Annotated in this window: 137 protein-coding genes, 2 tRNA genes and 4 pseudogenes (2 of these 143 only partly in view); 82 read left to right on the top strand and 61 right to left on the bottom strand. The window is 62.0% G+C overall.

What is annotated here, in order from left to right; translation table 11 throughout:
* The 7 genes from POF45_RS03050 to POF45_RS03020 all read left to right on the top strand — a co-directional run.
* On the top strand, positions 1–8112 hold the 3' end of the coding sequence (locus POF45_RS03050; protein ID WP_282315019.1) for an amino acid adenylation domain-containing protein. It extends 11859 nt beyond the left edge of the window; only the last 8112 of its 19971 coding nucleotides appear in the window; its start codon lies beyond the left edge, outside the window; its stop codon occupies positions 8110–8112.
* Between the two features lie 58 nt (positions 8113–8170).
* Positions 8171–22171: an SDR family NAD(P)-dependent oxidoreductase gene (locus POF45_RS03045; protein ID WP_282315018.1), complete on the top strand. Its 14001-nt coding sequence runs from the start codon at positions 8171–8173 to the stop codon at positions 22169–22171.
* A 22-nt stretch (positions 22172–22193) separates the two neighbouring features.
* Positions 22194–23051 carry a phosphopantetheine-binding protein gene (locus POF45_RS03040; RefSeq protein WP_282315017.1) on the top strand — a complete coding sequence of 286 codons (858 nt, stop codon included), beginning with the start codon at positions 22194–22196 and terminating at the stop codon, positions 23049–23051.
* Entirely contained in the window at positions 23048–35110 is a 12063-nt protein-coding gene (locus POF45_RS03035) for an SDR family NAD(P)-dependent oxidoreductase (protein WP_282315016.1), read from the top strand. Before POF45_RS03040 ends, POF45_RS03035 begins: the two co-directional genes overlap by 4 nt.
* Positions 35107–36516 carry a cytochrome P450 gene (locus tag POF45_RS03030; protein ID WP_259502779.1) on the top strand — a complete coding sequence of 470 codons (1410 nt, stop codon included), beginning with the start codon at positions 35107–35109 and terminating at the stop codon, positions 36514–36516. Before POF45_RS03035 ends, POF45_RS03030 begins: the two co-directional genes overlap by 4 nt.
* Before the next feature lie 65 nt (positions 36517–36581).
* Positions 36582–48914 carry an SDR family NAD(P)-dependent oxidoreductase gene (locus POF45_RS03025; protein ID WP_282315015.1) on the top strand — a complete coding sequence of 4111 codons (12333 nt, stop codon included), beginning with the start codon at positions 36582–36584 and terminating at the stop codon, positions 48912–48914.
* Between the two features lie 80 nt (positions 48915–48994).
* Positions 48995–56569: an SDR family NAD(P)-dependent oxidoreductase gene (locus POF45_RS03020; protein WP_282315014.1), complete on the top strand. Its 7575-nt coding sequence runs from the start codon at positions 48995–48997 to the stop codon at positions 56567–56569.
* A 37-nt stretch (positions 56570–56606) separates the two neighbouring features.
* On the opposite strand, the gene POF45_RS03015 is transcribed toward POF45_RS03020, so the two are convergent.
* Positions 56607–57473: a class I SAM-dependent methyltransferase gene (locus POF45_RS03015; RefSeq protein ID WP_282315013.1), complete on the bottom strand. Its 867-nt coding sequence runs from the start codon at positions 57471–57473 to the stop codon at positions 56607–56609.
* Positions 57474–57675: 202 nt separating this feature from the next.
* On the opposite strand from POF45_RS03015, the gene fabD reads away from it, so the two are divergent.
* Positions 57676–59661 (top strand): ACP S-malonyltransferase, encoded by a 1986-nt coding sequence (gene fabD, locus POF45_RS03010; protein WP_282315012.1) that lies wholly within the window; start codon positions 57676–57678, stop codon positions 59659–59661.
* Between the two features lie 26 nt (positions 59662–59687).
* Positions 59688–66638 carry a beta-ketoacyl synthase N-terminal-like domain-containing protein gene (locus POF45_RS03005; RefSeq protein ID WP_282315011.1) on the top strand — a complete coding sequence of 2317 codons (6951 nt, stop codon included), beginning with the start codon at positions 59688–59690 and terminating at the stop codon, positions 66636–66638.
* Positions 66639–66860: 222 nt separating this feature from the next.
* On the opposite strand, the gene POF45_RS03000 is transcribed toward POF45_RS03005, so the two are convergent.
* The 8 genes from POF45_RS03000 to POF45_RS02965 all read right to left on the bottom strand — a co-directional run bounded on the left by POF45_RS03000 (position 66861) and on the right by POF45_RS02965 (position 76477).
* Positions 66861–67535, bottom strand: coding sequence for a DUF3313 domain-containing protein (locus POF45_RS03000; protein ID WP_259502785.1), 675 nt, complete (start codon positions 67533–67535; stop codon positions 66861–66863).
* A gap of 50 nt (positions 67536–67585) precedes the next feature.
* Entirely contained in the window at positions 67586–68854 is a 1269-nt protein-coding gene (locus POF45_RS02995; RefSeq protein WP_282315010.1) for an OmpP1/FadL family transporter, read from the bottom strand.
* Between the two features lie 79 nt (positions 68855–68933).
* A complete protein-coding gene (locus POF45_RS02990; protein WP_282315009.1) occupies positions 68934–70550 on the bottom strand; it encodes an arylsulfatase in 1617 nt (538 codons plus the stop codon).
* A gap of 234 nt (positions 70551–70784) precedes the next feature.
* On the bottom strand, positions 70785–72371 hold the full coding sequence (locus POF45_RS02985; RefSeq protein WP_282315008.1) for a class I adenylate-forming enzyme family protein: 1587 nt from the start codon (positions 72369–72371) through the stop codon (positions 70785–70787).
* A gap of 24 nt (positions 72372–72395) precedes the next feature.
* A complete protein-coding gene (locus POF45_RS02980) occupies positions 72396–73172 on the bottom strand; it encodes an SDR family NAD(P)-dependent oxidoreductase (RefSeq protein ID WP_282315007.1) in 777 nt (258 codons plus the stop codon).
* 73 nt (positions 73173–73245) lie between these two features.
* Positions 73246–74403 carry an acyl-CoA dehydrogenase family protein gene (locus POF45_RS02975; protein ID WP_282315006.1) on the bottom strand — a complete coding sequence of 386 codons (1158 nt, stop codon included), beginning with the start codon at positions 74401–74403 and terminating at the stop codon, positions 73246–73248.
* Positions 74404–74414: 11 nt separating this feature from the next.
* Entirely contained in the window at positions 74415–75662 is a 1248-nt protein-coding gene (locus POF45_RS02970; protein WP_259502791.1) for a thiolase family protein, read from the bottom strand.
* 29 nt (positions 75663–75691) lie between these two features.
* Entirely contained in the window at positions 75692–76477 is a 786-nt protein-coding gene (locus POF45_RS02965) for an enoyl-CoA hydratase/isomerase family protein (RefSeq protein ID WP_259502792.1), read from the bottom strand.
* Positions 76478–77988: 1511 nt separating this feature from the next.
* On the opposite strand from POF45_RS02965, the gene POF45_RS02960 reads away from it, so the two are divergent.
* Genes POF45_RS02960 through POF45_RS02950 form a run of 3 tightly spaced genes read left to right on the top strand, consistent with a single transcriptional unit; the run spans position 77989 to position 83327 of the window.
* Positions 77989–80040 carry an alkyl/aryl-sulfatase gene (locus tag POF45_RS02960; protein ID WP_282315005.1) on the top strand — a complete coding sequence of 684 codons (2052 nt, stop codon included), beginning with the start codon at positions 77989–77991 and terminating at the stop codon, positions 80038–80040.
* A gap of 10 nt (positions 80041–80050) precedes the next feature.
* Positions 80051–81505 carry a coniferyl aldehyde dehydrogenase gene (locus POF45_RS02955; protein WP_282315004.1) on the top strand — a complete coding sequence of 485 codons (1455 nt, stop codon included), beginning with the start codon at positions 80051–80053 and terminating at the stop codon, positions 81503–81505.
* A 49-nt stretch (positions 81506–81554) separates the two neighbouring features.
* The gene (locus tag POF45_RS02950) at positions 81555–83327 is read left to right on the top strand and encodes an arylsulfatase (protein WP_282315003.1); all 1773 of its coding nucleotides are present in this window, start codon (positions 81555–81557) and stop codon (positions 83325–83327) included.
* Between the two features lie 1887 nt (positions 83328–85214).
* On the opposite strand, the gene POF45_RS02945 is transcribed toward POF45_RS02950, so the two are convergent.
* From POF45_RS02945 to POF45_RS02935, 3 genes are all read right to left on the bottom strand, one after another.
* Positions 85215–86348, bottom strand: coding sequence for a CaiB/BaiF CoA transferase family protein (locus tag POF45_RS02945; RefSeq protein WP_282315002.1), 1134 nt, complete (start codon positions 86346–86348; stop codon positions 85215–85217).
* A gap of 231 nt (positions 86349–86579) precedes the next feature.
* Complete coding sequence (locus POF45_RS02940) at positions 86580–86930, bottom strand: hypothetical protein (RefSeq protein WP_259502797.1); 351 nt, start codon at positions 86928–86930, stop codon at positions 86580–86582.
* Positions 86908–88551, bottom strand: coding sequence for a GMC family oxidoreductase (locus POF45_RS02935; protein WP_282315001.1), 1644 nt, complete (start codon positions 88549–88551; stop codon positions 86908–86910). The genes POF45_RS02940 and POF45_RS02935 overlap by 23 nt, the downstream gene beginning before the upstream one ends.
* A gap of 210 nt (positions 88552–88761) precedes the next feature.
* Here POF45_RS02935 and POF45_RS02930 point away from each other — a divergent pair, with 210 nt between their 5' ends.
* The 11 genes from POF45_RS02930 to POF45_RS02880 all read left to right on the top strand — a co-directional run bounded on the left by POF45_RS02930 (position 88762) and on the right by POF45_RS02880 (position 121790).
* Positions 88762–89811: an AraC family transcriptional regulator gene (locus tag POF45_RS02930; RefSeq protein WP_259502799.1), complete on the top strand. Its 1050-nt coding sequence runs from the start codon at positions 88762–88764 to the stop codon at positions 89809–89811.
* A gap of 209 nt (positions 89812–90020) precedes the next feature.
* On the top strand, positions 90021–91820 hold the full coding sequence (locus tag POF45_RS02925; RefSeq protein ID WP_282315000.1) for a DUF1302 domain-containing protein: 1800 nt from the start codon (positions 90021–90023) through the stop codon (positions 91818–91820).
* A 32-nt stretch (positions 91821–91852) separates the two neighbouring features.
* Entirely contained in the window at positions 91853–93217 is a 1365-nt protein-coding gene (locus POF45_RS02920; RefSeq protein WP_282314999.1) for a DUF1329 domain-containing protein, read from the top strand.
* A 174-nt stretch (positions 93218–93391) separates the two neighbouring features.
* The gene (locus POF45_RS02915) at positions 93392–94465 is read left to right on the top strand and encodes a WD40/YVTN/BNR-like repeat-containing protein (RefSeq protein ID WP_282314998.1); all 1074 of its coding nucleotides are present in this window, start codon (positions 93392–93394) and stop codon (positions 94463–94465) included.
* A gap of 27 nt (positions 94466–94492) precedes the next feature.
* Positions 94493–96922 (top strand): efflux RND transporter permease subunit, encoded by a 2430-nt coding sequence (locus POF45_RS02910; RefSeq protein WP_282315992.1) that lies wholly within the window; start codon positions 94493–94495, stop codon positions 96920–96922.
* A gap of 568 nt (positions 96923–97490) precedes the next feature.
* Positions 97491–106520, top strand: a complete 9030-nt coding sequence (locus POF45_RS02905; RefSeq protein WP_282314997.1) for a non-ribosomal peptide synthetase — start codon at positions 97491–97493, stop codon at positions 106518–106520.
* The gene (locus POF45_RS02900; RefSeq protein WP_282314996.1) at positions 106517–110725 is read left to right on the top strand and encodes a non-ribosomal peptide synthetase; all 4209 of its coding nucleotides are present in this window, start codon (positions 106517–106519) and stop codon (positions 110723–110725) included. The genes POF45_RS02905 and POF45_RS02900 overlap by 4 nt, the downstream gene beginning before the upstream one ends.
* A complete protein-coding gene (locus POF45_RS02895; protein ID WP_282314995.1) occupies positions 110722–119865 on the top strand; it encodes a non-ribosomal peptide synthetase in 9144 nt (3047 codons plus the stop codon). Before POF45_RS02900 ends, POF45_RS02895 begins: the two co-directional genes overlap by 4 nt.
* The gene (locus tag POF45_RS02890; RefSeq protein WP_282314994.1) at positions 119855–120556 is read left to right on the top strand and encodes a hypothetical protein; all 702 of its coding nucleotides are present in this window, start codon (positions 119855–119857) and stop codon (positions 120554–120556) included. Before POF45_RS02895 ends, POF45_RS02890 begins: the two co-directional genes overlap by 11 nt.
* Entirely contained in the window at positions 120549–120746 is a 198-nt protein-coding gene (locus tag POF45_RS02885; protein WP_259502810.1) for an MbtH family protein, read from the top strand. Before POF45_RS02890 ends, POF45_RS02885 begins: the two co-directional genes overlap by 8 nt.
* 174 nt (positions 120747–120920) lie before the next feature.
* Positions 120921–121790 carry a TauD/TfdA dioxygenase family protein gene (locus POF45_RS02880; RefSeq protein ID WP_282314993.1) on the top strand — a complete coding sequence of 290 codons (870 nt, stop codon included), beginning with the start codon at positions 120921–120923 and terminating at the stop codon, positions 121788–121790.
* Positions 121791–123869: 2079 nt separating this feature from the next.
* On the opposite strand, the gene POF45_RS02875 is transcribed toward POF45_RS02880, so the two are convergent.
* The 10 genes from POF45_RS02875 to POF45_RS02830 all read right to left on the bottom strand — a co-directional run bounded on the left by POF45_RS02875 (position 123870) and on the right by POF45_RS02830 (position 136523).
* Entirely contained in the window at positions 123870–124559 is a 690-nt protein-coding gene (locus POF45_RS02875) for a hypothetical protein (protein WP_259502812.1), read from the bottom strand.
* On the bottom strand, positions 124528–125568 hold the full coding sequence (locus tag POF45_RS02870) for a GSCFA domain-containing protein (RefSeq protein ID WP_282314992.1): 1041 nt from the start codon (positions 125566–125568) through the stop codon (positions 124528–124530). The genes POF45_RS02875 and POF45_RS02870 overlap by 32 nt, the downstream gene beginning before the upstream one ends.
* Before the next feature lie 94 nt (positions 125569–125662).
* A complete protein-coding gene (locus tag POF45_RS02865) occupies positions 125663–126178 on the bottom strand; it encodes a GNAT family N-acetyltransferase (protein ID WP_259502814.1) in 516 nt (171 codons plus the stop codon).
* Between the two features lie 133 nt (positions 126179–126311).
* A complete protein-coding gene (locus POF45_RS02860) occupies positions 126312–126599 on the bottom strand; it encodes a DUF7832 domain-containing protein (RefSeq protein ID WP_282314991.1) in 288 nt (95 codons plus the stop codon).
* Between the two features lie 293 nt (positions 126600–126892).
* Positions 126893–127219, bottom strand: a complete 327-nt coding sequence (locus POF45_RS02855) for a DUF7716 domain-containing protein (RefSeq protein WP_282314990.1) — start codon at positions 127217–127219, stop codon at positions 126893–126895.
* Between the two features lie 12 nt (positions 127220–127231).
* Positions 127232–132034 carry an RHS repeat-associated core domain-containing protein gene (locus POF45_RS02850; protein WP_282314989.1) on the bottom strand — a complete coding sequence of 1601 codons (4803 nt, stop codon included), beginning with the start codon at positions 132032–132034 and terminating at the stop codon, positions 127232–127234.
* Positions 132031–132816, bottom strand: a complete 786-nt coding sequence (locus POF45_RS02845; protein WP_431978585.1) for a DUF4123 domain-containing protein — start codon at positions 132814–132816, stop codon at positions 132031–132033. Before POF45_RS02845 ends, POF45_RS02850 begins: the two co-directional genes overlap by 4 nt.
* Entirely contained in the window at positions 132761–134803 is a 2043-nt protein-coding gene (locus POF45_RS02840; protein ID WP_282315991.1) for a type VI secretion system Vgr family protein, read from the bottom strand. Before POF45_RS02840 ends, POF45_RS02845 begins: the two co-directional genes overlap by 56 nt.
* Before the next feature lie 128 nt (positions 134804–134931).
* Positions 134932–135447, bottom strand: a complete 516-nt coding sequence (locus tag POF45_RS02835) for an Hcp family type VI secretion system effector (protein ID WP_123434591.1) — start codon at positions 135445–135447, stop codon at positions 134932–134934.
* A 326-nt stretch (positions 135448–135773) separates the two neighbouring features.
* On the bottom strand, positions 135774–136523 hold the full coding sequence (locus POF45_RS02830; protein WP_259502819.1) for an SDR family oxidoreductase: 750 nt from the start codon (positions 136521–136523) through the stop codon (positions 135774–135776).
* Between the two features lie 101 nt (positions 136524–136624).
* Here POF45_RS02830 and POF45_RS02825 point away from each other — a divergent pair, with 101 nt between their 5' ends.
* The 5 genes from POF45_RS02825 (at position 136625) to POF45_RS02805 (ending at position 144127) form a co-directional block, all read left to right on the top strand.
* Positions 136625–136999: a winged helix-turn-helix transcriptional regulator gene (locus POF45_RS02825; RefSeq protein ID WP_259502820.1), complete on the top strand. Its 375-nt coding sequence runs from the start codon at positions 136625–136627 to the stop codon at positions 136997–136999.
* 140 nt (positions 137000–137139) lie between these two features.
* The gene (locus tag POF45_RS02820) at positions 137140–138699 is read left to right on the top strand and encodes a sugar ABC transporter ATP-binding protein (protein WP_282314987.1); all 1560 of its coding nucleotides are present in this window, start codon (positions 137140–137142) and stop codon (positions 138697–138699) included.
* Positions 138692–139717 (top strand): ABC transporter permease, encoded by a 1026-nt coding sequence (locus tag POF45_RS02815; RefSeq protein WP_282314986.1) that lies wholly within the window; start codon positions 138692–138694, stop codon positions 139715–139717. The genes POF45_RS02820 and POF45_RS02815 overlap by 8 nt, the downstream gene beginning before the upstream one ends.
* Positions 139718–139746: 29 nt before the next feature.
* On the top strand, positions 139747–140802 hold the full coding sequence (locus POF45_RS02810) for a substrate-binding domain-containing protein (protein ID WP_259502823.1): 1056 nt from the start codon (positions 139747–139749) through the stop codon (positions 140800–140802).
* 946 nt (positions 140803–141748) lie between these two features.
* Positions 141749–144127, top strand: coding sequence for a TonB-dependent receptor plug domain-containing protein (locus POF45_RS02805; RefSeq protein ID WP_282314985.1), 2379 nt, complete (start codon positions 141749–141751; stop codon positions 144125–144127).
* A gap of 46 nt (positions 144128–144173) precedes the next feature.
* Here the strand turns inward: POF45_RS02805 and POF45_RS02800 are convergent, their stop codons facing one another.
* Positions 144174–144635, bottom strand: a complete 462-nt coding sequence (locus tag POF45_RS02800; protein WP_282314984.1) for a DUF3574 domain-containing protein — start codon at positions 144633–144635, stop codon at positions 144174–144176.
* Between the two features lie 394 nt (positions 144636–145029).
* Here POF45_RS02800 and POF45_RS02795 point away from each other — a divergent pair, with 394 nt between their 5' ends.
* A complete protein-coding gene (locus POF45_RS02795) occupies positions 145030–145539 on the top strand; it encodes a hypothetical protein (RefSeq protein WP_259502826.1) in 510 nt (169 codons plus the stop codon).
* Positions 145540–145654: 115 nt separating this feature from the next.
* Here POF45_RS02795 and POF45_RS02790 read toward each other — a convergent pair whose 3' ends face one another.
* The 3 genes from POF45_RS02790 to POF45_RS02780 form a co-directional block, all read right to left on the bottom strand.
* Complete coding sequence (locus tag POF45_RS02790) at positions 145655–146341, bottom strand: helix-turn-helix domain-containing protein (protein WP_431978584.1); 687 nt, start codon at positions 146339–146341, stop codon at positions 145655–145657.
* Complete coding sequence (locus POF45_RS02785; RefSeq protein ID WP_259502828.1) at positions 146299–146460, bottom strand: hypothetical protein; 162 nt, start codon at positions 146458–146460, stop codon at positions 146299–146301. The genes POF45_RS02790 and POF45_RS02785 overlap by 43 nt, the downstream gene beginning before the upstream one ends.
* A gap of 84 nt (positions 146461–146544) precedes the next feature.
* A complete protein-coding gene (locus POF45_RS02780; RefSeq protein ID WP_259502829.1) occupies positions 146545–147555 on the bottom strand; it encodes an NAD-dependent epimerase/dehydratase family protein in 1011 nt (336 codons plus the stop codon).
* A gap of 95 nt (positions 147556–147650) precedes the next feature.
* Between POF45_RS02780 and POF45_RS02775 the strand changes: the two genes are divergently transcribed.
* Positions 147651–148538 carry a LysR family transcriptional regulator gene (locus POF45_RS02775; protein ID WP_259502830.1) on the top strand — a complete coding sequence of 296 codons (888 nt, stop codon included), beginning with the start codon at positions 147651–147653 and terminating at the stop codon, positions 148536–148538.
* An 18-nt stretch (positions 148539–148556) separates the two neighbouring features.
* Here POF45_RS02775 and POF45_RS02770 read toward each other — a convergent pair whose 3' ends face one another.
* The gene (locus POF45_RS02770) at positions 148557–149468 is read right to left on the bottom strand and encodes an AraC family transcriptional regulator (RefSeq protein WP_259502831.1); all 912 of its coding nucleotides are present in this window, start codon (positions 149466–149468) and stop codon (positions 148557–148559) included.
* Between the two features lie 104 nt (positions 149469–149572).
* On the opposite strand from POF45_RS02770, the gene POF45_RS02765 reads away from it, so the two are divergent.
* From POF45_RS02765 to POF45_RS02735, 7 genes are all read left to right on the top strand, one after another.
* The gene (locus POF45_RS02765; protein WP_259502833.1) at positions 149573–150130 is read left to right on the top strand and encodes a carboxymuconolactone decarboxylase family protein; all 558 of its coding nucleotides are present in this window, start codon (positions 149573–149575) and stop codon (positions 150128–150130) included.
* A 49-nt stretch (positions 150131–150179) separates the two neighbouring features.
* Positions 150180–151250: an acyl-CoA dehydrogenase family protein gene (locus POF45_RS02760; protein ID WP_259502834.1), complete on the top strand. Its 1071-nt coding sequence runs from the start codon at positions 150180–150182 to the stop codon at positions 151248–151250.
* Entirely contained in the window at positions 151247–152089 is an 843-nt protein-coding gene (locus POF45_RS02755; protein WP_259502835.1) for an ABC transporter ATP-binding protein, read from the top strand. The genes POF45_RS02760 and POF45_RS02755 overlap by 4 nt, the downstream gene beginning before the upstream one ends.
* Positions 152055–153254, top strand: a complete 1200-nt coding sequence (locus POF45_RS02750; RefSeq protein WP_282314982.1) for an ABC transporter substrate-binding protein — start codon at positions 152055–152057, stop codon at positions 153252–153254. Before POF45_RS02755 ends, POF45_RS02750 begins: the two co-directional genes overlap by 35 nt.
* Before the next feature lie 20 nt (positions 153255–153274).
* Complete coding sequence (locus POF45_RS02745) at positions 153275–154018, top strand: ABC transporter permease (protein ID WP_259503170.1); 744 nt, start codon at positions 153275–153277, stop codon at positions 154016–154018.
* 140 nt (positions 154019–154158) lie between these two features.
* Positions 154159–156204, top strand: coding sequence for a TonB-dependent receptor (locus POF45_RS02740; RefSeq protein WP_282314981.1), 2046 nt, complete (start codon positions 154159–154161; stop codon positions 156202–156204).
* Positions 156205–156390: 186 nt separating this feature from the next.
* On the top strand, positions 156391–156606 hold the full coding sequence (locus tag POF45_RS02735; RefSeq protein ID WP_034150404.1) for a TOBE domain-containing protein: 216 nt from the start codon (positions 156391–156393) through the stop codon (positions 156604–156606).
* Positions 156607–156890: 284 nt separating this feature from the next.
* Here POF45_RS02735 and POF45_RS02730 read toward each other — a convergent pair whose 3' ends face one another.
* The gene (locus POF45_RS02730) at positions 156891–157742 is read right to left on the bottom strand and encodes a LysR substrate-binding domain-containing protein (RefSeq protein WP_282314978.1); all 852 of its coding nucleotides are present in this window, start codon (positions 157740–157742) and stop codon (positions 156891–156893) included.
* A gap of 250 nt (positions 157743–157992) precedes the next feature.
* Here POF45_RS02730 and POF45_RS02725 point away from each other — a divergent pair, with 250 nt between their 5' ends.
* The 10 genes and pseudogenes from POF45_RS02725 (at position 157993) to POF45_RS02685 (ending at position 165607) form a co-directional block, all read left to right on the top strand.
* The gene (locus POF45_RS02725) at positions 157993–158835 is read left to right on the top strand and encodes a transporter substrate-binding domain-containing protein (RefSeq protein WP_282314977.1); all 843 of its coding nucleotides are present in this window, start codon (positions 157993–157995) and stop codon (positions 158833–158835) included.
* Positions 158832–159086 (top strand): annotated as a pseudogene (locus tag POF45_RS02720) (transporter substrate-binding domain-containing protein); the annotation flags it as partial. The gene POF45_RS02725 and the pseudogene POF45_RS02720, both read left to right, overlap by 4 nt.
* A 31-nt stretch (positions 159087–159117) precedes the next feature.
* Positions 159118–159852 (top strand): amino acid ABC transporter permease, encoded by a 735-nt coding sequence (locus tag POF45_RS02715; RefSeq protein WP_259502841.1) that lies wholly within the window; start codon positions 159118–159120, stop codon positions 159850–159852.
* Positions 159842–160630, top strand: a complete 789-nt coding sequence (locus tag POF45_RS02710) for an amino acid ABC transporter permease (protein ID WP_282314976.1) — start codon at positions 159842–159844, stop codon at positions 160628–160630. The genes POF45_RS02715 and POF45_RS02710 overlap by 11 nt, the downstream gene beginning before the upstream one ends.
* Complete coding sequence (locus POF45_RS02705) at positions 160617–161453, top strand: amino acid ABC transporter ATP-binding protein (protein ID WP_282314975.1); 837 nt, start codon at positions 160617–160619, stop codon at positions 161451–161453. The genes POF45_RS02710 and POF45_RS02705 overlap by 14 nt, the downstream gene beginning before the upstream one ends.
* Positions 161454–161470: 17 nt before the next feature.
* The gene (locus tag POF45_RS02700) at positions 161471–162067 is read left to right on the top strand and encodes a cysteine dioxygenase family protein (protein ID WP_282314974.1); all 597 of its coding nucleotides are present in this window, start codon (positions 161471–161473) and stop codon (positions 162065–162067) included.
* Positions 162064–162141 (top strand): annotated as a pseudogene (locus POF45_RS29745) (thiol:disulfide oxidoreductase); the annotation flags it as partial. The gene POF45_RS02700 and the pseudogene POF45_RS29745, both read left to right, overlap by 4 nt.
* Before the next feature lie 45 nt (positions 162142–162186).
* Positions 162187–164934 carry a cystathionine beta-lyase gene (gene metC / locus POF45_RS02695; RefSeq protein ID WP_282314973.1) on the top strand — a complete coding sequence of 916 codons (2748 nt, stop codon included), beginning with the start codon at positions 162187–162189 and terminating at the stop codon, positions 164932–164934.
* Positions 164935–165261: 327 nt separating this feature from the next.
* Positions 165262–165335: transfer RNA gene (locus POF45_RS02690), tRNA-Cys, on the top strand.
* A 185-nt stretch (positions 165336–165520) separates the two neighbouring features.
* A tRNA-Leu gene (locus POF45_RS02685) sits at positions 165521–165607 on the top strand.
* Between the two features lie 81 nt (positions 165608–165688).
* Here POF45_RS02685 and POF45_RS02680 read toward each other — a convergent pair.
* Positions 165689–166192, bottom strand: a pseudogene (locus tag POF45_RS02680) (tyrosine-type recombinase/integrase); the annotation flags it as partial.
* Between POF45_RS02680 and POF45_RS02675 the strand changes: the two are divergent.
* From POF45_RS02675 to POF45_RS02665, 3 genes and pseudogenes are all read left to right on the top strand, one after another.
* A pseudogene (locus tag POF45_RS02675) lies at positions 166192–166284 on the top strand (phage tail protein); the annotation flags it as partial. The pseudogenes POF45_RS02680 and POF45_RS02675 overlap by 1 nt on opposite strands.
* A 32-nt stretch (positions 166285–166316) precedes the next feature.
* Positions 166317–166700, top strand: a complete 384-nt coding sequence (locus POF45_RS02670; protein ID WP_282314972.1) for a hypothetical protein — start codon at positions 166317–166319, stop codon at positions 166698–166700.
* An 18-nt stretch (positions 166701–166718) separates the two neighbouring features.
* The gene (locus POF45_RS02665; RefSeq protein WP_282314971.1) at positions 166719–167141 is read left to right on the top strand and encodes a hypothetical protein; all 423 of its coding nucleotides are present in this window, start codon (positions 166719–166721) and stop codon (positions 167139–167141) included.
* Between the two features lie 121 nt (positions 167142–167262).
* Here the strand turns inward: POF45_RS02665 and POF45_RS02660 are convergent, their stop codons facing one another.
* A complete protein-coding gene (locus tag POF45_RS02660) occupies positions 167263–167439 on the bottom strand; it encodes a DUF3761 domain-containing protein (protein WP_489739882.1) in 177 nt (58 codons plus the stop codon).
* Between the two features lie 349 nt (positions 167440–167788).
* On the opposite strand from POF45_RS02660, the gene POF45_RS02655 reads away from it, so the two are divergent.
* Positions 167789–168229, top strand: coding sequence for a hypothetical protein (locus POF45_RS02655; protein ID WP_259502905.1), 441 nt, complete (start codon positions 167789–167791; stop codon positions 168227–168229).
* Positions 168230–168281: 52 nt separating this feature from the next.
* Here the strand turns inward: POF45_RS02655 and POF45_RS02650 are convergent, their stop codons facing one another.
* Positions 168282–169718 carry an amidase gene (locus tag POF45_RS02650; protein ID WP_259502906.1) on the bottom strand — a complete coding sequence of 479 codons (1437 nt, stop codon included), beginning with the start codon at positions 169716–169718 and terminating at the stop codon, positions 168282–168284.
* 118 nt (positions 169719–169836) lie between these two features.
* On the opposite strand from POF45_RS02650, the gene POF45_RS02645 reads away from it, so the two are divergent.
* The 8 genes from POF45_RS02645 to POF45_RS02610 all read left to right on the top strand — a co-directional run bounded on the left by POF45_RS02645 (position 169837) and on the right by POF45_RS02610 (position 180993).
* Positions 169837–170421, top strand: a complete 585-nt coding sequence (locus POF45_RS02645) for a TetR/AcrR family transcriptional regulator (protein ID WP_259502907.1) — start codon at positions 169837–169839, stop codon at positions 170419–170421.
* 644 nt (positions 170422–171065) lie between these two features.
* The gene (locus POF45_RS02640; RefSeq protein WP_282314970.1) at positions 171066–172688 is read left to right on the top strand and encodes a hypothetical protein; all 1623 of its coding nucleotides are present in this window, start codon (positions 171066–171068) and stop codon (positions 172686–172688) included.
* Between the two features lie 45 nt (positions 172689–172733).
* The gene (locus POF45_RS02635) at positions 172734–174551 is read left to right on the top strand and encodes a hypothetical protein (RefSeq protein WP_282314968.1); all 1818 of its coding nucleotides are present in this window, start codon (positions 172734–172736) and stop codon (positions 174549–174551) included.
* Positions 174552–174563: 12 nt separating this feature from the next.
* On the top strand, positions 174564–176978 hold the full coding sequence (locus POF45_RS02630; RefSeq protein ID WP_259502910.1) for an SAM-dependent methyltransferase: 2415 nt from the start codon (positions 174564–174566) through the stop codon (positions 176976–176978).
* Positions 176978–177724, top strand: coding sequence for a phytanoyl-CoA dioxygenase family protein (locus POF45_RS02625; protein WP_259502911.1), 747 nt, complete (start codon positions 176978–176980; stop codon positions 177722–177724). Before POF45_RS02630 ends, POF45_RS02625 begins: the two co-directional genes overlap by 1 nt.
* Positions 177721–178887, top strand: a complete 1167-nt coding sequence (locus tag POF45_RS02620; protein WP_259502912.1) for a hypothetical protein — start codon at positions 177721–177723, stop codon at positions 178885–178887. The genes POF45_RS02625 and POF45_RS02620 overlap by 4 nt, the downstream gene beginning before the upstream one ends.
* 40 nt (positions 178888–178927) lie before the next feature.
* A complete protein-coding gene (locus tag POF45_RS02615) occupies positions 178928–180598 on the top strand; it encodes a hypothetical protein (protein ID WP_259502913.1) in 1671 nt (556 codons plus the stop codon).
* A gap of 176 nt (positions 180599–180774) precedes the next feature.
* Complete coding sequence (locus POF45_RS02610) at positions 180775–180993, top strand: hypothetical protein (RefSeq protein WP_282314967.1); 219 nt, start codon at positions 180775–180777, stop codon at positions 180991–180993.
* Positions 180994–181033: 40 nt separating this feature from the next.
* Here POF45_RS02610 and POF45_RS02605 read toward each other — a convergent pair whose 3' ends face one another.
* From POF45_RS02605 to POF45_RS02550, 12 genes are all read right to left on the bottom strand, one after another.
* Positions 181034–181336 (bottom strand): hypothetical protein, encoded by a 303-nt coding sequence (locus POF45_RS02605; protein ID WP_259502914.1) that lies wholly within the window; start codon positions 181334–181336, stop codon positions 181034–181036.
* A 107-nt stretch (positions 181337–181443) separates the two neighbouring features.
* Positions 181444–181728 (bottom strand): hypothetical protein, encoded by a 285-nt coding sequence (locus POF45_RS02600; protein WP_259503174.1) that lies wholly within the window; start codon positions 181726–181728, stop codon positions 181444–181446.
* A gap of 309 nt (positions 181729–182037) precedes the next feature.
* Positions 182038–182268, bottom strand: a complete 231-nt coding sequence (locus POF45_RS02595) for a hypothetical protein (RefSeq protein ID WP_259502915.1) — start codon at positions 182266–182268, stop codon at positions 182038–182040.
* 139 nt (positions 182269–182407) lie between these two features.
* Positions 182408–182623, bottom strand: coding sequence for a hypothetical protein (locus tag POF45_RS02590; RefSeq protein ID WP_259502916.1), 216 nt, complete (start codon positions 182621–182623; stop codon positions 182408–182410).
* Between the two features lie 72 nt (positions 182624–182695).
* Positions 182696–184351, bottom strand: coding sequence for an ABC-F family ATP-binding cassette domain-containing protein (locus POF45_RS02585; RefSeq protein WP_282314966.1), 1656 nt, complete (start codon positions 184349–184351; stop codon positions 182696–182698).
* A 144-nt stretch (positions 184352–184495) separates the two neighbouring features.
* Positions 184496–185542, bottom strand: a complete 1047-nt coding sequence (locus POF45_RS02580) for a DNA topoisomerase IB (RefSeq protein WP_259502918.1) — start codon at positions 185540–185542, stop codon at positions 184496–184498.
* 78 nt (positions 185543–185620) lie between these two features.
* Positions 185621–186700, bottom strand: coding sequence for a molybdenum ABC transporter ATP-binding protein (gene modC / locus POF45_RS02575; protein ID WP_282314965.1), 1080 nt, complete (start codon positions 186698–186700; stop codon positions 185621–185623).
* A gap of 3 nt (positions 186701–186703) precedes the next feature.
* Complete coding sequence (gene modB, locus POF45_RS02570; protein WP_259502920.1) at positions 186704–187381, bottom strand: molybdate ABC transporter permease subunit; 678 nt, start codon at positions 187379–187381, stop codon at positions 186704–186706.
* Positions 187382–188149 (bottom strand): molybdate ABC transporter substrate-binding protein, encoded by a 768-nt coding sequence (gene modA, locus POF45_RS02565; RefSeq protein ID WP_259502921.1) that lies wholly within the window; start codon positions 188147–188149, stop codon positions 187382–187384.
* 149 nt (positions 188150–188298) lie between these two features.
* Complete coding sequence (locus POF45_RS02560) at positions 188299–189363, bottom strand: NAD(P)H-dependent flavin oxidoreductase (RefSeq protein WP_282314964.1); 1065 nt, start codon at positions 189361–189363, stop codon at positions 188299–188301.
* 54 nt (positions 189364–189417) lie between these two features.
* Positions 189418–190053 carry a DUF502 domain-containing protein gene (locus tag POF45_RS02555; RefSeq protein ID WP_259502923.1) on the bottom strand — a complete coding sequence of 212 codons (636 nt, stop codon included), beginning with the start codon at positions 190051–190053 and terminating at the stop codon, positions 189418–189420.
* Between the two features lie 33 nt (positions 190054–190086).
* Positions 190087–192546 (bottom strand): autotransporter, encoded by a 2460-nt coding sequence (locus POF45_RS02550; protein WP_282314963.1) that lies wholly within the window; start codon positions 192544–192546, stop codon positions 190087–190089.
* Between the two features lie 152 nt (positions 192547–192698).
* On the opposite strand from POF45_RS02550, the gene POF45_RS02545 reads away from it, so the two are divergent.
* The gene (locus tag POF45_RS02545) at positions 192699–193157 is read left to right on the top strand and encodes a GyrI-like domain-containing protein (protein ID WP_259502925.1); all 459 of its coding nucleotides are present in this window, start codon (positions 192699–192701) and stop codon (positions 193155–193157) included.
* On the opposite strand, the gene ada is transcribed toward POF45_RS02545, so the two are convergent.
* The 4 genes from ada to POF45_RS02525 form a co-directional block, all read right to left on the bottom strand.
* Positions 193154–194221: a bifunctional DNA-binding transcriptional regulator/O6-methylguanine-DNA methyltransferase Ada gene (ada, locus tag POF45_RS02540; RefSeq protein WP_259502926.1), complete on the bottom strand. Its 1068-nt coding sequence runs from the start codon at positions 194219–194221 to the stop codon at positions 193154–193156. The two genes, POF45_RS02545 and ada, sit on opposite strands and share 4 nt — an antisense overlap.
* A gap of 87 nt (positions 194222–194308) precedes the next feature.
* Positions 194309–194974 (bottom strand): DNA oxidative demethylase AlkB, encoded by a 666-nt coding sequence (gene alkB, locus POF45_RS02535; RefSeq protein ID WP_259502927.1) that lies wholly within the window; start codon positions 194972–194974, stop codon positions 194309–194311.
* A gap of 66 nt (positions 194975–195040) precedes the next feature.
* A complete protein-coding gene (locus POF45_RS02530) occupies positions 195041–195217 on the bottom strand; it encodes a hypothetical protein (RefSeq protein ID WP_259502928.1) in 177 nt (58 codons plus the stop codon).
* A gap of 28 nt (positions 195218–195245) precedes the next feature.
* A complete protein-coding gene (locus tag POF45_RS02525) occupies positions 195246–195548 on the bottom strand; it encodes a DUF1883 domain-containing protein (RefSeq protein ID WP_007946189.1) in 303 nt (100 codons plus the stop codon).
* A gap of 212 nt (positions 195549–195760) precedes the next feature.
* On the opposite strand from POF45_RS02525, the gene POF45_RS02520 reads away from it, so the two are divergent.
* Both POF45_RS02520 and POF45_RS02515 read left to right on the top strand, forming a co-directional pair.
* Complete coding sequence (locus POF45_RS02520) at positions 195761–196120, top strand: hypothetical protein (protein ID WP_259503175.1); 360 nt, start codon at positions 195761–195763, stop codon at positions 196118–196120.
* Positions 196121–196203: 83 nt separating this feature from the next.
* A complete protein-coding gene (locus POF45_RS02515) occupies positions 196204–196434 on the top strand; it encodes a hypothetical protein (RefSeq protein WP_259502929.1) in 231 nt (76 codons plus the stop codon).
* A 10-nt stretch (positions 196435–196444) separates the two neighbouring features.
* On the opposite strand, the gene POF45_RS02510 is transcribed toward POF45_RS02515, so the two are convergent.
* On the bottom strand, positions 196445–196726 hold the full coding sequence (locus tag POF45_RS02510) for a hypothetical protein (RefSeq protein ID WP_259502930.1): 282 nt from the start codon (positions 196724–196726) through the stop codon (positions 196445–196447).
* Positions 196727–196868: 142 nt separating this feature from the next.
* The gene (locus POF45_RS02505; protein ID WP_259502931.1) at positions 196869–197057 is read right to left on the bottom strand and encodes a hypothetical protein; all 189 of its coding nucleotides are present in this window, start codon (positions 197055–197057) and stop codon (positions 196869–196871) included.
* Between the two features lie 293 nt (positions 197058–197350).
* On the opposite strand from POF45_RS02505, the gene galU reads away from it, so the two are divergent.
* Positions 197351–198190, top strand: coding sequence for a UTP--glucose-1-phosphate uridylyltransferase GalU (gene galU, locus POF45_RS02500; RefSeq protein WP_008036893.1), 840 nt, complete (start codon positions 197351–197353; stop codon positions 198188–198190).
* 130 nt (positions 198191–198320) lie between these two features.
* Positions 198321–199679: a glutathione-disulfide reductase gene (gene gorA, locus POF45_RS02495; RefSeq protein WP_259502932.1), complete on the top strand. Its 1359-nt coding sequence runs from the start codon at positions 198321–198323 to the stop codon at positions 199677–199679.
* On the opposite strand, the gene POF45_RS02490 is transcribed toward gorA, so the two are convergent.
* Positions 199676–200686 carry a DNA-binding protein gene (locus POF45_RS02490; RefSeq protein ID WP_282314962.1) on the bottom strand — a complete coding sequence of 337 codons (1011 nt, stop codon included), beginning with the start codon at positions 200684–200686 and terminating at the stop codon, positions 199676–199678. The two genes, gorA and POF45_RS02490, sit on opposite strands and share 4 nt — an antisense overlap.
* A 178-nt stretch (positions 200687–200864) precedes the next feature.
* On the opposite strand from POF45_RS02490, the gene POF45_RS02485 reads away from it, so the two are divergent.
* The 3 genes from POF45_RS02485 to ahpF all read left to right on the top strand — a co-directional run bounded on the left by POF45_RS02485 (position 200865) and on the right by ahpF (position 204193).
* Positions 200865–201809: a site-specific integrase gene (locus POF45_RS02485; protein ID WP_282314961.1), complete on the top strand. Its 945-nt coding sequence runs from the start codon at positions 200865–200867 to the stop codon at positions 201807–201809.
* A gap of 132 nt (positions 201810–201941) precedes the next feature.
* Positions 201942–202505 (top strand): alkyl hydroperoxide reductase subunit C, encoded by a 564-nt coding sequence (ahpC, locus tag POF45_RS02480; protein ID WP_259502935.1) that lies wholly within the window; start codon positions 201942–201944, stop codon positions 202503–202505.
* A gap of 122 nt (positions 202506–202627) precedes the next feature.
* Positions 202628–204193, top strand: a complete 1566-nt coding sequence (gene ahpF / locus POF45_RS02475; RefSeq protein WP_282314960.1) for an alkyl hydroperoxide reductase subunit F — start codon at positions 202628–202630, stop codon at positions 204191–204193.
* A 111-nt stretch (positions 204194–204304) separates the two neighbouring features.
* Here the strand turns inward: ahpF and gloA are convergent, their stop codons facing one another.
* A complete protein-coding gene (gene gloA / locus POF45_RS02470; RefSeq protein WP_259502937.1) occupies positions 204305–204826 on the bottom strand; it encodes a lactoylglutathione lyase in 522 nt (173 codons plus the stop codon).
* Between the two features lie 143 nt (positions 204827–204969).
* Between gloA and POF45_RS02465 the strand changes: the two genes are divergently transcribed.
* Complete coding sequence (locus tag POF45_RS02465) at positions 204970–205494, top strand: DUF4946 domain-containing protein (RefSeq protein WP_282314959.1); 525 nt, start codon at positions 204970–204972, stop codon at positions 205492–205494.
* A 252-nt stretch (positions 205495–205746) separates the two neighbouring features.
* Here POF45_RS02465 and POF45_RS02460 read toward each other — a convergent pair whose 3' ends face one another.
* Both POF45_RS02460 and POF45_RS02455 read right to left on the bottom strand, forming a co-directional pair.
* Positions 205747–206112, bottom strand: a complete 366-nt coding sequence (locus POF45_RS02460; RefSeq protein ID WP_259502938.1) for a histone-like nucleoid-structuring protein, MvaT/MvaU family — start codon at positions 206110–206112, stop codon at positions 205747–205749.
* 231 nt (positions 206113–206343) lie between these two features.
* A complete protein-coding gene (locus POF45_RS02455) occupies positions 206344–207879 on the bottom strand; it encodes an EAL domain-containing protein (RefSeq protein ID WP_259502939.1) in 1536 nt (511 codons plus the stop codon).
* Positions 207880–208287: 408 nt separating this feature from the next.
* Between POF45_RS02455 and hppD the strand changes: the two genes are divergently transcribed.
* Positions 208288–209364, top strand: a complete 1077-nt coding sequence (gene hppD / locus POF45_RS02450; RefSeq protein ID WP_282314958.1) for a 4-hydroxyphenylpyruvate dioxygenase — start codon at positions 208288–208290, stop codon at positions 209362–209364.
* A 72-nt stretch (positions 209365–209436) separates the two neighbouring features.
* Here the strand turns inward: hppD and POF45_RS02445 are convergent, their stop codons facing one another.
* Both POF45_RS02445 and POF45_RS02440 read right to left on the bottom strand, forming a co-directional pair.
* Complete coding sequence (locus POF45_RS02445; RefSeq protein ID WP_259502941.1) at positions 209437–209916, bottom strand: nuclear transport factor 2 family protein; 480 nt, start codon at positions 209914–209916, stop codon at positions 209437–209439.
* 55 nt (positions 209917–209971) lie between these two features.
* Positions 209972–210535, bottom strand: a complete 564-nt coding sequence (locus tag POF45_RS02440; RefSeq protein WP_282314957.1) for a TetR/AcrR family transcriptional regulator — start codon at positions 210533–210535, stop codon at positions 209972–209974.
* A gap of 216 nt (positions 210536–210751) precedes the next feature.
* Between POF45_RS02440 and pssA the strand changes: the two genes are divergently transcribed.
* On the top strand, positions 210752–212095 hold the full coding sequence (gene pssA / locus POF45_RS02435) for a CDP-diacylglycerol--serine O-phosphatidyltransferase (protein ID WP_259502943.1): 1344 nt from the start codon (positions 210752–210754) through the stop codon (positions 212093–212095).
* Between the two features lie 162 nt (positions 212096–212257).
* Here the strand turns inward: pssA and efeO (POF45_RS02430) are convergent, their stop codons facing one another.
* The 4 genes from efeO (POF45_RS02430) to efeU are packed head-to-tail and all read right to left on the bottom strand — an operon-like array spanning position 212258 to position 216486.
* Positions 212258–213082, bottom strand: a complete 825-nt coding sequence (gene efeO, locus POF45_RS02430) for an iron uptake system protein EfeO (protein WP_282314956.1) — start codon at positions 213080–213082, stop codon at positions 212258–212260.
* Between the two features lie 36 nt (positions 213083–213118).
* Complete coding sequence (gene efeB / locus POF45_RS02425) at positions 213119–214420, bottom strand: iron uptake transporter deferrochelatase/peroxidase subunit (protein ID WP_282314955.1); 1302 nt, start codon at positions 214418–214420, stop codon at positions 213119–213121.
* An 18-nt stretch (positions 214421–214438) separates the two neighbouring features.
* Positions 214439–215638, bottom strand: coding sequence for an iron uptake system protein EfeO (gene efeO, locus POF45_RS02420; RefSeq protein WP_282314954.1), 1200 nt, complete (start codon positions 215636–215638; stop codon positions 214439–214441).
* A gap of 8 nt (positions 215639–215646) precedes the next feature.
* Entirely contained in the window at positions 215647–216486 is an 840-nt protein-coding gene (gene efeU / locus POF45_RS02415; protein WP_259502947.1) for an iron uptake transporter permease EfeU, read from the bottom strand.
* Positions 216487–216755: 269 nt separating this feature from the next.
* Between efeU and POF45_RS02410 the strand changes: the two genes are divergently transcribed.
* The 6 genes from POF45_RS02410 to POF45_RS02385 all read left to right on the top strand — a co-directional run bounded on the left by POF45_RS02410 (position 216756) and on the right by POF45_RS02385 (position 223663).
* Positions 216756–217772, top strand: a complete 1017-nt coding sequence (locus POF45_RS02410) for an AraC family transcriptional regulator (RefSeq protein ID WP_282314953.1) — start codon at positions 216756–216758, stop codon at positions 217770–217772.
* Positions 217773–217965: 193 nt separating this feature from the next.
* Positions 217966–219630, top strand: a complete 1665-nt coding sequence (locus POF45_RS02405) for an AMP-binding protein (RefSeq protein WP_282314952.1) — start codon at positions 217966–217968, stop codon at positions 219628–219630.
* A gap of 16 nt (positions 219631–219646) precedes the next feature.
* Positions 219647–220408, top strand: coding sequence for an SDR family NAD(P)-dependent oxidoreductase (locus POF45_RS02400; protein ID WP_259502950.1), 762 nt, complete (start codon positions 219647–219649; stop codon positions 220406–220408).
* Between the two features lie 11 nt (positions 220409–220419).
* Positions 220420–221613, top strand: a complete 1194-nt coding sequence (locus POF45_RS02395; RefSeq protein WP_259502951.1) for an acetyl-CoA C-acyltransferase — start codon at positions 220420–220422, stop codon at positions 221611–221613.
* Positions 221614–221747: 134 nt separating this feature from the next.
* Complete coding sequence (locus POF45_RS02390; protein ID WP_282314951.1) at positions 221748–222875, top strand: acyl-CoA dehydrogenase; 1128 nt, start codon at positions 221748–221750, stop codon at positions 222873–222875.
* A gap of 14 nt (positions 222876–222889) precedes the next feature.
* Positions 222890–223663, top strand: coding sequence for an enoyl-CoA hydratase (locus POF45_RS02385; RefSeq protein WP_259502953.1), 774 nt, complete (start codon positions 222890–222892; stop codon positions 223661–223663).
* A gap of 346 nt (positions 223664–224009) precedes the next feature.
* Here POF45_RS02385 and POF45_RS02380 read toward each other — a convergent pair whose 3' ends face one another.
* Both POF45_RS02380 and POF45_RS02375 read right to left on the bottom strand, forming a co-directional pair.
* The gene (locus tag POF45_RS02380) at positions 224010–225161 is read right to left on the bottom strand and encodes an acyl-CoA dehydrogenase family protein (RefSeq protein ID WP_259502954.1); all 1152 of its coding nucleotides are present in this window, start codon (positions 225159–225161) and stop codon (positions 224010–224012) included.
* Positions 225162–225164: 3 nt separating this feature from the next.
* Positions 225165–226271, bottom strand: a complete 1107-nt coding sequence (locus POF45_RS02375; RefSeq protein WP_282314950.1) for an enoyl-CoA hydratase/isomerase family protein — start codon at positions 226269–226271, stop codon at positions 225165–225167.
* Positions 226272–226655: 384 nt separating this feature from the next.
* Between POF45_RS02375 and POF45_RS02370 the strand changes: the two genes are divergently transcribed.
* From POF45_RS02370 to ctlX, 6 genes are all read left to right on the top strand, one after another.
* The gene (locus POF45_RS02370) at positions 226656–227435 is read left to right on the top strand and encodes a transporter substrate-binding domain-containing protein (RefSeq protein WP_259502956.1); all 780 of its coding nucleotides are present in this window, start codon (positions 226656–226658) and stop codon (positions 227433–227435) included.
* A gap of 76 nt (positions 227436–227511) precedes the next feature.
* Entirely contained in the window at positions 227512–228237 is a 726-nt protein-coding gene (locus POF45_RS02365; protein WP_259502957.1) for an ABC transporter permease, read from the top strand.
* Positions 228234–228944, top strand: a complete 711-nt coding sequence (locus tag POF45_RS02360) for an ABC transporter permease (protein WP_259502958.1) — start codon at positions 228234–228236, stop codon at positions 228942–228944. Before POF45_RS02365 ends, POF45_RS02360 begins: the two co-directional genes overlap by 4 nt.
* A gap of 48 nt (positions 228945–228992) precedes the next feature.
* Entirely contained in the window at positions 228993–229754 is a 762-nt protein-coding gene (locus POF45_RS02355) for an ABC transporter ATP-binding protein (RefSeq protein WP_259502959.1), read from the top strand.
* 12 nt (positions 229755–229766) lie between these two features.
* Entirely contained in the window at positions 229767–230246 is a 480-nt protein-coding gene (locus tag POF45_RS02350) for an Lrp/AsnC family transcriptional regulator (protein ID WP_259502960.1), read from the top strand.
* Between the two features lie 255 nt (positions 230247–230501).
* Positions 230502–230686 carry the 5' end (the start) of a citrulline utilization hydrolase CtlX gene (gene ctlX / locus POF45_RS02345; protein ID WP_282314949.1) on the top strand. The gene runs 754 nt beyond the window's last position, so the window shows 185 of its 939 coding nt (coding positions 1–185); its start codon is at positions 230502–230504; its stop codon lies off the right edge, out of view.

The raw sequence follows: 230686 nt of genomic DNA, 5'->3' as shown, positions 1-230686 counted from the left end.
TGCGTGCTGGTCGGCGGGGTCAATCTGGTGGTCGACCCGGTGCACTACATGGGCCTGAGCGAGATGAAGATGTTGTCCCCGGGCCGCCAGTGCAAGGCGTTCGGCGCCGATGCCGACGGTTTTGTCGGGGGCGAGGGCGTGGGCGCGCTGCTGCTCAAGCCGCTGGCGCAGGCCGAGGCCGATGGCGACCGGATCTACGGCGTGATCAAGGGCAGCATGATCAATGCCGGGGGCAAGACCAACGGCTACACCGTGCCCAATCCGCTGGCCCAGAGCCGGTTGGTGGTTGATTCTCTGGCGCGGGCCGGGGTCGATGCCAGGGCAGTGAGCTACGTCGAGGCCCATGGCACCGGCACCGCGCTGGGCGACCCGATCGAGATCGCCGGCCTGGCCCGGGCCTTCAATAGCGGCGTGCCAACGCCCGTCGGGCAGTACTGCGCCATCGGCTCGGTCAAATCCAATATCGGCCATTGCGAAAGCGCCGCCGGCATCGCCGGCATCACCAAGGTGCTGCTGCAACTGCAACACCGCCAATTGGTGCCGTCACTGCACGCCGAGGCACTCAACCCGGAAATCGATTTCGCCAACAGCCCCTTCGCGGTGCAGCAGTCGCTGGCCGACTGGTCGCGGCCGCAGGTGCTGATCGACGGTGCATTGCAGACGTTCAAGCGAATTGCCACGGTATCGTCCTTCGGCGCGGGCGGCGCTAACGCCCATGTGGTGATCGAAGAATACGAAGACCACCGGGAGCGGCCAGCGATTGCGGTCAACGAGCAGCAACCGGCGATCATCCTGTTGTCGGCCAAGGCCCGCGAGCAGTTGTTGCAGCAAGCCAGCCTGTTGCTGGACGCGCTTGCGCAGGATGCACTGGGCGACACCGATCTGCCGGCGCTGGCCTTTACCCTGCAAGTCGCTCGCGAAGCGATGGAGCATCGCCACGGCTGGTTGATCAGCTCAATGGCCCAGCTGAAAACCCGGCTGCGGGAATTCATCGACAACGGCGGCGCTCAGGCGCGTGGTCGACTCAAGCCTGACGCTCAGGCGCCAAGCACCGACATCGGCGGCTGGATCGAGCGCGGCGAACAGCAACCGCTGCTCGACGCCTGGCACGACGGCGCCATTGTGGATTGGCGCCTGATGTACCCGCAGGGCACGCCCGCGCCGCTCAGCCTGCCGGGTTACCCCTTTGCCCGCGAGCGCTACTGGCGCGAGCCGCAGCAAGCGGTCGAGTCGGCCATCGCGAACGAGCAACGGCTGCACCCACTGCTGCATCGCAACGTGTCGGACCTGCGCGGCTTGCGTTACCTGACCCGGTTCAGCGGTGACGAAAGCGTGCTGGCCGAGCATCAGGTCAACGGGCAGGGCGTGTTGCCGGGTGCGGCGATGATCGCCATGATCCATGCGGCCTTGACCGATGCCCTGGGCGGGACGATGCCTGCGGGAAGGGCGTTGCTGATTCGCAATCTGGCGTGGCTCCAGCCGTTCAGCGTTGACGCCGCCAACAACGGCGAGCTGTTCCTTGAACTGTCGGTGCAGACCGAGGGCGACTACCGGATCGGGATTTGCTCCTACGACCGCGCCGGCCAGTTGCAACTGCATTGCCGGGCGTTGGCCCTCACCGCCGTGGTCCCGGCTGCCCGGCTCGACTTCAACCCTGTCGGCGCGCAAACAGTGGACGTCGAGGCTTGCTATCAGCGTTTCGCCGCGATGGGCATTGATTACGGCGTCGGTCATCGCCGGCTGCTGTCGCTGCTGCGCCGGGACGATCAGGCGCTGGCTCGGGTCAGCCTGCAAGCCCCGGCGCTGAATGCTGGTTTCGCCCTGCATCCGGCCCTGCTGGATGCCGCCATGCAAGGCGTCATGGCCTTGCTGTTTGATGAGCTGGGCGAGCGCCCGGCGCTGTTGCTGCCCGAGGGCCTGGGTGAGTGCGTGCTGTTTGCCGACTGCCCGGCGACTTTGCAGGTGCAGATCCGCAGCGCCGGAACCACGCCGGGCGGTTATCGCTTTGACCTGGCATTGTTCGACGACAATGGCCAGTGCTGTGCGCTGCTCAATCGGCTGTCGTTCAAGACCGTGTCCGCCCAAGGCCTTGGCGCCAGCAGCGCACTGCTGTGTCACCAGCAATGGCTCGACGGGCAATCGGTTGGCGCGACAGCCGCACCGGGGTCGGTTCAGGTGCTGTTGACGCACGGGCTTTGCGACCTGGTGGAGCCTCTTCAGGCGCGGGGCATCAGCAGTTTCATGCTGCCAGAGGGTGACTATCAGCACGCCGCGCTGGCACTTGCCGAACAGCTCAAACCGTTGCTGCGCAGCGGCCAGTCCTGCTTGATTCAACTGCTGATCCCGGCTGACGACCCACACGGTTATCGCGGCCTCGGCGGCCTGTTGTGCAGCGTCAGCCGCGAACAACCGGCACTGATCAGCCAACTGATTGAAGTGGCGCCGGGGCTCGACACCCAGCAATTGTTGACGCAGTTATCAGCCGAAGCCGCAGACCCGGGCGAACGCCAACTGCGTTATCTGCTCGACGCCGGCACGCTGCGCCGTCAACAACTGAGCTGGCGCCATCAGCCGCTGGATCACGCTCCGGCGCCTTGGCGGGCAGAGGGTGTCTATCTGATTACCGGTGGTCTGGGCGGTGTCGGCACGGTCATGGCGCGCGCGATCATCGCCGTCGCGCCTCAGGCCCGTGTCGTGCTCTGCGGCCGCACGCCGGCCGATGCGCCGTCAGTGATCGACAAGCTGGCGCACCTGGGCGCCGGTGTTGATTACCGCGCCGTGGAGCTGGCCGATGCCGATCAGGTTCAACGCCTGATCGCAGACGTCGTCAGCCGCCACGGCGCCTTGCACGGGATCATCCATTGCGCGGGCATCACCCGCGACGCCTTGCTGGCCGACAAGACCGGGGACGATTTCGCCGCCGTGTTCGCCGCCAAGGTCGAGGGCGTGCACCATCTCGACCGCTTCAGTGCCGGTTTGGCGCTGGATTTCCTGGTGCTGTATTCCTCGATTGCCAGCGTCCTGGGCAACGCCGGGCAAAGCGATTACGCCGCCGCCAACGGCTATCTGGACGCCTTCGCCAGCCTGCGCAATCAACAGGTCGCCGCCGGCACCAGGCAGGGCCGCACGCTGTCGATCAACTGGCCGCTGTGGCTCGAAGGTGGCCTGCACATGAGCGACACGGCGCGGCGCCTGCTGGCGCAACGCACCGGCATCGAAGCGATGGCCAGCGCCACCGGCATTCAGGCGTTTTATCAGGCGTTGCACAGTGATGAAGACCAGGTGATGGTGCTGGCCGGCGACACCGAAAAACTGGCCGCGCTGCTCAGCGATGAACCGGCTCCTGTTGTGGAGGCGGCACCTGTAGACGGTGAACACCTGCTGGCCTGGCTGCGTCAGTTGCTGGCCAGGACGGTGAAGATCGCCCCGTCACGACTGGATAACGACGTGCCGTTCGAGCAGTACGGCATCGATTCGCTGATGATCATGGAGATGACCGCCGCCCTGGAAAAACGCTTCGGCGCGTTGTCTAAAACCCTGTTTTTCCAATACCCGAGCCTGCAAGGGCTGGCCGATCACCTGGCCACGCGACAGCCGCGAAAATCCACGCAGGAGCCATTGATAGCGCAACTGCGAGCCCTGCTGGCCACTGCCTTGAGCACACCGGCGGAGCAACTCGATGATCAGCAGTGTTTCGAAGACTACGGCATTGACTCGTTGCAGATCCTCGACCTCACGCGCCGCCTCGAACAACATTTCGGCGCGCTATCACCGGCGCTGCTGTTCGAGCATTCCAGCCTCCGGGCCCTGGCGAATCATCTGGCATCCAGAGACGCCACAGCGGCGGCCGAACCGGTCGCCGCCACCCGCGATCAACGGCGCCGGCTGTTCGACCACGCTGCGCCCGTTCGCCAGCCGACCGCGCCACAGCGCGACGATGTCGCGATCATCGGCATTGCCGGGCGCTACCCGGACGCCGACAACCTCGACGCCTTCTGGCACAACCTCAGCCAGGGTAAAAACAGCATCGGCGAAATCCCGCCCGAGCGCTGGGACTGGCGTGACTACTACAGCCCCCACCGCAGCGATAGCGGGGTGCACAACAGCAAGTGGGGCGGCTTTATTGACGGCATCGATCAGTTCGATCCGCTGTTCTTCAATATTTCGCCGCTGGAAGCCGAGCTGATCGACCCGCAGGAACGGCTGTTCCTGCAAACCGCCTGGGCGGCCATGGAAGACGCCGGCTACAGCCGCCAGCTGGGTGCCGATCAGTCAGAAAAGGCCCGGCAGGTCGGTGTCTATGCCGGGGTGATGTACAGCGAATACCAACTGCTGGGCGCCGAAGCCAGCCTGCGCGGCGAGCGCATGGGCTTTGCCGGCTCCAGCGCGAGCATCGCCAACCGGGTGTCGTTCTGCCTCAACCTGCAAGGCCCGAGCCTGTCGCTCGATTCGATGTGCTCCAGTTCACTGACCGCCCTCCATCTGGCCTGCCAGGACCTGCACAGTGGCCGTACCGCGATGGCCATTGCCGGTGGCGTCAACCTGACGTTGCACCCCAACAAATACCTGATGCTCAGCAGCGGCCAGTTCATTTCCAACCAGGGCCAGTGCGCCAGCTTTGGTGAAGGCGGTGACGGCTATGTGCCGGGCGAGGGCGTGGGCGTGGTGATCCTCAAGCGCCTGGCGGATGCCGAGCGCGATGGCGATCAGATTTACGGCCTGATCAAGGGCAGCTACCTCAACCACGGCGGCAAGAACACCGGCTACAGCGTGCCCGATCCACGGGCGCAGCAGGCCGCGATCAGCGGCGCGCTCAAGGATGCGCAGGTGGATCCGGCGGCCATCAGCTACATCGAGGCCCACGGCACCGGCACCCGTCTGGGCGACCCGATCGAAATCGCTGGCCTGGCCAATGCCCTGGGTGAGCGCACGCCGGCGCAGACCTGCTGGATCGGTTCGGTGAAATCCAACATCGGTCACTGCGAAGCGGCAGCCGGCATCGCCGGCCTGACCAAGGTGCTGTTGCAGCTCAAACACGGGCAGATCGTGCCGTCGCTGCATTCGCGCACGCTCAACCCCTTTATCGATTTTGCCGCGACCCCGTTCGAGGTCAACCAGCACTTGCGCGACTGGCCGCAGCCGTTGCAGGGCGGTAAGCCGATGCCGCGCATCGCCGGGATTTCCTCGTTCGGCGCGGGCGGCTCCAACGCTCACCTGATCGTTGCGCAGTACGCGCAGGCCAAGCCTTTACCCGGTCATGACGGCAAACCCGAAATGATTCTGCTGTCTGCCCGCGAGCCCGAGCAATTGCGCCAGATCGCCAGCCGTTTGCTCGCCAGACTGGAGCAGGCGCCGGCAACTGACGGCCTGGCCGCCATTGCCCACACCTTGCAGGTAGGTCGCGAGGCGATGGAGCAGCGTGCGGCATTCATCGCGTCTTCGATGGCAAGCCTGCTGGACGCCTTGCGCGCTCTGGCCGGTGGCGATAGCCGTGGCTGGATTTGCGGGGACACCACCGCCAGCAACGACCGCGTCGAACAGTTCAAAAGCCGCTTCCCGAGCCAATGGCGCGAGCAGTTGGCCAAGCTGTTTGCCAACGGCGAGCAACAACAACTGCTGGAACTGTGGAGCGCGGGATTACGCATCGACTGGACGGCGCTGTGGGCCGCCAGCGGCGAACAACGCCAGCGCATCAGCCTGCCGACTTACCCGTTTGCCACCCGCCGTTATTGGGCGCCTGTTGCCGTCAATCGCCAGCCTTCGGCAGCGACGGTCTTGCACCCGTTGCTGCACCGCAACAGCTCGACCTTCGACCGCCAGCAATTCACCAGTGACTTCAGTGGTGACGAGCCGTGGCTGCGCGACCATCTGGTGAACGGGCGCAAAACCCTGCCCGGTGCGGCCTGCCTGGAAATGATCAGGGCCGCGGTAACGCATTCGCGGGCAGACGGCGAGGCGCAGCCCATGGTCATCGAGCGGCTCAACTGGCTGGCGCCGTTGACGGTGGAAGCCGCGCCGCGTCGCCTGCGGGTCAACCTTGAACGGGTGGACGGTCAGCTAGCGGTGACGCTGCTCGGCGATGATGCCGATCAAGTGCATGGTCAGGCCCGGGTGATCACCGATGTGCAACCGGTGGCCGAACGACTGGATCTGGCGCACTGGCGCGAGCGCCCTTGGCAACGGCGCCTGGACGGCGGCGAAGTCTATCGCCTGTTCGAGCAGATGGGCCTGGCCTACGGCGCCAGCCATCGCGCCATTCGCCAGTTGCTGATAGCGGAGCAGGGCGGCCAGCGCGAAGTGCTGGCGCAATTGAACCTGGAGGGCATCCCTGCCGACGGCGACTGGTGGCTGGAACCTGGCATGACCGACAGCACATTGCAGGCCGCCATCGGTATGTTGCTGCCGCTGCACGAGAGCGCCGCCGCGCCGTTGTCACTGGTGATGCCGTTTGCCCTGCAACGGCTGGAAATCATCGCGCCGTGTCAGCGGCGGATGTGGGCCTTGTTGCGCAGCGAGCTTGCCGACAATCCCGCTGGCCGGATCAATATCGAGCTGTGTGACGATCAGGGACAGCTCTGTGCGCGGTTCACAGGATTGAGCTCAAGACCGCTCACGCCGGGGCCAAAAAAACTGAAGCAGACACAGCAGCTGTTGGCGCCGATCTGGTCAGTGGTCGACGGTGTGATCAATGAACGGGAGGACGCCGGGGGCGCGATGCTGATCTTCGGCGCGACCCCGACCCGTGAGCCGACGCTGGCTGAACTCTATCCTCAGGCCGCACGGGTGGACGGCTCGCAGCCCGACTACGAAGCCGAACTGCACGCCCGGCCCGGATTGACCGAGGTGATGTGGCTGGCGCCGTCCGACGACGGCAGCGCGCACCCGGTCGCGGCGCAACAGCATGGCGTCTTGTCGTTGTTCCGGTTGATCAAGGCGCTGCTGAGTCAGGGCTACGGTCGTCGACCTCTGCGCCTGACCCTGATCACCGATCAGGCGATCAGCATCCGCCCCGGTGAGTCCTGCCAGGCGCATCACGCCGCAGTGCATGGCCTGGCAGGTTCGCTGGCCAAGGAATACCCGCACTGGAGCGTGCAACTCGCGGACCTGCCAGACCGGCAATTGTCGCTGTTGCCCGCAGCACCGTTCGCGGGTGTTGCGTGCGGTGAACTGCTGGCGCTGCGTCAGGGCCAATGGTGGTTCCGCCAACTGGCGCGGGTGACGGCTGATGCAGCACCAGCGCGTCTGCCGGTCTATCGCGATGGCGGTGTCTATCTGGTCATCGGTGGCGCTGGCGGGATTGGCGCGGTCTGGAGCCGCCACGTGATCAGCCAGCATCGCGCCCGAGTGATCTGGATCGGTCGCCGTGCGCTGGATGCACAACTGGAAGCCAAACTGGACGACCTCACCGCCATCAGCCTGATGCATGACGCCCCGGCGCCGGTCTACCTGCAAGTCGACGCCGCAGACGAACAGCAACTGGCCAAGGCGAAACAGCAGATTACCGAGCGGTTTGGCCCGATCAATGGCGTGGTGCATTCGGCCATCGTGCTCAAGGACCAAAGCCTGGCCAACATGGACGAGCAGACCTTCACCCGCGTGCTGAGCGCCAAGGTCGCCACCAGCGTGGCCTTGGCCCGCACGTTCGCACCCAGCGCCGACGCGCTGGATTTCGTGCTGTTTTTCTCCTCGATGATGGCCTTCAGCACGGCTGCCGGACAAAGCAACTACGCGGCCGGCTGCACCTTTGCCGACGCCTTTGCCGATCAACTCAGGGCCCAATGGTCGTGCCCGGTCAAGGTCATCAACTGGGGCTATTGGGGCAGCGTCGGCACGGTGAGTGACGCCCGTTACCGGGAACGCATGAGCGCGCTCGGCCTGGGTTCCATCGAACCCGAGGAAGGCCTGCGCGCACTCGACCAATTGCTGGCGGGCGAACTGCACCAACTGGCGCTGCTCAAGCTTTTGCACAGTGACGAAATCGACGAGCTCGACAGCCTGGCCGGACTGCTCGGCGACGAACACATCGCGCTTTCAGCGCACACCTGCGGCGCCATGGCGGCGATGCAGGACAGGTTAGGGGAAAGGCTGGCGGCGTTGGCTGCAATCACGTAACGCCACACAGAAGTAATCCATTTCACCCACAGCAGACGCGTCACAGGGAAGTTGAAGCATGCAAACAGACGCACATCAGACCACTGCCGCCGCCTGCGGCGAACTCGATGCCCTGGCACGCCGCCTGCTGGCGAGCCAGTTGCAGACGCTTGGGCTGTCTGGCGCCGAGGACCTGCACCGCCTCGCGGCAGAACACGGTCATGTCACGCCGGATTATCTGCACCTGTGGCTGGCGCAAAGCCTGAAATACGTCGCCGGTGTCGAAACCGGCGCTGCCGATGCGCTGTGGCAGCAGTGGAATGAGCGCTTGGCGCTCTGGCGCCAGGACCCGGATCTGGCGGCCAGGGCGCAGTTGCTCGACGCCTGCCTCAAGGGATTGCCAGCGCTGCTGCGCGGTGAGCAGACCGCGACTCGCGTGCTCTTTCCTGACGGCTCGATGACGCTGGTCGAAGGCGTATACAAAAACAATCGGATATCCGACTACTTCAATCAGGTGCTGATCGAAGCAGCGCTGGCCTATATCGAAAGCCGTCCAGCGGGCGCCGAACCATTGCGCATTCTCGAAATTGGCGCCGGCACGGGCGGCACCACCGCAGGCCTGCTGGCCGCGCTGGCGCCTTGGCGGTCGCAGATTGGCGAATACTGCTACACCGATCTGTCGCGAGCGTTCCTGCAACACGGCGTCGACCAATTTGGTGGGGACAACCCGTTCCTGCAAACCCGACTGTTCGATGTGTCGCGCCCGTGCGCCGAGCAGGGCATCGAGACCGATCACTATCATCTGGTGGTGGCGACCAATGTGCTGCACGCCACCCCGCAAATCCGCCAGACATTGCGCAACGCCAAGGCCGTGCTGCGCAAAGGTGGATTGCTGATGCTCAATGAAATCAGCGAAGCGTCGCTGTTCACCCACCTGAGTTTCGGCCTGCTCGAAGGCTGGTGGCTGCACCGCGATGGCGCCCTGCGCATTCCCGGTTGCCCCGGACTTTCGCCGGCAGGCTGGCAGGCGGTGCTGGAGCAAGAGGGCTTCAGCCCGGTGTTGTTCCCGGCCCGGCAGGCCCATGACCGGGGCCAACAGATCATTCTGGCCGAGAGCGACGGCATCGTCCGTCAGCCAGTCATCAATACCGCGCGGCCAGCGGCATCGCCCGCCGATAGCCGCGTGCCTCAAGACAGCTTCACGCCGAAACAGGACGAGACTGCCCCGGACGGCTGGCGGCGTCGCGTCGCCGACTACCTGCGCCATCTGGTCAGCACCACGTTGAAGATCCCGGCCGAGAAGATGAGCCTGTCGCGGCCGCTGGAAGACTATGGCCTGGATTCGATCCTGGTGGTCCGGCTGACCCATGCGTTCAGCGAACATTTTGCCGCCATCGACAGCGCGTTGTTTTTTGAAGTGCCGACCCTGGCGGCGCTGACCGAGCATTTTATCCAGCATCGCAGCGAAGAACTGCAAGCGCTGCTGGGGCAAGCCGAGGCTGAAGTGCGCGAGACAACGGCAGCCACCATCCGCCAGGAACAAACCGCCGTACCGGTCGAGAAGGCCGAGGCCAACCACATCGCCATTATCGGCCTCGACGGCCGTTATCCCGGCGCGCAGTCGATGAGCCAGCTGTGGCGCAACCTCGCCGACGGCCATTGCGCCATCGACGAAATCCCCGCCGAGCGCTGGGACTGGCGGCGTTATTTTGCGGCGGAGAAGGGCAAGTCCGGGCATCTGTACACGCGCTGGGGCGGCTTTATCGAGGGCATCGACCAGTTCGATCCAGCGTTTTTCCGCATCTCGCGCACCGAAGCCGAACGGATGGACCCGCAGGAACGGCTGTTCCTGCAAGTGGCGTATCACAGCATCGAAGACGCGGGCTACAACCCGGTGACCTTGCATCACCAGGGCGAAGTCGGGGTGTTTGTCGGGGTCATGAACGGCAGCTACAACCCCATCAGCAACTACTGGTCGATTGCCAACCGGGTGTCTTATCAGCTGGACCTGCAAGGTCCGAGCTTCGTGGTCGACAGCGCCTGTTCGTCATCGCTGACAGCGATCCATCTGGCGGTCGAGAGCCTGAACAGTGGCAGCTGCGACGTGGCGATTGCCGGCGGCATCAACCTGATCATCAATCCACAGCACTACCTCAGCCTGTGCGAAATGATGATGCTGTCGCCCGGCGAACACTGCCGCGCCTTTGGCGATGACGCCGACGGCTTTGTCGATGCCGAGGGCGTCGGCGCAGTCGTGCTCAAGCCGCTGGACAAGGCGCTGGCCGACGGCGACCGGATCTACGCGGTGATTCGCGGCGGCGCGATCAACGCCGGCGGCAAAACCAATGGCTACACCGTACCGAGCGCCAGCGCCCAACAGCGTGTGCTGGAAAAAGCCCTGGCGCGGTCGGCCGTCGATGCCAGCCGCATCAGCTACATCGAAGCCCACGGCACCGGTACCGCGTTGGGCGACCCGATCGAGATCAGCGGCCTGAGCCGGGTCTTTGCCCATGGCGACGACGCCCGCTGCGCCATCGGCTCGATCAAAAGCAATATCGGCCACTGTGAAAGTGCTGCCGGCATCGCCGGGTTGAGCAAGGTCCTGCTGCAACTGCAACACCGCCAACTGGTGCCGTCGCTGCACGCCAAGCAGCCCAACCCGAGCATTGATTTCGAACAGACCCCGTTTCGCCTGCAACAGCAATTGGCGCCCTGGACCGCCAACGGCGCGACGCGCATGGCCGCGATTTCCTCGTTTGGCGCAGGCGGTGCCAATGCCTCGCTGATCGTCGAAGAACACCTCGGCGTGACCGACTCACGCCCGGCGATGCCCGGCCCCTGGCTGATCCTGTTGTCGGCCCGTGATCCGCAACGCCTGACGGAATCGGCGTCGCGCTTGCTGGCTGTGCTAAACAAAGCGCTGGACACTGAACAGCCGGCCATGGCCGACCTGGCGTGGACCCTGCAAACCGGGCGTGAAGCGATGGCCGAGCGGTTGGCGCTGCGGGTTGAATCCTTCGCCGATGTGCAGCGCTGTCTGGCGCTGTGGCTGGCAGGCGAAGCGCAAGACAACGTGTTCTGTGGCCATAGCGATCCTTATGATCCGGCGCTGGACCAACCCACCTCGCAGCCAATCGAGCACTGGCTGCAACATCAACAGTTGAGCGAACTGGCGACGGCGTGGGTGCAGGGCGAAACCATCGACTGGCAGCCGCTCTATCTCGACAGTTCGTATCGACGCCCCCAGCGCATCAGCCTGCCGGGTTATCCGTTCGCCAGGAACAGCTACTGGATGCCGGGACTGGCACACCCGCCAGCCGATGCGCCCTTCGTCGAAACGACAACCGAGCAGGACCTGACCGACTGCTGCTACCTGCCGCGTTGGCAGACCCAAGCCACAGACGAGCAGGCCACAGCGCCAGGCACCGGAGCGGTGGTGCTGGTGACTCTGGGCGAATCCGCCTCCGCGACCGGGCTGCTGTGGGCGGCACTGGTCGAGCATTATCAAGGCAGCCGGAATGTGCTGCGGATCGACGGCGGTATTGGCGCCACAGTCGAATTGGCGGCAGGCCATTGGCGTTGCGGCGACGATGATCCCGCAGGCTTTGCGCACATTCTGTCGGCCCTCGGCCCGGTGGCGCAGGTCCTGGTGATCGGCGCGCAAACGGCCAGCCACACGACGCCTTCGGCGCTGGCCGACAGCCTGCACCACCACGAGTTGCCGCTGCTGCGGCTGTTCAAGGCGTTGCAACAGGCGGCGAACGACGCCAGCGCGACCGACTGCTTTCTGTTGTCCTTCGGCCGCTATGCCTTTGCCGGCGCGCCGGAGCGGGGCAATCCGCTGGGGGCCGGCATGGCCGGGCTGGGTTACGCCATGGCCCAGAGCGAACACCGGGTGCACCTGCGCAATCTGGACCTCAATCTCGACGAGCTTGAAATGCCGCACAGCCGGCAACCGCTGCTGGCGCAGATACTCGCCGAGCCGGCTTCGCAGCGCGGCGAGCTGATCAAACTCAGCCGTGGCGAGCGATTTATCCAGCAGTTGATCCCGTTGGCGCTGCCGCCAAGCCACACCAGCACGTCGGCGCTGAAGCAGAACGGGGTGTACCTGATCCTCGGCGGCAGCGGCGTGATCGGTCAGGTGATCAGCCGCCAATTGATCGAGCGCTATCAGGCCCGGGTGATCTGGCTCGGGCGCAAACCCGCCGACAGCGAGCAGATACAGCACAGCCTGAAGGCCGAGCAGTTTCGGGGCCGGGTCGATTATCTGCAGGTCGATGCGACAGACCTGGGGCAATTGCAGCAGGCGGTGGCGCTGGTCAATCAGCGTTACGGGCGAATCAATGGCGCGGTGTTCTCTGCGATGGTCTTCGACTTCGAGAACAGCATCCAGCACACCACCGAGGCGCAGTTCCAGCAGATTCTCGACATCAAGAGCCGTGGCAGCCTGCATTTTTATCAGGCGCTGGCCGGGCAGCCGCTGGATTTCCTCTGCTATTTCTCCTCGGGGCAGGGCTTTGCCTTTTCCGGCGCGGCCAAGCTGTCGGCCTATGCCTGCGGCATCACCTTCGCCGACGCGTTTGCCGAGGCCATCGGGCCGACGGCGGGTTTTCCGGTCGGCGTGATCAACTGGGGCTTCTGGCGCGCTTCGCTGCAAGCGCAGACCGTCAGCCAGCACCTGGACGCACTTGATGACGACGAGGGCTTTGCCTGTTTCAGCCGCTTTGTCGCGCAGCTGTCCAGCGGTTCACTGCGCCGCCTGCTGTGCCTCAAGGCTTCGCCGGCGGTGCGTCAGTTGATGGCCGTGCCCGAGGGCCAGCAGTGGCGGCTCGATCCCACGGTGCTAGCACCCGAAGCGGCACCGGGCGTCGAGTTGGAGCCCGCCGAGCGCGAACGGTTGCAGCAGATCTTTGATCCGCAGACGCTCGATCAATCGATTGCCGTGCTGTTGTTGATCCAGTTGCAGACCCTGGGCATCTTCACCGCGCCCGGTGCCCACAGCGCCGAAAGCTGGCGCCAGCAGGCCGGGATCAGCGAGCGCTATCGGCGCTGGTGGCACGAATGCCTGGCGATTCTGCTGGAGCACGGCTACTTGCAGCAGCAAGGTCAGACCTTTGCCGTGGCAACCCCTGTTGCCCTGACGCGACACGCCGCGATCCTGGCCGCCTGGCAAACCCAGCGCGATGGCTATTTCCAGGACCGCGAGCGCCGGGTGCAAGTGACCCTGATCGACGATTGCCTGCTGCAACTGCCGCAGATTCTCACGGGCCGGATTCAGGCGACGGACCTGCTGTTTCCGGACGGCTCGATGGACAAGGTCGAGGGCATCTACCAGCACAACACCCTGTCGGACTTCTTCAATGAGCAACTGGCATTGCGGGTGACGGCGCACGTGCGGTGGCTGCTCGACACCGCCCCGGCACGTCCGGTGCGCATCCTGGAAATCGGCGCCGGCACTGGCGGCACCACCGCCGCCTTGCTGGCGGCGCTGGAACCGCTGGCCGGGCACATCGGCGAATACTGTTACAGCGATCTCTCACGGGCTTTCTTGCAGCACGGGGAAAGCCGCTTCGCCGCAGGCCGGCCCTGGTTCACCACGCACATTCTCGACATCAGCCAGCCCGCTGACAGCCTTGAGCCGTATGACATTGTCGTCGCCACCAATGTGCTGCACGCCACCGCCAACATGCGCAGGACCCTGGCCCATGTCCGGTCACTGTTGCGCAGCGGCGGCCTGCTGGCGCTGAACGAACTGAACCGCAAGACCACGGCCGCGACCGTCACCTTCGGCCTGCTCGATGGCTGGTGGCTGTACGAGGACCCGGCGCTGCGCATCCCCGGCTCGCCGTTGATCGCCGAACAGACCTGGCTTGAGCTGTTGTGGAGCAGCGGCTTTGAACAGGTCGATCTGCACATCCCGGCGCAAATCGCCCTGGGTCAACAGATCATCACCGCCCATGGCGATGCACTGACTCTGCAAGTCCTTGAGCCGCAACTGACCGCCACGCCTGCACAAAACAAGGAGTTTACGTTGAACCAGCATCCTGCCAGCGGAACCGTGGACGTTGCAGACCGACTGCAACAACTGATCGTCGAGGCCCTGGCCAAAACCCTCAAGGCCGATGGCCAGAGCATCGCGCTGCGCACGCCGTTTTCCGATTACGGCGTGGACTCGATTCTCGGGGTGGGTTTCGTCAAGCAGCTGGGCAACCAGTTGGGGATCAAGCTCAACAGCGCGATCCTGTTCGAGCAGGCCACGGTGAGCAAACTGCACAGTTACCTGCAAAAGTCTTATGGCCCGCAGATCGAGCAGGCGTTGGCCGAGCCATTGGCGGCAACCGCCGCGCACGGGCCGCAGACAGCGGCGGCACCGGGCAACCCGGTCATGGCGGCTGCGCTGGCGGGCGCAGAAGCCCCGAATACCCGAGCGCAAACCCGCAACACCGGGCGAATTGCCGTGATCGGCATGGCCGGGCAGTTCCCCGGTGCTGATAACGTTGATGAGCTGTGGGACAACCTGCTGGCCGGTCGCAACGGTGTGCAGGCACTGGGGCCGAACTATCTCCAACCCCATGCCTACAGCGCCGACAGGCAGCCGGGCAAAAGCTATTGCAATCGCGCCGGCATCCTCAAGGACCGCGACTGCTTCGATCCGCTGTTTTTCAACCTCACGCCCCACGAAGCGGAGTCGATGACCCCGCATCAGCGGCTGGTGCTGCAAGAAAGCTGGAAGGCGCTGGAAGACGCCGGGTGCAACCCGATGACCCTGGCCGGTCAGGCGGTCAGCATTTATGTCGGCGCCGAGCCGGGCGGTTATCACCACGACTCGTTTACCGGCAGCTCCGAGGCCATTGTCGCCTCACGCCTGTCGTACTTCCTCGACCTTAAAGGCCCGGCGATGGTAGTCAACACCGGATGTTCGTCGTCCGCGGTGGCGATCCACCAGGCCTGCGAAAGCCTGCGCCACGGTGAAAGCCGCCTGGCTCTGGCGGGCGGCGTGTATGCGCTGCTGGATCAACGCGGGCTGATCAGCCTGTCGGCCATCGACATGCTCAGCCCCAGCGGCCAGTGCCATGCGTTCGAGGCGGCAGCGGACGGCACGGTGATTTCCGAAGGCGTGGGCATGGTCGTGCTCAAACGCCTGGAAGACGCCGAGGCCGATGGCGACCCGATCTACGCCGTGATCGAGGCCTCGGGGGTCAATCAGGACGGCGCGAGCAACGGCATTACCGCGCCCAATGGTGATGCGCAGGAGCAATTGCTGCGCGACACCTGGCTGAAATTCGCCATCGATCCTGCGCAGATCAGCTACGTCGAAGCCCATGGCACCGGCACCCGGTTGGGTGATCCGGTCGAGGCCAACGCGCTGATCCGGGCGTTCCGCGCGTTCACCGACGCCCAGGGTTATTGCGTGCTCGGCAGCGCCAAGGCCAACCTCGGTCACGCGGCGGCGGGGGCTGGCGTCATTGGCCTGATCAAGGTCCTGCTGTCGATCCGCCAACGCATGTTGCCGGTCATGCCGGGCTTTGTGCAGATCAACCCGCTGATCGAACTTGAACACTCGCCGTTCTACATCAATCGTCAGGCGCAGGCCTGGCAAGCCAGTGGCGGCGAACGCCTGGTCGCGGCACTCAACTCCTTTGGCCATAGCGGCACCAACGCGCATCTGGTGATCGGCGAATACCCAGCGGCCCAAAGCACAAGCCAGGACGCAACGCCGCCCGCCGCGAGCCGGGTTATTCCACTGTCAGCCAAAACCGCCGCCAGCCTGCGCGACAACGCCCGGGCACTGGCACACTGGCTGGACAAGACCGAAGCGCCGCTGAGCCACATTGCCTTTACCTTGCAGACCGCCCGGGAGCCGATGCGGGTGAGGGCGGCGCTGGTGGTCAATGACCTCGCGCAACTGCGCATTCAACTGGCGCTGCTGGCCAATGGCGAGGCACTGCCGGTGGCGGCGGACGACAACGGCAGGCTGGCCAGCGAGTGGGTCGCCGGCAGCGACATCGACTGGGCGGCACGCTGGCCAAGCGGCTCGGCCAGACGTATTCACCTGCCGCCTTACCAGTTTGCCAAAGAGCGCTACTGGGCCGATCAGACACCGCAGACCGTCGTCGAACAGGACACGCCCGAAGACGCGATGGATGAACCCGCCAACGGCCTGTTTCTGGCACGTCCCGTGTGGCAGGAGCCGCTGGGTGCAAGCGCTGATGCAGACGATGACATCGGCCAGCGCCTGCTGTTGTGGGTCGGTTTCAGCAGCGCGCAAGTGACGCAGTTGCAAGCCCTGACCCACGCCGCCGGCGCCGGCGTCAGCGGGGAAATCCTGCCCTGCGCCAGGACCGCCCCGGCAGCGCGTTATCAGGAACTGGCGATTGCGTTGTTGCTGCGATTGCAGACGCTCAAGGGCCGGGTCCACGTTGAACTGATGATCGCCGAACAGGCACCGGAGCACCTGCTGTACGCCGGTCTCGACGGCCTGCTGAAAACCGCCTGCCTGGAGCAGCCGGCACTGAGTGCCCGCTGCCTGATGATCAAGGTCGAGCCCGGCCAGCCATTGTCGGCGGCGCAGCTCAAACAGCTGTCGAGCACGCTCGGCGAAAACCGCCCGCGCGCCAGCTCGGTGTTGCAACGCAGCGGCCCACAGGGCGAGCGCCAGGAACTGCAATGGCAGGAACTGGCGGACGATGTCGCCGCCCGCCGTGAGCACGACCGCATCATCTGGAAAGACCAAGGCGTCTACCTGATTACCGGTGGCGCCGGTGGCCTGGGGCTGATCTTTGCCGGGGCGATTGCCGAGCAATGCAGCGACGTCACCTTGATCCTGATTGGCCGCTCGGCCCTTGATGCACGTCAGCAGGCACGGTTGCAGGCCATTCGTGACGCTGGCGCGGTGGTCATTTACCAGCAGGTCGACCTGACCGACGCCGAAGCGCTGGAACAGTTGATTGAAGAAATCTGCACCCGACACGGCGGCCTCAACGGTGTGCTGCATGGCGCCGGGATCAACCGCGATCGGCTGCTCGCACATAAAACCGCGCAGGACATGGTCGAGGTGTTTGCCGCCAAAGTGGTCGGCACCGAGCTGCTGGACCGTGCTTGCCGTCGGCTGTACCTGGATTTCTTCGTGCTGTTTTCATCCTGTTCGGCGGTGCTGGGCAGCATCGGCCAGTCGGATTACGCCGCCGCCAACGGCTTTGTCGATCACTTTGCCGGGTTGCGCAACAAACGCGTCGAACAGGGCCTGCGATTCGGCCACACGCTGTCGATCAACTACCCGCTGTGGCGTGACGGCGGCATGCAGGTCAGCGCCGCCGACCGTGCGCACATCCGCCACAAGACCGGCATGGCGCCGATGCAGTCGGTTCACGGCATCCAGGCATTGCAACTGGGGCTGAACGCCGGCCTGGAACGGCTGTTGGTGATCGAGGGCGACCTGGCGCAGATTCGTGCGCACTTTGGTGCGGCTGAAGAAACCGCAGCCGAGCCAGTGCTGACGTCGGCCCCGGTCGCGGTGGAGCGCACGCGGCTCACGGCGGTGATTCTCGAACGACTGAAAACGGTCTTTTGTGCCGTGACCAAGCTGCCGCCCGACCGGGTCGAAAGCGCTGCGCCGCTGGAGCAGTACGGCATCGACTCGATCATGATCACCCGGCTGAACAAGGCGCTGGAGGACGTGTTCTCGGCGATGACACAACTGCGCCCGGCAGAACGCCTGTTGTCGAAAACGCTGTTTTTCGAATACCACAGCCTGGACGCGCTGACTGGCTATCTGGTGGCCGAACATCACCGCGCCTGCCTGCTGTGGAGCGGTCTGGCCGAGGTGCCAACGCCGGTGCCGACTGCACCGGTTGCCAGCCAGCCAGCCCCGGTGCCTGCGCCGATGGCGATGTCAGCCGCCGAGCCCATCGCGATCATCGGCATCAGCGGCCGTTATCCGCAGGCCGCGAATCTCGACGAATACTGGCGCAACCTCAAGGAAGGGCGCGACAGCATCACCGAGATTCCGTCGCAGCGCTGGTCGCTTGAGGGCTTCTATGTCGATTCGGTGTCCGAGGCGCTGAAGCAGGCCCGCAGCTATAGCAAGTGGGGCGGTTTCATCGACGGCTTTGCCGATTTCGATCCGCTGTTTTTCAATATTTCGCCGCGTGAGGCGGTCAACATGGACCCGCAGGAGCGGCTGTTCCTGCAATCGTGCTGGCAGTCGCTGGAAGACGCCGGCATCACCAAGGCCGATCTGGCCGAACAGTATCAGGGCAACGTCGGGGTCTTTGCCGGCATCACCAAGACCGGCTACAGCCTCTACGGGCCGGCGTTGCGGGAGCAGGGGCACCTGGTGTTTCCGCGCACCTCGTTCGGCTCGACCGCCAACCGCGTGTCCTATGTGCTGGACCTCAACGGGCCGAGCGAACCGGTGGACACCATGTGTTCCTCGTCGCTGACCGCGCTGCACCGGGCCTGCGAAAGCCTGCGGCGCGGTGAGTGCCGGATGGCCTTTGCCGGCGGGGTCAATCTGTACCTGCATCCCTCCAACTACGTGGAATTGAGCGCCGGGCAGATGCTCTCCAAAGACGGCCGCTGCCGCAGTTTCGGCGAAGGCGGCAACGGCTTCGTACCGGGCGAGGGTGTCGGTTCGGTGCTGCTCAAACCGTTGTCCCAGGCACTGGCGGACCGCGACAACATCCACGCGCTGATCCGCGCCGTGGCGGTCAATCATGGCGGCAAGACCAACGGCTACACCGTGCCCAATCCCCAGGCCCAGGCCAGGGTGATTCGCCTGGCCATCGATCAGGCCGGGCTCGACGCCCGCCAGATCAGTTACGTCGAGGCCCACGGCACCGGCACCGAACTGGGCGACCCGATCGAGGTGAGCGGCCTGAGCCAGGCCTTTGCGCTTGACGACGTCGATCTCGGCCACTGCGCGCTGGGTTCGGTGAAAGCCAATATCGGACACCTGGAAGGCGCCGCCGGTATCGCCGGGGTGAGCAAGGTCATTCTCCAGCTCAAACACAAACAACTGGCGCCGAGCCTGCATGCCAGCACCCTCAATCCCAACCTGACGCTGGACGCCACGCCGTTCTATCTGCAACAGACCCTGGGCGAGTGGCGCCCGGCAGGCGATGGGCCGCGTATCGCCGGGGTTTCGTCCTTTGGCGCCGGGGGTGCCAACGCCCATGTGCTGTTGCAGGAACACGACGAATATCGCGAATTGCCAACCGCCAGCGGCGCCGAAGTGATTCTGCTGTCGGCCAGGGACGGCGAACGCCTGCGCGATTATGCGCAGGCACTGCTGGATTATGTAGGGGCGCGGCCAGCGCTGTCGGGCGCCGACCTGGCAAACCTGGCGTACACCCTGCAAACCGGTCGGGAAATGATGGCGGCGCGTCTGGGCCTGGTGGTCGATTCGCCCGCCGCGCTGGCGACGCAATTGCGCAGCTTTATCGAGCGTGGCGCCGAGCCGGACGCAGGCCTTTACGCCGGCGACATCCAGCGTAAACAGCTCGCCGCCCAGGCTGATGCCGAGCTGGCGCCGGTGATTCGCCGTTGGGCCGAAAGCGGCAAGCTGCACAAGCTGCTGGAGTTGTGGGTCAACGGCGAGGTCATCGACTGGACGCTGCTGCATGCCCTGCGGGCCGGGCCGCTGCCGTACCGGATCAGCGTGCCGGTCTATCCCTTTGCCCGCGAGACGTTCTGGTTGCCGGGTATTGAGCCTGTGGCGGCACCTGCTCTTGAGGCCGCCGACGCCGACGCCGACGCGGCGGCGGCCACGAGCAGCGATCACCTGAGCTATCTGGCGCGCTGGCAGGCCGACGGGCAGGGCAGCGAACCCATGACCGCCGAGCACCGTTGCGTGCTGATTGTCGGCGATGCGTCGACCCGGCCAGTGGCAGAAGCGATCACCGCGCACTACCTGCTCAGCGCCGGTTTTGCCAACGGTGCCGGTCGGGTGATCCGTCTGGAGCCCGGCACACAAACCGTCTGTCTGGCGCCGGATCACTGGGCGCTGGACGTCGCTGATCCGCAAGCGCTGGAACACTGCCTGAGCGCGGCCCCGGCCATCGATTGCCTGTATTTCTTCGGCGGCAACGCCCAGGCCACGGACTGGCAAGCGCAGCTCGACAGCCCGAAAGCCAATGAAGTACTGCTGCTGCGGTTGATCAAATGGCTCAAGCAACACAGTCCTTGCCAGGCCATCGACAGCTACATCATCAGCCAGGACAACTTCGACATCAGCGGCGAGCCAGTGAGTGCCGTGGGTGGCGGCCTGACGGGCATGGCCTACGCGATTGCCCAGGGCGAGCACCGCTTCCGGGTGCGCAACCTGGATGTCGACAGCCGTGAACTGGCCGACCACCGCCGTCGACCACGCTTGCTGCGTCAGCTGCAGGGCGAGGGCGGACTGGCGCGGGGCGAGGTGCTGTGCCTGCGCGACGGCGTGCGTTATCGCCAGCGCATTTTCAAGCTGAACTGGCAACCCCAGGCGCCGTTGTCTGACGGCCGTTTTGTCACCCCGGCGCTCAAGCGCGGCGGCGTCTATGTGATTCTCGGCGGCAGCGGCACGGTGGGCTCGATTATCAGTCGCTACCTGCTGGCCGACTATCAGGCGCGGGTCATCTGGCTGGGGCGCAGCGGCGCCGACGATCCCAAGGTGCAGCAACGGCTCGCCAACTGCCTGCAACAGGTTGGCGGCACGGTCGATCCGGCGCAGTTGCACTACGTGCAAGCCGACGCCAACGATCCGGCCTCGCTGCAACGGGCCGTGGCGCAGATCAAACAGCGTCATGGCGCGATCAACGGGGCGATTTTCTCCGCCGTGGTGTTCAACCATGAAGACCCGATCACGCGCATCCCCGAGCCGCAGTTCGACGCAATCGTGCAAGTGAAAAGCCGTGGCGGCATCGAGTTCTACCGGGCGCTGGCCGACCAGCCGCTGGATTTCATGTGCTACTTCTCGTCGGGGCAAAGCTTTGCCTTCTCCGGCGCGGCCCGGCTGGGCGCCTATGCTGCCGGCATCACTTTCGGCGACACGCTGGTGCGCAGCTTGCGCCAGCAGGCGGCGTTCCCGGTGGGCGCGATCAACTGGGGGTTCTGGCTGTCCTCGCTGACCGAGCAACAGGCGGCGGACCCGACCGCACAACCGATGAGCCGTCACGCCGGGGCCCTGCAGGACCGCGAAGGCTTTGAGTGTTTTGCCCGCTTTGTCGACGCCCTGAGTCACGGCCAGCTCGATCAGGTGCTGTGCATGGCCGCTTCGGCGCCGGTCCAGCAGTTGATGCAACTGCAACCGCAGCCGATCGTCCTAGGCCAGATCGGCATTCAGTCGTCTGATGATGGCTTCGAGCGCTACCGCATCGCTGCCGCACCATTGCTCGCGGTCCACGATCCATTGCCGTTTGACCAGGCCATGGCCGGCATGACCCTGGTGCAATTGCGTCGCATGGGCCTGTTCAGCCAACCGGGGCAGTTTCAGGACAGCGAAGTCCTGCGCCATCAGGCCGGCATCGGTGAACACTATGGCCGCTGGTGGACGACCAGCCTCGAACTGCTGCAACAGCAGGGTCTGGTGCAGCGCCGGGGCACCCAGGTCGCGGTCACCGAGCCCGTGGATGCTCAGGCACTGGAGCAACGCTGGTGCCGGCTCAGGGACGAGCTGATCGCCGTGCCGCAACGCAAGGCCCAGGTGCAGCTGGTTGACGCCTGCCTGCAACAGTTGCCGGCGATATTGGGCGGACGCACCCAGGCCACCGATGTCATGTTTCCCAACGGCTCGATGGACAAGGTCGAGGGCGTCTATCGCCACAACGCCTTGTCCGACTACTTCAATCAGGTGGTCGCAGGCGTCGTGCAGCAGCACATCGAAACGCTGTTGAGCACCGAGCCGCAGCGGCAAATCCGCATTCTGGAAATCGGTGCGGGCACTGGCGGCACCAGCTCCATCGTGCTGCCGGCGTTGCAAGACTGGCGCGGGCAGATTGCCGAATATTGCTACACCGACATCTCCAAGGCGTTTCTGATGTACGCCAAAAAAAACCTATGGCGCGGCCAATCCGTTCCTCACTTATCAGGTATGGAACGTTGAGCAACCGCCGCAAGCCCAGGGGTTGGAGCTGGGCAGTTATGACATTGTCATCGCCGCCAACGTGCTGCACGCCACCGGCAGCATTCGCCGCACGTTGACCCATGCCGGTGCGTTGCTGCGCCGCAATGGAAGGGTGGTGATGAATGAAATCAGCGACCGCTCGCTGTTCGCCCACCTGACCTTCGGCCTGCTCAAGGGCTGGTGGCTCTATGAAGACCCGGAGCTGCGCATCCCCGGCACACCGGCCTTGTATCCGCAAAGTTGGGCCCGCGTGCTGGGCGACACCGGCTTCCACAGCGTCGCCTTCCCGGCGCAATGCGCCCATGGCCTTGGCCAGCAGATTATCGTCGCGCACAGCGATGGTATCGAGCGCGTGGTGGTGCCGGATCAAGTCGAAAAACCGCTCGGCCACCCCGCACCCACCCTGCAAACGGCACCTGCGGTAGCCGGTAGCGGTCGCGAGGTGCTGACCGCGTTGGTGCTGGACGGCCTGGCCAGGACGTTGCAACTGGAGCCCGGTCGCATTCAGGCGGATCAGCCGTTTGCCGACTACGGCATCGACTCGATCCTTGGCGTGAGTTTTGTCAGCCACATCGGCGAGGCCCTGGGCACGGAGCTCAACACCGCGTTGCTGTTCGACTATTCGTCGCTGCAAAGCCTGGTGGACTACCTGCTCGGCCAATACCCGGCGCAGTGCGCCGCGTTGGCGGGCGCCACGGCACAGCCCGCAATACCTGAGCCAGCCGCACCCCCGCAGCACCTTGAAGCTGCGTTTCTGTGCGGTGAACTGGCAATCGATGAATTGCTGAACATCATCAACGACAGCGCCACGGCAAACCACGGCATCGCGCAAGCCAAGGCCGGGAAAGGACAACCATGAGCAGCCAAGCATTTCAATCGATCATCGCCCGGCTTCAACAGCGCCAGATCACCGCTGACGAGGCCCGGCAGCTGCTGCAACAACTCAAGGCCGGCGCGCAGGCGACAACAGAACCGCCGCCAGCCACTCGCCCGCCGGTGCACGACGAGATTGCCGTGATCGGCATGTCGGGGCAGTTTCCCGGCGCCGACAACGTCGAGCGCTTCTGGCACAACCTCAGCACCGGTGCCGACGGCGTGGTTGAACTGGGCGAGCGTTATCTGGACCCGCAACGCAACTATTCGGCCGAGCGCCAGCCCGGCAAGACCTACTGCAAATGGGGCGGTGTTCTTGAACAGCGTGATGATTTCGATCCGCTGTTTTTCAATATTTCGCCCCGCGATGCCGAGTCGATGAACCCGCATCAGCGGCTGATCCTCCAGGAAAGCTGGAAGGCCCTGGAAGACGCCGGCTACAACCCGAAAAGTTTTCGCGACCAGTCGGTGGGCATCTTTGTCGGTGCCGAACCGACCGGCTATTTCCACGAAACCTTTATCGGCGCCTCCGACGCGATCATTGCTTCGCGCCTGTCCTACTTCCTCGATTTCAAAGGCCCGGCACTGGTGGTGAACACCGGTTGTTCGTCCTCGGCCACGGCCATTCACCTGGCGTGCGAAAGCCTGCGCAATGGCGAGGCCGACCTGGCGCTGGCTGGCGGTGTGTTCGCCACCCTGGGCGAACCCGGCCTGATCAGCCTGGCGCAAATGGACATGCTGTCGCCGACCGGGCATTGCCATACCTTCGATCAGCGCAGCGACGGCATCGTGCTGTCCGAAGCGGTCGGCATGCTGACCCTCAAGCGTCTGTCCCAGGCACTGGCCGACGGCGACCCGATCTACGGGGTGATCTGCGCCTCGGGCATGAACCAGGACGGCGCCAGCAACGGCATTACCGCTCCCAGCGGCCAGGCCCAGGAACGGCTGATCAGCGAGCTGTATTGGCGGTTCGGCATCGATGCGCGGCAGATCAGCTACGTCGAAGCCCACGGCACCGGCACGCCACTGGGCGATCCGGTCGAGGTCAACGCGCTGGTCCGGGCTTTCCGCCAGTTCACCGACGACACCGGCTATTGCGCGCTGGGCAGCGCCAAGGCGCACATCGGCCACACCTCGGCGGCGGCCGGCGTGGTCAGCCTGATCAAGATCCTGCTGTCGATGAAGCATCGCCAGTTGCCGGGGCTGTTGAATTTCGAACAGCTCAACCCACGGATCGAACTGGCGGGCTCGGCGTTTCATATCCACGCCGAACCCCGGGAATGGCTCGGCAGCGGCCCGAAAATGGCGGCGCTCAACTCCTTTGGCCACAGCGGCACCAATGTGCACATGGTCATCCGTGAAGCGCCCGAAGTCGCCGCCGTGCCGGTCCCCGACGAGGCGCGGCCCTGCTTGCTGCCACTGTCGGCACGCACCGCCGACAGCCTCAAACGCTATGCCCGCCGCGTGCGTCAGGCACTGCTGGATCCGGCCCTGCGCCTGCCGGACCTCGCGTACACCCTGCAAACGGGGCGGCTGGCCCAGGCGCATCGGTTGATCTTCCTGTGCTCCGACAAGGACCAGTTGCGCCAACAATTGAATGACTGGCTGGACGGGCGTTCGCCCCGACATGGCTGGGCCGGGCAGATCGACACGGCTGAATGTGCGGACATCGAGGTACCTGCCACTGCCGACGCCGCGAGCCTGCAACCGCTGGCCGAGGCCTGGGTCACGGGCGGCACGCTCGACTGGGCGCAATTCAACCGCCAGCGCCGTGGCGACGCCCGCCGTGTGCATGCGCCGGTCTATCCGTTTGCCCGGCAGAATTTCTGGATCGCGCCCGCGCAACGTGGCGCGGCGGGCGGCGAGACTCAGGCCGGCGCTGGTATTACAGAACGCAATCTGCATCCATTCCTGGCGCGAAACACCTCCGATCTACAGCGTCAGCGCTTCAGCAGCGTGTTTGATGGCGAGGAATTTTTCCTCAAGCAGCACGTGGTCGGCGGGCAACGGATTTTCCCCGGCGTCGCCTATCTGGAAATGGCCCGCGCGGCGGTGGCGATGGCCACGGCGGGGCGCCAGCCATCGTTCAGCCAAGTGGTGTGGCTGCGGCCATTGATCATCGGCGCCCAGCCACGGCAGGTCGATATCGAGCTGACACTGGAAGACGACGAACAGATTCGCTTCGAGATTTCCAGCCGCGAGCTGGATTTGCTCATCGGGCACGCCACGGGTGAACCGCTGCTGCACAGCCAGGGACTGGCCGGATTTTCTGAGCCATCGGCGCCGCAACAGGTGGATCTGGCGGCCTTCAAGGCGCGCATGACTGGCGGTCAGCTGAGTGCCCAACAGTGTTACGACGCCTATCAGGCGATGACGTTTGAACACGGCCCGGCCTATCAGGGCTTGCAAACGGTGGACCTCGGGCGGGGCGAAGTGCTGGCGCAACTGCGGCTGCCCGCCTGCCAGCGCGACAGCCTCGAAGACTATGTGTTGCACCCGTCGCTGATGGATTCGGCGCTACAGGCGGCCATCGCCCTGAGCCTCGGTGCCGAGGTGGTACTGGCCGAAGATGAGCGCCAGCACCTGCCGCCGTTGACGCGCCCGACGCTGCCGTTTGCCCTTGAAGGCTTGCAGATTCTGCATCGTTGCAGCGAATCGATGTGGGCCCGGGTGAGCTACGCCGAACGCCGCGACGATCAGCAGGCCGACAGCGGTTTGCAGCGCTTGAACATTGAACTGTTCGATCAGCAGGGCACGCTGTGCGTATTGATGCAGGGCTTCACCTCTCGGGTGCTGGGCACCCCGAGTGAACCGGCAACCAGCGACCAGCCGCTGCTGGAAACCCTGCTGTTCCAGCCACAGTGGATCGACGAGGCGCCACCGTTGGCTCAGGTGCCGGACTTCAGCCAGCGCCTGATCCTGCTGAGCGGCTTTGATCCCCGGATCGTCGCCGAGGTGCAGCAACAACTGGCGGGCCGCTGCACGGTGCTGGGCGTTCCCGAGCAAGACTGCGCCGTGGATTATCAGCAGACGGCACTCGCGCTGTTGCAGCACATCCGGTTGCTGCTTGGTGCGGGCGGCGGACGGCGGTTGCTGCAGCTCGCCGTGTATAACCCCAATGGCGAACGCATGATCGGCGGCCTGGCGGCGATGCTGCGCAGTTTGCAGCTGGAAGTGCCGGACGTGACCGGCCAACTGATCGAGCTCGACGAGCCGCAATCACTGGCGCAACGATTGGCGGAAAACGCCGCTGCCGGCGACGTCGGGATTCGTTACCAGTCGGGTCGTCGCCAGGTACAACACTGGCGTCCTTGCCCGGCAGTGGACCTGGCGATTGACGCGCCGTGGAAGGACCGTGGCGTGTACCTGATTACCGGTGGCCTCGGCGGTCTTGGGCGGCTGTTCGCCCAGGCCATCGCCACCCGTGTCAGCGACGCCACCTTGATTCTCACTGGCCGTTCAGCACTGGCCCCGAACGGGCTGGCCGGGATTGACGCGGGCCGCAACCACATCGAATACCACCGGCTGGATGTCAGCGACGCCGAGGCAGTGCAGCGTCTGATCGATGAGATTGTCGCCAAGCATCACGGCCTCGACGGCGTGCTGCACAGCGCCGGGGTGATCCGCGACAGCCTGCTGATCAACAAACAGGATGACGAACTGCAACAGGTGATGGCGGCCAAAGTCGCCGGCACCCGCAACCTGGACCTGGCCACCGCCGGATTGGCGCTGGATTTCTGGATCTGCTTTTCCTCCGGCACCGGCGTCGTCGGCAATGCCGGTCAGGCCGACTACGCGGCGGCCAACGCTTTTGTCGACCGCTACGCCGCCTACCGCAACCAACTGACCGCCCAAGGGCTGCGCCGTGGCCAGAGCCTGGCGATCAACTGGCCGCTGTGGAAAGAGGGCGGCATGCAGGTCGATGCCGCGACCGCGCAGCAGATGGCGCACAGCACCGGCATGGTCGCCATGCCGAGCAACGCCGGGATTCATGCCCTGCGCCAATGTGTGGCGCTGGCACTGCCACAGGTGCTGGTGATGCACGGCCGGCGCGAGCCGATTACCGCGCTGGTCAGCGGCGCCACCCAGGCCTCAGCGCCGCAGGCCGCCCCGCAGGTTGCCGCCAACAGTGACGCACCATTGGCCGAAGCACTGCACCGGGCCTTGATCGACCTGGTGTCCACGCAGATGAAAATTCCCGCTGGCGAGATCCGGCTCGATGTCGAGTTCAGTCAGTACGGCTTCGACTCGATCAGCCTGACCACGCTGGCCAACACCCTGAAACAGCAATGGCGACTCAATCTGGCGCCGACGATCTTTTTCGAACACGCCACGGTCGGCCGTTTCGCCGCGTACCTGGAACGTGAGCACCGCAGCGCACTGGCCGCCAGCCTCGCGCCGCAAACAGCGCCGCCGGCAGTTCAGCCCCGGCAACCACAGCCGCAGGCAGAGGTCCCGCGACCGCTGCCAACCGCCCGCATTGCCCCGGCCAAAGCGCCTGCCACCGAGGCCGACGATGACATCGCGATCATCGGCGTCAGTGGCCGCTTCCCGATGGCCGACGACGTCGAGCAGTTTTTCCAGAACCTCAACGACGGGCGCGACTGCATCAGCGAGATTCCCGCCGACCGCTGGGATTGGCGCCAGTACTACGGCGATCCGCACCGCGAGGTCGACAAGACCAACGTCAAGTGGGGCGGCTTCATCCACGGTGTCGATCACTTCGACCCGCTGTTCTTCGCCATCTCGCCACGCGAAGCACAGTTGATGGACCCGCAGCAGCGCCTGTTGATGACCTACGTGTGGCTGGCCATCGAAGACGCCGGCTACGCCACCGCAGCTCTGGCGGGCAGCGACACCGGGATTTTCGTCGGTACCGGAGTGACCGGCTACAGCAGCCTGATCGCCAAGGCCGGCGTACCGGTCGAAGGCTATAGCGCCACGGCGATGGTGCCCTCGGTCGGGCCCAATCGCATGAGCTTCCTGCTGGATTTCCACGGCCCCAGCGAACCAGTGGAAACCGCCTGCTCGTCGTCGCTGGTGGCGATCCATCGTGCGGTCCAGGCGATGCGCAGCGGTGATTGCCGGATGGCGGTGGTCGGCGGCGTCAACACCTTGATCGCACCCGAGGCGCAGATCAGCTTCAGCAAGGCCGGGATGCTCGCGCTGGACGGGCGCAGCAAGACCTTCTCGGCCCAGGCCAACGGCTATGCCCGTGGCGAAGGCGTCGGGATGATCGTGCTGAAAAAACGCGCCCAGGCCGAGGCCGATGGCGACCACATCTATGCGCTGATCCGCAGCACCGCGGAAAACCACGGCGGCAAGGCCAACTCGCTGACGGCGCCCAACCCACGGGCCCAGGCCGAGTTGCTGAAGTCCGCCTGGCGCAAGGCCGGGGTCGATCCGCGCAGCGTCGGCTACATCGAGGCCCATGGCACCGGCACCGAGCTGGGCGACCCGATTGAAATCAACGGTCTGAAAATGGCCTTCCGCGAACTGGCCGAAGAGCTGAGCAGCGAGGCACCGGGGCAGGGCTATTGCGGCGTCGGTTCGGTGAAGTCGAACATCGGCCACCTGGAGCTGGCGGCCGGGATTGCCGGGGTGATCAAGGTCCTGCTGCAACTCAAGCACCAGACCCTGTTCAAGAGCCTGCACTGCGAACAGCTCAACCCTTATATCGAACTCGATAACAGCCCGTTTTATGTGGTCCAGCAAAGCCGCCCCTGGGCTGCCCTCAAGGACCGTCACGGCGATGAGTTGCCGCGTCGGGCCGGTGTCAGTTCGTTCGGTTTTGGCGGCGCGAATGCGCATGTCCTGCTGGAGGAATATCGCGCGCCACAGCCAGCTCGCAACGAAGCGACTTCAGGCGCAAGAGCGTTTCTGCTGTCGGCGAAAACCCCGGAACGGCTGCGTGAGTCCGCCCGTCGCCTGGCTGAGTTCATTGCCGCCGCACCTGCGCAAGACCCGCGCTACCTCGACGATCTGGCCTATACGCTGCAAGTGGGCCGCGATGTGATGCAGGAGCGGGTGGCGCTGTTGAGCGATTCCCTGGGCGATCTGCAACGCCAGCTCGGCGACTTCGCGGCGACCGGCAAGGCGCTCTATCGCGGCACCAGTGAGGGCGACAACCCGGCACTGGCGCTGTTTCGCCAGGACGAGGACATGGCCGCCGCGCTGGCGGCCTGGATCGACAAACGCAAGTACCACAAGTTGCTGGAACTGTGGGCCCAGGGCCTGACGATTGACTGGCGTGATTTCTATCGAGACGCCCGGTCGATGCGCCGCCTCAGCCTGCCGGGTTATCCCTTTGCCGAGGAGCGTTACTGGGTCACGGACCTTGCCACCGGCCTGGTGGCCAACCCCGTTCAAACGGGCGCGTGGCTGCACCCGATGCTTGAACGCAATACCTCGGATTTTTACCAGCAGCGCTTCAGCAGCCGTTGGCAGGGTGACGAGAGTTGGTTTGTCGACCATCAGGTCGACAGCCGTAAGACCCTGCCCGGCGTTGGTTATCTGGAAATGGCCCGTGCGGCGATTGCCCGGTCGCTGGAGGCGCAGGCACTGCAGGCCGGTACTTTGCAATTCAAAAACATCGTCTGGCTGACGCCTTATTCGCCGACGCCGCAGCACAACGAACTGCATATCGAATTGACGCTGGAACAGCAGAAAGTCGACTTCAGGATTTACTCGCAAACCGACGGTGTCGCGCTGGAACATTGCAAGGGCAGTGCGCAGGTCATCCCGACCGCCAATGTGCAACCGCTGGATCTGGACAGCCTTTGCGCGGCGCCCTGGCAGCGCAGCCTTGAAGCGGCCGAGCTGTATCCGCTGTTCGACGCGATGGGCATTCACTATGGTCCCGGCCATCGCGGTGTTTCGCGGTTGTGGCTGGGGGAGGGCCGGGTGCTGGCCCGGCTTGAACTGGCGCCAGGGTTGTTTGACGGTGATTGGGTGCTGCATCCGGGCATGCTCGATTCCGCCGTTCAGGCGTCGATTGGCCTGCTGCAAAACCGCGACGGGATTGGCGAGACGCTGTTGCCCTTTGCCCTTGAGCTGCTGAACGTATACGGGCGTTGCCAGCCGCAGATGTGGGCACTGATCAGCATCGATGGGCGCAATGCGGGCAGCGCGGTGCAACGAATCGACATCGATGTATGCGATGAGCATGGGCAGATTGCCGTGGCGTTACGCGGGTTCAGCTCGCGGCCGGTTCGGGCCGGCCGTGAACGTCCAGCCGATCAGTCGCTGCCGGCGGGCCTGAGCCTGCTGGCGCCTCAATGGGTGATCGCCGATAGCCCGTCGATGCCGCCGCAGGCATTGCCGACGTTGGCCATTGGCGCATCGAATGAGCGCCGCGACTGGCTGGCCGGGTTACACCCACAGATCGAGTTCCTGCCGTCGCAGGCATCCACCCTCGATGGGATCGCCGCTCAGCTGTCGGCCTGCGCACCGTTCCAGCGCCTGATCTGGCTGGCGCCGGCAGAGCACAGCACGCTGATGCTGTTCCGCCTGATCAAGGCGCTGTTGCAGCTCGGTGTTGCCCAGCAAGCGTTGCACCTGCAATTGATCTTCACCACCAGCATCGCCCTGCGCCCCGATGAACCGTTGGTGCCGGAGCAGGCGGCCTGCCACGGCCTGGCCGGGTCGCTGGCCAAGGAACAGGAGCAATGGCGGGTTGAACTGATCGACCTGCCAGCGGACGGCCAACCGCTGCCGCAAACAATGCCCGAGCCCACCTTGCCCGCTGAATGCCTGGCCTGGCGTCAGGGTGAATGGTTTCGCCAGCGCTTGTTGCCGCTGGCCTCGCAAGCGCACACGGCGATTGGCGGTGTCAGTTACCGCGAAGGCGGCGTGTACGTGGTGATTGGCGGCGCTGGCGGCATTGGCGAAGTCTGGACACGGCATCTGATCAGCCAGTGGCGTGCGCAAGTGGTCTGGTTGGGCCGTCGCGTGGCTGACGATCAGATCAATCAAAAACTCGCGGCGCTGGGGCAGTTTGCCCGACAACACAACGCGCCACCGCCGCTGTACATCCAGGCCGACGCTACCGATGTCGGGCAACTGGCACGGGCCCGGCAGCAAGTGGTCGAGGCCTGTGGGCCGATCAATGGCTGGGTGCATTCGGCACTGGTGCTGACTGATGCGCGGCTTGCGCAGATGGACGAGGCCCAGTTCAGCGCCGTGTTCGATGCCAAGCGCCTGACCAGCCTCGCCATGGCCCATGTCTGTACCGCGGCGGACAACCCGGCGCTGGACTTCGTGCTGTTTTTCTCATCCATGATTGCCTTCAGCCGAGCTGCCGGCCAGGGCAACTACGCTGCGGGCTGCGCCTTCGCCGATGCCTTTGCCGCGCAGCTCGGTCAGCACGGCCCGTACCCGGTCAAGGTCATCAACTGGGGCTATTGGGGTTCGGTGGGCGTGGTCGCCGATCCGGGTTATCGGGCGCGGATGGCCGCGCAGGGCCTGGGCTCGATTGAACCGCAAGAAGGCATGGCGGCGCTGGACCGGTTGCTGGCCAGCCCCTGGTCGCAGTTGGGGCTGATCAAGTTGCTGGAGCCGATGGCCATCGCCGGCATCGACAGCGGCTGGCAGCTCGATTGCTACCCGGCGCCCCCATCACTGGCGTCCGCTGACTGGGCGCAGGTCGCGCAACGCTGCGCTGCGGCGCCGCAACATCACCCGGCGGCCCACGAGATGAACCGGCTGTTGCTGGCGCAGACCTTCGCCTGCCTCGGCGAACTGGCCGCTGGCGGGCCGCTGACCGAACAGCGGATCGCCGCCGAGCCGGCCGTGGCGGCCAACCTGCAAGCCCATCCGTTCTACCGACGCTGGCTGCGCGAAAGCCTGTGCCTGTTGACGGACAACGGCGATATCGATGCCCACGGCCAGTTATTGTCGGCGCTGCCTGAGCCGGCGACGCTGTGGTCGCAATGGCAGCAGGCCAGCGAACAGTGGCGCCGCGACGCCGATCTGCACGCTCAATTGCAGCTGGTGCAAACCTGCGTCCGCGCGCTGCCGGCGATCCTGCGCGGCGAGCAGGCGGCCACCGGGGTGATATTCCCCGACGGTTCGATGGCGCTGGTGGAGGGCATCTACAAGAACAACCGCGTCTGCGACTACTTCAACGCCGTGCTCGGCGAGGTGGTGGCCGATGTCGCTCGTCGTCAGGCGCAGAGCGGCAGGCCGCTGCGGATTCTGGAAATCGGCGCTGGCACAGGTGGCACCACCGCCGGGCTGATCGAGACGTTGCGCCCATGGCAACAAGGGATTGAAGAGTACTGCTACACCGACCTGTCCCAGGCGTTCCTGCGCCATGCCGAAACGCATTTCGCGCCCCAGGCGCCTTACTTGCGCACGGCGATTTTCGATGTCGGCCAACCCTGCGCCGAGCAAGGCATTAGCCTGCAACACTATGACCTGGTGATCGCCACCAACGTGCTGCACGCAACGCCCGACCTGCGGCGCACGCTGCAAAACGCCAAGACCGCGCTGCGCCAGGGCGGCCTGCTGTTGCTCAATGAAATCAGCGACCGTTCGATGTTCACCCACCTGACCTTCGGCCTGCTCGAAGGCTGGTGGCTGCACCACGACACGGCGCTGCGCATCCCCGGTTGCCCCGGCCTGTACCCCGAGCGCTGGCAACAACTGTTGCAGGCGCAGGGCTTCGACGGCATTGCCTTCCCAGCCTCGGCCAGTCATTCGTTGGGCCAGCAGATCATCGTCGCCGCCAGTGATGGCGTGGTGTGCCTGCCGGCGCAGGCCACTGCTGCGGTGGCGGTCGTCGAACCGCAGGCGCCACGCCCAGTTGTGAACGCAGCGATCAATGAAGAAGGGCTGGCGGGGCAATGCCGGCAACTGATCACCGAGGTACTGTCGAAGCTGGTGAACATGGCACCCGAGCGTTTGCAGCGCGACACCGCGTTCGATCGCTACGGCATCGATTCCATCTTGCAGATCAGCCTGATTCAGGCGCTGGAGAAAAGCACCGGCGAGCTGTCGCGCACCATTCTGTTCGAACACAACACCATCAATCAGCTGACGAATTACCTGCTGGCCGAACATCGGCCTGCGCTGACCCGCTATTTTGCACCCGTGCAACAGGTTGAACGGTCGGTGGCAGTGCAGCAGCCGATCGCGCCGCTCGCGGTCAGTCGTCACGCGTCGCTCAGGCCCGCGCCGCAACCGTCAGCCAGCGTCGAGGCGCAAGCAGCGAACCGCGACATCGCGATTATCGGGGTCAATGGCCGCTACCCGATGGCAGCTGATCTGGATGCGTTCTGGGACAACCTGCGCAACGGCCGCAACTGCGTCAGCGAGGCCGATGGTCAACGCTGGTCAACGGCCTCGAACGGCGATGAGCGCTACTACGGTGGCTTCCTCGAACAGGTCGAGGCCTTTGATCATGGCCTGTTCGGCATCGGCGACGCCGAGGTGCAGCACGTTTCGCCAGAGCTGCGGCAGATGCTCGAAGTGGCCTGGCTGACCTTCGAGAGCGCCGGTTACAACCGTGATGCGCTGGCCCGTTTTCAGCAAGGCGATACGGCGGCGGTCGGGGTGTTTATCGGTTCGATGTACAACCCGTCGCCGTTGCGCGAGAGCGATCCTGCGCACGCGGCGATCACCGCCAATGTCACCGACTGGCAGATCCCCAACCGGATTTCCCACTGCTTCGATCTCAAGGGCCCGAGCCTGGCGGTCAACACGGCGTGCGCCAGTTCGATGTCGGCGATCCACCTGGCCTGCCAGAGCATTTTGGCGGGCGACTGCGCGATGGCGCTGGCGGGTGGCGTCAACCTGATCCTCGATCCGTCCCGATACCAGACCCTCAAGCTGGCCAGTTTCCTCGGCAGTTCGGACCTGAGTCGCGGCTTCGGCCAGAGCGACGGCATGCTGCCGGGCGAGGGCGCCGGCGCCGTGCTGCTCAAGCCACTGGCGGCAGCCGTGGCCGATGGCGACCGGATCTGCGGGGTGATCAAGAGCACCCGCGTCAATCATGGCGGCGGCAAGCTGATGTACTCGGCGCCCAACACCCGCCAGCAAACCCGACTGATCGCCGAGACCCTCAAACGCGCCGGCCTTGCCCCTGGGCAAATCAACTACGTTGAAGCGGCGGCCAACGGCTCGGAACTCGGCGACCCGATTGAAGTGGCGGCATTGAAAAAAGTCTTCGGCGAACTGCCGCCCGGCAGCTGTGCGCTGGGCACGGTGAAGTCCAATATCGGTCACCTTGAGGCGGCGTCGGGGATTTCCCAACTGACCAAAGTGTTGCTGCAACTGCAACATCAGCAGCTGGCGCCTTCAATCAATGCCGAGCCGCTGAACCCGCATATTCGCCTGGAGGGCAGCGCCTTTTACCTGCAACAAAAAGCTGCGCCCTGGACGGCTGATGGCAACGGCCAGCCGCGCCGTTGCCTGATCAATTCCTTTGGGGCGGGCGGAACTTACGCCAGTCTGGTGGTCGAGGAGTATCAGGAGGCTCGGGCAACGTTCAGAAACACAGGCGGTGAGCAATTGTTGATTGTCGCCGCGGCCAGCCGGGGCAGCCTGTTGGCCTATCTGAAAAAACTCCAGATATTAATCGACGCGAATTCGACTTTCGATCTGTCAGATCTGGCCTACAGTTTAGCCCTGCGTGAACACCGTCTGGCCCACCGCGCTGCGCTGATAGTCAGCGACAAACAGCAACTGCGGGCACGCTTGCAAGGGTTGTTGGCGGGCACACCGGATAGCGGCTGTTGGCTATCACCGGTCGATGGCATTGAAGAGGGCGAGCCTGGGACTGCGTCGGGGTCACTGATGCAAAGGGGCGAAGCCTGGAGTCGCGGTGCCGGGCTGGATATCCCGGCGCTGTACCCGAACGGCGGCAACCGGATGGTGCTGCCCGGTTATGAGTTTGAGCATCCACTGGCGTCGCCGACATCCGGCACAACGCCACCCGCGTTGTTCTCCAGCGAACTGTATCGGCGCATCAGCAGCGGCGAGCTGGACGCCGCGCAATTTGAACGACTGCTCACCACCTCAACCACTGAACAGGGAACGTTATGAGCCAGATACAAGACAGCACCGCATCCACGCAAAGTGACGCAGTCGCCGGTCAACAGGCATACAAGGCCGCCCATCCGGTGGCCGCCAACGTCAAGATCAAAGACGGCTTTCCGATCATGCCCGGCAAAATTCCCTTGCTCGGTCATGTGCACAAGATCGGCAAGGACGCGCTCGGTGAATTGCGTCAGGCCGAGGCCGCGTGCGGGCCGATCTTCTGGACTTATTTCGGCACCCAGTTGCCGGTGCTGCAAATTCTGGATGAGGCCGGCCTGGCGATCCTGCAGAACAAGTACACCGACAATTCGTTCCTGCGCGAACAGATGCCGGTGATTACCGGCGAGGCCATGAACGCCTTCGACGGCCCGCGCCATCGCAATGCACGGCGCGCCAGTACCGATGCGTTCACCCCCAAGGGGCTGACCCGCGCCCAGGTCGGCCAGTTCATCGTGGAAACCATCGATCAACGGCTCAAGCACTGGAGCCGCGAGAACAAGCTGGCGATTTTTCCGCAGACCAAGGACATCGCCCTCGAAGTGGTGTTTCGCATCCTGGGCATTGAAACCCACGAGCTGGAACTGTGGCGTCACCAGTACGAAGAGTTTTTCCTGGGCATGATTCCGCTGAAGGTCAACCTGCCCGGTTTCCCGGCCTGGCGCTGCCGCAAGGCGCGGGGCTGGCTGGAGCAGCGAGTGGCGCAGATTGTCGCCACCACGCGGGCCAACAATGACCACGACAGCCTGGTCGGGGCGATGATTTTTGGTCGAGATGACCACGGCAACGGCATGTCCGAAGTCGAACTGGTGCACAACATCCTGGGCCTGGGCTTTGCCGGTTCGGAAACCACCGCCGCCGTGATGGCCTGGTCGGCGCTGATGCTGTCGCAGCATCCGCAGGTCTGGCAGCAGTTGTGCGAGCAGGTCGCGGGCCTGGACAGCATGCCCGTTACCCACGAGGAACTGGTCAAGCAGGTGCCGCTGGCCGAAGGGATATTCCGCGAAACCATGCGCCTCTATCCACCGGCCCCCTTTGAAATGCGCAAGGTGCACACCGCGTTCGAATTGATGGGCCGCACCATCCCGGCCGGGGTGATGGCCGGGGTCAGCCTGCTGCATGTTTCACGCAACCCCGAACGCTACCCGGACCCCGATAGCTGGAGGCCGGAACGCTGGCTGGGCCTGGACCGTGCGCTGAACCAGGTGGAAACCTGCCAGTTCGGCGGCGGGCCGCACGCCTGCCTCGGGCGGCATGTCGCGGCGCTGGAAATCACCCTGTTTATCGCGATGCTGGCTCGGGAGCTGGGGCCCAAGGGCATCGTGCCACGGCTGGTGGGCAAGATGCCGCCGCCGGCCTACCTGCCATTTTTACGCCCCTCGAACAAAGCTTTCCTCGACTTCAGCGGCGCCTGATCGGGCAGGGCGCACAGCGTATTTCGGTATTGCAGCATTATCAGAACCATGGATTGGAGAGAGCAGTGGACAGTAAAATCAGGGTTCTGCACGGCAAGATCCAACGGCAGGAAATCAGCATCGAACAAGCGGCGCTGGAATTCGAGAAACTCAGGGCCGGCGCTCGCCAGGACGCCGCACCGCGTCTGATCGAGGCGCCCCCGGCCAGCGCCGACCTGATCGCTGCCGCTGTCTATCGCCATGACGAGCCGTGCCTGCGCGATCACCAGTTCAATCGCCAGCAGATCCTGTTGGGGCTGACCTACGCCAGCCTGGCGCTGGAACACGGCCTGGGCCAACTGGCCGAGGGCGAAGCGCTGCAACTGAAAAAACTGACGTTTGCCGCACCGATGGCGCTGGCCGCAGGCGAGCAGCTTGAAGTGGCGATCCGTGCCGCCCGGCCCGGCTTTGAGGCGGTATGCCGGCGCACACCGCTGGCGCCGTGGCAAGTTGTGGCCAGTGGCGAATTGTCGGCGGTCGCCGTCGAGCGCCAGCACGTAGCACCTGCTGAACTCATGGCCGGGATGACGGCGGTGGACCTGGCGTCGATCTACCAGATCAGCGAGCAGGTCCACATCGGCGAGAGCTATCGCACCCTGCAAGCGCTCTACCAGCAAGCGGACCGCCGTCAGGCGCTGTCGCGGGTGGCGCTGAGCGATGCGCGTCCGTACGGCTTGCATCCCTTGCTGATCAACAGTGCTTTCCTGACCATCATTCCGCTGCTGGCCGCAGAACAACTTGCCAGTCATTACATTCCCCTGGGCATCAAATCCCTGACGTTTCACCGGCGCCAGGCACCGGCAACCGGCTGGATCCACGCCCGTCTGGTGAAGAACTCCGGTGAACTGGTGCTGTTTGATGCCGAGCTGTACGGCGACGACGGCGCATTGATTGCCCAATTCAATGGCTGCTCGCTGAAGCGGCTGCGCGGCGAACATCTGCTTGATCAGGCCGAGCCGCGCACCGTTGAAAGTGCCGGCAGCAGCGCAGCGCTCGAAGACTATTTGCTGGCCCAGTTGCACGCCATCGGCGCCCGTCAGGTCGGTAAAAAGCAACGCCAGCGCAACCTGATGGACCTGGGGCTTGAGTCCATGCAACTGGTCAATCTGGCGCAGCGCATTGCCAGCGCGGCACTGATCGAACTGGAACCCACGGTGTTTTTTGAATACCCGAGCCTCGCCGAACTGGCAACGTTTCTCTGGCAGGAGCACCGCGCGGCGTTCAGACCGTTGCTGGGCCAGCAGGGTGTCGCGACCGAGATTGCCCCGGTGGCCGAACCCGTCCTCACAACCCAATCCAGGGCTGCCCAGCCGCAGACCGATATCGCCATCATCGGCATGCACGGGCAGTTCGGCGAGGCCGGCGATCTGGATCAGTTCTGGCGCAACATCTGGCAGGACCTCGAACTGATCAAACAAGTGCCGGCGGATCACTGGGACATCGCGCCCTGGTTCGATGCCGATCCCGAGGCCAAGGACAAAACCTATTCACGCTGGGGCAGTTTCATCGACGATGTCGACACGTTCGATGCCGGGTTTTTCAACATGTCGCGCCGCGAAGCCCAGTGGATGGACCCGCAAGTGCGCCTGCTGCTGCAAAGCGCCTACAGCAGCGCCGAGAATGCCGGGGTGATCCAGCGCTTGCGCGGCAGCAATACCGGGGTGTTTATCGGCTCCTGCTTCAACGAGTACATCGACAAGATCAGCGAACTCGGCCTGCCGATGGACCCGTACATCGCCACTGGCAGCGGCACCATCGCCGCCAACCGGATCTCGTTCTGGTTCGACTTCAAAGGCCCGAGCCTGATGTTCAACAGCGCCTGCTCGTCGTCGCTGGTGGCGTTGCACGCCGCCTGCGTGGCGTTGCGCAACGGTGAGTGCGGCATGGCATTTGTCGGTGGCAGCAACTTGCTGCTGTCGTCCTGGCACTACCGCTATTTTTCGGCGATCCGGGCGTTGTCGCCGACGGGACGCTGCCACACCTTCGATGCCCGCGCCGACGGCTATGTGCCGGGTGAATGCGTGGCCACGCTGTTGCTCAAACCGCTGGCACAGGCCCTGGCCGATGGCGACCCGATCCATGGCGTGATCAAGGGCTCGGCGGCGCTGCATGGCGGTTACACGCCGTCGCTGACGGCACCGAGCGTGGCGGGCGAGGAAAACGTGATCGTGCAGGCCTGGCAGAACGCCGGGATCGACCCGCGCACCCTCAGCTACATCGAGGCCCACGGCACCGGCACCCGGCTCGGCGACCCGATCGAGATCAATGCACTCAAACGCGCCTTTGCGCGTTATACCGAGGACCGGGGCTTCTGCCACATCGGCTCGGTCAAGGCCAATATCGGCCACACCGAGGGCGCAGCCGGCATCGCCGGGGTGCTCAAGGTGTTGCAGCAGATGAAACACAGGAAGCTGCCGGCGCTGGGGCATTTCAAACAGCAGAACGCCCACATCAAGCTTGAAGATTCACCGCTGCTGATCGACACCGAGGGCCGTGACTGGCCGGAACAGGACACACCACGGCGCGCCGGGATCAGCTCCTTCGGTTTTTCCGGCACCAATGCCCATGCGGTGCTGGAGGAATATCGCGAGCAACGCCCGTTCGCCACGCATCAGGGCCAGCGGGTGCTGGTGCCGTTGTCGGCGCGCAATGAACAACGCCTGCACGAGCAGGTGCTGCGGTTGCTGGATCACCTGAAGCACCACACGCCGGACCTCGCCGCACTGGCGTACACCCTGCAAACCGGGCGGGAGGCGATGTCGGCGCGGGCGATTTTCAGCGTCGACAGCCTTGAACAGTTGCAACACCAACTGCAAGCCTGGATCGCGGGCGAGCGCGATGGCGACGTTGCTGCGCCGGTCATGACCGGCGAGCAGGCCCTGGCTGCCGCGGACCTGCGGCAACTGGCAGCGCTGTGGCTCGTGGGTGCTGACGATGAAGTGAACATCGACTGGTCGCGTTTGTATGGTGCTGGCCGCCATCCTGCACGCATCAGCCTGCCGGGTTATGCCTTCGCCAAGGAACGCCACTGGCTGCAAGCGCCGACGCCAACCGCCGTGGCAGACAGCACGTTGCTCACATACACCGAGCAATGGATTTCGGTGGAAGCGCCGGTTGGCGGGAGCGGGATCAAACGGCTGATCTGCCTGTTGACTGAACCGGGTCTACGCCAACAACTGGCCCGTGAAATCCACGCCCTGAGCCCGCACACCGAACTGGTCTTTATTGCTGCCGCTGACGCCAATGGCCGCGACGAGGACGGTCATTACCGCGTTGCGGCGCACAACCCGCAGCAATTGCAGCAAGGATTGCAACAGGCGCTGTGCGCTCACGGCGCAACCCGGATTCTGTATCTGTGGGGCATGGATGATCGACGCTGGATCAGCGACAGCAGCCCAATCGTCGCCTTGCTCAAGGCCATGGCCGCCACCACGACGCCGATAGACCGTTTGCTGCTGGCCGGCCGGGCGGGCGATGCGCTTGAACGTTGTCACCTTGAGTCCTGGATCGGCATCGAACGCTCGCTGGGTGCGGTGATGGATTGCCCTGTCGACGTGGCCATCGACTGGCCGCAGCGTGACGCCGACGACAGCGGCTGGCTGCGCCGTGTGTGGCTGCAACTGAGCGGCCAACCGGTCGGCAGCCGGGTGTATCAGGACACGCTGAGCCTGCGGCCCGTCTTGACGCCGACCCTCGCCGAGCCCGCTGTCGAGCCGCTGGTGCTGGAGCAACTCAATACACTGCTGATCACCGGCGGCCTCGGCGAGCTGGGCTTGTTGCTGGCCGGCGAATTGTCGAACCAGGCCAGGCACCGCAGCACTGGTCAGCTGCATCTGCTGCTCAATGGTCGCTCGCCATTGTCGGCGGCCGCACAGGCGCGAATCGATGCGCTGAGCCATGAGCGTTGCACGGTTTTCCATGTGCAGGCCGATTGCGCCGACCCTATCGCGATGACGGCTGCATTGGCCGAGACACTGCCGCAAAGCGGGCCCATCGACGGCCTGTTCCATGCCGCCGGGCTCAAGGCCAGTGGCAGCGTATTTACCAGTTCGGCGGTGGATTTCAACGCGGTGCTCAGCGCCAAGATCAAGGCCACGCAGGTGCTGGACGAAGTGCTGGCGGCGCAACCGCTGGCGTTGATCTGCCATTTCTCCTCAAGCTCGGCGTTGCTGGGGGATATGGGTGCATGCAGCTACGCAATGGCCAACCGTTTCCAGCAGGCCTATGCGCGTTGGGTCCAGACCGGGCGCACGCGGCGGGTCGTTGCGATCAACTGGCCGCTGTGGCGTGACGGCGGCATGGCAGTGGGCGAGCGCGAGTCAACCGAGTTCTACCTCAAGTCCAGCGGCCAGCGGATGCTGGAAAGCGTCGAAGGCCTGGCGTTGCTGCGTCGAATTGTCAGCAGCGATGTCGAGCAGGTGTTGGTGCTGGCCGGGCAACCGACGCGGTTGCAGCAGATGGTCGCCGGAATCAATGAACCGATGGAAAAAATCAGGGCTGAAACACCGTCAGCAGCCCCCGCACGCAACCCCGCGCACAGCCGTCCCGAACTCAAGGGGTTGAGCCTTGAGCAGTCGCTGCTGTGGGACCTGCGGGAGCTGGCGAGCCGACCGCTGAATGCAGAACGGCAGACGCTGGGCGAAGACACCAACCTGGCCGATTTCGGTTTCGACTCCATCAGCCTGGCGGAGTACGCCGGGCTGGTGAGCCGGCACTTGGGCCTGAAGTTGACTCCGGAAGTGTTTTTCAGCCATTCGACCCTGGCAAAACTCGCCGCGCATTTGCTGGAGCAGCATCGGCAAGTCGTTGAGGCTTGTTACCTGCGCACCGTAACCAGCGCGCCTGAACCGGCGCCGGTGGCAACTGCCGCCATCACCGCAAGCCCGGGCACCGACGCCATCGCCATCATCGGCATCAGCGGCCGCTTCCCCGGCGCCCGCACGCCTGATGAGTTATGGCAGTTGCTGGCCGAGGGTCGCGACATGGTCGGCGAGATTCCGGCTGAGCGTTACGACTGGCGCGAGCATTATGGCGACCCGCGTGAAAACCCGGCCAAGACCCGCTGCATCTGGATGGGCAGCGTGCCGGGAATCGACGAATTTGATCCGCTGTTTTTCGAGATTTCACCACGCGAAGCCAAAAACCTCGACCCTCGCCAGCGCCTGCTGTTGCAGGAGTCCTGGAACGCTCTGGAAGACGCCGGTATCGGCCCGCGCCAGCTGGCTGCGCAGCGCGTCGGCATGTTCGTCGGCGTCGAGGAGGGCGATTTCCAGCGACTCGCTGGCGAGGAGAGCCTGACCTCCAGCCATAACGGCATTCTGGCGTCGCGGCTGGCGTATTTCCTGAACCTCACCGGACCGACCATGGCGATCAACACCGCCTGCTCGTCGGCGCTGGTGGCGCTGCATCAGGCGGCTTCCAGCCTGCGTAACCACGAATGCGAGATGGCCATTGCTGCCGGCGTCAATCTGATCTTCTCCCCGGACGCCTTTATCGGCATGACCCAGGCCGGGATGCTCTCGCCGGATGGCAAGTGCTTCACCTTCGATCACCGGGCCAACGGCATGGTGCCGGGCGAGGCGGTGTGCTGCGTGCTGCTCAAGCCGCTGGCCCGTGCCGAGGCCGATGGCGACCGGATCTACGGTGTGCTGCGCGCCAGCGGCATCAACTACGACGGCAAGACCAACGGCATCACCGCGCCCAGCGGCGTTTCCCAGCAACGCCTGCTGGAAGACGTTTATCGCCGTGCCGGGATCGACACCCAGGCGGTGGACTACATCGTCACCCACGGCACCGGCACCCAACTGGGCGACCCGGTGGAAATCAATGCCCTCAACGATGCGTTCCGGGGCAATACGGCGGGCCATTGCGCGCTGACCTCGACCAAGACCAATCTGGGCCACACCTTTGCCGCCTCGGGGCTGGTCAGCGTCATCAGCCTGTTGCAGGCGTTGCGCCACGAAACCATTCCGGCCAGCCTGCATTGCGAGCAGGAAAACGACTATATCCAGTGGCAGCAGAGCCCGTTCTACGTCAACAAGGCGAACAAGGCCTGGCCGCAGGCAGGACGCGACCGCGAGCGAATCGGCGCGGTCAGCGCCTTCGGCATGAGCGGCACCAACGCCCATGTGGTGTTGCAAAGCTACAGCCCACAGCACGCCGGCGCGGCGCTGCGCCGGCCTTGTTACCTGCTGGTGCTATCAGCCAAGACCCGCGATGCCCTGCAGGAAAAAGCCGCACAACTGAACGTCGCGCTGGAGCAGGGCGGCTACCGTGATGAGCAGTTGCCGTCGATCAGCCATACGTTGCTCGAAGGCCGGCATCACTTCCGTTATCGCCTGGCCCTGGTGACGGCGGACCTGGAGGAAGCACGCTACGGCTTGCAGCGTTATCTGGCCGGTGAGAAGCGGCCCAACCTGTTTGGCGGTGAAGTCGAGCGTGAATTTGCCCCGCGTAAAACCGTCAGCCGTTATATCGAGCAGTTGCTGGACGACAGCCTCAAGGCTGGTGAAGACGAGCTACGCGAGTTGTTGTCGGGGCTGGCGGACTGTTATCGCCAAGGCTATGACATTGATGGTGGGCGCCTGTTTGTGGTGACGCCGCCGCGTGTCTCGCTGCCGGGTTATCCGTTTGCCCGCGAGCGTTATTGGCCCGATGTCCGTCAGCGTTCACAACCGGATGCTGGGCATGGTGTGGAGCGTTTGCATCCGCTGCTGCATCGCAATGTCTCGACCCTGGCGCGCCAGTGTTTCGTCAGCCGCTTCAGCGGTCGCGAGACGTTTCTGGCCGATCACCGGATTGGCGATCAGCTGATTTTTCCCGGCGCCGCGTATCTGGAAATGGCCCGTGAGGCAATTGTCCGGGCCAGTGAGTTGCCAGCGCAGCACATCACATTGCGCAACATGGTCTGGCTGCGGCCGCTGACGTTTGCCGTTAACGGCGACACTCGCGAGGTCGAGCTGTTCTGCGAGTTGACGCCCAACGCTGGCGGCAGCCTGTCCTTCAGGATTTACAGCCTTGAGGGTGCAATACAGCAATTGCACGCCCAGGGCGACGCGCTGCTGGCAAGCGTTGCCGCTCCCGCGCCGCCAGCGCTGGAACTGGCGCAACTGGCAGCTGACTGCAACCTCGGCGAGCGCAGCCATGAGGCGCTGTATCGCGATTTCGAGTCCATGGGCGTGCATTACGGCAGCAGCTTCCGGGCTGCCGGGCAGATACGGATTGGCCGCGACCAGGTACTGGGCCAGTTGTCCGGTGCAGCGCTGGATCCGCAAATGGACGGCGTGCTGCTGCCGCCAGGCATACTCGACAGCGCGCTGCATATCGCCGCTTCGCTGGGCGCCGGGCAACAGGCGGCGGCCGAACCGGCGCTGCCGTTTGCCCTGGAACGCCTGTGCCTGCATGGCTCGGTCGAACAATCGCTGCGCCTCGGGCCGCTGACGGTGATCGCGACTCGACGCGCAATGCCAGACGGCGTGGCGGTCGAGAAAGTCGATCTGCAGATTTGCAACCACGCGGGCGAATGCCTGCTGCAACTGGAGGGCTTCAGTTCACGCCGGACCGGCGCTGAACAGCCACCGGCACAGCTCACGCCGCAGGTCGGCGAAGCCCTTGGCCGCCTGATCCGCACCCCGTTCTGGCATCCGCTCGACGGTCCCGGTGAAGCGCTGCCAGCTGATGTCCGGCCGCACCTGTTGCTGTTGGGACTGCCGGATGCGGTGGTGGCCGAGCTGCGTCGACAGTTCGGCGCTCAGCTCAGCGTCTTGCCCGGTGCGCCGGGCGAAACCAGTGCCGCGATGTACCAGGCGGCGGCGCTGGCGCTGCTCCAGCACTTGCAGCAACGGGACGCCAAGGCGGGCGACTACCTGCAACTGTACGTCGGCCAAGGCCAGGATGACCTGCGCCTGAGCGCGCTGGATGCGCTGCTGAGCACCGCGATGATCGAAAATTGCGAGTTGAAGGCCCGACTGGTGGCGGTAGACCCTGACATGGGCGACGCGGCGATGAGTCGCGTGATCGCCGAGCAGAGCCGCTTCCATTGCCGGCAACGGGTGCGGATCTTCGCCAATGGCAGCCTGTATGGCAGTCAATGGCGCGAACTGGCCGCAGAATCGGCGTCCCACAACGAACCGGGTCCGTTTCACGATGGCGGTGTCTATGCAATCACGGGCGGTGCCGGCGGCCTCGGTCTGGTCTTCGCTGAACAGATCGCCAGCAACTGCCGCAACCCGGTGCTGTACCTGGCCGGACGCTCGGCGCCGGGTGCGCCTGCGCAGCAGAAATTCGCGCAACTGGAGGCGCTCGGCGCCCGCGTGCTGTACCAGCCACTGGACGTCAGTGACGCCGCGGCGGTCAGGCAGTGGATTGACAGCATGTACGCCGAGCAGGGCGCCCTGCACGGGGTGATCCACGGCGCCGGGGTGATCCGCGACAGCCTGATCATGCACAAATCCACTAGTGACTTCGAACAGGTGCTGGCGGCGAAAGTGGCCGGCATCGAGGCGCTGGACCGGGCCATCGGCGAGCGACCGCTGGACTTCCTGCTGTGCTGTTCATCCCAGGCGGCGCTGGGCAACCTGGGGCAGGCCGACTATGCCTGCGCCAATGCCTGGATGGACGCCTTCATGCACTACCGGCAGAACCTCGCCGCCGATGGCAAACGCAAGGGGCGCTCGTTGAGCATCAATTGGCCGCTGTGGCGCGACGGCGGCATGCGACTGGCGCCGGTGATCGAGCAGCAGATGCGCGAACAGTTCGGCATCGTGCCCATGCCGCTGGAAGAAGGCCTTGCCAGCTTGCGGCACCTGTTGACGCACTCGGTCAGCGCGCAGGCGTGGGTGGTGTATGGCGAGTCATCGCGGCTGGCGAGCATCGGCCAAACGACGCCTGCTCAACCTGCGGCAAAAGCAGCGTCGCCACAGGCACGCGCAACGACGAGCCTCAGCGACAGAGAACTGCGAAAACACATCGAAATCTTTGTCACCCGGATCATCGCCAAGGTGACTCAGATCGACGCAGCGAAAATCCATCCCGCAGAGAAATTCGAGGTCTATGGTTTCGATTCGATCATGGCCGTGGGGGTGACCAATGAGCTGGAAAAACACCTTGGCTCGCTGCCCAAGACCCTACTGTTCGAACACGTCAACATTGCCGGCATGGTCGATCATTTTGCGGTCAAATACCGCGAGCGGTTTGCCGCGATGTTTGGCGACGATCAGCCGCAGCCGACGCCTGCAGCGGTCGTCCAGGCGCCTGCAAGTGAGCCAGTCGTCAATCGTTTCGCAGCTGCCACGCCGGCCTCCACTGAGCAGGTCGAAGACAGCGACCTGGCGCAATACGTCGCCGTGATCGGCCTGGGCGGCTATTACCCCGGCGCGGACAACATGGACCAGTTGTGGCAAAACCTCGCCAACGGCGTCGATTGCATGAGCGAGTTCCCCGCCGAGCGCTGGGACCACAGCAAGCTCTATTACAAGAACCGTGACGTGCTGGGCAAAACCACCTGCATCAACGGCTCGTTCATCAAGGACGTGGACAAGTTCGACTACAGCTATTTCAAGATGCCCAAGGTCTATGCCGATCACATGTCGCCCGAAGTCAGGCTGTTCCTGCAGGCGGCGGTGCACACCTTCGAAGACGCCGGTTACTCGCGTGAAACCCTGCAAAGCCGTTATGGCGGCAACGTCGGCGTGTTGCTGGGCGCCATGACCAACGACTACCACTACTACGGCTTCGAGCACAATTTGTCCGCGGGTTCGATTGCGTCTGGTTCGGGCATGGCGACCATCCCGATGACCGTGTCCTATTTCTACGGCCTGACCGGGCCGAGCCTGTTTATCGACACCATGTGCTCGTCGTCCTCGACCTGCATCCATACTGCGTTCCAGATGCTGCGCCATGACGAGACCAAGATGGTGCTGGCGGGCGGCCTGAACCTGATGTACCACCCCTATACGGCGGTCAATACGTCACAGGGCAACTTCACCTCGATCACTTCCGAGTCGGTCAACAGCTATGGGGTGGGCGCCGACGGTACGGTGATCGGCGAGGGCGTCGGGGCGGTGCTGCTCAAACGCCTGGACCGGGCGATAGCCGATCGCGATCAGATCTACGGTGTGATCAAGGGCTCGGCCATCACCAATGCCGGTGAACGCAACGGTTTCAACGTGCCCAACCCGGACCTGCAAACCCTGGCCATCCGTCAGGCGATGGAGCAGGCCAAGGTGCACCCGTCGTCGATTTCCTATGTCGAAGGTCATGGTTCGGGCACGCGGCTCGGGGACCCGATCGAAGTGCTGGGCCTCAATAACGCGTTCAGTCGCGACACCGACGACAAGCAGTTCTGCTACCTCGGCTCGATCAAGTCGAACATCGGCCACCTGTTGGCCGCATCGGGCGTGGCCGGGCTGACCAAGACCCTGTTGCAACTCAAGCACGGGCAGATTGCGCCGTCGATCCACTCCGGTCTGCTCAATCAGGACATCGATTTCGCCGATACGCCGTTCATGGTGCCGCAACAGTTGACGCAATGGCGGCGCCCGGAGCGGGTGATCAACGGCGAAAAACAACAGTTTCCACGGCGTGCCGGGCTGACTTCGATTGCCGCTGGCGGCATGAACGCGCACATGATCGTCGAGGAATACCCGCAGCCAGTGGACAGCGCCGGGCAGATTGCCGACGAGCGCCTGGCGTTTGTGTTCTCGGTGCACAAGCTCTCGGTGCTGGTGCAAAACCTGACCCGTTTCAGGGACTGGCTGGCGAGCAGCGAGGCGTCGTTGGCACAGATCGCCTACACGCTGCAGGTCGGCAAGAACAACCTGCGCAACCGCTTGGTGATTCGCTGTGACAGCCGACAGGCGCTGCTGGACGCGCTAACCGCCTGTATCGACGGGCGATACGGCAACACAACGTTCTACCGCTTCCAGGAAACTGATGCCGCGCAACTACCAGACGCGGCCGGTCCATTAACGCCGCTGCTGAGCCAGTGGCTCGGCGGCGACAATCATGTCGAGTGGGCCAGCCTGTATGGCCAGCAACCGCAGCGCATCAGCCTGCCGGTCTACGCCTTCGAAAAGAACCGCTGCTGGTATACCGAGCCAGGCTACGAGTCGGCAATCATCAATCCACTGACATTCACCCAAAAGCTGCACCCACTGGTGGGCGCAAACTGCTCGACAACCCAACCGGGTGCGCTGTTTCGTACTGACTTCGTTCCGGCGCAATTGCTCGATTACATTTACCAGGCGCCAGGCGGGCAACGCATCAGTGCCTTCAATTTTGCCGATGTCGCGCTGGCGATGCCGGCGCTGGTGTCGCGGTTTGACGGCTGCACGCTGTCGGTGTCCTGCGCGTTCGAACACTTTATCGCCGACTGGGCGACGGTCACTGGCCTGGCGTACCGCCTGCTGGACATTGATGAAGGGCAGATGGAACTGGAGTTCGATGTGCGGCGCCAGGGCGAGCAGTCGGTCAACCTGGGGTTTGCCTTGATCAACCCGTTGAGCGGCAACGAACCGGCACTGGCGCAGTCGTTGCTGGACGCGGCCAGTGAGCTGTTGAATGGCCGGTCGGGGCACAGTGGCGCCGCCGATGTCAGCCAGCGACTGACGCAGGCCGGTTACGATTTTTCGCCCTATCTCGACAACGAAGGCGAGCGGGTCATCAGCCGCAGCGGCTTGTTACTGGAAGGCCGGCCACCGGTCAATCGGCACAATCACCACGCCGACAACCTCCAGCTGTCGCCGTACCTGGCGACCACCCTCGACAAGGCGTTTTACCTGTTGCTCGAAGAGTTGGGGCTGCCGCAAGGGCGGGTCATCGTGCGCAATATCGAGCAACTGTGTTGCTACGAGCAGCCCGCTGGCCAGTTCTCGGTGATCCTGACCCGGATCGGGCTCAACGGTGAGGCGCTGGCGTTCAGCGTGCTGGTGCTGGATGAGCAGGCGCGGATTTGCCTCAAGGCTGATCGGGTCAGCCTGCACCTTGGCGAGCAGGAACTGGCCGCTATCCGCCGCGATCACCAGTGGCTGGCAGGGACCGTTGCAGCGGCCGTTCGGCCAATGACTGAGCCGGTGACACAGCCTGTCAGCGCCCGTCTGCAAGGGCAGGGCAGCGATGGCGAAGCGGCCTTGGGCGGGCGGATTCTCGCGTTTATCCAGCAGGAGTTGCAGCACAAGCTGGGGTTTGCGCCGCAGGAGATTGGCGAGTCGGCGCAGGTCCATGACCTTGGGCTGGACTCGATCATGGTGGTGCAACTGACGGACAGCGTGAACAAGCGCTTCGGCACCAAACTGATGCCAGACCTGTTTTATGAAAAGCAGCAACTGGGCGAGCTGGCGGCAAAGCTGCAAGCCGTCTAGAAACCATTCAATTGATCTGAAGAGTTGACCCGGCAGGCCGTGCCGCCGGGTAAACCAGGACGGTAAGGGCATTCAGAACAATGAACAACACGTCGAACGATGCACATGACATCCGCCTGCCTAATCAGCGGCCCACTCAGCAACAGCCGACCACGCCGGCGCCACGCACCCGGCGGCAGATCGGTGAAGCACCACAAGGCAACACGCCATTGCCAGCGCCGACTGCCAGGGTGGCGATTGTCGGCTTTTCCGGACGTTTTCCGGGCGCCGACAATGCCGAGCAGTTCTGGGAACTGCTGATAGAGGAGCGCTCGCAGATCAGCGAGCTGCCCTATTGGCATCTGCCGGGTATTGCCGAGCGTGCTCACCTGCGCGAGACGTTCAGCTGCCCAGGCGGTTTCATCAACGACCCGACCGCTTTCGACGCTGACTTTTTCAAGATTTCCGCCCGCGAAGCCGAGGCCATGGACCCACAGCACCGGTTGGTGCTGGAGCAGACCTGGGCCGCTTTCGAAGACGCCGCCATCTGCCCGCACACCCTGCGCGGTAGCAATACCTCGGTGTTTATCGGTGTCTCTTCCGCCGACTACAACGGCCTGCTGGCCCGTTCTGAAGCCGGGGCGCACGACGCCACGGGCAATGCGCACTCGATCATCGCCAACCGCATCTCCTATCTGTTCGATTTCCACGGCCCCAGCGCGCCCATCGATACCGCCTGCTCCAGTTCGCTGGTGGCCATCCACAAGGCCGCGCAGTCGATCCTCAATGGCGACTGCACGCTGGCTGTCGCCGGCGGGGTCAATCTGTGTTTTGAACCGATGGTGTTCGTCGGTGCGCTCAAGGCTGGCATGCTCAGCCCCACTGGGCGCTGCAAGGCCTTTGCCGCCGATGCCGATGGCTATGTGCGCGGTGAAGGCGTGGGGGTGTTGATCCTCAAGGACTATCAGCAGGCACTGGCCGATGGCGACAACATTGTCGCGACGATTATCGGCTCGGCGGAAAACCATGGCGGCCACGCCAACTCGTTGACAGCACCCAATCCCCGGGCCCAGGCCGACCTGATCAAACAGGCGTGCCGGGGCATCGACATCAACAGCCTCGGTTACATCGAAGTCCACGGCACCGGTACACGCCTGGGCGATCCGATCGAGATCAGCGGACTGAAGCAGGCCTTTGCCGAGCTGGGCGCGAACGCCGGGCAGCGCTGTTACCTTGGTTCGGTGAAAACCAATATTGGCCACCTCGAATCCGCCGCCGGCATTGCCGGGGTGATCAAGACGTTGCTGGCGCTCAAGCAGGGTTATCTGCCCAAGAGCCTGCACAGCGAACAGCTCAATCCGTATATCGACCTGGCCGGCAGTCCGTTCGAGGTGTTGCAGGCTGGCCGGCAGTGGCCGCAGTCGTTCGACCGTCAGGGCAACAAGGTGCCGCGCCGGGCAGGGGTCAGCTCGTTCGGGTTTGGCGGGGCCAACGCCCATGTGGTGCTGGAGGCGGTTGAATCTGTTCCTGCTGTGACGGAACAAGGGGGCGGCGCAACGATATTTCCGCTGTCGGCCAAAACCCCCGAAGCGCTTCGGTCGCGGGTTGAGCAGTTGATCGATTTTCTGCAACGCCAGCCTCAGGTGGCGCTGGCGGATCTGGCCGCCAGCCTGCAAATGGGCCGTGAGGCCATGGAATACCGGCTAGTGATCGCGGCGAACAGCCGCGACAGTCTATTGAGCCAACTGCATGCCAGTGGCCCCGGTGAAGACGGCAAATCTGCCAGCAAGATTGCGCCGGATGAGGTGCTTCGGGCCCTGCAACAACAGGATATCGAGAGCGTGCTGACGCTGTGGTGCCGGGGCGCAACCGTGGACTGGCGTCAGCTGTATCAACACGGCCAGCCGCGCCGAATCCCGTTGCCGACTTACCCCTTCAGCCGCGAGCGGTACTGGATCAGCGAAACGCCTGCGGTCCAGCACAGGGGCGGGGCGTGGCTGCATCCACTGGTGCAGCGCAATACCTCGGACCTGGCAGGACAGCGCTTCAGCAGCCGGTTCGACGGCAACGAATGGTTTTTCGCTGAACATCGGGTCAACGGTCTGAAGATCCTGCCCGGTGTGGCTTATCTGGAAATGGCCAGGGCGGCGCTTGAACGGTCGCTGGCCAATGAGCGCGCAGTGGTGCGCCTGAAGAACATTGCCTGGCGCCAGCCGATGCGCCATGACGGCGGTGAGCTGGCCATCGACATCGAGCTGGCGGAGCAGGACAACGGCGAGATTCGTTTCGAGATTCGTGACACAACGGCCGACGGCCCGAGTTACTGCGCCGGTGTGGCCGTGGTTGGGGCCGCCGAGCGTCTGGCGCCGCTGGACCTGCAAGCCATCGCTGCCGCCACGAACGAGCAACGACTGGCGCCAGCGCAGTGCTACGAGATTTTCGGCGAGATGGGGCTGGAATACGGCGAACACTTTCGCCGGATCAGCGCGTTGCAGGCGGGCAATGGCCAGGTGTTGGCCAAGCTGGTATTCGCGGACGAAGGCATTGAGCTCGGCCTGTCGCCCGGCCTGCTCGACTCGGCGTTGCAGGCGGCATTGGGCTTGGCGCTACTGGAGCCGACCCGGTCGCAACAGCAGCGCCAACCATTGGTGCCGTTTGCGCTGGACTCGGTGATTGTTGGCGAGCTGAACCTGCTCAACCAACCCTGCCATGCGTGGGTGCGCTACAGCGCCAGCCACCAGCCGGGGCGTATCAATAAGCTGGACGTGGACATTTGCGATGAGCAGGGTCGCATCGCACTGCGCCTGCAAGGTTTTTCGTCGAGAAAACTTGAGCCGGCCGCCACGCCCATGCTGGCCATGACACCGGTCTGGCGTGACAAAGAACTCGTCAACACGGCTCAGCGAAACTACGCCCGGCAGGTGATGGTGTTGGCCGGTGCTCCATCCGTTGACATGGACCCACTGGCGGGAGCAAGCGAGCAGATCCATATCGAGCGCTTGCCCGTGGTTGCGGATGACCCCGCTATCGCGCTGCCCTTGCTGGCCGGGTTCCTGATCGACCTTTTGAAAGGCTGCCCTGCGGACACGCTGGTGCAACTGGTTGTTGCCGACCTTGACGAAACCACCCCGGTCCTCGCCTCGTTGCTGGCGTTGCTCAAGACCGCAAAAAACGAAGGACTGATCGCTGCCGCCCAATCCATCGAAGTGCGCGGCAGCCTCTCGGGGCAGTGGCTGATCGACAATGGCCAGCAGGACGATGAGCGTGTTCGTTATCGGGACGGTCAGCGTCAGGTGGCGTCCTGGCAGGAAACGTCGCTGCCGGAGGCTGAAGCCACGCCATGGCGCGATGGCGGGGTCTACCTGCTGACCGGTGGCACAGGCGGCCTCGGCTTGTTGCTGGCCGAAAGCATTGCCCGGCAGGCGCCGGGCGTGAAGCTGATCCTGGCCAGCCGTTGCGCCAGTCAACTTCCAGCCGAGGTCAGCGGGCGAATCGAGGCGATCAAGGCACTGGGTGCCGAGGTGCGGGTTGAAGCGCTGGACGTCGTCGACCCAGGAGCAGTCGAGGCGCTGATCGCACGATGCGAGCAAACGTTCGGCACGATCAACGGGATCTTCCACTGCGCCGGCATCACCCGCGACAGTCGGCTCAAGAACAAAAACGAGGCCGACCTGGCAGCGGTGCTGGCGCCCAAGGTGGCGGGCGTGCTGAACCTGGATCGGGCCAGCGCGCATCTGCCGCTGGATTGCTTTGTGCTGTTCTCGTCGGTCAGCGCCGTGATCGGCAATCCGGGGCAGGGCGACTATGCGCTGGCCAACGCGTTCATGGACGAGTGGACGGGCTGGCGTAACCGCCAGACCCAGGCCGGCCACCGTCAGGGCCGTACCCTGGCGATCAACTGGCCGCTGTGGCGCAACGGCGGGATGCAGATCGATGCTCAACGCGAGCAACAGATGATCGAGCTAACCGGGATTCAACCCTTGAGTGACAGCGGCGGTCTGGATTTTTTGCGTCGGGCCTTGGCCGATGCTCAGGGTGCCGAACGCTGGATGGTGCTGGAAGGGGACATCGCCCGGATCAAGACGTTTATCGCCGGCCAGTGGCCTGAGCCGCCAGTGGCGCCAATGACCCCAGCGCCGGTCGAGGCGGCACCCTTGGCGCAAACCGTGGAGGGCGACCTGAACGCATTGGCGATCCGGCATTTCAAGCAACTGCTGTCGAAAACCCTCAAGCGTCCACTGGACAAGATCGACGCTGATGGCTCGTTCGAGCGCTACGGGGTCGATTCGATCATGCTCACCGAGCTGACCAGCCAACTGGAACGTACCTTTGGCTCGCTGCCCAACACCCTGTTGTACGAACACCAGACGGTGCGCGAGCTGAGTACGTACTTCATCCAGCAGCACCCTGCAATGATGCGGCAGTTACTGGTGCCCGAACCGGCAAGACGCAGCACGTCCAGCGAAGCCGCGCCGCCGATAGCCAAGGCACAAGAGCCTCGGCGCCAGCACAGCCGCCGTCAACCGCAACTCACCGAGCCCGCGGCCAGCAACAGCCGCGACCTGGCGATCATCGGTATCAGCGGCCGCTACCCCGGTGCCGAAAACCTGGAAACGTTCTGGCAGAAAATCGCTGGCGGTGAAGACCTGATCAGCGAAGTGCCGACCGCGCGCTGGGATCATCAGGCGTACTTTGACGAAGCACGCGATCGCTTCGACAAGACGTACTGCAAGTGGGGCGGCTTTCTCGACGGGGTCGAGGATTTCGATCCGCTGTTTTTCAACCTCTCGCCCCGAGAGGCGCAGATCATCAACCCCAATGACCGGTTGTTCCTGGAAACCTGCTGGAATTTGCTGGAAAGCGCAGGCATCACCCGGCAGCAGGTCAAGCAACGCTATCAACAGCAGGTGGGGGTGTTTGTCGGCGTGATGTACCAGCAATACCAGGCCTTCGAGTCGGATCTGGTCCGCGAATCGCTGGTGTCGGTGACGTCCTACAGCGCGATTGCCAACCGGGTGTCGTATTTCTTCGATTTCCAGGGGCCGAGCCTGGCGATCGACACCATGTGCTCTTCGTCGATCTCGGCGATCCATGCCGCTGGCGAAGCGCTGCGCAATGGCGATTGTCGGCTGGCGATTGCCGGTGGCGTCAACCTGACCCTGCACCCGAAAAAGTACATCGGCCTGAGCGTCGGCCAGGTGCTGGGCAGTCATGCCGGCAGCCGCAGCTTTGCCAACGGTGACGGTTATCTGCCGGCCGAAGGCGTCGGCGCGGTGCTGCTCAAGACCCTGGCTGACGCCGAGCGCGATGGCGACCCCATCCTGGCGGTGATCAAGTCGACCACCACCAACCACGGCGGCCACACCCATGGCTTCTCGGTGCCGAGCGCCAAGGTGCAGGCGGCGCTGATCGAGCGCAACTTCAAGCGCGCGGGAATTGACCCGCGCACCGTCAGTTACGTCGAGTCGGCGGCCAATGGCTCGGCGATGGGCGACGCCATCGAGCTGAGTGCACTGAGCCGCATTTTCAGTGAAGCGGGGGTTGCCCGTCAGTCCTGCGCCATTGGCTCGGTCAAATCCAACATCGGCCATGCCGAAGCGGCTTCGGGCATGTCTGCGCTCAGCAAGCTGGTGCTGCAACTGCAACACCGGCAGCTGGCGCCGTCTTTATTGCTCGGTCCGCTGAACCCGAAGCTGGACTTTGAACACTCACCGTTCGTGCTGCAACGCACGCTGGCCGACTGGCCTCAGCCGGAGGTCGAGATCGACGGCGTGCGGCAATCCGTTCCCCGTCGGGCATCGCTCAGCGCATTTGGCGCCGGGGGTTCCAATGCCCATCTGATCATCGAGGAATATCCTGAAGCGCCTGCTACCCATGCGGCGCAGGAAGAGGGTGATGAAGTGCATATCGTGCCGCTGTCAGCCAACAGCAGCGGCTCGTTGCAGCAGGCCGTAGCAAGGCTGGCGCGCCATCTGGATGCCCATCCGCAGGTTCGGCTCAAGGATCTGGCCCATACCCTGCAAACCGGTCGGGAAGCGATGCCGCTGCGGCTGGCCTTGCGGATGAGCGACACGGGCGAGTTACGCAGGGTATTGGCCGAAATCCTGCGAGTGCTGGAGCAGGGCGAACCGATGACCGCACTGGAAACACTGGATTTGCCGCTGGCCTTTGGCAACGTCGACGAGGTGCCGGCAGCGCTGGCCAGTCTGCTGTCCGGCCCGGGTGCAGCGGCGCTGAGCAACGGTCTGATTGCCGCCAATGACCGGCAACAACTGGCGCTGCTCTGGACCCAGGGCGGCGAGATTGCCTGGGACCAGCTTGCGCGAAATAACGGCGCACGCCTGATCACCTTGCCCACCTATGGTTTCGACAAGCAGCGCTACTGGCTGGAACAGTCAGACCAGGCGTTGCATGAGGAGATCACGCAGCCGAGCCAAGCCAGACCGGCAACGGGCAAACACCACGACACCGCCGCCGAACAGGGCCTGCGCCTGCTGGCCGACTTGCTGGGCATGCAGCCCAAAGATCTGTCGCCCGCCAAGCCACTCAACGCCTACGGCGCCGACTCCATCGTCATGCTGCAGTGGGCCATGCAGGTGCAAGCGCAGATTGCTCCCGGTCTTACCCTGGCCGACATCCAGCAGTGCCTGACCCTCGGTGACGTCCTGCAATTACTGACCGGAAACGCCAAACCTGCCAGCGTCAAAGCGCCCGTGCTGCCCCCAGAAATCATCGGCCTGTTAAGCGGTTCGACGATCCGCTTCCCGGAGTTGCAACGACTCAATCAGGTGCAACATGGCCGGCCGGTGTTCTGGTTCCATGGCGCCCTGGGTGGCAGTGAGATCTATCAGGGCCTGGCCCAGCACATTCAGCGCCCGTTCTTCGGGCTTCAGGCCCGAGGCTGGATGACCGAACGCGCGCCGTTGCAGGGGATTCAGGCGATGGCGGCCTATTACGTCCAGGTCATCCAGTCGGTTCAGCAGCAGGGCCCGTACGATCTGGGCGGCTATTCGCTGGGCGGCATGCTGGCGTATGAAGTGACCCGGCAGTTACAGGAACTGGGGGAAACCGTCGCCAGTCTGGTGATGCTCGACTCACCGGACGTGACCGGCGAACGCACCGCACGCCTGTGCGACAGGACCCGCCTGTTGCAGACCGTCAACATGTCCTTGCAGATGACCCTCGGCCAGACCCCGGAGCGCTTCGCCGAGGTGTTGATCCACCGCGACGAGATCGATCTGTCGCTGCCGCCGGCAGACTATCTGCATCAGTTGACGGCACTGGCCCGGCAGCGGGGCCTGAAGACCAGTGACGAGCGTTTGCAGCAGCTCATGGCACAAGTCACGCAGATCCAGCAGGCGTATCAGGTCGAGCATTATCGAATCCAGCCATTGCCCAAGGCCTCGGACGTCGCCTGCTATTACTTTCGCAATGCCAGCGGTTTGTGGATGGGTGAACTGGAGCCGTTTTTCTCCACCGACAGCCAGGAGTTCGCCGCTTTCAACCACGCCGATTACTGGCAGGAGTGGCAGCGGCAATTGCCCAACTTCGAGATGATCGAGGTGGCGTCGGCCAACCACATGACGTTGCTGACCCAGCCGGAAGTGTTCAGGGTGATCGCGCAATTCTGCGCGTCGCTGTATGGCGAAAAGCGGGTGGAGAATGCTGTTGGATAACGTCCCAAGCTGCCTCTCCACCTGCCGCCCGAAAGGGCTAGGCGGCTTGTTTCAGGCGCCAGAACTTGTACACCAGATGGCCGTTTTTATAGGCCTTGATGCCGCTGTCGTCGAAGAAATGGAACATGGTGTCGAACGCGTGCCAGACCTCGGGTGGCAGCGAATCGCTTTCTTGCTTCTTCTCCTCGACCAGGCTCTTGAGCAGGTGCTTGAGATGACCTTGCTCGCTTTCAAACGCCCTTATCACGCCTTCGGAAATGTCGGCATGTTCCTCAACCTTGAAGCCGGCGTGGCGAATCATTGCCTGGTGCTGCTCCAGCACGTTGGTGAAGAAATCGACACCGATGCTGTCGGGCTCGGACAAGGCGCTGGTGTTGTTGCCTTTCATGGTGTCGGCATAAAAGAACCGGCCGTCCTTCTTCAAGACCCGCTGCACCTCTTCACCAAACCTGTTGAGGTCGGGGTAGCAGTGGGACGACTCGATATTGACCACGACGTCGAATTCGTTATCGGCAAAGGGCAGTGCCATCGCGTCGCCGTCAACGAAGGTCAGCCCTTCAATACGGTGTACCCGGTTGCACAACTCGATATGCGCCGGACAGAAATCCAGCCCGGTCACGGAAGCGGCGCCGGTATAGCGAGCAAGGTAGGAACAATTACCGCCGCGTCCCGAGCCGATTTCGAGGATCTTCTTGCCACGCAGATCGGTATCACCCAACAGGGTGCGGATCAGGTTCGCCGAGCATTTCTGCTCCAGATCTTCGTCACTGATCCAGTCAAAGCTGCTGTCTTTGGCCAGGTAGCCGTAGTTGAGGAAGGTCAGGCGTTTGTCGGGGAACATCCGGGTCATCATGTCGTACCACTGACTGATCGGCGATACGGTTTCGGGTCCTTGGGTCGTCATGTCTACCTCCGTGTCAAAAAACTGCAGGGTGTGCGTCGCGCCGCCAACGGCGGCGATTGCATGGCGCTGAGGCGGCCGCCTGAGGAGCATAGCGGTCATGGGCGAAGGCCCCGAAGAATTTTTCATTGATGTCGCAGACCGTTCCAGATCGGCTCCTATACTGCGAGCCGTAACGTCAGCTATCCATTTCAGGACGAAATTTATGCCGTATCTTTTTCAGGGACAGACGTCTTGCGTGGTGTTCATGTTTCCCGGTCAGGGCTGCCAGTTCTATCAGATGGGCCGCGAGCTCTATCAGAACAACTCGGTGTTCCACCGCTGGATGAACGAGCTCGATACACTGATTCACGCCGAACTGGGGCAGTCGGTGATCGCCGGGATTTATCACGACAACAACCCGCGCTCGAAGGCCTTCGATGATATTCGCCTGAGTCATCCGGCGATCTTCATGATCGAGTACGCGCTGGGCAAGACGTTGATCGAGCACCGCATCACCCCTGATTATCTGCTGGGCACCAGCCTCGGCGAACTTGCCGCCGCTGCGCTGGCAGAGGTCATTTCGCTGCCTGACGCGATCCGCCTCGTGGTGCGTCAGGGGCAACTGTTTCACCAGCGCCAGTCACCGGCAGGCGAGGGCGCGATGCTGGCGATCCTGGCCGAGGAGTCGCTGTATCAGCAGACGCCGTTGCTGCGCGAGCACTGTGATATCGCCGCCTACAACGCGCCGTCGCTGATCGTCGTCGCCGGCCCGGACAACGCGGTTGCCGATGCCGAACGCCACCTCAGCGCTCGGGACATCGTGTTCCAGCGTCTGCCGGTCCATCAGGCTTTTCATTCACGCCACATCGATTTTCTCAGGCCCGAGGTCGAGGCACTGCTGCGCCAGACAACCTTGCACAAGGCGCAGATCCCGGTGATCTCCTGCCACAGCACCGAGACCTTGCAGCAACTTGACGCCGACCACTTCTGGCAGACCATCCGCCAGCCGATCCGTTTTTCCCAGACCCTGGCGCGGATCGAGCGTGAGGCCGCCGCGCGCGGTGAATCGATGATTTACCTCGACCTCGGCCCGAGCGGCACGCTGGCCAACCTGATCAAACAAAATATTCGTGACCGTGCCTTGCCGCCGATTTTTCCGGTGCTCAGCCCGTTCGGCCGCGATCTGGAGAAATTCGACGAAGTGCTGACCCTCGGTCGTGCCTTGCAGCCATTGCCTGCGAGCGCAGCCCCTGCAGCGCCACCGGTTGAGGTGGCTGCGCAGCCCACGGCCTTCCAGGTCCAGCAGCCGACCCGCCTGGTACAGCGTCCATCGGCGCCAGTGTCGTCAGGGCCTAAACGCGTCTATGTGTTTCCGGGGCAGGGTTCGCAGCGCCTGGGGATGGGCGCGGCGCTGTTCGAGCAGTTTCCCGAGCAGGTGGCCCAGGCCGACAAAATTCTCGGTTATTCGCTGAAAACACTGTGCCTGGAAGATCCCGATCAACAGCTGTCCAACACCCGCTTTACCCAGCCGGCGCTGTACACCGTCAGCGCCTTGGCGTTCCTCGCCAAACAGCAGGCGGACCCGCGTAAAGCCGACTTCCTGGCCGGTCACAGCCTGGGCGAGTACTGCGCGCTGTTTGCCGCGGGTGCGTTCTCCTTCGAGACCGGGCTGAAGCTGGTGAAAAAACGCGGCGAGCTGATGGCCCTGGCTACCGGCGGCAGCATGGCCGCTGTCATCGGTCGCAGCCCTGACGAAGTCAACGAGCTGCTGATCCGTCACGGCCTCGGCGCGCTGGACGTGGCCAACTACAACTCACCGTCCCAGGTGGTGCTTGCCGGTCCGGTGGAGGCACTCAGCGAAGCGAAGGAAATTTTCCAGGCGATGGACATTACCTTTGTAGCGCTGCCGGTCAGCGCGCCATTCCATTCCCGCTACATGGAAGGCGCGATGGGAGCCTTCGGCGAGTACCTGGCCACCTTCGAGTATTCGCCGCTGCATACCCCGGTGATCGCCAATATCGACGCCGCGCCTTACCGCGACGATCAGTTGGTCGATAACCTGACCCGGCAGATCTGCGGTTCGGTGCGTTGGCTCGATACCGTGCAGTACCTGATGCGTCAGGGGGCATTCGAATTCGAAGAACTGGGCCCTGGCGAGGTACTGACCAAACTGGTCAAGAACGTGCGAAACGCCGCTGCCTTTTCGTGACTGCACACTCCAATGGATGCCTTGTCATGGAAAAGACGATGAACGCCACATTCACCGATCAGTTGTTTTTCATTGCCAGTGTGTTGAGCCTGGAAAGTCGTCAGTTGATCTCCGGTCGCGGGATCAACCAGCCGTTCGGGTTTGCACCGTTTGCAGCGGCTGCTTCGATCAACGCCGGGCCGTTACGGGTGGCCTTCGACGGGTTCAGGGCGTTTGGCTGGTTGAGCCCGTCGAGCGACGATGAGTATTTCTTCTCTGGCCGGGCATCGGCAATCGACACGCTGCCCACCGCAGTGACCGAGCTGTTTTCGTGGCTGGTGCCGCAGCGATTGCCGGGCGCGCAGGACATGGCGCACCTGTGGCGCTGGCTGGAGCTGTCGGCGCTGGACTGGAATCTGCACTGTCCGGCGTTCATCCGTGGCCTGAACGAGTTGTTGTCGCTGGTGTTGTTGCGCCGGTTGCAACTGAACGGGGCGATTGATATTGACACGGGTCTTGTGGATGCACGGCGCATCGACAACGGGCAGACCGACCCTGAACGCACCCGGCTGTTGAGTGACTTTCTACGCACCCAGCAGTGGATTCGTCGCGAAGAACGGCAACTGGTGCTCAATCCCGAGCGGCGGACGCTGCTGGCTGAGCGGCTGAGCGAGCCTTTCCTCGCCTACTACGCCAGTTTGCCCGCCACCCTCGATGGCCTGTTGTTCGCCAAGGGCGAGCAGTGGGCAGACGCGTTGCATTGGCTCAAGGGCGCCGGTGAACAGCACGTCTGGCCGGGTGACCGGCCCGCGCTTGAACAGTTGCTGGGCAAGGTTTTCGACGCGCAGCCGTTGTCCACGCAACCGGACTGGATCGTCGAGTTGGGCAGCCACCCTGGCGTTTCGTTGAACGAGCTGGGGCAATGGGTGCGCCACCACACGGCCCGGGGACAGGCACTGGACAGCAATCCCCTGCAATGGCTGGTGCTTGATAACGCGGTAATGAGCGATCCGGCGACGCTTGGCCAGCGGCTTCGGGACGCGGGTGTCGGTGCCAGTCAGCGAGTGTTGTGGCTGGGTATCGGCCAGCAAAATCTGCAACAGCCAGGGACTGCGCCGCAGCTACCACCGCAACAGGCGCCGCAGCGTTATTACCTGCGTTGCGACGGCCTGACGGCAGAGGGCGCCAGCGTGCTGGGCAGTCTGCAGGCCTCGGCAAAAGCACTGGCCGCGCTGATCGGCGATCAACCGATAGTGCTCAGCGAAAGTCACTGGACCCCCGACGGGCCGCTGGCGGATCACTTTGCCTGTCATTACCCGGTTGAAGCGGCGCACTACCTGATGGCGCTGGCCGGTGCCGGGCTGTTTGCCGATCCGGGGATGCTGCACAGGCTGCCGCTGGCCGGCTTCGACTGCGAAGCCAGCAGCGGTTGTTACCGGGCGCGTGAATACCGTGTTCGCTTTGTGACGCTGGCGGACATGCCGGCGCTGCTGACACTGGAGCAAGCCTGCTGGCCCGAAGGCGGCCGGGTCGATGAACACATCCTGCGGCGGCGCTTGAACCAGGACCCTGCCGGTCAACTGGCGTTGGAGTTCAAGGGCGAAGTGGTCGGTGTGATCTATTCCCAGCGGATCGTCCGGATCGAGGGGCTGTTCGCGGTCAATTTCGCCACGGTCGATCAGCTGTTCCATGGTAACGGCAGCACCGTGCAAATCCAGAGTCTGAATATCCTGCCGGCGCATCAGTACAGCGGTTACGGCGATCAGTTGCTGGAATTCATGCTGCAATATTGCACGCTGCTCAACGGCGTCGACACGGTGGTCGGCGTGACCCGTTGCAAGGACTATCCCAAGTACCGCCACATTACTTTGGTGGACTACATTCATAGCCGTGACGAACGAGGCGTGCTGCTGGACCCGGTGCTGCGCTTCCACGAATTGCACGGTGCGCGAATCGAGCGTCTGGTGGCCGGTTATCGTCCCGCCGATGCCGACAATGCGGGGCACGGCGTTCTGGTGCGTTATGACCTGGCCCACCGTCAGCGCCAGGAAATCCAGCTGGCCACGGCAATGGTGGAGCAGCCGGCGATCTCCATCGACGACGCCGTGCGTCAGGGCATCAATCGCTGCCTGGGACAGGCGCAAGACAGCCGAGTGTCGACGCGCCACAGCCTGCTGGAGCTGGGCCTGGACTCGGCAGACCTGCTCGCGCTCAGTGAACAGCTGGGCATGACGTTCGGTCTGGTGCTGGAACCGAGCTTTTTCTTTCGCTACAACAGCGTCGAGAAAATCGTCGCCGCGCTGCAAGAGCGCCTTGGCGCGCAGGTGTCGCCAGAGCCTCAGCAGGCTTTACCGCCAGTGGCGCCTGTCAGAACCGACGATGATTTCGCGGTGATCGGCATCAGCGGGGCTTTTCCCGGTGGCGAACTGGAGGGCTTTTGGGCCGCTGTTCGCCATGGCATCAGCCAGATACGCGAGGTGCCACCCGAACGTGCAACGGCCGGACCTGCGGGCGGCTACATCGACGGGATCGAGTGCTTCGATCATCAGTTTTTTGGCATTTCGGCGGCCGAAGCGGCGCTGATGGACCCGCAGCAGCGGCTGCTGTTACAGCATGCCTGGTGGGCGCTCGACGATGCGGCAATTCCCGCCGCAGCGTTTTCCCGCCGCCAAACCGGTGTGTTTGTCGCCGCCGCGCCAAGTGAGTACCGCGACATCGTCGAGGTCCCCCGCGACAGCCCGTTTTTGCTGACGTCTTCTTCGCCCTGCATGTCTGCCAACCGGATTTCCTGGTTCCTCGACCTGCGCGGGCCCAGCGAATATTGCAACACCGCCTGCTCATCGGTGCTGGTTGCGCTGCACCGGGCCATGCAGGCGATCAGGGCCGGTGAGTGCCAACAGGCGCTGATCGGCGCGGTCAATCTGTTGCTGTCGCCTGCTGAAACGGCCGGCTACCGGCAGATGGGGTTTCTCAGCGAGCAGGCAGACACCCGTTCATTCCAGGCCGGGGCTGATGGCTATGTACGTTCCGAAGGGGTGGGCGTGCTGCTGCTCAAGCCATTGGCCGATGCATTGCGCGACGGGGACCGGATCCATTTGAAGATCAAGGGCAGCGGCGTGGGGCACGGCGGACGAGGGATTTCGCTGACCGCACCCGATCACGACAGCATGCAGGCGGCGATGGTGGCTGCGTACCGCAGTGCCGGGGTTGCGCCGTACACCGTCAGCTATGTGGAAGCCCATGGCACCGGTTCGGCGATGGGCGATGCCATTGAAATCGACGCGATCCAGGCGGCGCGCACGCAGTTGAGCGGCGCTGATAAAACCGGCGCTGCGTGGAACCTCAGCACCTTGAAACCGCTGATCGGGCATTGCGAATTGGCATCCGGCATGGCGGCGTTGTTCAAGGTGATTGATGCGGTGAAACAGCGGCAACTGCCGGGCATACCCGGGTATCAACAACTCAGCCCGGCGATCACCCTCGATCCGCAGCAACTGTTGCTCGCGTCCGGGAATCGGCCATGGCCGGCGTTGCAGGACGTCGAGGGTCGTGAGCTGCCACGTCGGGCGAGCATCAACAGTTATGGTTTTGGCGGCGTCAATGCCCATCTGGTGGTGGAGGAGTTTGTCGCCCGCCAGCCTGTGACGGCGGTTGATATCGGTGCTGAACTGATCCTGTTGTCGGCGCATGATGCCGCCCGGCTGAAAGAGCAGGGGGCGCGACTGAGCCGCGCGATGGGCCAACGCCCGGATCTGCGTCTGGCTGATATTGCCTATACGCTGCAAATCGGGCGCACGGCGATGGCTTGCCGCTGGGCTTGTGTGGTGGACAGCATGGCGTCGCTGCAACAGCAACTGGACGAGCTTGCCCAAGGCTTGCGCGATGACATCGTGCTGGCCGACGAGCAAGTGGCTGGAACTGGCGACGCGATTGCCCGGGCATTGGCGGCACGAGATCTGCCGGCGCTGGCCGATTATTGGCGCCAGGGCATGGAACCGGACTGGCTGAAAATGCCGCGTGTCGGTGAACCACAGCGCATTGGATTGCCGGGCTACGCCTTTGCACAATCGCGGCACTGGCTGTCACCGCGCCGGGCCGAACCGCTTCGCGATGCAAGCGAATGCGAGACACAGTCACAGAAAAACGTGCGCCAGATTCTCGCCGAACTGTTGGGATGTGATCCGCAGACACTGGCAGGTTGCGAGTCGCGCAGCCTGGCCAGTCTGGGCCTCAGCTCCCTCGGCGCCGTGGGCCTCAAGGCCAGGCTGGAACAGCAACTGCACCTGTCGGTATCGCTGGCACAGCTGAGTCCGTACTTGAGCCTCGGTGAAGTCGAAGCCCGTCTGGCGGCGCTGGAACGCCACGCTGATGATCAGCTTGTGCCGCTGTTGCAGATAGCGCCCGACGCCCGCCATCAACCTTTTGCACTCAACGATATCCAGCAGTCGTTTTTGTCAGGCCGCACGCTGCTGGCCGAAGCGGAACGGGTCGGCTGCCATATCTACCTGGAATTCGACTGGCCGCAGCTGGACGTCTACAGGCTCAATCAGGCGTGGAATCGGTTGATGATTCACCACGATGCGCTACGGCTCAGGTTTCTGGCCGACGGTCGCCAACAGGTCAGCGAACCGACGCCTTATCGCTTCAAGACCCGCGACCTGCGCCGCAACGAGCCTGCCGACCGCGAGCATTCGCTGGCAGCCCTTCGTGCGTCGATGTCGCACAAGGTCTATCGGATTGGTCAGGAAACGTTTTTCGACATTGCTGTCTCGTTGCTGGATCAGCAAAGCAGCCGGGTGCACCTGAGCATCGACGAAATGATTGTCGACGCCACGTCACTGGAGCTGCTGTTGCAGCAATGGCTGATGATTTATCAGGAACCTGCCAGCGAGTTGCCGGATCAGGGCGTGTCGTTGCGTGACTATCAGCGGTCGCTGGAGGCCTTCAAGCAATCGCCGCGCTACCAGCGGGACTTGCAGTATTGGGTCGACAAGCTGGCGCAGGCACCGGCTGGCCTTGCCTTGCCCAAGGCACCGCGACCTGCTGGCCGCGAGCGTCGCCGCCTGACCTCGGTTCTGGAGCAGGGCCGCTGGCAGCGATTGAAAGCGCAGGGCGATGTTTTGCAGGTTTCAGGCACGGCATTGTTGCTGAGCCTGTTCGGGTTGATCCTGCAACAGGCCAATGCTGGCAGGGCGTTTTCGTTGATCACAACCAGTTACGGTCGACTCCCGGTGCACCCGGACATCGGTCGGCTGGTCGGGCCGCTGATCTCCACGCAGTTCTTTGCCTTTGACGGCGCGCCGGAGCAAACCCTGGCCGAACGGGCGCAACAGGTGCAGCGCCAGTTGCTGGCTGACCTTGATCACGCCAGCGTCAGTGGCATCTCTGCCCTGCGCGAAGTTCGTCAGCGTGGCGACAACTCGCAGCCATTCAACGGTGGCGAGGTGGTCTTCACCTCGATGCTCAACAACCCGGTGATCGACGGCGCGCCGAGCTTTGGCGATGCGCAACACGATTGCGTCACCCAGACGCCGCAGGTCAACCTCGATCACCAACTGCGCGAGCACGGCGGGGCCCTGAGTTTCAGCTGGGACGTCGCCATTGAGTGTTATCCCGACGGCATGATCGACCGGCTGTTTGGCGACTATTGCCAATTGCTGGTCACCTTGGCGGACGGCGACAGTGACGGATGGGCGTTCAAGGCATCAGCGCTGGTTCATTCGGCACCTTTTCAACTGGCACCCGGAGCGCCGCCAGCGCTGCCCTTCGCATTGACCGATCAACAACAGGCCTACGCCTTCAGCCGGTCGCTGCACCGGGGGCAGGGCAGTTCACACCTCTACATGGCCGTGGCCATCGAGGCGCTGGATATTGCTCGTCTGGAACGGGCCTGGCAGCAGTTGGTCGCGCATCATCCGATGCTTCGGACACGGATTCTGCCCAATGGCACCCAGCAGATCATGGACGCACCGCCCTTGCTGCACCTCGAAACGGCCTCGCAGGACATTGCCGGTTCGTCAATCGCCGAACAGATGCTCGGCCGGGTGACGGCGCTGGGAGAGTGGCCCTATGTCGAACTACGGGTCAGCACGCTGGACGAACGACGCCGCCTGGTGCATCTGGCTGTAGACCTGCTGCTGGTCGACCTTCCCAGCCGAGATCTGTTGCTCCAGCAATTACTCAATCTCTATCACGGCCGGACGCTGACGCCGCTGACCATCAGTTTCGCCGGTTATATCGAGGCACTCGGGCAGCACAACCGCTCCCCGGCGGCACAAACCGCCGCGCGCTACTGGCAGGAAAAATTCCGGCAAGTGCCATCGGGACCGCCAGTGAACAACGACGGGGCCGCGACGGGGCTGTATCTGGAATACGAGCACCGCCTGGATTGCTGGCCGGCACTGCGTGAACGCATTGCACAGGCAGGCCTCTCGGCGGACGCGCTGCTGATCGCAGCCTATGCCTGGAGCGTTGCCAGACACAGCGCCGAACCAGCGTTCACACTGGTGGCCCCAGGCTGGAAGCGGCCCGCGGTACACCCGCAGATTGACGCGCTGGTCGGCGATTTCACCACGCTGAGCTGGATCGACTTCAATGACGAACCCATGACGCTCATCGAACAGGCTTGGCGTTGTCAGCGGATCTTCAATGAAGATCAGCAACACAGCACCGTCAGCGGCCTGCAAGCGTTGCGCAAAGTGGCGACGAACAGACAGCGACCGCGAAAGCTCGATTTCCCGGTGGTGTTTACCCGGCTCAACCCCCAAGGCGCGCTGGGCCTGCCCGCAGGCATCACGCTGGTCAAAAGCACAAGCCGCACGCACGGGGTGGCGCTGGACAACCTGAGTATCGAGACGCAAGACAGTTTGCTGATCCACTGGGACCTGGCGGCTGACCGTCTGGCCCCGGCAGTGGTTGAGGCGATGTTTGCCGATTACTGGCGCTTGCTGGAGGCGTTGGCGGTCGACTTTTCTGCTGACCTGCGAGGCAATGGATGAGCGCGCGCTGACACACCCTGTGGCAAGGGAGCAAGCTCCCTTGCCACGGGAAAGTGATCATTCTTCTAGCGCTGACTGACCCAATATTGCTGCACGGCGCCATTCGTGCCTTGCACCGGGTCTTCATCGGGAAACGGCAACTGCTCGATGCTCGGAGACGCAAGTGTCGGATCAGATGTTCAACCGGCGCCACCTCAAAGTGGCGCCAGTCAAGCCCGCTCCTTATCGGATGAAGGCCTGCAAATCGCTGGTCAATTTGTCGATGGCCACTTTGAAGTCCTTGGTGGTGATGGTCTGGCTGGCGTTGTCCAGCTGTTGACCGAACACCTTGCGTACCACTTTGGCCACGGTCTGGTTGTTGCTGGTATCGATGAATTCACCCTCGATGTACAGCGCCGTGTCCTGGTCGCGGTGACCGCTGGCTGCTTGTGCCGCGCCCACTACAGCGGCGACCGGCACGATTTCGTACCACTTCATTCCAGCATTCGAGGCGCTCACGCCGGTGATTGCCACGCGCAGGATCAAGGCTTTGGAACCGGCTGGCACGGATGCCCTGTTCGGCACCACGTTGTATTTCTGGCCGAGCACGCCACGGGCCTTGTTGGTCATGTAGTTCTGCAACTCGTCCAGCGTCTGGCGATTGACCCGCTCATTGGGCTGTGGCGCCGGGTACAGCTCCAGCCGGTTGAACACCACGGTGTCGTAGGCATTGGGATTCCATGACGGGATCACCCAACGCATGGCTTTCTCGCCGCTGGTGGTGGTCACTTCCTGCAAGTTGTTGTAGTTGGGCAGGAAGCCGGAGTATTGCTGCTGCTCGGTGACTTTCGAGGTACAACCACCGAGTAACAGGGTGGTCAGTGCGGTGCCGATGAGTAACTTTCTGGACAAGTTCATTGTGCTTTGCGCTCCATGGGATAAATCGTATTTTTCTGGTTATCAGGGCGTCAATAACGCCAGGTCATGTTCCCGGTCACGGCTTGAATCCAGGCGTTGTCGAACTGACCGGAAGTGCGTACGCCTGATACGGTTTTGGTTTGGTCCACCGGCATGTCGCCGAGCCAGACCAGTGCCCAGCTGAGGTTGACGTCGGTGTCCTTGTTCAGCGCGTAAGTGGCCCCGGTGCCGAGTCGCCAGGACTCACCCATTGGGGCATTGAACGTGCGGTTGGCGTCCGAGACGGCGCTGCTGTCATACGCGACGCCGACGTTCCACAACAGTTGACGGGTGGCTTGATATTGCGCGCCGAGCGCCAGTTGCCAGGTGTCCTTGAAATGGGCATTGACCGTGGTCGATTGGGCGCCGACAGCGGTGGTATCGACCTGCACCGCGACGTCGCCGAATTGTGACCAGTCTTGCCAGTTGACCGTGGCGAGCAGGGCCCATTGCGGGTCGAGTTGCTGGAACAGGCTCAGGGTCGCGGTCTGCGGCACCTGCATGTCGAGCTTGGTGTTGAGGCCGTTCAGACGATCCAGCCCGGGACCGGTGCCATGGACATTGAGCTTGTCCTCAAAGTCGAGATCGACCTTGCTGGTGTAGGCCAAACCGATGCGCGTGCCGGGTTGTGGGGCGTAGATCACGCCAACGTTGGCACCGTAACCCCAGGTGCTGTCTTCGTATTTGAAGTAGCCGTCGCTGCGGTCGGTCAGGCCGAACGGCGAGCGGTCGATGGCCGTCTGGTCCTGCAACATGCCGTACATGGCTTTCACGCCGACACCGATCGACCATTGATCGTTGAAGCGGTACGCCACGCTGGGCACCAGCGACAACCCGGCCAGGCTGACGTTCTGCGCAAAATAGCGCCCGGACCAGTCGTTGTTGTAATTGGCCGCCAGGCCGAAATCGCCATAAGAGCCGAAGCCGACGCTCCAGTTGTCATCCAGTTGATGGCTGATGAAAAAGCTGCCACCGGGAATCGGATCCAGTGCGTTGCCGCTGCCACGGCCTGTGCCGTTGGTGTTGTCGTCGCGGTCGAACGTCAGGTTGCCGTAGAGGATTTGCGCACCGGCGGTTATCTGCGTGCCTTGCAGGTAGCTCAGGCCCGCCGGGTTGCTGGCGATGGTGGAGGGCCCTTGGGCGCGGGCAGCGGCACCGGCATTGGCCAGGCCGACGTTATCGGTGCCGATCTCGTAGAGCATGATGCCACCGGCATACGCCTGTTCGCTGCACAGGGTGAGCAAGGTGAAGGCGGGGAGCAGCAATGATTTCGTCTGCATGAAAGGCTCCTTGATACGCTCGCAAACGTTCGTCATGAACGGGTGACCGCCACCGGCCACCCGTATTGCCTTTTATGCACTACCTGGCCATGGCGGCACGCGCCGCCGCGATTTTCTCCTTGACGGTGTCCAGGTTGAAGCTCGCGCCTTTTTGCATCGGTGGGTATTCAATGGCTGTTTGCGCCAGTTTCAGCACCTGATCCTGCACAAACACGAAGCGCCAGAACTGGAACTTGAACCACTGGAAATATTCCAGCGAACCACTGGCCGCCTGATCCGCTGGCCAGCCCATGCGCTCGAACGGATCAAGACGCAGGTTGGTCAGGATCGGCATGTCCAGCGTGACCTTGGCGCCCAGCCAGCCCCCAGGTTGATCGATGAAGCGGTATTTGAAATCGTCGATGCGAATGGCACCCAGCGTGCCCTCGCCGAAGTAGAAGATTTCATGACGGTTCGACGGGCCTTTGCCGGTGATCATCGGCGTCTGGTCATAGCCGTCGAGATGGACCTTGTAGGTCCTGTCGCCCAGTTGTTTGCCCTTGAGCAGTTCAGTGGTGATGTTCGGGTTGCCTGCCGCCGTGAGGAAGGTCGGGAACCAGTCCATGCCGGACATGATGCCGTTGGCAATGGTGTTGGGCGGTACCTGGCCTGGCCAGCGAATGATCGCCGGCACTCGGAAACCACCCTCCATGACCGTGCCTTTGCCCATGGCAAACGGGGTGGTGCCACCGTCCGGCCAGGTGAAGTTTTCCGCGCCGTTGTCGGTGGTGAACATCACGATGGTGTTGTCATCCATGCCGTCTTTTTTCAGCTTGGCCATGACGTCGCCGACGATATCGTCGAGCTGCGCCATGCCGGCTTCTTGCTCCGACCAGCCATTTTCCGAATTGCGCATGGCTTCATACTTGTCGGACAGGTGCGTGACGATGTGCATGCGGGTCGGGTTGAGCCACAGGAAGAACGGTTTGTTGTCCTGTTTGGCTTTGTCGATGAAGGCGAAGGCCTTGGCCTGGATTTCGTCATCGACGGTTTTCATCCGGTCTGGATAGAGGGTGCCGGCGTCTTCGATTTTCTGTTTGCCGATCTTGCCCCAGCGCGGCATGACGGTTGGATCGTCAGTGGTGGTTGCCCAGCTGTGCACCATGTTGCGCGGGCCGACGGTGTCGAGCAGCGCCTTCGGATAGTTGGGGTGCGACGGGTCTTCCATGGCATCCAGGTGATAGAGATAACCAAAGAACTCATCGAAACCGTGCACTGTCGGCAGGAACTGGTTCAAGTCGCCCAGGTGGTTCTTGCCGAACTGGCCGGTGGCGTAGCCCATGGACTTGAGGGCGGTGGCAATGGTCACCGCTTCGTCAGGAATGCCGATGGGCGAGCCGGCCTGGCCGACCGTGGTCATGCCGGTGCGGATCGGCAGTTCACCAGTAATGAAATTGGCGCGCCCGGCGGTGCAACTGGCCTCGGTGTAATAGTCGGTAAAGCGCATGCCATCGGCAGCCAGTTGGTCGAGATTGGGTGTGCGACCGGCCATCATCCCCTGATTATAGACACCGATATTCGACCAGCCGATATCGTCGCCCATGATCACCACGATGTTGGGCGGGGGTTTGTCAGCCGCTTGGGTGATAACGGGTAGAACCATTGCAGACAACAGCATTGAAACAGCGAATAGCCGGGAGAAGTTTGTCTGGTTCATGTCGAACTCCATATGCACTGGCGTTAGCACTTAAGGACTTCCCCCTTTGGTCCTTAGAAACTGTGATCCCCGGGAAGAGCGTAGGTTTGAATTGTGAATTATCCAGTAATATTTTTTTGAGATGATACAAAGTCACTCTTCAACCGCTCATTCCCCTAATGGGTGAAACGACTGAAGCCGGGCCTTCGACAGGCTGAAGTCCCGGCTACGGCAGGGCCGTTCCTGGCGGTGCCTTCAACTGATATTGCGCGACGAACCGAGCCAGTATTTTTCCCGTACTTGTCGGCGTAATACTTTGCCCACCACCGAAGTCGGCAACTCATCGACGAACACCAGCGACTTCGGCGCCTTGTAGCCGCCCAGGCGCGTTCGGGTCTGGGCAATCAACGCTTGCGCCGTCACGGTTTCACCCTGACGCAGAATCACTTCGGCATGCACGGCCTCACCCCATTCCGGGTGTGGAATGCCCACCACCGCGGCCATCAGCACCGCAGGGTGGGCGGCGAGGGCGGCTTCTACTTCCACGGCATAAACGTTGAAGCCGCCGCTGATGATCATGTCCTTGAGACGGTCGACGATGTACAGGTAACCATCGCCATCGATGTAGCCCAGGTCGCCGGACTTCCACGCCCCTTCGCAAAACTCGGCGGCAGTGGCTTCGGGGTTTTGGTAGTAGCCCTTGATCACCGCTTTGCAGCGGATGCGAATTTCACCGGTTTCGCCCACGGGTAGCGGCGCGCCTCCGGCATCGGCGATGAACACTTCCACTCCCGGTGTCGGCCGGCCTGCTGAAGACAGCCGGCGCAAGGACGCGGTGTCGCCGGGTTGATGCGCCGCTTTGCCGAGGGCCGAAATCACCATCGGCGCCTCGGTGGCAGCATAGCCCTGGACAAAAATCTGTCCGAAGCACTCCACCAGTTCGCCCAGTTTGTCCGGGCTCATGGGCGCCGCACCGTAGATCAGCGTGGTCAGCGATGAGAAATCCAGCGGCGCGGTGCGTTGCATCTCCAGCAGGCGGTAGAGCACGGTCGGCACCAGGAACGAGTGCGTCACGCGCTCCCGTTCGACTTGCTGGCGCCAGGACTGCATGTCCAGCTGGTTCATGGTGAGGTTGGTGCCGCCGCCGTAAACCGTCGGAAAAAACAGCATCAACGTGCCGTGGGACAACGGCGATACGTGCAGCAGGCGGGTCGCGCTGCTCAGCGCCAGATCGGTGTTGATGAACGCCGCGTCGCGGCAGGCCATCCAGTTGTCGATCGAGTACATCGCACACTTGCCCTTGCCGGTGGTGCCACCGGTAAAGCGCAGCATGCACAGGTGCTCGTCGGTATCGAGGGTGACATCGTTATCGGCGTCCGAGGCCGCATCCACCAGCGACCAGAAGTTGTGCACGCCGCTCAGCGTCGCCTGTTCGGCCGTCGGCGGGTCCATCACCACGATCTCGCAGTCACGGGCGCGCAACATGCCGTAGTAACTGTCCAGCAAGCGGGTTTCGATGAACACCACCTTGGGCCGGACCAGCTCGACCTGCCGCGCGTGCTCCTCCAGCGGGTCGCGCAGGTTGGTCATTACCACCGTGCCTTCCTGCTTGAAGGTGCTGGGAAACATCATCAGGCTGAGGCTGTCGTTCTCCAGGATCAGCATGAAGCGTTCACCCACGCGTACCTGCAACCTGTTGCGCAGGACGTCGGCGATGCGGTTGGTCAGCAGGTGGTACTGCTCATAGCTATAGCGGCGGTTGCGCTCGATATTGACGATCGCCTCCTGCTCGCCATAACGCAGGGCGAGCAGGCGCATGATCCGGCTAAAATTCATTTTCATGGGGAGTCGCTCTCAGAAGCCGAATTACCGGGCACGCATGCGCGAGGCGGCGTCGAGGCGCACAGTCTCGCCGTTGACGTAGGCGTTCTCGATCAGAAACGCGCAGCAATGAGCGAACTCACGCATGTCGCCCAGGCGCTTGGGCGCTTCCATCTGTTCCTTGAGCGAGTTGAGGACTTTCTCGTCAAGGCCCGCCACCATGGTAGTGAGGAACAGCCCCGGCGCGATGGCGTTGACCCGCACACCAATGGCGCCCAGCTCGCGCGCGGCGGGCATGTTCATGCCGATGACGCCAGCCTTGGTGGCCGCGTAGGCGCACTGGCCGACCTGACCTTCATAGGCCGCGCCAGACGACACATTGATCACCACGCCGCGTTCTTCGCCGGCTTCGGCTTCGTTGTTGGCCATGTGCTCGGCACACTTGGACATGACGTTGAACACGCCATTGAGGTTGACGGCGGTGGCCTGGGCGAAGCGTGCCAGCGGCGCGGCCTTGCCTTCCTTGCCCAGCACCTTGAAGCCGGTCGGCACGGCGGCGCCGTTGATGCAGACATGAATCGCGCCGAACTTCTCGATCACCGCATTGACCGCATTCTGCACCGACGCTTCGTCGCTGACGTCGGTCTGCACGAACATCGCGCGCTCGGCGCCCAGTTCGGCCACGGCTTTTTGCCCGGCTTGGACATTGAGGTCGAAAATCGCCACGCGCGCGGCTTTCTCTTCAATCAGGTAGTGCGCCGTCGCCAGGCCCAGGCCCGAAGCGCCGCCCGTGATGACGATGACTTTGTCTTGAATTCGCATGTGAGTGTCCCTGTTCGCTGCCCGGCATCGTCGATGCCGGGTTGTTATTGTTGTGGCTGAACAAATGGCTGGATCAGAACGCGTTGACCCCGGTCAGGGCGCGGCCAATGATCAACTGCTGGATCTGCGTGGTGCCTTCCGGGATCGGCACGATGATCGCTTCGCGGGCCAGTTTCTCGACCAGGAAGTCGGTGGTCACGCCCGCGCCGCCATGAATCTGCACGGCTTGACGGGCAATGGTGACTGCTGCCTCGCAGGCGAAATACTTGGCCATCGCCGCCTCCATTTCTGCCGGGATGCCGGCGCCGATCATCTCGGCGGCGCGGTAGGTCAGCAAGCGTGCGGCATCGACGTTGGTGGCCATCTCGGCGAGCATCCCGGAGATCAACTGGTGACCGGCGATCAGCTTGCCGTGCTGTTTGCGTTCCTTGGCGTAACGCACCGCTTCTTCGAGGGCGCGGCGACCGATACCCAGGCCTTGCGCAGCGACAAATACCCGCGAACGCTCGAAGAACGACAGGGTGTTTTTCAGCGCTTCACCTTCGTTGCCGATGATGTTGCTGGCCGGAACGCGCACATCGTTGAGGAAAATCTGCGCCGTGGACTGGCTGTTCCAGGCCATTTTGTGGATGTTCTGCACTTCGTATGGGTGTTCTTTGCGGTCCAGCAGGAAGTGGGTCAGGCCCTTGCGCGGGTCATCGCCGGTGCGGCAGGTACAGATCAGGAAGTCGGAATAGGCGCCGTTGCTGATCCAGGTTTTTTCACCGGTGATGATGAAGTCGTCGCCGTCGCGGCGGGCGCGGGTCTTGATTTCCAGCACGTTGGAGCCGACATCCGGTTCCGAGATGCCGACGCTGACAAACGAATCACCACTGATCAGGCCCGGCAGGTAACGCTCGCGCAGGTGGTCGGGGGCGAGCTTTTCCAGCATCTGCGCGCCGAAGGAGTTGATCACCACGGGTGTCGACAGGTCCACCGAGCAGGCGGCGACTTCCTCGAAGAGCATGATCATGGTCGGCCAGTCCAGGCCCAGCCCGCCATGGGCTTCGCTGACGGCGCCGCTGATCATGCCGAACTCGGTGAGCTGGCGCATGACCTCGGCCATCTTCTCTTTCGGGATGAATTTATCCCGGTATTCCTTGTTGAAGATCGGGTCGATCTTTTCGGCCAGGAAGCGCCGGAAACTCTCGACCGCTTCCAGTTGTTCCGGGTTGCGCATGACGTGTCCCATGGGGGCTCTCCTTAACTGTTCTTGTTGGCGAGAATGTTGACGGCGACCACGGCTTCTTCGATGCCGAACAGCCCGCCACCGTTTTCCTGAATGGCAATGCGCGCGCCTTCGACCTGGCGCTTGCCGGCTTCGCCGCGCAGTTGTGTGACCAGCTCATGGATTTGCCCAAGACCGGTGGCACCAATCGGGTGGCCCTTGGATTCGAGGCCGCCGGACGGGTTGATCGGCATGCGTCCACCAACGGTGAAATCTCCGCGTTCGGCCGCCGGACCGCCTTCGCCGAACGGCACGAGCATCAGCGATTCGGCGTTGAGGATTTCACCGATGGCCGAGGCGTCATGGACTTCTGCGACATCGACATCGGCCGGGTCGATACCGGCCTGGGCATAGGCTTTTTTGGCCGCCAGGTGGGCGACGATTTTTTCCGGTTCATCCAGGCCGCGATTGCTGCCGGTTTGCACCACGCTGGCCAGCACCCGTACAGCGCGCTCACCGGCGTTTTTCAAACGCTTCAAACCCTCGGCGTTGCACAGCACCACGGCCGCCGCGCCGTCGCTGATCGGCGAACACATGAGCGTGGTCAAGGGGTAGCAGATCGGCGGCGAGGCCAGCACTTCGTCGATGCTGAAAGCCTGCTGGAACTGCGAGAGCGGGTTGTGTACCGAGTGTTGGTGGTTCTTCGCGGCCACGGCTGCAATCTGCCGCTGAGTGGTGCCGTAGCGCAGCATGTGATTGCGGCAGATTGCTGCGTACACGTCCATGAACACGCTGTACGGGCGCTCGGAAACGGTGCCCGGCGGCGGCACGATGCCTTCGCCCATGGCCAGCAGGGTGTGTTTGTTCTGCTCGACCGTGGACACATCCCAACCGCCATCGAACACGGCGAACATTTTCGACTTGTCCGGCACGTTCATCTTTTCCGCGCCGACCGCCAGGGCGATATCGCACTGGCCTGCACGCAGCGCCAGGGTGGCGAGGTTGAACGCTGACGAGCCGGAGGCGCAGGCGTTTTCCACGGAAAACACCGGCACGCCTTCGATGCCGATACGGCGCATGGCAATCGGGCCGGGAATGCCGGTCTGGCCCTGCAACAGGCCGTTGGTCATGGTGCTGTAATACACCGAGCCCACATCGGCGGTGGTGGCGCCAGCATCCTTGAGCGCCAGGCCGACGGCTTCGTCGACCATGTCGTAGACGCTGCGCTCCAGCAACCGGCCAAATGGCGTCATGCCGACGCCCACTACGTAGATATCGTTCATTGTCTGTTCCTGGATCGGGACGTGACGGCCTAGCGGCCCTTGAAGTTCGGTGCGCGTTTTTCGCTGAAAGCCAGCAGGCCTTCCTGGAAATCGGCGGTGCGCAGGTGCTGACGCAACATCACTTGTTCGTGCTGCAAGGCGTCGTCGCGGGATTTGTCGCTGGAGGCGCGGGCCACTTCTTTCATGCGGCGCAGGGCAATCGGGCTCTTCCTGGCGATTTGGTTGGCCAGCGCGAGGGCGGCATCGGCCAGTGCTTCATCGGCGTGAACTTCACACACCAGGCCATAGCTTTTCATCTCGCCGGCCGTGAGCGACTTGCCGGTCAACAGCAGGTACATCGCCATGTTCAGCGGTATCAGGCGTGGCAGCACGGCGGCGCCACCGGCACCTGGGTAAACGCCGAAATTGGCGTGGGCATCGGCGAGGGTGGCGGTTTGCGCGGCGACGATGATGTCTGCGCACATCGCCAGTTCCAGGCCACCGGCCATGGTCACGCCGTTGAGGGCGGCGATCACGGGTTTGGGCAAGTTGCGCAATTGACCGAACACCTGATTGGCACGGTCGAGGAAGTCGGCTTCGCCAGCGGGCAGGCTGCTGCCGGCCAGCACTTCCTTGAGGTCGGCACCGGCGCAGAAGGCCGGGCCGTTGCCGGTCAGGATCACGGCGCGCAGCTCGTCGTTGCGGGCAATGTCGTCCAGGCAACGTTCCAGTTCAGCGAGCGTCGCCAGGTTCAGCGCGTTCATGGCCCGCGGACGATTGAGCGTCAGGCGCGCCACCGGACCGATGATTTCGTACAGCAAGACGTCTTCACTCATGACCACTCCCCTTTATTGTTCTTCGCACTGTTGGCGTTGTTGATGGGCCGATAGTAGGAAGGCCGGCGACGGCGGCGCAGGTCATTGCAACGAAAGCGGTTGTCCGCAGGGGGAGGGTGGCGGGTGGGCCTAGGGCCGAACTGAAGAAACGCAATTTACTGTGGGGAGCGAGCTTGCTCGCGATGGGGCCGTGTCAGTCACCATCCTTGCCAATGACACACCGCCATCGCGGGCAAGCCCGGCTCCCACAGTTGATCTTCAGTGAACACAAAAATTGGCGCTCGACAGCGATCCAATGTGGGAGCGAGCTTGCTCGCGATGGGGCCGTGTCAGTCACCATCATTGCCCAATGACCCACCGCTATCGCGGGCAAGCCCGGCTCCCACAGGTGATCTTCAGTGAACACAAAATGGGTGTTCGACAGCGATCCACTGTGGGAGCGGGCTTGCCCGCGATGGGGCCGTGTCAGTCACCATCATTGCTGATGACCCACCGCTATCGCGGGCAAGCCCGGCTCCCACAGGGATCTTCAGTGAACATAAAATTGGTGTTCGACAGCGATCCAATGTGGGAGCGAGCTTGCTCGCGATGGGGCCGTGTCAGTCACCATCCCTGCTGAATGACCCACCGCTATCGCGGGCAAGCCCGGCTCCCACAGTTGATCTTCAGTGAACACAAAATCGGTGTTCTACCGCGATCCAATGTGTGGGCTTGCCCGCGATGGGGCCGTGTCAGCCACCATCACTGCCCAATGACCCATCGATATCGCGGGCAAGCCCGGCTCCCACAGTTGATCTGCAGTGAACACAACACTGGCGCTCGACAGCGATCCAGTGTGGGAGCGGGCTTGCCCGCGATGGGGCCGTGTCAGTCACCATCCTTGCTAATGACCCACCGCTATCGCGGGCAAGCCCGGCTCCCACAGTTGATCTTCTGTGAACACAAAATTGGCGCTCGACAGCGATCCAGTGTGGGAGCGGGCTTGCCCGCGATGGGGCCGTGTCAGTCACCATCCTTGCTGATGACCCACCGCTATCGCGAGCAAGCCCGGCTCCCACAGTTGATCTTCAGCGAGCACAAAATCGGTGTTCTACCGCGATCCACTGTGGGAGCGGGCTTGCCCGCGATGGGGCCGTGTCAGTCACCATCATTGCCAAATGACCCACCGCCATCGCGGGCAAGCCCGGCTCCCACAGTTGATCTTCAGTGAACACAAAATCGGTGTTCTACCGCGATCCACTGTGGGAGCGAGCTTGCTCGCGATGGGGCCGTGTCAGTCACCATCATTGCTGATGACCCACCGCTATCGCGGGCAAGCCCGGCTCCCACAGGGGATTTTCAGTGAACACAACATTGGCGCTCGGCAGCGATCCAGTGTGGGAGCGGTGTATTCGGAGATGGGCATCGGGTCTGTGAAGACTGACGAATTGATCCGCAAGACCAGCACGTCACGCTCAGTTACTTGCACCATCGCGGCGGTTATCCAATAACAATTAGAGAGAGACCCTGCGATGAAAACATTCCGAGTCGTACTGACTGTGTCGGTGCTGGCCGCCAGCATTGCCGGCGCTGTGCACTGGTCACGAGGTCTGGCGAGCGTTCATTGGCAGCCGGTCGAGAACAGCGCCGGGCAGGGTGGTCAGAAAGCGGCGACGGCTGCCACCATCGCAGTCAATGCGGCCACGGCACACAACCTGCCGCCGGTGGATCGTGAGGTCGAGGCCGATATCCAGCGCGGTTTTATCGCCAGCATCCCCGATGCTGAAACCACCGCCGCTGACGGCCATGTGGTGTACACCCTCAAGGGCTATGAATTTCTCACCAGCCCCGAGGCCCCGGCCACGGTCAATCCGGGGCTGTGGCAGCAGGCGCAAAAGAGCATGTCCAACGGCCTGTTCAAGGTCACCGATGGCTTCTACCAGGTGCGCGGTCTTGATCTGACCAACATGACCATCATCGAAGGCAACACCGGCCTGATCATCGTCGACTGCAACCTGGCCACTGAAGTCGCGCACGCAGCACTCGAACTGTATTACCAGTACCGGCCGAGAAAACCGGTGGTGGCGGTGTTCTACAACCACAGTCATGTCGATCACTTCGCCGGCATCCGTGGCATCGTCGACGAAGCCGACGTGAAGTCGGGCAAGGTGCAGATCATTGCCCCGGCCGGGTTCATGGCCACTGCGGTCGCCGAAAACGTGATGGCCGGCAACGCCATGAGCCGCCGTGCCGAGTACCAGTTCGGCACCACATTGCCGCGCAGCGCCCAGGGCCAGATTGATCTGGGCGGTGCCAAGGCATTGTCCAACGGCACCATCACCCTGATCCCGCCGACCATCGAACTGAGCCAGCCGGTGCAGTCGCTGACCATCGATGGCGTGGAGATCATCAACATGCTGGCCCCCGGCACCGAGGCGCCGGCTGAATTCATCCACTATTTCCCACAGTTCAAAGTGCTGGATACCGGCGAGCTGGCGTTGCCGACCCAGCATCAATTGCTGACCCTGCGCGGGGCGACGATCCGCGACGGTCTGGCCTGGTCGAAATACCTCAACGCCGCGCTGCATCAGTTTTCCTCCGGCGCCGACATCCTGATCAGCCAGCACGGTTGGCCGGTGTTCGGCCATGAGCGCGTGGTCAATTACCTGTCCAAGCAGCGCGACATGTACAAGTGGCTGCACGATCAGTCCCTGCGCCTGATCAACAAGGGCTACAAGCCGGTCGAGATTGCCGAGTACATGCGCGACCACGTCCCGGCCAGCCTGGCCAGCGAGACATTTACCCATGGTTTCTACGGCTCGGTGCAGCGCAATTCCAAAGCGGTGTATCAGCAGTACATGGGCTGGTACGACTCCAATCCGGCCAATCTGGATGCCCTGTCCGACACCGATTACGGCAAGAAATTTGTCGAGTACGGCGGCGGCGCCGAGGCCGTGCTGGCGCGTGCCCGCACCGATTTTGCCAATGGTCAGTACCGTTGGGTGGCGCAAGCCATGAGCCATCTGGTTTACGCCGAGCCCGAGAACAAGGCCGCCCGAGAGCTGGCAGCCGATGCGCTGGAGCAATTGGGTTACCAGGCCGAGTCGGCGGTGGAGCGCAACAGTTATCTGGCGGCGGCCATGGAGCATCGCAGTGGCGGGAAAAAAATCGCCTCGCCGCTGCGCACCGCCAGCCCCGACATGCTGCGGGCGCTGACCATCGACAATATTTTCGATTACCTGGGCGTGCGCCTGAAGGCGTCGGCGGTCGAGGGCAAACACGTTGTGCTCAACTGGAACTTCACCGATGTCGGCCCGTCGGGCAAGCGCTATACCCTCAATCTTGAGAACTCGGCGCTGACCTATATCGCCGATTACAACGCCGACAAGGCCGATGCGACGATCACCCTGACCCGCGAAACCCTGAACGCGATTCTGGCGGAGAAAGTGTCGCCCATCGAGGCGGTGTTCAAGGGGGACCTGAAGATCGACGGCAGCAAACTGGCGGTCTATGACGTGCTGGGTTCGCTGGATAAATTCTCGCCGGACTTCGAACTGGTCGGGCCTAACGACGCTGCACAATAGGAGCCTGATCATGGATGCTGTGCAATGTGAATTCGAAACCACGTTCAACGCCGTCACGCCCGAGCGAATCCGCAGTGTTCTCGACCTGCAGCAAGCCGCCTCGCTGACTGAGGGGCCACCGTCGGCCGGGTTGCGCATCGAGCGCATCAACCGGGTGATCCACCTGCTGCTGAGCAATCAGCAGTCATTGTGTGAAGCGCTGGCCCGGGACTTTACCTGGCGCAGTCACGATCAGTCGTTGATGGCCGATGTGCTGTTGCCGGTCCAGGGGCTCAAGTACGCCCGCGATCATGTCCGCCGCTGGATGCGCCCGCAGCGTCGCAAAGCGGAGTTGGGCAGCGGCTGGCTGGGCGCCAGGGCCGAGATTCACTTCCAGCCGCTGGGCACCATCGGCATCATTTCGCCGTGGAATTTCCCGATTGCCATCGCACTGGGGCCGCTGGCCGAAGCGCTGGCGGCCGGCAACCGTGCGATCCTGCTGTTCTCCGAGCAGTCACCGGCCACCGCCGGCCTGCTGATCAAGTTGCTGGCCGAACAGTTCGACCCCAGCGAGGTAGCCGGCTTTATCGGTGGTGCCGAACTGGGCGCGGCATTTTCCGCGATGCCGCTGGATCATCTGGTGTTCACCGGCAGCCCACGGGTGGGGCGTCTGGTGATGCGCGCGGCGGCGCAAAACCTGACGCCGTTGACCCTGGAATTGGGCGGTAAATCACCGACCATCATTGGTCGCGGCGCGGACCTGGAAAACGCCGCCCGACGCATCTGGGGCGGCAAGGGCATCAGTGCAGGGCAGGCCTGTATCGCGCCGGACTACGTGTTGGTGCACGAGGATGATCGCGAGCGTTTGTTGAGCTGCATGCAGGTCGAACTGCGGCGCCTGTTCCCGACGCTGCGAAACAATCCGGACTACACCGCCATGGCCACGTCGGGGCAGTACCGGCGAATGCAGGCCTGTGTGCAAGATGCCCGTGAGCACGGCGTGAGGGTGATCGAGGTCAATCCGGGCAATGAAGACCTGAGCATTTCACGCAAGATCGCACCGACCCTGCTGGTCGATCCGCCGGACACGACACTGGCGATGCAGGACGAAGTGTTCGGGCCGCTGTTGCCGATTCGCGGCTATCGCCACATCGACGAGGCACTGGCTTACATCAACGCCAGGCCGCGCCCGCTGGCGCTGTACTACTTCGGGGATAACCGCGAAGAGGCCCGGCATGTGCTGGAACGCACCCATTCGGGGGGCGCCTGTATCAACGAGGTCATGCAGCACCTGTTCCAGACTGATTTGCCGTTTGGTGGCTGTGGCGGATCGGGTTTTGGCCGCTATCGCGGCGGGTACGGGTTCAGGGCGTTCAGCCTGGAGCGCGCGGTGTTCATGCCGCCGCGCTGGGATGTCATGGGGCTGTTACGGCCGCCTTATGGCCGGCTGTTTCGGCGAATGATGGCGGCACTGTTGAAACCCTGAACTGAAGTACACCAGATCAACTGTGCACACAAAAAGCAGGTAATCCTGAATGACCCCGATCAAACCCCTTGTTCTGGCCATGGGCTGCCTGGCGTTTACTGCCCACTGCTTTGCCACGCCCCAACGCCCAAACATCGTGGTGCTGGTAGCCGACGACTGGGGCTACAGCGATGTCGGCGCCTTCGGCAGCGAAATCGCCACGCCCAACATCGACACCCTGGCTCGCGAAGGCGTGCGCTTCTCCGATTTCCACGTCACTGCATCCTGCTCACCCACACGCTCGATGCTGATGACCGGCGTCGACAACCACCGCAACGGCGTCGGCAACATGCCGGAAACCATGCCCGACGAGCACCTGGGCAAACCCGGCTACAGCGGCGCACTCAACGACAACGCGGTGACTATCGCCACCCAGCTCAAAGACAGTGGTTATCACACCTACATTTCCGGCAAATGGCACCTCGGTAAAACCCCGGACACCTTGCCGCCCAACCGTGGTTTCGAGCGCTCCTTCATCCAGGCCGACAGCGGCTCCGACAACTGGGAAGAGCGGCCGTATGCGCCGCTGTACGACAAGGCCGCCTGGTTCGAGAACGGCGTGCCGGCGCACCTGCCGAAAAATTATTACTCATCGACCTTCATCGTCGACAAGGCCATGGAGTACATCGACCAGGACCGCCAGGACGGCCAACCGTTTTTCGCCTACCTGGGTTTCCAGGCCAATCACGTGCCGGTCCAGGCCCCCAGGGACATGATCGACAAATACCATGGCCGCTATGATCAGGGCTGGACGGCCTTGCGCAAGGCGCGTCGGGATCGTGCGGTCGAACTGGGCTTGATCCCCGCCGGCAGCGGCATGGTGACGATGGGTAGCACGGCCGATTGGGATGCACAGGACGCCGATCAGAAACGCTATGAAGCCCGGCGCATGGAAGTCTATGCCGGCATGGGCGAGACGATGGACCGGGAAATCGGTCGCCTGATCGCCCATCTCAAAGCCACCGGCGAGTACGACCGCACGGTGTTTGTGTTTCTTTCCGACAACGGCAGCGAGCCGACCGACCCGTATGACATTCCAGCAGTACGGATGTGGCTGGAAATGAACTACACCCGCCAGCTCGATCGCCTGGGCAGCAAAGGCGCCTTCACCAGCATCGGTCCGAGCTGGGCCAGCGCGGCGGCGTCGCCATTGAGTGGCTACAAGTTTTTTGCCGGTGAGGGCGGGTTGCGTACCCCGTTGATTATCTCGGGTGTACCCGCGATGCAAACCGACCGGATCGTCAAGGCTTTCACCCATGTCACGGACATTGTGCCGACCCTGCTGGACGTGGCCGGCGTGCCTGCGCATAACGGTATGTATCAGGGGCGCGCCGTGGAACCGATGATCGGCAGCAGCCTGGTTCCGGTATTGAAAGGCGTCACCGACCGCGTACATCCGCAAGATCAGGCCATCGGTTATGAACTGTCTGGCAGCGCGGCGCTGTTCAAGGGCGATTACAAGCTGGTGAAAAGCCTGAAGCCGGTGGGCAACGAACAATGGCACCTCTACAACATCGCCACCGACCCCGGCGAAGTCAACGACCTGCAACAGCAAATGCCTGAACGTTTTGTGGCGATGCAGGCCGACTACGCCGAGTACGTGCGCGTCAACGGCGTGCTGCCGATGCCAGCTGGTTATGACTACATGCACCAGGGGCAGTTGTATGCCTTGAAACACGTGGTCATTCCCAAGCTCAAGGCGGCGGCGCCGGCGATGGTTGCAGTGATTGTGATGCTGCTCGGGGGCATGGTGTGGTGGCGGCGTCGTAAGCGGGGTGTGTGAATCTTCTGGGACCCTGACCAATAAACCGTGGCGAGGAAACGTGGGACCCTGGCCAATAAACCGTGGCGAGGGAGCTTGCTCCCGCTGGGCTGCGAAGCGGCCCCAATCCATACACTGCGGTGGTTCAGGAAAATCACTGCGCCGGGTTTTAGGGCTGCTTCGCAGCCCAGCGGGAGCAAGCTCCCTCGCCACAGGGTTGTTGTACGTACGCGTCAACGGCGTGCTGCCGATGCCGGCCGGTTATGACTACATGCACCATTGTGGAACCCTGGCCAATAAACCGTGGCGAGGAAGCTTGCTCCCGCTGGGCTGCGAAGCGGCCCCAATCCAAACACTGCGGTGGCTCAGGAAATCACTGCGCCGGGTTTCAGGGCTGCTTCGCAGCCCAGCGGGAGCAAGCTCCCTCGCCACAGGGTTGTTGTACGTGCGCGTCAACGGCGTGCTGCCGATGCCGGCCGGTTATGACTACATGCACCATTGTGGAACCCTGGCCAATAAACCGTGGCGAGGGAGCTTGCTCCCGCTGGGCTGCGAAGCGGCCCCAGTCCAAACACTGCGGTGGCTCAGGAAAATCACTGCGCCGGGTTTCAGGGCTGCTTCGCCGCCCAGCGGGAGCGAGCTCCCTCGCCACAGGGTTATTGTACGTGCGCGTCAACGGCGTGCTGCCGATGTTGGCCGGTTATGACTACATGCACCATTGTGGGACCCTGGCAAATAAACCGTGGCGAGGGAGCTTGCTCCCGCTGGGCTGCGAAGCGGCCCCAGTCCAAACACTGCGGTGGTTCAGGAAAATCACTGCGCCGGGTTTCAGGGCTGCTTCGCAGCCCAGCGGGAGCAAGCTCCCTCGCCACAGGGTTATTGTATGTGCGCGTCAACGGCGTGCTGCCGATGCCGGCTGGTTATGACTACATGCACCATTGTGGGACCCTGGCCAATAAACCGTGGCGAGGGAGCTTGCTCCCGCTGGGCTGCGAAGCGGCCCCAATCCAAACACTGCGGTGGCTCAGGAAATCACTGCGCCGGGTTTCAGGGCTGCTTCGCCGCCCAGCGGGAGCAAGCTCCCTCGCCACAGGGTTATTGTATGTGCGCGTCAATGGCGTGCTGTCGATGCCGGCCGGTTATGACTACATGCACCATTGTGGGACCCTGGCCAATAAACCGTGGCGAGGAAACGTGGAACCCTGGCAAATAAACCGTGGCGAGGGAGCTTGCTCCCGCTGGGCTGCGAAGCGGCCCCAATCCATACACTGCGGTGGTTCAGGAAAATCACTGCGCCGGGTTTCAGGGCTGCTTCGCCGCCCAGCGGGAGCGAGCTCCCTCGCCACAGGGTTATTGTACGTGCGCGTCAACGGCGTGCTGCCGATGTTGGCCGGTTATGACTACATGCACCATTGTGGAACCCTGGCCAATAAACCGTGGCGAGGAAGCTTGCTCCCGCTGGGCTGCGAAGCGGCCCCAATCCATACACTGCGATGGCTCAGGAAAATCACTGCGCCGGGTTTCAGGGCTGCTTCGCCGCCCAGCGGGAGCAAGCTCCCTCGCCACAGGGTTATTGTATGTGCGCGTCAACGGCGTGCTGTCGATGCCGGCCGGTTATGACTACATGCACCATTGTGCAACCCTGACCAATAAACCGTGGCGAGGAAACGTGGGACCCTGGCCAATAAACCGTGGCGAGGGAGCTTGCTCCCGCTGGGCTGCGAAGCGGCCCCAATCCATACACTGCGGTGGCTCAGGAAATCACTGCGCCGGGTTTCAGGGCTGCTTCGCAGCCCAGCGGGAGCAAGCTCCCTCGCCACAGGGTTGTTGTGCGTGCGCGTCAACGGCGTGCTGCCGATGCCGGCCGGTTATGACTACATGCACCATTGTGGGACCCTCGCCACAGGGTTATTGGCTGGCGTTCAGCAGCCGTTCGATCCGCAGTTCACTCAAGCCAGCCTTGCGCAGGATTTCTGCGGTGTGTTCACCACGCTTGGGTATCGCGCCGACCGCCGACGGCGAGGCGGAAAACCGGGGTGCCGGCGCCGCTTGCAAGACACCGTCAGTGCGCGAATACACGCCACGCTCGGCCATGTGCGGATGCAGCAGCGCTTCGGCCGGTGTCAGCACCGGGGCGAAGCACGCGTCGCTGCCTTCCAGCAGGTCCACCCAGTGCTGGCGCGGCTGGCTGGCGAATACGGCGGCCAGGCGCTGCTGCAACTGACCCCATAAACGCGAATCGTAGGGCCGCTTGAAGTCCGGGTCGTCGCCGAGCCCGAGCGTGTGGAACAGCAGGGCATTGAAGTGTGGTTCCAGCGCCTGCACGCTGACAAACAACCCGTCGGCACAGGCATAGGTGCGGGCCCAGTGGGCGCCATCAAGCAGGCCGCAACCGCGCTCCAGCGGCTGTTGGCCGGCGGCGTGCACCGACAACAGCAGGTTCATCAGGTTGGCACTGCCATCGACAATCGCGGCGTCCACCACTTGCCCGACACCGCTGGTGCCGGCATGGAGAATCCCCGCCACAATCCCCAGCGCCAGGTACAGCGCACCGCCCCCCAGATCGCCCACCAGCGTTGGTGGCGCCATCGGTGGCTGACCGGCTTCACCGCTGAACCACAAGGCCCCGGAGAGCGCGATGTAATTGAGGTCGTGACCCGCCGCCTGCGCCAGTGGACCTTGCTGCCCCCAGCCGGTCATGCGCCCGTAGACCAGCCCCGGATTGCGCGCCATACACACCTCGGGGCCCAGCCCCAGGCGTTCCATGACGCCGGGGCGCATGCCTTCGATCAACGCGTCGGAGCCCTCGATCAGGCGCAACACGGCTTCAATCGCTTCGGGGTCTTTAAGGTCCAGGGCAATCGATTTCTTGCCGCGATTGATGATCGCGTGCGGCCCCAGGTCGAGCATGTCGGCGCCCTTGTGGCCGACACGTTCCACCAGAATCACCTCGGCGCCCATGTCCGCCAGCAACATGCCGCAAAACGGCCCCGGTCCGATGCCGGCAATTTCCACGATCCGAACGCCGTCCAATACACCCATGCGAGTACTCCCTTGGCTGAAAAACAATGAAGGGGTTCATTGTCCATGGGCGGTGAGGGCGGGCAGGTCATTGCGGGTTGAACACTGATCCGCAGGGTGTTGCTTGCGAAGACGGAGTGTCAGTTAACACCGGTGGTGAATGTTGAACCGCTTTCGCGAGCAGGCTCGCGCCCACATTGGATCTATGGTGTTCACATAATGTGTGTCCGCTGAAGATCGGGAGGCACAGCCTCAGCGGCGCAGCAGCAGGACAGTCATCACGCCATGAAACACCACCGCTGGCCACAGCAATAACCCGCTGCTGACGAACACCCCGATGTAGGCCAGGTACAATGCAATCGCGCCGTTATAGACCTGCATCGAGCGCAGCGCTGCGACGGTCGCCGGGCTCGGCCAGCAGGCAACGCCCAGGGCAATCAGGGCAATCCCGAAAAACCGTGCAAACAGGTTGGTGACCTCGGTCCCGGCAATGCCCAGCAAGACACTGCTGACAACGCCGGGGGCAAGCAGCAAGCCGAACCCGGTCGCCAGTTCGACGACCGCGGCAACCATCAGCAGCTTAGGCGGGGTGATGAGTTTCATGGCGGTCCCTGGCAAGTGTGGTTTCACGATCCTGACGGATAAAACCGGCGGCTTGTTCGCCGATCATCACGGTCGCGGCGGTTGTACTGCATCCAATGATAGTCGGCATGATCGAGGCGTCGACCACGCGCAGGCCTTCGAGGCCGTGCACCTTCAGTCGCGCGTCGACGACCGCCATGGCGTCGTTGCCCATTTTGCAGGTGCCTACCGGGTGGTAGAGCGTGTCGGAGCGGTTGCGCAGCACCTGCTCGATCTCGGCGTCGGTGTTCATCGGCGCATCGATCACGCTTTGCGGGTTGAACGCCTTGAACGCCGGGGTCGCCATCAGCTTCTCGATGACTCGGTAGCCTTTGATCAGCGTGCTGATGTCGTCGCGATGGGTCAGGAACGCCGGGTCGATCAGCGGTGGCACCCGCGGATCGGCGCTCGCCAGCGTCAGTTGGCCGATGCTCTTGGGGTGCAGCAGACAGGCATGCACGCTCAAGCCATGGCCGCGATACAGCGTGCGGCCATGGTCGGCGAACATGGCGATGGTCAGTGCCAGTTCGATGTCGGCCTGAGCCAGCTCCGGTGCGGTTTTGACGAAGGCGCAGGCCTCGGCGAAATTGGTGGTCAACGGACCGCTGCGCTTGCGCCAGTAGCGGATCGCCGCCTTGGTCATGTCCCAGACGCCGGCCAGTGACAGGCCGATCAACTGGCGGGATTTGACCCGGTAGGAATGCACGTAGTCGATATGATCCACCAGGTTCTGGCCGACACCGGGGAGTTCGTGCACCACCGGGATGTCGAACGCGAGCAATTGATCCTTGGGGCCGACGCCGGACAGCATCAGCAGGTGCGGGGAGTTGAAGGCGCCGGAGCTCAGGATCAGTTCATGCCGGGCGTACAAGGTGCGCGTGACGCCGTTCTGCATGAACTCGACACCGACCGCACGCTTGCCATCGAACAGAATACGCGTGGCGTGGGCGTGGGTCTCGACGGTCAGGTTCGGTCGGTGGCGGTTGGGCGTGAGATAGGCTTTGGCGGCGCTGCAACGCTGTCCGTCCTTCTGCATGACCTGCACCCGGCCAAAGCCTTCCATGGTCGCGCCGTTCTGATCGGGGCACGCCGGGTAGCCGGCCTCAATACCGGCCTCGACAAACGTTTCGCCGAACGGGTTGGGCGAGGAGTGGAAGCGCACGTTGAGCGGGCCGTCCTGACCGTGCAGCGGGTCCTTGAAGTATTCGTTGTGCTCGGCGCGCTTGAACAGCGGCAGCACCTCATCATAGCGCCAGCCCGGATTGCCCAGCTCGGCCCAGCGGTCGAAATCCAGCGGATGGCCGCGATGGTAGGCCATGGCGTTGATCGAGGAGCTGCCGCCCAGGGTCTTGCCCCGTGGCTGATAACCGATCCGGCCGTTCAACCCTGACTGTGGCACGGTCTGAAACTGCCAGTTGTTGATCGACGTCGGCACCATGGCCGCGACGCCGGCCGGCATGTGCACCAGCGGGTGGGTGTCCGGGCCGCCGGCTTCCAGCAGGCAGACAGACACGTCGCTGTCCTCGGACAAGCGGCTGGCGACGACACAGCCGGCCGCGCCGGCGCCAATCACGAGGTAATCGAACTCTGCGTTCTGGTTCATGCGTTTGTTCTCTTTATTCGATGCATAACGTCAACGCATTGTGCGGACACGGCGGGGGCGGCACTGGTCAATTGAATGAATTCACCGGTCAGCAGCGCAGGTGACTAACACGCCAAGCATCGGGAGATCCCGCACAGCGGCTCGAGGAGTCATTGACCAACCCTCATCCGGGAGCGAGTATCGATTTTCGCAATTCCAGCAGGCAGGTCCATGTCAGGTTCGAAAATCGATACGCCGGGCACCGACCTGTCGTTGCGTGAAGAAGCATTGCAGCCCACCACCATTGGCAGCTACACCGTGGCCATTGGGCGGGCGCTGGATGCCAGTGGGGTCGACAGCAAGCGGATTTTTACCGCTATCGGTATTCCGCTGGACGTCGCGACCGACCCGATGACCCGCCAGCCGGCGTCAACCATGACGCGCCTGTATCGCGCCTGTGTCGAGGTGACCAACAACCCGTATTTCGGCCTGACCGTGGCCAAACACATTCACCTGACGCACTTGCATGCGCTGGGTTATTCACTGGCCGCCAGCGGCACCCTGATGGATTTTTGCCGCCGTCTGGAGCGCTACTTTCGCCTGGTCTCCCAAGTCGCCAAGGTCAATCTGACCCAGGTGGACGGGCAAGTGATGATGCGTTTCGATCACCTGGTCGAACTCAGCAGCGAGACAGAAGATGCGTTTTTCGGCTTTCTGATCCGCACCATGCGCCTGCTCTACAAGCAGGAATTCAAGCCGCTGCGCGTGGAATTCTGTCGCTCGATGCCGCACGAAGGCGCCGGGCCGTATGAGACGCTGTTCAGGGTGCCGGTGTTATTCAATCAGACGAGCAGCCTGCTGGTGTTCGACCAGGCCGATATGGTGCAGGCACTCAGCGGGTCCTGTCCCGAACTGGCGCAGGTCAATGACAACATCGTCATCAGCTACCTGGCTCGACTGGACAAAAGTGACGTGATAACCGGCGTCACGCAGAAGATCATCGAGTTTCTCCCGGACGGCGATTGCACCCGCGACAAGGTCGCCAGTGCCTTGCACATGAGCCCGACCAAGCTGCAACTCAAGCTGTCCCAGCGCGGCACCCACTTCCAGCAACTGCTCGATGACACGCGCAAGGAACTGGCGTGCAGCTACCTGCGCCAGGCGTCGCGGCCCGTCACCGAAATCACTTTTCTGCTGGGTTTCAGCGACACCAGCAACTTCACCCGCGCGTTCAAACGCTGGACCGGCCTGTCGCCGACGGATTTCCGCCAGCAGCCCTGAATAGCCTGTGACCAGGGCGCAACTCCCCCCTGCACCGAGCGTGTATTCACCTCTCCTATCGCACTGACCAACGATTTGGCCCAATTGACCGGCACCCCTGTGCCTGCTCGCGATACAACAATCTCGACCGATCCGGCCCGCGCTCACTGTCGCTGAGCAACGTGCCGGCCAGTCGCATTTTCTTGAATCAGAGAAGGCGAGCTCCCTAGATGAATAACAACAATAAGATCTGCCATCCCCATCTGCGACGTGGCCTCCTGGCGTCGGCTGTTCTCGCCGGCCTGGGCATGAGCCCCGTCTACGCGTTTGAATTCAATACTGGTAACGATGACTTGTCGGTGCGTTTCGACAACACCCTCAAGCTCAACTACGCCGAACGGGTCGAGGGTGCGAACAGCAAGCTGGCCAATACCTGGAACAGTAACGACGGCGACCGTAATTTTTCCGCCGGCAGCCCGGTCTCCGAGCGCATCGATGTGCTGTCGGAACTGGACGTGGTGTTCAAGCAGAACATGGGTTTTCGGGTCAGCGCCAACAGCTGGTACGACCATGCCTATGACGATGTCGGCAGCAACAACCCGTCCACCAACCAACTGAACAACGGCAAGCCGGACGCCAACCGCCAGAGCGGCTATGTCGACCGCTACTACAACGGGCCGTCCGCGCAGTTTCTCGACGCCTTTGTGTTCGGCAGCACCGAGATCGGCGACGAAGCATTGCTCAGCGGCAAGCTCGGCCAACATAACGTGTATTGGGGCGAGAGCATTCTGGCCGTTGCCCACGGCATCAGTTACGGGCAGTCGGCGCTTGACCTGACCAAGGCCTACACCGTGCCCGGCACTGAAGCCAAGGAACTGTTCATCCCGCGTAAACAGCTGTCCACCAGCCTGACGATCAACCCGGAACTGACCCTGGCCGCGCAGTACTTTTTCGGTTGGGACGCATCGCGAATTCCGGAATCGGGCACCTTTCTGGGCTTCAACGACGGGATTCAGAACGGCGGGCATGATCTGTCGCTGATCGGCGGCGCCAACCCGTTGTATGGCACGCCGGGGCCGCTGGGGGCGAATCAGTTTTTGCGCCTGGACAACGGCCATACGTTCACGCCCAACCAAAGCGGCGACTTCGGCTTGATGGCCAAGTGGAGCCCGGCATGGCTGGATGGCACGTTGGGCCTGTACTACCGCAAGACCTCCGACACGCTGCCCAACATTGTGCTGCAACCCGTGCCCGTGGGCGTTCCACAGCTGATCTCGGGCAACGCCGGCAGTTACAACCAGTTCTACGTCGATGACATCGATATCTATGGCTTGAGCCTGGCGAAAAACATTGCCGGCATCAGCTTCGGCCTGGACCTGAACTATCGCCACAACATGCCGTTGTCCAGCGTGCCGGCCACGGTCAATCCGTCGCCCGCAGCGGCGGGGCAGCCGGGTGTCATCAGCAGTTTCAACGGTGAAAACGGCGTGGCTCGCGGCAATACCGTACACGCGGTGCTCAACGGCTTGACCACCTTCGGCCCGACACCTGTCTGGGACACCGCGCCGCTGTTGGTCGAGGTGGCGTACAGCCGCTGGCTGGACGTGACTGAAAACCAGCAGTTGTTCAAGGGCAACGACTGGTACACCGGCATCGATAAAGTCACCAAAGACAACTACATCATGGGGATGAACTTCACCCCGACCTGGTATCAGGTGTTCCCCGGCATCGATATGTACCTGCCGCTGAGCTACAACGTCGGCCTTGCCGGTCAGTCTTCCGTGCAATTGGGCGGCAACAAAGGCACCGGCAGCTACTCGGTGGGTGTCGGCATGGACGTGCGGACCCAGTACCGCTTCGATCTCAAGTACGTCGACAATTTCGGCGAATTCGACACCTGCGATGCGCCGAATCAAGGCGCCATCGCCGGCAGCAAGTGCGTTGTCGGTCAGGCCACCTCGTTTGCCGGTATCCCGGCGCAGTTGAAGGATCGCGGCATGGTCGCGCTCACTTTCAAAACCACCCTTTGATCCCGGCGCCGTGCGTTGACAGGAGACACCCGATGAAATTCGTCAAGACAATACTGGCGGCCAGCCTGGCGCTGATCATCGCCAGCGGGGCCCATGCCGCGGTATCTGCGGATCAGGCAGCGAAACTCGGCACCAGCCTCACGGCCGTAGGCGCGGAAAAAGCCGCCAACGCCGATGGCAGCATCCCGGCCTACACCGGTGGCCTGACCACCATTCCCGCCGATTTCAAGACCGGCGACTCGTTCCGCCCCGACCCCTATGGCAGCGAAAAGCCGCGGCTGGTGATTACCCCGCAAAACGTCGCGCAGCAGAAAGACAAACTGACCGCTACCACGCAAGCGCTGTTGGCGCGCTACCCGACCTACCGCCTGGATGTGTATCCGACCCACCGCAGCGTTGCATTGCCCAAAGGCGTGCTGGACAACACCGCGAAAAATGCCGTGAACGCCAAGACCACTGACGGCGGCCTGGCCCTGGAAAACGTGCTGCCGGGGGTGCCGTTCCCGATTCCGGCCGACGGCAATGAAGCGATGTGGAACCACTTGTTGCGCTATCAGGGCGTGGCCATGACCAACAAGTACGACTCCTGGAACGTCGACTCGTCCGGCGCTGCGTCGTTGAGTTCAACCGGCGTGTTTTTCATTGAGTACCCGTTGTATGCCGCTGCACGTCCCGTGGGACCGGTCACGCCCGACGAAACCTATTACAAGATCAAGCTGACCTACACCGGCCCGGCCCGTCGTGCCGGTGAAGCGTTGTTGCTGATGGACTCGGTCAATCCGCTGAAACAGCCACGGCGTGCCTGGCAATACTTGCCGGGGCAACGTCGGGTGAAACTGGCGCCGGACCTGGCCTACGACACGCCTAATCCGGGCACCGTCGGCGCCGCCACCTACGACGACGCGTTCCTGTTCAACGGGGCGATGGACCGCTACGACTTCAAACTGGTGGGCAAGAAAGAACTGTATGTGCCGTACAACACCTACAAGCTGAGTTACCACAAGGACGCGGCGGATGTGATGAAAGCCAATCACATCAACCCCGACCTGCTGCGCTGGGAGTTGCACCGTGTGTGGGTGGTCGAGGCCACGCTGAAACCGGGCAAACGCCACATCTACAGCAAGCGCACCTTCTACCTCGACGAGGACAGCTGGATCGCCCTGGCGTCCGACGAATACGACGGTCGCGGCCAGCTCTACCGTGGCGGTTTCTCGCACCTGACCTACAGCTACGACGTGCAGGCGCCGGACACCATCAACCACATGCTCTACGACCTGGTGTCGGGGGCCTACAACGTCAACGGTTTCTATGGTCCCTACGGTGGCCTGAAATACATCGACCCCCTGTCCAAGGCCCAGTGGTCCGCTGAATCGCTGGCGGGCGCCGGCATCCGTTAAACCCACGATCCTCCCCTCTGTGGGAGCAGGCTTGCTCCGGGCGGCGTTCCGACGAAGGCGGTGTGTCAGGCAGCATCAATGGCGACTGACACACCGCTTTCGCGGGCAAGCCCGCTCCCACAGTTGATCGGTGGTGATTTGTCGATCGTGTACGTCGCACCCGAGATAATAAGAATGACAATGACCAAGTGGTTTCTACTGGCCGCATTGGCGGCAGCGATGGCGGTGCCTTTTAGCCGTCCGGTGATTGCCGCAGAGTTTGCCGATGTCCTCGACACCCCGGCGCTGCGCAGTGACCTGGCCGCACAATCCACGCTCACCGGGATGACCCGTGCCGGCGAACGTCTGGTTGCGGTCGGTCAACGCGGGCACATCGTCTACTCCGATGATGCGGGGCAGCATTGGCAACAGGCGCAAGTTCCGGTCAGCTCGGACCTGGTTGCCGTGAATTTTCCGAGCCCGCAACAGGGCTGGGCAGTGGGGCACGACGGCGTGGTGCTGCACAGCACCGACGCGGGTCAGAGCTGGACCCGGCAACTCGACGGCCGTCAGGTCGGGCCGCTTCTGCTTGCTTACTATCAACGTCAACTGGCCCAAACACCGGACGACACCGAGCTGCAAGCCCGGGTCGATGAAGCCCGGCGCATGGTCGAAGACGGCGCTGACAAGCCGTTTCTCGATGTCTGGTTCGACAACGAGCAGGTCGGCTACATCGTCGGCGCCTTCAACCTCATCCTGCGCACCGACGATGGTGGCCAGAGCTGGACGCCGTTGCTGGATCGCACCGATAACCCCGGCGCGCTGAATCTCTACGCGATACGCGCAGTGGGCAGCGAGCTGTTCATCGTCGGCGAGCAAGGCCTGGTCCTCAAACGCGATCGCGCCAGCGGCCGCTTCAACGCAATTCCCACGCCCTATAACGGCAGTTTTTTCGGCATCACCGGCAAGCCCGGCGCGGTCCTGGTGTTCGGCTTGCGCGGCAACGTCTTTCGCAGCACCGACAGTGGTGCGAGCTGGACGAAAGTCGAGCTCGGTCTGGCGCTGAGCATGACCGCCGCCAGCGTTACCAATGACGGCCGGATCGTGCTGGTCAGTCAGGCCGGCCATGTGCTGGTCAGCAGCGACGACGGCGCGAGTTTCCACCCGTTGCCGAACACATTGGCGCCCACCGCCGCCGCGCAAGTGACCACCGGCGGCGCACTGGTCCTGGCGGGCACCCGTGGCCTGCGCCAAGCCCCTCTCGAATAAGCACGGCATTACACAGAGAACACCATGATGGGTCACTACGAAACTGAAACAATGCCGGTCATTCACGAACTCAAGGGGTTTGATGCACGCTCCGGTAACGTCCTCGAACGGCTGATATTCAACCACCGACTGTGGGTGGTGCTGGCCTGCCTGTTGGTCACGCTGACGTTGAGTTACTTCGCGGCCACGCGGCTGACACTCAATGCCAGCTTCGAAAAAATGCTCCCGCAGAGCCAGCCATTCATCAAGAACTACCTGGAAAACCGTCAGGCCCTGCGCGGTCTGGGCAACGCGGTGCGGGTGGTGGTGGAGAGCAGCAACGGCGATATTTTCGACCCGCACTATCTGGACGCGCTGAAGGAGATCAACGACGAACTGTTCGTGACCCCCGGCGTCGACCGTGCCTGGATGAAATCCCTGTGGACCCCGGCGGTGCGCTGGACCGAAGTCACCGAGGAGGGCTTCCAGGGCGGCCCGGTGATGCCGGATTCCTATGACGGCTCGGCCCAGAGCGTGGAGCAATTGCGGCAAAACATTGCGCGTTCCGGGATCGTCGGCAGCCTGATCGGCAACAACTTCAAGTCGAGCATGATTTTCGTGCCATTGCTGGAGAAGGACCCGATCACTGGCCAGGGCATCGACTATCACCAGTTCTCGAAAAACCTCGAAGAAAAACTGCGCGACACATACGAGTTCGAAGGTCATGCCCGTGTCGCTGGCGAAGAGGGCAAAGGCCCGATCAAGGTGCGCGTCATCGGCTTTGCCAAACTGGTCGGCGATCTGCTCGACGGGCTGCTGCAGGTGATGCTGTATTTCGGCGCCGCCGCACTGATTGCCACGGCGATCATCTTCTATTTCACCCGCTGCGTGCGCAGTACCGCGCTGGTGATCCTCTGTTCGGTGATCGCCGTTGTCTGGCAACTGGGCCTGGTGGCGATGTTCGGTTTCGCCCTCGACCCGTTCTCGATTCTGGTGCCGTTCCTGGTGTTTGCCATCGGCGTGTCCCATGGCGCGCAGAAAATGAACGGGATCATGCAGGACGTCGGACGCGGCACCCATCAGCTGATCGCCGCGCGCTATACCTTTCGCCGACTGTTTCTCGCCGGGCTCACCGCCTTGCTGGCGGACGCCGTGGGTTTTGCGGTGCTGATGCTGATCGACATCCCGGTGATCCAGGACCTGGCAATCACCGCCAGCATCGGCGTTGCGGTGCTGATCTTCACCAATCTGGTGTTGCTGCCGGTGTTGCTGTCCTACAGCGGCGTGAGTCGCAAGGCCGCCGAGCGCAGCCTGCGGGCCGAGAACAAGGAACTGCGCGGCAAAGGCCTGGGCGCCTTCTGGCGTTTTCTCGACAAGTTCACCGAACGGCGCTGGGCCACCATCGCCCTGAGCGTGGCCGGCCTGCTGGCGGTGGGCGGGCTGGTCGTCAGCCATCACCTGAAGATCGGCGACCTCGATCCCGGCGCCCCTGAACTGCGCGCCGATTCGCGTTACAACCGAGACAACGCCTACATCACCGCCAATTATTCGCTGTCCAGCGACCAGTTCGCGATCATGCTCAAGACCCCGAGCGAAGGCTGCCTCAAATACGAGACGCTGATTGAAGCCGACCGTCTGGGCTGGCTGTTGCAGCAACAGCCCGGCGTGCAAACCACCGTGTCGCTGGTCAACGCCGTGCGCCAGATCACCGCCGGCTCCTATGAAGGCAACCCGAAGTGGCTGACCATCGCCCGCAACCAGAACGTGCTGAACTACGGCGCCCAACAGGCCTCGGTCAGCAGCCCGGACCTGTTCAACAACGACTGCTCGATGATGCCGATCGTCGCCTACCTCTCGGATCACAAGGCCGAAACCCTCGACCGGGTGGTGCAGGTGGCCGAGACGTTCGCCCGCGAACACAGCAACGGCGAGCGCCAGTTCATGCTGGCGGCGGGCAGCGCCGGGATCGAAGCGGCGACCAACATCGTCGTGCGCGAGGCCAATCGCACGATGCTGTTGTACGTCTATGGCGCGGTGATCGTGTTGTGTTTCATCACCTTCCGCAGCTGGCGTGCGGTGGTGGTGGCAGTGGTGCCGCTGATGCTGACCTCGATCCTGTGCGAGGCGCTGATGGTCTGGCTCGGCATGGGGGTCAAAGTCGCCACGCTGCCAGTGATCGCACTCGGTGTCGGCATCGGCGTCGACTACGCGTTGTACCTGCTGAGCGTGCAACTGGCCCAGCAACGCGCGGGATTGTCGCTGACCGAGGCCTACCGCAATGCAGTGGGTTTCACCGGCAAAGTGGTGGCGTTGGTGGGCATTACCCTGGCCGCGGGGGTGATCACCTGGGCCTGGTCGCCGATCAAGTTCCAGGCCGACATGGGCATCCTGCTGACGTTCATGTTCATCTGGAACATGGTCGGGGCCCTGGTGCTGATTCCGGCGCTGTCACATTTCATGTTGAACAAGGTGAAATGAGCCCCGGCTCGGAAATTTTTGCAGAATTTTCTTGCGACGATAAAGGAAGCGTCTGATAGCAATTTCGCAAATTTCCTACATTTTGTTTGCCTCCCCGCCAAAAATCATGGTTATTATCCGGCGGCGTTTCGGGCCAAAAGTCCGGCGCCAACGGATTGCCGTGTGTCCACAGACCCGGTAATCGCAGCCGATCGGGACCACCCTGGCGCTGTCACCCCTGCGCAGGTTGCTCCCCGTCGTTGACCCTCAAACGGAAGTCGAGGTTTCAATTGGTCACGCGGTCAGCAATCGTCGGTGTAATGGGCAGGGCGGCCAAGGTCGTCAATGATCCAGTGAATTCTCCAGCTGTTTGCGATGCCCGGCTTGCGGCGCTCTTCGCCAGCCAGTCTCCTGCCATTCTCCTGTGTGCCTGCACGTCCGACAGTGACGTGACTGCGCGAGCACGCGCCGCGCCATCCCCCTGAATTCGAATGACCGACCCGGCACTCAGCGCCGGGGCCTGACTGGCGGGGCTATGACTGCCCCAGCCTGATCACAAAAATAATGCAGTCATGGACGGTAGCCTCCGATGTTCGACAACTCTTCCTTGCGCGGGGCGACCTCCGCGCAGCCCGGCGTTTTATCCGCAAAAACACCGGCACAGCCCTTTGACGAACAGCTGTGCGTGCACGGCTTGTTCGAAGCCCAGGTGCTGCGCAACCCCGACGCCATTGCCGCACGGTTTGAGCGTGATGCGCTGAGCTATGGCGAGCTGAACATCCGCGCCAACCGCCTGGCCCATCACTTGCGTAGCCTTGGTGTCGGGCCGGACGTGCGGGTCGGCTTGTGCCTGGAGCGCTCGCTGCAGATGCTGGTCGGCGTGCTCGCGGTGCTCAAGGCCGGTGGCGCTTATGTGCCGCTGGACCCGGCGTACCCGCAGGCGCGGCTGGCGCATATGCTGGCCGACAGCGCGCCGTTGGTGGTGCTGACCCACGGTCCGGCGCGTGCCGCCTTGCTGGCGACGCTTGAACCGTCGGCCACCGCGCCGACGGTGCTCGACCTGGACGACGCCAGCCCCTGGGCGCAGCAGTCGCCGGACAATCCCCAGGCCGATGCGGTTGGGCTGACGCCTCGGCATCTGGCCTACGTGATCTACACCTCGGGCTCCACCGGCACCCCCAAAGGCGTGATGGTCGAGCATCGCGGGCTGATCGCCGTCAGCGCCGCCTGGGAAAAACTCTACGCCTTGGGCGGGCCGCTCAATCACCTGCAAATGGCCGGTTTTTCCTTCGACGTGTTCAGCGCCGACCTGATCCGCGCGCTGGGTTTTGGCGGCACGCTGGTGCTGTGCCCGCGTGAATCGCTGATGGACCCGGCGGCGTTGTATCGCTTGTTGAGCGACGCGCAGATCGGCTTTGCCGACTTCGTGCCGGCGGTGCTCAATGCGCTGCTGGCCTGGGTGGAGGCGGCTGGTCACGACCTGAGGTTCATGCGCACCGTGGTCTGCGGTTCGGACATCTGGACTGCGCACAGCGCCCGGCAATTGCGCACGCTGTGTGGCGAGCAGGTGCAGATCGTCCAGGCCTATGGCGTCACCGAAGCGAGCATCGACAGCACCTGTTTCGAATTCACCGCCCAGCGCCAGGCCGACGGCGTGCTGCCCATCGGCCGGGCGCTGGCCAATACCCGTATCTACCTGCTCGACGATTCGGGCGAACCGGTTCCCGTGGGCGTCGCGGGCGAGCTGCACATCGGTGGTGTCGGTGTCGCACGGGGTTATCTGAACCTGCCGCAACTGACCGCCGAACGCTTTATCGACAGCCCGTTCGTGGCCGGCGAACGTCTGTACCGCAGCGGCGATCTGGCGCGTTATCGGGCTGACGGCAATCTTGAATTCCTCGGGCGTAACGACTTCCAGGCCAAACTGCGCGGCCTGCGCCTGGAACTGGGGGAAATCGAGGCAGCGCTGCTGCAGGTTGACGGCGTGCGTGAATGCCTGGTGCTGTTGCGTCAGGACACGCCCGGTGAGCCGCGACTGGTTGCCTATTACCTGCAAAAAGCCGACGCGGCGCTCAGCCCGCGTTCACTGCGCGAGCAACTGCAACTCAGCCTGCCGGATTACATGCTGCCCAGCGCATTCGTGCGTCTGGACGCGCTGCCGCTGACCGCCAACGGCAAGGTCGATCGCAGCGCATTGCCGGCACCGCAGGCCGACGCCTTCGATCAGCGCGACTATCAGGCACCGCAAGGCCCGCTGGAAACCGCACTCGCCGCCATCTGGGCCGAGGTGCTGGGGGGCGAGCGAGTTGGGCGCGACGATCAGTTCTTCGCCCTCGGCGGCCACTCGTTGCTGGTGATGCGCGTACTGGCTCAGGTTCGCCACACGCTGGGGCTGGAAGTGCCACCTTCGGCGCTGTTCGCCGCCCCGGTGCTCGCGCAGTTCGCCGAGCGCCTGGCACTCAGCCGGGACACGGTTCGCGTGGCGATCACGGCGGTTGAACGCACGGGCGCGCAAACGTTGTCGTCTGCCCAGCAACGCCTGTGGTTTCTGGCGCAAATGGAGGGTGGCAACGCGGCCTATCACATGCCCTTGAACCTGCGTTTGCGCGGCCCCTTGCACGTGGCGGCCCTCGAACGCAGCTTCAATCAACTGGTGGCGCGCCATGAAGCGCTGCGCACCACGTTCATTGCCGTCGAAGGCGAAGGGCGGCAGCAAGTGGCGCCGCCTGCGCACAGCATCAAGCTGGCGGTAACTGATCTACAGGGGCTTGGCGATGCCGAGGCGCGCCTCATCGGTTTGATCGACGAGGAGGGCGCCAGGCCGTTCGACCTGAGCCGTGGCCCGCTGATGCGCGTCAGTCTGGTACGGCTGGCGGACGATGAGCATGTGCTGCTGCTGACCCAACACCACATCGTTTCCGATGGCTGGTCGATGGGCGTACTGACCCGCGAACTGGGCCAGTTGTACGAAGCCGCGTTGCAGGATCAGGACGATCCGCTGCCGCCGCTGCCCGTGCAGTATGTCGATTACGCCGTGTGGCAACGCCAGTGGCTGAGCGGTGAAGTGCTGGCGCAGCAAAGCCGCTATTGGCGCGATACGCTCAGCGGTGCGCCGGTGCTGCTGGAACTGCCGGCTGATCACAAGCGCCCTGCGGTGCAGGATTATCTGGGCGGTTTCGTGCCGCTGGTGTTCGATCGCGCCTTGACCGCTCGCCTGAAAACGCTGGGCTTGCAGCAGGGCACCACGCTGTTCATGAATCTGCTGGCCGGCTGGTCGCTGTTGTTGTCGCGCTTGTCGGGGCAAGCCGACGTGGTGATCGGCGTGCCGTCGGCCAACCGCAGCCAGCAGGAACTGGAAGGGTTGATCGGTTTTTTCGTCAACACCCTGGCCCTGCGCATGACGCAGAGCGGCACGCCGTCGGTGGCGCAATGGCTGCAACAGGCGCGCCGCGTCGCGCTGGACGCCCAGGAACATCAGGACCTGCCGTTCGAGCAGGTGGTGGAACTGCTCAACCCGCCGCGCAGCCTGGCCCACAGTCCGCTGTTCCAGGTGCTGTTTGCCTGGGAGCAGGATCAGGCCTCGGACCTGGCGTTGTCCGGGCTGGACATCAGCCCGGTCGAGAGCAGCCATCATGTCGCCAAGTTCGATTTGCAACTGGCGCTCAGCGAGCGCGACGGGCAAATCGTCGGCGGCCTGGAATACGCCTCGGGGCTGTTCGAGCGCGACACCGTGGCGCAGTTCGGCGAGTACCTGCGCCGGGTGCTGACGCAGATGGTCGAGGACAGCGAACAGCCGTTATCGACGATCAAGCTGCTGAGCGCCGAACAACAGCAACAGATCGTCCACCAGTGGAACCGCACCGAGCGCGACACCACGGCCATGCCCGGTTGCGTGGCGCGTTTTGAAGCGGTGGCCCGGCACACGCCCGAGGCGGTGGCGCTGCTCGCCGTCGGCCAACAACTGAGTTACGGCGAGCTGAATCAGGCCGCCAACCGCCTCGCGCATTACCTGATCGAGCAAGGCGTACGCCCCGAGCATCGGGTGGGGCTGTGCCTGGAGCGCTCGCCGCAGATGGTTATTGGCCTGCTGGCGATTCTCAAGGCCGGCGCGGCCTACGTGCCGTTCGACCCGGCGTATCCGGGAGAGCGTCTGGCGTTCATGTTCAGCGATGCCGCACCGACCTTGCTGCTGACTCAGGCCGCACTGCGTGACGGTCTGCCGTTGAGTGAAAGCGGGCTGAAGACCTGTTGCCTGGACACCGATGCCGAGCAATGGGCAAACGGTCCGGACACCGATCCGCAAGTGGCGGTGAGCCCCGATAATCTGGCCTACGTGCTTTACACCTCCGGTTCCACTGGCCGTCCCAAGGGCGTGGCCCACAGTCACCGGGCGCTGGATAACCTGATCGCCTGGCAACTCGACCAAACCACGGCGCCGCGCCGGGTGCTGCAATTTGCCTCGCTGAACTTCGACGTGTCGTTCCAGGAAATCAGCAGCACCCTGTGCCAGGGCGCCAGCTTGCTGCTGATGACCGAAGACAGCCGTAAAGACCTTGCCGCCCTGCGTCCGACCCTGGTGGCCGAAGGCGTGCAGCGGGCGTTCCTGCCTTTTGCCGTGTTGCAGCAACTGGCCGGCCTGACCGAAGCCGATGCGCCGATACCGGCCGGTGGCTGCGAGATCGTCACGGCGGGTGAAGCGCTGCAAATCAACGATGAACTGCGCGGCTTTGTCCGTGGCCTCGGCGCTGCGCAACTGCACAACCAGTACGGCCCGACCGAAACCCATGTGGTCAGCCAGTTCAGCCTGTCGTGCAGCGATGCCGAGCACTGGCCGGACGCGCCGCCGATTGGACGCCCCATCGCCAATGCCCGGCTGTACGTGCTGGACGACCACCTGAACCCGGTGCCGGTCGGCGTGGCGGGTGAGTTGTACATGGCCGGCGCGTGTCTGGCGCGGGGTTATCTGAACCGCCCGGACCTGACCGCCGAACGTTTTGTGCCGGACCCGTTCAGCAACGAACCCGGCGCACGAATGTACCGCAGCGGCGACCTGGCGAAGTTCCAGGCCGACGGCAACGTGCAGTACCTGGGACGCATCGACCAGCAGGTCAAACTGCGCGGTTTCCGTATCGAACTCGGCGAGATCGACAGCCTGCTGCAACAGCAAGCCGGCGTGCACCAGGCCGCCGTGCTGCTGCGCGAAGACGTGGCGGGGGACAAACGGCTGGTGGCTTACGTGGTCGGCCCGGCGTCCAGCGAAGCCCTGCGCGCCGAGCTGCAACGGCATCTGCCGGAACACATGATCCCGAGTGCCTGGGTGTCGCTGGCGAGCTTGCCGCTGACCCGCAACGGCAAGCTCGACCGCCAGGCGCTGCCCGCGCCGGAGCGCAGCGCCGGGGCCACGTATGTGGCACCGCGCGACGACGTCGAGCGGCACATGGCCGAGATCTGGGCCGAAGTGCTCAAGTGCGAGCGGGTCGGCTTGCACGACAACTTCTTCGACCTGGGCGGGCATTCGCTTTTGGCGACGCGGATGATCTACGCGATCAACCAGCGCATGGGCGCGCAACTGTCCCTGAGCAGCCTGTTCCAGACCCCGGTGCTGATGGACCTGGCGGCGCAGGTGCGGGCCGCTCTTGAGCACGAGATCCGCATCGAACCGGCCTTCAGCGAGATCGAAGCGGACCGCGCCGCCCGGCATGCGCCATTTCCCCTGACCGATATCCAGCAGGCGTACTGGTTTGGCCGTGAAGCCACGGTCAGCCTCGGCGGCGTCAGCGCTCACGGCTACGAAGAACTGCGCATCCCCGATTTCGACGCTGGGCGCTTCGAGCAGGCGCTGAATCGCATGATCCAGCGCCACGACATGCTGCGCGTGGTGTTCCTGAGCGACGGCACGCAGCAGGTGCTGGAACAGGTGCCGAGCTACTGCATGCCGCGTAGCGATCTGCGCGGCTTGCCCGCCGACATCGCGCAGCGCACCCTCGAAGCGACCCGCGAACGCCAGTCGCATCAGGTGCTGGACGCCAGTCGTTGGCCGCTGTTCGAGTTCAGCCTGTCGCTGCTCGATGACGGCATCACCCATTTGCACATCAGCCTCGATGCGTTGATCGTCGATGCGGCGAGTACGCAGATTCTGGCCCGCGAGCTGATGGCGTTCTACGTCGATCCGGCGCTGGTCCTGCCCGAGCCGGGCCTGACGTTCCGCGACTATGTGCTGGCCGAACACCAGTTGCGCAGCGGCAGCCGCTACGAACAGGCACTGGGCTACTGGCGCGAGCGGGTCACCACCCTGGCGCCGGCGCCGGATTTGCCGCTGGTGCGTCAGCCGGACAGCATTGCCAATCCGCACTTCACCCGCCGCGACCGCGACATGTCGGCAGCGCAATGGACGCAACTCAAGGCCGTGGCCAAACAGTTTGCGGTGACGCCGTCGGTGATGCTGCTGACCGCGTTCAGCGAAGTGCTGGCGCTGTGGAGCCGCACGCCACGTTTCACCCTGAGCCTGCCGCTGTTCAACCGCTTGCCGTTGCACCCGGACGTCGATGAAATCATCGGCGACTTCACCTCCCTGGTGCTGCTGGAAGTCAGCATTGCCGGCGCCAAGAGCTTCACCGACAAGGCCCGCGCGGTGCAGGCGCAGTTGTGGCAAGACATCGACCATTCGGTGGTCAGCGGCGTGCGCGTGCTGCGCGAATTGTCCCAGGCCCGGGGCGTGCAGCAGACAGCGATGCCGATCGTGTTCAACAGCACGCTGTCGGAGGCGGCGCCGGAACTGGCCGAATTCAACCTCGCGGATGCGCTGAACGCCAGGCACATGCACAGCATCACCCAGACCCCGCAGGTGTGGCTCGACCACACGTTGCTGGAGCTGGAAGGGCGCTTGCTGTTCAACTGGGACAGCATCGACGAGCTGTTTCCCGACGGCATGATCGGGCAGATGTTCGACGCCTATAACGCGTTGCTCGATCGTCTGGCGGACCCGGCAGCCTGGGGCGCCAGCACCCCGCAACTGTTGCCGTTGGCGCGCTTGCCGGCACCGGTCGACAGCCACGCCAGCTTGCCGTTGATGCATCAATTGTTCGAACGTCAGGCCCTGGCCACACCGGATGCGCTGGCGGTGATCGGTGCGCGACACCTGACTTACGCGCAACTGCGCGAAGAGGCACGGCAGCTCGGCGCCCGGCTTCAGGCCCAGGGTGTGGTGCCGAATCGGCTGGTTGCAGTGGTGATGGAGCGCGGCTGGGAACAGGTGGTGGCGACCCTGGCGATTCTGTATGCCGGTGGTGCCTACCTGCCGATCGACCCGACGCTGCCAGCGGAACGCATGCGCCATATTCTGCTGCGAGCCGAAGTGAGCCTGGCCCTGACCCAGCCGACGCTGCTCGGCAAGCTCGAATGGCCGGCGCAGGTCAACGCCATTGCCGTGATCGACGCGCCGACAGTCGATCACCTGCCGCTGCAACCGGTGCAGGTAACGCCTACCGACCTCGCGTATGTGATCTACACCTCCGGTTCCACCGGCCTGCCCAAGGGCGTGGTGATCGACCATCGTGGTGCGGTCAACACCTTGCTCGACATCAACCGGCGCTTTGCCGTCGGCCCGACGGACCGGGTGCTGGCGATTTCGTCGCTGAGTTTCGACCTGTCGGTCTATGACTTCTTTGGCACGTTGGCGGTGGGGGCGGCGGTGGTGATGCTCGAACCGCAACTGGCCCTCGATCCGGCGCACTGGATGGCGTTGATCGAACGTCATCAGGTGAGCCTGTGGAACTCGGTGCCGGCGTTGCTTGGCATGCTGCTCGAATACGTGGAGGGCGAGGGCGGCCAGCTACCGGCCTGTCTGCGCGTAGCCATGCTCTCCGGCGACTGGATTCCCCTGACCCTGCCGGAACGGGTCTGGACCTTGCAGCCGCATTTGCAACTGATCAGCCTCGGCGGCGCCACCGAAGCCTCGATCTGGTCGATCTGCTACCCGGTGCAAACAGTCGATCCGGCGTGGCGCAGCATCCCCTATGGCAAGGCCCTCGATCACCAGCGCTTCTACGTGCTGGACGAAGCGCTGCAAGTGCGCCCGACCTGGGTCGCGGGGCAGTTGTACATCGGCGGCATCGGCCTGGCCCAAGGCTACTGGCGTGATGAAACCCTGAGCGCCGGCAGTTTCTTCGCCCACCCGCTGACCGGCGAACGCCTGTACCGCACCGGCGATCTGGGGCGGTTGCTGCCCGATGGCAACATCGAGTTCCTGGGCCGCGAAGACAATCAGGTCAAGGTCCAGGGCTATCGCATCGAGCTGGGCGAAATCGAAGCCGCGCTCAATCGCCATCCGGGGGTGCAAAGCGCCGTGGTGCGCATCCTTGGCAGCACCCTGGGGGAAAAACGCCTGGCCGGTTATGTGCTCAAGGCCGACCCGGCGTTGCAGGCCAGCGATTTCACCGAGTACCTGGCGGACAAACTGCCGGCGTACATGCTGCCGTCCTCGTTCACCTTCGTCGAAGCCTGGCCGTTGTCGTCCAATGGCAAGGTCGACAAGAAGCGCTTGCCGGAGCCGTCGCAGGTGCAGGCATCCGGCCCGGCACTGGTGGTCGAAGGCGCGCAGGAACAGCAACTGGTGGAGATTGTGCAGGGCGTGCTCAAGCGCGATTCAATTGCCGGCAACGCCAACCTGCTGAACCTCGGCGCCACTTCAATCGACATCGTCAGGATCAGTAACGCGTTGTCCGGCGCCCTGCAGTTCCGTCCGCACGTGGCGCAACTGCTGGCGCAGCCGACCTTGCTGCACTTGCTGGGCATGTACCGCCAGAGCCTGGCGCATCAGGATCTGGTCAGCAGCGCGCAGCAGCGGGCGAGCAGCCCTGAAGAAGTGATCGAGGATCCGCAACAGCGGGCGCAGTTCAAGGCCGAGCAGCGTGGGCGTCGTACGTTTGCACCCACGGTGCCGGTGCTCGAATTGACCGTGCCCCAAGCCCCGGCATTCGCCCGGCGTTTCAGCGACTACCGCTCGGTGCGCCAGTACGGCGCGCAGCCGATTGCAACCCAGGCCTTCACCGAGCTGCTCGCCGCGCTGGCGCAAGGGCATCTGGACGGGGAAGTGAAATACCAGTTCCCGTCGGCGGGCGGGCTGTACCCGATTCAGGCGTACGTGTACGTCAAGCCGGGCCGGGTGGCGGGCGTGCCCGGTGGCGCCTGGTACTACGACCCGCGCCAGCACCGTTTGCTGGCCACGGGCAGTGGTCTGCTCGACCCGGACAGCTATGACTACTTCGTCAATCGCCCGGTGTACGAAAACGCCGCGTTCTCGCTGTTTTTCATCGCTGACATGGCGGCGATCCGCCCGCTGTACGGCGAACGCAGTCGCGACTTCTGCCACATCGAAGCCGGCGCCATGGCGCAGCTGCTGACCATGACCGCCGTCGAGCAAGGCCTTGGCCTGTGCGGCGTGGGGTCGATCGAGGAGCAGCAGTTGCCGGCGCTGTTCGACCTGGGGCCCAGCCATCAGTTGATCTACTCGATGGTCGGTGGCCTGCGCACCGCCGATGAGCAACACCGCACCCGGATCGAAGCTTTTACCCCGGACGAGTCTGCCGACGACAGCGACATGGAGGAGATTGAAGTATGAACGCCTATCAATTGCTGGAGCTGTTCAACCGCCATGCCGTGGTCCTTGAAGTCGACGGCGACAAGCTGCGTTGCAAGGCACCTCGCGGGTTTCTCACCGACGAGATGTTGCAGGCGCTCAAGCTGCACAAACAGGAACTGATTGCCTTGCTCGGTGGCCAGGACCGCCTGGCGATTCCTCGCCGCGCGGGCGATCAGGCAGCCTGGCCGTTGTCGTTTTCGCAACGCCAGCTGTGGTTTCTCGATCAACTGGAGCCGGGCAATGCGTTCTACAACGTGCCTTCGGCGGTGACGCTCAAGGGCCGGCTGGATGTGCCGTTGCTGGAGCGGGCCTTGAACGAACTGGTGGCTCGCCACGAAATCCTGCGCACCACGTTTTGCAATGTCGGCGGGGAGCCGCGTCAGGTGGTGCACCCGCTCCAAACGCCACGGTGGCAAGAGAGCTTGCTCCCGCTGGAGTGCGCAGCAGTCCCATCTTCGGGGGCACTATGCACCTCAGCGGGAGCAAGCTCCCTCGCCACCGTGTTGAGCGTGACCGACTTGCGTGATTTTTCAGCATCCGAACGTGAGCAGCAGGTCAGGGCCGCCGTCGATCAGGACGCTCGCGCGCCGTTCGATCTGGCCACCGGGCCCTTGCTGCGGGCCTCGCTGCTGCGTCTGGCCGACGATGAATACCTGTGGTTGTACAGCGTGCATCACATCATCGCCGATGGCTGGTCGATGGGCGTGATCCTGAATGAGGTTGCCACGCTGTACGGCGATTTCCTGCGCGGCGAACCGTCGAGCCTGGCGCCGTTACCGGTGCAGTACGCCGACTATGCCTGCTGGCAACAGCAGCGTCTCGGGGGCAAAGCGTTGGAGGCTCAGCTCGATTACTGGCGGCGTACGCTCAGCGATGCGCCGGCCCTGTCGAGTCTGCCCACCGACCGGCCCCGGCCTTTGGTGCAGCGCTACGCCGGTGCCACCTTCAGTTCATCCATCGACAGCGGCACGTTGCGTGAACTCAATGCCCTGGCCCGGCAGACCCAGGGCACGCTGTTCAACGTGTTACTCGGAGCGCTGGCGGTGCTGATGTGGCGCCACAGCGGTCAGCAGGACCTGTGCATCGGTACGCCGTTCGCCAACCGCAACAGCCCGGAAATCGAGCCGTTGATCGGCCATTTCGTCAACACCCTGGTGCTGCGCCAGCGTCTGGACTCACAGCAGACCTTTGCCGAACTGCTGCGTGAAGTGCGCGGGCAGATGCTCGATGTGCATGCCCATCAGGACGTGCCATTCGACCGAGTGGTGGAGGCCGTCAATCCGCCGCGCGATACCGCTCATTCGCCGCTGTTCCAGGTGATGCTGGTGTTGCAGAACACCCCCGGCAACGCCGTCGACATGCCGGGCCTGAGTCTGGCGCCCTACAGCACCAGCAGCGCCACGGCCAAGTTCGATCTGGCCTTTGAATGGGTCGAGCGCGAAGGGCGCCTGAACCTGTTGGTGGAGTACAACACCGACCTGTTCGACGTCGCGAGCATTGAACGCCTGAGCGGTCATTACCGGCATCTGCTGGAACAGATCGCCATGGACGCCAAGCAGTCGATTGGCGCGCTGTCGCTGTTGGCCGAGGCCGAGCGCGAACAGATTCTGCTGGACTTCAACCGCAGCGCGCCGCTGATGCAATCCACGGCGTGCGTGCATCAACTGATCGAAGCGCAGGTCTTGCGCAACCCGCAGGCCTGCGCGGTAGTGTTCGAGGCCGAATCCCTGAGCTACGCCGAGTTGAATGCCCAGGCCAACCGTTTGGCGCGGTATCTGCGCACGCTCGGTGTCGGCCCGGACGTGCGGGTGGCAGTGTGCGTCGAACGTTCGCTGGAATTGCCGATTGCACTGTTGGCGGTGTTCAAGGCCGGTGGTGCCTACGTGCCGCTGGACCCGGATTACCCGGTCGGGCGCCTGAGCCACATGCTCGGTGACAGCACGCCGGTGGTGCTGCTGACCTTGGGGTCGGCGCACGCGGTATTGCGTCAGGCACTGCAAAATTCTCCCTGGGAAGCGCCGGTACTCGACCTCAAGGCCGATGCCGCGAGTTGGGCGCCGCTGTCGCCGGACAACCTCGACCCGCGCAGTGTCGGCGTAACCGCCGACCACCTCGCCTATGTGATCTACACCTCGGGCACCACCGGTTTGCCCAAGGGCGCGATGGTTGCCCATCGTGGCCTGAGCAACCTGCTGCTGTGGTGTTTGCAGGTCTGTGGCGAAGCCGGGGCCATGCTGCAGAAGATCCCTTTCGGTTTCGACGCTTCGGCCTGGGAGACGTTCTGGCCGTTGACCACGGGCGGGCGGTTGGTGGTAGCGCGTCCGGGTGGGCATTTCGAGCCGGCTTATCTGGCGCACGTGGTGCGCGAGCAGCGGGTCACGGCGCTGGTGTTCGTGCCAGCGATGCTGCAACTGTTTCTTGAAGTCGAAGACGTCAGCCGCTGCACCGGGTTGACCGACGTGTTCAGCGGCGGCGGTGAATTGTCGCCAGCCCTGGCCCGACGTTTTCAGGAGCGCTTGCCCCATGCCCGTCTGCACAACGTCTATGGCCCGACCGAAACCACGGTGATCAACAGTTTCTGGACCCTGGAGCCCGGCGCCGAAGTGCCGGCCCTGCAAGTGCCGATTGGCCGGCCCATCGCCAATAACCGTTTTTACGTGCTGGATGAGCGCGACAGGCCGGTGCCGGTCGGTGTCAGCGGGCAACTGCACATCGGCGGCGTGGGTGTGGCGCGCGGCTATCTGGGGTTGGCGCACCTCACTGCCGAACGCTTTATCGACAGCCCCTTCGTGCCCGGTGACCGCCTGTACCGCAGCGGCGATCTGGCGCGATATCGCGCGGACGGCCAGCTGGAATTTCTCGGCCGTAACGACTTTCAGGTCAAGTTGCGCGGCGTGCGTCTGGAGCTGGGCGAGATTGAAGCGCGGCTGGAAGCGTTCCCCGACATCCGCAGCGCGGTAGTGCTGATGGTCGGCGACACGGCGCAGAACCAGCGGCTGGTGGCCTGCTGCGTGGTGGCCGGGCAACCGGATGAAGCGGCAGTGCACGCACATCTGGCGGCAACCCTGCCGAGCGCGGTCGTGCCCGGCAGCTACCTGTGGCTCGACACGCTGCCGCTGACCGCCAATGGCAAAATCGACCGCCCGGCGCTGACGGCATTGGCCGATCAGGCGCTGGCCAATCGGCAGGTCAACCTGAGCAGCCCGCGCGACCACCTCGAACTGGCGCTGTACCAGATCTGGAAAAGCCTGCTGCTGGCGCCGCAGATCGGCATCCGCGACAACTTCTTCAATGTCGGCGGGACGTCCATCGCCGCGATCAAGATGGCGCATCAGATCGGTCAGACCTTTGCCGTCGAAGTGCCGGTGCGCGTGGTGCTCGGCTACCCGACCATCGAAGCGCTGGGCGGCTGGTTGCGTGCCGGGGCCAGCCCGGCGGCCGCGCAAAGCAACCTGATCGAATTTCGCCGTGGCGCGGGCCAGCACAACGTGGTGTGTATTCACCCGGCGGGCGGTACGGCGTTCTGTTATCTGTCGTTGGCCAAGGTGCTGCCGGATAATGTCGGTGTGTATGGCGTGCAGTCGCCGGGGTTGAACCCGGGGGAGGCCACCGAACCCACCGTTGAAGCGATGGCCGAGGCGTATCTGCGCCTGATCGAACCGCTGTCGCCGCAACCGCTGATCCTCACCGGACTGTCGTTCGGCGGGCTGGTGGCGTATGAAATGGCCCGGCGTCTGACAGCGGCGGGGCATCGACAGGTGACGGTGGTGCTGCTCGACACGCAAGGCTCGGACGATCCGGGTTTCCGGCAGCAGATCGGCACCGTCGACATGGCCGAGTTCCGCGACAAACTGGTGCGCTTCAACGGCATGTACCCCGGTATCGAAGACGCGCAAGTGGAGCGCTATTTCCACATCTACAACCACAACCGCCTGGCCATGGCCGCCTACGAATGCGCGCCACGGGCCGGTCGTGTGGTGCTGATTCAGGCCCGCGAGGGCTTCAGCCGCAGCCAGTTGCATGAGCTGCGCGGCTTCTGGCGTCGGCGCACCGGTAACGGCTATCTGGCGAAACTGGTCAATGGCGGTCACTGGGACATGCTGGAAACCGCGGAAGTGCATCGGGTCTCGCAGACCATCAGGCAGGAGCTGCAACGCTTCGACGCGCAGGAGGCGACATCATGAACCCGCAGGATGCGATTGCAGAACAGCCAATGACCTTGCTCGCGCAATTTGCCGAACAGGTGCAGCGTGATCCTCAAGCCCTGGCGGTGATCGATCAGCAGGTGCGGCTGACGTACGCCGAACTTTCCAGCGCCAGCGAGCGCATCGCCCGGGGCTTGCAGGCTCGCGGCGTACGATCCGGTCAGTCGGTGGCGCTGTGCATGCCGCGCGGCTGGCAATGGCTGGCGGCAATCCTGGGCGCATTGAAAATCGGCGCCGTGGTGGTGCCGCTGGACCGCGCCAGCCCGGTCAAACGTCAGCAGCAGATGCTGGCCGATGCGGTTTGCGTTGGCCTGGTCACGCTGGACGAAGACAGTGAATTGGCGCTGACACCGCCGCTCTGGCACGCCAGCGTCGAGGCGCTGCTGGATCACCCGGATCACCCGCCGCAACCCATGGCCCAAGACTTTGCCGAGGTCAGTTTTCTGTTCTACACCTCGGGCACCACCGGCACTCCGAAAGCGGTGGAAGTCGGCGAACGCGGCCTGCTGCGCCTGACACAGACTGAGGGCTATATCGAGATTCGTCAGGCGGATCGCTTTGCCTGCCTGTCCAATCCGGCCTTCGACGCGTGCAGTTTCGAACTGTGGGCGCCGCTGCTCAACGGCGGTTGCTGCGTGATGATTGCCGATGAGGACGTGCTGGACGCACAGCGACTGGCCAGGGTGCTGGAGGCGCAACAGGTCGATAACCTGTTCATGACCGTGGCGCTGTTCAACACGGTGAGCGCCGATTGCCCGTCATGCTTCGCCAGCCTGCGTCAGGTGTTGATCGGCGGCGAGCACATCAGCGCCACCGCCGTGCGCGCCTGGTATCGCGCCAATCCCGACAGCCCGTGCCGGATTTTCAACGTCTATGGCCCCACCGAGTGCACCACCTTTGCCGTGTGCTGGCCCATTCCCCGCGACTTTAGTGGCGATAGGGTGCCGATTGGCCGGCCATTGCCGGACACCGGCGTACGGGTGCTGGACGCGCAACAACGGCCAGTGGCGCCGGGTGAAGTCGGCGAGTTGTACCTGAGCGGCAGCGGCGTCGCCCGTGGTTACCGCAACCGGCCCGAGGAGACGGCGCGCAGTTTTGTGCGCCTGCCTGAACTCGACGGCGGCGTACAGGTGCATTATCGCACCGGCGATCTGGTGCGCGAGAACGCCGAGGGGCTGATCGAATGCCTGGGCCGGGTTGATCGTCAGGTGAAGATCCGTGGTTTTCGCATCGAACCGGGGGAAGTGGAGCAGCGAATTCTGGAGCATCCGCAGGTGGCGCAGGCGTATGTCTGCACCCGGCGCCAAGCGGCCGAGGATCATCAGTTGCTGGCGTTCATCGTGCCTCGCGAACCCATGGACTACCACGAATTTGACGCCCATCTGCGGGCGCAACTGGCGCCCTATATGCGCCCGCATCAATTGTTTTTGCTGGACCGTCTGCCGCTGACCGCCAATGGCAAGATCGACCGCGACACCTTGCTGGCGCAGCCCTTGAATCCCTGGCGTGCAGCCGAGGCGACTGACAATCAAGACGCATCCCCCGCACTGAACTGGCTGCTGGAGCAGGCCCGCTTACTGCTGGGACAACCCAGCCTGGGCGCGCAGGACGACTGGCTGGGCAGCGGCGGTGATTCACTCAAGGCCATGCGCCTGCGTTCGGCGATACGCAGCCGCTGGCAGCGTGAGATCGCCATCAGCACATTGCTCGGCCAGCCATTCGCGGCACTGGCCGAGCAGCTGACCGGCGAGCAGGGCGGCAGTCATGCCTATCCACCCGCACCGCCTGTCAGCACCGCCCGACGTTTGCCGGCCACTGCCGAGCAACGCCGCTTGTGGCTGATGCAGCAGCGCACGCCGACCTCGACCGCCTACAACGTGCCGCTGATTCTGCATCTGGCGGCGGGTGTCGATGTCACGGCGCTGGCTGAGGCGGTGCAGCGTCTGGTGGCACGCCATCCGGGGTTGCGCACCGCGTTTGTGGCCGGTGCCGATGGCCTCGATCAGGTGATAGTGGAGCAGGGTGCGGCTTGCCGCACCTTCGCGCCGGGGCATTTCACCGAAGACAACTGGCATGCCTTCGCCAAGCTGGTGTTCGGCACGCCGTTTGACCTGGCCATGCCGACGCTGTTTCAGGCCTGGCTGCTGCCGTTCGCCGATGGCAGTTGCCGACTGTTGCTGAATTTGCACCACACCATCGTCGATGGCTGGTCGATGAACCTGTTGTTTGCCGACCTGACGAGTCTGTATGCCGATGCCGTGCAAGGCCGCACCAGCCCGGAACCGACGCCACGCCTGACGGCGCTGGAGTTCGGCCTGTGGCAGCGGCAGTGGAGCGTGGACCCGCATTACCGCGACCAGCGCCGGGCCCTGGCCGAGCTGCACCGCCAGCAGCAAGCAGCGTCGCCGGCGTTGACGCCGAGGCGCGCCGCCAGCCCCGATGCACGGCTGCATCGCGAGTCTCTGGGCGCCGAGCGCAGCGTCGCCCTTGAACGTTATTGCGCGCAGCACCGGCTGACCCGTTTCGAGGTGCTGCTGAGTGTATTCGCCTGGAGCCTGTACGCCCTGACCGGTTGTGAACGGCCACGGATTGCCAGCCCGGTGTCGAACCGTCCACTGGCGGAATTCGAAGACACGCTGGGCATGTTCGCCAACACCGTGCTGATCCCGACCGCCATCGACAATGCGCTGTCGCTGGGCGAGCAGTTGCGCAAACAGACCGCCACTGTGCGCGAGGTGCTGGCGTTGCAGGATGTCGCCCTGGCCGATCTGGTCGAGGACTTGCGGCTGTCGTCGAGCGCGGCGTTGTTCGATTTCATGTTCGTGCTGGAAAACACCGATTACGCGTCGCTGGCCGGCTCGGGCCTGCATGCCACGCTGGAGTTCAGCGAGCAATTGCAGGCCAAGTGCCCGCTGACCTTGCTGGTGGTCGGCGCCGGCTCACAGCTGGAATGCTGGTGGGAATATCAGTGCAGTTACTTCGATGCCGCGCAGATGAGTGCGGTGAACGAGCTGTTTGGCCGGGGCCTCGACCTGCTGCTGCAAAGCTCGGCGGCGACCCTTGACGATCTGCTCAGCCCTTATCGCCTCAGCCTGCTGCCCGCCAGCGAAGGCGGCAGCGGCGAACCGCCGTTCAATACGCTGGCCGACTGGTTCGAGCATCAGGTGCATTGCACGCCGGACGCCACGGCGCTGGTTGCCGGTCAGCGCCGTATCACTTACGCCGAGCTAAATGCGCTGGCCGATACGCTGGCCGCCAGCTTGATCGAGCGGCATCCACTGCCGGCTCAGGACGAGGCGCCGTTGCACGTCGTGCTGTTGCTTGATCCGTCGGTGGAGCACATCGTCGCCTTGCTGGCGCTGGCGAAACTCAATCTGACGGCGGTGCCGCTGGACCCCGGTTACCCGCTGGTGGTGCAACGTCAGGTACTGCAGCAGGCGCAACCGCATTGTCTGTTGTTCAGCACCGCGACCGAGGTGGCGCTGGAAAATCTCAATGCAGACCGATTTGCCCGGTATCGGGTCGAGTTGAATGCTCAATCCCGATCCTTCGAACGCCCGCGTCATGGGGGCGAACGTGCGCTGTACACACTGTTCACTTCCGGCTCCACGGGCACGCCAAAGGGCGTCCAGGTCCCGGACCGCACCCTGTGCAACCTGCTGCAATGGCAGCGCACCGAGGGTGAATTGCCGGCGAAATCGGTGACGTTGCAGTTTTCCATGTTGTCGTTCGATGTGTCGTTCCAGGAGATATTCAGCACCTTGTGCGGCGGTGGCTGTTATCACCTGATCACGCCGGCATGGCGCCAGGATGCCGAGGCGTTGCTGGCTTATCTGGTGGAGGCACGGATCGAGCGGCTGTTCCTGCCCTGTGTGGCTTTGCAGCATCTGGCGCAAACCGCCGTCGCCCAAGGCATTTACCCGCAAACGTTGCGCGAGGTGGTGACGGCGGGCGAGCAATTGCTCTGCACCGACGCGCTACGCACATGGTTCAGCGGCCTGTCGCAGGCGACATTGTTCAATCACTATGGGCCAACGGAAACCCACGTGGTCAGCGCCTTGCGGCTGCCGGCAGTGGCGCGTGACTGGCCGTTGCGCGCACCCATTGGCGATGCGGTGAGCAATGCCCTGTTACTGCTGGTGGACAAGTACGATCGACCCGTACCGAACGGCAGCCGTGGCTACCTGTTGGTGGCGGGGCCGATGATTTCTCGCTGTTATCTCGCCGATCCGGGGTTGAACGCGGCGCGTTTTGTCGAACGGCCCCAGGCCGATGGCGGTAGCCGGCTGTTCTATCGCACTGGCGATCTGGCGTGGGCCGACCCCCAAGGTTGCCTGCACTACCTGGGGCGTGACGACCAGCAGATCAAACTCAGCGGCCATCGGCTGGAACTGGGACAGATTGAAGCGGCGCTGATGCAGGTGCCAGAGGTCATCAACGCGGTAGTGGCGATTGAGGCCGAACCGCCGAGCCTGACGGCTTACCTGCAACTCGACGGCACGTGTGTGATGCCTGAGGCGCTGGACCGCGAGGTGGCGCGGTACCTGCCAGCCCATGTGCGGATCGATCAGTACCGGCGTATCGACCAGTGGCCACGCACGCCCAGCGGAAAAGTCGACCGCAAGGCGTTGAAGGGTCTGGGCGAGGCGCTGGAGCGGCGTCGTACGGTGCAACCGGTGGCGCCATTGAACGCGCTGGAGCAGCAACTGAGCGAACTGTTCGGCGCGGTGATCGGGCATGATATCGAACCGGATCAGACCTTCTTCGAAGCCGGCGCCACCAGCCTCGGCCTGATGCGCCTGCACGCCCGTTACAACCAGGAACTGGCGCACAAGGTAGCGATGGCCGATCTGTTCGAACAGGTGACGGTGCGCCGCCTGGCGGCGCATTTGTCGACGGCGCCTGCGACTCCCGTCGAGCGCGTGCATCATGACGATGCGGGTCAGCAGCCGATGGCAATCATCGGCATGTCGGTCAATGTCGCCGGGGCGCAGAACCTGGGCGAATTCTGGAACATGGTTCAAGGCAACGCGTTGGGTATCGAGCGGTTTGCCGCGACCGAAGGCCGTGTCGGTGCGCGCAGCCAATTGGCGGGCATGCTGGATTTCGACCCCGAATATTTCGGCATCAGCCGCCAGGAAGCGCGCCTGATGGACCCGCAACAGCGGCATCTGTTGATGGCTTGCGTGCAGGCGCTGCAACACGCGGCCATCACGCCGAGCGCCGAAGGCCAGCGTATCGGTCTGATCGCCAGTTGCGGCGAAACCACCTACTTTCAGCAGATGCTGCGCGAGACGGCGGACGGTGATTTGCCGGACGGCTTCCAGATGGCGCTGCACCACGACAAGGATTTCCTGGCGACCAAGGCCGCCTATCACCTCGACCTCACCGGCCCGGCCCTGAGCGTGCAGGCGGCGTGCGGCAGTTCGCTGATCGCCGTGCACCTGGCCAGCGCGATGCTGCGCCACGGTGACAGCGACGTGATGCTCGCCGCCGGGGTGCTGATCGACCCGACCCTGACGGATGGTTATCGCCACCGCTCGCAGCACATTTTTTCCAGCGACGGGCTGTGCCGCCCGTTCAGCGACGATGCCAGTGGCACTATCGGCGCCAGCGGTTATGGCGTGGTGGTACTCAAGTCTCTGGCTCGGGCCCAGGCTGACGGCGACCGGATTTACGCGTTGGTCGAAGCCTCGGCGCTGAATAACGATGGCCACAACAAGATGAGCTACACCGCGCCATCGGTGGCCGGGCAGAGCGCGGTGATCAGCGAAGCCTTGCACAAGGCCGGATTGAGTGGTGCCGACATCGGCTACATCGAGGCCCACGGCACCGGCACCTTGCTTGGTGATCCGATTGAAGTTGCGGCGTTGAGCAAGGCGTTCGGCGATGCGCCGGTCGGCCATTGCGCATTGGCGTCGGTGAAAAGCCAGATCGGCCACCTGGGCGCGGCGGCGGGCGTGGTCGGGCTGATTCGCGCGACGCTCGCGGTATTCCATGGCGTAGTGCCGCCGAACCTCGGCTTTGGCCGGATCAACCCGCAAATCGACCTCGAACACTCACCGTTTTACGTGCCAACCACGTCCCGGCCGTGGCCCGCAGGGCAACGGCGTGTGGCGGGGGTCAGCAGCTTTGGCATCGGTGGCACCAATGCGCATGTGATTGTGGGCGCCGCCCAGTTGGAGGCCGTGGTGGCCGAGGAGACGCTAGCGCTGTTGATGATTTCCGCCCACAGCCATTCGGCGTTGCTGCGCGATGTCGCGGCAATTGGCGCCTGGCTGAAGGCATTCCCCGAGCGTCATGCCGCCTTGCTGCGTTACTTGCAATCCGGGCGCCGGCAATTGCGCTGGCGTTTCGCGATGGTGTACCGCCCGGGTGACGAGGTATTGGCGCAGCCTGCGTCGATCAAGAAAATCACTGATTCTGGCGTCTATCTGAATGGCAATGATCATTCACCGCTGGTACTGCTGGAGGCCTGGACCGAAGGGGTGACCATCAACTGGCCACAGCGCGCTGCGCCACCGCCCTGGGATCTGCCGCCGTCGGCTTTCGATCTTGAGACTTTTCGCTTCCAGACGGCTGCCGTAGCTGAACCGGTGGAAGCGCTGTCGGCGAGCATCGAACGACAACCGTTGGCGCACTGGTTCCACCAGCGCCAGTGGATGCGTACCCGGCGCTTGAGCACAGTCGCAACAGGCGCTGCACGCGAAACGCTGGTGATTTGCAGCAACGACACCCCCGACGCAACCTTGCTGGAAAGCCTGAACGGCGTCTATCCACGAGTGATTCACGTGCGCGCCGGCAACGGCTTCAAGCGGCTCGGCACGGATCGCTTCGAGCTTGACCCGCTGGACGTGGGCGCCTTGACCCGGTTACTCGACGAAGTGGGCGGGCCAACGCTGGTCGAGCTGGACTGGCTGCACGCCTTGCCAATGTCGGTAACGGGCGCAGTCAACGAGCAAAGCCTGGCGGCGGCGCAGTGGGCCTGTCTGGACACCGTCAGCGCCTTGATGCAGGCCTGGGGGCAGGTGTCGCGGACGACGACTCTGCGGCTGTGGTTGATGTCGTGGCAGGCCTGCCCGGTGCACGGCGAAGTGGCGCGCCCCGAACTGGCGGCGCTGGCCGGTATCACCGAAGTGGTGCCCCAGGAATACCCGGTACGTTGTCACTGGCTGGACTGGCCTTCGCCGCAACTGGAGGCGCGCGAGCTGGCAGCGTTGCTCAGCGAGCCGGCGCAACTGCCACGGCGCATGGCGTTGCGTGACGGTTATGTGTGGCAGCCCCGGTTGATCGCCAGTCCGTTGCCGGCACCGCCAGCGGCTTCCAACCTGTTAGCCGTGGATGGCACCTTTGTGGTGCTGGGCGGCACGGGCGGTATCGGTCGTACCTTGTGTGAACACCTGTTGCAGGCTCCGCAGCGGCGTGTGGTACTGCTCTCGCGCCGGGGTGAATTGCCGGTGTCGCTGAAGGCTTATGCTTCGCGGATCGACTGCGTTCAGGCCGACATCGCTGACCTGAGCCGCTGGCCGACGGTGCTCGAACAACTGGCACGGCGCTACGGTCGATTGGCCGGGGTGATTCACGCCGCCGGTGTCGGGGCCGGCAGTCTGATCCGCCACCGCGACGCCCGGCAAATGGATGAAGCCATGGCCGCCAAGACCCGTGGCATGCTCGCCGTCGAAGCCCTGATCGAGCAGATGGCGCCGGGGTTTGTCCTGTACTGCTCGTCGATGTCGGCGCTGTTCGGCGGCGCCGGGCATCTGGACTATGCGGCGGCCAGCGGCGTGCTCGACGGTTTTGCTCATTACCGTGCGAACACGGCCAGCGGCTGCGTGCGCCTGGGCCTCAACTGGGACATCTGGCGCGACATCGGCATGGCCACGACCACCCGTGGCGGCGATGCCGCGCATCAGCAGCACCTGACCGTCGGCTTGTCGGCAGAAGAGGGCTGTCGGGTGTTCGATCTGGCCATGACGGCGCAGTTGCCGCAACTGCTGATCTCGACCACTGGCATCGACACCGCGCGGCGGTTTTATCCGGTTCGTCACGGCGCGGCCACGGCGCAAGTTGACGCGACCGTGAGCGTGAATCTGTCGCTGCGCCTGCGTGAGTGTCTGTGTAAATGGCTTGGTGTCACTGAACTCGATGACGACGAATCGCTGTACGAACTGGGGGCGGATTCGCTGACGCTGCTGGACCTGATTGACGAACTGCAAGCGGCCACCGGAGTGGTGTTCCAGCTGTCGCAGTTCAGCCACAAGGTCAGCCTGCGCGAGGTACTCGCGTTGGTGGAGGCTGCCGGTGTCGGCGCGGCGACGGCAAGTCAGGGCAACTGGGCCGATGCGGTGCAGATTGATCAATGGCATGCCGGCGCCGGTCAGGAGTGGCTGTACCTGATTCACCCGGTGGGCGGCGATGTTCAAGCTTATCGGGAACTGGCCTCGGCACTGCACCCGGACCTGGGCGTGTGCGTGATCGCCGACCCGGCGTTGCGCCTGCCGGACTTGCCGAGCATCAGCGTTGCCGAGCGTGCGGCGCTCTATCTCAAGGCTGTACAGACCCGAAATCCCAACGCCTGGCGCTTGGCCGGCTGGTCGTTCGGCGCCTGGGTGGCGCAGGCGATGTGCAGTCAGGCTCAGGCGTCGGGCATCAGGCAGCCGCTGCTGTACCTGATCGACCCGCCTGCGCCAGACGCCGGAGCGGAACTGGCGAGCATCGATGAGCAGGCCATCGAGCAGGTGTTCCAGCGCGAGTTTGCCCAGCGCTGGCCTGATGCGGTTGGCCGAGAGTTGTCGCAAGAGCGGCAGGCTTATCTGCAACGCCTGACCCGTTGCTGCCACCAGAACATCGACAGCATGGGGGCTTTCCAGCCGCCGTTGTTGGCGACCACGTCTGTGCGGATGTTCATTGCCCGGCAAGCCAACCCGTATGGCGTCGGCGGTCGCTGGGCCATGGACGAGCTGGAGCGAAGCTGGCAGAAGCTGTTGCCGAAGTTACTGAGTTGGCAGGTATTGGAGACTGATCACTACGGTATCGTTGCGGGCCAGTGGGCGCGGCTGATTGCCGAGATGATCAGCGCAGACTCACCGTCAGCGGAGGGCGATCGGCATGAGCCTTGAGCCCCGCTGGCTGGCACCGCTGATGCAGGTGCTGTGCGAAACCCAGCCTGAAGCGCAGGCCGAGTGTCTGCGTCAGCGGTTGAGCGCGCAGTTGCAGCGACTCGATGGCCAGGTTCCGTTTCGCCTGGTGCATCAGTGGCAGGCTGATGTGGTGCTGCCGTTGCTGTGTGACGCCTTGCCGGAACATCAGCCGGCCTTGCTCGGTTTGCGAAGCCTGCATCAACGGGCGGCGCTCGGACTGCGCGGGCGCAAGGGCGAATGGCGGGCGGCGCTCAGGCCGGTGTTGCAACCGCTGTACCGTCGGGCCTATGCCTATGACGCGGCCTACGCCCAGGCCCATGAAAGTGCGCTGAGCTTTGGCCTTGCCCCGGCCAACACGGCAATGATTGCTGAACACTTCGGCGATGCGAAAGCGTTCGCGTTGTACTACGCGCAGCTGAGTACCGAGGCCAACGCCAGCGCGTTTGCCCAGGCCAATGCCGGTGCCAACGCCGAGATCGCCGCGCGGGCTTATGCCAGTGACGATGCCGAGGCCTTTGCCGGTATCTGCGGGTCATCGGCACGGGTGTATGCCTGGGCCTGCGGGGACACGGATGAACAGCGGCGGACGGTGTTCGGCCGCCTGACCGAAGGGCTGGGCGAATGCCTGGCGCAGCTGCAACCCCATTCAACTGGAGAACGACATGACTGACTCACAGCTGCAATTTGACGTGGTGATCAACGCGCAAGGCCAGTACTCGCTGTGGCCGGCGGGCAAGCCGATGGCCAGCGGCTGGAGCGAGGCGGGGCAGCGTGGTGAGCGGCAAGTGTGCCTGGATTACATCAATGAACACTGGACCGATATGCGGCCACGCTCGTTGCGCGAGGGCGTACCGCAATAGATCGAACACCATTAATTCCTGTGGGAGCGAGCCTGCTCGCGAAGGCGCCGACACATTCAACACTGATGTCGACTGATACACCGCTTTCGCGAGCAGGCTCGCTCCCACAGGTTCTGCGTACCGACTGAAGCACGTGTGTGGTGCACGACACCTAAAAAAACAGGATGAGGGAACATGGATCAATTGGCACTCAAGGCAATCGAGCGTATCGCCGCTGAACGACGCGCGCCCTATCACAGCATCGCCGTTGACCGCATCACGCCGATCATCGGCGCCGAGGTCAGCGGCGTTGACCTGTCGCAGCCGCTGAACGAAGAACAGCTTGCAGAAATCCGCCGCGCTTTTCTGGAGAACCACGTACTGGTGTTCCGCGACCAGCACCTGACGGTAGAACAGCACAAAGCCTTTGGCCGCCTGTTCGGCGAGCTGCGGGCCTTGCCGGTGGAGGATATTGACGGCGACGACCCGGAACTGGTGGTGATCCGCGCCAACGCGCAGTCGCGCTACGTCGCCGGCGAAACCTGGCACACCGACGGCACGGCTGATGTGGCGCCGTCCTTGGGATCGATGCTGTACGTCAAGGAAACCCCGGCCATCGGCACCGGTGGCGATACGCTGTTCGCCAACATGCACCTGGCGATTGAAATGCTGTCGCCTGCGATGCAGCAGTTTCTCGGTGAGTTGACCGCTATCCATGACGGCGAGATTCCATGGAAGGGCTATCAGCCACCCGCCAACCTGCCCAAGACCGAACACCCGGTGGTGGTCCGGCACCCGGAAACCGGGCGCAAGTCGCTGTTCGTCAACTCCGGATTTACCTCGCACATCGTGCAACTGTCCGGGGGCGAGAGCCAGATGCTGCTGAACATGCTGTTCGACCTGGTGGCCCGCGAACCAGTCCTCAGTTGCCGAGTACGCTGGGCGCCCAACACCCTGGTGTTCTGGGACAACCGCTGCACCCAGCACCACGCCGTCTGGGATTATTTCCCGCATTCGCGGTACGGCGAACGCGTGACGATCCTGGGAACACGGCCACAGCCTTGAAGCCACCGCACCCACACGGGGTCTCTGTCGAGCGCCAATTTTGTGTTCACTGAAGATCAACTGTGGGAGCCGGGCTTGCCCGCGATAGCGGTGGGTCATCAGCAAGGATGGTGACTGACACGGCCCCATCGCGAGCAAGCCCGCTCCCACAGTGGATCGCTATCGAACGCCAATTTCGTGTTCACAGAAGATCAACTGTGGGAGCCGGGCTTGCCCGCGATAGCGGTGGGTCATTTGGCAATGATGGTGACTGACACTGCCCCATCGCGGGCAAGCCCGACTCCCACACGGGATCTCTGTCGAACGCCAATGTTGTGTTCACTGAGGATCAACTGTGGGAGCCGGGCTTGCCCGCGATAGCGGTGGGTCATTTGGCAACGATGGTGACTGACACGGCCCCATCGCGGGCAAGCCCGCTCCCACACTGGATCGCTGTCGAGCGCCAATTTTGTGTTCACAGAAGATCAACTGTGGGAGCCGGGCTTGCCCGCGATAGCGGTGGGTCATTGGGCAATGATGGTGGCTGACACGGCCCCATCGCGGGCAAGCTCGCTCCCACACTGGATCAGTGTCGAACATCAATTTTGTGTTCACTGAAGATCACCTGTGGGAGCCGGGCTTGCCCGCGATAGCGGTGGGTCATCAGCAAGGATGGTGACTGATACTGCCCCATCGCGGGCAAGCCCGGCTCCCACACTGGCTCGCTGTCGAGCGCCAATTTTGTGTTCACAGAAGATCAACTGTGGGAGCCGGGCTTGCCCGCGATAGCGGTGGGTCATTCAGCAGGGATGGTGACTGATACTGCCCCATCGCGAGCAAGCCCGCTCCCACACTGGATCGCTGTCGAGCGCCAATTTTGTGTTCACAGAAGATCAACTGTGGGAGCCGGGCTTGCCCGCGATAGCGGTGGGTCATTGGGCAACGATGGTGACTGACACGGCCCCATCGCGGGCAAGCCCGCTCCCACACTGGATCGCTGCCGAACGCCAATTTTGTGTTCACTGAAAATCCCCTGTGGGAGCCGGGCTTGCCCGCGATAGCGGTGGGTCATTCAGCAAGGATGGTGACTGACACTGCCCCATCGCGAGCAAGCCCGCTCCCACACTGGATCGCTGTCGAGCGCCAATGTTGTGTTCACTGAAGATCAACTGTGGGAGCCGGGCTTGCCCGCGATAGCGGTGGGTCATTCAGCAGGGATGGTGACTGATACTGCCCCATCGCGGGCAAGCCCGCTCCCACAGTGGATCGTGGTTGAACGCCGATTTTGTGTTCACTGAAGATCAACTGTGGGAGCCGGGCTTGCCCGCGATGGCGGTGGGTCATTGGGCAATGATGGTGACTGACACTTCCCCATCGCGAGCAAGCTCGCTCCCACAGTGGATCGCTGTCGAGCGCCAATGTTGTGTTCACTGAAGATCAACTGTGGGAGCCGGGCTTGCCCGCGATAGCGGTGGGTCATCAGTAAGGATGGTGACTGACACGGCCCCATCGCGAGCAAGCCCGCTCCCACACTGGATCGTTGCCGAACGCCAGTGTTGTGTTCACTGAAGATCACCTGTGGGAGCCGGGCTTGCCCGCGATAGCGGTGTGTCATTCAGCAGGGATGGTGACTGACACGGCCCCATCGCGAGCAAGCCCGCTCCCACACTGGATCGCTGTCGAGCGCCAATTTTGTGTTCACAGAAGATCAACTGTGGGAGCCGGGCTTGCCCGCGATAGCGGTGGGTCATTCAGCAGGGATGGTGACTGACACGGCCCCATCGCGGGCAAGCCCGCTCCCACAGTGGACCGCTATCGAGCGCCAATTTTGTGTTCACAGAAGATCAACTGTGGGAGCCGGGCTTGCCCGCGATAGCGGTGGGTCATCAGCAATGATGGTGACTGACACGGCCCCATCGCGGGCAAGCCCGCTCCCACACTGGATCGCTGTCGAGCGCCAATTTTGTGTTCACAGAAGATCAACTGTGGGAGCCGGGCTTGCCCGCGATAGCGGTGGGTCATTGGGCAATGGTGGCGACTGACACGGCGCCTTCGCGAGCAGGCGCGCTTCCACAGGTTTTGCATCCTGACGTACAGTCTCTACAAGCCGCGACTCAGCAGCTCTTCAACAATCAACCCACCAAACGCAACATTGCCATGCAACGGATCATCCACTTCGCAATACGCCGCCCGCTGAAAGCCACGGTCATCATTCGCCGCTTCACGTACATCAATCAGCTCGATACCCAGCCCCTGCAACCGCTCAATCAGCAGTCTCTGCGCGGCCATGAACACCCGCGCATTGGACATATCGGGCACCCGCTGCGGCGGCAGCGCGGCGAACACCTTGAGCTTCATCGCAAGCGCCTGCTCATAGAAGGCCAATGCAGGCCGGGACAGGGTGTCGATGATGGATTCAAACAGCGGCCCCTCAAGAAATCCGTTGTCGAATTCACCGTCCGGCGTCTGATAGCAGCTCCAGTTCGGCGCGGTAGCGAGATAGTGCAGGCTCAAGCCGATGGTACTCACCAGCGGCACCGAGACTTGCCCCAATCGCGGCACCTCAAGTTGCTCCAGCGCTTGGCGATACAGCCGCTCCATCTCCCCATCCCGAAAAATCACGTCATCCGGCGCCAGACTAAAGAAGTCGACCCCAAAATCCCGGCCGGCCCCCAACGGACCGCCGCCGAACGGCACCTCACGGGCCTTCGCCGCCTTGCCGATCACGCCGGCATGGGAGTCGCCCAGCAGCAGAAATCTAGGCGTAGTAGTCGAGTACGGCGTCTTCACAAACAAGGTCCTCTCTGGACAGGGGCAGGGTGGGGGCGGTGCACGGCGTCTCGACCACGTGAGTGGGTTCAAGCCCGGCGAAAAACTGCTGCATGACGAACGCCACACCCTCAGGCGTGACTTCCCGTTGATTGGGCTGGTAGAAGTCGCCCTTGAACGGCGTGCCGGTGATGATTTCGTAGGACGGAAAATAATCGACGTCGGGCAGGTCTTCACACAACTGCCCGGCGACGGCGCGCAGTACCGATTTCGAGTAGGTCGTAGCACTCAGCGCATGCTGACCGGTGGCGGTTGCGGTCAGTGGCACTGGCGAAACGGTGAGCAACAGTCGCAGTTGCGGGTTCACCGAACGCATCAGCTCCAGCGCCTTGACCATCTCCCGATAAGTGTCGAGAAAACCGAAATTGCGAAAACCATGAACCTGCGGATCGAAGCTGCCGCGCACGGTGCCAGGGCACACCGGATACAGCAGCGAGGTGCGGCGATGCTCCCAGGCTTCGGTCAAACCCAGGGTAAACACAAACACCTTGGCGCGGCTGATGGCCGTGCGTATGGCCGCCAGCGTGGCATCGCGCGAGGCGAACAGCGCCTGCTCACTGGCAAAGCCCTCAGGCTCGACCGCTGGCCGAAACGGATCAAAAAATCGCCCGTCATGGCGCCAGGTTTCGGTCGGTGGCGGACACACATCCAGCGCCCATTCGAGCCACTGACGGAGCATCGCCGGCGTATACAAATTGCCGGTGCGGAAAGAAAACACCCCGTAGTTACGGGCCTTATATTCCGCTTGCGGCAGATCAGCAGGAGCCGGCTCAGCATCCAGCCAGTTCATGCCCCGCGCCACTAGCGCCCGGCCAATGTGCTGGGCAAAACAGGAGCCGGCAGTGACGATGACATCCTTGCTGCCGATCTCGAATTCGGGTGTCCACAGATCACTGATCTGCGACGCGGCCTTGTCGGCGACGGCAGTGCGCCAGAAGGCGCGGGGTGGCAGGCATTGATAGGGATTCACGGTATCGGGGCTCCAGGGTCCAGGTCACAGGGAGTAAAGACCAGCTTGTTCGGTCGAGCACAGGGACAGCGTTGACGGCGGCAAAGCGGCCACATCAGGTGATTTGATAGCGGTAGATCAGATCATCAAACCACCGATCACCAATTTGATAGGCCTGCGGCACACGCCGCTCAAACACAAAACCGCATTTCTCCAACACCTTGCAGGACGCGATATTGCCGTCAGTCACAGTCGACTCCAGCGAGTCCAGCCCGATGGCCGCGGCATAATCAATGATCGCCCGCCGCGACTCTGTACCAAACCCCTTGCCCTGATACTCCGGCAACAACAGACACCCCACCTCCGCATGCCCCGGCGACAAAATCCGAAAACCACTGACCCCCAGATCCTGCTCATTCGCCTTGTCGACCACCACCAGACACAACCAATGATCCGACTGCGGCCCCCACGCCGGGAGGCGGTGATCAAACCCCTTGCGCACCTGTTCCTCGGCAATCTCGCCGAATACGAATTGCATGGTTTGCGGTTCGGAATGCAGCCGCAGGAACAGCGGCCAGTCGGATTCGACCAGGGTGCGCAGGTGGAGGCGTTCGGTGTTGAGGGTGAGCATCCGGTGCTCCTTGCACGGCGCAAAGGGGAGAGGGTTTTTTACTGGGTGTGGGGGGAAAGATCAATGAGTTGTAGGGGGGAATGGGTGAGGCCGGATAGCCAGGACTCGCAATGCTTGAGCACTTCGTGGTTGGTCATTGGGTGGGACATTGTTTTGTCGATTTCCAGGAATTTACCGACTCCGTTCTCTTTGTAGAAACAGAGCCAGTTGTCTCTGCCATCGTGTAAAATTCGGTGGCAGAGAGCTTACCGCTAATTACATTCGAGACATCTTGAGGCTCTTCCTGAATGTGAAGATCTCCAGCCCAGCCTTTGACAAAACACCATTTTAGGAAGAGCGCGATGTGCGTGCCGCCTTGCTCTTGTGGTTGGTCCGCTGGAAAGTCTCCAGCATAGTGCCAACGAGCATCGTCGTATTTCATGTTTCTCCTTGCGATGCCTTGCACTCAGATATGTAAACTCGATTTAACACGTTTTCATCAGCAGAGGGAGCTTGAATCTCACGATCCAGCCAGTAATGAACGGTCGTGGCAGGCTGCATCTGGCCGATATCCGCCGTCCGTGAAAGGCGGCAATGGGGCGGTTCCGGTCATTCGCGACCGGCGGCTTCCCACCCAAAGCGGACATCATGCTTTGTTGTACCTTCGCAACCAATAGCAACTCGGATTTACTTTCTAGACGCCAAAAGTAAATTCACTCCGTTTATATATGAACTTTATGGATTCAATTTAATAAAGCCGTCATTTTCAAAGTAATGAATAAAGGCTTTGTATGCCATGTCTAAATCGAAAGAGCTATCCTGCTCTCGTAGATTTTTTATAATGGATGATAGGTCATCGCAAAGTAATACATACCTGTAGTTGATTTTCGACATTTCTACAGGATTATCGTCAGCATCGTAATCTTCGAAGTTGTCTGGATTCTCGATAATTGCTTCGCAATTCAAATCCCATTTTTCTTTGTCTTTTGGCAAATAGAGTGCGTCTTCCCAGCCTAGGTTTTCAGCGTCAGAAAGGACATCAGCAAATTTTCTATTTCTCATTTGGCTCCCCATTTATTTTCGACCGCCACCCCAAATTTCCATCCCGCCTTTTTGACCTGGATGGAGAACATCTGCAACCACTCCCCCGGACCTGTGCTGAGCCGTTGGAATGAGTTGCAAAACACCCTCACGATAGGCGTCATGGTGCCAAGTTAAAAGAGGGTGTGGTTTTGACCTCGCATGGGCCCCCTTGGGACCTGGGCTAACTTTCTCGTAAATTCCAGGGTATGCGCTTTCCATGTGGTCTTTGTAAATTGGATCACTGTTCATCGAGTTATAAAGCTGTTTGTTGCCCTCTTGGAAGTGAGACAGGTCGCTTCTTCCAGGATAGTGGACATCTTTTTCCAATGTAGCCTCATAAGCGACGCTGTAGTGAGGGCTAGATTTCGGTCGGCCACTCGCATCCACCTCGGGAGGGTCACACTCATTAGAAGCTAACCCCAACGGATCCACCCACCCCGTAGGGTTAGGTACGTACTGGTAGTTATTCAACCCACCCGCAAGCTTGATCGGATCCGGCGTCAAAAACCGTCCAGTGCCTGGATTGTAGTAGCGATGCCGGTTGTAATGTAAGCCCGTCTCGGCATCGTAATACTGACCCTGGAAGCGCAGCGGGTTGTCGATTTCGGCGACGTCCAGCGTAGCGAGGTTGCCGTAGGCCCGGTATTTCGCCGACCATATGATCTCGCCGCTGTAGTCGGTGAGTTCCTGCGGGGTGCCGAGGTGGTCGAGTTGGTAGTAGAACGGCTCGGCCTTGAGCGGGCCTTCGCCATCGAGCATCGCCAGCGGGCGGAAGGTGCCCGGTTCATAGATGTACGTGCGATAGCGGTTGTTGCCGCTTTCGGCGATCAGGCGTTCGCCTTGCCACAGAAATTCGGTGGTGTGGCCGTCGACGGCTTTGGCGATGCGGCGGCCGAAGGCGTCGTACTTGTAGGACGCGGTACTGCCGCCCGGCAGGCTGACGCCGATCAATCGGTGCTGGCAGTCGTAGCGGTATTCGGTGACGAGTTTCTGCCCGGTGCCACGCCGCTCACGAACCAGATTGCCATAGGCGTCATAGTCGTAATGCCGGTCGCCCTGCATCAGCAAGCGGTTGCCTTTGACATTGGCCAGGTTGGCGGCGGGTTGGTCGCCTGGGCCCAACAAGTTGCCTGCCGGGTCGTGGGCAAAACTTTCCGGGATCGCGCCACGTACGTTGATCAGCCGGTCGAGCGGGTCGTAGTGGTAACTGCGGTTGCCTTTGCGGCTGTCGTCGATGCCGGCGAGGTTGCCATTGGCATCGTAAGCGTAGCGACGCTGGAACAGGTTGCGATCCTGCTGGCCAACGCTGTGAGCTTGCAGGCGGCCTTGTTCATCGTATTGGTATTGGCTGAGCAACAGACCTTGTTGGCGCTGCTGTTCACGACCGGCGCTGAACTGGTGGGTGGTCAGGCGCGAGCCGTTGAGGTCGATGCTGCTCAGGCGGCCACCGGACTGATGGCGATAATCGAGTTTGCTGCCGTCGGGGAGGCGGCAGTGACTCAGTTGGCCGAGTTTGTCGTACTCGTAACGGGTGGTGCCCCAGCCTTGGTGTTCAGTGATCAGGCGGTCTTGCAGGTCGTATTCGTAGGCCAGCGGCCAGTGTCCGTCGTCGACGTTCACCAGGCGCCCAAGCGCGTCGTAGCTGTAGTGAATTTCCTCGCCATCAGGCAGGGTTTTCACCAACAGACGGCCAGCGGCATCGCGCTGGTATTCGGTGACCAGTTCGCTGTCGTCGTCGCCGAATTCGGTTTTCTTCAGCAGTTGACCGTTGAGGTCGTATTCGTAAGCGGTGCGACGACCATCAAAACCGGTTTCCTGACGGATCAGGCCATTGGCGTAGTAGTCGAGGTGATACTGCTCGCCACGTTCGTTTTCAATCCCGGTCAGCAGCAGTCGCGCGTTGTCATAGCGGTAACGCAACTGGCCGCCATCAGGGTTGATGCGGCGGCTGACCAGGTGCAGGCCATCGGCATATTCATAACGGGTGACTCGGCCCAGTTCATCCCGCTCGGCAGTAACACGGCCGTAGGGGTTGTAGGTGAAGGCGCGGGTGGCGCCGCCGGGCAGGGTGATTTGCGCGAGGCGGTTGGCGGCGTCCCATTGGTACTGGGTGATGGCGCCGCTTTCTGCCTGCCGGGTAATCTGCCGGCCCAAGGCGTCGTAGCGATATTTGCGTTGGCCGCCATCCGGCAGGCGTTCTTCCAGTAACTGGCCGAGGCCGTTCCAGCCCAGTTGATGGCGGCTGCCGTCCGGGTGACGAACTTCCAGCAGGCGTCCTTGTGCGTCGTAGCTGTAGTGGGTCGAGTTGCCATCAGGATCGACTTGCTCGGTGATGTCGCCCTGATCGTTGCGCCAGTAGATCCACTTCGCCGAGCCGCGATTCACGACACGCACGAAGCCGTTGTAATACTCGTAGGTGGTCGGTGCGTCTTCCGGTGGAAGCACCGCGACCAGACGTCCTGCCTCGTTGTACTGATATTCGGTGACTGCGCCGAGCGGGTCTTTCTCGGCGATCAACCGGCCTTTTTCGTCATAGGCCTTGAGGTGTTCGGCGCCGTCCGGATCGACCTTGGCCACCAGCCGCGCCTGATCGTCGTGGGTGTAAATCTCTTCGCTGCCGTCGGCATTGGTGACGGTCACGCTGCCCTTGTCATCCCAGACGTAGCGCGCGTCCATCTGCGAGAAGCTGGCCCAGTGATGGATGCAGCGGGCTGACTTGCCTTCCTTTTCCCACTCCCAGTAGAAACTGGCACCACCGGCCAGTTGCCGTTCCAGAATCACGTTCTGATCGTTGTAGGCGTAACGCTCGGCTTCACCGGCGGCGTTTTTCGCTTCGATCAGCCGCTGTTGGGCGTCATAGGTATAGGTGACCAGCGTCTGGACGGTGCTCCAGGCATCTTCCAGAGTGTCAGCAGGGATGAATTGCTGGTAGTCGATGGCGACAATGTGTTTGCGGTCATAACGCACGAGGAGGGCGCGACCGGCGCCGTTGTCGACTCGTTTGATGCGCCCGTGAATGTCGCGGGTGATGTGCAAACGGTTTTCGTACGGGTCGCTGATGGCGATCAGCGTGGCGCCTTTGCTGTCGTAGCGGAAATGGTAGAACTGCGCCTTTTCACCGGCCTGGGTGAGGACCAGTTCAGACGGATCGGCGCCGAGGAAAATGGCCGCTTCCGAAAGACTGTTGGTGATGGCCGGACGTTGCACACTCGGCAGCGGGAAGGTGGTGACGCGGTTTTCGTGGTCGGTCCAGATGACCTCGGTGCCGTTGATGTCAACCCGTTGCGCCAGTGCGTGGCTCCAGCCGTAACCGAGGCCGCAATCGATTTCCGCGGCGCTGGTGCGATAGAGGCGCGTCCAGCTGAAAGGCAATAACCCGTCAAGTTGTCCGTCTGTCAGCGTCAACAACTCTTCGCCTGTCACCATCGAAACCGGGCAGTTATTGGTGCAGGTCTTGTCGGCGCTGGTGGCGCTTTTATCGTCCGGCGTTTTCGACTGAGTAGAAACGTCGTCAACCTTTTCCTTGGGCTGAAGGTTGGTTTGCTGCTCGGTCTTGTTACGCGGAAACGAAGACGCATCCTTCACTTCCTGCTTCGGCGTATCCGATGTCTTCGGCACATGATTCTTCGAACCATTAGCTGCCGCTTCATCGATCTTGATCGACGCCGTTTTCGTTGCCTTCATCGGCACGTTCTTGGCGCTGGCGATCACCGGTTTTGAAATCTCGGCGTGGGCCGGCAAGCTGTGTTCGCCACTCAACTTCATCAGGGTCGCGGCCAGGTCTTCCAGGTATTTGAGGGCCTCACCGGACTTGACCGTGGACAGGGCCTTGGTCCCCACGCGCACGGCGATACCGGCACCGCCGGTCAGGCAGATACCCACCACCACGTTGATCAGGAACTCGGACGCCATGGCGCTCACCACGTCGACAACCACTTGCGGTGGCAGCATGCCGACCCACGCCACGATTGCCGCGACGTAGATGAACATCAGCGGTTCGTCGCTGAGGATCAACAAGCCCGAAGCAATCGATTCCCTGGACGCGGCATACAGTTTGTCGATCTCGATGTCCGACAGGTATTTGCGCAGCTTTTCGACGTTTTCCTTCGGGTGGGCGAGCAGTTCGAACAGGCTTTTGATGTCATCCCACAGGCGGAGCAGGGCTTTCTCCAGGCCTTCCATTGCGCGCTTGAGCAGAATCACCGAGCGGCCCATGCGGTCAGCCGCCGAGTAGCTGGCCCACTGCGGCTGGAACTTGCCCGACCATTCGCTTTGCAACCAGCCGTTGAGTTTGCCGATCACGCCCTGGTAGGAATCGTAGAGAGCCTTGACGTCGCTCTGGGACACGTTAGGAAAGAAGGTGATGCGGTACATCTGGCCTTTCTTGCAACCGTCGATGACCTTGATGCCGCTGGGACCGATGGTGGTTTCAATGGCCGGGCCGGTGACGTCGTCGTAAACCACGCCCTTGGTGACGGGCTCCAGGCGCACGGGCGTGTTGCCGATCGGCACGAAGCGCGCCGAGTCGAACATGTGAATCACGGTGAAATCGCCGGCCAGCGGACAGGTGGCATAGGTTTCAACCGCGCCGGTCCTGGTCTTGCGCTTGGTGATGCTGACTTCGTTGCCGACCTTGAAGGTCTGGTCCACGTCCAGTGCCCAGCCGGTCCAGAAACCGTCGGCCCACTCTTTGTAGTCACTCAGGCAGTTGTTGAAATCCTTGAGAATCAGGCTCACGTCAGGGGTTTTGGCGTCCAGCACGCGCAGGACCAAAGTACCAATCGGGGTATTCATGACGTGACTTCCTTTGTCAGCTCAGCAGCAAGACGCTCTGCCATATCTTCTGTATTGGGTTGTTGGCGCACGAAGCGCTCGACCTTGTGGCGCAGGTTGTTTTCGGGGAAGGCGAAGAACAGTTCGGGGCAGTCCTCACCCAGCCACTGCATCAGGTTGTCGACGACGGTCGAATGATCTTTCTCCGCCAACCCATCCAACAACCCCTGCGGCACCTCCCACCACGGCCAGTCCTTCGCCTTCGGCACCGCCCTCGGTCCCACCTCCAGCCCTTGGCCGTTAATCAGATACCGCTCAAACACCGGCAAAATCTCCCCAGCCTCCGCTCCCAGTCCTTCCAGAATCGGGTAGATGTGCCGCCCATCCCAGAACCGGAAAAACACCTCGGTGCCGTCCGGCATCTTCACCTGGGTCAGGCTGCGCAGGTGCTCCAGCACCACCTCGGGTTCGCTGCGCGACACGGCCAGCCAGCCCCAATCCAGTTCATCGGTCTCGGCAATCCACGGCAGAAAAGCCGAGTTGGTTTTCAGCTCGGCGAGGTAGGGCATCACCGGTTGCCAGCTGGCGTACGGCGTGCCGCCCCAGATCGGTGTGACCTGGGCGGTCGGGTCGGTCTGGTACAGGGTCTTGAGTGCATCGGCGTCGCTGGCGGCGCTGATGATCAGGTACAGGCGTTCGCCGCTGTGCAATGGCTGGTTTGCCAGCCAGGCTTTTGGGGTCAAAAGATCAGATCGCACAGGCACCTGCCTTGCATTTCTCACACTCTTCACAGAACGGCGCATTACGTTTCAACGTATTGATCTGCGCCGGGGTCAGTACGGCGCCGGCCTTGTCGGCGTCGGCCTGTTTCAACGGGCCGGGCATCAACGGTGCGGCGTCGGTGCCGCTGCCGGGGCTGCCGCCGGAGTTCATGTTGATCACCGGGCCGCTCAGGGTGACGCCGACGCCGTCGATCTTGATGAAGCTGCCGCCGCCTTTGAGTGTCAGTTCGCTGCCGGCTTCGAGCACCACCTTCATGCCGCTGCTCAGGTGGATTTCCTGGCCGGCGTCGATGAACTGGCCGGTGCCGATCTTGATGTGTTGATTCACGCCGACGGTCAGGTGGTCGTTCGCCTGGGCTTCGACTTTGCGGTCGGCGTAGACGGTGTGGTGTTCTTCGGCCTTGAATTCGCTGTAGCTGTTTTGCTCGACGGTGTCGTGGCGTTCGTTGCCGACGCGGATTTTCTGGTCGTGCTCGACGTTCTCGTCCCAGTCGCGCTGGGCGTGCAGGAAGATCTGTTCCTGGCCCTTTTTGTCTTCGATGCGCAGTTCGTTGAAACCGCCGCCACCGGGGGAGCTGAGGCTCTTGAAGGTGCTGCGGGTCTTGTTCGCCGGCAGGTCGTAGGGGACGACGTTTTCCTTGTGGTACAGGCAGCCGCTGATCAGCGGCTGGTCGGGGTCGCCTTCAAGGAACGACACCAGCACTTCCATGCCGATGCGCGGGATGGCGATGCCGCCGTAGTGGGCGCCGGCCCAGGCCGAGGAGACGCGCAGCCAGCAGCTGGTCTTGTCGTCGGCCAGGCCTTCGCGGTCCCAGTGGAACTGCACTTTGACGCGTCCGTACGGGTCGCAGTGAATCTCCTCACCCTTGGGGCCAGTGACCACGGCGCTCTGGCTGCCGAGGATGCGCGGCTTGGGGTGGTTCAGCGGCGGGCGGTTCGGCACGTCCCACGGGGTGGCCTGAAAGCGGTTGCGATAGCCCTGGTGGAAATCGCTCTTGAGCGCGGTGGTGTCGCTGGTCACCGACTCTTCCAGCACTTGCGGCTGCTTGCCTTCGTGAAGGACTTCGGTGAGCAGCCACAGGTCGTTCCACTTGGCCTTCGGGTGCTCGGTCAGGGCCAGGAAGTGGCCGCTGACCAATATCGGCTGATCGCTCTTGCCTTCGGCGAGCTGGAAGTCGCTGCGGTGACGTTCGAGGGCACGTTTAGCCAGGTGCTTGCCGCGTTCGCGGTCGATGAAGCGCCCCGGATAATCGTAGTCTTCGAGGTCGGGCAGGGCGTCGCCACGGTTTTCCGCTTCGAGGGTGATGCGCGGTTTTTCGAAGTCGTAGTCGCGGCGGGTGGTGCGGCTGGTGCGGGTTTCCAGGCGCAGGTCGAAGCGCTTGATCACCGGGTGGGTGGCGACCATGCCGGAGTCTTGCTGGTAGGACACAGGCGCGAGTTTCGGGAACACCGTCTGGTCATCGCCGAACACCAGCTTGTGCGCGGTGGCGCTGTGTTCGAAGTGGTAGTGAATGCCTTCTTCTTCACACAGGCGCTGGATGAAATGCAGGTCCGATTCATCGTATTGAACGCAATAGATGCGCTCGGGATAGATCGACCCGAGCTTGAATGCGTAGGCGTTGCTTTGGATGCCATGCTCTTCGAGGACCATGCCGATGATTTTCGGCACCGTGAGGTTCTGGAAGATGCGCTGGTTGATGCGGTGCGCGAGGTAGGACAGTTGCGGACGCAGGGTCACCGAATAACGGGTCAGGCGCTTGCCTGAATCACCCTGGGCGGCGCGGTAGATCTGGCCATGAATGCCGCTGCCATCGGCCGACAGTTGCAGGAAGGCCGGTTTGTGCAGCAGGGTTTCGAGGTCCAGGGACGGCTGTTCACTGACCAGCTCCACCTCAAACAGGAACGGTTGGCTGATGGCCTCCCGACCTTGCAAGGACAGCACCTGCAAATCGCTGGAAAGGCCTTCGATAGTCAGGGCGAAGTGAGTCTGATTGGCCGGCGCGAACATCCCTTGTTCCTCGTGCATGCTTGCTACGTTCGCCAACACCTTGAGGCATCAGCAGACGCAAAATTCTGGAAAGGCGTAAACAACATCGACCAGCAGAGCTGGCCGATGCGTGAAGCGGTCAGCCGCGATTAAGCGACTGGTTGACGCCAGTCATCGGAACCCGAAGTACCGGATACTTCGTGGGTCCAGGTGATTTTGCGGTAGGTGAACTGCACTTCTTCCAGGTGAGTGAAGTGGGAGTTCGACGGGTCCTGGCAGTTGTGCATCTTGTTGTTGATGGCGACGATGATCGCGTCTTCCAGTTTGGTGGTGTAGTAGTGCTCTTGGGTACCTTGAGCCGAAGTGCGGTACCACTGGATAACGATTTCGCTCATGCGCTCGCCGGAAGTCAGGGCGGCTTGCAGCAGTGGCGAGGATTTGTCGTAGACCTTGGTGATCACAACTGGCTTGTGAACGCGCTGACCGGTTGGTTGGCCGGACTGTGGGTCACGCGGGATGATCACGTCGTGGCTGAAAGCCTGAACCATGACCTGGTCTTCGTGACCTTCTTGATAAGTGTTGCCAACCGAATCGGCGGTGAATGCGCCGGCGGTGATCAGACCTTGTTTTTCGCCAGTGACGGACATGTACGCTGGTGTAGCCATGGGTGTGCTCCTTGCTTAAAAATTAAGGGTGCCCGGGAGGCGATATCGCCCGGTGGGTGCCTAACTGTTATCAAGGTCCGTGCCATGTAGGATAAAATCCTTATAAAACAAGGATTTGTTACCTGATTACGTAGGGGTTATTACGTTCTCGCGTAGGAATACTTACCTATCTGTGCAAGAAGTTGCGCAGTGGTGCGCAACTTCTTGCGCACTTGGCTGTAGGCCTTTGTGGGAAAGGCCTGTAGGTCTTTTGCATTGAATCCCGCACTGTCAGTTGCGCAACTTCTTGCGCATGATGGCAATAAGGCATCCTTTGCGCCGAACGTCTACAGATTGCCAACACCCCCATCGACCAACAATTCGGTGCCCACCACAAACGTCGATTCGTCCGAAGCCAGGTAGACGGCAGCCTTGGCCAGTTCCCAGGAGGTTCCCAGGCGCCCGATCGGGACCAATTGCTTGATCCTTTCGCGTAGCGCTTCCTGCTCTGCGGCGGGCAATCCGAGTTTGCTCAGGGCCGCTGTTTCGGTCGGGCCGGGGCTCAATCCATTGACGCGGATGCCACGGTCAATCAACTCGCCTGACAGTGTGCGTGCCAGTGACAGCAAGCCGGCCTTGCTCGCGGCATAGGTGCTGCTTTGGGCAAGACCGATCCGGGCGGCGACGGACCCGCACAGAATCACCGAGGAGGGATTTGCCAGTAAGGGCAGCAAGGCCTTGATCAGGAAAAAGGGGCCTTTGAGGTTGGTGCGCATGAGTTGATCCCACGCCGCTTCGTCCCAATCCTCGATGGAGCGATGGGTGACGTCGCCCGCATTGACGAACAGCACATCCAGACGCGGCCACACCTCGGCGAGTTGTTGTGCCAGTGCCTGCTGCCCAGCGGTGTTCCCCGCGTCGCTTTGAATGGCCAGGACGCCATCGCCCAGTTCCTGCCTGGCGGCGGCCAATGCGCTTTCGCTGCGACCGGTGATTGCCACCGTTGCGCCTTCGGCCAAAAACTGGCGAGCGGTTTCAAGACCAATACCGGATGTGCCACCGGTAATCAGTGCGTATTTGTTCTTCAGCCTCGACATGTCCCTGGTCCCTGCAATGAGTTGGAGAACCCATTCTCAGAGCGTTAGTATCCTTTGACCAGTAGGCACCTTTTGGATACCAAGGGACGGATTTGATCCTCATGAACACTGAACAACTGATGTGTCACTCGACAGACTCCTCGCAGGACCCGGCACCGGGCTGCCCAATGGTGGATTTCGTCAGTCTGATTTCCGGCAAATGGGCGATTCCCATTCTTTATCGGTTGATCGTGCTGGACTGTCCGGTGCGATTCAGCGAATTGCAGCGCGCGGTATCGCCCATCACCCAAAAAGAACTCACCCGACAATTGCGCCTGTTCGAGCAACGCGGGCTGGTGACGCGCACGGTGTATGCCCAGGTACCGCCTCGGGTGGAATACCGGATCACGCCCCTTGGAAAAAGCCTGCAGCACACCTTCGATTCCCTGGCCGACTGGATGCGGGTTCACGCCATGCAACTCAGGGCCGGTAACTGAGTGTCACGTTTCTTATAACCAGAAAATATTTTCTATGCGATAGAACTATTGGAATGTTTATAAGGGATTGCTTTTAATCCGGGCTTCAATCCTTTGTATGTGCTGGGTTTTTCACCGGCCATCGTGTTCCGGAATCCCTTATGAGTGCGCCTGTCGCCGTGGCACCCGAGCCGCTGATTCGTGTGCGTGAGCTGAGCAAGACCTTTGGCGCCAGCCGGGCGCTGGACCGGGTCAGCCTGGACATTTACCCGGCCGAAGTGGTGGCGCTGCTGGGCGCCAACGGGGCGGGCAAATCGACGCTGGTGAAGATTCTCGCCGGCAGTCAGGCGCCCGATGGCGGTGAGCTGTGGATCGATGGCCAGCCCCGGCATTTCAGCTCGCCACTGTCGGCGCGGCGGGTCGGTATCGTCGCGGTCCACCAGCAGGTCAACGAGGGCATTGCGCCGGGCTTGAGCGTGGCGGAGAACCTGCTGCTCGATGAACTGTGCCAACCCGGCGCGGACTTCTGGCTCAACCGCAAGCGCCTGTTCGAGCGGGCGGCAAGCATTGCCGCCGGTCTAGGCCTGGAGTTGCCGTTGGAGCAACCGATCGAACGCCTGGGCCAGGCCGAACGCCAGTTGGTGGTGCTGGCGCGGGCATTCGCCCTGCAACCACGCTTGCTGATCCTCGACGAGCCGACGGCCGCCTTGTCGGATACCGAGGCGCAGCGCCTGTTCGGCTTGATTGACACCTTGCGCAGTCGTGGGGTGGCGATTGTTTACATCTCCCATCGTTTGTCCGACCTGCAACGGGTGGCCGACCGCGCGATTGTGCTGCGCGATGGCCAGTTGGCCGGCGAGTTCAGCGCGGCTCAGTTGCCGCAAGCCGTGGAGGCCATGCTGGGCCAGACGCTGGACGCGCATGTGTACCAACCGCGCCGCGCCGGGCGCGAAGTGTTGGCCTTGCGTGAGGCGAAAGTCGCACCACACACGCCGGCCTTTGACCTGACGCTGCACGAAGGCGAAGTGGTGGTCCTGACCGGGCTGCTGGGGGCGGGTAAAACCGAGATCGCCGAGGTGCTGTTCGGTCTGCGCGAACCGCTGGCGGGCAGCCTGCAACTGGATGGCGTCGACTGGCAGCCGGACTCGCCGCGTCAGGCGATCCGCAGTGGCGTGTTCTATGCCGCCGAAGATCGCGCCAGCCAGTCACTGATTCCTGATTTTTCCCTGCGTCGCACGCTGACCTTGCCGTTCCTCGAACGCTTCAGCCGAGGCGGTTTCATCCGTAACCGCGCCGAAGCGGCGGCGGTCGAGGCGCAGGTTGCGGCGCTGGGCATCAAGACCGCCGGCATCGACGTACCGATGAGCGCGCTGTCCGGTGGCAATCAGCAGAAGGTGGTACTCGGTCGCTGGTTGCTGGGGGACGGGCGGGTGTTGATTCTCGATGAGCCGTTTCAGGGCGTTGACGTCCGTGCCCGCCGGGAAATCGGCCAATTGCTGCGCGACAGCGCCGGCGGCCGCGCGACGTTGGTGATCTGCGCCGACGTCGATGAAGCGCTGGAAATTGCCGACCGGATTGTCCTGGTGCGCGATCACGCTATCGTCGCCCAATTCCCGCGTGCCGGCCTGAGCCGCGCAACGCTGGTGGCCGCGCTGGCCGGTACAGACGTGCCCCATGGTTCAGTTATTCATGCCACGCCAAGGAGTAGAGCGAGTGCCTGATTCAAGTTCGTTGCTATCAACCGTTCCCGCGTCCGCCGAGCGTCTGCTGCAAGCGCTGATCCGTTATGGACTGCTCTGGTTGCTGGCGGCGATTGTGCTGTTTTTCAGTTTCGCCGAACCGGCATTTTTACGGGTTGGCAACCTGTTCAGCATCTTGCAGTCGGTGTCGATTGTGGCGCTGCTGGCACTGGGCGTAACCCTGACCATGGCGGTCGGCGGCCTCGATCTGTCCATCGGCGCGGTGGCGGCGATGAGTCTGATGATTGCCAGTTACGTGATGGTCGTCCTTGGCTGGGGCGCCGTGCCAGCGGTGTTGATCAGCCTGGCGGGCGGGGCGCTGGTGGGCCTGCTCAACGGCTGGCTGATCGTCAAGATGCGCGTGCCGGACATCCTCGCAACGCTGGGCAGCATGTTTCTGGTGATCGGCGTGCAACTGATCCCCACAGGCGGGCGTTCGATTGCGGTGGGCATGACCCTGCCCAATGGCGATGAAGCCGAAGGCACCTTCAGCGCGCTGTTTCTGGCTCTCGGTCGCGGACGCTTGTGGGACACGGTGCCGATTCCGGTGCTGATCACTGCCGTTGTGGCCGTGGTGGTGTGGCTGTTTCTGGAGCGCACGCGCATCGGTCGTCTGTTCTATGCCATCGGCGGCAACGAGCAGGCCGCGCGCCTGGCCGGGGCGCCGGTGCAGCGTTTCAAACTGCTGGCCTACGTGCTCTCGGCACTGTTGGCGTCGCTGGGCGGATTGCTGCTGGCGGCGCGCCTGGGGCGTGGTGATGTCAGCTCCGGCAATGGCCTGGTACTGGATGCGCTGGGTGCGGCGTTGATCGGCTTTGCGGTGCTCGGGGCGAAGAAGCCCAACGCCTTCGGCACACTGGTTGGGGCGTTGCTGGTGGCCACGTTGCTCAATGGCCTGACCATGCTCAACGCGCCTTATTACGCTCAGGATTTCGTCAAGGGACTGGTGCTGGTACTGGCCCTGATGTTCACGTTCGGCCTCGCGCATCGGGCGCGTTGAGCCGCTTCAACGTTCTCCAAGGAAGACTTATGCACGGTTCAATCAAGCGCTTTGCTCGACACTGCCTCGCCGGCGCCTTGCTCTCGGCACTGACCCTGAACGCCCAGGCCAAGGCGTTGCCCGGCGCGCCCGCACCCTTCGACAAGGGGCAGGTGCAAATTGCGCTGGTGGGGTATCTGTTCTCCGGCGATTTCACCGAGGCTTATCTGCGTGGCGTGGAAAAACAGACCGAAGCGCTGGGCGCGACCTTGCGCGTATTCGATGCCCGGCAACAGGCCGCCAGCCAGGCCGAGATGATCGATCAGGCGATTGACCTCGGCGTGGACGGCATCATCGTCCAACTGGGGCTGGCCGAGACGCTCAAGGCGCCGATTGACCGGGCCATCGCCAAGGGCATCAAAGTGGTCGCGTTCGATGTCGACTTCAACAGCCCGCAGGTGACGCAGGTCGAGCAGGATCACCATGCCCTGGCACGCCTGGCGCTGGATCAGGCAGTCAAGGACAACGGCACGCGGTTCGACGCCGGTTATGTGTATATCAGTGGCTTCACGCCGATGGAGCGCCGCGACGAGATCTGGAGTCAGGTCAAGGCCGCGAATCCCGGCATCATCGAGAAAGCCCGCTTCGGCACGCTCAACCCGCCGATTGCCAATTCGGTGGCCGACCAGGCCAGCGCCGTGTTGCGCGCCAATCCGGGCATCAGCGTGATTTTCGCGCCGTTCGACGAGTTCGCCAAAGGCGCGAAGATCGCCGTGGATGAGGCGGGCATGGGGCAAAAGGTGAAAATCTACAGCGCCGACATTTCCACAGCCGATATCCAGATCATGAAAGAGCCGGGCAGTGCCTGGGCGGCGACGGCGGCGGTCAATCCGCAAGTGGCCGGGGCCATCAGCGTGCGCAGCCTGGCGATGTTGATTGCCGGCGAGAACCCTGGGCATCAGGTGCTGGTACCGCCGACCTTGATCACCCGCCAGCAATTGCTGGACCTGGATGTGAAAAACGTTCGTGACCTTGGGCAGAAATTGCCGGCCTTTGGCGACACCGCCAATGTGGCGCGGGCGGACTGGATTCCTGTGGCGGACTAACCTGGGCATGGCGCAAATCCCCTGTGGGAGCGAGCTTGCTCGCGATAGCGGACTGTCAGGCAACTTAATTGTTGAATGTACAACCGCAATCGCGAGCAGGCTCGCTCCCACAGGTAATGTGCTTGGCTTGATATTCAAGGTTTTGGCGATACCGCCAATGTGGCGCGGGCGGACTGGATTCCTGTGGCGGACTAACCTGGGCATGGCGCAAATCCCTTGTGGTAGCGAGCTTGCTCGCGAAAGCGGACTGTCAGGCAACTTAATTGTTGAATGTACAACCGCAATCGCGAGCAAGCTCGCTCCCACAGGGATTGTGCTTGGCTTGATATTCAAGGTTTTGGCGACACCGCCAATGTGGCGCGGGCGGACTGGATTCCTGTGGCGGACTAACCTGGGCATGGCGTAAATCCCTTGTGGGAGCGAGCTTGCTCGCGAAAGCGGACTGTCAGGCAACTTAATTGTTGAATGTACAACCGCAATCGCGAGCAAGCTCGCTCCCACAGGGATTGTGCATGCTTTGATATTTAAGGTGGGCGTGGCTTTCAAGTAAGTCGCGACATTTGGTTGGTTGAAACAATGAGTTAAAATATCGCCTGTCTTCGTTGGTAGTGCATTGTCGTGCCCGTAATAAAGTCCATTGTTAGTTGGCGCTAGTTGTTGCCGTGCAAACACTACTGTTGCCCACGCAACACCTCAATTCCCCGATATAACCTAAGTATTATTGGTTCTTTTACCGCTTCAGACACCTCGCTTAGCATCGGCGCTCTGGGGTTTGTATCAACTTCTTAGTGCTTGGGTGTCGGTGCTGCTACAGCACTTGCATCAGCAGTCCCGGCTGCCTTCCTGATTGATTAAAACTACAGCAGACGTCGCCGTAAACGAATTGCCGACTTTCAAGAGTCGGCAGGAGCTGGCGATGAACTGCGATAAAAAAAGGAGCTGTTTGATGGTTTACCGTTCACGTTCACTACTTGCCGTTGCTGTGGTGACAGCGATCACGCAACTTCCTGCGCGAGCTGAAGAAATATCGGCGGATGACACACGGCTGGGCACCGTGCTGGTCACCGGCACCCGGGGCACTGCCCGTACGGTGCTGGATTCGCCCGTGCCGGTGGATGTACTGACCGCCGAAGACCTCAAGTCTGCCGGCGCCAGCGGCGGCGAGCTGGGCCAGGCCTTGCAGACGCTGTTGCCGTCGTTCAGTTTTCCACGCCAGTCCAACTCCGGTGGCGCCGACCATGTGCGAGCCGCACAGTTGCGGGGCATGAGCCCGGATCAGGTGCTGGTGCTGATCAACGGCAAGCGCCAGCACACCTCGGCGCTGGTCAACGACTCGTCGAAGATCGGCCGGGGCACGGCGCCGGTGGACTTCAACTCGATTCCCATCAGCGCGATCAAACGCATTGAAGTGCTGCGTGACGGCGCGGGTGCGCAATACGGCTCGGACGCCATCGCGGGGGTGATCAACATCATTCTCGACGACGCCCCGGAGGGTGGCGAAGTGTCGACGACTTACGGCGCCTACCACACGCATGAAGACGCCATCGGCAAGACGCTCACCGATGGCCAGAACAGCATGACCAGCGCCAAGATCGGCACCCGCCTTGGCGAGGAGGGCGGTTTCATTCGGGGCGGCACCGAATACAACGATCGCAACCCGACCAACCGCGCCGGTTTCGATGGCTTCGCCGATACGCCGGGTCAGCGCAATTATGTGATGGGCGACGGGGTGGCGCGGGACGTCAACGCCTGGTTCAACTCCGAATTGCCGCTGGCCGGTGGCAAGGCCTATTCCTTTGGCCTGTTCAACCAACGGCACACCACCGGCGCCGAGTTTTATCGTTATCCCTATGAGCAGCCGCAGTTCTATCCCAACGGCTACTTGCCGCAATCGCTGGGTGACAACCTGGACGTGTCGGCAACGGCCGGTTTCAAGGGCCTGATCGGCGACCACTGGGACTTCGACAGCAGCCTCACGCACGGGCGTAACCGCTTCGATTCGGCGACCCGGCGCACCCTCAATGTCAGCCTGGGTGACGATTCACCGACTCGCTTCGACACTGGCGACTACGAGCTGCGCCAGACCACCGCCAACCTCGATTTCACCCGCGACTTGCGCCTGGCCGAGCGCTCGTTCGTGCTGGCCCTGGGCGGTGAATATCGCTATGAAAACTACCTGACCTACGCCGGCGACCAGGCCTCGTACATCGGCTCCGGGGCCGACGGCGCCAACGGTCTGCGCCCCAGCGAGGAGGTGAATCTGGACCGCAATGTGTTCGGCACTTACGCCGAGTTGTCCGGCGACCTGACAGATCGTTTGTTTGTCGACGGCGCCACGCGCTGGGAGCACTACGACGACGCCGGCAGCAAACTCACCGGCAAGCTCAGCGGTCGCTATCGCCTGACCGATCAGTGGGCGCTGCGCGGCGCGGTGTCCAACAACTTTCGTGCGCCATCCCTGGCACAGACTGGCTTCCAGAACACCACCAGCAACTTCGGCGACGGCGGCGCGCTCACCGATATTCGCGTGCTCTCGGTCAACGACCCGATTGCCCGTGCCCTTGGCGCGCAGAAACTCGACCCGGAAACCTCGAAGAACTTCAGCCTCGGCCTGACCGCGCAATTGACCGAACGCTTCGATGCCTCGCTGGACGTGTTCCGCATCGACGTCAAGGACCGCATCACCTTGTCGCAACGTATCGGCAGCGATGCGCTGGAGCAGTACATCAACGACAACTTCGGCGTCGCTGGCGTACACGACGTGAACTTCTTCACCAACGCCGCCGACACCAGCACCCACGGCGCCGAGCTGGTGCTCAACTATCACCAGCCGTTCCTCGAAGGGCAGTTGGGGTTGACCACGGCCTACACCTATAACCACACCAAAGTCACCAAAACCAAAGGCACGCCGTCGCAACTGAGCGCACTGGGGATTGGCAACGATGCATTGGTAGGTGTGGAAGAGCGCAATACCCTGACCGACGCCGCGCCCAAGGATCGCTTCGTGTTTTCCGCGAAATGGGACAGTCAGCATTGGGGCTTGCTCGGGCGGCTGACGCGTCAAGGCGAAACCACGCGGGTGTTTGATTTCGGCGATTCCCAGCCGGAGCAGACCTACGGGGCGGTGTGGCAACTGGATGCCGAGGTGCAATACAAATTCACGCCCAGATTCGACATTGCCCTGGGCGGCAACAACCTGACCGACAACTACCCTGAGCGCTCCAACTCGCAGATCAACTACGGCGGTAATCTGCCGTATGACGTGCTATCGCCCATCGGCACCAACGGTGCTTACTACTACGCCCGCGCCACCTACGGCTTCTGAGTCAAGCTGCCACCCGCAACGGGTGGCGGTTAACCGCATCGATAGCCTAGAAAGAAACCTCGGCCGGTTGTGACAGGCGCAATACCGACAGATCGCCGGTAATGCGCTTCCAGGCCAGGCGAATCGCTTCAATGTCCTTGCCACGCTGGGGCGTGTTTTCGTGAAGAATCACGATGACTTTGGTGCCCAGCCGCTCCGGCTCTTTGGCGCCGTGATCACGCCATTGACCGTAGGCGTCGAGGACGCTGAAGCCATCCGGAAAACGCGGCGTGACTTCCTGATCGAGAAACGTTCGCCAGCGCGTCGGGCTGATCACGCCTTCCTTGCCTTCCAGTGGCCCTACCGAGAAATACAGTTCGGTGCGCAACCATTGCGCCTGCGCCGGACGCGTGGCGTCGCCTTGCAGGGTTGAACTGGCAGGGTCTTTTGTATGAATGGAAGCAGGAGGAGGGCTGGCACAACCGGCGACCGCTAGGAACAGTGTGGCCAGTAACAGGCGTCTAGGCATGGAATGTCCTTATTTGGCGAATTGAACAACTCACGCATTATAAGGTGGCCGCTTAATAGCGATAAAAGATTAAAAAGTCATGCAAGTGCAAAGTTGTGGAATAAGCATGTTTTTTAAATAAAGCGATAACGGTTAGAACGATTATTTCTTTCGGTTATTTATATAGAGATCGTTCGCATATCCATGACCGGCAAATCCATGTCATGGCTCTCGATATGAATGCCATGGCGCGATATTCGGCGTTATAGCAGCAGGCGTGATCCTCGGGGCTGCACTAAGGTGGTTGCAACAGCGATTCTTGCTGCTCGACCGGCCTCTTGTCGCCTGTACGCCAGTCCTTAGAATTCGCTCCATCAGTTTTCTCCAACTCGTCAATCCTTCAGGGAACAACACCATGATGAACGCCATGCAGATGCAAATGCCGATGAACGCCAACATGCCAATGATGCCGATGATGGGCATGCCGATGATGATGGCGACCATGACTTGCGAAATGATGGACGACGGCATGATGTGCAAGATGATGCCGGCCGCTGGCATGGACATGGCCATGTTCAAGAACAGCGCTGAAATGATGCAGATGATGATGAACTGCGGCATGCCGATGATGATGCACTGCGCCAACATGAGCATGATGTGCATGTCCCAGGCGAGCATGGCCATGCCGATGATGAACATGATGATGCCAATGCCGATGATGGGCATGCCGATGCCTTCGATGAAGTGCGTGATGGAGTGCACCATGATGGCTGACGGCATGATGTGCAAAATCATGCCGATGGCCGGCATGAACATGGACATGATGAAAAACTGCTGCGCCCTGATGATGAAAATGATGAACGATTGCAGCATGCCGATGATGATGAGCTGCAACGGCATGCCGCTGATGTGCTGCACCTGCTGATCCCTTCACGACAGCCATAAAAAGCCCCCGCAGGCCACTGGCCTCGGGGGCTTTTTGCATTCCCGGCAAACACAAAAAATCCCTCTGAAAAGGAAATCCCCTGTGGGAGCGGTGTTCAGTCCAGGCGTTCGGGGTAGGTGACTACCAGATAAGCCACGGCCTCGCTGTCAGCCGGATTGCGATAGCGGTGCGGCTGGTCGGCGTAGAACAGGATCGAGTCGCCGGTAGAAAGCAGGTAGCGTTCGTCATTGACGCTGATCTCCAGCACGCCCTGCGACACCACCAGATTCTCCTGCACACCGGGGCCATGCCCTTCAGAATGGTCTTCGCCCAAAGGGCTCAGACGCAATTCATAAAATTCCGATTGGCGCGCCACGTCGAACGGAAACAGCGCGCGACTGACAAAGGCGCCGCTGGCACTGACCAGGCGTTTGCTCTGGCTGGCCGACAGCACCGCGACACCTTCAAACGCGCGATGCTCAAGAAACGCGGCCACCGACACCTTCAAACCCTTGGCAATCTTGCACAGCACCTTGATTGACGGCACGCTGCGCCCGGACTCGATCTGCGCCAGCATCGCCCGGCTGACACCGCACTGGCGGGCCAGCGCGTCGAGCGACAGGTGACGTTTGCTGCGCAAGCGTTGCAGGTTCTGTGCGACCCGCTCGCAGATAGGGTCTTGTTCCAGGTGTTCGAGGTTGTTCAAATCCAGCACAGGTTCGTCGGCGCTCGACAGAAAGCGCGTGGGCTGCTGCGTACTCACGCGTGCCGGGTCTCGGCCGCTTTGGCCGCCTGCACCCATTGATAAGCCTGCAAGCCGGCGTTGAGGGCATACATTTCCCACAGGGCCCGCGCCCGTTGCTGAGCCTGTTTGCGTTTGCGGTAGCTGGCGAAGTCGATGAGGTTGTCAGTCGGATTCATGGGGCACTTCACTGTGATCATTGGCGGGAATGACCTGAGACTACGCCGATATTTTTATAACGATAAATACCTGTTTTCTATTTGTTAATTCTTTTTGGTTCTTATTGGTTGCAGGGTCATCGAACGCCGCGACAGGCACCCCAGTCCTTCGAGCGTGGCCTTGACCGCTTGCTCCAGCGGCGTATGCGGTTCGGTGCCCAATACCGCCAGCAGCCCGCTGTTATCCATGCGCAGCGGTTGCTGCCACAAGTAGCGCATCTCCAGCATTTCACGCAGGGTCGGTACAAAGGGTGAAGCCAGTCGTACCAGCCACCAGGCGAAAGGCCGTTGTTTCGCCTGGCCGCCGTCTTGCTCGACGCAGCGCGCGATGGCCGCGGCCATTTGTGTGCCATCGGCGTCCCAATGCCCAGCCATGTGAAAGCTGGAAAAGGGCGGCAAAGACGCACGACGGTCGAGCAGTTGCACGATGGTCTGGGCGGCATCCGGCAGATAGGACCACTGATGGCCTACGCCTGGAACGCCTGGCAGGTTGATGGTTTTTATGGCTTGGCCGGGCTTGATCAGTCCCTGCGCAAACCAGGTGTTACTGGTCTGCTGGCCGAAAAAGTCGCCGGCCCGCAAGACAATGGCCTGTGCGCCCCGTGTGCTCGCGTCGCGCAGTCGTTGTTCGAGTTCGACACGGATCCGGCCTTTGCGTGTCTGCGGATGTTGCGCAGCGTCCTCACGCAACAGGGGAAAGGCATCCGGACCGTAGTTGTAGACCGTCCCCGGCAACACGATGGTGGCGTTTTCAGCCAGTGCGGCCGCAATGGTGTTGTCGATCATGGGCAGTACCCACTCACTCCAGCGGCGATAGCCCGGCGGATTCACCGCATGGACGATGACGCTGCAGCCCTTTGCGGCTTGCATCACGTCATCGCGATTCAGTGCGTCACCGCGAAAATAGACAATGCCTTCACGCACTTCCATGGCGTTCTTGAGCCCGCGCTGCAGGGCCTGGACTTGCCAGCCGTGGTCACGCAACTGGCGCGCGGTTTCGCCACCGAAGCCGCCCGTTGCGCCCAGTACCAGTACCTTGTTGTCTGTTGTGGCCATGTCTGTTCTCCCGATGATTGATCGCACGGCCATTGTGTTGTCGCTCGGGAAGGAAAGAAATTGCCGAATAGGCCGCATTAGCTATACATTTATGTATGACTAAATCTATTGGTTGGGAACTGTATCGAAGCTTTCTGGCGGTGCTGAATCATGGCTCGCTGTCGGCTGCCGCCCGTGCACTGGGCATCACGCAACCGACGGTGGGCCGTCACGTGGCGGAGCTTGAAACGTCCTTCAAACAAACATTGTTCACTCGTTCGCGGACCGGCTTGTTGCCCACCGAGGCCGCGCTGTCACTGCGCGGTTATGCCGAGGCCATGCACAGCAACGCCGCCGCCCTGGAACGGGCGGTCGGGGGCGAAGGCCTGGGGATACACGGCACGGTGCGGGTGTCCGCCAGCGAAGTCATCGCCGTCGAGGTGCTGCCGCCGGCCTTGGCCAGACTGCGACAGCAGCACCCGCAGCTGACGATTGAAGTGGTGGCCACCAACCGGATGCTGGATCTGCTGCAACGGGAGGCCGACATTGCGGTGCGCATGACCGCGCCCAAACAGGAGCAACTGATCGCTCGCAGCGTCGGGCAAGTGGAGCTGGGGCTTTATGCCCATGTCGATTACCTGAGTCAGCACGGCACGCCGCAAACCCAAGCGGATCTGGCGCAGCACACGCTGATCGGTTTTGATACGGAAACGCCTTTTTTGCGTGAGGCGAGCAAACGGGTACCGGGTTGGGGCCGCGCCGGTTTTGCCTTGCGCTCCGACAGCGACCTGGCGCAGTTCGCGATGATCCGCGCGGGCGCCGGTCTCGGTTTTTTCCAGTGTGCACTGGCAAGCCGGGTGCCCGGATTGGTGCGGGTCTTGCCCGAGCAGCTCTCCTATCAGCTCGACACCTGGATCACGATGCATGAAGACCTGCGTGGCACCGAGCGTTGCAAAGTCACCTTCGACGCACTGGTGCAGTGCCTGCTCGCGCATACCAACTGAACGCTCTGCGCGCCGTGTTCAGCGTCCTTCATGCTGCTTGCGATAAGCCCCCGGCTGCACGCCCACGGCCTTGGCAAAGGCGCGGGTGAACGCGGCGATCGATTGATAACCCACTGCCGCACAGACTTGCTCCACGGTGTGGTTGCTCTTGAGCAGTTGGCAGGCATGGCGGATGCGCAAGGCCAGCAGCACCTGGCCCGGCGATTGTCCCGCCAGCTCGTTGAAGCGTTTGAAAAACGCCGAGCGCGACAGGCCGGTGCAGGCCGCCATGCTTTCCAGTGACCACGGCTGTTGCGGTTGTTCGATCAACTGATCCAGCAGCGGGGCGAACTGCGGGTGTCGCGCCAGGGCCACCAGGCCGCCGAGGTTCTGGTTGTCGGCCACTTGCTGGCGCAGCACGTAGAGAAACAGCAAATGGCTGAGCCGTTCGAGCAGGGCTGAAGAGGGCTGCGGCAGGCGTTCGCATTCGTCGAGGATCAGCTCGAACAGTGCCCGAGCGGCGCTGAGGGACGGGTCGCCCGCGCGCAGGATGATCCAGTCCGGCAAACCCTCGATGATCAGTGACGACAACCCGGACTTGAAGTGGAAAAACCCGCAAACCAGGCCGACGCCATCCTGTGCCTGACGGTCCAGCGCGGTCATGGCCATGCGCGGCAAACGTTGAGCGGCGTCAGCTTGTTGCGCGCTGGACAGCCGATAATCCAGGTCGCGCAGCAGGAACACGGCATCGCCGGCATTCAGCCGTTGCGCCTGCTTTTCGCCGTCGATGTGCAGCCAGCAATGGCCTTGCACCACCAAATGAAAACTGGCCCGCGCCAGTCCATGGGTGCTGGCGTGCCAGCCGCCGCAGTAGCGCCCGACATGAAACAGGCTGGCCTGCAGTTCCAGGCTTTCTAATAACCAATCAACCAAGGGGCTGGACGAAATCATCTAAGGGAAACACTCAGGAGCAAGTAATCGCTACTTTAGAATATGGATCGGAATTCTTATAACCAACAGACTGGCCGGACACCTTAACTGCTGGAGTCCACTCCATGTCCCGCGTCACTTTACACACCCTGCAAAGCGCACCTGAAGCCGCCAGACCGTTCCTGGAAAACGCGCAGAAAAACTCCGGCTTTATCCCGAATTTGCTGGCAGTGCTGGCCAACGCCCCGGCGGCGCTGGAAACATACGTTACGGTATCGGCGCTCAATGGCAAAGCCGAACTGAGCCTGGCCGAACGCGAAGTGGTGCAGCTGATTGCCGCCACCACCCATGGCTGTGACTTCTGCGTGGCCGGCCACACAGCGGTGGCGCTGAACAAGGCGAAATTGCCGGATGAAGTGGTCAGTGCCCTGCGTGAGCAAGGCACCTTGCCCGAGGAAAAACTCGAAACCCTGGCTGCCTTCACCCGCGAAGTGATCGCCACGCGCGGCAAGGTCAGCGAACAGACGTTCAACGCCTTCAAGGCGGCGGGCTACAGCGAAGGCAATGCGCTGGAAGTGATTCTCGGCGTGAGCCTGGCGACCTTGTGCAACTTTGCCAACGTCTTCGCCCAAACGCCGCTCAATCCTGAATTGGCTCGGTATCGCTGGCAGTCAGGTTTATGATTCACGCGCGTCGGCGGTTGGCCGATGCGTCATTCAAGGAGAAAATGACATGCTCGATCCGGCATTGAGTCAATGGCTGGAAGCCCGTGCCCAGGCGCTGGACCTGGGAGATTGCGACCCGCAGCTGGTGTTGTCGCAGCTGGCGAAAGCCAATGTACTGCGCGTCGGCATCAGCCCTGAACTCGGCGGCAGCGGCGGTAATCTGGCCGACGCCGTGGAAGTGCTGGCCGAGGTCGCCAGCCATTCATTGGCTGCCGCTTTTGTGTTCTGGGGCCAGCGTGCCTTTATCGAGTACCTGCTGCACAGCCCGAACACGGTGCTGCGCGACGGTCTGCTGCCGGCATTGCTGAGCGGCGAACTGGCCGGCGCGACCGGCCTGTCCAACGCAATGAAATTTCTCTCGGGGATCGAAGCGCTGCAAGTGCGTGGCCGGACCTCGGACACGGGCTGGTCATTGACCGGGCGTCTGCACTGGGTGACCAACCTGCGCAAAAGCGGCTTTGTAGTGGCGGCGGCCATTGACGATGAAGCCGGCGGCCCACCCTTTGTGCTGGCCATTCCGGGTGCGCTGGCCGGGCTGCAACGCTCGGCGGATCTACAGCTGATGGGCTTGCAGTCGAGTAACACGGCGGCCCTTGCGCTGGAACAGGTCGAGGTTGATCGGGACTGGTTGCTGCACGAAGACGCCCGGGCTTTTCTGCCTGCCGTGCGCCCGGCGTTTCTGGGGCTGCAATGCGGCATGGCCATTGGTCTGGCACGCCGTGCGTTGCAGGAAGTTGAGGCGCATTTGCAGGATGATCGCTCGATCCTGCTGGAGCCCTTGCAGGACTGTCGTCAGCAGTTGGCGCAGACCGTCAGCGAGCTCAAGGCCGGCTTGCTCGACGGGCGTTTTCTGACGCGCCCTGCGGCGTTGTTTCGCCTGCGTATCGCCTTGGCTGAATCGGCTGCCAGCGCGGTGCAGCTGGAGCTGCAGGCCAGCGGCGGCAAAGCCTATCTGAGTGAACATGGCAGCGGGTTTGCCCGGCGCTGGCGTGAATCGGCGTTCGTGCCGATCATCACGCCAAGCCTGGTGCAATTGCGCGCCGAACTGCAACGTCAGGCACGGGAAGCGACGGCATGAGCGAACCGCTGTTGCACGCCAGCGGCATCAGCCTTGGTTATGCGCGAGAGCAGGGCTGGCAAACGGTGCTGGAGCATTTCGACCTGCAACTGCGGCCAGGGGAGGTGGTGTCGATCCTCGGCCCCAGCGGCGTCGGCAAGTCCAGCCTGTTGCGGGTGCTGGCCGGTTTGCAGACGGCGCATCGCGGCAGCGTCAGCCTGCTCGGCGAGCCGTTGACCGGCCCGCACCCACGGGTGGCAGTGGCGTTTCAGGACCCCAGCCTGCTGCCGTGGCTGAGCCTGGAAAAAAACGTCGCCTTCGGCCTCGACTTTGCCCGCCAACCTGACCTGAGCCCGGCACAACGCAAGGCGCGTATTGACCACGCCATCACCGCTGTCGGCCTGCAACACGCCCGGCAATACAGCCCGGCGCAGTTGTCCGGCGGCATGGCCCAGCGCACGGCGATTGCCCGTTGCCTGGCGCGCCAGCCGCAAGTGTTGCTGCTGGACGAACCCTTTGGCGCGCTGGACGAAGTGACCCGCGCCGACATGCAGCAACTGCTGCTGCGGGTCATCGCCGAGCACAACACCGCCGCGGTGTTGATCACCCACGACATCGACGAAGCCCTGCTGCTTTCCGAGCGGATTCTGCTACTGGGCAACAGCCCGGCGCGCACGCTCGGTGAGTGGCGCATCGACCTGCCTCAGCCGCGCGCCGAGCTGGTCGATGAGCTGGGTGCGCTGCGCATCGAGATTCTCAAAACCCTTCGGCGGGCGAGCCGCAATCCCCTTAACCCACTGTTGCCCGTATCGTCGGAGATAGACCATGTGCCTGGACGACTTCACTCACACACGTCGTGATTTTCTCAAACTCAGCGCCTTGCTGACCGCTGCCGGCGCCTTGCCGTTGCTCAACAGTTTGCAGGCGCGCGCCGCGTCAGAACCCGACGCACCGGTGCGCATTGGCTACCTGCCGATCACCGACGCCACGCCGTTGCTGGTGGCGCACAACAATGGCCTGTTCGAGGCCGAAGGCATTCAGGCCGAACGCCCGGTGCTGTTGCGCAGTTGGGCGCAGGTGATCGAGGCGTTCATTTCCGGCCAGGTCAACGTGATTCACCTGCTGTCGCCGATGACGGTCTGGGCGCGCTATGGCAGCAAGGTCCCGGCCAAGGTCGTGGCCTGGAATCATGTCGGCGGCTCGGGCCTGACCGTGGCGCCGGGCATTACCGAGATCAAGCAACTGGGCGGGCAATCGGTGGCGATTCCGTTCTGGTATTCGATTCATAACGTGGTGGTGCAGCAGCTGTTCCGCGACAACGGACTGGTGCCGGTGAGCAAGTCGGCCAGCAGCGCGTTGGCGCCGAACGAGGTCAATCTGCTGGTGTTGCCACCCTCGGACATGCCGCCGGCGCTGGCGACCAAACGTATCGCCGGCTACATCGTCGCCGAGCCCTTCAATGCCCTGGCCGAAGAGCTCAAGGTTGGCCGGGTGCAGCGCTTTACCGGGGACATCTGGCGCAATCACGCCTGCTGCGTGGTGTTCATGCATGAACAGGACCTGAACAACCGTCCCGAGTGGTCGCAGAAAGTGGTCAACGCCATCGTCAAGGCCCAGCTGTGGACCCGCGACAACCGCGCCGAAGCCGCCAAGCTACTGTCCAAGGACGGCAATAACCGCTACACGCCACACGCCCAGCCAGTGCTGGACCGGGTGCTGGCGCCGGCCGCCACCGACCGCGAGCAATACCTGGCCAGCGGCGCGATCCAGCACAGTCACTGGGACGAGCATCGCATCGACTTCCAGCCGTACCCATTTCCCAGCTACACCGAAGAACTGGTCCGGCGTCTCAAGGACACGCTGATCGAGGGCGACAAGGGCTTTCTCGCCAGCCTCGATCCGCAGCACACCGCACGCGATCTGGTGGACGACCGCTTTGTGCGTAACGCGATCGCGGCTGTGGGTGGCATGAAAGCTTTCGGCCTGCCGGACAGCTTCGAACGCAGCGAGGAGTTCAGCCTTTGACGAGCAAGCAAACCTCATCGCTGCCGTCATGGGGCCTGGGCGTGGCGGGGCTGTTGTGCCTGCTGTTGCTGTGGTGGCTGGGGGTGCATCTGTTTGGCGCAACGGACGGGTTGGCGGCGCGCTTTTCTCCGGAGGCGACGCTGGTCAGCCTGGTGGAGTTGCTGGGGCGCGCCGAGCTGTATGAGCACGTTTTCGTCAGCCTCAAACGGATTCTGGTCAGCCTGTTTCTGGCGTTGTTGATCGGCGTGCCGCTAGGGCTGCTGATCGGCAGCTACCGTCATCTGGAGGCGGCCACCACACCGGCGTTTCAGTTCCTGCGCATGATCTCGCCGCTGTCGTGGATGCCGGTGGTGGTGATGCTGATGGGCGTGGGGGATCAGCCGATCTACTTTCTGCTGACCTTCGCCGCCGTCTGGCCGATCCTGCTCAATACGGCGGCTGGCGTGCGGCAACTCGATCCACGCTGGCTGCAATTGAGCCGCAGCCTCAGTGCCACTCGCTGGGAGACACTGTGCAAAGTGATTTTGCCCGGCGTACTCGGTCACGTGCTGACGGGTGTGCGGCTGTCTATCGGCATTCTCTGGATCGTCCTGGTGCCGTGCGAAATGCTCGGCGTCAGCGCGGGCTTGGGCTACTTCATCCTCGACACCCGGGATCGCCTGGCGTACTCGGAATTGATGGCCATGGTGCTGTTGATCGGTGTGCTTGGATTTGCGCTGGACGCTCTGGCTCGCGGGTTGCACCGGCGCTGGGCGGCGGCCTGAGCGGACAGGAAAAATAGCCGGCAAGAACCCACAGGCAATGAATCGTGATGGTGAAATGAAATGTTATTGTATAACATGAATTTTCTTTCATCTTGTCGACGACCCATCGACCGTCACTTTTCTACCTGTGGATTCTTGAAATGCCTTCCCGATCTTCCCACCCCCAAACCCTGCAACGCCGCCTGACACCATTGGCCACTGCGCTACTGATGGCTGCGCCGGTTTTCGCCGCCGAGCCGCTGGAATTGCAACCGCAAATCATCACTGCCAACCCCTTGGGCAGCCAGACCCTGGCCGCGCCCACCACTGTGTTGAGCGGCGATGACCTGACCCTGCAACAGAAGGGCAGCCTGGGGGAAACCCTGAACAAGCAGCCGGGCGTGTCGTCGTCCTACTTCGGACCGGGCGCCAGCCGCCCGATCATTCGCGGGCTCGATGGCGACCGCATCCGTATTCTGCGCAACGGCGTCGGCGCACTCGATGCGTCGTCGCTGTCCTACGATCACGCGGTGCCGCTGGACCCGGTCAATGTCGAACGGATTGAAATCGTGCGCGGCCCGGCTGCCCTGTTGTACGGCGGCAACGCCATCGGCGGGGTGGTCAACACCTTCGACAGCCGCATTCCGACCGAGGCCATCGACGGCATTCAGGGCGCGGGCGAATTGCGTTACGGCGGTGCCGACACCACCCGCAGCAGCGCCGGTAAACTCGAAGCCGGTAACGGCGCATTTGCCTTGCACATCGATGCCAGCGCCCGTGAATTCAATGATCTGAAAATCCCCGGTTATGCCAAGACCCGCCGCGAACGGGCAGCAGACGACGGCGATTCCAGCAAGCACCGTCTGGCCAACAGCGATGGTCGTCAGGACGGCGGGGCGGTCGGCGGTTCCTACACCTGGGATGACGGCTATGCCGGGTTGTCGTACAGCAATTACGACTCCAACTACGGCTCGCCCGCCGAAGATGACGTGCGCATTCGCATGCAGCAGGAGCACTATGCGTTCGCTTCCGAAATGCGCAACCTCGACGGGCCGTTCAGCTCGGTCAAAGTCGATGCTGGCTACACCGATTACCAGCACCGCGAAATCGAGGGCGGCGAGGTCGGCACGACCTTCAAGAACAAGGGCTATGAGGCACGAGTCGAGGCGCGTCATCAGCCGTTGGGGCCGTTCAACGGGGCGATCGGCGCGCAGGTCAGTCGCAGCGAATTCTCGGCATTGGGCGAAGAGGCATTCGTGCCGACGACCGATACCACTGCCGGCGCGCTGTTCATTCTCGAAGAGCTGCAAGCCACCGATCGACTGTTGTTGAGCCTCGGCGGACGCCTGGAGCACACCACGGTCGACCCGGACGCCAAAGGCAACGAGCGCTTTGCCAATGCCGACCGCTCCAGCAGCTTCACTGCTGGCAGCTTGTCGTCCGGCGCCGTCTACACCCTGACGCCGATCTGGTCGGTGGCCGCGACCCTGGGCTACACCGAACGCGCGCCGACCTTCTATGAGTTGTATGCCAACGGTGCGCACGTCGCTACTGGCACTTATGAGTTGGGCGATGCCAACCTCTCGAAAGAAAAAGCGGTGTCCAGCGACCTGGCGTTGCGTTTCGACAATGGCACGCACAAGGGCAGCGTCGGTGTGTTCTACAGTCATTTTTCCAACTACATCGGCTTGCTCGGCACCGGTCGAACGCTTGACGACGAAGGCGAGGCAGACGCCAACGGCAATCCCGAATACCGCTACTCGGGTGTGCGTGCGCGCTTCAGCGGCATCGAGGCGCAGGACCACTGGAAACTCGGCGAAAGCGCCTACGGCAAGTTTGCCCTGGAGCTGTCGGGCGACTACACCCGTGCGAAAAACCGCGATACCGGCGAAGCCTTGCCACGCATCGCGCCGTTGCGACTCAACAGCGGTCTGCTGTGGGAACTGGACCGCTGGCAGGCGCGGATCGATGTCGAGCATGCCACCTCGCAGCATCGCGTTCCGGCCAACGAGAGCAGCACGCGTGGCTACACCACGCTGGGGGCGAATATCGGTTACCACTTCGATGTCGGTCACAGTAAATGGCTGGCGTTCGTCGATGCCGACAACCTGACCAACCAGACCGTGCGCTACGCCAGTTCGATCCTGCGCGATATCGCACCGGCGCAGGGGCGCAGTATTCAGGTGGGGTTGCGCACTACGTTCTAATGGTTTGATTGCCTCAGGCGCTCACCAGCGTCGAGCTCTTTGGCGTGACGTTGGCTGTGCTTTTATATTCATTTAAGGAATAACTAAATCGTTATTTATTCCTTTTGTTGTTTCCTCGGAAGGTGCATTTTGAAGCCCTGCACAGCAGTGCGCATTTGCCCCACCCACAGACAGGAAGCCACACCCATGACCATCAAAGCGATCAACGTCCGCAACCAGTTCAAAGGCGTCATCAAGGAAATCCTGGAGGGCGAAGTGGTGTCCGAAATCGATGTGCAGACCGCTTCCGGCATTGTCACTTCGGTGATCACCACCCGTTCCGTGCGCGACCTCGAATTGAAGATTGGCAGCGAAGTGATTGCCTTCGTCAAATCCACCGAGGTGTCGATCGCCAAGCTTTGACTGGGCAGTTTGAATCAGCAGATCGGCGGCTTCGGCCCAATGCCGGTCAGTCAAGGATGGACATTACCTGTGGCGAGGGAGCTTGCTCCCGCTGGACTGCGTAGCAGGCCCCCGCATTTGGGTGAGGAGGGGGCCGCTTCGCGCCCTATCGGGAGCAAGCTCCCCCGCCACAGGTTTATTGTTCGTTCTTACTGATCGAGATTGGGCTGCGGCCGCTTTTTTTTGCGCGTGACACCGATGTGAGGTGCAAGACGGCATCTATGGGGGGGCGATTGAGTACGGATTCAATGCCCCTGATTATTCCTGATCAATTCATAAGCCCGACGCACCAGCGGATTGACGGTATTGGGCCGGATCCATAGGTAATACGTCACGTTCGGCAAGCGCGGCAAGCCGTCGTTCTCACCCAACACGCGCATGTCCGGGCCGAGCATTTCCATACTGCGCGCCGTTACGCCCAGACCTGCGCGTGTCGCGGCTTTTATGCCGATCAGGTTTGACGCCAGGTACGCCTGGCGCCAGGCAATATTGGCGCGCTCCAGGGCTTCCAGCGCATAGCGACGATAGATGCTCGGTTCGTCCACCAGAATCAGCGGCAAGGGCTCGCCGGGGTTGTGCTGGTACTGCGCCGAACAGATCCACCAGACCGGCGAGGTGCGCAGGGCGAAGCCTTCGAGATTCGGGTCCTGGCGGGTGGAAATCACCATGTCGACCTTGCCCCGGTGCAGATCCTCCATCAGGAACGGACTGCGCCCGACATCGATTTCCAGGCGCAGGCGTGGTGCCGAACGGGCGATGTGGCTGAGGATCGGCGGCAGGATGGTGTCGGCGATGTCATGGGGTGAGCCGATGCGCAGCACGCCACTCAAATGACTTTCACGCAGAGAACTCAGCGCATCGTCATTGAGCGACAGCATCTGCCGCGCATGGCGTAGCAGTTGCTGACCGGCTTCGGTGAGTTGTTTTTGCCGGCCACGCTTTTCAAACAGGCTCACCCCGACCTGCTGTTCCAGGCGCTGCATGTGCTGGGTGACCGACGATTGGGTGCGGGCCAGTTGCGCGCCGGCCTCGGCAAAACTGTGGTGATCGACCACGGCAATGAAGGTGCGCAGCAATTCGAGATCAAGGGTCGACATGGCCATTTCCGGGGCGGTTTTTACATCAAGGGTTCGAACATAAACATTACAGAGTTTTATGTGTTTGTTTGTGGTTTTTTCGGTGGATGGCAGCGATGCCAAGCAATCAAAGGGTAGAAAGCGTTTTGACCTGAAAGCAGATACGCAGAGTTATAACGATATTAGATATTTGTATTTCCGTAACCCGTCCCCTGTACCCAGGATGCCCACACGTCAGGTCGGGGACCCGATCGTCCATGAGGGGAAATCCATGTTGCATGAGCGCTCGACCGTTAAACCATTATTACCTGTGATACTGGGTGCCCTGATTTCGCTTTCCGGCATCAGCGGCGCTCGGGCCGATGCGACCCTGGACAAGATCCAGCAGCGCCATCTGGTCACGGTCGGCGTGCTGCTGTCCGGCGGCCCGTTTGGCGGGATTGACCCGGCCACCCAGAAGCCGCGTGGCCTGAACGTCGACCTGGCGCAAGAGCTGGGCCGGCAACTGGGGGCCGAGGTGCAACTGGTGCCGGTATTGCCCGCCAACCGCGTGCAGTTCCTGCAACAGGGCAAAGTCGACCTGCTGATTGCCAACATGGAATGGACCACCGAGCGCGGGGAAATTCTCGGCTTTGTACCGACGCCGTTCTACCGCGTCGGCGGCACGGCAGCGGTGCTCAAGGACAGCAAGATCACTCGCTGGGAAGACCTGAAGAATCAGCCGGTCTGCACCTCCCAGGGCAGCAGCTACGTCAAGCCGCTCACCGAACTGGGTGTCGAGCTCAAAGCCTTCAAGAGTTCGTCCGAATCGTTGCTGGCGCTGCGCGGCAACAACTGCGTGGCGGCGGTGCATGACGCCACGCTGATCAATCCGCTGATCGCCGACAGCGCCGAATGGAAGGACTACCGCACCCTCAGCCCGGAACTCAACCCGGCGCCGTCGGTGATCTGGACCCGGCGCGGCGAAAGCGACACGCAGGCACGGCTCGACCCGATCATCAAGGAACTGCACCGCAGCGGCTGGCTGATCGCGGCGCAGACCCGCAACCACATCACACCCGCGTCCCCGGCGCTGGTGGAACTGCAAAAACAATTCCAGGGCAACGGCGCATGAGGCGATCTTTCTGCACCAAAGACCTGACCGCGCCATGCCTGGCGGGCCTGGCCGTGATGGGCGCCAGTCTCGCCCGCGCCGACGCCACGCTGGACAAGATCGAACAGCGCCACGCGATCAGCGTCGGGGTGATGCTCAGTGGGCCACCGTTCGGCACCCTCGACCCGAAAATCGGTGAACACCTGGGCTACAACGTCGAGCTGGCCAAAGGTGTGGCCAAGGCACTGGGTGTCGAAGCGAGGACCGTATCGCCCATGCCTGCGGGCAATTGCGGAGAGAACCATGACTCACTGGCTTGAATTGTTCGTGCACTGGACCGCCGGGTTCGGCCTGAACTACGGATTTCTGCTGGATGCCTATCAACGCGGCACGCTCGTGCAGGGCGCATTGACCACGGTGTGCCTGTGTCTGTTCACCATCATCGGCAGCCTGCTGGCCGGTGTCGGTTTGGCGGCGATGCTGACGTCGAGCGATCCCTGGCTGGCGAAGCCGGCGCGGGTGTTCGTCGAAGTCACCCGCAACACGCCGACCCTGGTGCAGCTGTATTGCGCGTTCCTGGTGTTGAACATGTTGCTGACCCAGGCCGTCGGCGCGGCCAATCCGCTGACGCCATTCGCCTGGGTAGTGATCGTGATTTCCCTGCACAAGGGCGCGTTTCATGCCGAGGCATTGCGCGCCGGTATCGAGGCGGTGCCGACGGTGACGCTGGAAGCCGCCAGCTCGCTGGCCTTCAGCCGCCGCCAGTTACTGTGGAATGTGCAACTGCCGCTGGCGCTGCGTTTTGCCTTGCCGTCGCTGATCAACAACCTGATTGACCTGGTGAAAATGACCGCCGTGGCCTCGGCAATTGCCGTGGGCGACATCACCTACGCGGCGATCATGATCTGGACCCAGAGCGACAACGTGCTGGAGCTGATGATTCTGATCCTGACGTTTTTCGGCCTGTTGAGTTTCACCGTCAATGGCGTGGGGCGCCTGCTCGAATCGCGCCTGAGGATGCCTGGCTATGGCCATTGAATCGACCGTCTGTGGCCCGCAGACCAGGCCGCGTCGGCACCTCGGCAAGCTGTTGCTGTTGGCCGTTGCGCTGTTGTGGCCGCTGTATTGGGTGCCGCACAGCCCGGTGCTCAAGGCCTTGCTGCAATGGTCCCCCGCACTGATCGCCGGCTTTGGCCAGAACATCCTGATCAGCGTGGTGGCCATCGGCATCGGCTCGTTGTTGGGTCTGTTGGTGGGGGCGTTGGCCCTGTCGCCGCTGCGTCTGTTGCGTCTGCCCGCGCGTATCTGGGTGCAGATTTTCCGCAATGCGCCGTGGCTGGTGCTGATCTATTTCACCACCTATGTATTCCCGTTCGAGATCCATGTCGCCGGCACCTACGTGTCGTTTCCGGACTGGGTCAAGGTCACGCTCGGGCTCGCGTTACCGGCCAGCGCCAACGTTGCGGAGATTTTCCGTGGCGCCATTGCCTCGATCCCCGGCACCCAGTGGGAAGCGGCGCGTTCGCTGGCGTTCACCCGTGGGCAGATTTTCCGCTCGATCATCCTGCCGCAGTGCTTCAAGCGCATGTTGCCGCCGTGGATGAACCTCTATGCGGTGGTCACCATGGGCACGGCGCTGGCCTCGCTGGTGGGCGTGCATGACGTGATCGACACCGCGCAGATCGCCAGCAATACCGTGAACCTGACCGGTTTTACCGTGCTGATCTACCTGAGCCTGCTGGTGCTGTTCTTTGCTTATTGCTACCCGATTTCCCGACTGACCCAGCGCCTGGAGCGACGTTATGCCTTCTATTGAAACTGTCGCCGAGCCCCTGGTCAGCCTGCGCGACCTGCACCTGTCGTTTGGCAGCAACCCGGTGCTCAAGGGCATCGATCTGGATGTTCATCGCGGCCAGGCGGTGTCGATCATCGGCCCGTCCGGCTCCGGCAAATCGACCATCCTGCGTTGCATCACCGGCCTGTTGCAGCCCCAGCGCGGCACGATCCGCGTGGGTGCCACCGAGGTCCAGGCGCTGACGAAGGAAGCCCAGCGCATCGAATTGCGCAAGCGTGTGGGGTTTGTGTTCCAGCAGTACAACCTGTTCCCGCACTTGTCGGTGCTGGAAAACCTGGTGATCGCCCCGCGCAAGGTGCTGGGCCGCAGCCGTCTCGACGCCGAGAAAGACGCCAGGGCGTTGCTGGCCAAGGTGCGCATGGAGCACAAGGCCGACGCCTATCCGGGGCAGTTGTCCGGCGGCCAGCAGCAACGGGTGGCGATTGCCCGGGCATTGGCGATGCGCCCGGAACTGATTCTGTTCGATGAAGTGACCTCGGCCCTGGACCCGGAAACCGTCGGCGAAGTGCTGACGGTGATTCGTGAACTGACGGAGGAGGGCATGACCTGCGTGCTGGTGACCCACGAGATGCGTTTCGCCGAAGAAATCAGCGACATCGTCTACTTCACCGAAAACGGCGTGATCGTCGAACACGGCAGCGCCGCCCACATCTTCCAGCACCCGGCCAGCGAGCGCACCCAGACGTTTTTGCGTCACGCCCTGGGCGATCCGGGGCGCCGTCCCGTGGTCGCCAACGATCCTTATCTGCTGACCAATCTTGGTCGCTACAACCTGTCCGTCTGATACTGAGGAGCCTGTCCATGAGTACCGTTAACCGTGCCGATGTCATTGAGGATTTCCTGAAGAACATCCGCGTCATCAATCAACGTGGCGTCGACCGCGCCGCGCTGGTGGAAATCGTTGCCCTGCTGGAAACCCTGGCCGAGCGCCGTGATCTGTTCAATTTCGAGGCGTTCCCGGCGCCGGTGCCGGGGCAGGGCAGCACTGCGTTTCGCTATCGCCTCAATGACGATGGCGACACTCCGACGCTGTACCTCAATTCGTTATTGCCGGGCAAAAGCACCATCCCCCACAACCACGAAACCTGGGCAATCATCAGCGCGGTTGAAGGCCAGGAAATCAACTACGTCTACGCCCGTGATGACGAAGGTCGCGAGCCGGGATTCACCACGTTGAAGCTGGAAAAAGAAGTGGTGGTGCAGCCCGGTACGTCGATCTCGTTTCTCGGCGAAGACCTGCACGGCATTCGCGTCGAGGGCGAACACGCGACCCTGCATTTCCATCTGTATGGCTTGCCCCTGGAGTCGCTCAATGGGCGTTACGGTGTTGAAGCCGACGGACGCATCCTCAACTACAACGCCTCGCAAATGGCGCCGTCGATCAAGGCCTACGCATGATCGACCTGTATTACTGGCCGACTGGCAACGGGCTGAAGATCGGCATCTTGCTCGAAGAACTCGGGCCTGAGTACCTCTCTCTGGCGCTTCAATAATTCCATTTTCCGAGCGGGACTCTCATGAGCCAGACCGTAACTCCAGGGCAATTGCAGCAATGGTTGTTCGACGGGCAGGAAATTGCCCTGTTTGATGTGCGCGAACATGGCCAGTACGGCGAAGCCCATCTGTTTTTCGGGGTCAACCTGCCGTATAGCCGCCTGGAACTGGAGGTGCGGCGCCTGGCGCCCAATCCTCAGGTGCGGCTGGTGATCTACGACCAGGATGGCGGCATTGTCGCAGCCCGTAGTGCGCAGCGTTTGCAGGCGCTGGGGTATGGCCGTGTGCATATTCTGGCCGGTGGCGCCGATGGCTGGCAGGCTGCGGGTTATCAGCTGTTTGCCGGTGTGCATGTGCCGTCCAAGGCCTTTGGCGAGTTGGTGGAGGAAGCCAGTCACACGCCGCATGTCACCGCCAGCCAACTGGCCGAATGGCAGGCCCGGGGCGAACCGCTGGTGGTGCTCGACGGTCGGCCGTTCGAGGAGTATCGCAAGATGACCATCCCCGGTTCGGTGTGCTGCCCGAACGGTGAACTGGGCTATCGGATTCACGACCTGGTGCCGGATGAAAAAACGCCGGTCGTGGTCAATTGCGCCGGGCGCACACGCAGCATCATTGGCGCTCAAACACTGATCAATCTGGGATTGAAAAACCCGGTCTATGCGTTGGAAAACGGTACTCAGGGCTGGTATCTGCAAGATCTTCAGCTGGAGCATGGCAGCACTCGACGCTATGCCGACGAAGTGTCGGCGAAGACGTTGCCGGCACAGCGCCAGGCAGCCACTGAACTGGCGCAACGGGCGGGGGTGAAAATCATCGAGGCCACGCAGGTTGAACAGTGGGCCAGCGATGCCGGTCGCAGTCTGTTCCTGTGTGACGTGCGCACCGCCGAGGAGTTTGCCGCGGGCAGTCTGCCGTGCGCGCAACACACACCCGGCGGGCAGTTGATTCAGTCCACTGATCTGTACATCGGCGTACGTCAGGCGCGGCTGGTGCTGATCGACAGCGACGGCATACGGGCACCGATTGTGGCCAGTTGGCTGCGGCAGTTGGGGCAAGACGCCTATGTGCTGAAGGACGGCCTGGACAGCGGTCTGGCATTGTCGGTGGAGGAGGCCGGCACCCCTGAAGTGCTGCCGCCAATCAATGCTCAGGCGTTGGCCGATGCGTTGAAGGATGATGCTGTGGTGTTGATTGATCTGCGGCCGAGCATGAGTTATCGCAAAGGCCATATCACAGGGTCGCGCTGGTCGATCCGTTCGCTGCTGGCAGCCGAAGTGGCCGGTGAGCGGCGGCCATTGGTATTGCTGGCCGATGATCCGGCGTTGGCCGCTTTTGCGGCGCTGGAGTTGCCTGACATTCAACGTCAGCAGGTCCGGCTGCTGGAAGGCGGACTCGATGCCTGGCGCGCAGCCGGTTTTACGCTGCAAGAGGATGTCCATACACCCGCCGATCATCAGTGCATCGATTTTCTGTTCTTTACCCACGACCGTCACTCCGGCAACAAGGACGCGGCGCGCCAGTACCTGGCCTGGGAAATCGGCTTGCTGGCGCAGATGAGCGACGAGGAAATTGCCAGCCTCAAACCCCTGCGTTCGCCAACGCCACAGGACCGGGTGCGTACCCGGCTGGTGCATTCGGCACGTACCGCGAAGGGGGTTGGTGGCCGGTCGGTCAACGTGCCGGTGACTCGCCTGAGCACCGTGCTGTTCGACAATCTGGCGCAAATGCGCGACGCCCGTGCCCGGCGTGACAGCGAGCGCGTCCTCAGCTACGGTGCCCGTGGCAATCCGACCGCATTTGCCCTGGAAGACCTGGTCACGGAGCTGGAAGGTGGCTATCGCACCCGGCTGTTCGGCACTGGGCTGGCGGCCATCGCGCAGACCTTTCTGGCTTACCTGCGACCCGGTGATCATGTGCTCATCAGCGATGCGGTCTACACCCCGGTGCGGCGTCTGGCCCGTGAGCTGCTTGAGCCGTTCGGTATTCAGGTCAGCTACTTCGCCCCGGACGGCAGCGGCTTGCAAGCACAACTGCAAGCCAATACCAGGATGGTCTACACCGAAGTGCCGGGGTCGCTGCTGTACGAACTCTGCGACCTGCCGGCCATCGCGGCGCTGTGCAAACCCCGAGGCATATTGTTGGCCGTCGATAACACCTGGGGCTCGGGCTATCTGTACAGACCGCTGGCGCTGGGTGCCGACATCTCGATCATGGCGCTGACCAAATACCTGAGCGGTCATAGCGATGTGGTCATGGGCAGCGTGTGTGCCCGCGAGGACGCCTGGCCACAGTTGGCGATCATGAGCGACGCCCTCGGCAACACCGTCAGCCCCGACGACGCCTGGCTGATATTGCGCGGTGCTCGTACCCTGGCGCCGAGGATGGAGGTGCATGAACGCCAGGCACTGGACGTCGCGCACTGGTTGCAGGGGCAGCCACAGGTCAGACAGGTCTTTCATCCGGCCTTGCCGAGCCATCCGGGGCACGCCCTGTGGCAGCGCGATTTCAAGGGCAGCAACGGTTTACTGTCCTTTGAGTTACGTGACGCGGACGCTGCGAACGTCGAGCATTTTGTCGACGCACTGCAGGTGTTTGGCCTGGGGGCTTCGTGGGGCGGGTATGAAAGCCTGGTCACGGTGGCTGAACTCGGCAATCGGCATAGCGCCGCTGACCGTTCACTGAACCCTGTACTGCGCCTGCATGTGGGGCTGGAGGATGTCGAGGCGTTGATCGAGGATTTGCAGCGAGGGTTCGCTGCGCTGGGTTGACGTGATCGAAGGCTGAATTCGTCGCGCGTTATCAAGCGGCACCGTCGACTTCAGCCCGCCGATCCCCAAAGGCGACGACTTTTCGCCGGACGCATTACGTCTTCGTGGCACCCGATAGGGTTTAACAGCGACACTTACGCCGGCAGAATTTTTTTTTTGAAATCAAGGGGTTGCCAGCCTCGGGAAATCAGTACATAATTCACGCCATCGAAAGCACAGACGGCTGAAAAAGCCTAATGTTTTCAACGAGATAGAGAGCGAAGTAGATTTCGTTCGAAGCTCAGAGTTTACACGTTTGGTGTTGTGCTACTGACATCCGACGTTTGAGGCCGAGTAGCAAAATGGTTATGCAGCGGATTGCAAATCCGCCTACGCCGGTTCGATTCCGACCTCGGCCTCCACTTTAAACGAGCTCCGTAGATCCTTGATCTACGGAGCTTTTTTATTTTCGCAGCCGTGAAAGATTTAGTCTTGAAAAGGGCGTTTGCGACCTTGCTTCACCGGGATGGGATGTATATATTTCCACCTCTGCTGCACAAGCGTCATAGCTGCCCACGCACGCTACAGACGGCTTGACCGCGCTACCGCCCGAATGGCGAAACTGGTAGACGCATGGGACTTAAAATCCCCCGCTCGTAAGGGCGTGCCGGTTCGATTCCGGCTTCGGGCACCATACAAAACAAGGGCTTGCACGAGATATCTCATGCAGGCCCTTATGCTTTGCGCTCCGCAAATCTAAAGGCCACTCCGCAACTCACTTTGTCGGAGTGACTTTTTTGCCTATCCGTTTGCGGATGTAGTTTTCCGTCATCACCACCGTTGTATGCCCAAGTTGATTCTTGGCCTGCATGATGTCGCCGCTGGATTCTGCCTTGTCGGTACCAGCCTTGGCACGAAGATCGCGCATTTGGAAATCTGAGTTTTCCACCCCTGCGGCCTCCCGCGCTGCGTCAAACCTCCTCGCAACATGCTGCAGGTCATCGGCTGGCCGTTGTCCAACATAATGAGTCTGGTCGTTCTGATTTTGTGCCCGGCTTTCCTGGTAAGGATGCGATCAATCACGATCTTCAGCTCGCCAACAAGCTCAATTCTCTTTTTTGCCCGTGTTTTACCCTGTTGAACGGCAAGCCTATCGTCGCGGATATCTTTTTCATCCATTTTCAATGGTGTCGGCGATGCGTTGTCCGGTGAGATAGAACAGATCAAGTGCATCCTTCTGTGGCTGGTCTGCGTGCTTATAGACTGCGGCAAGCATCTCACCTGTACGGCCGGCCCAGCGAGATCATCGTGTTCGGCGGACCATGGGTGGACCGTGCACGCCTGATTCTTCGACACAACAACGCTCAGTGATACAGTCACCCCTTTAAGGACGAGGAAGAAGCATGCGGATTTTGATAGGGACTGTGGCAGTGATGCTGTTGGCGGGGTGCTCCGTAAAACCCATTTCGGCAGAGAACGCCAGTCCTGTTTCAGCCGATCGACAATACGCTTTTACCGATAAAAACGATGTGACGTTGTTGGTCACCCGCGATCAAGGGTGGTACCAGAGCGGTCACACAATTGATTTTCTGATTGATGGGACGCTGGCGGCCAAGGTACGTATGGGGGAGGTCGCTCGATTCGGTCTGAAAGCAGGAAGCCATATCATTGCTGTTTCTGCGGGCGGTTTGCTTGTGGAACGCGAGCTCAATGCAAAAAGTGGCGAAACGATCAGGCGACGTATCCCTGACGGAGTCACACTAGACGTTACCCCCACTACATTTTGAACAAGGAAGCGAACTGCAATGAGGATGTTATCCATTGTTGTTACGGCGCTATTGCTTGCAGGATGCTCAACCGATCCCGTTCCTTCGGCGCTGGCTGTTGAGGCTCCTGTAGCTCAAAGGATTAAGTTCCAGAGCAAGCCCGAAGGCGAATTTGCAACGCTGCAGGTGATCCGAGATACGGGCCACACGGGCAGCATGTGCTCGATGGCGATTTTTATTGATGGGCAAAAGGCAGCGCTGTTGGATCCAGGACAAAAGGTGTTTTTCTATCTTCCTCCGGGCGCACTAATCATTGGGGCGGGATACTCAGGAGCCGGGCTTTGTGGAATGGGTGATCCGCGCATAGAGCGCGATGCATCCGCATTACGAAACTCGACAAAAACGTACCGAGTAAGTACTGGAGGTGATGGAAGGATTGATGTCTCCCCGACGCTGCAGTGAATCAGGTTTCACCAAACCTCAACGAGGGAACGACATGAAATTATTCGTAGGGGCATTGTCCTGCTGAGATTTCCGACTTCCTGGCATGAAAAAGCCCAGTCTAGTGCTGGGCTTTTCATTTCTACAGCCACGCTATCACGCCTCCATGACGTGAGCATGTGCCGCGCCGATGTTGACTAAAACTGTAGGAATTGTCGCGACATTTGGCGGTTGCGCCCTCTGGAGCACTATCTGATTTCGTATGGGCGGGGCTATGTACAGTCTCGCCGTCGCTATTTAAGTACGAACCGTGCTCAATCAGCTGAGATTCTGCGAGGTTAATGTTCTACGAGTTGTACGCGGCCTTCGCGCGCAAATCGCGCGTTTGAAATTCCACGCAAGGTGCGTTCGGCGGACGCTCGCACTACAAAAGCCGTTGGTCAGTTATCAACGCGATCCAACAGGCAAGAGGCTATTTTTATGACCGGGTCAGTCAAGTGATCGGAGGTATCAAGACGTAATTGAAGCGATCATTTGAGTTGGACCCAATGAGGTTAATTCAGGATGGAACTTGATCAAGGTGCGGTGCATCGTTCAGGCAATGCGTATCCAGACGTCTAGTCTGTCACGCAAAACCCGCCACCTTCAGCTTGTTAAGGAGAACACAGATGGCAATCAGACAAGTACTCGAAACCCCCGATAAGACAGCGCTCGTCGAGGCTGAGGTGTACCGTTGGTATAATCTCTTCTTTCCGTGGTCACGCGGCATGTCTTCCAAGTCGGAAGGCGCCATCAAGCCCTTGTACGATGCGTTGGCGAGCGAGTTCCGGGTGGTGCTCACGGATGGTCAGATCATGGGTCGGTCGGACTACTGGGAGCGACTCTGGAACCTGCACGGGAAGCGTGCTGGAAGCCCCGAATCGCACATCATCAATCTCTCGATCACACCCCTTCCAGGGGACTTCTTCCTGACGGTTTTCGATCTCGTCAAGGACGGAGTTCCCAAGAAGAAAATCGATTCGGCACTCATGAGCATCGACCACACCTCTCCATCGGGAATCTCGTGGATTTACGTCCACGAAAGTGAGCACGAGAGGGCGGTCGCGTGAGTCGCTCAATTGCCCCGCCTGACGCTTGTCGGTCTGCACCGTGTTGCTCAGGTCAGTAGTTCCCTGCCCACACCGGGGGCCTCCTGGCCTGCCATGGCAGTGCGGTCTCCAGTTGTGCGGCGAGCTGCAATAGCGTGTCTTCGCGGCCGTAGCCCGCCCCGAATTGCAAGCCGATGGGTAAACCACTCATTACGTCGTATGCCAGCGGCATGGACATGGCCGGGCATCCACTTACGTTGGACACGGCAGTAAACGGCGAATGGCTGAACACCCGGTTCATCCAGGCGCGCCCATCCAGCGTTTCCTGGCCCGCATTGTATTGACCAATGATGGGGGCGACGTCCGGCAGGGTAGGCGTCAACAGCACGTCGTACTTGCTGAACAACGTGCCCATGTGCCGAGTCACGAGGTTGCGTTCATGCATAGCCCCCAGCAGCTGTGTTGCACTCAACTCCTGGCCCAGTCGATACAAGCCCAGAGTGGCGGGCTCCAAGGTACTGGCGTCGACAGGACGGCCTGTGACCGCCGCGATGGCGTCGATCCAGGCGGCCGTGTTGCTGGACCAGAATCGGGCATTGAGTTCCACGAAAGCTTCCCAACTGATGCCTATATCAGCGACTACCGGGGTGACCTGATGGCCCAAGGTTTCGAGGGTTCTGCACACTTCATCCAGCGCGGCGCATACTGCCGGCGCGGTCACCTGGCCACTCAATGCGCGGTCCTGAACGGCAATGCGCAAGGGGCCAGGTTCGCGGTTCAACAACGACACGTAAGGCCGCAGTGGTGGCGTGATATGGAAAGGGTCGCCCAGAGCGGGACCGTTCACGCAGTCCAGCAAGGTGGCGGTATCTCGGACCGAACGGCTGAGCACGCCGTGCACCGCCAGCCCCGCCCAGACTTCGTCCACAGCCGGCCCCATGGGCAGGCGTCCGCGACTGGGCTTGAGGCCAAACAGGCCGCAGGAGGCGGCGGGAACGCGAATGGATCCACCTCCATCGGTGGCGTGGGCAATCGGCACCAGGCCTGCGGCGACGGCAGCCGCCGAGCCACCGCTGGAACCTCCAGCGCTGTGATTCAGGGCCCATGGATTGCGCGTCGCGCCATCGACACAATTTTCGGTGGTGGTGCTGGCGGCCAGTTCTGGTGTGGTGGTGCGCCCTAGAGTGAGCAGGCCGGCACGGCGAAAACGAGTCATCAACTCGGAGTCGGCCTCGGCGATACAGCCACGCGCCAGACGGCTGCCGAGTTCGTTGCGGCGATGGCGTACGGTCAGGCCCAGATCCTTGACCAGCATGGGTACGCCTTTTAAGGGGCCGGACGCGGGCAGGGGCTCGTCTTCCCACGTCTCGATGACCGCGTTTATGCGAGGGTTGAGGGCGTTGATGGCGGACAGCGCAGCGCTGCGCACTTCGGTGAGGCTGACCTGGCGATCGGCAATCAGTTGCGCCAGGCCTACAGCATCCTGTTCGGCGTATTCAAGCGGGGTCATGGTGATCTCCTGTCAACGGTTGATACTGATGGGTATTGCGCGATACTTGTTAGTATCATGCGATACTGTGTAGTATCCCTGTCAAGCAAAATAGCGATCGACCGGAGACCGTGGCCCCGTGGAAAAGACCTTTCGCCCTGAACGCGTTGCGCTGTTGCCGCCGCGCGAACGCATCATCGATGCCGCACAGGCGTTGTTTGTCGAGCAAGGCCTCACCCGCGTCACAGTGGACGCCATCGCCGCACAGGCGGGTTCGACGAAAATGACCCTCTATCGCCATTTCGAGACCAAGGAAGTGCTGGTGCTGGAGTGGTTGCGCTTGCTCACCGAGCAATACAGCGCGGTCCTCGACGACTTGGCCGAGCAATGGCCAGCGCAGCCGGGGCTCCAGTTGTTGGGATTCGCACAGTTCATTGCTTTGGATCTGGCCCGTTCGGGGTACCGCGGGTGTCCGTTCACCAATAGCCTGGCCGAACTCCCGGACCCGCAACATCCTGCGCGGCAGTTGATCGAAGCGCACAAGCGGCGGCAGTTTCAGCGCATGGCCATCCTGTGCCGTGAGGCTCAGTTGCCGAACCCGGTGGAGAGGGCCCAAGAGCTGACATTCCTGCTTGAGGGCGCCCAGGTCGTGGCCCAGAACAAGGGTGTGGACGATGTTGCGCAGCACCTGTTGCGAATGGTCAGCAAATGCCTGGAGGTCTAGGCCAGACGGTGTCGCATTGCGAGCCGCTGTCGACCTGCCCGCGGTTAAACGTCCAAAAAAAACGCACGTTTCGAAGCTCTGGCGGCTGAGCACGGGGTGGAGTTGCATGGCCTGATCACGCGCGCGGACGGCGCGCAACTTGGCGAAATCGCAGCGCCATCAGCTGGCCCTCGCGCCTCGACACGGTTGCAAAGCTCCAGGATGGCAGCCTGCCGGGTAGGGGCACGTGACCGACCCTTCAACCTTGCCAATACTCGGTCGGATGCAGGTTCGTTTTCGAGCAGAACTTCATTTATACCTTTGAATAAAGGGGGCTTTTCATCAAGCGATTCCTCGGCGTCGTTCGTTAAACGAATGTCGGTCTAGCACGGCTGTTTATCCAGATTTTGCTTAGTATTTGAGGCAAGAAGTTGTATAGCCAAACGATCTTATGTGCTCAATTCTGAGGTGGCTATATTGCATCACACGTCGCAATGAGTGACAGCTCAGGAAGAGATTGGAAACTGGTAATGGACTGCCCTGGCCGCAAGGGTTGGCACTTCGCCCCGTTTGTTTAATCACGGCCGCATCTTGAGTTCATTGATTTCCTCCTTGGCTTTCGTCCGAGCAGCACTTGCCGCTTTTGTCGAGAACAGGAGGTTTTCATGTCAGCTACCCCCCATGCCCTGAATGGGCCCCTTGAGTTGTCGCTGCGCAACGACACCGACCTGAGTCTGGTGGTGTTACAGGTTGCCGCCCTTGAACACGGCGGCCTGACGCTCGGCCCCGACTGTCAGCGTCTGCTGTTGAGTGACGGCAGACGGGTCATGGCACCGCGAGCTCAGGTCCGGGTCGCCCTGCCAGCGGGGCCGGTGGGCATTGTCCTGGCGGATGCGACTTCGCTGTTCCCCCTGGCCTGCGGGGTGTTTGACCTCGGGGTCGATCCGCAGCTGCAACTGACCGTGGGCCAGGAGCAGGTCGCAGCCATGGGCCAGGCCCTGAACCTGGTGCGCAACCTGATGGCGGCCCCCAGCTCGCAACTGGCCAGTGACCTCAATAACAGCCTGCAAGAAACCCTGGCGGACCCCGGCACCGACGCCGACGCGATCCTGCGGGGATACTTCGACAGCCACCCGCCATTCCAGCTTATCGACGCCACCCAGTTCGGCCTGGCCCTGAGTTGGGCGCGCAACTACGCCTATCTCTGGAGCATGGCCACCGACGGCACACCGGGCCTGGACTACGACCTGCAGGCGGCGCCTTACCTGGGTGTGGCGAAGACTTCACTGGGTTGCGTCAGCTTCAGCCTCAGGGCCGATGCGCCGCCGGCCGATCCTTGCGATCCCGGCTGTGGCCTGCAACTGCAATGGACGCCAGCCGCAGGCACCACAACCGCATTGCGTTATGCCGACGGTAGTCTGGGGGATGGTGCCGGGCTGACGCTGATCGGCTCGTTCGTGGCCTCGGGCTGGGTTTGCGGGCCGCCATCAGCGGGCCTGTTGCCAGTGCTGGCGGGCAGCCTCGACGGGCAACGGGTGATCGCCGTGCCGCGCACCTTGAGCCCGGCAGCGCTGGCGACGGCGCCGATCCAGACGGCCGCGCAGGCCAGGAGCGATCAGGACCTCGGTCCGCTGGACATCGCCAACCTGACCATGAGCCTCATCGGCCTGGTGTCCTCGGTGGTGACCATCGTCAGTGCGGTGATCGCCGTCGTCGCTTACTTCAAGGCTCGGCGCGTCGCCAACCAGCCGGTTGACCGGAGCACGGTGGTTGATGCCCAGGAAGTGGCGCGCCAAGTCCGTGAGGGGTTGCGCGATCTGTTGCGCGAGGAGCTGGCCCGCGTCGCTGAAGTACTGCCGGCCATCGAGGAAATCAAGGACCTGCAGAATCGCTTGCGCGACAGCATTCCTGAAACCCTCACCGAAGTCGTTCGCCTGCAACTGGGAGACACCCTGACGAAGCTGGAGCTGCAGGTGCGTGACCTGGGAGCGATCGAGATCACCAATGGCCTTCTAGAGGTGCAGGACAAATTGGTGGAGGCCGCACGGAGCCTGAGCCAGGACCTGCCGCGCGCCACAGTGGAGCTCTTCCAGGCCCAACAGGACATTCCGGTGGTGCTCCACGACATGGGCACCCAGGTGAATCTGGAACTCAGAGAACAGATTGAAACGGGACTTGAGGTGACCCGGGAGACCTTGAAGATCAGCGAAGACATGCAGAAGGAAATGGAGGACATCCGCGACGGCGAGGAGCAGGTCCTGGAAGAGACATCGCCGGTCAAGCAATAAGCCCAGCGCATCCGCGCTATCAGCAACGCAAGGGAGATGCATGAAATGGCTGCCACCTATTCGATTCAGGTCAACAACGCCACGGCCGAGCCCCTGGATGTCTACACCACCCTGTCACCGGCGCAGACTGACCCGCCTTCGACCAACCCGGCCGACTACGTGCCGACCTATACCTTGCTGGGCACGGTGGCGGCCAAGGACAACAGCAGCTTCAACACCAGCGAGGCCCTGGCCCGGGTGGTGGTGACCCGGCACAGCGACCAGTTCCCGCTCAAGGTCGCGGTGAGCAACGTGTTGATTCCCGGCAGTAACCTGATCGACCTTGGCAACGCCGACGTCAATGTGGCCACCTCCGGCTGGAGCTTTTACCAGTCCTTCGCCAGCCAGCCGTTCAGTCCTGAGTCCCTGAGCTTTGCGGCGCTGGTCGAACAGACGCCGGTGACCGCGCTGAACGCTGCCGCGCTGACCTTTTTCCAGAACAACGGCGCGCCGGGGCTGACCTTCGGCCTGTACTCGGCGATCGGCTACTGGGCGACCAACCAGCTTTACGCCTTTCCCGGCAGTTACTTCTGCTACGAGCCGCCGACCGGCAGCTCCATGGGCTTCATTCTGCCAAGCACTACCGTGGGTACCCTGACCATCGCCGATGGCCGTGCCAGCTATACCCCCTTGGGTGGCAGCGCGTTGAGCCTGGATTTTCTTGCCAGCAGCCTGTCCAGTGCAGGAGCGACCGCGAACAGCGGCCTGCTGACCACCGCGATCATTCGCGACCTGGCCTGGGAGGGTAAACCCGACACCATCACCTGGGGCTTTGTCGGCACCCTCGGTGGCCAGCAGTTCATCGCACAGTCCTATGCCAACCCGCAGGTGCCTTGGTACGCCGTGGCCTATGACATGGTCTATGGCGCGTTTTTCACCGTGCAACTGGCGATGACCCTGGACGCGGCGATCAACCTGCTTGGCACCGTGGCCAACGGCCTGCAATGGCTGGGGCAGAACGTGTCCAGGCTGGCCAGCCGTATCCAGACCAGCCTCAACAGCGTCGGCGACACCGCGGGTCCCGGCAGTGGCGTCGGCGACGCTGCCGATCCGGTCAATGTCGACGTGGATATCGATGTCGACATTGACGTGGATGTGGACGTTGATATCGACATTGATATCGATGTGGATGTCGACGTGGACATCGATGTGGACGTGGACGTGGACTTCATCGCCGTGGTGGATGTGGACGTGGATGTGGATATCGACGTCGACATTGACGTGGTCACCGACACCGAGACGGACATCGACATCGACGTCGACACCGATATCGATACCGACGTCGACGTGCAGCCGGGCGCAGTAATGAAGGTGCTCAACGGCATTGGCAACTGGGTCATGACCAAGGCGCTGCCAACGCTGATCGAGGGCGCACTGATCTACGTCGCCTTCCAGAGCGTGAGCAAGATTCTCGATGCCTGGAAGGCGCAGGACGAACAGGACATTGCCAACCTGCAACCACGCCAGAGTACCGGCCTGGGCCTGCTGATCAACTACATGCTGCAGGACAACATCCCGGTGGCGACCCGCTGGCAGACCTTCAGCCAGTACGTCCAGGAAGTCGACGGCGACGTCAAGACCTTGCAGGTCACCCTGTCGTCGCTGTTGCAGACCGGCAACAGCCAGGCCGACAGCGAGGCGGCGAACTGGCGCTGGTCGAACCAGGACCAGGCCAGTGTCGTCGCCGCCATGGCGCCAGACACCGGCAGCAATGCCTACAAGGCGTTCCAGACCCTGGGCAATGCCACCTATCAGGGTAAACCCCTGCCGGTGAAAATCGCGGCCACGGTGGCCATGAACTATCTGGCCGCGCAGAGCGCGTGAAGGAGAATTCGCATGAGCATGATCACCCCGCGCCCACACACGCCAGAGCAGGCCTACCCGGATGTCGAGAGCCATCGCCGACGTTGGCGCCAGCTGGCCCGGGCGATTGCCGCCCGCGGTCCGCAAGTCACCGACGACGTCGCACTGCTGACACCGCCGACACGCCCCGGCACCCTGGAGATCCTCGGCTCCGGTATCGAGGCTTCGGGCTTCACCCGCAGCGACGAGGCACGCATCGATGCCGCCGACCATGTCTTCTACTGCGTCGCCGATCCAGCCACCAAGATCTGGATCCTTTCCCGACGCCCGGATGCGTATGACCTTTATGTGCTCTACGACGACAGCAAGCCGCGTTACCTGACCTACATGCAGATGACCGAGGCGATGCTGCACTACGTGCGCGAAGGCGCCCATGTGGTCGCGATTTTCTATGGCCACCCCGGGGTCTTTGTGCTGTCCACCCACCGGGCGGTGACCATCGCCCGGCGCGAAGGACACCAGGCGACCATGCGTGCGGCGGTCAGTGCCCTGGACACCCTGTGCGCCGATCTGGGGGTCGACCCCAGCCAGCCGGGGATGCAGATGTACGAGGCCACCGACATGCTGATCCGCCGTCGCCAGCCCGACCCGGGGCTGCACCTGGTGCTATGGCAGGTGGGCCTGATCGGCGAGCTGGGCTATCGGCGCCAGGGCTACCTGAACAGCAACTTCGCGGTGCTGCTGGACTACCTCGAAGCGTTGTATGGCCCCGATCACCCGGTGATCAACTACGTAGGCTCGCGTTACCCGGGGATCGACCCGTTGATCGACCACCAGACCTTGGCCAGCCTGCGCGATCCGCTGGCACAGTCCTGGGTCACCGGCATTTCGACCTTCTACCTGCCGCCGCGCTCGGCTGGCCAGTCCGACCCGGCGATGCTGGAGCGACTGGGACTGATCCGTCCCGGCCAGCCGGTGCGCGCGGCCACCGAGCCATTACGGGTGATCGACCGCTACGATAAACGCGAGCGGCGGGCGTTCAGTGATTTCGCCGGCTTCGATGTCCCGGCCAGTTACCAGTGGCAGCCGGACACCGCTGCCGGGCGTTTTGTCCTGGCCCTGAGTGACGACGCCCCATTGCGCCAACATTATCGCGAGGACCCGCAGGCAGCGCTGTTGGCCTGGGGCGGCGGACTGGATGCACGCGAGCGCCACCTGCTGGCCCAGCGCGACCCTGGCGCCGTGCAACTGGCAGCCAAAGGCACCGAGACCCTACGCCATCCGGGCAACCGTGAGGCCCTGGAGCACTTGCTGACCTATTCGTCGGCGACTGCCGCACTGTCGCGGGCGAGCAACGGCGCTGCGCCGGGCACCTTGCGCAGTACGGCAGCAGCCTGGTCGCGCAAGGCTGGCCTGACGGTGGACTGGCCACGCATGACCGGCGAACTGGGGGCGCTGCTGCAATCGAGCCTGGCGCCCTGGACCGGGTTCTATATGGACAGTGCCCGGCAGCTGACGTTGTCGGTGTTCTGCCGGATCAAGAACGCCGGCCTGCGCATGGATCTCAACGGTCAGCGCCTGATCGGCGTGCGCTACCAGGGCGGCGTGCTGACCTGGAAGGCCGAGGCCGGCAATCCCAGTTCAGGTTATCTGCAATCGGACCTTTCGGTGCCGGGGCTGCGCAGCTGGATCGGCCTGATCTGGCCGCTGGGGGAGGCCGCTGGCAGCCAGTACAAAGTGGCCTTGCGCGCCCAGTCACTGGCGCGCCCGGCGTGCCTGGCGGTGGGTGATTACCGGGTCAAGGGCTCGACCCTGCGCATCGTGCCCGAGCCTTTGTCGGGTCAGGGCGTGGCCATCCTGCGCGACGGCCAGCCGCTGAACCTGGAACTGGCCTTCAACGGCCGCGAGACACAGGCCGGCGAGTTGCGTCTGCCGCTATCGGCGCGGCGCATCGATCAACTGCCGGACTGGGCCCGGGGCGACTATCGCCTGCGTCTGGTGCACGGTCGTCTGGCAGAAATGCTGACGTTGCACCTCGCAGACGGCCGGCTCGAGGTCGGCGGCGTCGCGGTGACCCTGAGCCTGGAAGGCGGGCGCATCGTCTGGAGGGACGGCCCGGCTGCGTTAGCCTCGGGGGAACTGGAAATCGTGCTTGACCCGATTACTCTGCGGCCGTTGCTGCATGGCGATGGCCGTTCGGCCGCCGGTAACCCGATTCGCTTGCGCGGCATGGCGCTGCTCGAGGCGCGGCAGATCGACCCACTGTTGGCCAACCCGAGGTTCGGCCTGCCGGACTGGGCCTGGGAGCATCTGGTGGGGCTGATGGTCGAGGCCAGCGACAAGGGCGGGGTGTTTCTCTGGCACGGTTATGACCGCGCGCGAAACAACCTGCGCCTGTTGCGCCAGGTACTCGAACGTCTGCGTCAGGACGAGACGGAGGCGTTGTGATGTCGATGCAAGGCCTGCCCCTGACGGCCGGGGTCGAACGCGCCGAGCTGATGGCCGCGGCCGGCGCCCGGCCGCGGCGCAGTCGGCTGATCCTGGACTACGACACCCGGCGTTATCCCTTTGCCGCCTTGCTGTCGCGGGACGTGTTCAAGGTGCAGCGCCTGGAGATGCTCCATCATTACCTGCGGCAACAGCACGCCGCGGCCGGCACCCGGCCGGGGCGGCTGCGGCACCGGGATAACCTGATGCTGCGAGGCATGATGGAGCGCCAGCCGGCCGATGCCGCGTTCTACCGCCTCTACCACAGCTTCATGCTGCAGTTGCTGGCGCCATTGGTCGGGCGCGGCATTTCCTACACCAGCCACCCGAAATTGCGGGTGCACCTGGCCGGCACACCCAGCGTCAGCTCCTTTCACCACGATATCTGCGTCACCGAACGAATCGACCAGATCAATTTTTGGATGCCCTTCACCGATGTCCGGGACGGCTGCGCGTTGTGGCTGGAGAGCGACTACGGCAAGGCCGATTTCGCCCCGGTGGCGCTGAGCTATGGGCAGGTGCTGATTTTTGATGGTGGCTACCTCGGGCACGGCTCGATGCACAACGACAGCGAGCGCACGCGGGTCAGCCTGGATATGCGTTTTTCCTACAAGAAAGCCACGACCCGCACCGAGGGCGTGGCCTTGCTCGACCACCTGGCGCAGGTCCTTGAACCTGCCGTCGTTAGCGAAGGAGTGCTGATGTGAAAAATCATCCTGTGCAAGACCTGTTGAGTAGCCTGGTCGACCCGGTTCGTGGCCAGCTCCCGCCCAAGGGGGTGGCCATGGTGCATTACGGTCCCGACGGCGTCAGTGTCGCCACCCACGGCCAGGCCGATTACAGCGCCCAGGCCGGGGGTGGCCTGATAATTCGCTACAGTGCCCGCCGCGCCGGTGGCGCCCCCTATTCGCAGAGCCAGCTGGCGGTGGACGCCCAAGGCCGCGCGCAGCATTCCACGACCCGTATGCTTGCTCCAGACGGCAGCCTGCGTCAGGTAGTGACCGGCGCCTACGACGACCTGCGCCTGACCGACGCGGGCACGCCGGCCGAAGGTGTGGCCAGGCTGTCGGTGGCTGATGCCCAGGGCCGCACGACCCACAGTGCGCAGATGGCCTACAGCGATGAGCACTACGCCAGTTACCAGCTCAGCAGTTTCGACCCCGCTGGCCGCGTGACCGACAGCACCACGGTTGACTACGCCCAGGCACAGATGGCAGGCACTCGCCTGGTCGGTGGGGTGCTTGCAGTGACCCGGACCGACGCCCAGGGACAGCGAGCCTCCAGCGCCCAGTCCTTTCTGAACGCTCAGGGCGTGCCATACAAGGTCCTGGTCACGCGTTATGCCAAGGACGGAGTGACCGTGGGGGGTTATGTCGACTCCGACTACAGCGCCGTGGTGTTCGATGCCTTGCGGCTGATCAAAGCCGGACAAATGGTGATACGTACCACCAGCGCCGAGGGCCGACCCGAAAGCGCCAGCGTCCTGCATTTCAGGGCGGGGCAGTTGGTGAGCACCAGGGCATTGGAAGACGTGGTGCAGGAGGCCGCGCCGAGCCCGCTGTTAGTGGCTCCGGTCGCCGCCCCCTGGACACCGTCGCGGCCCGCCGATCGTTGCGTCCTGCGTCGGCGGGTCGATGGTTCGTTGCTGCACAAGCGTGAGGATTGGTTTACCCGGCCTGGCACCAGCGGCATCCCCAGACGCTCGCAAGTAACCCTGTACGCCCGCGACGGCACGCGAGCCATTCGCCTTACCGATGTGGATTACGCCGGCACCCGCTTCGACAGCGCCGGCAACCCCACGGGCGGGGCGATCGTTTCTACCCAGTATCAGGCGGGCGTGCGCAGCAGCACTGCCTGCATCGCCTACTAAAAGTGTTTGATCCAACCCGTCGTTCGACAAGGAGAGCACCGTGGACATCAACAAGACCGTCAAGCTGAGCAACGCTTCTGGCGTCAGCGTAGTCGTACTCAACGCCTTCAATTCCTCGACCAACGTGGTCAACAACTCGACCCAGCAGGGTTATCAGCAGGAGCTGCAAATCCTGCCCCTGGCCAGCGGCAAGACCCTGGGCGACGATGCCACGACCACCGCCACTCTGGATGGCACTTATGTTGATTCCAAGGGCCAGACCAAACCGACCTATATCTACGACCTGCTGGTGTCCAAGACTGATTCGCTGTTCCCGGTCATGGCGGTGGGTGAAGCGCTGAACTTCTCGACCATGTCCTACCCGGACATCGCCATCACGGCGACCGCTGCGGGCAACATGCAAAAAGCCCTGAGCTTCTGCACCAACATCATGACCGCGCCTTCCTCGAAGATGTCGGTGGCCTTCCAGTCGACCCTGAACGATGCGTTCAAGACGGGCACCGTGGCCGATGGCGAAGCCAAGGTTGCGTCCTTCTTCAACCAGTACGACGTGTTCAAGGGCCTCGACTTCGTCAGCTATGTGGCGGTCAGCACCTGGTTGCGCGGATTCGCCTACCTGTGGGGGATGAACGACAAGGGTCAGCCAGGCATGACCTACTACGTGTATTCGGCCGCCGCTGCCGGCAAGACCGGCGCCACGTCTGAAGGCACCATCACCTTTGTGCGCAAGCCCAATGCGCCGTCGCCGGCCGACCCCGCTGACCGGCAGAGCGCCTATACCATCACCTTGGTGTCCAGCAGCGGCAGCAAGACCGCACTGACTTTCGACAATGGCCAATTGATCGACAGCCAGGGCGGCGCCGTAGCCCTGAACTGTGCGTTCAGCTACAAGGGCACCTTCACCGGCAAGGACACGGACACCACGGCCATCACCATCTTCAGCGGTACCTTGCTGAACAAGCAGGTAATGGTCATCCCAATGGCGCCGGAATCGGGATGGGACAAGTTCTGGTCCGACCTGTCGTTCCAGAAGCTGTTCAGCTATTTCATGCAGGCCATGGGGCTGTGGATGGCCCTGGACTTCCTCAAGCAGAAGCTCGCCGGCAAGAACGAAAAGCTGGAGAACGACAAGGCCAACGAAAACCAGGGCAAGGAGCCCACCGACGATCAGGTCAAGGACGCGCAGAAGGCCGGCGAGAACATTGGCGATCAGGCGCAGAAGGCCGACCAGCAAGCCGCCGATCGAGTGGCGCCGAACGAAAACGTCGAAGTGCCGGCCAACGACGCGGATTTCGCCAACTCGGTGACCGAGGTGCGAGCCAGCGGTTCCTCGGCATTTAATCAGGTAGCCACCGACAAGGTCGGCGGTGCAATCGATAGCGGTGCCGAACAGGTCAGCGATCTGGCGCAGATCGAAATGACTGAAAGTCTGCAGGAGGCCGAAGGCAACCTGGTGGATGCGAAGGTGAGCCTGAGCGAGAACGATATTCCTGCCGCCAACGAGAGCATCGGCGAGGTCAACGTGGCGCTGCCGGATATTGTCAATGAGATGGGCAACGAAGTCAGTGCCGACCTCAAGGCGCAAGTTGAGGAGGCGGTGCAGATCCAGGAAGAGGCCAGCGAGATCTCCAAGGAAGCCAGCGAGAACTCCGAAGACACCGGTAACGGCGAAGAGGAACCGTTCGAGGACACAACCATACCGGAGATCTGATTTGCCCCACCCGCCACGATGGTCGCGCGACGGCGGCCATCGTGTGCTTGCTGCGTCAGCAGCCAGCCCTGCGTTCATGGGGGGACCGCCATTCATCACCTCGAACGCACCCTGCGCACGGGCCAGCTTCCAAACCATACGGCCCAGAGTTGCTGGACCTCAACAATGAGGTGCGTATGGCTACTGATTCGAGTTTTCAAGACCAGACACAAGGCTCTGTTCCATCCAGACCTGAACCCGGATCGGAGGAGCCAACACTGGACCCCGATGATCCAGATCACTACGATCCGTTGAAAACTCCAGGGGACGCTCGTCCTGAAGACTGGAAGGATCCGCCTGATGCGGATTTGCCTGCAGCAAACGAGGAGACACCACTCTCTGACGATTTGCGGTAATGAAAAAGCCCGGCCATTAAGCCGGGCTCTCTGCAACTGATCAGTGAAAGCCGATACACGCCTTTAAACGGGTCATATCCTGAATCGCCCCGCTGGTCGCCATGTTGCGACGGGTGGTATTGAGGACAACCACCGAGTCCCTGGTGCAGTCGAAATCAGTGTCCTTGCACAGCGCCCGGCAAATTTCCTGTGCGTCTTCACCGGACTGCAGGGCATAGAAAGACGAGGTTTCATTCCAGAAAGCATCCGGAGAAAGCGCCTTGATTCTGCGGATGAATGCGTCATAGCGTGTGCGATAGCTGTCGTCGTGCTTGATTCTGTAGGTGATGATGAAGTGATCCATGGTTCTTCCTTGACTGTTCTTTATGTGAAAGAACCATATCGTTCATGAATTTTCGTTTCCATGGATCATTGGTTTCGGAATGTGGCGTTCAGGTTTCGAGGGAAGGGCTAGACGAATGGCTGCCCGGCGAATCCTCGTGGCAATCGCTGCCGGCCAGCCATCGCCGTCAGGCGCTCTATCCAGGCGGCGCGCCAGTCAGTGGCGGTGTGAGTGGCTTTGGCCTTGCGGGCCGCTCGACGTGTCGCGTTACGCGCATCTTTGCGGGCATCCTTGAACGCGTCGGTGTTACGGCAGCTTCTGCATTTGACCTTCGCAAGCTCTTTGCTTGATACGAGATTGCTACCTGTGTGTCCGCAGGCCAGGTGCCCGCCGATGTTGAAGTGAGTGACCATGTGGTGCGTCTCCTTCTTGAGGTGTGTTCGTTTGACCTCTGGCTGCGTCAGGCGTTCGTTCACATTCCTGCGCGCAAAAAAAAGCCCGCATGCGGGCGGGCCAATGGGATTCATCTAAGGAGTGATCCCACATTAGGCGCCGGGTTGTGAACGGGGTGTGAAAGGAATGTAGGAAAAAAATGGTCCGACGAACTCGGGTAGCGAACAGGGCAGGTGGCGATCAGGCAAGCGCTGATTCAGTGACCCGCAAGTCGCCGTTCAGGCTTTCTGGATCGCCAGTCCTTGGGTGGCAGACATCGCCAGAATCAATTATCTGAAACGAGGCAGCGGTGGTTCGCTCGGTTGCAGGGAGGACAGGGTGCTGCGAATCAACGGCCCGTCTTTATCGATATCGTTCAGACGGTCGCGGATTCTGAGCGCGGTCGGATGGCCGCCTTGATGATCGACCCAGTCGGCGATTTCCTTGCACGCCGCAGCGAGCCTGGCCTGACGGGAGTCGAGCAGAGTGAGCAGGGTGGTGATGGACTCTTTTTCGGACATGACAAACACCTCCTTCAGAGCAAACCTGATGCAGGGCAGCAAAAAGCCCGCGAGTGCGAGCTTTCTGCCGTTGGGGTCGCTGATCCATCAGCTGAGATGAGTATAGACCCGCAAAACCGCCTGTGAGAGGGCATCAGCCTTACCGCGCAGCGACCTGTGAGCGGGCGTTGAGTTGCCGACATTCGCGTCGGGCTTCGTCCTCGGAATCGAAGCCGTCACCGATAAAACCGTGAGTGCGGGTGTCGGCAATGCGATACCAGACGGTGGCATCGGGTTGGGCGTCGCTGGCTTCTCCGGCGCGGCGGCCGTGAATCATGACCTTGTTGCAACGCTTCACAACGAAAATGTCTTCCATGGCACCACCGCAGCGGATTCGTGTTCAGGTCAACTATAGAAGCCCTGTGCAATCGTGCAAAAAATAACCAGGTCAGTTCGTCGGTTGCCCGCCTTCCAGGGAAGCGACCGGTTGCAGCTGCCACCCTCTGGGATCCCATGTCAGCGTGTGGGTTGGTCGCAGCGCGGCGAGAAACGCCTGGTCGTGAGAAGCGGCGATTATGGCTCCCGGAAAATCCTGTAATGCGCGTTCGAATGCCTGGATGGACTCCAGGTCCAGATGATTGGTCGGCTCATCGAGCAACAACAATTGCGCCGGGACGCTGCGCCACAGCGCGATGGCTATCGCCGCCTTGAGTCGTTCGCCGCCACTGAGCGAGCCGGCAGGTTGCGTGACCCGACTGGCGTCCAGTTGCAGTTGTGCCAGACGACTGCGCAACAGCCCTTCGCTCAACGGCGTATCGAGCAACCCCAACTGCTCGATGATGGAGCGCTGATCATCCAGCAGCGTCAAATGTTGATCGAGAAAGGCATTGGATACATGGACGATGCACTGGCCGCTTGGTGGCGGATAGTGGCCCGCCAGCATGCTCAGCAACGTCGATTTGCCGCAACCATTCGGCCCGGCAACAGCGATTCGCACCGGCCCCGCAAGCGACAGCGTCAGCATTGTGTTGTCCTGCAGCCAAGGCAACTGAGCATCGACCAGCGTCAACACCTGGCGACTCGTCGGGACAACGGTCGCCGGCAGATTCACCACCACACACGCCTCGGGCAGGACCTTGCCATTGGCTTGCCGCACCTGATCATCCAGCCCGTTTTTGCGCGCCCGGTGCGCCTGACGTACCGGTCCCATGACATCTCGGGCGCTGCCTTTCATCTTTGCGCGTTCAATGCCTGAGACATTGGCGGTGTAGGCTTTTTTCAATGTGCCAGCAGCATGTCGGGTGATGGTGTCGTGTTCCCGTTGCAGGCGCGCCCGTTCACGTTTGCGTTCGCTACGCACCTGATCCAGTTGCGCCTGAGCGGCTGTTTGTTCGGCACTGCGCTGGGCCTGAAAGGCCTGGAAATCGCCAGAAAAAACCGTCGCCCCGAACGGTCCGAGTTCGACGATCCGCTGCATGCGGTTGAGCAACTGCCGGTCATGACTGATGACGATCAATCCCCCGGGCCATTGTTCAAGCTTGCGCATCAGCCAGCGCCTGCCGTCAGCGTCCAGGTGGTTGGTCGGTTCGTCGAGCAGCAGCAACGCTGCCTGACCGAGCAGCGCGCCGATCAGGGCGATACGTGCTTGTTGGCCGCCACTGAGAGTCATGACCGGGCGCGTCGGCTCGATGTCGCTCAAGCCGGCTTCATCGAGCAACTGACGCAAGCGCTCGGGTAAATCCCAACGATCGGCCAGCGTGTCGAAGTCGATGCTTGAGGCGCTGCCGAGCTGGATGCGATTCAACGCCTGGAGCGCAGCGGTACACCCGGTGGCGTCGGCCACGGTGTCGCCAGTTTTGGCAGCCAATGTCTGCGGCACGTAGGCAACCGGTTCCAGGCAGGTCAGGCTGCCGGAAGTGGGTTGCAGTTCACCGGCAATCAATCGGGCGAGCACGCTCTTGCCCGCTCCGTTGCGGCCCACGATGGCGGTGGGGACGTGATCAAATGTCAGGTTCAGGGATTCGAAAATTGTTTCGCCATTGGCGAACTGAAAACCCAGGTGATTCAGGGAAACGAGTGCAGGCAGACGCGTGACGTGAGTCATCGGCACCTCCAGAAAATGTCGAGAAAACTGACAAGCGCTGTGTCAGGCTTGTCGCGAAAACATTTTGGAAGGCTTAGTTGTTCACTTCGGCGGTCGTCCTGCGGGGGAGTTGGAACGCAAGCCTAGTGGAGGTCACCGCTCGGATCAAGCGGTTGCCTTGTGTTCGCCCGATGTTTCGGCCAGTTGTTCCAGAAACATCGCCAGCGCCACTTCCTCTGCCTTGAGCCCCTTGCGTACGCGCGCCTTGGGCAGGGCGGCCAGTGCGCCCAGCATGAAACCATCGACCACCGCCGGGTGGATGTAGCACTTGCGGCACACCGCCGGGGTGTTGCCCAATTGTCGGGCGACGCTTTTGACCGTTTCCACGACATGCCGTTTTGCGTCGGATTCAGGCTCCCATTGCAGATCACGCAATACTGCCAGCGCCAATGCGCTGCCAGCCCAGGTGCGATAATCCTTGGCGGTGAAATCGGCGCCGGTCAGGGTTTGCAGGTAAGCGTTGACGTCGGACGAGCTGACCGTATGCCGCTCGCCGTCCTCGTCCAGATACTGAAAAAGATTCTGGCCGGGAATTTCCAGGCAGCGTTTGACGGTGCGTGCCAGGCGCCGGTCTTTCACCGTGATTTGATGCTCGACGCCGCTTTTGCCGCGAAACTGGAACTTGATCGCACTGCCATTGACCTCGACGTGGCGGTTACGCAGGGTGGTCAGGCCGTAGGAATGGTTGTCGCGCGCGTACTGGGTATTGCCGACGCGGATCAGCGTCGCATCCAGCAAGGTGATGACCGTGGCCATCACCTTGTCGCGGCTGAAGCCGGGTTCCGCCAGCAGCGCTTCGAGCTTTTTGCGCAGTTTGGGTAACATGCGGCCAAATTCGCGCATGCGTGAATATTTGTCAGCATCGCGCACTTCCCGCCAGCGCGCGTGATAGCGGTACTGCTTGCGGCCCCGGGCATCGAGGCCGGTGGCTTGCAGGTGGCCGCGGCGGTCGGCACAGATCCAGACATCACGGTAGGCCGGAGGCACGGCGAGGGCGTTGATCCGTTTGATCTCGTCCTGATCGGTGATTCGTTGGCCCGCCGGATCGAAATAGACGAACTTGCCACGCAATGTGCGACGGGTGATGCCGGGTTGGGTGTCATCGACATAATGCAGGTCAGGTGGCAGTGCATCGAGCGCGGCATCGGGCATGGCGGTAACTCCTTGGCGACAAATCAGGGGGGCCGGTAAAACCATTGACCGCAGCCTTTTGCCGTCGTGCCAGTGGATTTACGCCAGCACCGCCACCGCCTTGATCTGCGCCCAAAGCTGCTGTCCCGGATGCACGCCGAGCTGATCCCGGGAATACCGGGTGATGCGTGCCAGCAGTGGCGTGCCGGCGGCGTCTAGACGAATCAATACATGCGCCGCGTTGTCCGCTCCCAATTCGCTGGTCACGGTGACCGGCAGGCGGTTGAGGATGCTGCTGCGGTCGCTGCCTTGCAGGCTCAGACTGATGTCCCGTGCCTGCACCTTGCAGCGCAGCGTCTGGCCCTCGGTCATCGGCGCATGCGGTACGCGCAGGCTCAAGTCAGTGCCCGGCAGTTGCACGGTCAGCAACTGATAATTGGCGTCGTAGGCGCTGACCTGACCTTCGATGACCACGCCGGCGTCGTCGCCCATGGCCAATGGCAGGTCGAGCCGGGCCAGGGTTTCACCGATAGGGCCGCTGGCCAGGGCCTTGCCGTCGCTGAGCAGCACGATATGGTCGGCCAGGCGCGTGACTTCATCCTGAGAGTGACTGACGTACAGCACCGGGATGTCCAGTTCGTCGTGCAGCCGTTGCAGGTAGGGCAGGATTTCGTTTTTACGCTGGCTGTCGAGTGCCGCCAGCGGTTCGTCCATCAGCAGCAGGTTAGGGCTGGTGAGCAGGGCGCGGGCGATGCCGATACGCTGACGTTCGCCGCCGGACAGGTGCTGCGGATGCCGGTCGAGCAAATGGCCAATCCCCAGCAATTCGGTGGCGTGCGCCATGTTGACCCGGCGCAGCGGTTTGGCGATGCGTTTGAGGCCGAACTCCAGGTTGGCCCGTACCGACAGGTGCGGGAACAGGCTCGCCTCTTGAAACACGTAGCCCAGGGCACGCTTGTGCGGCGGCACGAAAATGTTCTGGCGGCTGTCTTGCCAGACTTCATCGTTGACCTGGATAAAGCCGTCTTCAGCACGCTCCAACCCGGCAATGCAACGCAGGCAAGTGGTCTTGCCCGAGCCGGAATGCCCGTACAGCGCGGTGACGCCGCGGCCAGGCAGTTGCAGGTCGACGTCCAGGGCGAACCCCGAATAACTCAGTTTCAAGCGTGTTTGAATCATCGATCAGCTCCAGCCCGCTTTGGTTTTGCGGCTGGAGTAGAGCGCCAGCAACACGGCAAAAGAGAACACCAGCATGGCCCCGGCCAGCCAGTGGGCTTGGGCGTATTCCATGGCTTCGACGTGATCGTAGATCTGCACCGATACCACCCGCGTCTTGTCCGGGATGTTGCCGCCGATCATCAGTACCACGCCGAATTCGCCGACGGTGTGGGCAAAACCGAGAATCGCGGCGGTGATGAAACCAGGGCGGGCGAGGGGCAGGATCACGCTGAAAAAAGTGTCCCAGGGATTGGCGCGCAAGGTTGCGGCCACTTCAAGTGGGCGAGTGCCAATGGCGGAAAAAGCGTTTTGCAGCGGCTGGACCACGAACGGCATCGAGTAGAGCACCGAGCCGATCACCAGCCCGGCAAAACTGAATGTGAGGGTGCCGAGCCCCAGTGCTTGAGTGAACTGGCCGACGAAGCCGTGCGGCCCCAACGCCAGCAGCAGGTAAAAGCCAATCACAGTAGGGGGCAACACCAGGGGCAGGGCGACAATCGCCCCGACCGGGCCGCGCAACCAGGAGCGGGTGCGCGACAACCACAATGCAATCGGAGTGCCGATTATCAACAGAATGACGGTCGTCAGGGACGCCAGTTTCAGAGTCAACCAGATGGCGGCAAAATCGGCACTCGACAGCATTTAGAGCTCGTAACCGTAGGACTTGATCACCGCAGCGGCTTTTGGCCCTTTGAGGTACTCAACCAGGGCCTTGGCGGCCGGGTTGTCCTTGCCCTTGTTGAGGATGACCGCGTCCTGTTTGATCGGGTCGTGCATGCTGGCCGGAACGATCCAGGCCGAGCCGCCGGTGACTTTGCCGTCCTTGTAGATCTGCGACAAGGCCACGAAGCCGATTTCAGCATTGCCAGTGGACACGAACTGATAGGCCTGGGTGATGTTCTGGCCTTCGACGATCTTGTCCTTGACCTTGTCGGTCAGGCCCAGTTTGGCCAGCACTTGTGTGGCGGCCAGACCATAGGGCGCGGCTTTCGGGTTGGCGATGGACAGGTGCTGGTATTCGTTCTTTTTCAGTACGTCGCCCTTGGCATCGACATAACCGTCCTTGGCCGACCACAGCGCCAGGGTACCGATGGCGTAGGTGAAGCGTGAGCCCTTGACGGTATCGCCTTCGGTTTCAAGTTTTTTCGGTGTGGTGTCGTCCGCCGAGAGGAACACCTCGAACGGCGCGCCATTTTTGATCTGGGTATAGAACTGACCGGTTGCGCCATAAGCGGCCACCAGTTTATGCCCGGTGTCTTTTTCGAAGTCGGCGGCAATCGCCTGAATCGGCGCGGTGAAGTTGGCCGCGACAGCGACCTGGACTTCGTCGGCCTGGACAGCGCCGATCGCGAACACGGCGAGCAGACTCGCCAGGCAAGTAGGGGCAAAACGTGAGACACGAATGGTCATGTAACAGCTCCGTGGTAGGCAAGTGCGACGGGCAGTTTTTATAGGGGGTGGACTGCGCCGTTGCGAGGGGTGAAACGCTATATATCAGAATATATAGCGAAATGCCGGTAAACGGAACGTGTCGCAGATATGTCGTGTACTCCTGCGCTTTAGCGGTGAGTCAGCTTGGCCAGCGCCTCTGCCGCAAGTCGCTGGGTCAGCTCTGCGGCCGACAACTCAATACCCAGCGTCAGTGCCTGCCCGGCCCATAAGTTGCTGAAATCCGCCTCATCCTTGGCCCGTAACGGCATCAGCGCGCCACCGGCCAGCGGGAAGGCCGGTGCCTTGTTATTGATCGGTCCGATTTCGCGCATCACCCGATTCACAATCCCCCGCGCCGGGCGCCCGGTGAAGAGGTTGGTGACCGCGGTTTCGCTGTCCCTGGCCGTACGCAATGCCTTGTGGTGCGAAGCGCTGACCTTGGCCTCGGGTGTGAACAGATAAGCCGTACCCAGTTGCACCGCCGAAGCGCCCAGCATGAAAGCCGCTGCTATACCCCGAGCATCGCCAATGCCACCGGCTGCAATCACTGGCACGCTGACCGCATCGACCACCTGCGGCACCAGCGCGAACGTGCCGACCTGGCTGCTCAAGTCATCGCTGAGAAACATCCCGCGATGGCCGCCTGCCTCGTAGCCCATGGCAATGATCGCATCGCAACCGTGTCGCTCCAGCCAGATCGCTTCTTCAACGGTGGTCGCCGAAGACAGGATTTTCGCGCCCGTTGCCTTCACCCGATCCAGCAGGGATTTTTCCGGCAGGCCGAAGTGAAAACTCACGACTGCGGGACGGAATTCTTCGAGCACTTCGCAGGCGGCGCTATCGAATGGGGCGCGATTGGACACGGGCGTCGGTGCATCGAAATCGGCGCCCAACTCCCGATAGTATGGCTCCAGCAGATTTTTCCAATCCCGGGCGCGCTGCTCATCGGGCGCCGGAGGCTGATGGCAAAAGAAGTTGACGTTGAAGGGGCGTGAGCTGTGTTGGCGGACGGTCTTGAGTTCTTCGCGCAACTGATCGCTGCTCAACATCGCCGCCGGCATCGAACCCAGGCCGCCGGCATTGCAAGCGGCAATGACCATGGCAGAAGTGGTCGCTCCCGCCATAGGACCCTGGATGATCGGCAACTCGATGCCGAGCAGATCAAGAATGCGAGTGTCAGGCCATTGACTCATGTGCAGTGCTCTCCGAGGGCGGTGGAGCGGAATTTGTATCAGTAATGGCGTGGCTCAGCCAGTCCGGTTTTCAGAAGAACGCTTTAGCTCAACGTTATCCGCGCCTGGCAGCCACGGTGCCGCGAGTGTCAACGCACCATGCCCGCCGCGACGTACGCAGGCCAGTACCGGCATCCACGACAGCCCGGTGAGCCGCACCTGGGCGGCAGTCACCATGCGTACTTCGCCGCAAGAACCACCTGCTGGCCCCGCGTCGGGAATGTAGACCGAGAACCAGTCGTGTTGCTGCTCCAGCACCAGGCAAAACAGCCAGCCCTCATCCTCGCAGACCAGCCCGACCTTGGCGCCTTCGACGTTTTCCAGTCCAGCCAGATGCGACGTCGCGTCCTTGAGCAAGCCGTATCCCGGCACTTTGCCCAGGACATTGTCTTCCAGCGAATTGAGTAGCGCAGTGCCTGCCCGAGTCTTGGCCAGCAGCCCCGCGAAAAAGCAGATCAGCACCAATGCTACCAGCGCCACCACGGTGAACAGGGTCACCCCGGCGACGCTGTAGTGGTCAAACATCGGCAGTAGTTTGTGAAGCACTGGCTTCAATAGCCGAACGGCTTTTTCCACCAGGATGAAAATCAACACCAGCGGCAGAATAAACAGCAGCCCCCCGGCTGCGGTGGTTTTGATGAAACGAAACATGGCACCTCCCTGCGACAGTGATTCGGTCAGCCGTTATCGGCGGTGAAAGCCACCGCCGCCACCGCCACCACCACCAAACGAACGGTTCATGACCTGGGACGACTGGTGATAGTTGTTGAGTCGTTGGTTGCCTTGCAGGCGTGCCGCAGATTCGCGGTTCAGGTTCTGGATTTGTACGCTGTTCGCTGGATTGACCCGCGTCGAGCTGCCCTTGACCATCGACTGCCAGCCGTTGTCGGTCTTCTTGTAGACGTTGCCGTCATGCCCGGCATAGACGTTACCGCCCACGTTCGCGGCGCCGCCATTGCGACCCTTGATACCACCGTACTGCGTGGTGTTGCCGGTGTTCGGGTTGTAGACCGCGCCGCGATTGGCGGTGACCTGGGTGCCGTTACGAGCATTGCCCGCAGTGACTTTTCCGCCAGCAATCGCACCGCCATTGGGGCCGACTATTTCACCGCTGCGACCCGCTGCGTAATTGCCGTTGTAGACGTTGTGCACCGCACCACGCTGGCCTGCTGTCGCGATACCGGTCCGTGAGTTGTAGGAAGAGCCGACCTGACCGGCCCAACGATTGCCGGTCCAGGCGTTGTAACCGGCGCCGTAACGGCTGACCGTCGCCCGATCACCCCATTGCCGGTAGATATTGCCGGTGCTGCCACCCCAGCCACCGGGGCCCCAGGCCACGGCCCCGCCGTGATAACCGTAGGCCGCGCCGCCCCAAGGCAGCGGCGCCGGGTACAAGTGCGGGCCCCAGGCATAACCCCAACCGTAATTACCCCACCATGGATAGGCGCCCCAGCCCCAGCCCATGGCCACGGTGTTGCCGCCCCAACTCCAGCCGAAACCGAAACCGAAGGTCCAGCCGGTCCATGGCGTATAGCGGATGGCGACGCCGGAGCCGTAAGTCATTGGCGGTCCGTACCAGGCATTACCGACCCACGGGGTATAGGGATAGCCAGTGCCGTACACCACGACGCCGCTGTTCGGGTCGATCGTCGAGCCCTGATAGCCCGGCGTATAACCCACCACCACGTTATCGCCGTTGGCCTCGTAGACTTTCACGTAGGTGATGTAGTGCATCGGCGAACTGGGCGGGATCGAGTAAATCACCGCCGGCACCGAGGTCGCGACAGACCATGGTCCCTGGACCGAAGGGGCGGTGAACCAGACACCGTTCTCCACGGCGTACCAGTTCTGGGCGTCGACCATGATGATCGGCGTCGCGCTGTTTTCCACGTATTGCAGCGGCGTGCCGGTGATGGCTTTGAGTTTGGGTTCGCCGTCGAACTGCGGCGCGCTCATTTTCACCTGGCTCTTCTTGATCGCCGAGGTCTGCGGGATGGTCGCGGCAATGGCCGCTTCCTGGGCTTGCGGTGTGCCGGCGACCGAGGCCTTGACGTTTTCCTTGGCGCTGTCATCGGGAATGTTGGCGAAGTCTGCCGGCAGCTTATCCGCCGGGGCAAAGGTCCAGGGGCCTTGCATGTCAGCTGCCTTGAACCAGCGTCCGGAAATCAGCACGTAGCTGTCCTGATCGCCGATTTCCTTGAATATATGCCCGGTGGTGTTGCTCACATACAGCAGCTGCGTGCCCTGTATCGGCTGCCATTGTGGCGCGCCGTCGGTGACGATCAACTCTGTGGGTTTGGTCGCGATGTGGATCTGTGGAATCGGCGGCTTGGCCAGCGTCGGGATCTTGTCTTTCGGATCGCTCTGGCCTGTCAGCAGGTCGACCTGACGACTCTGGATCGCGGCCTTCTTGGCTTTCTCCAGGTCGGCAGAAGGCGAGGGCAGCGGTGCGTATTGACCGTCGAGTTGATCGGCGACCATCCAGCCGTCGAACACATGCAGGTAATGTTTACCCTGGGCATCCTTGAGCAACAACGGACGGGTATTGATGACCCGTTGCAACGCAGTACCGTCCACCGGCCGGTAAGCCGGTTCACCGTCGATGTACACCAGCAGCGCCGGGACGTCGGAGGTGATGATGGTCGGCGGGGTGTTTTCAATGGGGTCGTTGCTGGATTTCTGCTCGGCGGCGATCACGCCCACGGCCGCTTCGAGTTGATCCAGGGAAATGGTTTTCTTGCGACTCTGCGCGTCCTTCTTGAGCGCGGCGACCCAGGCGTCGGCTTTGGCCGCGCTGGACGGGAAATCGGCCTTGGTGATCTGGTACTGATCGAGGGCGACCCAGCGCGTGGCCTTGTCTACCAGGGTATGGGCGCTGAACTGCACGATACCGTAGGTGGATTTGCCATCGGCGCCCGTGGCCTCAACTGCGGCACGCGCCTGCAGGGTATAGCCGTCCCAGCTGTCGAGTTGCGGCTGGTAGATCGTCAGTTTGGTGTCGCCGGCGTTGAGTACCTGAGGCCAGGTCGGGGCCGTTGCTTGCTCGGCAGGCGCTTTCGCGGTTTGCGGTGATGCGGCCTGAACGCTGCAGACGGCAAACACACCGAGTATGAGTAAAGCGATAAACGATCGCAGGCGAGACATTGTCAGCTCCATCGACGGGGCGAGTTTCCAGGGAATTTCCGGGCCGCGAAATCAGCATAGTCGCCGGTCAGGCAAATGCTTGGCAGAAGGATGCGTCGATGTGTTGCTTTGTGTTATTTCAATGGCCTGTCAATAGAAGGAGTGGCGTCGTAATGGAAATCAAACAGGTTTACGTGGATGGGTTCTCGGTTTCGGGGCTGCGGGTGCGCACCCGCAATATTGCCGAGCAAGACGCGGCAACGGCAAAGATCGGGCCGATGTGGGGGCAGTTCTACAGCGAGGGACTGACCGGGCGTATCGCGGCGCAACAGCCTGAGTCGCCGATCTATGGTGTGTATTCCAGCTATGAATCCGATGCCACGGGCGAGTTCGATGTGACGGCGGGTGTCGCTGTACTGGAGCCTGCGGCGGATCTTCAGACGATTCGCATCGAAGGCGGTCAATACCTGGTGTTCGAAAGCAAAGGTCCGATGCCGGGTGCCGTGATCGATGCCTGGCAACGCATCTGGGGTTACTTTGAAGCCAACCCGTCGATCAAACGCCGCTTCGCCACCGACTTCGAAGCCTATACCGGCCCCGAGTCAGTGGCGGTGCATATCGGCATCGTCTAAGGCTGCGCTTCGCGCTCCAGCAACTGGCGTTTGCGCTCCACGCCCCAGCGATAGCCCGACAAGTTGCCATCGCTGCGCACCACGCGGTGGCAGGGGATCGCTACCGCCAGGCTGTTCGCGCCACAGGCCTGGGCCACGGCGCGCACGGACTTGGGCGCGCCGATGCGTTGGGCGATCTCGGCATAACTGGCAGTGCTGCCGACGGGAATCTCGCGCAGCGCCTGCCAGACGCGCTCCTGAAACGCCGTGCCACGCAGGTCCAGTGGCAGATCCAGGCCAATGGCCGGGGCTTCGATGAAACCGACCACCTTGGCAATCAACTGCTCGAACTCATGGTCGGCACCGATCAGGTTGGCCCGGCGAAACTTGTCCTGCAGATCGCAGACCAACTGATGCGGGTCGCTGCCCAACAGAATCGCGCACACGCCACGCTCACTTTGCGCCACCACAATCGCACCGAGGGAACACTGGCCAACGGCAAAACGGATGTCATTGTTTTGCCCGGCGGCGCGGTAGTCACCGGGCTTCATCCCCAGCACCTGATCCGCTGCTTCATAGAAGCGGCTGTTGGAGTTGAAGCCGGCGTCGTACAAGGCATCTGTCACGGAGCCGCCGTCCGCCAGGCGTTCGCGAACCTTGCGTGAGCGATGGGCGCTGGCGTAACCCCTGGGCGTCAGCCCGGTGACGGCTTTGAACACCCGATGAAAGTGGAAACTGCTGAGACCGGCTGCTTGCGCCAGTTCGTTCAGTGCCGGCAGATTTTCGGCCGATTCGATCTGGCGGCAAGCGGCGGCAACGGTGGCCGCATGTTGTGCTGCGCCTTCACTCTGGTCTCTGGTCGCTCGTTTGCTGGGCCGATAACCCGCCGCTTCGGCCTGTTCGGCCGTGTCGAAAAACTCGACGTTCTGCGGTTTCGGCAGACGCGCCAGGCTGCTGGGGCGGCAATAGATACCCGTGGTTTTAACCGCATAGACAAACTGCCCGTCAGCCTTGGCATCGCGGGCGACGACGGCGGCCCAGCGCGGATCGCTTTCGGTGGTGAGCTGTTTCGAATGGAGGGTCATGGCGTCACGTCCTTTAGCGGGTTTGGCTCAGATTAACCAGCCGCCAGTGGCGCCGCACTCCGGGTCTTGCGGTCAAATTCGAGGCATTCATTGCGCGGTACGAAAGGTGAAGTTGATCCGCTGCTCGCCCAGTTTCGGGTGATGTCCCTGTTTGATTGGCAACACGCCGTGATAACGCAAGCGATCAACGCCGCCCCACACCACGATGTCGCCATGCAATAAAGGCACGCGCTGACTTTTGTCGCTGCGCTCGAAGCCGCCAAACAGAAACATCGCCGGCAATCCCAGCGACACCGACACGATGGGAGCTCCAAAGCTGCCTTCATCCTTATCCTGATGCAACGACATTTTCGCCCCTGGAGCGTAGCGATTGATCAGGCAGGAATCCGGCACGAAATCAGCAAAGCCGGCTTCCCGCGCCGCCGCTTGTGCCAGCTCGAAAAACACCGCAGGCATGGCCGGCCAGGGCTGGCCGGTTTGCGGGTCGTGACGAGTGTAGCGGTAGCCGCTGCGATCGGTGGTCCAGCCGAGCGTACCGCAACTGCTCAACGCCACGGACATGGTAAAGCCACCGGGAGTGACCATTTGCCGAAACGGCGCTGCGGCGAGTACCGCTTCCAACGCTGGCAACAATTGATCGAGCAAGGGCAGGGCAAAGCCGCGCAGGACCCAGGACTGCTCGCCGATCTGCTCGCGCCGGGGCGGTTGCTCGGGTTCTACGTCGGCGAACAGATCGAAATTGTCCGGGCTCATGATTCATGCCCTGTCAGGTCGGATTTCAGACGGGGAGGCGACGTCCCTGTTATCGCCCCAGAGGTGTTACAGCGCTTTGCTGACGGCGATGTCGCTGATGACATCTTCGCTCGAACCATGAAGGGCATCCAGCGCAGCCCTGGCTTCTGCTTCGGTGCCATTTTCAAGCTGGGCAAATTCGAAGCGACGCTCGCCGTTGAGTTTATATTTGATGACGTACTTGGTAGTTTGGGCCACGGTCATGCCTGCCTTTACGTGCGTGAAGCGCCCATCAGCTCAGTTTTGTGCTGGAGCGGCGGATAATCTTGATCGAGTGGGTCAGGGTCGGCTTGCGCGTGACGCTGATTGGCCGACGGTTGACGGTGTCGATGGTGATGTTCCAGAAACCGGTACTCGGCGCAGTGATGCGCGCCGGGAAGGTGTCGAACGCGCCGCCGTGATACGTGTGACGACCGCCGTTCTTGAAGCTGCGGAAGTTGGCGTCGTTCATCAAGCGGATGTTGCACGTTTGGGAGCACTGGATGACGACGATGTCGTCCTCGTTGAGGTGCTCGCGCTGGTGGATAAATTTCATGAGGCGCCTCCAGAAGGGCTTTTTCTACAAAATCAAAACGATAGCATGGGCGATTGGCGCAGTTTATCAGCCCGAACAGGTTATTATCCGGCAGTCGGGGTGTGCTTTGACAATTAAAAACAGTAATTCGGAATTCTATGAGCGATAAAAGCAGTGGGCCTCGGAGAAAAACAGCATTTACGCTGTCGGAGGATCTTTATCGGAGGTTTTGTATGAAATGGGGTGTGCTGGTTTTGCCATTGGCATTGGCGGTAAGTGGTTGCGCATCGGTCGCCGAGATCAATGCATCGCTGCCCACCATGAACGTGATCTCAGGCAAAAAGCCCCACGAGTACGCGCAATGCCTGGTAACCAAGCTTGCCAGCAGCCGTGGCGCCTTGCAGCTTGAGCCGCACAAGGACGGTGTACGGGTGATTGTCCCCGGCAAACTTTCCTCTGGGCCGGCGGCGGTGTTTGACATCGAGGAGCGCTCCAGCGGCAGCAGCATCAAGCTGCACGAGCGCATGTCAAACGTTCCCGTACGTCCAAAGGATGTGCAGGCTGCGGCCAACGCGTGCATTTCCGGCTCATAGTTTCCGGCTGATAGACTGTCGCGTGCTTATATAGATGCCGTCAAAGCACTGCTTTGGCGGCATTGTCATTTCTGGAGTTGCGCATGAAGCGAGATCAAGTACGGGAACGCCATGCAGAGGGCCATATCTCTGCGACGCATGTCATACAGAACCCGGCGAATTCAGGGGAATGGATCGTGTTTTTCAAGAAAAGCGCCGGGCGCAGTTATTTCCTGGTGGACGACAACGATGAAGTCGAGTCCTTCAGTCGTCTCGACGATTTGATCGAGACCGTGCGCGGCCTCGGGATCAAATTCGCCGAAATTCACATGTAAGGCAAACGCCTTACTTGCAGACCACAACCACGTTGCGCGTCTTGTAGTTGCCGACATCCACGCCCAGGGTCTTGTCGCTTTCCTTGGTGGCGGGGGTGCCATTGCTGCTGACGATCCGGTAGCCGGTGCCCGCACAGGAGGCGTCGGCTTTTTCGTAGCAGGCCGCCCAGTTGTTGGCCTCGCCGGAGCAATCGATGGTCAGACCCTGCTCGCCGTTTTTCAGGTAAGTGTGTTCCGACGTGGCACAGCCAGTCAGCGCCAGTACCGCAATCAGTGCCAGAAATTTGTTCATGTCGTTTTCGTCGTCAAGGGGAGGGAGCTAAACGCTGTGACAGCGCCGGTATCGAAAGGTTATGGCGAGTGGCCAGTCCCGTGAAAATAAACCACAAAAAAGCCCTGCATCAAGGCAGGGCTTCGGTTGTGTCAGCAACCGTTCAGGATTTGTCCTTGCCGCGACGTTTGGGGCCGGCCGGCTGATCCTGCAACACCGATGCCACTTCAATGGCCAGTGCTTCGGTCGGGAACGGTCCGGCAATATTCTCACCGCCAACGCTGTCCACCCACCATTGCCCGTCCTTCGCCTGATTGATCAGGTAACCGTTGACGCTTTTTGCTGCCGACATCTATCTGCCTCGTTGGCTGGTTCAATCGCGCAATGATAGCGCCAAATGCGCCCAAAAGGGGCTGATCGGCGTATGGTGGTGCAGATTGACTGCTCGGTCGCAAATCGTGCAAGTCAGGTGGTTTCTGCTATCTATTAGAAGTTGCAAGAGGGTTCGTGCAGTGACTTGCGGAACTATCAGTCAAAATATTTCTCTATGATGGCATCGGTTAGCCAGCGCGGGGCATTGTAAGGTGCACGCCGCCTGATTAGACTGCGCCGAAACTCGTACACACAGCCCTTTCAAGGACTTATATGATCAAGAAATGCTTGTTCCCAGCAGCCGGTTACGGTACTCGCTTCCTGCCAGCGACTAAAGCCATGCCCAAAGAAATGCTGCCGGTGGTAAACAAGCCACTGATCCAGTACGGCGTCGAAGAAGCACTGGACGCCGGTTTGACCGAAATCTCGATCGTGACCGGTCGCGGCAAACGCGCCCTGGAAGACCACTTCGACATCAGCTATGAGCTGGAAAACCAGATCAAGGGCACCGACAAGGAAAAATACCTGGTCGGCATCCGTAAACTGCTCGACGAGTGCTCGTTCTCCTACACTCGCCAGACCGAAATGAAAGGCCTGGGTCACGCGATCCTCACCGGTCGCCCACTGATCGGCGACGAACCTTTTGCCGTGGTGCTGGCGGATGACTTGTGCGTCAACCTCGACGGCGACGGCGTACTGACCCAGATGGTCAAGCTGTACAAGCAATACCGCTGCTCGATCATCGCGATCCAGGAAGTCGATCCGCAGGAAACCAACAAGTACGGCGTTATCGCTGGCGACCTGATCGGCGACGATCTGTACCGCGTACGCAACATGGTTGAAAAACCAGCGCCTGAAGATGCACCGTCGAACCTGGCGATCATCGGTCGTTACATCCTGACCCCGGACATCTTCGACCTGATCAAACAAACCGAGCCAGGCAAGGGCGGCGAGATCCAGATCACCGACGCCTTGATGAAGCAGGCACAGAACGGTTGCGTGATTGCCTACAAATTCAAGGGCAAGCGTTTCGACTGCGGCGGTGCTGAAGGCTACATCGAAGCCACCAACTTCTGCTTCGAAAACTTCTACAAGACGGGCAAGGCTTACTGATAGCGCTTGGTTCGGTTGTACTGAGAAAGCCACCTTCGGGTGGCTTTTTCATTTTCTGCCCCCACATTGTTTGCAGCGCTTGCCCAACAAATATCTGCAGGTATGCTGATGGCCTGCCGAGGAGATAGAAATGGCCTACGATTTTGACCTTTATGTGATTGGTGCCGGTTCCGGCGGTGTGCGGGCTGCGCGTTTTGCTGCCGGTTTTGGCGCGAAAGTGGCGGTGGCCGAGAGCCGTTATCTGGGTGGCACCTGTGTGAACGTCGGTTGTGTGCCGAAAAAATTGCTGGTCTATGGCGCGCATTTTGCCGAGGACTTCGAACAGTCACAGGGTTTCGGCTGGACGCTGGGCGAGGCGAAGTTCGATTGGGCGACGCTGATCGCCAACAAGGACCGCGAGATCAATCGCCTCAACGGCATTTATCGCAATCTGTTGGTCAACAGTGGCGTGACGCTGCACGAGGCTCACGCGAAAATCGTTGATCCGCACACGGTCGAGGTGAATGGCGAGCGCTACACCGCCAAGAATATTCTGATCGCTACGGGTGGTTGGCCGCAGATCCCGGAGATTCCGGGGCATGAATACGCCATCAGCTCCAACCAGGCGTTCTTCCTCAAAGAGTTGCCCAAGCGCGTACTGATAGTCGGTGGCGGCTACATCGCGGTGGAATTTGCCGGGATTTTCCACGGCCTGGGCGCGGATACCACGCTGCTGTATCGCGGTGATCTGTTCTTGCGCGGCTTTGATGGTGCGGTGCGCAAGCATTTGCACGAAGAGCTGACCAAGCGCGGTATGAACCTGCAATTCAATGCCGACATCGAACGTATCGACAAGCAAACCGATGGCAGCTTGAAAGCGACGCTCAAGGATGGTCGTGAGCTGGAAGCGGACTGTGTGTTCTACGCCACGGGCCGGCGTCCGATGCTCGACAATCTTGGGCTGGAAAACACCGGCGTCAAACTCGACAAGAAGGGCTTTGTCGAGGTGGATGAGCAATACCAGACCGCCGAGCCATCGATTCTTGCCTTGGGCGACGTGATTGGCCGGGTGCAGTTGACTCCGGTTGCACTGGCTGAAGGCATGGCTGTCGCACGCCGTTTGTTCAAGCCTGAGCAGTATCGTCCGGTGGATTACAAGATGATCGCGACGGCGGTGTTCAGCTTGCCGAACATCGGCACCGTCGGCCTGACTGAAGAAGAGGCCCGCGCGGCGGGTCACGATGTGGTGATTTTCGAAAGCCGCTTCCGTCCGATGAAGCTGACCCTGACCGAGTGTCAGGAGCGCACGCTGATGAAGTTGGTAGTGGACGGCAAAACCGACAAGGTCTTGGGCTGCCACATGGTCGGCCCGGACGCCGGCGAGATCGTTCAGGGCCTGGCCATTGCGCTAAAGGCTGGCGCCACCAAGCGCGACTTCGATGAAACCATCGGTGTGCACCCGACGGCCGCCGAAGAGTTCGTCACCATGCGTACGCCGGTCGCGGGTTAATCGTCCTTCGCTGCGTCTGCCGCTGCCGCAAGGGCAGTCGCCAGGCGCACGCTTTCATCCAGCTTTGCCTGGGTCTTCGCCAATTCGGCTTGCAGTGACTGATTAACCTGTTCCTGCTCGTCGACATTCTGCTTGAGCGCCTGGCTTTCCAGCAGGGCGATGCGCAGGCGTTCCTGGAGGAGGGTGCGTTCGCTGTCGATGCGGTTGACCTGTTCCAGCAGTTGATCCTGACGGCTGTGGGTGTGTTTGAGCTGGTCCTGCATCAGGCTCAGCTCCCGGAGTGTCCCGCGGTTCTCCGTCAACAAGCGTTCGTTGTCGCGGTGCAGCTGGGTAATTTCGTCCTGACGAACCAGCGCACTTTGCTGTGCCTGACGCAACTCCATCTGAATCTGTTGCACCTGGCCCTCATGGCGACGCTGTTCCTGCTCGCGCTGTTCCTTGACCGCGCTGCGGTAGTGCTCCAGGGCGTCGCGAGCGTGCAGGTGTTTTTCTTCCAGCGAGTGAATCTGCTCGTCCTTGTCTTGCATGCGCAGTTCGAAACCGGCCAGTGCCTGGTTCAACCCGGCGTTGCGCGTCTGTTCGGTTTGCAGCATTGAGCGTGTGTCTTGCAGCGCTTCGGATTCCTGGGTCAGGGCCAGGCTTTGAAATTCGTACTGCTGATGCAGCTCGCTGTTCGCTTCCTGTGCTTGCGTCAGCTGTGTCTCCAGGGCCTTCCGCTGCGCCTCGAATAGCTCTCGCGCCTGATCGATCGGCTCCTGCGCCTGTTCTTTCAAGCGCTGCGCCAGCCGTGTTACCAGGGCCGTCAGCTCACTATCGATAGGCTCTGCAGGCGTTTCGACGCGCTCGCCGCCGACGTCCAGCTCCTTCAAATAGCGATGAATCGTGGTTTTCGAACCGGTATTGCCCATTTCGATCCGTACTGCATCGATGCTGGGGTTTTCGCCACGGGCGAGGATCGCCAGACGTGCCGCTTGCACCACCGCTTTGTTTACGCCGCCACGAGCCATTTGATCTCCTACGATTTCGTACTGTGGTACATGCCACTAATATACACATTGTACCACACGCATAATAAAGTTAAATATGACGTATTAGTCATCCGGGATATACTGGTATTACCCCGTGTGATACGCCTTTCTTCGGGTTTTCGCCCGCTGAAGCCGTACGTTTTCGAGAGCAGAGCCCATGTCCGAGCTGGATCGCTACCTGCAAGCCGCTACCCGCGATAACACTCGCCGCAGTTATCGGGCTGCCATCGAGCACTTCGAAGTGACGTGGGGCGGGTTTCTGCCGGCGACCAGCGACAGCGTCGCGCGCTATCTGGTGGCGTATGCGGGAGTGTTGTCGATCAACACCTTGAAGTTGCGCTTGTCGGCGCTCGCCCAGTGGCACAACAGCCAGGGCTTTGCCGATCCGACCAAGGCGCCGATGGTGCGCAAGGTGTTCAAGGGCATTCGTGCATTGCATCCAGCGCAGGAAAAACAGGCCGAGCCGTTACAGCTGCAACACCTGGAACAGGTGGTGGCGTGGCTGGAACTGGAGATCCAAAGCGCCAGGGCCGAGCAGGATCGCCCGCGATTGCTGCGCGCAACTCGGGACCGGGCGTTGATCCTGCTGGGTTTCTGGCGTGGCTTTCGCAGCGACGAGCTGTGCCGCGTGCAGATTGAGCATGTGCAAGCCCGCGCCGGTTCCGGCATCACCCTGTACCTGCCGCGCAGCAAGAGCGACCGGGAAAACCTCGGCGAGACGTATCAGACGCCGGCGTTACAGCGACTGTGTCCGGTGCAGGCCTACGTTGCCTGGATCACTGAAGCGGCACTGGTGCGCGGACCGGTGTTTCGCGGCATCGACCGCTGGGGCCATCTGAGCGAGGAGGGCCTGCACGCCAACAGTGTGATTGCCTTGTTGCGTCAGGTACTGGAGCGCGCCGGCATTCCGGCAGAGCACTACACCAGTCACTCCCTGCGCCGCGGCTTCGCCAGTTGGGCGCATCAGAGCGGCTGGGATCTGAAGTCGCTGATGAGTTATGTGGGCTGGAAGGACATGAAATCCGCCATGCGTTATGTGGAAGCAAGCCCGTTTCTCGGCATGACCTACCTCCCCGACAGCGCCGTCGTCCCGCCCAAGTAAGATTTCTTCTATTAACACCCTCCGCTAATAGCCAAAACCAATGAGCAGCATGAGGTTTGCCAATGAGCCATCCGCCGGATGAGTGGGTAGGATTCACTCCATCAACTTTTCAACCCTGACGGAGAGTCATCAATGCCTATCATCAACAGCCACGTTAAACCGTTCAAAGCTACTGCCTACAAAAATGGCGACTTCGTACAAGTGTCGGACGCTGACCTGAAAGGCAAATGGTCGGTGGTATTCTTCTACCCGGCTGACTTCACCTTCGTTTGCCCAACCGAGCTGGAAGACCTGGCCGACAACTACGCTCAATTCCAGAAGCTGGGCGTCGAGATCTACAGCGTTTCCACCGACACCCACTTTGCTCACGCGGCCTGGCACAACACTTCGCCAGCCATCGGCAAAATCCAGTACACCATGATCGGCGACCCGACCCTGACCATCTCCCGCAACTTCGACGTACTGATCGAAGAAGCAGGCCTGGCTGACCGTGGCACTTTCGTGATCAACCCGGAAGGCCAGATCAAAATCGTTGAGCTGAACGATGGCGGCGTGGGTCGTGACGCATCCGAGCTGCTGCGCAAGATCAAGGCTGCCCAGTACGTTGCTGCTCACCCGGGCGAAGTGTGCCCAGCCAAGTGGAAAGAAGGCGAGGCTACCTTGGCTCCGTCCCTGGACCTGGTCGGCAAGATCTAAGTCTGTGAAACGCATCACCAGGGCGGTTTACCGCACCTAAGTAAGCTGCACCGCCCTCAAAACGCCCGGGCGAGATTCGCTCGGGCGTTTTTTTTCGCCACAAACAAAAGGAAATCGCCCGTATGTTGGACGCCAATCTTAAAGCCCAGTTGAAGTCATACCTGGAACGGGTCACCCAGCCGATCGAGATCGTTGCTTCCCTCGACGACGGTGCGAAATCCCGGGAAATGCTCGAACTGCTGAAAGACGTTGCCAGTCTTTCCAATCAAATTACCTTGCTCGACAACGGTAGCGATGCACGCAAGCCATCGTTCTCGATCAACCGCCCGGGTGCCGATATCAGCCTGCGCTTTGCCGGCATTCCCATGGGGCACGAATTCACTTCGCTGGTGCTGGCCTTGCTGCAAGTCGGCGGCCACCCTTCGAAAGCCAGCGCTGAAGTGATCGAACAGATTCGCTCGCTCAAAGGCCAGTTCAGTTTCGAGACTTACTTCTCTCTGTCCTGCCAGAACTGCCCGGACGTGGTCCAGGCGCTGAACCTGATGGCCGTCCTGAATCCGAACATTCACCACGTCGCCATCGACGGTGCGTTGTTCCAGGCCGAAGTGGATGATCGCAAGATCATGGCGGTGCCCAGCCTCTACCTGAACGGTGAAATCTTCGGTCAGGGCCGTATGGGCCTTGAGGAAATCCTCGCCAAGATCGACACCAGCGGTGCTGAACGTCAGGCCGAGAAGATCAACGCCAAACAAGCTTTTGACGTGTTGGTGGTGGGTGGTGGCCCGGCCGGCGCTTCGGCAGCCATCTACGCGGCTCGCAAAGGCATTCGTACCGGTGTGGCGGCTGAACGTTTTGGTGGACAGGTGCTCGACACCATGGCCATCGAGAACTTCATCTCCGTGCAGGAGACCGAAGGGCCCAAGCTGGCCAGCGCTTTGGAAGAACACGTCAAGCAGTACGACGTCGATATCATGAACCTGCAACGCGCCACTGCCTTGGTACCGGCGAAAAATGCCGGTGAGCTGCACGAAATCCGTTTCGAAAGCGGCGCAAGCCTGAAGACCAAAACAGTGATCCTGGCCACTGGCGCTCGCTGGCGTGAAATGGGCGTGCCGGGTGAGCAGCAATACAAGGCCAAAGGCGTGTGCTTCTGCCCGCACTGCGACGGCCCGCTGTTCAAGGGCAAGCGTGTGGCGGTGATTGGCGGCGGTAACTCCGGCGTCGAAGCAGCCATCGACCTGGCCGGTATCGTGTCCCACGTCACGTTGCTGGAGTTCGACAGCAAACTGCGCGCCGACGCCGTTCTGCAACGCAAGCTGTACAGCATGCCGAACGTCACGGTCATCACCAGCGCGCTGACCAGCGAAGTGAAGGGTGACGGCCAGAAGGTGACCGGCCTGGTGTACAAGGACCGTGATTCGGGTGAATTCAACACCGTCGAGCTCGAAGGCATCTTCGTGCAGATCGGCTTGCTGCCGAACACTGACTGGCTCAAGGGCACCGTCGAGTTGTCACCCCGTGGCGAGATCATTGTCGACGCTCGTGGCGAAACGTCGTTGCCCGGTGTGTTTGCCGCCGGTGACGTGACTACGGTGCCATACAAGCAGATTGTGATTGCGGTGGGCGAGGGCGCAAAGGCTTCCCTGAGCGCATTCGACCACCTGATCCGGACCTCGGCCCCGGCGTAAACGCCAGCGCTGTAAACACAAAACCCCATGAGTGATCATGGGGTTTTTTATGTGCTTCACATTCCTAATGTGGGAGCAGGCTCGCTCCCACAGGGATGTGTGCTGAGTGTCTTACATCGGTGCTGGTTGAATGATCTCGACCCAGTAGGCATCCGGGTCCTTGATGAAGGCCAGGCTCTTCATGCGACCGTCGTTCAGGCGCTTCTGGAAGTCACAGCCCAGCGCTTCAAATCGCTCGCAGGCAGCGCGAATGTCCGGCACGGAGATGCAGATGTGGCCAAAACCGCGCGGGTCGGTGTTGCCGTTGTGATAGGCAAATTCCGGATCGTTTTCAGTACCGTGGTTATGGGTCAGTTCGAGAATGCCGGGGATCGACTTCATCCATTGCGTGCGTGCGGCGGCATCGGCCGGGATCTGGCTTTTATCGACCAGCGCCAGGAAATACAGGCTGAACTCGGCTTCCGGAAAGTCGCGTTTTTCCACCAGCGAGAAACCCAGGATACGCGTGTAGAAATCCAGGGATTTGGCGATGTCCTTGACCCGCAGCATGGTGTGATTGAAGACGAACTTCTGGGTGGCGGTATCGGGTTGGGCGGTGACGCCAGGGAAGGTGTTCAATTCGTGCAGGCTCATGGGCCCTCCGGTAAAAAAATGGGCGTGCGTTTGGGTAGCAATGATACGCAAGGCATCGAGCATCACCAAACCCGAACCGCAGGCTTGCCTGGCGGACGGGGGAGGCTCAGACTTTGCAGTTCAGCTCTTGAGTGACCCTCGTTATGATCCGACCGTATAAATCGCTGTTTGTCCTCCTGGGTTTGGCGCTGATGGCAGGCACCGCGCTGGCCGAAGCGCCAAGCATCACCTGGCCAACCGGCTGGGAGGTTGAAGCGGTACCGCCAAACGACGCCGCCCCGCAGATTTTCCGCCAGCGCGCGGTAAAAAACGATGCTGATGGCAATCAGGTGCTGGTCATGGAACTGACCATGACCCAAGTCGAAAGCGGTCATCAGGTGAACTTGCAGGGTGTGCTGATGGAGATGCGCAAATCAGTACAGAAGGATTTTTTCCAGGGTGGCTACCAAAGTGTCTGCAACAAAATTCACCCCAGTACGCTGAGCCAGCTGGCCGCGCTTGAAACCACCTGTACGGTGACCGAGAACGGTCGGCATGTGCTGTCTCAAACATTGGTCGCCGCCGTGCAGGACGATAAGGCTTATGTTCTTTCCTATGCCGGTCAGGCCGAGGTTTATAAGGCAAGTCAGGACGAAATAGCGGCAGCTCGAAACAGCTTGAAACTTTAGTTGGGCAAGTCGACAGGCGCAGAGGGTGGCGAGAACCCGGAATGTTAGATGTGCGAATGGATTAACCACAAAGTAAGTCGGTTATTATCGAAAGCCGGCACAGCGCCATGAATGTCGCTGCTGTTTTTATTACGTATTGTGACGGTACACAGGTCCGGAGATTTCAACTTTATCGACGGCAATCGTTGCATTTGTTAGATATCGCCCATGAAAAAGCCCTGCATAGGCAGGGCTTTTTCTCGCCGCTAAAGATTAGCCGCGTAGCCAGGAGTCAACGGTGGCTGCACCGTATTGTTCTTTCCAGGCTTTAAGGCCGCGGTGGTTGCCGCCTTTGGTCTCGATCAGTTCACCGGTGTGCGGGTTGTGATAGACCTTGACGACACGAGCGCGGCGGGTTTTAGGCGCCAAGGCCTGTTGCAGGCCTGACTTTGCCGGGTTCGGATCGAGGATGGCGATGATGTCACGCAGGCTTTTGCCGTAGGTTTTCATCAGCCCCTGGAGCTTTTCTTCGAATTCGATTTCTTTCTTGAGCCCGGCATCGTTCTTCAGGGATTCCAGCTGCTTGAGCTGTTCTTGAAGGGCCTTTTCAGCTGCACGAAATTCAGCGAGTCTGGACAATATCTTTACTCCAATAGTGTGTTTGGCTGATACCAACCGCAAACAAAGCTATAAGCCAAGAGCCTTGAAGCGACTCGGTGATAGTGGCTCGCCTGCTATTTTGCACAGGCAATAAAATTGTAGTAGTTAATGGGGCAAGAGTAAATCCCGTCTTTTTCCTGATGTAACAACAGCAGTCATTTGATTCGATTGGGGGCGCGGCGACGTTATCGGGCGGCTTAATACGCTTAGTTAATGATGGCTTAATGCAGCAACGAACTCCGCGCCGGGCATTGGTCTGCCATACAGGTAACCTTGCAGGAAGTTAACGTTGTGAGCCGTCAGGTAATCGCTTTGCTCCACGGTCTCTACGCCTTCGGCCACAATGCCCAGATCGAGTTTCGCCGAGAGTTCGATAATGCTGTCCAGAATATGTCGCGAGAGCGCATCGGCACCGATCATGGCGACAAAGCTCTGATCGATTTTCAGAAAGTCCACATTGAACTGGCGCAGGTAACCCAGGCTTGAATGCCCGGTGCCAAAGTCGTCGATGGCGATCATTACACCCAGCGCGTGCAGTTGTTCGAACAACTGGTGGGTCACGTCCGAAGGCTTGATCAGTTCGCGCTCGGTCAGCTCCAGCACCAGACTGACACTGCCTTGGGGGAACGCGCCGAGAAATTCACGGCAATCCTCTACCAGCTCCAGGTCATGACAATGGCTGGCGGTGATGTTGATGCCAATATGAAAAAGGCCATGGAAAAAAGCCGAAGCTGGCGCGAGGATGGCAGCTGTCTGTTTCATCAACGAGCGGGTCATCGGCACGATCAGCCCCGAGTGCTCGGCGAACGGGATAAACAGATCCGGGCGCACCAGGCCTTCCTTGGGGTGTTGCCAGCGCATCAGCACCTCGGTACCGCTCCATTGTTTGGTATCGCCATGCACCACCGGTTGAAAGTAGGGAATGAACTCCCCGGCCTCCAGGGCGCGCTGGATTTCGTGACTGGGCGATGTTGAACGCTTTTGCAATACATGCCCGATCGCGCCCGAGACGACGCCGAAGAACATCAGCAAGCTGAACAGCGGCGGGTACTCGGCTCTCATGTAGCGCCAGACTTCGCCCTCGGGGAACCCGGCTTTGACGGTGAAGGCATAGTGTGAGGACGTCAGTGTATTTTGCGCTTCAGGCAAGTCGGGCAGGGCGCCTTCCTGGACTTTCCCGTCGGCGGACAACCAACGGTTGCCCACTTGCAGCAGCAGGATCGTTTCGTGACCGATCAAACTCAGCATGTTGCTCAGGTGATAACCATTGAGGGTAGTCAATGCCCCCTGTTTCCCGGCGCTGAGCCGATACACCAGCAGCGCGGTGTCCGGCGTCACCGGGTTGCCGTTCATCAGCCACAGTTCGCCCTGGGTGTAGTCGCCGGGATTGACCTTCTCCTGATAGTCGCCAAACAGAGAGCTGCAATACAGGTTGTTGTCCCACACCAGATTGGTCGAACGCACGAACGGCCGGCGGGTTGTCTGTTCGCGCAAGGCCAGTTTGGCTTCGCTGCAGCTTTCACCGGCCAGAGGCAGCAATTCCCGGGCTGCCTGGGCGGTGTTGTCGAGCATCAGGTCGAACTGGCGCCTGGCTTCTTCGGCGGTGCGCTGGGTGCTGATATGCAAAGCCCGCTCGGCTTGCAGGCACAGAATGACCAACCCCAGCACTATCGGGATCACACCACATAATACGGTCACGACGATGCGCATACGCCGCGAACGGCGGTATTTGACGGTCAATGGCATTTGCGAAACCTGTCGCGATGAAATAGGGCTCTCAAATGCTGGCAGCGCTCAATGTGGCGCCTCCCAAAAAAGAGTTCAGTCAGTGGCTATGATAGATGGTCCTGGCGCTTGTGCCGCTGAACAAACTGCTTGCGCCGGCCACAAAAAAGGGGATTTGATACACAAGACGGACAAATCTGGTTACGCTGTGTAGAATCGGGTTACGCATACAATAATAATCGTCTTCTGGCAGCAGAAGCCTCGCCCGCAAGAGCCTTGGGTCGACAATGAAGAGTTTCGGGTTTCAACTGATCTATGGTGACTTCCTCGCCCGCAGTGTGCGCGGCATCTCCTGCGCGCCACCCGCCGGTCTCAGCATTATTAGTGACTAACGTTCCGTTAATTCTAAAAAATGATGAGGCGCCAACCATGGCAGATTTATACGAAAACCCAATGGGCCTGATGGGCTTTGAGTTCATCGAATTCGCATCGCCGACCCCGAACACGCTGGAGCCGATCTTCGCGATCATGGGCTTCACCAAGGTCGCGACCCACCGATCCAAAGACGTGCACCTGTATCGCCAGGGCGCGATCAACCTGATCCTCAATAACGAACCCCACAGCGTTGCCTCGTACTTCGCGGCCGAACACGGTCCGTCGGTGTGCGGCATGGCGTTCCGGGTCAAGGATTCGCAACAGGCCTACAACCGTGCTCTGGAACTCGGCGCCCAGCCGATTCACATCGAAACCGGTCCGATGGAACTGAACCTGCCGGCCATCAAGGGCATCGGCGGCGCGCCGCTGTACCTGATCGACCGTTTCGGCGAAGGCAGCTCGATCTATGACATCGACTTCGTGTTCATCGAAGGCGTGGATCGCAACCCGGTCGGTGCTGGTCTGAAAATCATCGATCACCTGACCCACAACGTGTATCGCGGTCGCATGGCCTACTGGGCCAACTTCTACGAGAAACTGTTCAACTTCCGCGAAATTCGCTACTTCGACATCAAGGGTGAATACACCGGCCTGACCTCCAAGGCCATGACCGCACCGGATGGCATGATCCGTATCCCGCTGAACGAGGAGTCGTCCAAGGGCGCCGGGCAGATCGAAGAGTTCCTGATGCAGTTCAACGGCGAAGGCATCCAGCACGTTGCGTTCCTCAGCGACAACCTGGTGGACACCTGGGATCGCCTGAAGAAAATCGGCATGCGCTTCATGACTGCACCGCCAGAAACCTATTACGAAATGCTCGAAGGCCGCTTGCCGAATCACGGCGAGCCAGTGGACCAGCTGCAATCGCGCGGGATCTTGCTGGACGGCTCGTCCGAGTCGGGCGACAGGCGTCTGCTGTTGCAGATTTTCTCGGAAACCCTGATGGGGCCGGTGTTCTTCGAGTTCATCCAGCGCAAGGGTGACGATGGTTTCGGCGAGGGCAACTTCAAGGCCCTGTTCGAATCGATTGAGCGGGACCAGGTGCGTCGTGGCGTACTCGCCACCGAGTAAGCCGTAGCGCATGTAAAAAAGCCCGGTCAGCAGCAATGCTGACCGGGCTTTTTATTGGCTTGATGCCGACGATCACAGGCCGAGGTCGGACAAGCCCGGGTGATCATCCGGGCGGCGACCCAGTGGCCAGTGAAACTTGCGCTCGCTTTCCTTGATCGGCATGTCGTTGATGCAGGCGAACCGGTTGGCCATCAGGCCGTTCTCGTCGAACTCCCAGTTTTCATTGCCGTAGGAGCGAAACCAGTTGCCGGAATCGTCGTGCCATTCATAGGCATAACGCACGGCGATGCGGTTACCGGTGAAGGCCCAGAGCTCCTTGATCAGGCGATAGTCCAGCTCCCTGGCCCATTTACGGGTCAGAAACGCCTTGGCTTCTTCGCGACTATGGGCGAACTCGGCGCGATTTCGCCATTGGGTGTCGAGGGTGTAGGCCAGGGACACTCGCTGTGGATCGCGGGAGTTCCAGCCGTCTTCGGCGAGCCGGACTTTTTCAATCGCCGATTCACGGGTGAACGGCGGCAGGGGCGGACGAACTTCGGCAGCAGATGACATTGAGTGTCTCCTTATCCAGGTAAAGTGCTTACACGTTGTCGAGTTTATTTAACGGTTACAGGTCCAGTAACTTTCGCGCCATGTATTGCGCATTATCGGCAGCACCGTGATCGCCCATCAGCAAGGCGACAGTAATGGCGCCGTCGATCAGGATCAGCAACTGTCTGGCCAGGGCTTGCGGATCTTCAGCGCCATGCTCGGTACACAGCTCGCACACGTAGTCGAGCAGCTTCTGTTTATGCTCTTTTGCCACCAGGCGCACCGGGTCTTGGGGATCGCCGGTTTCGCCGCTGGTGTTGATGAAGGCACAGCCGCGAAAGCCGTCGGAGGCGAACCAGGTCTTGAGTACGGTAAACAGGTTGAGCAGGCGGTCCGCCGGGCTCGACGCCTTGTCGACCTCGCTTTTGAACCACTGCATCCAGCGCACGTCGCGGCGTTGCAGGGCGGCAACGACGAGCTCCTCCTTGTTGGCGAAGTAGCGGTAGACGCTTTTCCTGGAGACACCGGCGGTCTTCACCAGAAGATCCATACCCGTGGCGGCGATGCCACTTTTGTAGATCAGCTTTTCGGTGACGTCCAGGATGATATCGCGTGTTTCGGTCGTGGTGATTTCGTTCATGTGGCAACAGTAGAACGATCGTTCTCCTTGGTCAATATAAATGTATGGCGCCTGTTGGATAGCCTTCGCGAGCAGGCTCGCTCCCACAGGGGGAATGCATTTCAAATGTGGGAGCGAGCCTGCTCGCTAAGAGGGGCATTACAGACAGCCACAAGACCCAAGCGGATCCATGGTGTAAGCTCTCGGGTTCTTCGGATTCGACCCATTGCGAGCCCTATGCCGTCGCTTTTCAAACGCTCCCTGCTGCCCAAACTGCGCGGTTTTCCACTGACCGCCGATGCCGTCACCATCCTCTCCGGCGCTGCCGAGTACCGGCGTTGCCTGCTGGAGCAGATCGCGCAGGCCACACGGCGCATCTATATCGTCGCGTTGTACCTGCAACAGGACGAAGCCGGCCAGGAAATCCTTGATGCCTTGCATACCGCCAAACTGGCGCGTCCTGAGCTGGACGTAGTGGTGGTTGTGGACTGGCTGCGTGCGCAACGCGGGCTGATCGGTGCCGGCAAGCAGCCGGGCAACTCGGCCTGGTATCAGGAAATGACCCGCACTCACGCCAGCGAGGTGCCGGTGTACGGCGTGCCGGTGCAGACCCGCGAATTGTTCGGCGTATTGCACCTCAAGGGCTTTGTGATCGACGACTGCGTGATCTACAGCGGCGCCAGTCTGAACAACGTTTATCTGCACAAGTTCGACAAGTACCGCTACGACCGTTATCACCTGCTGCACAGCAGCGCGCTGGCCGACTCCATGCAGCACCTGATCCAGCACGGCCTGATCGCCTCCAAAGCGGTGCATCGCCTCGACCTGCCGAACCTGCCCACCACCCGCAGCCTGCGCAACGACATCGGCGACTTGCGCAGCCGCCTCAAGCACGCGGCGTACGACACAACGACGGGCACCACCATCAAAACCGGCCTGAGCGTCAGCCCGTTGCTGGGCGTCGGAAAAAACAACCCGCTGAGCCGAGTGATCTGCGAATTGATCGCCAGCGCCCAACATCAGCTGACCATCTGCACGCCGTACTTCAACCTGCCGCTGGCGGTGACCCGCGAAGTGAACCGGGCGCTGGCCCGAGGGGTGAAAATCGACATCATCGTCGGTGACAAAACCGCCAATGACTTCTATATCCCGCCGAGCGAGCCGTTCAAGGTCATCGCGGCATTGCCGTATCTCTATGAGATCAGCTTGCGACGCTTCGCCAAACGACATCAGTCGGACATCGACAGCGGACAGTTGAACCTGCACCTGTGGCGTGACGGCGACAACACTTATCACCTCAAGGGCATGTGGGTTGATCAGCGCTATACGTTGCTGACCGGCAATAACCTCAATCCACGGGCGTTCCGGCTCGACCTGGAAAACGCGCTGCTGATTGATGACCCCAAAGGTGAGCTGCTGGAGCCGCGTCGCAGCGAGCTGACGGAGATCTTCCAGCACACTCGGCGCGTTGAGCGTTATCTGGACCTGGAAACCCTGCCGGAATACCCGGGCGCGGTGGCCAAGTTTCTCAAGCGGGTGAGTCGAGTAAGGATTGAGCGATTGCTCTATCGGATGTTGTAAGAAGTAACAAGGCTGGGGCAGATCTGTTGCCTTTGAAAATGCCTTCGCGAGCAAGCCCGCTCCCACACTGGATCTGCATCAAAACACAATAAATGTGATCGACACAGAACCCATGTGGGAGCGGGCTTGCTCGCGAAGAGGGCCGCGCAGACGCTAAAGGTCTTAGTTCAGACCCAACTTGCCACGCAGTGTCGACAAGTCTTCAGCCAAAGTATTAACCGGGCCAACCAGCGCCTTGCGGTCAGCGTCCTTCACTTTGTCATACGTCTCGAAACCACCATCCTTGGTTTTGTACTTGGCCAGGATCTTGTTCACGGCAGCAAAGTTTTTATCAACCTTGGCTACGAACGCCTTGTCCTGCTTTTCGATCTGCGGACGGAACAGGTCGACGATTTTCTTGGCGCCGTCGATGTTGCCCTGGAAGTCATACAGGTCGGTGTGGCTGTAGCGATCTTCTTCACCGGAGATCTTGGTCGCGGCCACTTCTTCAAGCAGGGCAGCGGCACCGCCGACTACTTTCTCTGGCGGGAAGGTCAGGCCGGCAACGCGGGTTTGCAGGTCCTTGACGTCTTTGTCCAGTTTGTCAGCCAGGTCGTTCAGGCCTTGGGTGCTTTTTTCCGAGAACAGGGTGTATTCGATACGGTGGAAGCCGGTGAAGTCGTCGGCTTTCACGCCTTTTTCGTGGTCATCGACACGCGAGTCGATAGACGCATCCAGGTCACTGAACAGCTCGGCAATCGGCTCGATCGACTCGTAGTAGACACGGGTCGGTGCGTAGAGCTTTTGTGCGGTGGCCAGGTCGCCTTTTTTCACGGCGTCGGTGAACTGTTGGGTGTGGCTGGCCAGTTCGTCCAGTTGCTCGGTCACGTAGATCTTGTAGTCCGAAACCGGCCCCACCAGATCCATCGGCGCGGTCGCTGCGAAAGCCGAAAGCGGGGTATTGAGCAAGCCAAGGGTCAGCAGTAAAGTGAGTGGCGACTTTTTCATATGACGGTTCCGTTGGGGGTGTCGTGTCAGTTTTTGTTACGCAGTTGTTTTTGGTTGTGTAGCGTCAAACAACGAGCGACCAATGAAATCCTTGTCGCCCGTAACACCCGGCAGGGTGAAGAAGTACCCGCCACCGACCGGCTTGAGGTATTCCTCGAGCGGTTCGCCGTTGAGTCGGGTCTGTACGGTGATGAAGCCTTTTTGCAGGTCCGCCTGGTAGCAGATGAACAGCAGGCCCATGTCGAGCTGACCGTTCTTGTTCACACCGTTGGAGTAGTTGAACGGACGACGCAGGATCAGGTTGGCCTGAGTCGCAGCGGTACGCGGGTTGGCCAGGCGAATGTGCGCGTCGAGCTTGGTCAGCTTGCCTTCAGGGTCTTTGGCGTAATCCGGCACTTCGGTTTCATGGGTGCCGCCCATAGGCGCGCCGGTGGTTTTGACCCGGCCGAGAATGCTTTCCTGTTCCTGCAGTGGCGTGCGGTCCCAGCGCTCGACGAAGTTGCGGATGATCCGCACCGCCTGGTAACTGCCATTGGCCGCCCAGGCCGGTTCATCGCTGCCTGACTGGACCCAGACCAGGTTGTCCATGGCCTTGGCATCGTTGGAGTCGGGGTTGGCCGAACCGTCGCGAAAGCCCAGGAAATTGCGCGCGCTCTGCGCTGGCACACCGGGTTTGGCCGGGGCTTGTGGCGGCACACTGCCTTCCTGTTTCCAGCGCACCAGCAGCAGGTCCGGCATGTTTTTTACGATGTCGCGCAGGGCGTGGATGTTGGTGTCGGTGGTGTTGGAACAGAACTGCAGGCTCAGGTCGCCGTGGCAGCAATCGGGGTCCAGCGCATCGTTGGGGAAGCCGACCATGCGGATCAAACGCTTGGGTTTGGCATCCGCCAGGCCAAAGCGCTCGTCGAACAGCGACTCGCCGACCGAGACGGTGATGGTCAGGTTGTCCGGGGTCACTACCGGGCCGAGAATGCCTGAGTCCACCGGTGGCAGTTTCGGATCGACCTGATTCACCGGGCCGCCCTTCATCAGGAACGCGATGCGCTCGTTGAGGGTGCGGAACATCCGCTCCAGGTCTTCGCGGTCGCTGGCCAGCACATCAAACGACACGAGCATGCCCGACGCCGGGCGCGGGGTGACGATGCCGGTCTGGTGCTTGCCATGGAAGTCATGCCGGTCTTCGGTCTTGTCGCTGCTCGGGGCTTCAGTCACTTGCGCCGGGCTGCTGGCAGCCATCGCCGGACAGCTGAGCGCGGAACCGGCCAAGGCCACACCGGCGGCGCCCATGCCCATCAGGACACGGCGACGCTGGGCTGAAAACTGATCTGAATCATTCATCTAAAAGTCGTCTTCTGCTTACAGGCCGGAAAGGCCAAGGGCGGGATCGATTCCATCGAGTACGTCGGCCAGTGCCTTGGCCTTGTCGGCGATCTGCTTGCGTTGCTCGGCACTGACGGTGTCGTAGCTGGCATAGCCATCCTTGACCTTCAAGCCATTGAGTTCGGCGTCGAGGGCGGTGATCGCGTTGTCGATATTCGGTAACAGTTCAGGCGCGGACTTGGTCAGCAACGGACGCAACAGGTCGACGACCTTGCGGGCCGCCTCCAGGTTGGCGGCAAAGCCGTTCAGGTCGGTGTGGCTGTAGCGCTCTTCTTCACCGCTGCTGGCGCGCACATCGGCCAGGCTGTTGAGATTGCGCACGACGATGCTCACCAGTTGCTCCGGTGGCAGCGACTGGGCGAGCAATTGCTGCTTGAGGCGGGTGACATCAGTGACCAGACGCTGAGCGACCGGCGTCAGGCCGTCGAGGCTGCGCTGCTGGAACAGGGCATATTCGAGGCGATGGAAGCCAACGAAACCTGGATCCTGCTCGCGTTTTTCGAAGTAGTCGGCACGGGCGTTGATGGCGTTGTCCAGCTCGGACAGGCGTTGCGCTGCCGGGGCGATCCGCTGATAGGCGGCACGGGCCGGCGCGTACAACGCCTGGGCCTGGCTCAGGTCGCCGGCTTCGATGGCTTGCTCAAGGGCCGTCACGGCTTTGATCAGCGCACTGCTCTGGCTGCTCAGGTACACGCGAAATTCCGAGAGCGGACCAATGAACGCGACCATCGACGGCTTGGCCTTGGCGGCGGCATCGGAGGCGGCGGTCGGGGTCACGTGCAAGGTGCCGCGCGGGTTGCTCAACAAACCGCAAGTGATCGCGTAGTCACCGGGCGCCAGGTTGGCGTTGATCACCTGGCTGAGGCCGGGGGCGATGTTTTCCCGTTCTTCGAGTACCAGCACGCCATCGAGGATTTCCCATTCAACGGCCCGGTCCGAGCGGTTGACGATGCGGAAACTGGCGCGGCCCGCCGGGACGGTCAGGGCGTTCGGCTCACAGCTGTGAGGGTGAATGGTGACGACCACTTCATCATGGTTGGTCTGGCGCTTGGCCGCGGCCATTTTCGAGGCGTAATAGAACAGGCCACCGGCCGCGATCATCACGATTACCGAACCGGCCACCGCCCAGCGCAAGGCGCGGGGAGGGGAAGCCACTGGAGGAGTAGGCGTTGGCATGAAGGCCCTTACTGGCTGGAAACGGAAGAAGTTTGCTGGGTGGGCGCGGCAGCCGGGAGGAAGAACATCACCAGCGCCACCACCAGATAAATCAGATAAGCCCCAAGGGTGCTGACCGTCGGTGCGTCCTGATAACCGAACATACCGGCCAGCACCGAGCCCAAAGGACCGTCCATCGGCAGCGTTGCGCTGAAGTCGAAAAGCACGGTTTGCAGATGATTCCAGACCCCGGCTTCATGCAGCGCCTGCACCGAGTTGGAGAGAATTCCCGCCGCTACCACCAGAATGAACAGCCCGGTCCAGCGGAAGAACGCCGACAAGTTCAGGCGCATGCTGCCGGTGTAGATCAGGAAGCCGACAATGATCGCCAGGACCAGGCCGAGCAGGGCGCCAATCGGCGCCGCCGGGCCTTCGCTTTGCTGAAACACGGCCAGCAGGAAAAACACGGTTTCCAGACCTTCGCGGGCCACGGCGAAAAACACCATGGCAATCAGCGCGGTAACCTGGTGTTTCGAACCGGTCAGCGCATGATCAAGGGAAAGATGCAGCGAATGCTTGATCGAACGCGCCACTTTACGCATCCAGAACACCATGGAACTGAGAATGCCCACGGCGACCAGCCCCACCACACCTTCAAACAATTCTTGCTGTTTCTGCGGGAATTCGGCGCTCATCAACTCCAGGCCACCGCCGACCAGCAGGGCGAGGGCGGCAGCGAGGAACACACCAATCCACACGGCGGGCATCCACTGGCCACGACCGGTCTGCTTGAGATAGCTGGCAATGATGCCGACGATCAGCGCGGCTTCAATGCCTTCGCGCAGCATGATCAGAAAGGGAACAAGCATTCATCACCGTCGAGTTAGTTAGGTTGCTAATTTGTAACATAATGACACTCATTCTCACATGACATCAATTGACTTTCGCTGAACGTCAGCTGAACGGCGCAAAAAATCGCAGCCTTCGGCAGGTCCTGCAGGATCAAGGGCCACCATGGATTTGCGCTTGGGCTCGGTCGATGTAGGAGCCGCCGAAGGCTGCGATCTTTTGATCTTGAACAGCCCACACCTGCGCTAATATGCCGCGATCAAGAATAGAACAAGGCCTGTCCCGCGCAATGTCGGAAAAAGACACCATCGCCATTCAACTGGTGCGCGAAGCACTGCTGCAAAGCTGCGCGCCGGGGGCGACCACGAATGAGGTGCTGCACAAGGTCGGTATCGATCCAGGGTTGTTGCCAAGCGCTGACGCCCGAGTCCCGGCCACCGCTTATGCGCGCTTGTGGCGCTTGCTGGCCCGGCGCGGCGACGATGAATTCTTCGGCATGGACCCGCGCAAACTCAAATCCGGCAGCCTTGAATTTCTCTGCCGCTGCGCCATGCTCCAGCCAACTCTCGCGGCAGGGCTGACCTCGGGGCTGGGCTTTCTGTCACTGATGCTCGAAAAAATGCCTGCGCAGCTTGTCCGCCAGCAGAGCCTGGCGGAGATCGTCCTGCTGGAAGACGACCACGACCCGCGCCGCGCCTTCACTTATTTCACCTACTGGATGATCGTCCATGGCGTCGCCTGCTGGTTGGCAGGACGCAGGATACCGATTCTGGCGATTGAACTGCGCTGCCCGATGCCGGATTTCTGCACTGATTATCAGGTGATGTTTTCCGAAAACCTGCGCTTCGACCGGCCCCGCACCCGGATGATTTTCGCCGCCGACTGCCTGGACCTGCCGATCAAGCGCAGCCCCGAAGAGCTCAAGCGCTTTCTGGCGCATGCGCCGGCCAACATTCTGGTCAAGTACCGCGACCCGCAGAGCCTGGCCAGCCGGATCAAGCAGGACCTGCGGCAAATCCCCGCCGAACACTGGCCCGAAGCTGAAACGTTGGCGCAGCAACTGTGCATGTCGGCCTCGACCCTGCGCCGCCGTCTGGCCGAAGAGGGCCAGACCTGGCAGGGGCTCAAGGACAGCGTGCGCAAGGAACTGGCCATCGTCTGGCTGGCCGAACCCGGTATCAGCTTCGCCGAAATCGCCACGCGACTGGGGTTTGCGGACGCCAGTTCGTTCTATAAGGCATTTCGTAAGTGGTCGGGGAGCAATCCGGGGCATTACCGCAGTTTGATCCTGGATGAGGTGAGCTGATCCTCAATGTCTGTCGCCTGCTCCGGGCGGCGTTCCGACGAAGAGGCCAGTCCAAACACCCCCCCTCAAACCATGGCCAAACCGGTCAGCCAACTTGATAGCTTTGACCATTGTCCCGCTCCCCGCGCAGAGCGAGTATTGCTGTGTTAGTTACGGTGCCCCCATCTAATAAAAACACAGAGGGATTCTGGCCATGCGCGATTACTTGTCTGCCACGTCACAGTTCGATTACCAGCACACCGTCGACGTTGCGCTCACGGGCGACCTGACGGCCCTGAACGCCTGCATCGAATGCTGCGACCGGCACGCCTTGCCGGGCCGCATCGCGTTGTTCTGGGAAGGCCACGATGGCAGCAGTGCGACTTACACCTTCAGTGACTTGCAGGACAAGGCCGCGCGCTTCGCCAATTTCCTGCTGGCTCAAGGCGTGAAGAAGGGCGACAAGGTCGCCGGTCTCCTGCCACGCAACATCGAACTGCTGATCACGGTATTCGCCACTTGGCGCATCGGCGCGGTCTATCAGCCGCTGTTCACCGCATTCGGCCCCAAGGCCATCGAGCATCGCTTGAGCAGCTCCGGTGCCAAAGTCGTGGTAACCGACGCGGTCAATCGTCCAAAACTGGCAGACATCGCCAATTGCCCGATCACCGTCACCGTCAGTGGCGCCAAAGGCGAGGGGATCGTGCGCGGTGATTTCAGTTTCTGGGCCGAGCTGGCCAATCATTCTCCCGTGTGCGAACCGCTGCTGCTGACCGGCGAAGACCCGTTCCTGCTGATGTTCACCTCGGGCACCACCGGCCCGGCGAAAGCATTGTCGGTGCCGCTCAAGGCCATCGTCGCCTTCCAGAGCTACACCCGTGACGCCGTGGACCTGCGCCCCGAAGATGCGTTCTGGAACGTCGCCGATCCAGGCTGGGCCTATGGCATTTACTTCGGCGTCACCGGGCCGATGTCGATGGGGCATCCGATCACCTTTTACGACGGCCCGTTCACCGTCGAAAGCACCTGCCGGGTGATCAACAAGTACGGCATCACCAACCTGACCGGTTCACCCACCGCGTACCGCTTGCTGATTGCCGGTGGCGACGAGTTCGCCCGTTCGATCAAGGGCAAACTGCGCATCGTCAGCAGCGCCGGCGAGCCGCTGAATCCGGAAGTGATCCGCTGGTTCGCCGAGCATCTGGACGTAGTCATTCACGATCATTACGGCCAGACCGAACTGGGCATGGTGCTGTGCAACCACCACGGCCTGACGCACCCGATCCACATGGGCGCTGCCGGTTTCGCTTCGCCGGGCCACCGCATCGTGGTGCTGGACGATGACTACAACGAGTTGGGCGTCGGCCAGCCGGGCATTCTCGCCATCGACCGCGCTCAGTCGCCGATGTGCTGGTTCGGCGGTTACGAGGGCGTGCCGACCAAGGCCTTTGTCGGCAACTATTATTTGAGTGGCGATACCGTCGAGTGGAACCCCGACACCAGCATCAGCTTCGTCGGGCGCAGTGACGACGTGATTACCACCTCCGGCTACCGCGTTGGCCCGTTCGACGTGGAAAGCGCGCTGATCGAACACCCGGCCGTGATCGAGGCGGCGGTGGTAGGCAAGCCCGATCCGCAACGCACCGAACTGGTCAAGGCTTTCGTCGTGCTCAGCCCGCAATACCGCGCGGAACCGGCGTTGGCCGAAGAACTGCGCCAACACGTGCGCAAGCGTCTGGCCGCGCACTCGTACCCGCGTGAAATCGAATTTGTCAGCGAGTTGCCGAAAACCCCAAGCGGCAAATTGCAGCGCTTTATCTTGCGCAACCAGGAAATCGCCAAGGCTCAAGAGGCCGCCGCGAACAACGTTTCAGCTTGAACCCAAGGAAACAGTCATGCAGATCGAAAACAAGGTTTTTCTCGTCACCGGCGGTGCCTCCGGCCTCGGTGCGGCCACCGCGCAAATGCTGGTGGCCGCTGGCGCCAAAGTGATGCTGGTGGACATGAATGCCGAAGCCGTTGCAGCCCAGGCCGAACGCCTGGGCGTACACAGCGTGGTGGCGGACATCAGTAACGAGGCGGCTGCCGAAGTTGCCGTGCAGGCGACCGTCAAGGCGTTCGGTGCGCTGCATGGCCTGGTAAATTGCGCCGGCATCGTGCGCGGCGAGAAGATCCTCGGCAAGAACGGCCCGCATGCGCTGGCCAGTTTCAGCCAGGTGATCAACGTCAACCTGATCGGCAGCTTCAACATGCTGCGTCTGGCGGCAGCGGCGATTGCCGAATCCGAGGCCAACGCCGATGGCGAACGCGGCGTGATCATCAATACCGCCTCGGTGGCAGCGTTCGATGGCCAGATCGGCCAGGCGGCGTATGCTGCCTCCAAAGGCGCAATCGCCAGCCTGACCCTGCCCGCCGCCCGCGAACTGGCGCGCTTCGGTATCCGCGTGATGACCATCGCCCCCGGCATTTTCGAAACGCCGATGATGGCCGGCATGACCCCGGAAGTTCGCGAGTCCCTGGCCGCCGGCGTGCCGTTTCCGCCGCGCCTGGGTAAACCGGACGAGTACGCCGCGCTGGTGCGGCATATCATTGAAAACAGCATGCTCAACGGCGAGGTGATCCGTCTCGACGGCGCCTTGCGCATGGCCGCCAAGTAAGGAGATTTGTCATGACTAGTGCCAACGACCCCATTGTTATTGTCAGCGCCGTCCGCACCCCGATGGGTGGCTTCCAGGGCGAACTGAAAAGCCTGACCGCGCCGCAACTCGGCGCCGCGGCAATCAAGGCTGCCGTCGAACGCGCCGGCATCAAGCCGCAAAGCGTTGAAGAAGTGTTGTTCGGCTGCGTGCTGTCCGCCGGCCTCGGTCAGGCCCCGGCGCGGCAAGCGGCACTGGGCGCCGGGCTGGATAAATCCACCCGCTGCACCACCCTCAACAAAATGTGCGGCTCGGGAATGGAAGCCACCATTCTGGCTCACGACATGCTGATTGCCGGCAGCGCCGACGTGGTTGTTGCAGGCGGCATGGAAAGCATGTCCAACGCGCCGTACCTGCTGGACCGCGCCCGCAGCGGTTACCGCATGGGCCATGGCCGGGTGTTGGATCACATGTTCCTCGACGGCCTGGAAGACGCCTACGACAAGGGCCGCCTGATGGGCACCTTCGCCGAAGACTGCGCCGAAACCAACGGTTTCACCCGCGAAGCCCAGGACGCCTTTGCCATTGCCTCGACTACTCGCGCTCAGCAGGCGATCAAGGACGGCAGCTTCAAGGCCGAAATCGTGCCGTTGACCGTGACGGTGGGTAAAGAACAAGTGGTGATCAGCAACGACGAGCAGCCACCGAAAGCCAAGCTGGACAAGATCGCCTCCCTGAAACCGGCGTTCCGCGAGGGCGGCACGGTGACGGCGGCCAACTCCAGCTCGATCTCCGACGGTGCAGCGGCGCTGGTGCTGATGCGTCAGTCGGATGCGCAGAAACAAGGCCTGAAACCGCTGGCGGTGATTCACGGTCATGCCGCGTTTGCCGATGAGCCGGGTTTGTTCCCGGTGGCGCCGGTCGGTGCCATCAAGAAACTGATGAAGAAAACCGGCTGGTCGCTCAATGACGTCGAGCTGTTCGAAGTCAACGAAGCGTTCGCCGTGGTCAGCCTGGTTACCATGACCAAGCTGGAAATTCCCCACGAGAAGGTCAACGTCCACGGCGGCGCGTGTGCCTTGGGTCACCCGATTGGCGCGTCCGGTGCGCGAATCCTGGTGACATTGCTCTCGGCGCTGCGCCAGAAAGGCCTGAAACGCGGCGTTGCAGCAATCTGCATCGGTGGCGGCGAAGCGACGGCCATTGCCGTTGAGTGCCTGTACTGAAACTGATGCAAGTCCATGTGGGAGCAGCTTGCTCGCGATAGCGGTGGTTCAGGCAATGTAAATGTCGCCTGTGATGACCTCATCGCGAGCAAGCCCGCTCCCACAGGTGTTCTGTGCCATATCAAGGATTCAACATGATCCCCAATGACGAACAACTGCAAATCAGCGAAGCCGCTCGGCAATTCGCCCAGGAACGGCTGAAGCCGTTCGCCGCCGAATGGGACCGCGAACACCGTTTTCCTAAAGAAGCCATCGGTGAAATGGCCGAGCTGGGCTTCTTCGGCATGCTCGTGCCGGAGCAGTGGGGCGGTTGCGACACCGGTTACCTGGCCTACGCCATGGCCCTGGAAGAAATCGCCGCCGGCGACGGCGCCTGCTCGACCATCATGAGCGTGCACAACTCGGTCGGTTGCGTGCCGATCCTCAAGTACGGCACCGACGATCAGAAAGAACGCTTCCTCAAGCCCCTGGCCAGCGGCGCGATGCTCGGAGCGTTTGCCCTGACCGAACCGCAGGCTGGCTCTGACGCCAGCGGCCTGAAAACCCGCGCCCGCCTTGAGGGCGATCACTACGTGCTCAATGGCTGCAAACAGTTCATCACCTCGGGGCAAAACGCCGGCGTGGTGATCGTGTTCGCCGTCACCGACCCGACTGCCGGCAAACGCGGGATCACCGCACTGATCGTGCCCACCGATTCGCCGGGCTACAAGGTGGCGCGGGTCGAGGACAAACTCGGTCAGCACGCCTCCGACACCTGCCAGATTCTGTTCGAAGACGTCAAAGTGCCGCTGGCCAACCGTTTGGGCGAGGAGGGCGAAGGCTACAGAATCGCCCTGGCCAACCTCGAAGGCGGGCGCGTCGGCATTGCCTCGCAATCGGTGGGCATGGCCCGCGCCGCGTTTGAAGCCGCACGCGACTACGCCCGTGAGCGCGAGAGTTTCGGCAAACCGATCATCGAGCATCAGGCCGTGGCGTTCCGCCTGGCGGACATGGCCACACAAATTGCTGTGGCCCGGCAGATGGTGCACTACGCGGCAGCGCTCCGGGACAGCGGCAGGCCGGCGTTGGTCGAGGCTTCGATGGCCAAGCTGTTCGCATCCGAAATGGCCGAGAAAGTCTGCTCGGCAGCGTTGCAAACCCTGGGCGGTTACGGTTATCTGAACGACTTCCCGCTGGAGCGCATCTACCGCGACGTAAGGGTGTGCCAGATCTATGAAGGCACCAGCGACATTCAGCGCATGGTTATTTCGCGCAATCTTTGAAAAGGAGACAGCCTGTGAGCTACGAAACGATTTTGCTGGAAACCCACGGTCGCGTTGGCCTGATCACCCTCAACCGTCCGCAGGCGCTGAATGCGCTGAATGCCCAACTGGTCAGCGAACTGAACCACGCCCTGGATGGCCTGGAAGCCGATTCGAACATCGGCTGCATCGTGCTGACCGGTTCGAAAAAGGCCTTCGCCGCCGGTGCCGACATCAAGGAAATGGCCGAACTGACCTACCCGCAGATCTACCTCGACGATCTGTTCAGCGACAGCGACCGCGTGGCCAACCGCCGCAAGCCGATCATCGCGGCGGTGAACGGTTTCGCCCTGGGCGGCGGTTGTGAACTGGCGCTGATGTGCGACTTCATCCTGGCCGGCGACAACGCCCGATTCGGTCAACCGGAAATCAACCTCGGCGTACTGCCGGGCATGGGCGGCACCCAGCGCCTGACCCGTGCGGTCGGCAAAGCCAAGGCCATGGAAATGTGCCTCAGCGGTCGTTTGATCGATGCGGTGGAAGCGGAGCGTTGCGGGATTGTCGCGCGGATTGTGCCGGCAGATGTGCTGCTCGAAGAGGCGCTGAAGGTCGCAACATTGATTGCCGGGAAGTCGCTGCCGATTGCGATGATGGTCAAGGAAAGCGTCAATCGCGCTTTTGAAGTCAGCCTGTCCGAAGGCGTGCGCTTTGAGCGCCGGGTGTTCCATGCGGCGTTTGCGACGCAGGATCAGAAGGAAGGGATGGCGGCGTTTATTGCCAAGCGAGAGGCTGAATTCCAGGGTAAGTAATGCGGCGTATTTGAGGACGCCATCGCGAGCAAGCTCGCTCCCACATTTGATCTGTGGCGAACACAATATTTGTGAACACCAAAGTACCCTGTGGGAGCGAGCTTGCTCGCGATGCTTTTAGGCTTCACACCAAGTAATGCGGGAGCTCGCGCCCACATTTGATCTGTGGCGAACACAGTATTTGTGAACACCAAGTACCCTGTGGGAGCGAGCTTGCTCGCGAAGCTTTTAGGCTTCACACCCAGTAATGCGGGAGCTCGCGCCCACATTTGATCTGTGGTGCACACAGTATTTGTGAACACAAGGTACCCTGTGGGAGCGAGCTTGCTCGCGATGCTTTTAGGCCTTACACCAGATAGTGTTTCAGCTCCCGGGCAATCACCATCCGCTGTATCTCGCTCGACCCCTCGTAAATCTGCGTGATCCGCGCATCGCGGTAATAGCGTTCCACCGGATAATCCTCCAGATACCCATACCCGCCATGAATCTGCATCGCCGACGAACACACTTTCTCGGCCATCTCGGACGCAAACAGCTTGGCCTGTGACGCCTCGGACAGGCACGGCTTGCCCGCACTGCGCAACCGCGCCGCATGCAGGATCAGCAACCGCGCCGCATTCAGACGGGTGTGCATGTCCGCCAGCATGTTGGCGATGCTCTGGTGTTCGATGATCGGCTTGTCGAACTGCACCCGATCCCGCGCATAAGCCAGCGCCGCTTCGAATGCCGCGCGGGCAATGCCCAGTGCTTGCGCGGCGATGCCGATGCGTCCGCCTTCAAGGTTGGACAGGGCAATCGCCAGGCCTTTGCCGCGCTCGCCCAGCAGATTGGCTTGTGGGATCGTGCAGTTGCTCAGGGTGACGGCGCAGGTGTCGGAGGCACGAATGCCCATTTTGTGTTCGGTGCGATCAACGATGAACCCGGCAGTGTCGGTGGGCACCAGAAAAGCCGAGATGCCTTTTTTGCCCAGCTCCGGGTCGGTCACCGCAAACACGATGGCCAGCTTCGCCCGCTTGCCATTGCTGACAAATTGCTTGGCGCCGTTGATCACCCACTGGCCGTCCCGCAGTTCGGCACGGGTGCGCAGGTTGTGTGCTTCGGAACCGGCTTGCGGTTCAGTCAGGCAGAAGCAGCCGATGGCCTGACCGCTGGCCAGATCCGGCAGCCAGGTCTTTTTCTGTTCTTCGCTGCCGTAGTTGAGCACTGGCCCGCAGCCCACGGAGTTGTGGATGCTCATCAGTGCGCCAGTGGCGCCGTCGCCGGCAGAAATCTCTTCCACCGCCAGGGCGTAGGCGACGTAATCGACATAGGTGCCGCCCCATTCCTCGGGCACCACCATGCCGAGCAGGCCCAACTCACCCATCTTCGCCACCAGACCGTCGTCGATCCAGCCAGCCTTTTCCCAGGCTTGCGCATGGGGAGCGATTTCGCCACGGGCGAAGTCCCGGGCCATGTCGCGGATCATCACTTGCTCTTCGCTCAATTCGATATCGTGCATGGCTCAGTTCCCGTTCCGGTCGAAGCCGCTGAAGAAACTCGCCACGTGCTCGGCGTCCAGCGCCTGCAGGGTGGGCGGGTTCCAGTGCGGGGTCTTGTCTTTGTCGATCAGCAAGGCGCGCACGCCTTCGATCAGGTCGCCGCGCTCAAACCACTGACGGTCCAGATGCAGCTCCAGGGCGAAGCAGTCTTCCAGGCTCAAGTGCCGACCGCGGCGCAGCATTTCCAGGGTCACGCCCATGGCCAGCGGTGAGCGGCTTTGCAGCAGGTCGGCGGTGGTCGTGCCCCACTGGTGGCTGTCGGCGACGGTCACCTGACGCAGTTGTTCGACGATACTCGGCACATCGGGCAGGGCAAAGAAGTGGTCGATGGCCGGGCGTAGCGCCGCCAGTGGCGCGTCGGGCAATTGCTGCACGGCGAGTGTTGCCAACAGGTTCTGCAAGTCCTTGAGCGGCGTGTCGTGCCATTCGAGTTGATCGAGTTGCTCGTCCAGCGAACCCAGCTTGTCGCTCTCCAGATACCAGTCGGCCAACCCGCAATACAGCGCATCGGCGGCGCGGATCTGCACACCACTGACGCCCAGATAGATGCCCAGCTCACCGGGAATACGCGGCAGGAAATAGCTGCCACCCACGTCCGGGAAATAACCAATGGCCACTTCCGGCATTGCCAGACGGCTGCGCTCGGTTACCACTCGCAGGTCGGCGCCTTGCACCAGGCCCATGCCGCCGCCCAGCACGAAGCCGTCCATCAAGGCCAGCACGGGTTTACGGTAATGGTGAATGGCCAGGTCGAGGGCATATTCCTCGACGAAGAAGTCCTGGTGCAGGGTGTCGCCATTCTTGAAACTGTCATACAACGAACGAATGTCGCCGCCGGCACAGAAAGCTTTCTCGCCAGCACCGCGCAACACCACGGCATGCACCTCGGCGTCCTGAGCCCAGGCATCGAGCTGACGCTGCAGGCTGCGAACCATGTCCAGCGTAATGGCGTTGAGTCCGGCGGGGCGATTGAGGGTCAGGTGACCGATGTGATTACGGACCTCGGCCAGCACTTCGTTTTGCCTGGCATCCATGGTGTGAGCCGCGGGGGATGAAACCTGAGCAGTCATCGATAACTCCCTGCTTTTATTGTTCTTTATAGACAAGCTCGCGCGCGAGCGATGCGGGATCGTACCAGTGCAAATTTACCGTGTACAACCGAGATACGTGCAGGTCCTGTTTGCATTTTTACCTTACAGCAAGAGCAAAAGATCCGGGCCTTCGGTAACGCCTGCCCTCTACTTCTGACGCTGCCGAAAGCTGCGATCTCCCGATCTGCTCCCTCACGACAGAATCGGCTGCCAAACCGTCTGGTTCAGCACATTTGAGCTCTCTGGACAGCGCCTTACGACACCTGCGCCGTCCCGGCAATTGGCATTCTGGCGTCCCTGCCCATAAAAGCGGCCTGCCGTGACTTGGCCGCGATAACTCCAAATAACTCGGGACTCTAGAAGATGAACATCAAATGGCTGACTTTGCCGGCATTGGCTTTGCTGTGCTACACCACCGGCGCCAGCGCCAAGGAATGGAAAGAACTGCGATTGGGCGTCAACCCCAGTTACCCGCCCTTTGAATCCACCACCGCCGATGGCGGGGTGCAGGGGTTTGGCGTGGACTTGGGCAACGCCATCTGCGCCGAACTGAAACTGACCTGTGTGTGGGTCAGCAACGACTTCGACGGGCTGATCCCGGCGCTCAAGGCCGGCAAGTTCGACGCCATCGAGTCCTCGATGACCGTCACCGAACCACGCAAGAAACAGATCGATTTCACCGATCGGCTGTACGCCAGCCCAACGGCTATCGTCACCCGTAAAGACTCCGGCCTGCTGCCGACCGCCGAATCCTTGCGCGGCAAGACCCTCGGCTACATGCAGGGCACCATTCAGGAAACCTATGCCCGCGCCAGACTGGCGCCGGGCGGCGTGAAATTGCGCGCCTACCAGAATCAGGATCAAGTCTACGCCGACCTGGTCTACGGGCGTCTCGATGCCTCGATCCAGGACAAGCTGCAAGCACAGATGAGCTTCCTGACTTCGCCCCAGGGCGCTGACTTCCAGAACAGCGAAGGCATCGGCGATCCATTGGTGCCGTCGGACATCGCCATCGGTATCCGCAAGGACAACGAAGAACTCAAAGGCATGCTCAACGCCGCCATCAAGGCCCTGCACGACAAGGGCATCTACGCACAGATCCAGCGCAAATACTTCGGTGATCTGGACCTCTACAACAACTGATCCTCATGCCCATCGCGCTGCGCCAGACAGAGCGGCGTAGCGCTTGACCGTGGGCGCCTCAAGACAGGTGAATGACGTGAATTCCTTTCTGAATCTGATCGGGGTCGATGCTTCGGTCCTGCAGGGCTATGGCCCGTTGTTGCTGCACGGCACCTGGATCACGCTGAAATTATCGGCATTATCGCTGTTGGTGAGCATGGCGCTCGGGCTGTTCGGCGCGGCGGCCAAGCTGTCACCGCTCAAACTGTTGAACCTGCCAGCGACGTTCTACACCACGCTGATTCGTGGCGTGCCAGACCTGGTGTTGATGCTGCTGATTTTCTACAGCCTGCAAGGCTGGCTGAGCAGCCTGACCGAGCTGATGGGCTGGCCCTACATGGAAATCGATCCGTTCGTGGCCGGCATCGTCACCCTCGGGTTCATCTACGGTGCGTACTTCACCGAGACCTTTCGCGGAGCGATTCTCAGCGTGCCGCGTGGCCAACAGGAAGCCGCCGCGTGTTTCGGCCTGAACCGTTGGCAGCGTTTTCGCTTCGTGGTGTTCCCGCAAATGATGCGTTTCGCCTTGCCCAGCCTGGGCAACAACTGGCTGGTACTGCTCAAGGCCACGGCACTGGTGTCGATCATCGGCCTGTCTGACCTGGTGAAAGTCGCGCAGGAAGCCGGCAAAAGCACCTTCAACATGCTCAATTTCCTGTTGCTCGCCGCGGCGCTGTACCTGCTGATTACCAGTGCCTCGAACTATGTACTGCGGGTGCTGGAGCGTCGCTACAACCAGGGCGTACGGGGGATGACGCGATGATTGAATTGATCGCCGAATACTGGAAGCCGTTCCTGTTCAGTGACGGCTATAGCCTCACCGGGCTGGCCATGACCTTGTGGTTGCTGGTGGCAAGCATTGTGATGGGGTTTTTCCTGTCGTTGCCGCTGGCGATCCTGCGCACCTCGCGCTGGGGCCTGCTGCGCTGGCCGGTGCAATTGTTCACTTATGTATTTCGCGGAACGCCGCTGTATATCCAGTTGCTGATTTGCTACAGCGGCATTTATGGCATTGCCGTGGTGCGCTCGCAGCCGTTGCTTGAAGCTTTTTTTCGCGACGCGATGAACTGCACCTTGCTGGCCTTCACGCTCAATACCTGCGCCTACACCGTGGAAATTTTCGCTGGGGCTATTCGCAGCATTCCCTACGGTGAAATCGAGGCGGCCCACGCCTATGGTTTGAGTAGCTGGCGCCTGTACCTGCGGCTGATCCTGCCCTCGGCGCTGCGCCGGGCGCTGCCGTATTACAGCAATGAAGTGATCCTGATGCTGCACGCCACTTCCGTCGCCTTCACCGCGACCATTCCGGACATTCTCAAAATCGCCCGCGACGCCAATGCCGCGACCTTCATGACGTTTCAGGCTTTCGGCCTCGCCGGGTTGTTGTACCTGGCGCTGTCTTTCGGGCTGGTCGGTGCCTTTCGCCTGGCGGAAAAGCGCTGGCTGAGCTTCCTCGGGCCGACTCACTGAATTCTTACAGGGTCGCGCCGAGACTGACGCGGTTCAGGAGCTTTTTGCATGTACAAATTGACGGTCGAAAATCTGTATAAACGCTTCGGTGACAATGAAGTGCTCAAGGGCGTCTCGTTGAACGCACGGGCAGGGGACGTGGTGAGCATGATCGGTGCCAGCGGTTCGGGTAAAAGCACCATGCTGCGCTGCATCAACTTTCTGGAGCGCGCCGACGAAGGTGCAATCGAACTGGACGGCGAGCGCATCGTCACCCGCCAGGCGGCCGGTGGCATGCGCGTCGCCCACCCGGCCCAGTTGCAACGCTTGCGCACACGGCTGGCGATGGTGTTCCAGCATTTCAATTTGTGGAGTCATCTGACGGTGCTGGAAAACATCATCCTGGCGCCGTGCCGGGTGCTCGGGGTCAGCCGCAAGGTGGCTGAAGCCAGCGCCAGGGCCTATCTGGACAAGGTCGGCTTGCCACAACGGGTCGCCGATCAGTATCCGGCGTTTCTGTCCGGTGGCCAGCAACAACGGGTGGCGATCGCCCGGGCGCTGGCGGTGGAACCACAGATTCTGCTGTTCGATGAACCGACCTCGGCACTCGACCCGGAACTGGTGGGCGAGGTGCTCAAAGTGATCCAGGCGCTGGCCGAAGAGGGTCGTACGATGTTAATGGTGACCCACGAGATGGGCTTTGCCCGCCAAGTGTCGACGCAGGTGCTATTCCTGCATCAGGGCCGGGTTGAAGAGCAGGGCGATGCAAGCATGCTCGACCAGCCAAAAAGTGAACGTTTGCAGCAATTTTTATCGGGCCGTTTGAAGTGAGGCAAGACACACATGGCGGATATCCGCGATCTGTCGATTGTGCTTGATCGTATCGATCAAGCCATCATCGAGGTGCTGCGCCACGAAGGGCGCATCACCTATCAAAAGCTCTCCGAGCGCGTGCACCTGACGCCCAGACCCTGCCTGGAAAGGGTGCGCAAGCTGGAACAGCTCGGGGTCATTCGCGGGTATGGCGCGATTCTCGATGAAAAGAAACTGGCACCGGGGCTGTCGTTACTGGTGTTGGTGGCGCTGTCGAACCAGAGCGGGCGCTCAGCGCAAAAGGCCTTCGAAGCCAGGGTCCGGGCCACGCCGCAGGTGCTGGAGTGTCGCTTGATCAGCGGCGCGTTCGACTACAGCCTGCGCATGCGTTGCCGGGACATGGAGCATTACCGGGTGTTGACCGAAGTCTGGTTCGATGACCCGGATCTGCACATCGACAAACTGGTGGGCCATCCGGAACTGGCGATGGTCAAGACCACCATGGAATAGCCAACACTACAATCCCTTGCTCGCGATAGCGGTGAGTCAGTCGACATCGTTGGTGACAGACACTCAGTCATCGCGAGCAAGCTCGCTCCCACAGGTTCTTCGCTTCAACAGGTCTGGATTTACCCCTCGCCGAATCGGCTGAAGCACATAAAATCTTCAGCCGTTTCCGTCCCCGCAACCCCCACCAATCAACCGGGTTTACCCCGCATCAAACCAGACAATGAGCACCTCTCAACCCTCATTGATTCTGTGCCCATGCAAACCACCAATACTGTCTTGATGATTCGCCCGACACGTTTCTCCTTCAACCAGGACACGGCGGCCAACAACCGTTTCCAGCAACCGGCTGCGGTGGCGGAAGACGTCCAGCTCAAGGCATTGCAGGAATTCGATGGCTACGTCGCCGCGCTACGCAGCCATGGCGTCGACGTCAGAGTACA

Origin of the sequence: Pseudomonas fungipugnans (assembly GCF_029955235.1) — a bacterium.
Classification (GTDB): domain Bacteria; phylum Pseudomonadota; class Gammaproteobacteria; order Pseudomonadales; family Pseudomonadaceae; genus Aquipseudomonas; species Aquipseudomonas fungipugnans.
Note: the sequence above shows the minus strand (reverse complement) of the source record. Positions and strands in the feature narration are given on the sequence as shown.

Excerpts from the sequence above, each read along its gene's own strand:
- POF45_RS03045 (WP_282315018.1), top strand. The coding sequence starts at position 8,171 with ATGCAAACAGACGCACATCAGACCACTGCCGCCGCCTGCGGCGAACTC.
- POF45_RS03035 (WP_282315016.1), top strand. The coding sequence starts at position 23,048 with ATGAGCAGCCAAGCATTTCAATCGATCATCGCCCGGCTTCAACAGCGC.
- POF45_RS03030 (WP_259502779.1), top strand. The coding sequence starts at position 35,107 with ATGAGCCAGATACAAGACAGCACCGCATCCACGCAAAGTGACGCAGTC.
- POF45_RS03020 (WP_282315014.1), top strand. The coding sequence starts at position 48,995 with ATGAACAACACGTCGAACGATGCACATGACATCCGCCTGCCTAATCAG.
- POF45_RS03015 (WP_282315013.1), bottom strand. The coding sequence starts at position 57,473 with ATGACGACCCAAGGACCCGAAACCGTATCGCCGATCAGTCAGTGGTAC.
- fabD (WP_282315012.1), top strand. The coding sequence starts at position 57,676 with ATGCCGTATCTTTTTCAGGGACAGACGTCTTGCGTGGTGTTCATGTTT.
- POF45_RS03005 (WP_282315011.1), top strand. The coding sequence starts at position 59,688 with ATGGAAAAGACGATGAACGCCACATTCACCGATCAGTTGTTTTTCATT.
- POF45_RS03000 (WP_259502785.1), bottom strand. The coding sequence starts at position 67,535 with ATGAACTTGTCCAGAAAGTTACTCATCGGCACCGCACTGACCACCCTG.
- POF45_RS02995 (WP_282315010.1), bottom strand. The coding sequence starts at position 68,854 with ATGCAGACGAAATCATTGCTGCTCCCCGCCTTCACCTTGCTCACCCTG.
- POF45_RS02990 (WP_282315009.1), bottom strand. The coding sequence starts at position 70,550 with ATGAACCAGACAAACTTCTCCCGGCTATTCGCTGTTTCAATGCTGTTG.
- POF45_RS02985 (WP_282315008.1), bottom strand. The coding sequence starts at position 72,371 with ATGAAAATGAATTTTAGCCGGATCATGCGCCTGCTCGCCCTGCGTTAT.
- POF45_RS02980 (WP_282315007.1), bottom strand. The coding sequence starts at position 73,172 with ATGCGAATTCAAGACAAAGTCATCGTCATCACGGGCGGCGCTTCGGGC.
- POF45_RS02975 (WP_282315006.1), bottom strand. The coding sequence starts at position 74,403 with ATGGGACACGTCATGCGCAACCCGGAACAACTGGAAGCGGTCGAGAGT.
- POF45_RS02970 (WP_259502791.1), bottom strand. The coding sequence starts at position 75,662 with ATGAACGATATCTACGTAGTGGGCGTCGGCATGACGCCATTTGGCCGG.
- POF45_RS02965 (WP_259502792.1), bottom strand. The coding sequence starts at position 76,477 with ATGAGTGAAGACGTCTTGCTGTACGAAATCATCGGTCCGGTGGCGCGC.
- POF45_RS02960 (WP_282315005.1), top strand. The coding sequence starts at position 77,989 with ATGAAAACATTCCGAGTCGTACTGACTGTGTCGGTGCTGGCCGCCAGC.
- POF45_RS02955 (WP_282315004.1), top strand. The coding sequence starts at position 80,051 with ATGGATGCTGTGCAATGTGAATTCGAAACCACGTTCAACGCCGTCACG.
- POF45_RS02950 (WP_282315003.1), top strand. The coding sequence starts at position 81,555 with ATGACCCCGATCAAACCCCTTGTTCTGGCCATGGGCTGCCTGGCGTTT.
- POF45_RS02945 (WP_282315002.1), bottom strand. The coding sequence starts at position 86,348 with ATGGGTGTATTGGACGGCGTTCGGATCGTGGAAATTGCCGGCATCGGA.
- POF45_RS02940 (WP_259502797.1), bottom strand. The coding sequence starts at position 86,930 with ATGAAACTCATCACCCCGCCTAAGCTGCTGATGGTTGCCGCGGTCGTC.
- POF45_RS02935 (WP_282315001.1), bottom strand. The coding sequence starts at position 88,551 with ATGAACCAGAACGCAGAGTTCGATTACCTCGTGATTGGCGCCGGCGCG.
- POF45_RS02930 (WP_259502799.1), top strand. The coding sequence starts at position 88,762 with ATGTCAGGTTCGAAAATCGATACGCCGGGCACCGACCTGTCGTTGCGT.
- POF45_RS02925 (WP_282315000.1), top strand. The coding sequence starts at position 90,021 with ATGAATAACAACAATAAGATCTGCCATCCCCATCTGCGACGTGGCCTC.
- POF45_RS02920 (WP_282314999.1), top strand. The coding sequence starts at position 91,853 with ATGAAATTCGTCAAGACAATACTGGCGGCCAGCCTGGCGCTGATCATC.
- POF45_RS02915 (WP_282314998.1), top strand. The coding sequence starts at position 93,392 with ATGACAATGACCAAGTGGTTTCTACTGGCCGCATTGGCGGCAGCGATG.
- POF45_RS02910 (WP_282315992.1), top strand. The coding sequence starts at position 94,493 with ATGGGTCACTACGAAACTGAAACAATGCCGGTCATTCACGAACTCAAG.
- POF45_RS02905 (WP_282314997.1), top strand. The coding sequence starts at position 97,491 with ATGTTCGACAACTCTTCCTTGCGCGGGGCGACCTCCGCGCAGCCCGGC.
- POF45_RS02900 (WP_282314996.1), top strand. The coding sequence starts at position 106,517 with ATGAACGCCTATCAATTGCTGGAGCTGTTCAACCGCCATGCCGTGGTC.
- POF45_RS02895 (WP_282314995.1), top strand. The coding sequence starts at position 110,722 with ATGAACCCGCAGGATGCGATTGCAGAACAGCCAATGACCTTGCTCGCG.
- POF45_RS02890 (WP_282314994.1), top strand. The coding sequence starts at position 119,855 with ATGAGCCTTGAGCCCCGCTGGCTGGCACCGCTGATGCAGGTGCTGTGC.
- POF45_RS02885 (WP_259502810.1), top strand. The coding sequence starts at position 120,549 with ATGACTGACTCACAGCTGCAATTTGACGTGGTGATCAACGCGCAAGGC.
- POF45_RS02880 (WP_282314993.1), top strand. The coding sequence starts at position 120,921 with ATGGATCAATTGGCACTCAAGGCAATCGAGCGTATCGCCGCTGAACGA.
- POF45_RS02865 (WP_259502814.1), bottom strand. The coding sequence starts at position 126,178 with ATGCTCACCCTCAACACCGAACGCCTCCACCTGCGCACCCTGGTCGAA.
- POF45_RS02860 (WP_282314991.1), bottom strand. The coding sequence starts at position 126,599 with ATGAAATACGACGATGCTCGTTGGCACTATGCTGGAGACTTTCCAGCG.
- POF45_RS02855 (WP_282314990.1), bottom strand. The coding sequence starts at position 127,219 with ATGAGAAATAGAAAATTTGCTGATGTCCTTTCTGACGCTGAAAACCTA.
- POF45_RS02850 (WP_282314989.1), bottom strand. The coding sequence starts at position 132,034 with ATGAATACCCCGATTGGTACTTTGGTCCTGCGCGTGCTGGACGCCAAA.
- POF45_RS02845 (WP_431978585.1), bottom strand. The coding sequence starts at position 132,816 with ATGCGCCGTTCTGTGAAGAGTGTGAGAAATGCAAGGCAGGTGCCTGTG.
- POF45_RS02840 (WP_282315991.1), bottom strand. The coding sequence starts at position 134,803 with ATGTTCGCGCCGGCCAATCAGACTCACTTCGCCCTGACTATCGAAGGC.
- POF45_RS02835 (WP_123434591.1), bottom strand. The coding sequence starts at position 135,447 with ATGGCTACACCAGCGTACATGTCCGTCACTGGCGAAAAACAAGGTCTG.
- POF45_RS02830 (WP_259502819.1), bottom strand. The coding sequence starts at position 136,523 with ATGTCGAGGCTGAAGAACAAATACGCACTGATTACCGGTGGCACATCC.
- POF45_RS02825 (WP_259502820.1), top strand. The coding sequence starts at position 136,625 with ATGAACACTGAACAACTGATGTGTCACTCGACAGACTCCTCGCAGGAC.
- POF45_RS02820 (WP_282314987.1), top strand. The coding sequence starts at position 137,140 with ATGAGTGCGCCTGTCGCCGTGGCACCCGAGCCGCTGATTCGTGTGCGT.
- POF45_RS02810 (WP_259502823.1), top strand. The coding sequence starts at position 139,747 with ATGCACGGTTCAATCAAGCGCTTTGCTCGACACTGCCTCGCCGGCGCC.
- POF45_RS02805 (WP_282314985.1), top strand. The coding sequence starts at position 141,749 with ATGGTTTACCGTTCACGTTCACTACTTGCCGTTGCTGTGGTGACAGCG.
- POF45_RS02800 (WP_282314984.1), bottom strand. The coding sequence starts at position 144,635 with ATGCCTAGACGCCTGTTACTGGCCACACTGTTCCTAGCGGTCGCCGGT.
- POF45_RS02795 (WP_259502826.1), top strand. The coding sequence starts at position 145,030 with ATGATGAACGCCATGCAGATGCAAATGCCGATGAACGCCAACATGCCA.
- POF45_RS02790 (WP_431978584.1), bottom strand. The coding sequence starts at position 146,341 with ATGGGTGCAGGCGGCCAAAGCGGCCGAGACCCGGCACGCGTGAGTACG.
- POF45_RS02785 (WP_259502828.1), bottom strand. The coding sequence starts at position 146,460 with ATGAATCCGACTGACAACCTCATCGACTTCGCCAGCTACCGCAAACGC.
- POF45_RS02780 (WP_259502829.1), bottom strand. The coding sequence starts at position 147,555 with ATGGCCACAACAGACAACAAGGTACTGGTACTGGGCGCAACGGGCGGC.
- POF45_RS02775 (WP_259502830.1), top strand. The coding sequence starts at position 147,651 with ATGACTAAATCTATTGGTTGGGAACTGTATCGAAGCTTTCTGGCGGTG.
- POF45_RS02770 (WP_259502831.1), bottom strand. The coding sequence starts at position 149,468 with ATGATTTCGTCCAGCCCCTTGGTTGATTGGTTATTAGAAAGCCTGGAA.
- POF45_RS02765 (WP_259502833.1), top strand. The coding sequence starts at position 149,573 with ATGTCCCGCGTCACTTTACACACCCTGCAAAGCGCACCTGAAGCCGCC.
- POF45_RS02760 (WP_259502834.1), top strand. The coding sequence starts at position 150,180 with ATGCTCGATCCGGCATTGAGTCAATGGCTGGAAGCCCGTGCCCAGGCG.
- POF45_RS02755 (WP_259502835.1), top strand. The coding sequence starts at position 151,247 with ATGAGCGAACCGCTGTTGCACGCCAGCGGCATCAGCCTTGGTTATGCG.
- POF45_RS02750 (WP_282314982.1), top strand. The coding sequence starts at position 152,055 with ATGTGCCTGGACGACTTCACTCACACACGTCGTGATTTTCTCAAACTC.
- POF45_RS02740 (WP_282314981.1), top strand. The coding sequence starts at position 154,159 with ATGCCTTCCCGATCTTCCCACCCCCAAACCCTGCAACGCCGCCTGACA.
- POF45_RS02735 (WP_034150404.1), top strand. The coding sequence starts at position 156,391 with ATGACCATCAAAGCGATCAACGTCCGCAACCAGTTCAAAGGCGTCATC.
- POF45_RS02730 (WP_282314978.1), bottom strand. The coding sequence starts at position 157,742 with ATGTCGACCCTTGATCTCGAATTGCTGCGCACCTTCATTGCCGTGGTC.
- POF45_RS02725 (WP_282314977.1), top strand. The coding sequence starts at position 157,993 with ATGTTGCATGAGCGCTCGACCGTTAAACCATTATTACCTGTGATACTG.
- POF45_RS02715 (WP_259502841.1), top strand. The coding sequence starts at position 159,118 with ATGACTCACTGGCTTGAATTGTTCGTGCACTGGACCGCCGGGTTCGGC.
- POF45_RS02710 (WP_282314976.1), top strand. The coding sequence starts at position 159,842 with ATGGCCATTGAATCGACCGTCTGTGGCCCGCAGACCAGGCCGCGTCGG.
- POF45_RS02705 (WP_282314975.1), top strand. The coding sequence starts at position 160,617 with ATGCCTTCTATTGAAACTGTCGCCGAGCCCCTGGTCAGCCTGCGCGAC.
- POF45_RS02700 (WP_282314974.1), top strand. The coding sequence starts at position 161,471 with ATGAGTACCGTTAACCGTGCCGATGTCATTGAGGATTTCCTGAAGAAC.
- metC (WP_282314973.1), top strand. The coding sequence starts at position 162,187 with ATGAGCCAGACCGTAACTCCAGGGCAATTGCAGCAATGGTTGTTCGAC.
- POF45_RS02670 (WP_282314972.1), top strand. The coding sequence starts at position 166,317 with ATGCGGATTTTGATAGGGACTGTGGCAGTGATGCTGTTGGCGGGGTGC.
- POF45_RS02665 (WP_282314971.1), top strand. The coding sequence starts at position 166,719 with ATGAGGATGTTATCCATTGTTGTTACGGCGCTATTGCTTGCAGGATGC.
- POF45_RS02655 (WP_259502905.1), top strand. The coding sequence starts at position 167,789 with ATGGCAATCAGACAAGTACTCGAAACCCCCGATAAGACAGCGCTCGTC.
- POF45_RS02650 (WP_259502906.1), bottom strand. The coding sequence starts at position 169,718 with ATGACCCCGCTTGAATACGCCGAACAGGATGCTGTAGGCCTGGCGCAA.
- POF45_RS02640 (WP_282314970.1), top strand. The coding sequence starts at position 171,066 with ATGTCAGCTACCCCCCATGCCCTGAATGGGCCCCTTGAGTTGTCGCTG.
- POF45_RS02635 (WP_282314968.1), top strand. The coding sequence starts at position 172,734 with ATGGCTGCCACCTATTCGATTCAGGTCAACAACGCCACGGCCGAGCCC.
- POF45_RS02630 (WP_259502910.1), top strand. The coding sequence starts at position 174,564 with ATGAGCATGATCACCCCGCGCCCACACACGCCAGAGCAGGCCTACCCG.
- POF45_RS02625 (WP_259502911.1), top strand. The coding sequence starts at position 176,978 with ATGTCGATGCAAGGCCTGCCCCTGACGGCCGGGGTCGAACGCGCCGAG.
- POF45_RS02610 (WP_282314967.1), top strand. The coding sequence starts at position 180,775 with ATGGCTACTGATTCGAGTTTTCAAGACCAGACACAAGGCTCTGTTCCA.
- POF45_RS02605 (WP_259502914.1), bottom strand. The coding sequence starts at position 181,336 with ATGGATCACTTCATCATCACCTACAGAATCAAGCACGACGACAGCTAT.
- POF45_RS02600 (WP_259503174.1), bottom strand. The coding sequence starts at position 181,728 with ATGGTCACTCACTTCAACATCGGCGGGCACCTGGCCTGCGGACACACA.
- POF45_RS02595 (WP_259502915.1), bottom strand. The coding sequence starts at position 182,268 with ATGTCCGAAAAAGAGTCCATCACCACCCTGCTCACTCTGCTCGACTCC.
- POF45_RS02590 (WP_259502916.1), bottom strand. The coding sequence starts at position 182,623 with ATGGAAGACATTTTCGTTGTGAAGCGTTGCAACAAGGTCATGATTCAC.
- POF45_RS02585 (WP_282314966.1), bottom strand. The coding sequence starts at position 184,351 with ATGACTCACGTCACGCGTCTGCCTGCACTCGTTTCCCTGAATCACCTG.
- POF45_RS02580 (WP_259502918.1), bottom strand. The coding sequence starts at position 185,542 with ATGCCCGATGCCGCGCTCGATGCACTGCCACCTGACCTGCATTATGTC.
- modC (WP_282314965.1), bottom strand. The coding sequence starts at position 186,700 with ATGATTCAAACACGCTTGAAACTGAGTTATTCGGGGTTCGCCCTGGAC.
- modB (WP_259502920.1), bottom strand. The coding sequence starts at position 187,381 with ATGCTGTCGAGTGCCGATTTTGCCGCCATCTGGTTGACTCTGAAACTG.
- modA (WP_259502921.1), bottom strand. The coding sequence starts at position 188,149 with ATGACCATTCGTGTCTCACGTTTTGCCCCTACTTGCCTGGCGAGTCTG.
- POF45_RS02560 (WP_282314964.1), bottom strand. The coding sequence starts at position 189,363 with ATGAGTCAATGGCCTGACACTCGCATTCTTGATCTGCTCGGCATCGAG.
- POF45_RS02555 (WP_259502923.1), bottom strand. The coding sequence starts at position 190,053 with ATGTTTCGTTTCATCAAAACCACCGCAGCCGGGGGGCTGCTGTTTATT.
- POF45_RS02550 (WP_282314963.1), bottom strand. The coding sequence starts at position 192,546 with ATGTCTCGCCTGCGATCGTTTATCGCTTTACTCATACTCGGTGTGTTT.
- POF45_RS02545 (WP_259502925.1), top strand. The coding sequence starts at position 192,699 with ATGGAAATCAAACAGGTTTACGTGGATGGGTTCTCGGTTTCGGGGCTG.
- ada (WP_259502926.1), bottom strand. The coding sequence starts at position 194,221 with ATGACCCTCCATTCGAAACAGCTCACCACCGAAAGCGATCCGCGCTGG.
- alkB (WP_259502927.1), bottom strand. The coding sequence starts at position 194,974 with ATGAGCCCGGACAATTTCGATCTGTTCGCCGACGTAGAACCCGAGCAA.
- POF45_RS02530 (WP_259502928.1), bottom strand. The coding sequence starts at position 195,217 with ATGACCGTGGCCCAAACTACCAAGTACGTCATCAAATATAAACTCAAC.
- POF45_RS02525 (WP_007946189.1), bottom strand. The coding sequence starts at position 195,548 with ATGAAATTTATCCACCAGCGCGAGCACCTCAACGAGGACGACATCGTC.
- POF45_RS02520 (WP_259503175.1), top strand. The coding sequence starts at position 195,761 with ATGAAATGGGGTGTGCTGGTTTTGCCATTGGCATTGGCGGTAAGTGGT.
- POF45_RS02515 (WP_259502929.1), top strand. The coding sequence starts at position 196,204 with ATGAAGCGAGATCAAGTACGGGAACGCCATGCAGAGGGCCATATCTCT.
- POF45_RS02510 (WP_259502930.1), bottom strand. The coding sequence starts at position 196,726 with ATGAACAAATTTCTGGCACTGATTGCGGTACTGGCGCTGACTGGCTGT.
- POF45_RS02505 (WP_259502931.1), bottom strand. The coding sequence starts at position 197,057 with ATGTCGGCAGCAAAAAGCGTCAACGGTTACCTGATCAATCAGGCGAAG.
- galU (WP_008036893.1), top strand. The coding sequence starts at position 197,351 with ATGATCAAGAAATGCTTGTTCCCAGCAGCCGGTTACGGTACTCGCTTC.
- gorA (WP_259502932.1), top strand. The coding sequence starts at position 198,321 with ATGGCCTACGATTTTGACCTTTATGTGATTGGTGCCGGTTCCGGCGGT.
- POF45_RS02490 (WP_282314962.1), bottom strand. The coding sequence starts at position 200,686 with ATGGCTCGTGGCGGCGTAAACAAAGCGGTGGTGCAAGCGGCACGTCTG.
- POF45_RS02485 (WP_282314961.1), top strand. The coding sequence starts at position 200,865 with ATGTCCGAGCTGGATCGCTACCTGCAAGCCGCTACCCGCGATAACACT.
- ahpC (WP_259502935.1), top strand. The coding sequence starts at position 201,942 with ATGCCTATCATCAACAGCCACGTTAAACCGTTCAAAGCTACTGCCTAC.
- ahpF (WP_282314960.1), top strand. The coding sequence starts at position 202,628 with ATGTTGGACGCCAATCTTAAAGCCCAGTTGAAGTCATACCTGGAACGG.
- gloA (WP_259502937.1), bottom strand. The coding sequence starts at position 204,826 with ATGAGCCTGCACGAATTGAACACCTTCCCTGGCGTCACCGCCCAACCC.
- POF45_RS02465 (WP_282314959.1), top strand. The coding sequence starts at position 204,970 with ATGATCCGACCGTATAAATCGCTGTTTGTCCTCCTGGGTTTGGCGCTG.
- POF45_RS02455 (WP_259502939.1), bottom strand. The coding sequence starts at position 207,879 with ATGCCATTGACCGTCAAATACCGCCGTTCGCGGCGTATGCGCATCGTC.
- hppD (WP_282314958.1), top strand. The coding sequence starts at position 208,288 with ATGGCAGATTTATACGAAAACCCAATGGGCCTGATGGGCTTTGAGTTC.
- POF45_RS02445 (WP_259502941.1), bottom strand. The coding sequence starts at position 209,916 with ATGTCATCTGCTGCCGAAGTTCGTCCGCCCCTGCCGCCGTTCACCCGT.
- POF45_RS02440 (WP_282314957.1), bottom strand. The coding sequence starts at position 210,535 with ATGAACGAAATCACCACGACCGAAACACGCGATATCATCCTGGACGTC.
- pssA (WP_259502943.1), top strand. The coding sequence starts at position 210,752 with ATGCCGTCGCTTTTCAAACGCTCCCTGCTGCCCAAACTGCGCGGTTTT.
- efeO (WP_282314956.1), bottom strand. The coding sequence starts at position 213,082 with ATGAAAAAGTCGCCACTCACTTTACTGCTGACCCTTGGCTTGCTCAAT.
- efeB (WP_282314955.1), bottom strand. The coding sequence starts at position 214,420 with ATGAATGATTCAGATCAGTTTTCAGCCCAGCGTCGCCGTGTCCTGATG.
- efeO (WP_282314954.1), bottom strand. The coding sequence starts at position 215,638 with ATGCCAACGCCTACTCCTCCAGTGGCTTCCCCTCCCCGCGCCTTGCGC.
- efeU (WP_259502947.1), bottom strand. The coding sequence starts at position 216,486 with ATGCTTGTTCCCTTTCTGATCATGCTGCGCGAAGGCATTGAAGCCGCG.
- POF45_RS02410 (WP_282314953.1), top strand. The coding sequence starts at position 216,756 with ATGTCGGAAAAAGACACCATCGCCATTCAACTGGTGCGCGAAGCACTG.
- POF45_RS02405 (WP_282314952.1), top strand. The coding sequence starts at position 217,966 with ATGCGCGATTACTTGTCTGCCACGTCACAGTTCGATTACCAGCACACC.
- POF45_RS02400 (WP_259502950.1), top strand. The coding sequence starts at position 219,647 with ATGCAGATCGAAAACAAGGTTTTTCTCGTCACCGGCGGTGCCTCCGGC.
- POF45_RS02395 (WP_259502951.1), top strand. The coding sequence starts at position 220,420 with ATGACTAGTGCCAACGACCCCATTGTTATTGTCAGCGCCGTCCGCACC.
- POF45_RS02390 (WP_282314951.1), top strand. The coding sequence starts at position 221,748 with ATGATCCCCAATGACGAACAACTGCAAATCAGCGAAGCCGCTCGGCAA.
- POF45_RS02380 (WP_259502954.1), bottom strand. The coding sequence starts at position 225,161 with ATGCACGATATCGAATTGAGCGAAGAGCAAGTGATGATCCGCGACATG.
- POF45_RS02375 (WP_282314950.1), bottom strand. The coding sequence starts at position 226,271 with ATGACTGCTCAGGTTTCATCCCCCGCGGCTCACACCATGGATGCCAGG.
- POF45_RS02370 (WP_259502956.1), top strand. The coding sequence starts at position 226,656 with ATGAACATCAAATGGCTGACTTTGCCGGCATTGGCTTTGCTGTGCTAC.
- POF45_RS02360 (WP_259502958.1), top strand. The coding sequence starts at position 228,234 with ATGATTGAATTGATCGCCGAATACTGGAAGCCGTTCCTGTTCAGTGAC.
- POF45_RS02355 (WP_259502959.1), top strand. The coding sequence starts at position 228,993 with ATGTACAAATTGACGGTCGAAAATCTGTATAAACGCTTCGGTGACAAT.
- POF45_RS02350 (WP_259502960.1), top strand. The coding sequence starts at position 229,767 with ATGGCGGATATCCGCGATCTGTCGATTGTGCTTGATCGTATCGATCAA.